The sequence below is a fragment of the Microbacterium sp. JZ31 genome (assembly GCF_016805985.1).
Classification (GTDB): Bacteria; Actinomycetota; Actinomycetes; order Actinomycetales; family Microbacteriaceae; genus Microbacterium.
Genome location: NZ_CP017661.1, coordinates 785,315 through 1,015,324, shown reverse-complemented (window position 1 = coordinate 1,015,324; position 230,010 = coordinate 785,315). Strand labels below are relative to the sequence as shown.

At 72.3% G+C, this 230,010-nt stretch carries 200 protein-coding genes and 3 pseudogenes (2 of these 203 only partly in view); 75 read left to right on the top strand and 128 right to left on the bottom strand.

The window, feature by feature from the left end:
* Positions 1-300: the final stretch of a RecQ family ATP-dependent DNA helicase gene (locus BJP60_RS04820; protein ID WP_203137916.1), read on the top strand. It extends 1,317 nt beyond the left edge of the window; only the last 300 of its 1,617 coding nucleotides appear in the window; its start codon lies off the left edge, out of view; it ends in the stop codon at positions 298-300.
* A gap of 79 nt (positions 301-379) precedes the next feature.
* Here BJP60_RS04820 and BJP60_RS04815 read toward each other — a convergent pair.
* Positions 380-2,172: pseudogene (locus tag BJP60_RS04815) on the bottom strand (ABC-F family ATP-binding cassette domain-containing protein).
* 193 nt (positions 2,173-2,365) lie between these two features.
* Here BJP60_RS04815 and BJP60_RS04810 point away from each other — a divergent pair.
* Positions 2,366-3,697 (top strand): HNH endonuclease signature motif containing protein, encoded by a 1,332-nt coding sequence (locus tag BJP60_RS04810; protein ID WP_203137914.1) that lies wholly within the window; start codon positions 2,366-2,368, stop codon positions 3,695-3,697.
* 41 nt (positions 3,698-3,738) lie between these two features.
* On the opposite strand, the gene BJP60_RS04805 is transcribed toward BJP60_RS04810, so the two are convergent.
* From BJP60_RS04805 to BJP60_RS04715, 19 genes are all read right to left on the bottom strand, one after another.
* Positions 3,739-4,533 carry a DNA/RNA non-specific endonuclease gene (locus tag BJP60_RS04805; RefSeq protein ID WP_203137912.1) on the bottom strand — a complete coding sequence of 265 codons (795 nt, stop codon included), beginning with the start codon at positions 4,531-4,533 and terminating at the stop codon, positions 3,739-3,741.
* Between the two features lie 81 nt (positions 4,534-4,614).
* A complete protein-coding gene (locus BJP60_RS04800) occupies positions 4,615-5,739 on the bottom strand; it encodes a substrate-binding domain-containing protein (RefSeq protein WP_203137911.1) in 1,125 nt (374 codons plus the stop codon).
* 41 nt (positions 5,740-5,780) lie between these two features.
* Complete coding sequence (gene mmsB / locus BJP60_RS04795) at positions 5,781-7,130, bottom strand: multiple monosaccharide ABC transporter permease (RefSeq protein WP_203137910.1); 1,350 nt, start codon at positions 7,128-7,130, stop codon at positions 5,781-5,783.
* Complete coding sequence (gene mmsA, locus BJP60_RS04790; protein ID WP_269467748.1) at positions 7,127-8,677, bottom strand: multiple monosaccharide ABC transporter ATP-binding protein; 1,551 nt, start codon at positions 8,675-8,677, stop codon at positions 7,127-7,129. Before mmsA ends, mmsB begins: the two co-directional genes overlap by 4 nt.
* Positions 8,678-8,811: 134 nt before the next feature.
* Positions 8,812-9,807, bottom strand: a complete 996-nt coding sequence (locus BJP60_RS04785) for a LacI family DNA-binding transcriptional regulator (RefSeq protein WP_203138964.1) — start codon at positions 9,805-9,807, stop codon at positions 8,812-8,814.
* Between the two features lie 197 nt (positions 9,808-10,004).
* Positions 10,005-10,994 carry a DUF2332 domain-containing protein gene (locus tag BJP60_RS04780; protein WP_203137909.1) on the bottom strand — a complete coding sequence of 330 codons (990 nt, stop codon included), beginning with the start codon at positions 10,992-10,994 and terminating at the stop codon, positions 10,005-10,007.
* Positions 10,994-11,929: an ABC transporter substrate-binding protein gene (locus BJP60_RS04775; protein WP_203137908.1), complete on the bottom strand. Its 936-nt coding sequence runs from the start codon at positions 11,927-11,929 to the stop codon at positions 10,994-10,996. The genes BJP60_RS04780 and BJP60_RS04775 overlap by 1 nt, the downstream gene beginning before the upstream one ends.
* Before the next feature lie 30 nt (positions 11,930-11,959).
* Complete coding sequence (locus tag BJP60_RS04770; RefSeq protein WP_203137907.1) at positions 11,960-12,676, bottom strand: ABC transporter permease; 717 nt, start codon at positions 12,674-12,676, stop codon at positions 11,960-11,962.
* Positions 12,673-13,329: an ABC transporter permease gene (locus BJP60_RS04765; protein WP_203137906.1), complete on the bottom strand. Its 657-nt coding sequence runs from the start codon at positions 13,327-13,329 to the stop codon at positions 12,673-12,675. Before BJP60_RS04765 ends, BJP60_RS04770 begins: the two co-directional genes overlap by 4 nt.
* Complete coding sequence (locus BJP60_RS04760) at positions 13,326-14,162, bottom strand: ABC transporter ATP-binding protein (protein ID WP_203137905.1); 837 nt, start codon at positions 14,160-14,162, stop codon at positions 13,326-13,328. Before BJP60_RS04760 ends, BJP60_RS04765 begins: the two co-directional genes overlap by 4 nt.
* Before the next feature lie 4 nt (positions 14,163-14,166).
* Positions 14,167-14,481, bottom strand: a complete 315-nt coding sequence (locus BJP60_RS04755; RefSeq protein ID WP_203137904.1) for a DUF427 domain-containing protein — start codon at positions 14,479-14,481, stop codon at positions 14,167-14,169.
* A 68-nt stretch (positions 14,482-14,549) separates the two neighbouring features.
* A complete protein-coding gene (locus tag BJP60_RS04750) occupies positions 14,550-15,482 on the bottom strand; it encodes a 4-(cytidine 5'-diphospho)-2-C-methyl-D-erythritol kinase (RefSeq protein ID WP_203137902.1) in 933 nt (310 codons plus the stop codon).
* 30 nt (positions 15,483-15,512) lie between these two features.
* Entirely contained in the window at positions 15,513-16,364 is an 852-nt protein-coding gene (rsmA, locus tag BJP60_RS04745; RefSeq protein WP_203137900.1) for a 16S rRNA (adenine(1518)-N(6)/adenine(1519)-N(6))-dimethyltransferase RsmA, read from the bottom strand.
* 30 nt (positions 16,365-16,394) lie between these two features.
* Entirely contained in the window at positions 16,395-17,282 is an 888-nt protein-coding gene (locus BJP60_RS04740) for a TatD family hydrolase (protein WP_203137899.1), read from the bottom strand.
* A gap of 1 nt (position 17,283) precedes the next feature.
* Positions 17,284-18,861 carry a methionine--tRNA ligase gene (gene metG / locus BJP60_RS04735; RefSeq protein WP_203137897.1) on the bottom strand — a complete coding sequence of 526 codons (1,578 nt, stop codon included), beginning with the start codon at positions 18,859-18,861 and terminating at the stop codon, positions 17,284-17,286.
* A gap of 30 nt (positions 18,862-18,891) precedes the next feature.
* A complete protein-coding gene (locus BJP60_RS04730) occupies positions 18,892-20,406 on the bottom strand; it encodes a gluconokinase (RefSeq protein WP_238439562.1) in 1,515 nt (504 codons plus the stop codon).
* A gap of 20 nt (positions 20,407-20,426) precedes the next feature.
* Complete coding sequence (locus tag BJP60_RS04725; protein ID WP_203138962.1) at positions 20,427-21,446, bottom strand: zinc-binding dehydrogenase; 1,020 nt, start codon at positions 21,444-21,446, stop codon at positions 20,427-20,429.
* Between the two features lie 43 nt (positions 21,447-21,489).
* Positions 21,490-22,263, bottom strand: coding sequence for an SDR family oxidoreductase (locus BJP60_RS04720; RefSeq protein ID WP_203137895.1), 774 nt, complete (start codon positions 22,261-22,263; stop codon positions 21,490-21,492).
* 10 nt (positions 22,264-22,273) lie between these two features.
* Positions 22,274-23,656, bottom strand: a complete 1,383-nt coding sequence (locus BJP60_RS04715) for a GntP family permease (protein WP_203137893.1) — start codon at positions 23,654-23,656, stop codon at positions 22,274-22,276.
* 115 nt (positions 23,657-23,771) lie between these two features.
* Between BJP60_RS04715 and BJP60_RS04710 the strand changes: the two genes are divergently transcribed.
* Entirely contained in the window at positions 23,772-24,491 is a 720-nt protein-coding gene (locus BJP60_RS04710) for a FadR/GntR family transcriptional regulator (RefSeq protein ID WP_203137892.1), read from the top strand.
* Positions 24,492-24,654: 163 nt separating this feature from the next.
* On the opposite strand, the gene rsmI is transcribed toward BJP60_RS04710, so the two are convergent.
* A complete protein-coding gene (gene rsmI, locus BJP60_RS04705) occupies positions 24,655-25,473 on the bottom strand; it encodes a 16S rRNA (cytidine(1402)-2'-O)-methyltransferase (RefSeq protein ID WP_203137891.1) in 819 nt (272 codons plus the stop codon).
* A gap of 247 nt (positions 25,474-25,720) precedes the next feature.
* On the opposite strand from rsmI, the gene BJP60_RS04700 reads away from it, so the two are divergent.
* On the top strand, positions 25,721-27,265 hold the full coding sequence (locus BJP60_RS04700; RefSeq protein ID WP_203137890.1) for an MFS transporter: 1,545 nt from the start codon (positions 25,721-25,723) through the stop codon (positions 27,263-27,265).
* A 59-nt stretch (positions 27,266-27,324) separates the two neighbouring features.
* Here BJP60_RS04700 and BJP60_RS04695 read toward each other — a convergent pair whose 3' ends face one another.
* Both BJP60_RS04695 and BJP60_RS04690 read right to left on the bottom strand, forming a co-directional pair.
* Positions 27,325-27,705, bottom strand: a complete 381-nt coding sequence (locus BJP60_RS04695) for a RidA family protein (RefSeq protein WP_203137889.1) — start codon at positions 27,703-27,705, stop codon at positions 27,325-27,327.
* The gene (locus BJP60_RS04690) at positions 27,705-27,908 is read right to left on the bottom strand and encodes a DUF3500 domain-containing protein (protein WP_203137888.1); all 204 of its coding nucleotides are present in this window, start codon (positions 27,906-27,908) and stop codon (positions 27,705-27,707) included. The genes BJP60_RS04695 and BJP60_RS04690 overlap by 1 nt, the downstream gene beginning before the upstream one ends.
* A gap of 37 nt (positions 27,909-27,945) precedes the next feature.
* Between BJP60_RS04690 and BJP60_RS04685 the strand changes: the two genes are divergently transcribed.
* Positions 27,946-29,475: a dolichyl-phosphate-mannose--protein mannosyltransferase gene (locus tag BJP60_RS04685; RefSeq protein WP_238439561.1), complete on the top strand. Its 1,530-nt coding sequence runs from the start codon at positions 27,946-27,948 to the stop codon at positions 29,473-29,475.
* 102 nt (positions 29,476-29,577) lie between these two features.
* Here the strand turns inward: BJP60_RS04685 and BJP60_RS04680 are convergent, their stop codons facing one another.
* Both BJP60_RS04680 and BJP60_RS04675 read right to left on the bottom strand, forming a co-directional pair.
* Entirely contained in the window at positions 29,578-30,414 is an 837-nt protein-coding gene (locus BJP60_RS04680; RefSeq protein WP_203137887.1) for an aldo/keto reductase, read from the bottom strand.
* Between the two features lie 64 nt (positions 30,415-30,478).
* On the bottom strand, positions 30,479-31,753 hold the full coding sequence (locus tag BJP60_RS04675) for a glycosyltransferase (protein WP_203137886.1): 1,275 nt from the start codon (positions 31,751-31,753) through the stop codon (positions 30,479-30,481).
* 152 nt (positions 31,754-31,905) lie between these two features.
* On the opposite strand from BJP60_RS04675, the gene hrpA reads away from it, so the two are divergent.
* Together hrpA and BJP60_RS04665 are read left to right on the top strand one after the other, a co-directional pair.
* On the top strand, positions 31,906-35,859 hold the full coding sequence (hrpA, locus tag BJP60_RS04670) for an ATP-dependent RNA helicase HrpA (protein WP_203137885.1): 3,954 nt from the start codon (positions 31,906-31,908) through the stop codon (positions 35,857-35,859).
* Positions 35,860-35,883: 24 nt separating this feature from the next.
* Complete coding sequence (locus tag BJP60_RS04665; protein ID WP_238439560.1) at positions 35,884-36,510, top strand: SRPBCC family protein; 627 nt, start codon at positions 35,884-35,886, stop codon at positions 36,508-36,510.
* Between the two features lie 74 nt (positions 36,511-36,584).
* Here the strand turns inward: BJP60_RS04665 and BJP60_RS04660 are convergent, their stop codons facing one another.
* The gene (locus BJP60_RS04660) at positions 36,585-37,910 is read right to left on the bottom strand and encodes an acetyl-CoA C-acetyltransferase (protein WP_203137884.1); all 1,326 of its coding nucleotides are present in this window, start codon (positions 37,908-37,910) and stop codon (positions 36,585-36,587) included.
* 176 nt (positions 37,911-38,086) lie between these two features.
* On the opposite strand from BJP60_RS04660, the gene BJP60_RS04655 reads away from it, so the two are divergent.
* The 14 genes from BJP60_RS04655 (at position 38,087) to BJP60_RS04590 (ending at position 52,229) form a co-directional block, all read left to right on the top strand.
* On the top strand, positions 38,087-40,297 hold the full coding sequence (locus tag BJP60_RS04655; protein WP_203137882.1) for an NADP-dependent isocitrate dehydrogenase: 2,211 nt from the start codon (positions 38,087-38,089) through the stop codon (positions 40,295-40,297).
* A 153-nt stretch (positions 40,298-40,450) separates the two neighbouring features.
* Complete coding sequence (locus BJP60_RS04650) at positions 40,451-41,488, top strand: iron-siderophore ABC transporter substrate-binding protein (protein WP_238439559.1); 1,038 nt, start codon at positions 40,451-40,453, stop codon at positions 41,486-41,488.
* Positions 41,485-42,537 (top strand): FecCD family ABC transporter permease, encoded by a 1,053-nt coding sequence (locus BJP60_RS04645; RefSeq protein WP_203137880.1) that lies wholly within the window; start codon positions 41,485-41,487, stop codon positions 42,535-42,537. The genes BJP60_RS04650 and BJP60_RS04645 overlap by 4 nt, the downstream gene beginning before the upstream one ends.
* Entirely contained in the window at positions 42,537-43,592 is a 1,056-nt protein-coding gene (locus tag BJP60_RS04640; protein WP_203137879.1) for a FecCD family ABC transporter permease, read from the top strand. The genes BJP60_RS04645 and BJP60_RS04640 overlap by 1 nt, the downstream gene beginning before the upstream one ends.
* Positions 43,589-44,419 carry an ABC transporter ATP-binding protein gene (locus BJP60_RS04635; RefSeq protein WP_442923400.1) on the top strand — a complete coding sequence of 277 codons (831 nt, stop codon included), beginning with the start codon at positions 43,589-43,591 and terminating at the stop codon, positions 44,417-44,419. Before BJP60_RS04640 ends, BJP60_RS04635 begins: the two co-directional genes overlap by 4 nt.
* A gap of 34 nt (positions 44,420-44,453) precedes the next feature.
* Positions 44,454-45,395, top strand: a complete 942-nt coding sequence (locus tag BJP60_RS04630; RefSeq protein ID WP_203137878.1) for a quinone oxidoreductase family protein — start codon at positions 44,454-44,456, stop codon at positions 45,393-45,395.
* A 309-nt stretch (positions 45,396-45,704) separates the two neighbouring features.
* On the top strand, positions 45,705-46,265 hold the full coding sequence (locus BJP60_RS04625) for a hypothetical protein (protein WP_203137877.1): 561 nt from the start codon (positions 45,705-45,707) through the stop codon (positions 46,263-46,265).
* Positions 46,266-46,316: 51 nt separating this feature from the next.
* The gene (locus BJP60_RS04620) at positions 46,317-47,936 is read left to right on the top strand and encodes an AAA family ATPase (protein ID WP_203137876.1); all 1,620 of its coding nucleotides are present in this window, start codon (positions 46,317-46,319) and stop codon (positions 47,934-47,936) included.
* Positions 47,937-47,949: 13 nt separating this feature from the next.
* Complete coding sequence (locus BJP60_RS04615) at positions 47,950-48,171, top strand: DUF2997 domain-containing protein (protein ID WP_203137875.1); 222 nt, start codon at positions 47,950-47,952, stop codon at positions 48,169-48,171.
* Positions 48,168-48,920: a 4Fe-4S single cluster domain-containing protein gene (locus tag BJP60_RS04610; protein WP_203137874.1), complete on the top strand. Its 753-nt coding sequence runs from the start codon at positions 48,168-48,170 to the stop codon at positions 48,918-48,920. The genes BJP60_RS04615 and BJP60_RS04610 overlap by 4 nt, the downstream gene beginning before the upstream one ends.
* Complete coding sequence (locus tag BJP60_RS04605) at positions 48,917-49,396, top strand: hypothetical protein (RefSeq protein WP_203137873.1); 480 nt, start codon at positions 48,917-48,919, stop codon at positions 49,394-49,396. Before BJP60_RS04610 ends, BJP60_RS04605 begins: the two co-directional genes overlap by 4 nt.
* Position 49,397: 1 nt before the next feature.
* On the top strand, positions 49,398-50,186 hold the full coding sequence (locus tag BJP60_RS04600; protein WP_203137872.1) for a helix-hairpin-helix domain-containing protein: 789 nt from the start codon (positions 49,398-49,400) through the stop codon (positions 50,184-50,186).
* Between the two features lie 46 nt (positions 50,187-50,232).
* Entirely contained in the window at positions 50,233-51,234 is a 1,002-nt protein-coding gene (locus BJP60_RS04595) for a Gfo/Idh/MocA family protein (protein ID WP_203137871.1), read from the top strand.
* Between the two features lie 38 nt (positions 51,235-51,272).
* Positions 51,273-52,229, top strand: a complete 957-nt coding sequence (locus tag BJP60_RS04590) for an NYN domain-containing protein (RefSeq protein ID WP_203137869.1) — start codon at positions 51,273-51,275, stop codon at positions 52,227-52,229.
* A gap of 54 nt (positions 52,230-52,283) precedes the next feature.
* Here the strand turns inward: BJP60_RS04590 and BJP60_RS04585 are convergent, their stop codons facing one another.
* The 7 genes from BJP60_RS04585 to BJP60_RS04555 all read right to left on the bottom strand — a co-directional run bounded on the left by BJP60_RS04585 (position 52,284) and on the right by BJP60_RS04555 (position 60,676).
* Positions 52,284-53,183 (bottom strand): hypothetical protein, encoded by a 900-nt coding sequence (locus tag BJP60_RS04585; protein ID WP_203137868.1) that lies wholly within the window; start codon positions 53,181-53,183, stop codon positions 52,284-52,286.
* An 85-nt stretch (positions 53,184-53,268) separates the two neighbouring features.
* Positions 53,269-54,681, bottom strand: a complete 1,413-nt coding sequence (locus BJP60_RS04580; RefSeq protein WP_203137866.1) for a rhamnulokinase — start codon at positions 54,679-54,681, stop codon at positions 53,269-53,271.
* Positions 54,678-56,714 (bottom strand): bifunctional aldolase/short-chain dehydrogenase, encoded by a 2,037-nt coding sequence (locus tag BJP60_RS04575; protein WP_203137865.1) that lies wholly within the window; start codon positions 56,712-56,714, stop codon positions 54,678-54,680. The genes BJP60_RS04580 and BJP60_RS04575 overlap by 4 nt, the downstream gene beginning before the upstream one ends.
* 24 nt (positions 56,715-56,738) lie before the next feature.
* Positions 56,739-58,049, bottom strand: coding sequence for an MFS transporter (locus BJP60_RS04570; RefSeq protein WP_203137864.1), 1,311 nt, complete (start codon positions 58,047-58,049; stop codon positions 56,739-56,741).
* A 1-nt stretch (position 58,050) separates the two neighbouring features.
* Entirely contained in the window at positions 58,051-59,208 is a 1,158-nt protein-coding gene (gene rhaI / locus BJP60_RS04565) for an L-rhamnose isomerase (protein ID WP_442923417.1), read from the bottom strand.
* A gap of 40 nt (positions 59,209-59,248) precedes the next feature.
* Positions 59,249-59,602, bottom strand: a complete 354-nt coding sequence (locus BJP60_RS04560) for an L-rhamnose mutarotase (protein WP_203137862.1) — start codon at positions 59,600-59,602, stop codon at positions 59,249-59,251.
* Between the two features lie 102 nt (positions 59,603-59,704).
* Positions 59,705-60,676, bottom strand: a complete 972-nt coding sequence (locus BJP60_RS04555; protein WP_203137861.1) for an acetylxylan esterase — start codon at positions 60,674-60,676, stop codon at positions 59,705-59,707.
* 115 nt (positions 60,677-60,791) lie between these two features.
* On the opposite strand from BJP60_RS04555, the gene BJP60_RS04550 reads away from it, so the two are divergent.
* Positions 60,792-61,793, top strand: coding sequence for a LacI family DNA-binding transcriptional regulator (locus BJP60_RS04550; RefSeq protein ID WP_203137860.1), 1,002 nt, complete (start codon positions 60,792-60,794; stop codon positions 61,791-61,793).
* A 20-nt stretch (positions 61,794-61,813) separates the two neighbouring features.
* On the opposite strand, the gene BJP60_RS04545 is transcribed toward BJP60_RS04550, so the two are convergent.
* The 7 genes from BJP60_RS04545 to BJP60_RS04515 all read right to left on the bottom strand — a co-directional run bounded on the left by BJP60_RS04545 (position 61,814) and on the right by BJP60_RS04515 (position 71,335).
* The gene (locus tag BJP60_RS04545) at positions 61,814-62,776 is read right to left on the bottom strand and encodes an aldo/keto reductase (RefSeq protein ID WP_203137859.1); all 963 of its coding nucleotides are present in this window, start codon (positions 62,774-62,776) and stop codon (positions 61,814-61,816) included.
* A 45-nt stretch (positions 62,777-62,821) separates the two neighbouring features.
* Entirely contained in the window at positions 62,822-63,979 is a 1,158-nt protein-coding gene (locus tag BJP60_RS04540) for an ROK family transcriptional regulator (RefSeq protein ID WP_203137858.1), read from the bottom strand.
* Positions 63,980-64,051: 72 nt separating this feature from the next.
* On the bottom strand, positions 64,052-65,593 hold the full coding sequence (locus BJP60_RS04535; RefSeq protein ID WP_203137857.1) for a glycoside hydrolase family 43 protein: 1,542 nt from the start codon (positions 65,591-65,593) through the stop codon (positions 64,052-64,054).
* Between the two features lie 13 nt (positions 65,594-65,606).
* On the bottom strand, positions 65,607-68,018 hold the full coding sequence (locus tag BJP60_RS04530) for a glycoside hydrolase family 3 N-terminal domain-containing protein (RefSeq protein ID WP_203137855.1): 2,412 nt from the start codon (positions 68,016-68,018) through the stop codon (positions 65,607-65,609).
* A 45-nt stretch (positions 68,019-68,063) separates the two neighbouring features.
* Positions 68,064-68,945, bottom strand: a complete 882-nt coding sequence (locus BJP60_RS04525) for a carbohydrate ABC transporter permease (RefSeq protein WP_442923399.1) — start codon at positions 68,943-68,945, stop codon at positions 68,064-68,066.
* Positions 68,942-69,934: a carbohydrate ABC transporter permease gene (locus BJP60_RS04520; protein WP_203137853.1), complete on the bottom strand. Its 993-nt coding sequence runs from the start codon at positions 69,932-69,934 to the stop codon at positions 68,942-68,944. Before BJP60_RS04520 ends, BJP60_RS04525 begins: the two co-directional genes overlap by 4 nt.
* Positions 69,935-70,021: 87 nt before the next feature.
* Positions 70,022-71,335 carry an extracellular solute-binding protein gene (locus BJP60_RS04515; protein ID WP_203137852.1) on the bottom strand — a complete coding sequence of 438 codons (1,314 nt, stop codon included), beginning with the start codon at positions 71,333-71,335 and terminating at the stop codon, positions 70,022-70,024.
* A gap of 221 nt (positions 71,336-71,556) precedes the next feature.
* Between BJP60_RS04515 and BJP60_RS04510 the strand changes: the two genes are divergently transcribed.
* The 3 genes from BJP60_RS04510 to BJP60_RS04500 are packed head-to-tail and all read left to right on the top strand — an operon-like array spanning position 71,557 to position 74,520.
* Positions 71,557-72,585 (top strand): LacI family DNA-binding transcriptional regulator, encoded by a 1,029-nt coding sequence (locus BJP60_RS04510; protein ID WP_238439558.1) that lies wholly within the window; start codon positions 71,557-71,559, stop codon positions 72,583-72,585.
* Positions 72,582-73,760 (top strand): endo-1,4-beta-xylanase, encoded by a 1,179-nt coding sequence (locus BJP60_RS04505; RefSeq protein ID WP_203137850.1) that lies wholly within the window; start codon positions 72,582-72,584, stop codon positions 73,758-73,760. The genes BJP60_RS04510 and BJP60_RS04505 overlap by 4 nt, the downstream gene beginning before the upstream one ends.
* A gap of 19 nt (positions 73,761-73,779) precedes the next feature.
* Positions 73,780-74,520: a sulfite exporter TauE/SafE family protein gene (locus tag BJP60_RS04500; protein ID WP_203137848.1), complete on the top strand. Its 741-nt coding sequence runs from the start codon at positions 73,780-73,782 to the stop codon at positions 74,518-74,520.
* Here BJP60_RS04500 and BJP60_RS04495 read toward each other — a convergent pair whose 3' ends face one another.
* Entirely contained in the window at positions 74,521-75,147 is a 627-nt protein-coding gene (locus tag BJP60_RS04495) for a polysaccharide deacetylase family protein (RefSeq protein WP_203137846.1), read from the bottom strand.
* 123 nt (positions 75,148-75,270) lie between these two features.
* Between BJP60_RS04495 and xylA the strand changes: the two genes are divergently transcribed.
* Together xylA and xylB are read left to right on the top strand one after the other, a co-directional pair.
* Complete coding sequence (xylA, locus tag BJP60_RS04490) at positions 75,271-76,464, top strand: xylose isomerase (protein WP_203137844.1); 1,194 nt, start codon at positions 75,271-75,273, stop codon at positions 76,462-76,464.
* Between the two features lies 1 nt (position 76,465).
* Complete coding sequence (gene xylB / locus BJP60_RS04485; protein ID WP_203137842.1) at positions 76,466-77,908, top strand: xylulokinase; 1,443 nt, start codon at positions 76,466-76,468, stop codon at positions 77,906-77,908.
* A gap of 144 nt (positions 77,909-78,052) precedes the next feature.
* Here xylB and BJP60_RS04480 read toward each other — a convergent pair whose 3' ends face one another.
* Positions 78,053-78,826, bottom strand: coding sequence for an LLM class flavin-dependent oxidoreductase (locus tag BJP60_RS04480; protein WP_203137841.1), 774 nt, complete (start codon positions 78,824-78,826; stop codon positions 78,053-78,055).
* A gap of 47 nt (positions 78,827-78,873) precedes the next feature.
* Here BJP60_RS04480 and BJP60_RS04475 point away from each other — a divergent pair, with 47 nt between their 5' ends.
* A complete protein-coding gene (locus BJP60_RS04475) occupies positions 78,874-79,908 on the top strand; it encodes a winged helix DNA-binding domain-containing protein (protein ID WP_203137840.1) in 1,035 nt (344 codons plus the stop codon).
* A gap of 27 nt (positions 79,909-79,935) precedes the next feature.
* On the opposite strand, the gene BJP60_RS04470 is transcribed toward BJP60_RS04475, so the two are convergent.
* Together BJP60_RS04470 and BJP60_RS04465 are read right to left on the bottom strand one after the other, a co-directional pair.
* The gene (locus BJP60_RS04470; RefSeq protein WP_203137839.1) at positions 79,936-80,346 is read right to left on the bottom strand and encodes a VOC family protein; all 411 of its coding nucleotides are present in this window, start codon (positions 80,344-80,346) and stop codon (positions 79,936-79,938) included.
* Between the two features lie 80 nt (positions 80,347-80,426).
* Positions 80,427-82,952: an ATP-dependent Clp protease ATP-binding subunit gene (locus BJP60_RS04465; RefSeq protein WP_203137838.1), complete on the bottom strand. Its 2,526-nt coding sequence runs from the start codon at positions 82,950-82,952 to the stop codon at positions 80,427-80,429.
* Between the two features lie 171 nt (positions 82,953-83,123).
* Here BJP60_RS04465 and BJP60_RS04460 point away from each other — a divergent pair, with 171 nt between their 5' ends.
* Positions 83,124-83,885, top strand: coding sequence for an EI24 domain-containing protein (locus BJP60_RS04460; protein WP_238439557.1), 762 nt, complete (start codon positions 83,124-83,126; stop codon positions 83,883-83,885).
* 1 nt (position 83,886) lies between these two features.
* Here the strand turns inward: BJP60_RS04460 and BJP60_RS04455 are convergent, their stop codons facing one another.
* The gene (locus BJP60_RS04455; RefSeq protein WP_203137837.1) at positions 83,887-84,291 is read right to left on the bottom strand and encodes a histidine kinase; all 405 of its coding nucleotides are present in this window, start codon (positions 84,289-84,291) and stop codon (positions 83,887-83,889) included.
* A 244-nt stretch (positions 84,292-84,535) separates the two neighbouring features.
* Here BJP60_RS04455 and BJP60_RS04450 point away from each other — a divergent pair, with 244 nt between their 5' ends.
* Positions 84,536-84,784: a WhiB family transcriptional regulator gene (locus BJP60_RS04450; RefSeq protein ID WP_029152980.1), complete on the top strand. Its 249-nt coding sequence runs from the start codon at positions 84,536-84,538 to the stop codon at positions 84,782-84,784.
* 92 nt (positions 84,785-84,876) lie between these two features.
* On the opposite strand, the gene BJP60_RS04445 is transcribed toward BJP60_RS04450, so the two are convergent.
* The 3 genes from BJP60_RS04445 to BJP60_RS04435 are packed head-to-tail and all read right to left on the bottom strand — an operon-like array spanning position 84,877 to position 88,442.
* Positions 84,877-86,382: a sensor histidine kinase gene (locus BJP60_RS04445; RefSeq protein ID WP_203137836.1), complete on the bottom strand. Its 1,506-nt coding sequence runs from the start codon at positions 86,380-86,382 to the stop codon at positions 84,877-84,879.
* 9 nt (positions 86,383-86,391) lie between these two features.
* A complete protein-coding gene (locus tag BJP60_RS04440) occupies positions 86,392-87,678 on the bottom strand; it encodes an AAA family ATPase (RefSeq protein ID WP_203137835.1) in 1,287 nt (428 codons plus the stop codon).
* A complete protein-coding gene (locus BJP60_RS04435; RefSeq protein WP_203137834.1) occupies positions 87,675-88,442 on the bottom strand; it encodes an SAF domain-containing protein in 768 nt (255 codons plus the stop codon). The genes BJP60_RS04440 and BJP60_RS04435 overlap by 4 nt, the downstream gene beginning before the upstream one ends.
* A gap of 98 nt (positions 88,443-88,540) precedes the next feature.
* Here BJP60_RS04435 and BJP60_RS04430 point away from each other — a divergent pair, with 98 nt between their 5' ends.
* Complete coding sequence (locus tag BJP60_RS04430; protein WP_203137832.1) at positions 88,541-88,801, top strand: helix-turn-helix domain-containing protein; 261 nt, start codon at positions 88,541-88,543, stop codon at positions 88,799-88,801.
* A gap of 19 nt (positions 88,802-88,820) precedes the next feature.
* Here the strand turns inward: BJP60_RS04430 and BJP60_RS04425 are convergent, their stop codons facing one another.
* Positions 88,821-89,444: a hypothetical protein gene (locus tag BJP60_RS04425; RefSeq protein ID WP_203137831.1), complete on the bottom strand. Its 624-nt coding sequence runs from the start codon at positions 89,442-89,444 to the stop codon at positions 88,821-88,823.
* A gap of 156 nt (positions 89,445-89,600) precedes the next feature.
* On the opposite strand from BJP60_RS04425, the gene BJP60_RS04420 reads away from it, so the two are divergent.
* Positions 89,601-90,053, top strand: coding sequence for an Rv3235 family protein (locus BJP60_RS04420; protein WP_238439556.1), 453 nt, complete (start codon positions 89,601-89,603; stop codon positions 90,051-90,053).
* 33 nt (positions 90,054-90,086) lie between these two features.
* Here the strand turns inward: BJP60_RS04420 and BJP60_RS04415 are convergent, their stop codons facing one another.
* Positions 90,087-91,349 carry a pyridoxal phosphate-dependent aminotransferase gene (locus BJP60_RS04415; protein ID WP_269467743.1) on the bottom strand — a complete coding sequence of 421 codons (1,263 nt, stop codon included), beginning with the start codon at positions 91,347-91,349 and terminating at the stop codon, positions 90,087-90,089.
* Between the two features lie 70 nt (positions 91,350-91,419).
* On the bottom strand, positions 91,420-94,236 hold the full coding sequence (gene secA / locus BJP60_RS04410) for a preprotein translocase subunit SecA (protein WP_203137830.1): 2,817 nt from the start codon (positions 94,234-94,236) through the stop codon (positions 91,420-91,422).
* Between the two features lie 280 nt (positions 94,237-94,516).
* On the opposite strand from secA, the gene BJP60_RS04405 reads away from it, so the two are divergent.
* The gene (locus tag BJP60_RS04405; protein WP_203137829.1) at positions 94,517-96,097 is read left to right on the top strand and encodes a stealth family protein; all 1,581 of its coding nucleotides are present in this window, start codon (positions 94,517-94,519) and stop codon (positions 96,095-96,097) included.
* A 6-nt stretch (positions 96,098-96,103) separates the two neighbouring features.
* Here BJP60_RS04405 and BJP60_RS04400 read toward each other — a convergent pair.
* Positions 96,104-97,041: pseudogene (locus BJP60_RS04400) on the bottom strand (phosphodiesterase).
* 190 nt (positions 97,042-97,231) lie between these two features.
* Here BJP60_RS04400 and BJP60_RS04395 point away from each other — a divergent pair.
* Positions 97,232-97,828 (top strand): PadR family transcriptional regulator, encoded by a 597-nt coding sequence (locus tag BJP60_RS04395; RefSeq protein WP_203137828.1) that lies wholly within the window; start codon positions 97,232-97,234, stop codon positions 97,826-97,828.
* 71 nt (positions 97,829-97,899) lie between these two features.
* Positions 97,900-99,243, top strand: a complete 1,344-nt coding sequence (locus BJP60_RS04390) for a hypothetical protein (protein WP_203137827.1) — start codon at positions 97,900-97,902, stop codon at positions 99,241-99,243.
* A gap of 78 nt (positions 99,244-99,321) precedes the next feature.
* On the opposite strand, the gene hpf is transcribed toward BJP60_RS04390, so the two are convergent.
* The 6 genes from hpf to BJP60_RS04360 all read right to left on the bottom strand — a co-directional run bounded on the left by hpf (position 99,322) and on the right by BJP60_RS04360 (position 106,143).
* Positions 99,322-99,987 carry a ribosome hibernation-promoting factor, HPF/YfiA family gene (hpf, locus tag BJP60_RS04385; RefSeq protein WP_203137826.1) on the bottom strand — a complete coding sequence of 222 codons (666 nt, stop codon included), beginning with the start codon at positions 99,985-99,987 and terminating at the stop codon, positions 99,322-99,324.
* A gap of 136 nt (positions 99,988-100,123) precedes the next feature.
* Positions 100,124-100,816, bottom strand: a complete 693-nt coding sequence (locus BJP60_RS04380) for a ComF family protein (protein WP_203137825.1) — start codon at positions 100,814-100,816, stop codon at positions 100,124-100,126.
* Positions 100,817-100,917: 101 nt separating this feature from the next.
* A complete protein-coding gene (locus BJP60_RS04375; RefSeq protein ID WP_203137823.1) occupies positions 100,918-102,642 on the bottom strand; it encodes an LpqB family beta-propeller domain-containing protein in 1,725 nt (574 codons plus the stop codon).
* Positions 102,639-104,396: an MtrAB system histidine kinase MtrB gene (gene mtrB, locus BJP60_RS04370; protein ID WP_203137822.1), complete on the bottom strand. Its 1,758-nt coding sequence runs from the start codon at positions 104,394-104,396 to the stop codon at positions 102,639-102,641. The genes BJP60_RS04375 and mtrB overlap by 4 nt, the downstream gene beginning before the upstream one ends.
* 2 nt (positions 104,397-104,398) lie before the next feature.
* The gene (gene mtrA, locus BJP60_RS04365; protein ID WP_203137821.1) at positions 104,399-105,094 is read right to left on the bottom strand and encodes an MtrAB system response regulator MtrA; all 696 of its coding nucleotides are present in this window, start codon (positions 105,092-105,094) and stop codon (positions 104,399-104,401) included.
* 554 nt (positions 105,095-105,648) lie between these two features.
* Positions 105,649-106,143 (bottom strand): hypothetical protein, encoded by a 495-nt coding sequence (locus tag BJP60_RS04360; RefSeq protein WP_238439555.1) that lies wholly within the window; start codon positions 106,141-106,143, stop codon positions 105,649-105,651.
* A 335-nt stretch (positions 106,144-106,478) separates the two neighbouring features.
* Here BJP60_RS04360 and BJP60_RS04355 point away from each other — a divergent pair, with 335 nt between their 5' ends.
* From BJP60_RS04355 to BJP60_RS04340, 4 genes are all read left to right on the top strand, one after another.
* On the top strand, positions 106,479-107,165 hold the full coding sequence (locus BJP60_RS04355) for a DUF4129 domain-containing protein (protein WP_203137819.1): 687 nt from the start codon (positions 106,479-106,481) through the stop codon (positions 107,163-107,165).
* Between the two features lie 67 nt (positions 107,166-107,232).
* The gene (locus tag BJP60_RS04350; protein WP_238439554.1) at positions 107,233-108,462 is read left to right on the top strand and encodes a DUF4350 domain-containing protein; all 1,230 of its coding nucleotides are present in this window, start codon (positions 107,233-107,235) and stop codon (positions 108,460-108,462) included.
* Positions 108,463-108,582: 120 nt separating this feature from the next.
* The gene (locus BJP60_RS04345) at positions 108,583-109,506 is read left to right on the top strand and encodes an AAA family ATPase (protein ID WP_238439627.1); all 924 of its coding nucleotides are present in this window, start codon (positions 108,583-108,585) and stop codon (positions 109,504-109,506) included.
* A gap of 12 nt (positions 109,507-109,518) precedes the next feature.
* Positions 109,519-110,865 carry a DUF58 domain-containing protein gene (locus tag BJP60_RS04340; protein WP_203137817.1) on the top strand — a complete coding sequence of 449 codons (1,347 nt, stop codon included), beginning with the start codon at positions 109,519-109,521 and terminating at the stop codon, positions 110,863-110,865.
* Positions 110,866-110,889: 24 nt separating this feature from the next.
* Here the strand turns inward: BJP60_RS04340 and BJP60_RS04335 are convergent, their stop codons facing one another.
* The gene (locus BJP60_RS04335; protein WP_203137816.1) at positions 110,890-111,504 is read right to left on the bottom strand and encodes a serine O-acetyltransferase; all 615 of its coding nucleotides are present in this window, start codon (positions 111,502-111,504) and stop codon (positions 110,890-110,892) included.
* 28 nt (positions 111,505-111,532) lie between these two features.
* On the bottom strand, positions 111,533-111,808 hold the full coding sequence (locus BJP60_RS04330) for an acyl carrier protein (protein ID WP_203137815.1): 276 nt from the start codon (positions 111,806-111,808) through the stop codon (positions 111,533-111,535).
* A 98-nt stretch (positions 111,809-111,906) separates the two neighbouring features.
* Between BJP60_RS04330 and BJP60_RS04325 the strand changes: the two genes are divergently transcribed.
* From BJP60_RS04325 to nadE, 3 genes are read left to right on the top strand one after another with little or no spacing between them, the layout of a single operon-like run.
* Entirely contained in the window at positions 111,907-112,143 is a 237-nt protein-coding gene (locus BJP60_RS04325; RefSeq protein ID WP_203137813.1) for a hypothetical protein, read from the top strand.
* A complete protein-coding gene (gene asnB / locus BJP60_RS04320) occupies positions 112,143-114,152 on the top strand; it encodes an asparagine synthase (glutamine-hydrolyzing) (RefSeq protein WP_203137812.1) in 2,010 nt (669 codons plus the stop codon). The genes BJP60_RS04325 and asnB overlap by 1 nt, the downstream gene beginning before the upstream one ends.
* Entirely contained in the window at positions 114,136-115,119 is a 984-nt protein-coding gene (gene nadE, locus BJP60_RS04315; protein ID WP_203137811.1) for an NAD(+) synthase, read from the top strand. Before asnB ends, nadE begins: the two co-directional genes overlap by 17 nt.
* Here the strand turns inward: nadE and BJP60_RS04310 are convergent.
* From BJP60_RS04310 to BJP60_RS04300, 3 genes are read right to left on the bottom strand one after another with little or no spacing between them, the layout of a single operon-like run.
* The gene (locus BJP60_RS04310) at positions 115,085-115,510 is read right to left on the bottom strand and encodes a holo-ACP synthase (protein WP_203137810.1); all 426 of its coding nucleotides are present in this window, start codon (positions 115,508-115,510) and stop codon (positions 115,085-115,087) included. The two genes, nadE and BJP60_RS04310, sit on opposite strands and share 35 nt — an antisense overlap.
* Positions 115,507-116,364: a hypothetical protein gene (locus tag BJP60_RS04305; RefSeq protein ID WP_203137809.1), complete on the bottom strand. Its 858-nt coding sequence runs from the start codon at positions 116,362-116,364 to the stop codon at positions 115,507-115,509. Before BJP60_RS04305 ends, BJP60_RS04310 begins: the two co-directional genes overlap by 4 nt.
* Before the next feature lie 3 nt (positions 116,365-116,367).
* Complete coding sequence (locus BJP60_RS04300) at positions 116,368-117,870, bottom strand: class I adenylate-forming enzyme family protein (protein WP_203137808.1); 1,503 nt, start codon at positions 117,868-117,870, stop codon at positions 116,368-116,370.
* Positions 117,871-118,064: 194 nt separating this feature from the next.
* Here BJP60_RS04300 and BJP60_RS04295 point away from each other — a divergent pair, with 194 nt between their 5' ends.
* Positions 118,065-118,853 carry an aquaporin gene (locus BJP60_RS04295; RefSeq protein WP_336244361.1) on the top strand — a complete coding sequence of 263 codons (789 nt, stop codon included), beginning with the start codon at positions 118,065-118,067 and terminating at the stop codon, positions 118,851-118,853.
* Between the two features lie 12 nt (positions 118,854-118,865).
* Here the strand turns inward: BJP60_RS04295 and BJP60_RS04290 are convergent, their stop codons facing one another.
* Positions 118,866-119,861 (bottom strand): stage II sporulation protein M, encoded by a 996-nt coding sequence (locus BJP60_RS04290; protein ID WP_203137807.1) that lies wholly within the window; start codon positions 119,859-119,861, stop codon positions 118,866-118,868.
* Positions 119,862-119,878: 17 nt separating this feature from the next.
* Between BJP60_RS04290 and BJP60_RS04285 the strand changes: the two genes are divergently transcribed.
* Complete coding sequence (locus BJP60_RS04285) at positions 119,879-120,751, top strand: RDD family protein (RefSeq protein ID WP_238439553.1); 873 nt, start codon at positions 119,879-119,881, stop codon at positions 120,749-120,751.
* A gap of 20 nt (positions 120,752-120,771) precedes the next feature.
* On the opposite strand, the gene BJP60_RS04280 is transcribed toward BJP60_RS04285, so the two are convergent.
* From BJP60_RS04280 to manA, 6 genes are all read right to left on the bottom strand, one after another.
* A complete protein-coding gene (locus BJP60_RS04280) occupies positions 120,772-120,981 on the bottom strand; it encodes a DUF3499 family protein (protein WP_203137806.1) in 210 nt (69 codons plus the stop codon).
* Between the two features lie 67 nt (positions 120,982-121,048).
* Entirely contained in the window at positions 121,049-121,489 is a 441-nt protein-coding gene (locus BJP60_RS04275) for a hypothetical protein (RefSeq protein WP_238439552.1), read from the bottom strand.
* 16 nt (positions 121,490-121,505) lie between these two features.
* The gene (locus BJP60_RS04270) at positions 121,506-122,912 is read right to left on the bottom strand and encodes a DUF5719 family protein (RefSeq protein WP_203137805.1); all 1,407 of its coding nucleotides are present in this window, start codon (positions 122,910-122,912) and stop codon (positions 121,506-121,508) included.
* Entirely contained in the window at positions 122,909-125,734 is a 2,826-nt protein-coding gene (locus tag BJP60_RS04265) for a glycosyltransferase family 2 protein (protein ID WP_203137803.1), read from the bottom strand. Before BJP60_RS04265 ends, BJP60_RS04270 begins: the two co-directional genes overlap by 4 nt.
* A 94-nt stretch (positions 125,735-125,828) precedes the next feature.
* The gene (locus tag BJP60_RS04260; RefSeq protein WP_203137801.1) at positions 125,829-126,152 is read right to left on the bottom strand and encodes a WhiB family transcriptional regulator; all 324 of its coding nucleotides are present in this window, start codon (positions 126,150-126,152) and stop codon (positions 125,829-125,831) included.
* Positions 126,153-126,322: 170 nt separating this feature from the next.
* Complete coding sequence (gene manA, locus BJP60_RS04255) at positions 126,323-127,510, bottom strand: mannose-6-phosphate isomerase, class I (RefSeq protein ID WP_203137799.1); 1,188 nt, start codon at positions 127,508-127,510, stop codon at positions 126,323-126,325.
* A gap of 44 nt (positions 127,511-127,554) precedes the next feature.
* Here manA and BJP60_RS04250 point away from each other — a divergent pair, with 44 nt between their 5' ends.
* The 6 genes from BJP60_RS04250 (at position 127,555) to BJP60_RS04225 (ending at position 136,115) form a co-directional block, all read left to right on the top strand.
* Positions 127,555-128,949, top strand: coding sequence for an O-antigen ligase family protein (locus BJP60_RS04250; RefSeq protein ID WP_203137797.1), 1,395 nt, complete (start codon positions 127,555-127,557; stop codon positions 128,947-128,949).
* Positions 128,946-130,286 carry an O-antigen ligase family protein gene (locus BJP60_RS04245; RefSeq protein WP_203137796.1) on the top strand — a complete coding sequence of 447 codons (1,341 nt, stop codon included), beginning with the start codon at positions 128,946-128,948 and terminating at the stop codon, positions 130,284-130,286. The genes BJP60_RS04250 and BJP60_RS04245 overlap by 4 nt, the downstream gene beginning before the upstream one ends.
* Positions 130,287-130,351: 65 nt before the next feature.
* Positions 130,352-132,286, top strand: a complete 1,935-nt coding sequence (locus BJP60_RS04240; protein WP_203137794.1) for a glycosyltransferase — start codon at positions 130,352-130,354, stop codon at positions 132,284-132,286.
* Positions 132,283-133,275 (top strand): glycosyltransferase family 2 protein, encoded by a 993-nt coding sequence (locus BJP60_RS04235; protein WP_238439551.1) that lies wholly within the window; start codon positions 132,283-132,285, stop codon positions 133,273-133,275. The genes BJP60_RS04240 and BJP60_RS04235 overlap by 4 nt, the downstream gene beginning before the upstream one ends.
* Before the next feature lie 13 nt (positions 133,276-133,288).
* On the top strand, positions 133,289-134,455 hold the full coding sequence (locus BJP60_RS04230; RefSeq protein ID WP_203137792.1) for an acyltransferase family protein: 1,167 nt from the start codon (positions 133,289-133,291) through the stop codon (positions 134,453-134,455).
* 112 nt (positions 134,456-134,567) lie between these two features.
* Positions 134,568-136,115 (top strand): NlpC/P60 family protein, encoded by a 1,548-nt coding sequence (locus BJP60_RS04225; protein ID WP_203137790.1) that lies wholly within the window; start codon positions 134,568-134,570, stop codon positions 136,113-136,115.
* Positions 136,116-136,178: 63 nt separating this feature from the next.
* Here the strand turns inward: BJP60_RS04225 and BJP60_RS04220 are convergent, their stop codons facing one another.
* Together BJP60_RS04220 and glf are read right to left on the bottom strand one after the other, a co-directional pair.
* Positions 136,179-137,345, bottom strand: a complete 1,167-nt coding sequence (locus BJP60_RS04220) for a polysaccharide pyruvyl transferase family protein (RefSeq protein WP_203137788.1) — start codon at positions 137,343-137,345, stop codon at positions 136,179-136,181.
* A gap of 155 nt (positions 137,346-137,500) precedes the next feature.
* Positions 137,501-138,640, bottom strand: a complete 1,140-nt coding sequence (gene glf, locus BJP60_RS04215) for a UDP-galactopyranose mutase (protein ID WP_203137786.1) — start codon at positions 138,638-138,640, stop codon at positions 137,501-137,503.
* A gap of 231 nt (positions 138,641-138,871) precedes the next feature.
* Here glf and BJP60_RS04210 point away from each other — a divergent pair, with 231 nt between their 5' ends.
* From BJP60_RS04210 to BJP60_RS04180, 7 genes are read left to right on the top strand one after another with little or no spacing between them, the layout of a single operon-like run.
* Positions 138,872-139,954 carry a glycosyltransferase family 2 protein gene (locus BJP60_RS04210; protein WP_203137785.1) on the top strand — a complete coding sequence of 361 codons (1,083 nt, stop codon included), beginning with the start codon at positions 138,872-138,874 and terminating at the stop codon, positions 139,952-139,954.
* Positions 139,951-141,057: a glycosyltransferase gene (locus BJP60_RS04205; RefSeq protein ID WP_203137783.1), complete on the top strand. Its 1,107-nt coding sequence runs from the start codon at positions 139,951-139,953 to the stop codon at positions 141,055-141,057. Before BJP60_RS04210 ends, BJP60_RS04205 begins: the two co-directional genes overlap by 4 nt.
* A complete protein-coding gene (locus tag BJP60_RS04200; RefSeq protein ID WP_203137781.1) occupies positions 141,054-141,998 on the top strand; it encodes a lysylphosphatidylglycerol synthase domain-containing protein in 945 nt (314 codons plus the stop codon). Before BJP60_RS04205 ends, BJP60_RS04200 begins: the two co-directional genes overlap by 4 nt.
* On the top strand, positions 141,995-142,507 hold the full coding sequence (locus BJP60_RS04195; protein WP_203137779.1) for a GtrA family protein: 513 nt from the start codon (positions 141,995-141,997) through the stop codon (positions 142,505-142,507). The genes BJP60_RS04200 and BJP60_RS04195 overlap by 4 nt, the downstream gene beginning before the upstream one ends.
* Positions 142,504-143,334, top strand: coding sequence for a glycosyltransferase family 2 protein (locus BJP60_RS04190; RefSeq protein ID WP_203137777.1), 831 nt, complete (start codon positions 142,504-142,506; stop codon positions 143,332-143,334). The genes BJP60_RS04195 and BJP60_RS04190 overlap by 4 nt, the downstream gene beginning before the upstream one ends.
* Positions 143,331-144,353 carry a glycosyltransferase gene (locus BJP60_RS04185; RefSeq protein ID WP_203137775.1) on the top strand — a complete coding sequence of 341 codons (1,023 nt, stop codon included), beginning with the start codon at positions 143,331-143,333 and terminating at the stop codon, positions 144,351-144,353. The genes BJP60_RS04190 and BJP60_RS04185 overlap by 4 nt, the downstream gene beginning before the upstream one ends.
* Positions 144,350-145,291 (top strand): NAD-dependent epimerase/dehydratase family protein, encoded by a 942-nt coding sequence (locus tag BJP60_RS04180; RefSeq protein ID WP_203137773.1) that lies wholly within the window; start codon positions 144,350-144,352, stop codon positions 145,289-145,291. The genes BJP60_RS04185 and BJP60_RS04180 overlap by 4 nt, the downstream gene beginning before the upstream one ends.
* On the opposite strand, the gene BJP60_RS04175 is transcribed toward BJP60_RS04180, so the two are convergent.
* Entirely contained in the window at positions 145,233-147,458 is a 2,226-nt protein-coding gene (locus tag BJP60_RS04175) for a hypothetical protein (RefSeq protein ID WP_203137771.1), read from the bottom strand. The two genes, BJP60_RS04180 and BJP60_RS04175, sit on opposite strands and share 59 nt — an antisense overlap.
* A 65-nt stretch (positions 147,459-147,523) precedes the next feature.
* On the opposite strand from BJP60_RS04175, the gene rfbA reads away from it, so the two are divergent.
* The 4 genes and pseudogenes from rfbA to BJP60_RS04155 all read left to right on the top strand — a co-directional run bounded on the left by rfbA (position 147,524) and on the right by BJP60_RS04155 (position 152,765).
* Positions 147,524-148,393 carry a glucose-1-phosphate thymidylyltransferase RfbA gene (gene rfbA, locus BJP60_RS04170; RefSeq protein WP_203137769.1) on the top strand — a complete coding sequence of 290 codons (870 nt, stop codon included), beginning with the start codon at positions 147,524-147,526 and terminating at the stop codon, positions 148,391-148,393.
* The gene (gene rfbB / locus BJP60_RS04165; RefSeq protein ID WP_203137767.1) at positions 148,393-149,391 is read left to right on the top strand and encodes a dTDP-glucose 4,6-dehydratase; all 999 of its coding nucleotides are present in this window, start codon (positions 148,393-148,395) and stop codon (positions 149,389-149,391) included. Before rfbA ends, rfbB begins: the two co-directional genes overlap by 1 nt.
* A gap of 50 nt (positions 149,392-149,441) precedes the next feature.
* Positions 149,442-150,805: pseudogene (locus BJP60_RS04160) on the top strand (sugar nucleotide-binding protein).
* Between the two features lie 61 nt (positions 150,806-150,866).
* Entirely contained in the window at positions 150,867-152,765 is a 1,899-nt protein-coding gene (locus tag BJP60_RS04155; protein ID WP_203137766.1) for a hypothetical protein, read from the top strand.
* Between the two features lie 174 nt (positions 152,766-152,939).
* Here the strand turns inward: BJP60_RS04155 and BJP60_RS04150 are convergent, their stop codons facing one another.
* The 27 genes from BJP60_RS04150 to BJP60_RS04025 all read right to left on the bottom strand — a co-directional run bounded on the left by BJP60_RS04150 (position 152,940) and on the right by BJP60_RS04025 (position 181,767).
* Positions 152,940-155,066, bottom strand: a complete 2,127-nt coding sequence (locus BJP60_RS04150; protein WP_203137765.1) for a cell wall-binding repeat-containing protein — start codon at positions 155,064-155,066, stop codon at positions 152,940-152,942.
* A 92-nt stretch (positions 155,067-155,158) separates the two neighbouring features.
* A complete protein-coding gene (locus tag BJP60_RS04145) occupies positions 155,159-156,451 on the bottom strand; it encodes a nucleotide sugar dehydrogenase (protein ID WP_203137763.1) in 1,293 nt (430 codons plus the stop codon).
* A 63-nt stretch (positions 156,452-156,514) separates the two neighbouring features.
* Complete coding sequence (locus tag BJP60_RS04140; RefSeq protein ID WP_203137761.1) at positions 156,515-158,029, bottom strand: cell wall-binding repeat-containing protein; 1,515 nt, start codon at positions 158,027-158,029, stop codon at positions 156,515-156,517.
* Between the two features lie 82 nt (positions 158,030-158,111).
* Positions 158,112-159,176 (bottom strand): non-hydrolyzing UDP-N-acetylglucosamine 2-epimerase, encoded by a 1,065-nt coding sequence (wecB, locus tag BJP60_RS04135; RefSeq protein WP_203137759.1) that lies wholly within the window; start codon positions 159,174-159,176, stop codon positions 158,112-158,114.
* A 21-nt stretch (positions 159,177-159,197) separates the two neighbouring features.
* On the bottom strand, positions 159,198-159,944 hold the full coding sequence (locus BJP60_RS04130) for a hypothetical protein (RefSeq protein ID WP_238439550.1): 747 nt from the start codon (positions 159,942-159,944) through the stop codon (positions 159,198-159,200).
* The gene (locus BJP60_RS15205) at positions 159,866-160,339 is read right to left on the bottom strand and encodes a hypothetical protein (protein ID WP_238439549.1); all 474 of its coding nucleotides are present in this window, start codon (positions 160,337-160,339) and stop codon (positions 159,866-159,868) included. Before BJP60_RS15205 ends, BJP60_RS04130 begins: the two co-directional genes overlap by 79 nt.
* Positions 160,336-161,475 carry a glycosyltransferase gene (locus tag BJP60_RS04125; protein ID WP_203137758.1) on the bottom strand — a complete coding sequence of 380 codons (1,140 nt, stop codon included), beginning with the start codon at positions 161,473-161,475 and terminating at the stop codon, positions 160,336-160,338. The genes BJP60_RS15205 and BJP60_RS04125 overlap by 4 nt, the downstream gene beginning before the upstream one ends.
* A gap of 11 nt (positions 161,476-161,486) precedes the next feature.
* Positions 161,487-162,800, bottom strand: coding sequence for a glycosyltransferase (locus BJP60_RS04120; RefSeq protein ID WP_203137757.1), 1,314 nt, complete (start codon positions 162,798-162,800; stop codon positions 161,487-161,489).
* Positions 162,797-163,216: a hypothetical protein gene (locus tag BJP60_RS04115; protein ID WP_203137756.1), complete on the bottom strand. Its 420-nt coding sequence runs from the start codon at positions 163,214-163,216 to the stop codon at positions 162,797-162,799. The genes BJP60_RS04120 and BJP60_RS04115 overlap by 4 nt, the downstream gene beginning before the upstream one ends.
* A 16-nt stretch (positions 163,217-163,232) precedes the next feature.
* A complete protein-coding gene (locus BJP60_RS04110) occupies positions 163,233-164,381 on the bottom strand; it encodes a glycosyltransferase (RefSeq protein ID WP_203137755.1) in 1,149 nt (382 codons plus the stop codon).
* Entirely contained in the window at positions 164,374-166,170 is a 1,797-nt protein-coding gene (locus tag BJP60_RS04105; protein WP_203137754.1) for an ABC transporter ATP-binding protein, read from the bottom strand. Before BJP60_RS04105 ends, BJP60_RS04110 begins: the two co-directional genes overlap by 8 nt.
* Positions 166,167-167,300, bottom strand: a complete 1,134-nt coding sequence (locus BJP60_RS04100) for a hypothetical protein (RefSeq protein ID WP_203137753.1) — start codon at positions 167,298-167,300, stop codon at positions 166,167-166,169. Before BJP60_RS04100 ends, BJP60_RS04105 begins: the two co-directional genes overlap by 4 nt.
* Positions 167,301-167,311: 11 nt before the next feature.
* A complete protein-coding gene (locus BJP60_RS04095) occupies positions 167,312-168,298 on the bottom strand; it encodes a Gfo/Idh/MocA family protein (protein WP_203137752.1) in 987 nt (328 codons plus the stop codon).
* The gene (locus tag BJP60_RS04090) at positions 168,298-169,395 is read right to left on the bottom strand and encodes a DegT/DnrJ/EryC1/StrS family aminotransferase (protein ID WP_203137750.1); all 1,098 of its coding nucleotides are present in this window, start codon (positions 169,393-169,395) and stop codon (positions 168,298-168,300) included. Before BJP60_RS04090 ends, BJP60_RS04095 begins: the two co-directional genes overlap by 1 nt.
* A complete protein-coding gene (locus tag BJP60_RS04085; RefSeq protein WP_238439548.1) occupies positions 169,392-169,994 on the bottom strand; it encodes an N-acetyltransferase in 603 nt (200 codons plus the stop codon). Before BJP60_RS04085 ends, BJP60_RS04090 begins: the two co-directional genes overlap by 4 nt.
* Positions 169,991-171,199: a glycosyltransferase family 4 protein gene (locus BJP60_RS04080; RefSeq protein WP_203137748.1), complete on the bottom strand. Its 1,209-nt coding sequence runs from the start codon at positions 171,197-171,199 to the stop codon at positions 169,991-169,993. The genes BJP60_RS04085 and BJP60_RS04080 overlap by 4 nt, the downstream gene beginning before the upstream one ends.
* A complete protein-coding gene (locus BJP60_RS04075) occupies positions 171,186-171,581 on the bottom strand; it encodes a DUF2304 domain-containing protein (protein ID WP_238439547.1) in 396 nt (131 codons plus the stop codon). Before BJP60_RS04075 ends, BJP60_RS04080 begins: the two co-directional genes overlap by 14 nt.
* Entirely contained in the window at positions 171,578-172,336 is a 759-nt protein-coding gene (locus BJP60_RS04070) for a glycosyltransferase family 2 protein (RefSeq protein WP_203137746.1), read from the bottom strand. Before BJP60_RS04070 ends, BJP60_RS04075 begins: the two co-directional genes overlap by 4 nt.
* A 56-nt stretch (positions 172,337-172,392) precedes the next feature.
* Entirely contained in the window at positions 172,393-174,300 is a 1,908-nt protein-coding gene (locus tag BJP60_RS04065) for a DUF6541 family protein (protein ID WP_203137744.1), read from the bottom strand.
* A 1-nt stretch (position 174,301) separates the two neighbouring features.
* Positions 174,302-175,045, bottom strand: a complete 744-nt coding sequence (locus tag BJP60_RS04060) for an ABC transporter ATP-binding protein (RefSeq protein WP_203137743.1) — start codon at positions 175,043-175,045, stop codon at positions 174,302-174,304.
* A 28-nt stretch (positions 175,046-175,073) separates the two neighbouring features.
* Complete coding sequence (locus tag BJP60_RS04055; protein ID WP_238439546.1) at positions 175,074-176,006, bottom strand: ABC transporter permease; 933 nt, start codon at positions 176,004-176,006, stop codon at positions 175,074-175,076.
* A gap of 45 nt (positions 176,007-176,051) precedes the next feature.
* Positions 176,052-177,149 carry a glycosyltransferase gene (locus BJP60_RS04050; protein WP_203137741.1) on the bottom strand — a complete coding sequence of 366 codons (1,098 nt, stop codon included), beginning with the start codon at positions 177,147-177,149 and terminating at the stop codon, positions 176,052-176,054.
* A 34-nt stretch (positions 177,150-177,183) separates the two neighbouring features.
* The gene (locus tag BJP60_RS04045) at positions 177,184-178,647 is read right to left on the bottom strand and encodes an LCP family protein (RefSeq protein WP_442923396.1); all 1,464 of its coding nucleotides are present in this window, start codon (positions 178,645-178,647) and stop codon (positions 177,184-177,186) included.
* A gap of 28 nt (positions 178,648-178,675) precedes the next feature.
* Positions 178,676-179,143 (bottom strand): 5-(carboxyamino)imidazole ribonucleotide mutase, encoded by a 468-nt coding sequence (gene purE, locus BJP60_RS04040; protein ID WP_203138929.1) that lies wholly within the window; start codon positions 179,141-179,143, stop codon positions 178,676-178,678.
* Positions 179,144-179,263: 120 nt separating this feature from the next.
* On the bottom strand, positions 179,264-180,382 hold the full coding sequence (locus tag BJP60_RS04035) for a 5-(carboxyamino)imidazole ribonucleotide synthase (RefSeq protein WP_203137739.1): 1,119 nt from the start codon (positions 180,380-180,382) through the stop codon (positions 179,264-179,266).
* A gap of 45 nt (positions 180,383-180,427) precedes the next feature.
* Positions 180,428-180,979 (bottom strand): PH domain-containing protein, encoded by a 552-nt coding sequence (locus BJP60_RS04030; protein WP_203137737.1) that lies wholly within the window; start codon positions 180,977-180,979, stop codon positions 180,428-180,430.
* A 47-nt stretch (positions 180,980-181,026) separates the two neighbouring features.
* Positions 181,027-181,767, bottom strand: a complete 741-nt coding sequence (locus tag BJP60_RS04025; RefSeq protein WP_203137736.1) for a biotin--[acetyl-CoA-carboxylase] ligase — start codon at positions 181,765-181,767, stop codon at positions 181,027-181,029.
* A 63-nt stretch (positions 181,768-181,830) separates the two neighbouring features.
* Here BJP60_RS04025 and BJP60_RS04020 point away from each other — a divergent pair, with 63 nt between their 5' ends.
* Both BJP60_RS04020 and BJP60_RS04015 read left to right on the top strand, forming a co-directional pair.
* Positions 181,831-183,516, top strand: a complete 1,686-nt coding sequence (locus tag BJP60_RS04020) for an acyl-CoA carboxylase subunit beta (RefSeq protein WP_442923395.1) — start codon at positions 181,831-181,833, stop codon at positions 183,514-183,516.
* Complete coding sequence (locus BJP60_RS04015) at positions 183,516-183,752, top strand: acyl-CoA carboxylase subunit epsilon (RefSeq protein WP_203137734.1); 237 nt, start codon at positions 183,516-183,518, stop codon at positions 183,750-183,752. Before BJP60_RS04020 ends, BJP60_RS04015 begins: the two co-directional genes overlap by 1 nt.
* 266 nt (positions 183,753-184,018) lie before the next feature.
* Here the strand turns inward: BJP60_RS04015 and BJP60_RS04010 are convergent, their stop codons facing one another.
* From BJP60_RS04010 to BJP60_RS03990, 5 genes are read right to left on the bottom strand one after another with little or no spacing between them, the layout of a single operon-like run.
* Complete coding sequence (locus tag BJP60_RS04010) at positions 184,019-185,068, bottom strand: hypothetical protein (RefSeq protein WP_203137733.1); 1,050 nt, start codon at positions 185,066-185,068, stop codon at positions 184,019-184,021.
* The gene (locus tag BJP60_RS04005) at positions 185,065-186,306 is read right to left on the bottom strand and encodes a sensor histidine kinase (RefSeq protein WP_238439545.1); all 1,242 of its coding nucleotides are present in this window, start codon (positions 186,304-186,306) and stop codon (positions 185,065-185,067) included. The genes BJP60_RS04010 and BJP60_RS04005 overlap by 4 nt, the downstream gene beginning before the upstream one ends.
* A gap of 5 nt (positions 186,307-186,311) precedes the next feature.
* Complete coding sequence (locus BJP60_RS04000) at positions 186,312-186,959, bottom strand: response regulator transcription factor (protein WP_203137732.1); 648 nt, start codon at positions 186,957-186,959, stop codon at positions 186,312-186,314.
* Entirely contained in the window at positions 186,956-187,645 is a 690-nt protein-coding gene (locus BJP60_RS03995; RefSeq protein WP_203137731.1) for a Pr6Pr family membrane protein, read from the bottom strand. The genes BJP60_RS04000 and BJP60_RS03995 overlap by 4 nt, the downstream gene beginning before the upstream one ends.
* A gap of 28 nt (positions 187,646-187,673) precedes the next feature.
* The gene (locus tag BJP60_RS03990) at positions 187,674-188,954 is read right to left on the bottom strand and encodes a class I SAM-dependent RNA methyltransferase (protein ID WP_203137730.1); all 1,281 of its coding nucleotides are present in this window, start codon (positions 188,952-188,954) and stop codon (positions 187,674-187,676) included.
* A gap of 49 nt (positions 188,955-189,003) precedes the next feature.
* Here BJP60_RS03990 and BJP60_RS03985 point away from each other — a divergent pair, with 49 nt between their 5' ends.
* Positions 189,004-189,657, top strand: coding sequence for a Maf family protein (locus BJP60_RS03985; RefSeq protein ID WP_203137729.1), 654 nt, complete (start codon positions 189,004-189,006; stop codon positions 189,655-189,657).
* A 78-nt stretch (positions 189,658-189,735) separates the two neighbouring features.
* A complete protein-coding gene (locus BJP60_RS03980; protein WP_203137728.1) occupies positions 189,736-191,502 on the top strand; it encodes an acetyl/propionyl/methylcrotonyl-CoA carboxylase subunit alpha in 1,767 nt (588 codons plus the stop codon).
* A 24-nt stretch (positions 191,503-191,526) separates the two neighbouring features.
* Here BJP60_RS03980 and BJP60_RS03975 read toward each other — a convergent pair whose 3' ends face one another.
* The 9 genes from BJP60_RS03975 to BJP60_RS03935 all read right to left on the bottom strand — a co-directional run bounded on the left by BJP60_RS03975 (position 191,527) and on the right by BJP60_RS03935 (position 202,841).
* Positions 191,527-192,738, bottom strand: a complete 1,212-nt coding sequence (locus BJP60_RS03975) for an acyl-CoA dehydrogenase family protein (RefSeq protein WP_203137727.1) — start codon at positions 192,736-192,738, stop codon at positions 191,527-191,529.
* A 14-nt stretch (positions 192,739-192,752) separates the two neighbouring features.
* Positions 192,753-193,592, bottom strand: a complete 840-nt coding sequence (locus BJP60_RS03970) for an HpcH/HpaI aldolase/citrate lyase family protein (RefSeq protein ID WP_203137726.1) — start codon at positions 193,590-193,592, stop codon at positions 192,753-192,755.
* Complete coding sequence (locus BJP60_RS03965) at positions 193,589-194,065, bottom strand: MaoC family dehydratase (protein WP_203137725.1); 477 nt, start codon at positions 194,063-194,065, stop codon at positions 193,589-193,591. Before BJP60_RS03965 ends, BJP60_RS03970 begins: the two co-directional genes overlap by 4 nt.
* Entirely contained in the window at positions 194,062-195,981 is a 1,920-nt protein-coding gene (locus BJP60_RS03960; RefSeq protein WP_203137724.1) for an ATP-binding protein, read from the bottom strand. The genes BJP60_RS03965 and BJP60_RS03960 overlap by 4 nt, the downstream gene beginning before the upstream one ends.
* Before the next feature lie 6 nt (positions 195,982-195,987).
* The gene (locus BJP60_RS03955) at positions 195,988-197,595 is read right to left on the bottom strand and encodes a carboxyl transferase domain-containing protein (protein WP_203137723.1); all 1,608 of its coding nucleotides are present in this window, start codon (positions 197,593-197,595) and stop codon (positions 195,988-195,990) included.
* Positions 197,596-197,629: 34 nt separating this feature from the next.
* Positions 197,630-198,976, bottom strand: coding sequence for a dihydrolipoamide acetyltransferase family protein (locus BJP60_RS03950; RefSeq protein WP_203137721.1), 1,347 nt, complete (start codon positions 198,974-198,976; stop codon positions 197,630-197,632).
* Positions 198,973-200,034, bottom strand: coding sequence for an alpha-ketoacid dehydrogenase subunit beta (locus BJP60_RS03945; protein WP_203137719.1), 1,062 nt, complete (start codon positions 200,032-200,034; stop codon positions 198,973-198,975). Before BJP60_RS03945 ends, BJP60_RS03950 begins: the two co-directional genes overlap by 4 nt.
* Complete coding sequence (locus BJP60_RS03940) at positions 200,031-201,149, bottom strand: thiamine pyrophosphate-dependent enzyme (protein WP_203137717.1); 1,119 nt, start codon at positions 201,147-201,149, stop codon at positions 200,031-200,033. Before BJP60_RS03940 ends, BJP60_RS03945 begins: the two co-directional genes overlap by 4 nt.
* A gap of 258 nt (positions 201,150-201,407) precedes the next feature.
* Positions 201,408-202,841: an NAD(P)H-quinone dehydrogenase gene (locus BJP60_RS03935; RefSeq protein WP_203137715.1), complete on the bottom strand. Its 1,434-nt coding sequence runs from the start codon at positions 202,839-202,841 to the stop codon at positions 201,408-201,410.
* A gap of 116 nt (positions 202,842-202,957) precedes the next feature.
* Here BJP60_RS03935 and BJP60_RS03930 point away from each other — a divergent pair, with 116 nt between their 5' ends.
* The 3 genes from BJP60_RS03930 (at position 202,958) to BJP60_RS03920 (ending at position 205,943) form a co-directional block, all read left to right on the top strand.
* Positions 202,958-203,782, top strand: a complete 825-nt coding sequence (locus BJP60_RS03930) for a purine-nucleoside phosphorylase (protein ID WP_203137713.1) — start codon at positions 202,958-202,960, stop codon at positions 203,780-203,782.
* Positions 203,782-205,455 carry a phospho-sugar mutase gene (locus tag BJP60_RS03925; RefSeq protein WP_203137712.1) on the top strand — a complete coding sequence of 558 codons (1,674 nt, stop codon included), beginning with the start codon at positions 203,782-203,784 and terminating at the stop codon, positions 205,453-205,455. The genes BJP60_RS03930 and BJP60_RS03925 overlap by 1 nt, the downstream gene beginning before the upstream one ends.
* Before the next feature lie 83 nt (positions 205,456-205,538).
* Complete coding sequence (locus tag BJP60_RS03920; protein WP_238439544.1) at positions 205,539-205,943, top strand: aldehyde dehydrogenase; 405 nt, start codon at positions 205,539-205,541, stop codon at positions 205,941-205,943.
* A 12-nt stretch (positions 205,944-205,955) separates the two neighbouring features.
* Here the strand turns inward: BJP60_RS03920 and BJP60_RS03915 are convergent, their stop codons facing one another.
* The gene (locus BJP60_RS03915; protein ID WP_203137710.1) at positions 205,956-206,204 is read right to left on the bottom strand and encodes a hypothetical protein; all 249 of its coding nucleotides are present in this window, start codon (positions 206,202-206,204) and stop codon (positions 205,956-205,958) included.
* Between the two features lie 132 nt (positions 206,205-206,336).
* On the opposite strand from BJP60_RS03915, the gene BJP60_RS03910 reads away from it, so the two are divergent.
* Complete coding sequence (locus tag BJP60_RS03910) at positions 206,337-206,597, top strand: HPr family phosphocarrier protein (RefSeq protein ID WP_203137708.1); 261 nt, start codon at positions 206,337-206,339, stop codon at positions 206,595-206,597.
* A 10-nt stretch (positions 206,598-206,607) separates the two neighbouring features.
* Here BJP60_RS03910 and BJP60_RS03905 read toward each other — a convergent pair whose 3' ends face one another.
* On the bottom strand, positions 206,608-208,542 hold the full coding sequence (locus BJP60_RS03905; RefSeq protein ID WP_203137706.1) for a BglG family transcription antiterminator: 1,935 nt from the start codon (positions 208,540-208,542) through the stop codon (positions 206,608-206,610).
* Positions 208,543-208,683: 141 nt separating this feature from the next.
* Here BJP60_RS03905 and BJP60_RS03900 point away from each other — a divergent pair, with 141 nt between their 5' ends.
* The 5 genes from BJP60_RS03900 to BJP60_RS03880 all read left to right on the top strand — a co-directional run bounded on the left by BJP60_RS03900 (position 208,684) and on the right by BJP60_RS03880 (position 214,301).
* Positions 208,684-209,019, top strand: a complete 336-nt coding sequence (locus tag BJP60_RS03900; protein ID WP_203137704.1) for a PTS sugar transporter subunit IIB — start codon at positions 208,684-208,686, stop codon at positions 209,017-209,019.
* A 15-nt stretch (positions 209,020-209,034) separates the two neighbouring features.
* Positions 209,035-209,304, top strand: coding sequence for an HPr family phosphocarrier protein (locus tag BJP60_RS03895; protein WP_203137702.1), 270 nt, complete (start codon positions 209,035-209,037; stop codon positions 209,302-209,304).
* Positions 209,305-209,372: 68 nt separating this feature from the next.
* Positions 209,373-210,983, top strand: coding sequence for a phosphoenolpyruvate--protein phosphotransferase (gene ptsP, locus BJP60_RS03890; protein WP_442923416.1), 1,611 nt, complete (start codon positions 209,373-209,375; stop codon positions 210,981-210,983).
* 55 nt (positions 210,984-211,038) lie between these two features.
* Positions 211,039-213,144 carry a PTS mannitol transporter subunit IICBA gene (locus BJP60_RS03885; protein WP_203137700.1) on the top strand — a complete coding sequence of 702 codons (2,106 nt, stop codon included), beginning with the start codon at positions 211,039-211,041 and terminating at the stop codon, positions 213,142-213,144.
* Positions 213,145-213,152: 8 nt separating this feature from the next.
* A complete protein-coding gene (locus BJP60_RS03880) occupies positions 213,153-214,301 on the top strand; it encodes a mannitol-1-phosphate 5-dehydrogenase (RefSeq protein WP_203137699.1) in 1,149 nt (382 codons plus the stop codon).
* 58 nt (positions 214,302-214,359) lie between these two features.
* Here BJP60_RS03880 and BJP60_RS03875 read toward each other — a convergent pair whose 3' ends face one another.
* The 12 genes from BJP60_RS03875 to BJP60_RS03820 all read right to left on the bottom strand — a co-directional run bounded on the left by BJP60_RS03875 (position 214,360) and on the right by BJP60_RS03820 (position 229,314).
* The gene (locus BJP60_RS03875; RefSeq protein WP_203137698.1) at positions 214,360-215,004 is read right to left on the bottom strand and encodes a TetR/AcrR family transcriptional regulator; all 645 of its coding nucleotides are present in this window, start codon (positions 215,002-215,004) and stop codon (positions 214,360-214,362) included.
* 35 nt (positions 215,005-215,039) lie between these two features.
* A complete protein-coding gene (locus BJP60_RS03870) occupies positions 215,040-216,323 on the bottom strand; it encodes an aspartate aminotransferase family protein (RefSeq protein ID WP_203137697.1) in 1,284 nt (427 codons plus the stop codon).
* Entirely contained in the window at positions 216,320-217,381 is a 1,062-nt protein-coding gene (locus BJP60_RS03865; protein WP_203137696.1) for a phosphotransferase enzyme family protein, read from the bottom strand. Before BJP60_RS03865 ends, BJP60_RS03870 begins: the two co-directional genes overlap by 4 nt.
* 86 nt (positions 217,382-217,467) lie before the next feature.
* On the bottom strand, positions 217,468-218,244 hold the full coding sequence (locus tag BJP60_RS03860; protein WP_203137695.1) for an SDR family NAD(P)-dependent oxidoreductase: 777 nt from the start codon (positions 218,242-218,244) through the stop codon (positions 217,468-217,470).
* A complete protein-coding gene (locus tag BJP60_RS03855; protein WP_203137693.1) occupies positions 218,241-219,707 on the bottom strand; it encodes an APC family permease in 1,467 nt (488 codons plus the stop codon). The genes BJP60_RS03860 and BJP60_RS03855 overlap by 4 nt, the downstream gene beginning before the upstream one ends.
* A gap of 83 nt (positions 219,708-219,790) precedes the next feature.
* Positions 219,791-220,816: an ABC transporter permease gene (locus BJP60_RS03850; protein WP_203137691.1), complete on the bottom strand. Its 1,026-nt coding sequence runs from the start codon at positions 220,814-220,816 to the stop codon at positions 219,791-219,793.
* A 16-nt stretch (positions 220,817-220,832) separates the two neighbouring features.
* Entirely contained in the window at positions 220,833-222,326 is a 1,494-nt protein-coding gene (locus BJP60_RS03845; RefSeq protein ID WP_203137689.1) for a sugar ABC transporter ATP-binding protein, read from the bottom strand.
* A gap of 1 nt (position 222,327) precedes the next feature.
* Positions 222,328-223,323: a sugar ABC transporter substrate-binding protein gene (locus BJP60_RS03840; protein ID WP_203137688.1), complete on the bottom strand. Its 996-nt coding sequence runs from the start codon at positions 223,321-223,323 to the stop codon at positions 222,328-222,330.
* Positions 223,324-223,430: 107 nt separating this feature from the next.
* A complete protein-coding gene (locus tag BJP60_RS03835; RefSeq protein ID WP_203137687.1) occupies positions 223,431-225,086 on the bottom strand; it encodes an amidohydrolase in 1,656 nt (551 codons plus the stop codon).
* 84 nt (positions 225,087-225,170) lie between these two features.
* Complete coding sequence (locus BJP60_RS03830; protein WP_203137686.1) at positions 225,171-225,596, bottom strand: hypothetical protein; 426 nt, start codon at positions 225,594-225,596, stop codon at positions 225,171-225,173.
* 82 nt (positions 225,597-225,678) lie between these two features.
* On the bottom strand, positions 225,679-227,673 hold the full coding sequence (locus BJP60_RS03825) for a primary-amine oxidase (RefSeq protein ID WP_203137685.1): 1,995 nt from the start codon (positions 227,671-227,673) through the stop codon (positions 225,679-225,681).
* 219 nt (positions 227,674-227,892) lie between these two features.
* A complete protein-coding gene (locus BJP60_RS03820; protein ID WP_203137684.1) occupies positions 227,893-229,314 on the bottom strand; it encodes an aldehyde dehydrogenase family protein in 1,422 nt (473 codons plus the stop codon).
* Between the two features lie 165 nt (positions 229,315-229,479).
* Between BJP60_RS03820 and BJP60_RS03815 the strand changes: the two genes are divergently transcribed.
* On the top strand, positions 229,480-230,010 hold the 5' portion of the coding sequence (locus BJP60_RS03815) for an IclR family transcriptional regulator (RefSeq protein ID WP_203137683.1). 207 nt of this gene lie beyond the right edge of the window; 531 of the gene's 738 nt are visible here — the first part of the coding sequence; it begins with the start codon at positions 229,480-229,482; its stop codon lies off the right edge, out of view.

The following is a 230,010-nucleotide window of genomic DNA, read 5'->3' as shown; positions in this document are numbered from 1 at the left end:
CGCTCCTACGCCGAGACACGACGGTGCCGCCGGCAGGTGCTTCTCGGCTACTTCGGCCAGCCGCTCGACGAGCCCTGCGGCAACTGCGACACCTGCGCGGCCGGATCCGCGTTCGAGGAGGCCGCGGCACCGGACCGCGGCTGGCAGGTCGACGAGCGCGTCGACCACGAGGAGTGGGGTCCCGGCACCGTGATGGAGGTCGAGGACGACCGCATGACCGTGTTCTTCGAGAGCGCGGGCTACAAGACGCTCGCCCTCAGAGTCGTCGAGGAGAACGAGGTGCTGCGGTCGGCGAGCTGACGGGCTCCGCTCCCGCGTCGCGCGTGGTCAGCCGATCCGGGTCAGCCGGTCTCGGGTCGGCTGGCTCAGCCGATCAGGCTCAGCCGATCTCCTCGGTGAGCTCGAACCACCGCTCCTCGGCCTCGCCGATCTCGGTCTCGAGCGCGGTGATCGCGGCCATCTCGCGGGAGAGGCCGGCGTAGTCCGACTGGTCGTGGTCGGCGAGGGCCGTGCGCGCGGCGTTCACCTGGTCGGTGAGCTTCGCGATCCGGCGCTCGAGCGCCGTGGCCTCCTTCTGCGCGGCCCGCAGCTCCGCGCCGCTCAGCCCGCTCGGGGCGGGAGCCGCCGTCGACGCCGCCTTCGCGGCGGGCGCGTTCTGCTCGAGCTGCCGCAGCTTCAGGTACTCGTCGACGCCGCCGGGCAGGTGGCGCAGGCGGTGGCCGAGGATCGCGTACTGCTGATCCGTGACGCGCTCGAGGAAGTACCGGTCGTGCGACACCACGATCAGCGTGCCGGGCCACGAGTCCAGCAGGTCCTCCATGGCCGCGAGCATGTCGGTGTCGAGGTCGTTCGTGGGCTCGTCCAGGATCAGCACGTTCGGCTGATCGAGCAGGATCAGCAGCAGCTGCAGGCGGCGCTTCTGACCGCCCGAGAGGTCCTTGACGGGCGTCGACAGCTGCGCGCTCGAGAACCCCATGCGCTCGAGCAGCTGGCCGGGGCTCAGCTCCGTCGCCTTGGATCCCGCCCCGAACGTGTACGTCGTGCGCAGACGGCCGATCACGACGCGTACCGGTTCGTCGAGGTGCTCATCGAGCTCGTCGAGGCGCTGCGTGAGCGTGGCGACCTTCACGGTCTTGCCGCGCTTGACGCGTCCGGAGGACGGGTCGACGCTCCCGGCCACGAGGCCCAGCAGGGTCGACTTGCCCGCGCCGTTCACGCCCAGGATGCCCGTGCGCTCCCCCGGCGCGAGGCGCCACTCGACGCGCTGCAGCACCTCCTTGTCGCCGTAGGAGACGGATACGTCGAGCAGATCCACGACGTCCTTGCCGAGCCGCGAGACCGCGAGCGACTGCAGCTCGGTCTTGTCGCGGATCTCCGGGACGTCCTCGATCAGCTGGTTGGCGGCGTCGATCCGGAACTTCGGCTTCGAGGTGCGCGCGGGGGCGCCGCGGCGCAGCCACGCGAGCTCCTTGCGGGCGAGGTTCTGACGGCGCTGCTCGATCGCCGCGGCCTGACGGTCGCGCTCCACGCGCTGCAGGATGTAGGCCGCGTAGCCGCCCTCGAAGGGCTCGACGATGCGGTCGTGCACCTCCCACGTGGCGGTGCAGACCTCGTCGAGGAACCAGCGGTCGTGCGTGACGGTCAGCAGCCCGCCGGCGTTCGCCGGCCAGCGCCGCTTGAGGTGGTCCGCGAGCCACGAGATCGCCTCGACGTCGAGGTGGTTGGTGGGCTCGTCGAGGGCGAGGACGTCCCAGTCCCCCGCGAGCAGGGCGGCGAGCGCGACGCGGCGCCGCTGCCCGCCCGAGAGCGTGCCCAGTCGGGCGTCCCACGGCAGGTCGCCGAGGAGCCCCGCGATCACGTCGCGCACCCTCGGGTCGCCCGCCCACTCGTGCTCGGGGTGTCGCCGACCACGGCCTGACCGATCGTCACGTCGTCGGGCAGGGTGTCGGCCTGGTCCAGCACGCCGATCCGCACGCCGCCCCGCACCGTGACGCGTCCGGCATCCGGCTCGCGTCGCCCGGCGAGCATCGCCAGCAGGCTCGACTTGCCGTCGCCGTTGCGTCCGACGATCCCGATCCGATCGCCCTCGTTCACGCCCAGCGAGACGGAGTCGAAGACGACCTTCGTCGGGTACTCGAGGTGCAGGGCCTCGGCCCCCAGAAGATGCGCCATATCCCCTCAAGGGTATGGGACCGCGGCTGGGCGACCGCCGGTGGGGGTGAGCGGTGACGATGGCCCCGTGCGACGAGCGGATCTCTCGTCCACAGGGCCCGCTTGGGATGTGCTCTCCACAAACGCTTTTCCATGCCATGATCTGCGGTTCTTCGCGCTCGAAATGTCGGTGGCCCCGAGGAGAATCACAGACATGACGACGCAGGGATTCTCTTCCGGATCGTGGGTTCCCACGACCGAGGAGCACTCGCGTGCGTCAGCGCTGGTGGAGGCGTACGCAGAGGTGCAGGGGCAGATGGCGCGCCTGCAGGCGGAGTCGGCGTTGATCCTCGCCGAGCTCGCGGGCATCGCGAAGGCTCAGTCCGCGCGAAGCGGATCGACCTCGGATCACAAGTTCGCCTTCCGGTCGATGGCGGCTGAGGTCGCGTCCGTCGTACGCGTGCCGGATGCGACGGTGCGAGTGCGGATGTGCGACGCCGTCACGCTCGTGTCCGAGTTCCCCGCCACGTTCGCTGCCCTCGGCGAGGGGCGCGTCAGCGACGCGCACGCCCGCGTGATCACGGCGGCGGGGGCCCGGCTCGACGAGGGCGCCCGGACCGAGTACGAGGGCATCGTCCTGGCACGGGCGGAGAACACGACCGCAGCCGCGCTGCGACCGATCGCGAAGGCCCTCGCCGAGAGGATCGACCCGCTCCCGCTGACCGCGCGGCACGAACGGGCGATGGACGCCCGCGGCGTGTGGCTGACACCCCTCGAGGACGGGATGGGAGAACTCCGCATCGTCGCCCCCGCGGTGCTCGTGTTCGGGGCGCACGATCGGCTCACGCAGATGGCTCGGGTCATCAAGCGCGCCGCGGACGGACAGGAGCGGACGATGGATCACATCCGTGCGGACGTCGCCACCGACCTGATCCTCACCGGCGCCCCCACTTCCGGGGACGGGCTGGATGCGATCCGCGCCGCCGTCCAGGTCTCGATCCCCGCCGACACGCTGCTCGGCCTCGGCGACGACTCCGCACTCCTCGCCGGATACGGCCCGATCGATCCCGACGCGGCTCGTCGTCTCGCCACGCGCGCACCCACGTGGGTCCGACTGTTCACCGACCCCGACACGGGCTGCCTTCGCACCGTGGACACCCACACCCCGACGGCGTCACAGCGCCGATTCCTGGTCGCGCGGGACGAGCACTGCCGGTTCCCCGGGTGCCGGCAACCGGCACGCCGGTCCGACCTCGATCACACCGTCGCGCACGCCGAACGCGGGCGGACCACGGTGACGAATCTCGCTCACCTGTGTGAGACCCACCACATGCTCAAACACCATTCGCCCTGGAGGATGCACCAGGGCGAGGACGGAGTCATCGAGTGGATCTCTCCCCTCGGCCGCACGTACACGCATGCCGCCACCCCCGTCGTTCGCTTTCAGGCACTCGCCCAGGTGATCGCGCCGGTGGTCGCGCTCGAGGACGTCATGCCCGCGGGCGCCGTGTTAGACCTGGTCGTCGCCGAACCCGCGCCGTTCTGAGCGGCGGCGATGCACGCGGACCTGCGGCGCCGGTGCGCCGTTCAGAGGCGGACGTCGTCCGCGGACATGAGGCGGCGCCACGGCTCCGCGCGCGCCGTGCGGGGAAGCACGTCGGCCTCGACGAGCTGCGCGAGGCCGAGACCCGTGAGCTCGGCGATCTCGGCGATCGGCACCTGGAACGTCCGGAACGGACCCAGGTCAGGCGCCTCCGCCATGGCCCCCTGCTCGATCTCGTCCACGTCGACGACGGGCGACTGGTCGAGCACGAACCCCGTCGCGCGCAACTGCTCGCCGCGCACCCAGGCGGCGATCTTGAAGAACCGCAGCGGCACCAGGATGCCCCGGTACGGCAGGTCCTCGGCGCCGAGCACCGGCGCGGTGAAGACCGAGACGCGCTGGTCGGTCGCCTCGGCGTAGGCGAGCACGTGGTCCTCGAGCCCCACCCACAGCTCCTCCGACTGGTTGAAGCCCGAGGCCTGCGGCGCCGCGTTCGTGTAGTGGAACGTGTCGCTGTTCGCTTTGCGGGCGTCCTCGCCCCACACGGGGTCGCGACGCCGCACGAGGTGACCGCGATCGAGGTCGTTGCGGGCGTAGACCTCCGGCCCTGCCTGCCATTCGGCGGGGATCCGGCCATCCAGGCGCCAGTCGTCGCCGCGCGGCACGTCGACGAGCGCGGCACCGTCGATGTTGACGGCCGTCAGCCGCGCGAGCCGGCGGTCCCGATCCAGCAGCACCGTGAAGTGCGTGTAGTCGAGGCGCTCGGCGGCGCGGGCCGCCTCCCCTTCGAGACCCGGCAGCGGCACGTCGACATGCAGGAAGTCCGGCGCATAACCCATGCCCTCGACCCTAGAAGCGACCCCGGACACGGGACGAGGGCCGCCGGGTGAACACCCGACGGCCCTCGCAGGAACTGCAGATCAGTAGGACTCGACGATCTCCAGGAGGCTCGGCACGTTGGCGTACGCCTCGGCCGCGTTCTCCTTGGTCACGATCACCGGGTCGAGCAGGTACGCCGGCACGACCTTGACGCCGTTGTCGTACTGCTCCTCATCGTTCACGTCGACCTGCTCGCCCGCCTGGAGCTGACCGATCATCTTGATCGTCTGCTCGACGAGGAGCGTGGTGTCCTTGTTGATCGTGGAGTACTGACGGTCCTCCATGATCCAGCGCACCGACTCGGCCTCCGAGTCCTGACCGGTCACGACCGGCTGCTTCTTGCCGGCCTGGTCGACCGACGTGAGGATCGCGCGCGCCAGCGTGTCGTTGGGCGACAGCACGCCGTCGAGCTCCTTGTCGCCGTAGGTCGACGTCAGGATGCCGTCCATGCGCTCCTGCGCGTTCTCGGCGAGCCAGCCCTGCGTGGCGGTCTGGCCGATCTCGGTCTGGCCCGAGCCGACGACCAGGGTGCCGTCGTCGATCTTCGGCTGCAGGATGCTCATCGCGCCGTCGAAGAACACGGCCGCGTTCGCGTCGTCCGGCGAGCCCGAGAAGAGCTCGATGTTGTACGGGGCGTCGTGGCCGGCGTTCGCCTCGAGACCGTCCAGCAGCGCCTGACCCTGCAGCTCGCCGACCTTGAAGTTGTCGAATGCGACGTAGTAGTCGACGGCCTCGGTGTTCTCGATCAGGCGGTCGTACGCGATCACGTACGCACCGGCGTCGCGGGCGGCCTCGACCTGCGTCGAGAGCTGCTTGCCGTCCTTCGCGCCGATGACGATGACCTTCGCGCCCGAGGTCACCATGGCCTGGATCTGGTTCTGCTGCTCGGCGACCGTGTTGCTGGCGGGCGCGTACTGCACGTCCGCCTGGAAGCCGGCGTCCTCGAGGCCCTGCGTGAACAGGTCGCCCGCGAGCACCCAGTTCTCGCTGGTCTTGTCGGGAAGCGCGATGCCGATGCGGGCGCCTTCCTCGAAGCCGGCGGGAGCCTCGGACTCACCCGGGGCAGCGCCGCCTCCGGTGTCGCCGCCGCGCTCCGAGGAGCAGCCGGCGAGACCGAGCGCCAGGACCGCGAAGGCCGCGGTGGCGGTGAGAGCGATCTTCTTCATGTGGTTGGTGTCACTTTCTGTGATCGGGACGAGAGCACGACTCACCTGCGAGCCGCGGTCTCTTTCTTTCCGGCCGCGTCCGCTGCGGCGGGAGTCGGGATGTCGCCGGAGAAGTCGGCGATGGCCTTGCGCCGGTTCATCAGGAACCCGATGACCGAGGGGCGGCCCTGCTGCTTGTTCCACACGTCGATGCCGACGGCGATCAGCAGCACGAGGCCCTTGATCATCGACACCTGCGAGGCGTCGACGCCGAGCAGCGACAGGCCGTTGTTGAGGAACGCCATCACGAGGCCACCGATGATCGAGCCGATCACGGTGCCGATGCCGCCCGAGACCGCCGCACCGCCGATGAACACCGAGGCGATCGCGTCGAGCTCCCAGCCGTTGCCGTCCTGCGGGCCCGAGGCCGTGGCGCGGGCGACGTAGATCATGCCCGCGATCGAGGCCAGCACCGACATGTTCAGCATCACGAAGAAGTCGACCCAGCGGTCCTTCACGCCCGACAGGCGCGCCGCCTGGCGGTTGCCGCCGACCGCGTAGATGTGGCGACCGAACACCGTGCTGTTCGTGAGGAACGAGTACATGATCACCAGGACGAGCAGGATGATGCCCGACACGGGGAAGCTGGTGCCCTCGCGACCGGTCGCGAACATCCATCCGGCCCACAGGATGACGGCGGACAGCAGCAGCATCTTCAGGATGCTGACCCACAGCGGCGCCTTGGCGGCGCCCATCTTGTTCTGGATGCGGCGCAGACGCAGCTCGTTGAAGACGATCCAGGCGACGCCGGCCAGGGCCAGCAGCATGGTCGGCACGTTGAACGGCAGCGGCACGGCGATCTCGGGCAGGTAGCCGGCGCCGATGTAGACGAACTCGCGCGGGACCGCGACGGTCTGGGAGTCGCCGATCCACTGGTTCGCGCCGCGGAAGAACAGCATGCCCGCCAGCGTCACGATGAACGCGGGTACCCCGACATACGCCACCCAGAAGCCCTGCCACGCTCCCACGAGCACGCCGACGCCGAGGCCCAGCAGGATCGCGAGCGGCCAGGGCAGGTTCCAGTCGGCCATCGACTTGGCGACGATGATGCCCGTGAAGGCCGCGACGGATCCGACCGACAGGTCGATGTGGCCCATGATGATGACCATCACCATGCCGATCGCCAGGATCAGGATGTACGAGTACTGGTTGACGACGTTGATCAGGTTGCCGCTCGAGAGCGTGAGCCCGGTGCCGCGGAAGATCAGCGTGAGCACCTGGAACAGCAGGATGATGACGATCAGCGCGCCGAGGATGCCGAACTGGCGCGTGACGGACTGTCCGCCGCCGAACATCGTGCGGATGTCGCTGAACCGGAAGCCCCGGTTCTCGGTCTCGGTGGTGCTACTCATGCGATCGCTTTCTGGCTCAGGGAGGTCATGCTGCGCATCAGCGCCTCGGGGGTCGCGTCTGCCGCGTCGAGGCAGTCGGTGATCCGCCCCTCGAACACGGTGTAGATCCGGTCGCTGATGCCGAGCAGCTCGGGCAGCTCGCTCGAGATCACGATCACGCCCTTCCCCGCCGCCGCGAGGTCGTTGATGATCTGGTAGATCTCGTACTTCGCGCCCACGTCGATGCCGCGCGTGGGCTCGTCGAGGATCAGCAGATCCGGGTCCGTGAACATCCACTTGGCGAGGACGACCTTCTGCTGGTTTCCGCCCGACAGGGTGGAGACGCCGACGTCGACGCTCGGCGTCTTGATCCGCAGGGCCTGGCGGTACTCCTCGGCGATGCGGTGCTCGAGGCGCTCGTCGACCACGCCGCGCTGGGCGATCTTCGACAGCTTCGCCGACACCGTCGAGCGCTTGATCGTGTCGAGCAGGTTGAGGCCCAGCACCTTGCGGTCCTCGCTCACGTAGGCGAGCCCGTGGCGGATCGCGCTGGAGACGTCGGTCAGCTCGATCTCCTGGCCGTCCTTGACGATCGTGCCCGACACGTACTCGCCGTACGAGCGGCCGAAGATGCTCATCGCGAGCTCGGTGCGGCCCGCGCCCATCAGGCCGGCGATGCCGACGACCTCGCCGCGGCGGACGTGCAGGCTGGAGCCCTTCACGACGAAGCGCTCCGAGACGGTGGGGTGACGCACGACCCAGTCGCGGACTTCGAAGAACACCTCGCCGGGGTGCGACTCGCGGTCGGGGTAGCGGCTCTCGAGCGAGCGGCCGACCATGCCGCGGATGATGCGGTCCTCGTTGATCTCGCCCTTCGTGATGTCGAGCGTCTCGACCTTGCGGCCGTCGCGGATGATCGTGATCTCGTCCGCGATCTGCTCGATCTCGTTGAGCTTGTGGCTGATGATGATCGACGCGATGCCGCGGCCCTTGAGGCCCAGGATCAGGTCGAGCAGGTGCTGGGAGTCGTCCTCGTTGAGGGCCGCGGTGGGCTCGTCGAGGATCAGCAGCTTGACGTCCTTGTTGAGCGCCTTGGCGATCTCGACCAGCTGCTGCTTGCCGACGCCGAGCGCCTTGATCTGCGTGTCGGGGTCCTCCTCGAGGCCCACGCGCGCGAGCAGCTCGACGGCCCGCATGCGCGCCTCGCGCCAGTCGATCGCGAGCCCCGCGCGCACCTCGTTGCCGAGGAAGATGTTCTCGGTGATGGACAGCTCGGGGATGAGCGCCAGCTCCTGGTGGATGATCACGATGCCCGCCGACTCGCTCGCGCGGATGTCGCGGAAGCGCATCTCCTCGCCGCGCAGCAGGATGTCGCCCGTGTACGACCCGTAGGGGTACACGCCCGAGAGCACCTTCATGAGCGTCGACTTGCCGGCGCCGTTCTCGCCGCAGATCGCGTGGATCTCGCCCGCCTGCACCGTGAGGCTCACGTGCGAGAGCGCCTTGACGCCCGGGAACTCCTTCGAGATGTCGCGCATCTCCAGGATGGGGGCGGACACCGCCGGCATGGCTGCCGTGTTGCTCACTTCGACCTCGCTGTCTGGATCACTCGGGTTACCTCATCCGTGAGGTTTGTGACCGTTCACATCGGAGTACATCGTGCATCTCTCCCGGCGACATGTCAAGCGGGGGCGGGCGGAGGTCAGCGGCGCCAGGGCGCCGCGCTCGATTCGCGCTTGAGCATGACCGGTTCGAGGAGGCCGAAGGCGGGGGTGTCCTCGCCGCGGATCTCGGCGAGCAGCAGCTCGACCGCGCGACGGCCGAGCTCGGGGAAGTCCTGGTGGACCGTGGTCAGCGGCGGCCACACGTGCGGCGCGACGGGGATGTCGTCGAAGCCGACGACGCTGACGTCGCGCGGCACCTCGAGCCCCGCGTCGCGGAAGCCGTGCATGAGGCCGATCGCCATCAGGTCGTTCGCCGCGAACACGGCCGTGAAGTCCCCGCGACGCGCGAGCTCCTGCCCCGCGAAGTGCCCGAAGTCCGCCGTCCAGTCACCGCGGATCGGAGCGATCGTCGGCAGATCCGCCTCCCGCAGCGCATCGAGGTAGCCGCGCATGCGCGACTCGGCCTCGATCCAGTCCTGCGGGCCCGCGAGATGGATGATGTCGCGATGGCCGAGCTCGATCAGGTGCGCAGTGGCGAGGCGCGCGCCCTCGACCTGATCGGCCGCGAGGGTCTCCCCCGTCGCGCCGGACGCCGTCTGCAGACTGACGAACGGCACGTCGATCGCCATGCCCCGCAGCACATGGAACACCCGGACCTGCGGCGCGAGCACCACGATGCCGGCGATCTGCTCGCGCACGAGCTGGCGCACGGCGGCGCCGATCGCCTCGGGCGTCGTGGCGGGGAGGTTAACGGTCGTGACGGCGTAGCCCTCGCCGCGGGCGGCCTCCTCGATCGTCGCGATGGACGACGCGGGACCGAACTCGCCGATCGTCGCCGACATGACGCCGATCACGTTCGATCGGCTCGTGACGAGCGCTCGCGCCGCGAGGTTGGGCCGATAATCGAGCACGGAGATCGCGTCGAGCACGCGCTGCTTCGTCTCGGGCCGGATGCTCGGGTGATCGTTCAGGACGCGCGACACGGTCTGGTGCGAGACGCCCGCCAGGCGCGCGACGTCGCGGATGCTCGGCATCCGCGTGCGCTCCGTCTGGTCCACGAATGCCCCCGCTCTTCTCCGGTCCCGCTCCAGCGTCGGCGCTGTCCCCCGAACCGCCGCGCACCTCCACGCGGCACCGGGATGTGCACGTTCACACCCGGTGGCTTCATTATGCAGGGATCGCCTCGCCCGCGCACACGGGTGACCCGCGCAGCGGCGATCGCGGGATCGGGTCAGCGCAGCCAGCGGAGGGCGGCGCCGTGCTGATCCGCTGACGCCACGGCGTCGCCGTCGATGCCCAGCACGAGGTGACCGGCGGGCGCGTCGGCGACCAGGCCGGGCACGACGCCCGAGGCCTCCATGCTGACCCAGTGACAGCGGCCCGCCGCGACGCGCTCGCGCATGGCGGCCTCGAAGGCCCGGCGATCCTCGGTGTCGAGGTACATGATCACGGCGCTGTGGTAGACGACGACGGCGGCGCCGTCGGCCTCGCCGTGGGCCCGGTCGATCAGCGCATCCAGATCGCGTCGCAGGTCACCGGTCACGATCGGAGGCGGCTCGCGACGGGCGAGCGCGACGCCCGCGCGCAGGCGCGCCAGGCGCTCGTGCTGCTCTGGCCACACGAGGGTCTCCAGCCAGCGCACCCGCTCGTCGTCGCGCACGTCGATCGGCGCGATGTCGAGACCTGTGCGCCATGCGACCGCGGGTCGCTCGGTGGGCAGCGGCGCGGAACCCGTCACGTCGCACTCGAGCTCGGGCTCATCCGGCCCTCCGATCGCGTGCTCCCCGCTGGGCGTGCGCCAGCGGTACGCCCAGAGGTCCGGCAGCAGGCACAGGCCCGCGGACGCACCGATCTCGATGAGCGCGAGCGGGCGCCCCTCGGCGGCGAGCGCGAGCGCCGGCAGCAGGGTGGCGAGTCGCCGGGCCTCGTTGGTCTGCGTGGCGTGGGTCAGGATCGTGTCGCGGATGGCCGCACCCTCGTCGCCGAGGACGGCGGCGCGGAAGCCCTCGTAGGGGCCGGGAGCGGGCACGCCGTGCGCCCGGGCGGCCGCGAACACGAGGTTCGGCTGCCGCTTGACCGGGGGCAGCTGCCCCAGCCAGGCGACCACCTCATCGTCCTCCGCGACCGCGCGCGCCCACTGGGCGAACGTGTCGGAGGCGCCGTCGGCGAAGCGCGCGAACTCGAGGTATCCCGCGCGCACCTCGCCGTACAGCTCGAGCATCAGCTGAGGCCGTTGGCCTCGAGCCACTCGGTCGCGACGTCCTCGGGCGAGCGCTGCTCGACCGTGTTCTGCACGTTGAGCCCCACCAGCCCCTCGGGCGTGAGCGCCGCGCTGACCGGGTTGATCACGTCGGCGATCTCCTCGGCGATGTCGCTCGATGCGATCGGGACGACGTTCGACGCGAGGATCAGGCCCTCCGGGTCCTCCAGCGGCACGAGGTTCTCGGTCTCGATGCGCGGGTCGGCCGTGAACACGTTCGCCACGTCGATCGTGCCGGCCAGCAGCTCCTCGACCGTGGTGTCGCCCGTGGCCGAGAACTCGAGGTCGACGCCGTAGAGCTCCTGCGCCCCGGTCGGGCCGTAAGGGCGCTCTTCGAGCTCGGGCGGGCCGCCGAGCGTGAGCGGGCCCTCGACGTCCGCGAGGTCGCCGATGGTGGTGAGCCCGTTCTGCTCGGCGAACTCCGCCGTGACCGTGTAGGAGTCCTGGTCGGTCGCGGTCGACTGGTCGAGCGCCGTGAGACCGTCGGGCAGCACCTCGGTGAGCGCCGCGTAGACGTCATCGGCCGTGCGCGCCTCGGTCTCGGCGTCGTAGAACTGCAGCAGGTTGCCCGTGTACTCGGGGAACAGGTCGACCTCGCCGCTCTCGAGCGACGGCAGGTACGCGTCGCGCTGGCCGATCGAGAACTGCCGCTCGACCTCGAAACCCGCCCCCTCGAGAGCCTGCGCATAGATCTCGGCGATGATCTCGTTGGAGGCGTACGCCTGCGATCCGACGACGATCGTCTCGGAGCCGCCTGTCGTCTCCTCGCCCGCCGGCTCGCTCGGCTCGGCGAGCGGGTCGCTCGACCCGCATCCCGCCAGCACGAGCGCCAGCCCCGCCGCACCCGCCAGGGTCGCGCCGCGCATCATCTTGGTCCAACCCGTCGTGGTGCTCATCACTGCGCCTTCCGTCGTCCTGGCGAGAGCCTACGCGGTGGCGGGGACATCGGGACGCGTCCGCTCCTGAAGCCGCGGACCTTCCCGCAGATACGGCGGCAGCGATGCCCGCTGCAGCAGCGCGAACACGCCGTCGAGCACGAGCGCCAGCGCGGCGACGACGAGCGCGCCGCCCAGCACCTGATCGAACCGGCGCAGCGCGATCCCCTGGATGATGTCGTATCCCAGCCCGCCGAGGTTCACGTAGGCGGCGAGCGTCACGGTCGCGACCACCTGCAGCACCCCCGAGCGCAGTCCCGCGACGAGCAGCGGCAGCCCGAGCGGCGCCTCGATGCGCCACAGGATCTGCCACTCCGTCATCCCCTGCGCGCGCCCCGCGTCGATCGTGCGCCGGTCGATCGCCTCCAGCCCCGCGTACGCGCCCGCCAGGATCGGCGGGATCGCGAGCAGGACGAACGCGATCATGGCCGCCTCCGGCTTGCGTGTCACGCCCATCAGCAGCACGAGCAGCAGGATCAGACCGAACGACGGGATCGCCCGCGCGGCACCCGAGATCGCCACGGCGACTTCGCGACCACGGCCGGTGTGGCCGATCGCCCAGCCGGCCGGGATCGCGATCACGGCCGCGATCGCGACGGCCGCGAACGTGTACCAGAGGTGGACGAGCACGGCCTCGGGCAGCGGATTGGAGCCCTCCAGCCGCTCGGGCGAGAACAGCCACGCGAAGGCCTCGAGCAGCAGGTTCATGCGCGGTCCGCCTTCGCCCCCGAGAAGCGCGCCCACGGCAGCAGCAGGCGCCCCGCCAGCACCAGCAGCAGATCCACGACGAGCGCGACGATCGCGACGGCCACCACGCCGGCGAAGATCTCCTCGACGATGCGCCGCTGGAAGCCGTTGGTGAACAGGTATCCGAGGTTCGTGACGCCGATCAGGATGCCGACCGTCGCGAGCGCGACCGTGCTCACGGCGGCGACGCGCAGGCCGGCGAGGATGACCGGGCCCGCGAGCGGCAACTCGACGCCCCAGAATCGCCGCCCGGCTCCGTAGCCCATCGCGACCGCGGCGCGGCGCACGTCGTCGTCGACCGAGTCGAAGCCGTCGGCGACCGAGCGCACGAGGATGGCCACGGCGTAGATCGTCAGCGCCAGCATGAGGTTCAGCTCGCTGAGCGCGCTGATGCCGAAGATGAGCGGCAGCAGCGGCAGCAGCGCGAGCGACGGCAGCGTGTACAGCAGCCCCGTGATGACGATCACCGGCCCCCGCACGGCGCGCCAGCGGTGCGCGACCCACCCGAGCGGCAGCGACAGCAGCAGGCCCCAGAGGATGGGCAGCAGGCTCTGCTGGAGGTGCTCGACCGTCAGCGACAGGATGAGGCCGACGTTGTCGGCGACCCAGCTCATCCGCTGTCCCCGGTGCGCAGCACCCCCTGCACGCGTCCGGATCCGTCGACCACGACCGTGCTGTCGCCGGAGGTGCGCAGCGTCAGCTCGCGCTTGCCGCCCGCGACCCCGACGAAGTCGGCCACGAAGTCGTCGGCGGGCGACGCGAGGATCTCGGCCGGCGTGCCGCGCTGCACGATCCGCCCTCCCGTCGCCAGGATCACCACCTCGTCGCCCAGCAGGAACGCCTCGTCGACGTCGTGCGTGACGAACAGGATCGTCTTGCCGAGCTCCTGCTGCAGGCGCAGCAGCTCGTGCTGCAGCTCGCGACGCACGATCGGGTCGACGGCGCCGAACGGCTCGTCCATCAGCAGGATGTTCGGATCCGCCGCGAGCGCCCTCGCCACGCCGACCCGCTGCTGCTGGCCGCCCGACAGCTGCGACGGGTACCGGTTCGCCAAACGCGCGTCGAGGCCGACCGTCTGCATGAGCTCTGCCGCGCGCTCGCGCGCCTTCGACCGCGCCACGCCGTTCAGCACGGGCACCGTGGCGATGTTGTCGATCACGCGCACGTGCGGCAGCAGCCCGGCCTGCTGCATCACGTAGCCGAGTCCGCGACGGAGGGCGACGGGATCCTTGTCCCGCACGTCCTCGTCGTCGATCAGGACGACGCCCGAGGTGGGATCCACCATGCGGTTCACCATGCGCAGCAGCGTCGTCTTGCCCGATCCGGAGGACCCGAGCAGCACGACCGACCGGTGCGACGGGACGGTCAGGCTGACGTCGTCGACCGCGACGGTCTCACCGCGTCCGTCCGCGTAGGTCTTGCGGACGGAGCGGAACTCGATGCCCACGCGGTCAGGCGACGACGCGGACGTCTTCGCCGAACGCCACGTAGCCCGAGAAGTCGGCCCCGACGCGGTCGATCGCGCTGTGAGGCGGGGTCGGGTAGCTCCAGGCCGCGTCGACCGCCTCGTCGTGCACGTCGCCCTGGCTGTGGCGCAGGGTCCAGTACTGGGCCTCGCCCTTCCAGTGGCACGTGTACGGGGTCGGACTGGCGTGGAACAGCGAGCGATCGAGCGTGTCCGGCGGGAAGTACCGGTTGCCCTCGATCATGACGATCCGGTCGTCCGGGGATTCGGCCACCACGTGGTCCCGCCAGAGTGCGCGCATGCTGCGAGCGTAGCCCCGTGCGGGGACATCGGGACAGGACGAGAGCGGATCGAGACCGAACCGGCGGCTCAGCCGACGATGCGCGCGCCGGGCACGGGACCGTGTGCGTGCAGCGCCGAATGCCCGTCGGACTCCAGCTCCGTGCGCAGCTCGAGCGCGTGCTCCGCCGACCGGCACAGGAACGCCAGCGTCGGTCCGGATCCGGACACGATGCCCGCCAGCGCCCCCGCCGCCTCGCCGTACTCGAGCACGGCGGCGAGATCGGGCCGCAGGCGCAGCGTGGCGACCTGCAGGTCGTTGCGCAGCGCGGATGCGAGCATCGCGGCGTCCCCCGCGCGGAGGGCGTGCAGCACCTCGGCGTCGACCGACGGGCGCTGCACCACCGGTCCGATGTCGACCCGGTGACGCTCGCGGTGCGCGTCGAGCTCGCCGTACACCTTGGGCGTCGACACGCCCTCGTCGCTCGTGACGAGCACCCAGTCGAACCGGCCGCGCGCGAGCGCGGGGTTCAGCAGATCGCCGCGTCCCGTGCCCACCGCCGTGCCGCCCTTGAGTGCGAACGGCACATCGGCGCCGAGCCGCGCCGCGAGGCGCTGCAGCTCGGGACCCGTCAGCCGCGTGTCCCACAGCGCGTCGCACGCGAGCAGCGCGGCGGCGGCGTCCGCCGATCCGCCTCCCATGCCGCCCGCGACCGGCACCTGCTTGTGCACGTCGAGGTGCACGCCGCCCTCGTACCCGGTCTCGTCCGCGAGCAGCATCGCCGCACGCAGCGCGAGATTGCGCTGATCGGTCGGCACGCCCTCGACGTCGACGGTGCCCGAGACGGAGAGCGTGAACTCGTCGGACTGCGTCGCCACGACGTCCTCGTACAGCGACACCGCCTGGAACGCCGTCGCGAGCTCGTGGTAGCCGTCGCTCTGCAACGCACCGACCTCGAGGTAGACGTTGATCTTGCCCGGGGCGCGCACGCGCACCGACGGGATCTCCTCGGCGAAGGTCATGCGCGCGCTCGCGGGGTCCGGGTCACGTCCTCAGGCTATCGGCCCGATCGCGCGCGCGATCCGGACGAAGTCGTCGATCGCGAGCTCCTCGCCGCGCGCGGTGGGGGCGACGCGCGCCCGCTCGAGCACCTCGCTCGCGCCCGCCGCCGTGCCGCCGAGCACGCCCGCGAGGGCCTGACGGAGCATCTTGCGACGCTGCTGGAACGCCGCATCGACGATCCGGAACGTCAGCATCCGCTCGTCCTCGGTGCCGCGCGGCTCGGGGTCGCGCGTGAAGGCGACGAGCACGCTGTCGACGTTCGGCACCGGCCAGAACACCTGCCGCGACACCGTCCCCGCGAGCCGCCAGGGTCCGTACCAGGCCGCCTTCGCGCTCGGCGCACCGTAGACCTTGCTGCCGGGCGGCGCCGCGAGGCGCTCCCCCACCTCGGCCTGCACCATCACGACGCCGCGCTCGAGTCGCGGGAACGTCTCCATGAAGTGCAGCAGCACCGGCACCGACACGTTGTACGGGAGATTCGCCACGAGCACGGTCGGGTCGCCGGGGAGCTCGGTCACGCGCAGCGCATCCGCGTCCACGACCGTGAGCGCCCCCTCGCGCACACCGTGCTGCGCCGCGGTCTCGGGGAGCCGCTCGGCGAGTCGGTGATCGATCTCCACCGCCGTCACGCTCGCGCCGGTCTCCAGGATCGCGAGCGTCAGCGACCCGAGACCCGGCCCCACCTCGACGACCCGGTCATCCTCGTGCACGCCCGCGACCTGCACGATCTTGCGGACCGTGTTGGCGTCGACGACGAAGTTCTGCCCCAGCTTCTTCGTGGGGGTGACGTCGAGCGACGCGGCGAGCGAGCGGATCTCGCTGGGCCCGAGCAGAGTGACCATTCGTCCATTCTCGCGGGTCGCCGGGCCGCGTCAGAACGCGCCGTAGACCTCGGTGGTGTTGGCGGCGATCCGTGCGCACAGCTCGTCGACGTCCATGCCGAGCTCGGCAGCCATGAACCGCACCGTGACGGGAACGAGGTATGGCGCGTTCGGGCGGCCGCGGTGCGGCACGGGGGTGAGGAACGGCGCGTCGGTCTCGACCAGGATGCGCTCGACCGGCGTCACGGCCAGCGCATCGCGCAGATTCTGCGCGTTCTTGAACGTGATGTTGCCCGCGAACGACAGGTGGTAGCCGTTGTCGGCGGCCTCGCGCGCCATGTCGGCGTCGCCCGAGAAGCAGTGGAACACGGTCCGCTCGGGCGCGCCCACGCGCGCGAGCGTGTCGAGCACGTCGCGATGCGCGTCGCGGTCGTGGATCTGCATCGCGATGCCGTGCTTCTTCGCGAGCGCGATGTGCGCCTCGAACGAGGTGTGCTGCGCGGGACGCCCCGCCTCGTCCGTGCGGAAGTAGTCGAGGCCCGTCTCGCCGATCGCCCGCACGCGCGGGCGGGCGGCGAGCTCGTCCATCACTGCGATGGCCTCGTCGAGCCGCCCGGCCCGCGCGTACGTGGGCGCGTCGTTCGGATGGATCGCCACGGCGGCGAGGACGCGCGGATGCGCCTCGGCCGCCTCGACGGCCCAGCGCGAGGACTCGATGTCGCCGGATGCCTGCACGACCCCCGCGATGCCCACGGCGAGCGCGCGCTCGAGGTGCGCGGCGAGGTCCAGCGGCTCGTCGCCGTCCGTGATCTCCAGGTGCGCGTGGTTGTCGTACACCGGCACCGCGAGAGGCTCTGGCGCGTCCGGGTAGCGGAGGTCCTTGCGGCCGTCCTTGACGCGCTCGCGGACGTAGGTCTCCGGGGTCTCCGGGGAGCTCACGTCAGTCGGCCTGCTCGATGCGCGGGAACAGCGGCGCAAGGGCCTGCGTCGCCGTGCCGGCGGGCAGGACGCCCCACGTGCCGACCTCGCGGATCGGCTGCTCGGCGAGCGTCCCGAGCGCCTGGTCGGCGCCGAGAGCCGCCCACAGCTTGGCGGTGGACTGGGGCATGATCGGCGACAGCAGCACAGCGAGCGCGCGCAGCCCCTCGGCGCACGTGTACAGCACGGTCGCCAGGCGCTCGCGCTGGGTCTCGTCCTTCGCCAGCGCCCACGGCTCGTTGTCCGTGATGTAGCCGTTCAGCTCGTCCACGATCGTCCAGACCGCACGGATCGCCTCGTCGATCCGGAACCGCTCGATCGCCTCGTCCGCGCGCGACGCGGCATCCTGCACGACCCTCTGGATCGCGAGATCGACGTCCGTGTAGGCGCCAGGCTCGGGCACCGCGCCGTCGAAGTAGCGCCCGATCATCGCGATCGTGCGCGAGGCGAGGTTGCCGAAGCCGTTCGCGAGCTCGGCCTGGTAGCGCGCGGACAGGTCCTCCCACGAGAACGAGCCGTCCTGGCCGAACGCGATCGCGGAGAGGAAGTAGAAGCGGAACGCGTCGCTGCCGAAGGTCTCCACGAGCGTCTCGGGCGCAATGCCCGTCGCCTTCGACTTCGACATCTTCTCGCCGCCCACGAGCAGCCAGCCGTGTGCGAAGACGCCCTTCGGGACATCCAGGCCGGCCGCCATCAGCATGGCCGGCCAGATCACGGCGTGGAAGCGCAGGATGTCCTTGCCCACGACGTGGTAGCCGGGCCAGCGGCGCGCGAAGTTCTCGTCGTCCGCGCCGTAGCCGATCGCGGTGGCGTAGTTCAGGAGCGCGTCGATCCACACGTACAGCACGTGCGAGCTGTCCCACGGGATCGGGATGCCCCAGTCGAACGCGGAGCGCGAGATCGACAGGTCCTTCAGGCCCTGCTGCACGAACGCGACGACCTCGTTGCGCGCCGACTCGGGCTGCACGAAGTCGGGCCGGTCGCGGTACAGCGCGAGCAGGCGGTCCTGGAACTCGCTGAGCTTGAAGAAGTAGTTCTTCTCGTGCAACAGCTCGAGCGGCTTGGAGTGGATCGCGCAGACCTTCAGCCCCTCGAACGGACCCGTGCCGTCGACGATCTCGCTCTCGGGCTTGAACTCCTCGCAGCCGACGCAGTACAGCGCCTCGTACTCTCCCGCGTACACGTAGCCGCGGTCGTAGATCGACTGCCAGAACTTCTGCGCGCGGGTCTCGTGGCGCTCCTGCGTCGTGCGGATGAAGTCGTCGTTCGCGACGTCCAGCGTCTTCAGCAGCGGGAACCACGCCTCGGTCACGAGCTTGTCGACCCACTCCTGCGGCGTGACGCCGTTCGCCGCCGCCGCGCGCATCATCTTCTGGCCGTGCTCGTCCGTGCCGGTGAGCATCCAGGTGTCATCCCCCGCCTGGCGGTGCCAGCGCGCGAGCGCATCCGCCGCCACCGTCGTGTAGCCGTGCCCGATGTGGGGCACGTCGGACGGGTAGTAGATCGGCGTGGTGATGTAGAACGAACGGCCGGAAGTCACCTGTCGATCCTATTCGCGGGTGACGCCCTGTTACGCCAGCGGCAGCGAGGGCGCGAGCTTCTGCAGGCGCGCGTTCGCGGAGAACAGGGCGTCGTACAGCTCGTCGAACAGCGGCCGCAGGGTCGCGTACACGGCGGCGTCGGCGGGGCGGTTGCGGATCACGCGGCTGACGGGGACCAGGTCGGCCGCCACGTCGATCGAGGCGATCAGCCCGAGGGCCTCCATGCCGAGCAGCGCGGCGCCGAATCCGGAGCCCTCCTGCTCCTCGAGCATGCCGACCGGCGACCCGAGCGCGTCGGCGAGCGTCTGCTGCCACAGCGGATGCTGCATCACACCGCCCGTCGCACGGATCTCGTCGATCTCGAGTCCCGCGGCGCGCATCGAGTGCAGCACGAGCGAGAGCTGCAGCGCGACGCCCTCGACCGCCGCGCGCACGAGGTGCTCGCGCCGGTGCGCGCGCGTCAGCCCCACGTAGGCGCCGCGCGCAACCGAGCTCCAGTGCGGCGCGCGCTCGCTCAGCAGATAGGGCAGCATCAGCAGGCCGCCCGATCCCGCGGGCACCGTCGCGGCCGCGTCGAGCAGCTCCTCGGTGGGGACCTCGCCGTCCGCGATCTCGGACCGCACCCAGTCGAGCACGATGCCGCCGTTGTTGACGGCGCCGCCGATGACCCAGCGATCCGCCGTCAGGGCGTAGCAGAACACGCCGCCGCGGGGGTCAACGGCCGGGCGGTCGACCGCAACGCGCAGTGCCCCGCTCGTCCCGATCGAGCACGCCGCGACACCCGGGCGCACCGCGCCGACACCGAGGTTCGCGAGCGGGCCGTCGCCCGCGCCCACGACGACGCGGGTCGCGGTGCGCAGGCCCGTCGCGGCGGCGGCCTCCTCCGTGAGCCCGTCGAGCACGGTGGTGGTGGGGACGAGGTCCGGCAGCTGCTCCTCGCGGATGCCCGCGAGGCCCAGCGCCTCCTGATCCCACGCGAGCGTGTGGATGTCCATCAGTCCGGACGCCGACGCGAGCGAGTGGTCGACCACGAGCGCGCCGCACATCCGCAGCAGCACCCAGTCCTTGATCCCGACCCAGAACGCCGCAGTCTGCCGGATCCGCGGCTCCTGCTCGCGGAACCACATCAGCTTCGTCAGTGGCGACATGGGGTGGATCGGCGTGCCCGTGCGGCGGTGCAGCGCGAGCCCGTTGGCCGAGGCGCGCAGCCGCTCGGACTGGGCCGAGGCGCGCGTGTCGGCCCACGTGATGACGGGTGTCAGCGGCTGCAGCTCGTCGTCGAGGGCGAGCAGGCTGTGCATCGCGGACGAGAACGACATCCCCGCGATGCGGTCGGGACCGAGCTCGGCGACGACGTCACGGACGCCCTCGTACACGGCGCCCAGGATCAGATCCGGATCCTGCACGGCGTGCCCCGGGTGCGGCTCCTCGAGCGGATAGCCGTGCGAGGCCGACGCCAGCTGACGTCCGTCGGGCGTGTACGCCACGACCTTCGTCGCCGTCGTGCCCATATCGACGCCGAGGACGATGTCCTGTGCAGCCACTTCGCGCGCCCCGCTTCCGCTCACGCCGCCGGCTCTGCCAGCGACACGACGACCTTGCTGGATCGGCGCGAGTCGCGCGCGATCCGGAAGGCGTCCTCCGCGTCGGCGACCTGCACGACGTCGGTGATCACCTGCTCGAGCTCCGGACGCTCCGCGAGGAGCGCGACGGCCTCGTCGATCTCATCGTGGAAGCGGAACGTGCCGAGCAGCGCCACCTCCTTCGAGATGAAGGGCGCGAGGTTCACGGGCCGCGGCTCGTCAGGCAGCATGCCCACCTGCACGACCGTGCCGCGACGGCGCACGGCCACTCCCGCCGCGCTGATCGCGACCGGCGCACCGGAGCACTCCAGCACGACGTCGAAGGCCTCGGCGGGAAGGTCCTGCTCCCCCACCCGGAACGTCTCGTCGGCGCCGAGAGCCGCCGCGCGCGCGAGCGGCTCCGCCAGCACGTCGCTCACCGCCACGGACTCCGCGCCGCGCGCGCGAGCCGCGGCGAACGCCAGCAGACCGATCGGCCCCGCGCCCGAGACGAGCACGCGCGCGCCGGCGAGGTCGCCCGCGCGGGTCGCGGCGTGCAGCGCCACCGCGAGCGGCTCGGCGAGCACGGCCCGGCGCACGGGCAGCGACTCGGGCAGCACGCGCACCATGTCGGCGCGCACGACGAGCAGCTCGGCCATGGCGCCCTGCGTGTGCGGCTGCGTCGACGCGCTGCCGAGGTACGACCCGCCGGGCCACAGGTGCGGATCCTGCTCCGCCCCGCGCACGGGCGAGCCGAAGCGCGCGGGGTGCACGGTCACGGGCGTGCCCGGCGCGAGCGCGCCCGACGGGTCGAGGTCGACGCGACCCGAGAGCTCGTGCCCGGGGACGAGCGGCTCGCGCACGACGTACTCGCCGTTCGCCCCCTCGAAGAAGTAGTGCAGGTCGGATCCGCAGATCCCGACGTAGTCGACGCGCAGGCGCACCTCCCCCTCGCCCGGCTCGGGCGCGGGCGCCTCGCCCACGGAGATCGCGTCCTTGCCCTCGATCCACACCGCTCGCATGCTCATCGCCTTCCGCTCACTCGTTCTCGTCCCAGGTCCCGGTTCAGACCACGGCGGTCATGCCGCCGTCGACGAAGATGTTCTGTCCCGACACGAAGCTCGAGGCATCCGAGGCGAGGAACAGCAGCGCCCCGCGCAGCTCGCTCACGTCGCCCCAGCGCCGCGCGGGCGTGCGGTTCACGAGCCACTCCGTGAACGCCTCGTCCTCCACCAGCGCGCGGTTCATCTCGGTCGTGAAGTACCCGGGCGAGATCGCGTTGACCTGGATGCCGTGGCGTGCCAGGTCGGCCGCCATCCCCTGCGTCAGCAGCGCGATGCCGCCCTTGCTCGCGCCATACGGCGCGATCGTCTGCCGCGCGAGGCGCGACTGCACCGATGCGATGTTCACGATCTTGCCCGAGCCGCGCTCGACCATCCCCGGCGTCACGAAGCGCGAGACATAGAACGCGCTCGACAGGTTCGCCGCGATCACGGCGTCCCAGTCCTCCACGCGGAACTCGGCGAACGGCGCGCGTCGCTGGATGCCCGCGTTGTTGACGAGGATGTCGGGCACGCCGTGCTCGGCGATGAGGCCGCCGATCCCCTCCTCGACCGCGGCGGCGTCCGCGACGTCGAACGCGACGGTCGCGGGGCGGCGGCCCGTGGCGGTCTCGAGCTCGTCCGCCGCGCCGGCGAGCGCCGCGCGGTCGCGGCCGTGCAGCACCACCCTGGCGCCCGCTTCCGCGAGCGCCAGGGCGAGCGTGCGGCCGAGGCCGCGCGACGAGCCGGTCACGAGGGCCAGTCGGCCCGAGATGTCGAACACGTCGTGGGTCGTCATATCCGTCCGATCAGAAGATGGCGTAGATCACCAGGACGATCGCGAAGCCGACGAGCGACTCGATCGCCTGCTGCACGGTCCAGGTCTTCAGCGTCGTCTTGACGTCCAGGTTCATCAGGCGTCCGACCAGCCAGAAGCCCGAGTCGTTCACGTGGCTGGCGAACACCGAACCGGCGGCGGCGGCAAGCGTCACGGCGGCCGTGTCGATCGGGCTGTAGCCCGCGGCGGTGACCGCCGGGGCGAGCAGACCCGCCGTCGTCACGAGCGCGACCGTGGCCGAGCCCTGGGCCACGCGCAGCGCGACCGCGATCAGATAGGCCGCGAAGATGAGCGGCAGGCCGAGGCCGTCCAGCGTCTCGGACAGGGCGTCGCCGATGCCGGACGCGCGCAGCACGCCGCCGAACATGCCGCCGGCACCCGTGATGAGGATGACCGAGGCCACGGAGCCGAGCGTGTTGTCCACGAGCTTCTCGAGCGCGGATCCGTTCTGGCCGCGGAACTTGCCGAGCACGAGCAGCGCGACGAGCGCCGTGATCAGGAGCGCGACGGGCGACGTGCCGATCAGCATGAGCGCCTGGACCCAGGTCTCGTCGCGGTCGACCGCGCCCACCGAGCCGAGCGCGTTCAGGCCCGTGTTCAGGAAGATCAGCACGAGCGGCAGCAGCAGGATCAGGATGACCGTGCTGGCCTTCGGGGGGTTCTGCGGCTGATCCTCGTCCGTCGCGCCGAACAGCGGCGGGACGATCATCGGGTAGCGCGAGTTGACGAACTTGCCCCACAGGTAACCCGACAGGTACCAGGCCGGGAAGGCGACGACGAGGCCGATGAGCATGACGATGCCGAGGTCGGCCCCGAACAGCTCCGTGGCGGAGACCGGACCGGGGTGCGGCGGCAGGAACACGTGCATAACCGAGAAGGCCGCGGCGCCCGTGATGCCGTAGAGCAGCAGGTTCTTGCCGCCGATGCGCCGCGCGACCGCGAAGATGATCGGCAGCATGACGACGAGTCCCGCGTCGAAGAAGATCGGGAAGCCGAGGATCAGCGACGTGAGGCCGAGCGCGAACGCGGCGCGCTTCTCGCCGAAGATCCGCACCATCCCGTCGGCGAGCACCTTCGCGCCACCGCTCGACTCGATGAGCCGGCCCAGGATGGCGCCGAGGCCGATCAGCAGGGCCACGTTGCCGACCGTCCCGCCGAAGTTCTGCACCAGCACCTCGTTGACCAGCACGTCCATCGGCAGGCCGGTCGCGATCGCCGTCAGAAGCGACACGATGATCAGCACGAGGAACGCGTGCAGCCGCAGCTTGATGACGAGGAACAGGATCAGCGCGACGGCCACGGCGGCGATCGCCAGCAGCGGTCCGGCGCCGAGCACCGGTGTCCAATCTTCCATGGGGGATTCTCCGTTGAAATCAGGGATCGCGCCGATCGCGATCCGAGGAAGGTGATTGAAAGGTACTACTTTTCCGATGGGTAAGGTAGCACCATTCGACGACGAAGGAGACGTGATGGGCGGCGGAACCCACCGCGACGTGCTGGGCGAGCTCGGGCGCCGCATCAGTGCGGGCAGCATCGCCCCCGGCACCGTGCTGACCCTCGCGGGCATCGAGCAGGAGCAGGGTGCCTCCCGCACCGTCGTGCGCGAGGCCGTGCGCGTGCTCGAGAGCATGGGCATGGTCGAGTCGCGCCGCCGCGTCGGGATCACCGTGCGCCCGCGCGAGCTCTGGGACGCGCTCGACCCGCAGCTGATCCAGTGGAACCTCGATGGGCCGTTCCGGCAGCAGCAGCTGGAGGCGCTCGCCGAGCTGCGCGTCGCGGCCGAGCCGATGGCCGCGCGCCTCGCGGCGCGGCGCGCGAGCCCCGCGCAGCGCGCCGAGCTGCGGCGCCTCGCCGACCGGCTCGTCGAGCTGGGCGGCCGCGGCCTCGGCGCGTCCGAGCCCTACCTGGAGGCGGATGTGGCGTTCCATGCGCTGCTGCTCGCCGCCTCGGGCAACCCGCTGCTCGCGGTGCTCGAGCGCCCCGTGCAGGCCGTGCTCGAGGGCCGGACCCGGCTCGGCCTCACGCCCGCGATCCCCGCCGAGGGCACGCTCGAGGAGCACATGCGCGTCGCGCTCGCGGTGGCGGGCGCCGACCAGGACGCCGCCGAGCGGCATTCCCGCGCGCACATGCGCACGGTGTGGGGCGAGGTCGCCGAGGAGGTGCGCGGCGCGGCCGCCGACCAGGCGTGATCCGCGCGGCGGCTCGGGCGACGCGCCGGAGCTGCGGCTCTCGCCAGCACTCCGGAGAACACCGGAATCGCGGATCGATGCGCGGCCTCGGCTCCGGGATCCGGGTGGAGTCCGGGCTCCGGGATCCGGACGAACCCTGGGATCCGGGATCCGGGCGAAGGCGTCAGCGCTTGGCGGCCAGCGCGGCCTGGTACAGGTCGCGTGAGGAGTGCCCCGTGTGGGCCGCGACCTCGGCGGCGGCGTCCTTGAGCCGCGTGCCGGAGGCGACGAGCTCCTGCACCTGGGACAGCGCGTCCTCGAGCGGCACCTCGCCCGCGACCGCGCCGGCCACGACGATCACGAGCTCGCCGCGCACACCGGCCTCGGCCCACGCTGTCAGCTCGGCGAGCGTGCCGCGCGCGACCTCCTCGTGCAGCTTCGTGAGCTCGCGGCACACCGCCGCCCGGCGATCCTGCCCGAAGGCCGCACCGAGGTCGGCGAGCGTCTGCGCCACGCGCGTGGGCGCCTCGAAGAACACCATCGTGCGGGGTTCGGAGGCCAGCGCAGTGAGCGCGCGGCGCCGCTCCCCGGGCTTGCGCGCGACGAAGCCCTCGAACGTGAAGCGGTCGGTCGGAAGGCCCGACACCGCGAGCGCGGTGAGCACGGCGCTCGGTCCCGGGACCGCGGTGACCGTCACGCCCGCGTCCGCCGCCGCGGACACCAGGCCGTAGCCCGGATCGCTCACGGTCGGCATGCCGGCGTCGGTCAGGACGACGAGGTCCTGCTCCCGCGCGAGCTCGACGAGCTCCGCCGCCTTCTGCCGCTCGTTGTGGTCGTGCATCGCGATCAGCCGGGGCCGGTTGGCGATGCCGAGCGCCGCGAACAGGCGCTGCGCCGTGCGGGTGTCCTCGGCCGCCACGACCGGCGCCTGCTCGAGCACCTCGATGAGCCGCCGGGATGCGTCGCCCAGATTGCCGATGGGCGTCGCCGCGAGGATGATCACCGGTTCAGCGTAGTCGCGGCGAGCCGGCCGGCATGGCCCCGGAACGAGGCGGACGGTCGCGGACCGATACACTGGATGGGCTGAATCAAGGGAGTCGGATGCCTGCGCGAGCACGGGCATCCACTCGTGTGAGGGCTTCGTCCCCGCCACCTCCCGTGTCCTTCGGTTCGCGTCCCGCACCTCTCGCCTGACGGCCCAGCGCTGTCGTGGTGCGGTTCTGCCCATCCGCTCCCCGAAGGAGACCCTCATGTCCAGCGCGCCCTCGATCCGACGTCGCACCCTGCGCGGTCACCCGATCGCCACCCTCATCTCCGTGAGCTTCGGCCTGTTCATGGTCGGCCTCGACGCGACCGTCGTCCACATCGCCAATCCGGCGATCGCCGCGGACCTCGGCACGTCGTTCGCCGAGCTGCAGTGGATCACGAACGCGTACCTGCTCGGCATCGCCGTGTTCCTGATCCTCGGCGGCCAGATCGGCGACCGCTTCGGCCGCCGCACCACCTACGCCGTCGGCGTGATCGCGTTCGCGCTGGCCTCCATCGCGATCGGCCTGGTCGGCTCGACGGCCGGCGTGATCGCGTTCCGCGCCGTCCAGGGCGTGAGCGCGGCGGTGCTCATGCCGCAGACGATCGCGCTGCTGCGCGCGACCTTCCCGCGGGAGAGGTTCGGCATGGCGGTCGGCATCTGGGGCGGCGTGTCGTCGCTCGCGATCGCCGCGGGCCCGATCGTCGGCGGCGCGCTCGTGCAGTCCGCCGGCTGGGAGTCGATCTTCTTCCTCAACGCCCCCATCGCCGCGATCGCCGTCGTGATGTCGGCACTCGTCCTGACGGAGTCGAAGGCCTCGAGCGCCGCCGGCCGGTTCGACATCCCGGGTGTCCTGCTCCTCGCCCTGGGCCTCGCGGCCGTGATCGTCGGCATCGTCCAGTCGGAGACGTGGGGCTGGGCCAGCGCGTTCACGATCGGCGCGCTCGTGCTCGGCATCGCCCTGCTGGGCCTGTTCGTCCTCGTGGAGGCGCGGACGAAGGATCCGCTGCTGCCGCTGTCGCTGTTCCGCGCGCCGGGGTTCGCCGTCGGCGGCGTCGCGATCGCGGTGAACTTCTTCGCCATGATGGGCGTGACGTTCTTCCTGACCCTCTTCCTCGTGAACGTCCGCGGCGCCGAGGGCCTGCTCGCCGGCGTCATGCTGCTGCCCATGTCGGCCGTGTCGATCGTGGCGTCCCCCGTCGGCGCCGTCCTCGTCAGCCGCATCGGCGCCCGTCGCACCATGGCGCTCGGGCTGGGCATGGTCGCCGTCGCGTTCGCGGCGCTCACCGCGATCACCGCGGAGTCGCCCTACGTCGGCATGGCGATCCCGTTCGTCGTCCTCTCGCTGGGCGTCGGCTTCACCATGACGGCCGGAGCCGAGGCGATCGTCGGCAGCGCTCCCGTGCACCTCGCCGGCGTGGCGGGCGGGTTCCAGAGCACGATGCTGCAGCTCGGAGGCGCTCTCGGCACGGCGGTGTTCGCCGCGATCGTGACCGCCGGATCGCGAGCGGGATCCGCGGAGCTGCCGCTCACGGACGGCGAGCGCGACGGGGTCTCGCAGGGCATCGTCCCCGCACACCTGTCGGCGACGGATGCCGCCACCGCGCTGAACGCGTTCCTCGGGGGCTTCCACGCGGCGCTGATCACGGCCGCGGTGCTCGCGGCGGTCGTCGCCGTGCTCGCGCTCGTCGCGCTGGGCAAGCGTCCGCGGCCCACGGCCGCGGAGGTCCGCGAGGAGACCGTGGAGGCCGGCGCCGGCCACGCGTGACCGCCTGCTGCGGACGCGCAGGCCGCGCGTCCGCAGCCACGCGGCCTGAGACCGATGCTCTAGTCGAGGACGGCGATCAGGTCCGCCTGCACGAGGAGACCGCCGTCCAGCTCCGCACGGACGACGTGCCGCGCGGGCCGGGAGGCGGCATCCGGGAACATCGCGAGCCACTCCCGGTTCAGCGCCTCCCGGTCGCGGAAGTCGACGAGGTAGACGGTCATCCGCATCACGTCCTCGACCGTGCCGCCGACCTCCGCCATGAGCGTGCGGACGTGCCGGAAGACGTTCACGACCTGCTCGTCGAGCGACGCGGGCAGCGTCCCGTCCGCGTCGCGCCCCGTGAAGGCGCCCGAGAACACGAACGGCCCCTTGCGGCTCGCGGCGGGGATGGGGTTGGCGTGGTGGAAGCCCGGGAGGTCGACCGATTCGCGACGCGCCATCATTCCTCCCGCTCGCGCCACTGCGCGAGATACGCCTTGCCGTAGTCGTTGCCGTTCGGCAGCCGCAGGGTCGTGTGCACATGGAATCGCGCCGGCAGCTTGTTCGCAAGCCACACGCCCGCGTGATTGTCGAGCTCGGTCACGATCACCGGCGAGGAGGTACGCCAGGCGACCCCCGCGCCGCTCGAGGACGTCCTCGGCATCCACTGATCGTCGCCACGCGCCCCCTAGGCTTTCCGGGTGAGGATCGCGCGGCTGACGGGGGCGGGCACGGCCGCGTGGCTCGTCCCGGTCGCGCTCACGGTGCTCGCGGGCCTGCTGCGGTTCGTCGGGCTGTGGCATCCGCACCAGCTGGTGTTCGACGAGACGTACTACGTCAAGGACGCGTGGACGCTGCTGCACCTCGGCTACGAGGGCACGTGGCCCGAGGACGCCAACGAGCCGTTCGTGGCGGGCGACACCGACGTGTACGGCACGGATCCCGCGTACGTCGTGCATCCGCCCCTCGGGAAGTGGCTGATCGCGATCGGCATGCTGCTGTTCGGAGCCGACAGCGGGTTCGGCTGGCGCTTCTCGGCCGCGCTGTTCGGCACGCTGCTCGTGCCGCTCGTCTACGCCATCGCGAGGAAGCTGTCCGGCTCGATCGCGGTGGGCGCGGTCGCGGGCGGCCTGCTCGCGATCGACGGGCTCGCGATCGCGCTCAGCCGCGTGAGCCTGCTGGACGGCTTCCTGACGTTCTTCGTCACGCTCGCTTTCTGGTTCCTGCTCAAGGATCGCGATCGCACGGGCCCGGCGATCCTGCGGGCGGGCGGCGAGGCGACGGGACCGGTGCTGTGGAGCCGTCCCTGGGTGATCGCGGCGGGAGCGTCGCTCGGCGCCGCGACCGCCGTGAAGTGGTCGGGGCTGTACGCGCTGGCGGGCGTGGGCGTGCTGCTGGTCGTGCTGGACGCGATCGCGCGCCGGCGCGCCGGCATCGCCGCGCCCTTCTCCGCGGCGATCCTGCGGCAGGCGCCGGTCGCGTTCCTGCAGCTCGTGCCGGTCGCGGCGCTCGTCTACCTCGTCTCGTGGACCGGATGGCTCGTGACGCCGGGCGGCTACGATCGCGCCTCCGACCCGAACCCGCTGATCGCGCTGTGGAACTACCACTCCTCCATGTACGGCTTCCACGTCGGTCTCACGAGCGCGCACCCCTACGCGAGCCCCGCATGGCAGTGGCCGCTGCTGCTGCGCCCCACCGCGATGTGGCTCGCGCGGCCCGACGCGGGCACCGAGTGGTGCGGCTGGAGCGACGACTGCATCGCCGTGATCGGCAGCCATCCGAACCCCGTCACGTGGTACGGCGCGTGGGCAGCCGTCATCCTGCTCGTCGTGCTGCTCGCCCGCGGCCGCGGCGGACCCCTGCGGCTGGGCTTCGCACTCACCCTGAGCGGACTCGTGATCACCTACGTGCCCTGGCTGCTGTATCCCACCCGTACGATCTTCCAGTTCTACACGGTCACGATGCTGCCGTTCCTGGTCATCGCCGTGGCGCTCGCGCTCGCGTGGCTGACGCGCCCTCGCGACCCGGTGATCCTGCCCGGCGCGACCCACGGTGAGATCCAGTACGCCGAGCGGTACGCCGCGACTCAGACGCGCGCGTGGCGCCTGTTCGCGACGGTGTTCCTGGCGGTCGCCGTGCTCGCGGGGATCTTCTTCCTGCCGCTGTCCACGGGCTTTCTCACCCCGTACGGGTTCTGGTGGATGCACATGTGGCTGCCCGGCTGGGTGTGACGCGCACCGCGCACGCACAGCGCACGGCGCATGACGAAGGCCGCACAGCGCACGGTGCATGACGAAGGCCCCGGATCGCTCCGGGGCCTTCGTCGTGGTGTCTCAGTTGAGCTCGGTGGGGTGCGCTCCCACACGGCCCGAGCCGTCGAGCGGGTCGAGCGCGTCGATCGCGGCGACCTCGGCGTCGGAGAGCTCGAAGTCGAACACGTCGAAGTTCTCGGCCATGCGCTCGGCGCGCACGGACTTCGGGAACACGATGAAGCCCTTCTCGAGGTGCCAGCGGATCACGACCTGCGCGGGCGTCTTGCCGTGCGCGGTCGCGGCGTCGGCCACGGCCTGCTCGCCGAACAGGTCGTACTTGCCCTGGCCGAGCGGGCCCCACGACTCGATGAACATGCCGTTGTCGGCCGCCCACTGCGTGATCTCGCGCTGCTGGTAGGCGGGGTGCAGCTCGATCTGGTCGACCGCGGGAACCACGCCGGTCTCGGCGACCAGGCGCTCGAGGTGCTCGACGAGGTGGTTCGAGACGCCGATGCTCTTGGCCTGGCCCGCGTCGCGGATCTCGATGAGCTTCTGCCACGCGTTGACGTAGTTGCCGTTCGCCGGCGCCGGCCAGTGGGTCAGGTACAGGTCGACGTAGTCCAGACCCAGCTTGTCGAGGCTCTCGGCGATCGCGGCCTTCGGCTCGTCGCCCGCCTGGCGGTCGTTCCAGAGCTTGGTCGTGATGAACAGCTCGTCGCGCGGGATGCCGCTCTTCGCGATCGCGGCGCCCACGCCCTCCTCGTTCTTGTAGATGGCGGCGGTGTCGATGTGGCGGTAGCCCGCCTCGAGCGCCTCGCTGACGGCCTTCTCGGCCTCGGCCGGCGGCACCAGGAAGACGCCGAAGCCGAGCTGCGGGATCTCGAAACCGGAATTGAGCGTGATGGAGGGTACGGTCATGCTCTCCACCCTATGAGCGGATCCGCCCGCCACGCTCGGGCTTGACGGATCCGTTCGTCGCGGGTCACGCGAAGACGCGGTCGATCGTCGACACGCGGGCGAACAGGCGGTCGAACACCGTCATGCGGTCGAACTGCAGCGCGTGCTCGCGTGCCCGCTCCTCCCACTCGGCGCGCTCGGCGCGGTCCATCGCGAGCGCGCGGTCGATGCTCGCGGCGATCTGGTCGGGCGCGTCGACGTCGATGATCAGCGCGGTGTCGCCGACGGCTTCCCCCACGCCGCCCGTGAGCGTCGTGATCGCCGGTCCCCCGCCCGACAGCGCCTTCTCGGCCAGCGCGATGCCGAACGTCTCGATGAACTCGGGCCGCGGCTTGGTCGGCAGCACATAGGCGGCCGCGCCCGCGAACAGGAAGGGCTTCTCGGCGTCGTCGACGTCGGTGAGGAACCGGATGCGCTCGGCCGCGGGCGAGGCGGCGGCGATCGCGCGCAGCTCCTGCTCCTCGGGGCCGCGGCCGGCGATGACGAGCTGCCGGTCCGCCGCCGCGCCGGACGCCGCGAAGCCCGCGATGAGGTCCTCGACGCCCTTCGCGCGCGCGAGACGCGACAGGTAGAACACGTACCCGTCGCGCTCGAGGCCGCGCGCCTGCAGGTGCCGGTCGATGTCGGCCGGGTCGAGGTCGAGGAACAGCGAGGCGTCGATCGCGGGATACGAGATCGCGATCCGCTCCTCGCAGCGCGCGGCGTAGCGCGTGCCGTGCGTCGCGTCGAGGAGCGCGGCCTCCTCGACGATCAGGTCCTTGGTGTACTGCGACACCGCCACGCACACGTCGCTCGCGAGGTACGACTCCAGCACATGGGCCGCGGCGCCGAAGCGTCCGTCCGTGACGCACTGACGCACGACGTTCGTCACGTCCGAGCCGACCGCCTCCGCGATCGTGACGACGTTGACGGGCAGGCCCGTCTTGCGGGCGACCTCGACCGCGTCGGTCACGGCCGTGGTGTGGGGGCTGAGGTAGAGCGACATCGCGACGGTCGGCACGCCGTCGGTGAACAGCTCGACGAGCCGCCCGACGAGCCCCTGGATGTAGCGCCCGTCGACGACCTTGTAGTCGCCCACCGGCTCGGGACGCTCCACCGTGATTCCCTCGCTGTACGGCAGCACCGTGTCGAGCGGCTTGAGCGGCAGGCCGGCGGCCTCGAGCCGTTCGATGGGCCATGTGACGATGCGCACCTCGTCGAAGCCGCGCTGCAGCGCGGCCTCCGCGAGATTCCGGGCTTCGCCGGAGTGACCGCAGATCACCGGATCTGCGCGGACGACGATGACGAGTCGGCGGGACATGACGGCTCCTGACGTTCGGGGTCGTGCGTCCTCGAGGGCGGGTCGCGCCGCGAGTTGCGGTGATGCTACGCGATGGATGTGTCGCGCAGACACGTCTCGCGGAAACTCGTCGTCGCCGAGGCGTTCGCCCCGGCGATCTAGACTGGAGGGCTATGCCCGCAGACCCGATCGCGTCCTGGCGCATCTCCTACCCGCCCGAGCTGCCGGTCAGCGGCGCGCGGGACGAGATCGCGCGCGCCATCCGGGATCACCAGGTCGTGATCGTGGCCGGAGCGACCGGATCGGGCAAGACGACGCAGCTTCCCAAGATCGCGCTCGAGCTCGGCCGGGAGCGCATCGCGCACACGCAGCCCCGCCGCCTCGCGGCGCGCACGATCGCGGAGCGCGTGGCGGAGGAGCTGCAGGTGCCGCTCGGCGGCGCGGTCGGCTACAAGGTGCGCTTCACCGACAAGGTCTCGGACGCGACGCGCATCGCGCTGATGACCGACGGCATCCTGCTCAACGAGATCCACCGGGATCGGAAGCTGTCGCGCTACGACACGATCATCGTCGACGAGGCGCACGAGCGGTCGCTCAACGTCGACTTCCTGCTGGGCTATCTGAAGCAGCTGCTCCCCCAGCGCCCCGACCTCAAGGTGATCATCACCTCCGCCACGATCGACCCGGAGTCGTTCGCGACGCACTTCGCGGACGCGGACGGTGCGCCGGCCCCGATCATCGAGGTCTCGGGTCGGACCTTCCCGGTCGAGATCCGGTACCGACCGCTGGTCGACACGACGAAGGCGGAATCGGATGCCTCGACCGCGGATGCCGCCGCGTCCGCCCCGGATCGCCTTCCTTCTGCGGAGGTCGCGTATGACGCGGAGGACGAGGTGTCCGCCATCGTCGCCGCGCTGCGCGAGCTCGACCGCGAGGCGCCCGGCGATGTCCTGGTGTTCCTGCCCGGCGAGGCCGAGATCCGCGATGCGGCGGATGCCGTGCGCGGCGCGTTCCGGGATCAGCGCGCGCCCACCGAGGTGCTGCCGCTGTACGGCCGCCTGAGCGCCGCCGAGCAGCACCGCGTGTTCGAGCGCTCGACCGTCGCGGGGCTGAGGCGCCGCGTGGTCCTGGCGACGAACGTCGCGGAGACGTCCCTCACCGTGCCGGGCATCAAGTACGTGATCGACACCGGCACGGCCCGCATCTCGCGCTACAGCAACCGCGCGAAGGTACAGCGGCTGCCGATCGAGGCGATCTCGCAGGCGTCGGCGCAGCAGCGTTCGGGCCGTGCCGGCCGCACCAGCGCGGGCATCGCGATCCGGCTCTACGGCGAGGACGACTTCGCACGCCGTCCCGAGTTCACCGAGCCGGAGATCCTGCGCACGTCGCTCGCGTCCGTCATCCTGCAGGCGCTTGCGCTCGACTTCGGCGACATCCAGCGCTTCCCGTTCCTGACGCCGCCCGACTCGCGCGGCGTCAAGGCCGCGACCGACCTGCTCGTCGAGCTCGGCGCGGTCGTGCTGAACCGCGACGGGGCGCCCCGGCTCACGCGGGTGGGACGCGACATCGCGCGCCTGCCGATCGACCCGCGCTTCGCCCGCATGCTCGTCGAGGCGCAGCGCACCGGCACGGTCGACGAGGTGCTCGCAATCGTGTCGGGGCTGTCGATCCAGGACGTCCGCGAGCGACCGGAGGAGCAGCGCGAGCAGGCCGATCAGGCGCACGCGCGCTTCGCGGATCCGACGAGCGACTTCCTGACGCTGCTGAACCTCTGGAACCACCTGCAGGAGCGGCAGCGCGAGCTGGGGTCGAGCGCGTTCCGCCGGCTGTGCCGCGCGGAGTTCCTCAACTACGTGCGCGTGCGGGAGTGGTTCGACGTGCACCGTCAGCTGCGCAGCCTCGCCGGTCAGCGGTCCCCGCGCGAGGAGGGGAAGCGCCCGCGCCGGGACGATCAGGCCGCGCCCGGTGCGGAGGGCGACGCCATCCACCGGGCGCTGCTGGCGGGCCTGCTGTCGCAGATCGGCGTCCTGGACGAGCGCGAGAAGGGCAAGGATCCGCGCCGCGGCGCCGAGTACCGCGGTGCGCGCGGCGTGAAGTTCTCGATCTTCCCCGGCTCGGTGATGCGCAAGCGCCGACCCAAGGCCGTCATGGCCGCCGAGCTCGTCGAGACGTCCCGGCTGTTCGCACGCACGGTGGCGCAGATCGATCCCGCGTGGGCCGAGGCGCTCGCGGGCGACCTCGCCAAGCGGCAGGTCTCCGAGCCGCACTGGTCGAAGGACGCGGGCGCGGCCGTGGCGTACGAGAAGGTCACGCTGTACGGCGTCGAGATCGTGCCGCGCCGCCGCATCCAGTTCGCCCGCGTGGACCGCGCCGCCGCGCGCGAGCTCTTCGTCCGGCACGCCCTGGTCGAGGGCGAGTGGGATCCGTCGCGACTGCCGCAGAACGTCACGGCGTTCCTGCGCCAGAACCACGAGCTGCGTCGCCGCCTCGAGAAGCTCGAGGAGCGCGAGCGGCGGCGCGACATCCTGGCCGGCGACGAGGCGGTCTTCGCCTTCTACGACGCGCGCATCCCCGCGGACGTGTTCGACGTCCGCTCGTTCGAGGCGTGGTGGCGCGAGGCCCTCGCGCGCACGCCCAAGCTGCTCACGATGCGCGAGGCCGATCTCATCGCGGGGCAGGCGACCGCGGACGCGCGCGACTTCCCGACGCGCTGGACGCAGGGCGACCAGACGCTGAACCTCGCATACCGGTTCGAGCCGGGCGCGCCGGACGACGGCGTGACCGTCGTGATCCCGCTCGCCCTGCTCGCGTCCGTCGAGCCGGCCGGGTTCGACTGGCAGGTGCCGGGCATGCGCTCGGAGCTCATCACGGCGCTGCTGCGCGCGCTGCCCAAGGCGATCCGGCGCCACGTGGTGCCCGCCGCCGACTGGGCCGAGAAGCTCGCGGCCGAGCTCGAGGGCGCCGGTCCCGAGGACCACGCCGGCCGACCGCCCCGGTCGCTGCGCGAGGCGCTCGCGACCCGCATCCAGCGCGTCGCGAACCAGCCCGTGACCGCGGCCGACTTCGAGCTCGAGCGCGTGCCGGGACACCTCACGATGTCGTTCCGCGCCGTGGACGAGCGCGGCCGCGCGCTCGGCGCGGATCGCGACCTGCGCGCCCTGCAGGACCGGCTCGCGGGGCGCGCCCGGCAGAGCGTGGCGCGCTCGCTCGACCGCGAGGCGCGCCGATCCGGTCCGGCGGAGGTCGCGGGAGCCGCGGCCCCGCGCCTGGAGCGGACGGGGCTGACCGACTGGGAGGTCGGCGACCTTCCCGAGGTGGTCGACACGAAGCTGGCGGGCGGCGTGGTGCGCGGCTATCCGGCGCTCGTCGACGAGGGGTCCTCGGTCGCGCTGCGCGTCGAGGCGACGCTCGAGAAGGCGGACGCCGAGACACGGCGCGGCGTGCGGCGGCTCCTGCTGCTGCAGGTGCCGTCGCCCGTGTCGTACGTGCAGGAGCATCTCACCGCGAACGAGAAGCTCGCGCTGGCGGCCTCCCCGTACGCATCGGCCAAGGCGCTCATCGAGGACTGCCGTGCGGCGGTCGCGGACGCCGTGCTCGACCGCGTGGGCGCCCTCCCCCGCACCCGCGCGGCCTTCGACGCGGTGAAGGCGGAGGTCATCCGCGTATCCGTCGACGACGTGTTCGCGTGCGTGTCGCTCGTGGCCCGCATCCTGACCGCCGCGCGCGAGGTCGAGCGCGGCCTCAAGAAGGCCAACTCCATGGCGCTGCTCGGCCCGCTCGGCGACATCCGCGCACAGCTCGCCGGCCTCATCCATCCGGGCTTCGTCTCGGCGACGGGCCTCGCGCGGCTGCAGCACCTGCCCCGCTACCTCGAGGGCGCGAGAGTCCGCCTCGAGGCGCTGCCGGACAACCCCGGCCGCGACCGCGCCTGGATGACCGAGCTCGAGCGGGCCACGACCGCATTCGCCGAGGCGGGCGGGACGATCCCCCCGCCGCGCGATGCGCCCGCGCACCTCGTGCGCGCCCGCTGGCTGCTCGAGGAGCTGCGCGTGGGCCTGTTCGCCCAGCGCCTGGGCACGGCCGAGCAGGTGTCGGTGCAGCGGCTGCAGAAAGCGCTGCGGCCGTAGGCGCAGGCATGCCAGGATCGACGCGTGCGTGCGTCGCGGCCCCTGTATGTCGAGATCGACATCGCCGCGCCCGTCGAGCGCGTGTGGCAGCTGACGCAGGATCCCGTGCTGCAGCCGCGCTGGGACGCGCGGTTCACGGCCATCGTGCCGACGCGGCTCCGTCCCGACGGCGCACAGGAGTTCCGGTACGAGCTCGCGCTCGGCGTGCACACGATCCGCGGCACGGGCGTCTCGCTCGGCGAGCGGCTGCGCGCCGACGGCCGGCGCACCTCGGCGCTCGTGTTCGACACGGAGGACCCGCTGTCGCCTCTCGGCCGCGGCCGCGGCTACTGGCGGTACGAGCCGATCGAGGGCGGAGTGCGCTTCTCAACCGGGTACGACTACGCGCCGGGGTGGGGACGGATCGGCCAGGTGCTGGATCCCCTCCTCACGCGTCGCCTCGTGTGGTGGCTCACGGCGTGGAGCTTCGACCGCCTGCGCATCTGGGCCGAGACGGGGGCGCCGCCCGTGCCGATCTGGCGCGCCTGGCTGAGCGGCGCGGGTGAGCGTCCCCGCGCAAGGCGCTGCCGCTCGGCGCCGCGGCAGGTCGCGACGTCTCACGCGCGCGACGTCATGGCGGACGCGCCCCAGACGCTCGGGCGGCTCGGATGACCACGGCGGTGTTCCGGCGCGCGCTCGGCGCCGAGGTCAAGCCGTATCGCGAGGAGCCGCGCGAGTGACGCCCGTCAGGCCGACTCGACGATCGCCGTCGCGGCGAGTCCGCCGGCGGCGCAGACCGAGATGAGCGCACGGGCCGTCCGCCCGGTCTCCGCGGCGCGGGCCGAGACGAGCTTGGCCGCCGTCGCCAGGATGCGGCCTCCCGTCGCGGCGAACGGGTGTCCCGCCGCGAGCGAGGAGCCGTTGACGTTGAGCCGGGCGCGGTCGACCGTGCCGAACGCGCCGTCCAGCCCGAGCTCGGTGCGGCAGTAGTCCTCGTCCTCCCAGGCCGCGAGGGTCGTCAGCACGGTCGCGGCGAAGGCCTCGTGGATCTCCACGAAGTCGAAGTCGTTGAGCGTGAGCCCGTTGCGCGCGAGCAGTCGCGGCACGGCGTGCGCTCCGCCCATCAGCAGGCCTTCGTGCCCGCCGACGAAGTCGACGGCGGCCGTCTCGGCGTCGACGAAGCGCGCCAGCACCGGCAGGCCGCGCGCCTGCGCCCACTCACGCGAGGCGAGCAGCACGGTCGAGGCGCCGTCCGTCAGGGGCGTCGAGTTGCCCGCCGTCATGGTCGGCGGGGTGTCGAGGCCCTTGCCGAACACGGGCGACAGCGCGGCGAGCTTCGCCATCGACGTGTCCGCGCGCAGGTTGTCGTCGCGGCCGAGACCGCGGAACGGCGTCACCAGGTCGTCGAAGAACCCGGCCTCCCAGGCCGCCGCCAGGCGCAGGTGGCTGTGCAGCGCGATCTCGTCCTGCGCCTCGCGCGTCACACCCCAGCGGGCGGTCGTGATGGCCTGGTGCTCGCCCATCGACAGGCCGGTGCGCGGCTCATCCGTCGACGGCGTGAGCGGCTTGAGGTGCGCGGGCCGCAGCTTCGCGAGCGCCTTGAGCCGGTCGGGCAGCGTCTTGGCGTGCGAGACCTGCAGCAGCACGCGACGCAGGCTCTCGCTCACGGCGATCGGGGCGTCCGAGATCGTGTCGGCGCCGCCCGCGACGCCCGAATCGACCTGGCCGAGGCGGATCTTGTTCGTCACCGCGATGGCCGCCTCGAGCCCCGTGGCGCACGCCTGCTGCAGGTCGTACGCGGGCGTCTGCGGAGACAGGGAGGTGCCTAGCACGCTCTCGCGGATGAGGTTGAAGTCGCGCGAGTGCTTCAGGACCGCCCCGCCCACCACCTCGCCGAGACGCTCGCCCTCGAGGCCGAATCGCGTGACGAGCCCCTCGAGCGCCGCGGTGAACATCTCCTGGTTCGAGGCGTCCGAGTACCTCTTCCCCGCCCGCGAGAACGGGATCCGGTTGCCGCCGACCACGTAGGCGTGGCGCGGTGCGGAGGCGGAGGTCTCGGCCGTTGAGCTCATTCCCCGATCGTCTCATGCGGTCCGCATCGAGGGGCGTGGGAGCGGGAGAGGCGCGGGTCCGCCGCCCCCGGACGGGAGGCGGATCACCGCTCCGGTATCTTGAAGTCGAGAGAATCGGCGCGCCGCTGCACCGCGGGAGCCGCCGATCGGCTGACGACCACAGGAGCTTCTTCCGCATGTCGAAGATCATCTACACGCACACCGACGAGGCGCCTCTGCTGGCGACGTACTCGTTCCTGCCGATCGTCGCGAGCTACGCGGCGAAGGCGGGCATCGAGCTCGAGACCCGCGACATCTCGCTCGCCGGCCGCATCCTCGCGCAGTTCCCCGAGCGCCTCACGGAAGAGCAGCGCATCGGCGACGCGCTCAGCGAACTCGGCGAGCTGGCGAACGACCCCTCGGCCAACATCATCAAGCTGCCGAACATCTCCGCGTCCGTCCCCCAGCTCGAGGCGGCGATCGCCGAGCTGCAGGCCCTCGGCTACGACGTGCCCGACTACCCGGGCAACCCCCAGACCGAGGAGGAGAAGGACTTCGCCGCCCGCTACGACAAGGTCAAGGGCTCGGCCGTGAACCCGGTCCTGCGCCAGGGCAACTCCGACCGCCGCGCTCCCGCCTCGGTCAAGGCCTATGCCAAGGCGCACCCGCACTCGATGGGCGCCTGGAGCGCGGACTCGAAGACCGCCGTCGCCACCATGGGCCGCGACGACTTCCGCTCGAACGAGAAGTCCGTGACCATTCCCGCCGACGACACGCTCCGGATCGAGCACGTCGGGCAGGACGGCGCCGTCACGGTGCTCAAGAGCGACCTGAAGGTGCTCGCGGGCGAGGTCGTCGACGCGACCTTCATGAGCGCGAAGGCGCTCGATGCGTTCCTGGCCGAGCAGGTCGCGCGCGCCAAGGCCGAGGGCGTGCTGTTCTCCGTGCACCTGAAGGCCACCATGATGAAGGTCAGCGACCCGATCCTGTTCGGTCACGTGGTCAAGACGTTCTTCAAGCCGGTGTTCGACGCGTACGGCGCCGACCTCGCGGCGGCCGGGCTGTCGGCCAACGACGGCCTCGGCGCGATCTACGCCGGCCTGGACGCGCTGCCGAACGGCGCCGAGATCAAGGCCGCGTTCGATGCCGCCCTGAACGACGGCCCCGCCCTGGCGATGGTCAACTCCGACAAGGGCATCACGAACCTGCACGTCCCGAGCGACGTCATCGTGGACGCGTCGATGCCGGCGATGATCCGGATCGGCGGCCACATGTGGGGTCCCGACGGCAAGGAGGCCGACACTCTCGCGGTCATCCCCGACTCGTCCTACGCCGGCATCTACCAGGCCGTGATCGACGACTGCAAGGCGAACGGCGCGCTCGATCCCGCGACCATGGGCACCGTGCCGAACGTCGGCCTGATGGCCCAGGCGGCCGAGGAGTACGGCTCGCACAACAAGACCTTCGAGATCGCCGCGCCCGGCGTCGTCCGGATCGTCGACTCGGCGGGTGAGTCGCTCACCGAGCACGAGGTGGAGGCCGGCGACGTCTGGCGCGCGTGCCAGACCAAGGACGCCGCGATCCGCGACTGGGTCAAGCTCGCCGTCACCCGCGCCCGCCTGTCCGGCACCCCCGCGGTGTTCTGGCTCGACGCGACGCGCGCGCACGACGCGAACCTGATCGCCAAGGTCGAGGAGTACCTGGGCGAGCACGACACCGACGGTCTCGAGCTGCACGTCATGGCACCCGCCGAGGCGACGCTGTTCTCGCTCGCGCGCATCCGCAAGGGCCTGGACACGATCTCCGTCACGGGCAACGTCCTGCGCGACTACAACACCGACCTGTTCCCGATCCTCGAGGTCGGCACGTCGGCGAAGATGCTCTCGATCGTCCCGCTCATGGCGGGCGGCGGCCTGTTCGAGACCGGCGCGGGCGGATCCGCCCCGAAGCACGTGCAGCAGCTCGTCTCCGAGGACTACCTGCGGTGGGACTCGCTCGGCGAGTTCTTCGCGCTCGCCGCCTCGTTCGAGCACCTCGCCCAGACGACCGACAACGCCAAGGCGCAGGTGCTCGCCGACACGCTCGACCGCGCCACCGGCACGTTCCTGAACGAGGACCGCTCTCCCGGCCGCAAGCTGGGCACGATCGACAACCGCGGCTCGCACTTCTACCTGGCGCTGTACTGGGCGCAGGAGCTCGCGCAGCAGACGGAGGATGCCGAACTCGCCGCCGCGTTCGCGCCGCTCGCCGAGAAGCTGCAGGCCTCGGAGAAGACGATCGTCGACGAGCTCGTCGCCGTGCAGGGCAAGCCCGCCGACATCGGCGGCTACTACCGTCCCGACGCCGAGAAGACCGCGGCCGTGATGCGTCCGTCCGCGACGTTCAACCAGGCGATCGACGCGCTGTAAGCAGTCCCGCATCGGCGGCCCCGTCTCCTTACGAGGAGGCGGGGCCGTCGTCATGTGTCACGTGGTTGGGACACCGGACCACACGGTGGTAACTTAGGTGAGCCTCACCTACCCCATCGGGGCCACCCCATCACAGCATCGAAGGGATCACCCTTGCGCATCGCACGCACCCTCGGCGCGACCGTCGTCGCCGCCGCCCTGACCGCCTCGCTGGCGGCCTGCTCGACCTCCTCGACCCCCGCCGGCGGCGAGAGCTCCGCGCCCGGGGGCGACGCGGGCGTGTTCCCCGTCGAGGTCGAGCACGCGCTCGGCACGACGACCATCGACGCCAAGCCGGAGCGCGTGGCCTCGATCGGCTGGGGCAACCAGGACGTGGCCCTCGCCCTCGGCGTCGCGCCGGTGGGCGCCGACGACCAGACCTGGTCGATGGACGGATCGGACGGCCTCGGCCTCTACGAGTGGACGACGGACGCGTACGCTGAGCTCGGCGCCGACGAGCCCGTGGTGTTCTCCACGACCGACGGCATCGACTTCGAGGCCATCGCGGACACCACGCCCGACCTCATCATCGCCGCGTACTCGGGCCCCACCGAGGAGGAGTACGCCACCCTCACCGAGATCGCCCCGACCGTCGCGTACCCCGGTGTCGCCTGGTACACGCCGTGGCGCGACAGCATCCTGCTCAACGCGAAGGCTCTCGGCCTCGCCGAGGAGGGGGAGGCCCTCGTCGCCGACCTGGAGCAGCAGATCGCGGACGCGACCGCCGACTCCGACTTCGCGGGCAAGAGCGCCGCGTTCCTCTACCTGAACCCCGCGGACCTGTCGACCACGTCGATCTACGCGACGGGCGACTCGCGCGCCGCGTTCCTCGCGGACCTCGGCTTCGACGTCCCGGCCGCCGCGAAGGAGGCCGACGAGGCCGGCACCTTCTACCTCGACATCTCGGCCGAGAACGTCGACAAGCTCGCCGACGTGGACGTCATCGTCTCGTACGGCGGCGAGGACCTGCTTCCGGCCCTGCAGGCCGACCCGCTGTGGAGCACGCTGCCCGCCGTCCAGAACGGCGCCGTGGTGGCCGTCGGCGCCGGCGACGACCTGAGCGGCGCCGTGTCGCCGACCGCTCTGTCCATCCCGTGGATGCTTGACACCTACGTCGGTCTCCTGGACGACGCAATCGCCCAGTCGGAGTGAGCGTTCTCTCTGATGCGCCGCGGCGCGCAGTCGGTCCCCGGCCGACTGCGCGCCGTCCGGCGTTCCTGCTCGGCGCGATCCTCGTGCTCGCGGCGTCCGTCGGGCTCTCCCTCGCACTCGGATCCCGCTCCGTCTCCCTCGCCGAGGTGGTCGACGGGCTGACGGCCTGGTTCGGCGGACGGACCTCCGAGGACATCGGCGCCATCGCGGTGCAGGAGCGCATCCCCCGCACGGTCCTCGCGCTCATGGCCGGCGCCGCGCTGGGCCTGTCCGGCGCGCTGATGCAGGCCGTCACGCGCAACCCGATCGCGGATCCGGGAATCCTCGGCGTCAACACGGGAGCCGCGCTCTTCGTGGTGTGCGGCATCGCCTTCCTCGGCATCACATCGGCCGTGCAGTTCCTGGTGCTCGCCCTGATCGGCGGCAGCCTCGTGGCGGTGTTCGTCTATGTGGTCGGCTCCGTCGGCCCGGGCGGCTCGACCCCGATCAAGCTCGCGCTGGCCGGCGCAGCGACCACGGCGGCACTGTCGTCGCTCGTGAGCGCGGTGCTGCTGCCGCGCATCGCGGCCATGGACGTCTTCCGGTTCTGGCAGGTCGGCGGCGTCGCCGGCGCCGACTGGGGCACGATGGCGATCATCGCGCCGCTGCTGCTCGTCGCCGCGGCCGCCGCCCTCCTGTGCGCCCCCATGCTCAATGCGCTCGCGCTCGGCGACGAGGTCGCCGTCGGGCTCGGCGTGAACGTCACGGTCGGTCGCCTCGTCGCCTCCGCGGCCGGCGTGATCCTGTGCGCGGCCGTCACGGCCATCGCCGGCCCCATCGCCTTCGTCGGGCTCATGGTGCCGCACGTCGCGCGCATGCTGTTCGGGCCGGACCAGCGCTGGCTGCTCCCCGTCTGCGCGCTCGGCGGCGCGGCCCTGCTCACCGTCTCCGACACGATCGGGCGCCTGATCGGCAGCCCCGGAGAAGTCGAGGCCGGGATCGTGACGGCCTTCGTCGGCGCCCCGATCCTCGTCATCATCGCCCGCCGCACGCGGATGAAGGCCCTCTGATGGCGCTCACGCTCGCTCCCGCCCCCGCCGATACGACGACGGCGATCCGGCACGGCCGTCAGCGCCGCACGCGCCGCCGAGCGCTGGGGATCGCCGGGCTCGCCGGGATCCTGATCGTCCTGATGGGCGCGATGGTCATGCTCGGCGACACGATCTACCCGGTCTCCGACGTGTTCGCCGTGATGCTCGGCGAGAAGGTCCCCGGCGCGTCGTTCACGGTCGGCTCGCTGCGCATTCCGCGCATGGTCACGGGCGTGCTCGCCGGAATCGCGTTCGGCGTCGCGGGCACGACCTTCCAGACCATGCTGCGCAACCCGCTCGCGAGCCCCGACGTGATCGGCATCACGTCCGGTGCGAGCGCCGCGGCGGTCGTCTGCCTCGCCGTGCTGCACTGGAGCACGACCGCGACGACGCTCATGGCCCTCGTCGTCGGCATCGCGACGGCGGCGCTGATCTACGTCGCCGCGCGCGGCGGGGAGTCCACGGGCGGCCGGCTTATCCTCATCGGCATCGGCATCGGCGCGATGCTCGATTCGGTGGTGTCGTTCGTCATCCAGCGGGCGGCCGACTGGGACGTCGCCGTCGCGATGAGATGGCTGACCGGCAGCCTCAACAGCGCGAAGTGGGACACCATGCCGCCGCTGGTGATCGCGACCGCGATCCTGCTGCCCCTGATCCTCGTGCTGTCGCGGGATCTGCGCGCGCTGGAACTCGGCGACTCGTCGGCGACCGCGCTGGGCGTCCGCGTCGACCGCGCGCGCGTGCTGCTGATCATCGCGGCCGTCGCGCTCGCGTGCTTCGCCACGGCGACCACCGGCCCGATCGCATTCGTCGCGTTCCTGGCCGGCCCGATCGCGTCCCGCCTCGTCGGACCGGGCACGTCGCTCACGATCCCCGCCGCGCTCACGGGTGCGGTGCTCGTGCTGGCCGCCGACCTGATCGGCCAGTTCGCGTTCGACACGACGTTCCCCGTCGGCGTGATCACGGGCGTGCTCGGCGCCCCCTACCTGCTCTACCTGCTCATCCGCACGAACCGCATCGGAGGTTCATCGTGACCACCCCCGTCCCGACCGCTCACGGGCTGCAGGCGACGGACCTCGTCGCCGGGTACGCCGCCGCGACCCCCATCGTGAAGGGCGTCGATCTCGCGGTGCCGAGCGGCCGGATCAGCGTCATCGTCGGCGCGAACGCGTGCGGCAAGTCGACCCTGCTCAAGACGCTCGCGCGGCTGATCGCCCCGCAGGCGGGCAGCGTCGTGCTCGACGGCCAGAGCATCGGGTCGATCCCCACCAAGCAGCTCGCCCGCACGCTCGGGCTCCTGCCGCAGTCGCCGATCGCGCCCGAGGGCATCGCGGTCGCCGACCTCGTGGGCCGGGGCCGTCACCCGCACCAGAAGCTGTTCCGGTCGTGGTCGGCGCAGGACGATGCCGCCGTGGCCGAGGCGCTCGAGCTCACGGGCGTCGCCGACCTCGCCGACCGCGCGGTCGACGAGCTCTCCGGCGGCCAGCGGCAGCGCGTGTGGATCGCGATGGCGCTCGCGCAGGAGACCGGCGTCCTGCTGCTGGACGAGCCGACGACGTTCCTCGACGTCGCGCACCAGATCGAGGTGCTCGACCTGCTCACCGACCTCAACCGGTCGAAGGGCACGACCATCGTGATGGTCCTGCACGACATGAACCTCGCGGCCCGCTACGCCGACCACATCTTCGCGATGCGCGGCGGCGAGCTCATCGCGAGCGGCGCACCGGCCGAGGTCATGACGAGCGAGCTCATCTCCGACGTGTTCGGCCTCGACGCCACGGTCATCCCCGACCCCGTGTCCGGCGCTCCCATGGTGCTGCCGCGCGGGCGCCACCACGTGCTCGCCCACCCCGTCGGCTGACCGCCGCGGAGCGCTCCCCCGCTAGCCTGACCCCATGGCGAAGGCGATCCAGTACACCGAGTTCGGCGGGCCCGAGGTCCTCACCCTCAACGAGATCCCGGATCCGGTTCCCGGCCCGGGCGAGGTCGCGATCCGGATCGAGGCGGCGGGCGTCAACCCGATCGACGCGAAGCTGCGGCAAGGGCTGCGCGCGTCCGATCCGCTCACCGCGCCGCGCGGCACGGGATCGGACGGCGCGGGTCATGTCACGGCGGTGGGCCCCGATGTGGAGGGCTTCCGCGTGGGCGATCCGGTGGTCTTCACGGGCAAGTTGGGCGCGTACGCTACCGACCTCGCGGTGCCCGCCGACAAGGTGTTCGCGCGGCCGGCGGGCGTGACCGCCGCGGTGGGCGCGGCCATCGGAGTGCCCGTCAGCACGGCCTATCAGGCGCTGCGCTCGCTCGGCGTCCGCGGCGACGACACCCTGCTGATCCACGGCGCCTCGGGAGCGGTCGGCCAGGCCGCGGTGCAGCTCGCGGTTCTCGCGGGCGCACGCGTGCTCGGCACCTCGAGCGACGCGCGCGCCGACCGGGTCGCCGACCTCGGCGGCGAGCCCCTCCGTTACGGCGAGGGGCTCGGCGACCGCGTGCGCGCCGCGGCACCCGAGGGCGTCACCGTGATCCTCGACTGCGCGGGCACCGACGAGGCGCTGGACACGTCGCTCGAGCTGCTCGCGGACCGCGACCGGATCGCCACGATCGTGCGCGGCGCGGACGCCGTGGGGCTCGGCATCCGGGGATTCTCGGGAGGGTCGCCGCACCCGCTCACCCCCACCCAGCTCGCGTGGCGGCACGAGGCCATCCCGGTCGTGCTCGCGCTGCTCGCGGCGGGGCGCTTCTCGGTCGAGCTCGGCGAGCGCTACCCGCTCGATCGGGCGGGCGACGCGCAGCGCGCGAACCGCGAGGGAGCGCCGGGCAAGCTGCTCATCGTGCCGTGAGGCATGGGTCCCGCTCCCCCGGGGCGTCGCGCCGCCGCGCCACTAGGATCGACGCGTGAGCAACGGGGGGATGGGGCTCGACGCCCCGGTCGTGCGGCGCATACGCGTGCTCACGGCGATCGCGGTGCTCGCCGGCGCGCTCGTGCTCACGGGCGTCGTGTGGGGCGCGCTGTACGACCTGCGCGTGGTCGACATCCGCCCGATCGCGGCGGAGCCCGACCCGGATGCCGACAGCCCGTGGGAGTTCGCGAACCCGCCGGAGCTCACGATCGCCGAGGACGGCACCCTCGCGGTCCCCGCGGGGGCGGAGTGCTCCACATCGCGAGGGACGCGGCGACGCCCGTGCTGCAGGTCACCCCGGCGGCGGACCCCGCCGACTGGATCGACATCTCGATCACGCCGGCGGGTGAGCACCCGCAGGACGAGTACTTCTACCCCGACGACGTCGGCTTCCTGGCGTCCGAGTCGGACGTCGCGATGCTGTTCCCCGGCGCGCGCGACCTGGAGGTGTGGTTCGAGTCCGACGCGCAGGAGACGCTGCGGATCTCGCCGGTCGAGGCGACGACGTTCACGTCGGCCGCGAGCGGCGAGGGCGACGCCGTGCTGCTCTACGAGGGCGAGCACATCAGTGCCCGCGCCGTGCATCGCGGCGACGGCGACTTCTACGTCGACACCTTCACGCCCACCGCCAGCGAGTCGCCGATCATCGACTTCGGCCGCATCGACCAGCGGTTCTCATGGGAGGAGGGCGGACCGCTCGTGATCCGGATCGAGTCGAGCGACGGCCCCTGGACCATCGAGATCGAGGGCGAGTCCGGCGCTCCCGTGGACGTCCCCTCCGCCGCGCAGACGACCGATCCGGCGGGCTGAGCACCGCGGCATCCGACCCACGAGACACGCCCCGATACGACGAGAGAGCACATGGACTTCGCGACGACGCTCGACCAGGCCTTCAAGGCCCGGCTGCCGCTGCTGTACCTCGAGACCAGCGAGGAGGTGCGCGCGGTGCAGGCGCTCACGCATGCGGCCGACCGGCAGCGCACGGCCCGGCCCGTGTGGACGTGGAGCTCGGCGACCGGCCTCGTGCACCCCGAGGACGGCGTCGTCGAGGGCACCACGAGTCCCGTCCGGGCGCTCGACCATGCCGCGCAGCAGGCGGACGCCGGCGTGTTCGTCTTCCACGATCTGCACCTGCACTTCGGCGGCGAGGGGCGCCCCGGCGATCCGGCGATCATCCGCAAGACGCGCGAGACGGCCGTCGACTTCCGGCACGGCGAGGCCGCGCGCATGCTGATCCTGACCTCGCCGGTGCGCGTCATCCCGCCCGAGCTCGACACGCTCACGACGCTCGTCGAGTTCCCGCTGCCGACGGCCGACGAGCTGCGCATGCTGCTCGACGACATGATCGACACGAACCGCAAGGTCAAGGTGGAGGCGACGGCGGACGAGCGCGAGCGGCTCGTCAACGCCGCGCTCGGCCTCACGATGCACGAGGCGGAGAACGCCTTCGCGCGCGCGATGGTCGACGACGGCCGGCTCACCTCGCTCGACGTCGAGGTCGTGCACGACGAGAAGCGCCAGGCGGTCAGCAAGTCGGGGCTGCTCGACTTCCTCGAGCCGGGCCTGGATCTCGACGACGTCGGCGGGCTCGGCAACCTCAAGCGCTGGCTATCGCGCCGGCAGGGCTCGTGGCTCACGAAGGCCCGCGAGTTCGGGCTCCCCTCGCCCAAGGGCGTGCTCATCACGGGCGTGCCGGGCTGCGGCAAGTCGCTCACGGCGAAGGCCACGGCGGCATCGTGGGGGCTGCCGCTGCTGCGGCTCGACGTCGGCCGGATCTTCTCGGGCCTCGTGGGCTCGAGCGAGCAGAATCTGCGCACGGCGATCGCCACCGCCGAGGCCGTCTCGCCCTGCATCCTGTGGGTCGACGAGATCGAGAAGGGCTTCTCGGGTGTGGCGGGCTCGACGGACTCCGGCACGTCCGCGCGCGTGTTCGGCTACTTCCTGACGTGGCTGCAGGAGAAGACGCGGCCCGTGTTCGTCGTGGCGACCGCGAACAACATCGACCAGCTGCCGCCGGAGTTCCTGCGCAAGGGCCGCTTCGACGAGATCTTCTTCGTCGACCTGCCGAGCCTCACCGAGCGCCGCGTGATCTGGCGCATCCAGCTGTCCTCGCGCGCGCGGTCGAGCAACGGCCTCGAGGCGATCGCGGCCGACGACGCCGCGATCGAGCGCCTCGCCGCCGCGAGCGAGAACTACTCGGGCGCCGAGATCGAGCAGGCGGTGGTCGCCGCCCTGTACGAGGCGTTCGCGGCCCAGCGGCGAGCGACGACCGAGGACCTCGTGCTGGCGATCGAGAACATGATCCCGCTGTCGGTGACGCAGTCCGAGGACGTGCAGGCGATCCGCGAGTGGGCCAGCGTCCGGGCGGTGCGGGCGACCGCCAGCGAGGACCTGTCGCGCGATGAGCAGGCGGACGAGCACGGCGCACCCGCCGCGGTGCCGATCGCGAGCGGCCGCGGCGGCCGGACGGTCGATTTCTGAGGGAGGGATCCGGATGACGCAGAAGCAGCTGATCGTCCGCGTGCGCGCGGACGGCACGATCGACGCCGAGACCGTCGGCATGTACGGCGCCGAGTGCCTCGACTACTTCGACGCGCTCGAGGACCTGCTCGGCGCGACCACGACCGGATCGGCCTATACGGCCGACTTCGACCGCGTGTCGGCCGAGGACGGAACCGGCGTCGCGCGCGGCGTCGGCGACGGGCAGGGCGCGTGAGGTCCGCTCCCGTGCTGCGCGCGGATCCGCCGGTGGCGCGTGACGGCGCCCGCCTGCGCTGGTCGAGGTTCGTGCCCGCGACCGACGCCGAGGGCCCCGGCCGCCGCGCGGCGCTGTGGCTGCAGGGCTGCGACGTCCGCTGCCCCGGCTGTTTCAACCCGCACCTGTGGGCGCACCGCGGCGCGCGGCTCGACGACGTCGCCGAGCTCGCGGCGTCCTTCGCCGCCGACGCCGTCTCGGCCGGCTCCGAGGGACTCACGCTGCTGGGCGGCGAGCCGTTCGACCAGGCGGCCGCGGCCGCGGTCGTCGCGGAGGCGTTCCGCGCGGCCGGCCTCACGGTGATGACCTTCACGGGATACACGCACGCGCAGCTGACCGGCTGGGCTCCCTCGCGAGAGGACGTCGCGCGCCTGCTCCGCGCCACCGATCTGCTCGCGGACGGCCCGTATCTGCGCGACCTGCCGGATCCGGACCGTCCGTGGATCGGGTCTCGGAACCAGGGCCTGCGGGCGCTCACGCCCGCCTACCGCGACGCGGTCGAGCGGATCGACCGCGGCGCGGGAGCCCGCGACAGGCTCGAGATCCGGATCGGCGCGGACGGCCGGATCGACGTCAACGGCTGGGCGGACGACGCGGCGCTGGAGGCGCTGCTCGACGACCTCGGCGTGCGCGCCGACGCGCCCGCCGTCGTGGCCGCCTCCGCATCCCCCGCGGCTCCGGCCGCCCGACGAACGGAGCTCATCCGGTGAGCGTCACGATCTCCCTGATCCCCCTCGCGCTCGCGGCCGCGGGCGTGTTCTCGGCCGCCGGTGCCGCCGCCGCGGGCGATGCCATCGAGGCGCGCGGCGGCGAGCGGGCGGTCGCGATGCGCACGCGTCTGAAGGATCGCGGACTGCTCGAGCAGGCCCTCTCCGACATCGGCGCGACCGACATCGCGGTCGGCGACGAGGTCGCTGCGGTCGTCGACGACATCCGGCTGGCGATGACGCAGGATGAGGACGGAATCTGGCAGGCGCACCTGACGGGCGATCTGCCGGACGCCGCGCTGACTGAGCGGGGCACGCGCCTGCTCGCCGAGCTCGACACGGCCTACGCCGCGCGCGTGCAGCAGGCGGTCGCGCAGCGCATCCGCGAGCGCGCGGGCGACGCGGGCTTCGAGCTCGCGTCCGAGCATCGCGAGGGCGACACCGTGACCATGACGCTGACCGTGAAGGACCGGATCTGACGTGACGACGCCGGCGACGCAGCAGCGAGCGGGATGGGTGTTCCTGCTCGTCGCGAGCCTGTGGCTCGTGCCCGTCTTCGGCGGGCCCGCCTGGTCCTGGCTCGGCTTCGGCGCCGCCGCACTGATGAGTGCGGCTCCGCGGCTGTGGTGGCCCGCCGTCGGCTACACGCTCGCCGGGTTCATCTCCGTCGTGATCGAGGACGAGTTCTCCGACGACGTCGGGCTCGCCCTGCGCACGCTCGCCTGGGCCGCGTGCGTCGTGCACGGGCTCGTGGTGTACCCGGGCGTGCTGCGCCGCATCGCGGCCGGCGGGCTCGGGGCGGGGGCCCTCGCGGCGGGCCGGGCATCGAGCGGCCGCGGCTCCCGTCCGACCGGGCGCCGGGGCCGCGGCGACCGCAACGCGCGGGCCACGTGGCACCGCGCCGAGCCGAGGCCGCCGGAGCGGGAGCGGCCGCGGCGCGAGCCGGTTCCCGAGGAGGCGCGGGGCCTCGCCGCCGAGGCGGTCTCGGCGCGCTCGTCGCTCGTCGCGGATGCGCCGGCCCCCGCGCGCCCGACGGTCGACGTGAACAAGGCGTCCCGGCGCGTGCTGACCCGCCTTCCCGGCATGGACCGCCGCTCGGCCGCGGCCGCGGTGGCGGAGCGCGAGCGCCGAGGCGGGTTCGCGTCGCTCGACGATTTCGCCCGCGCCGCGGGCCTGCAGCCGCACGAGGCCGTGCGGCTGCGCGCACACGCCTTCTGCTCGCCGAAGCCGCGCCCGAAGCGCACCTTCGCCCGGCGCGTGGATCTGTAGATCCCCCACCGGTCGGATGTCGCCGCGACGCCATAGGCTCGGATGCATGACTGGCCACTCGCCCTCGACACAGCTGCGCTGGGGAATCCTCGCCACGGGCGGCATCGCCCACGCCTTCGCGTCCGACCTGCGCACCGCCGGACTCGATCTCGTCGCGGTGGGGTCCCGCTCACAGGCGTCGGCCGACGCGTTCGCGGCGGAGTTCGACATCCCGCGCGCGCACGGCTCGTACGAGGAGCTCGCGGCCGACCCGGAGGTCGACATCGTCTACGTGTCGACGCCGCACCCCATGCACGCCGAGAACGCGCGCCTCGTGCTCGAGGCGGGCAAGCACGCGCTCGTCGAGAAGTCGTTCACGGTCAACCGCGCCGAGGCGGCCGGCCTGCGCGACCTCGCCGCGAGGAGGGGTCTTCTCGTCATGGAGGCGATGTGGACCCGGTACCTGCCCCACATGGTGCGCGTGCGCGAGATCGTGGAGGCGGGCACGCTGGGCGAGATCCGCACCGTGTTCGCCGACCACACGCAGCGGATCACGGACGACCCCTCGCACCGCCTGAACGCCCTCGCGCTGGGCGGCGGGGCGCTGCTCGACCTCGGGATCTACCCCATCTCGTTCGTGTGGGACGTGCTCGGCGAGCCGACGACGGTCAAGGCCGTCGCGCGCCTGGGCGACACCGGCGCGGACGCCGAGGTCGCGACCGTCATGACGCACGGCTCCGGCGCGTTGTCGACGACCGTGTCATCGTCGCGTGGCTCCGGCCCGAACAGCGCGCACGTCGTGGGCACCGAGGCGCGTATCGACATCGACCGCGTCTGGTACACCCCCACGGCGTTCACCGTGACGGCGCCGGACGGCTCGCTGATCGAGCGCTACGAGTCGCACGTCGAGGGCCGCGGCATGCAGTACCAGGCCCTCGCGGCCGAGCGCTTCGTGGCCGAGGGTCTGCTGCAGGGTGACGTGCTGCCGATCGACGAGTCCGTCGCGATCATGGGCACGCTCGACGAGATCCGCCGGCAGATCGGCGTGAGCTACCCCAGCGAGCGCTGATCCGCCCGGTCACCACGCCCCTCTTCAGGAACAGGACAATGGCCGAAACCCCCGACGCCCGCGTGGCGGTCTATCTCGACTTCGACAACATCGTCATGAGCTGGTACGACCGTGTGCACGGCCGCAACTCGTACAGCAAGGACCGGCAGAAGATCGCCGAGGATCCGACGGATCCGGATATCGCCGCGAAGCTCGCGCTCGCGACGATCGACGTGGGCGCGGTCATCGACTACGCGGCCTCGTTCGGCACGCTCGTGCTCACGCGCGCGTACGCCGACTGGTCGTCGCCGGTGAACGCGGTCTACCGCTCCCAGCTCGTGGGTCGCGCGGTCGACCTCGTGCAGCTGTTCCCCGCGGCCGCGTACGCCAAGAACGGTGCGGACATCCGGCTCGCGGTCGACGCGGTCGAGGACATGTTCCGCCTGCCCGACCTCACGCATGTCGTGATCGTGGCGGGCGACTCCGACTACGTGCCGCTCGCGCAGCGCTGCAAGCGCCTGGGCCGCTACGTGATCGGCGTGGGTGTCGCCGGGTCCACCGCCAAGTCGCTCGCCGCGGCGTGCGACGAGTTCGAGGCGTACGACACGCTGCCGGGCGTCACGGTGCCCAAGAAGCCCAAGTCATCGGGCAAGGCCGCCGATCCTGAGCCGGCCGAGCCCGCGGGCACGCAGCGCAGCCGACGCGCGTCGCGCGCGAAGCAGACGCCGCCGCCCGACGAGGACACGCTCGTCCCGTTCGACGAGATCCCGCCGGAGGACCTGCACGCCGCGGCCTCGCGGCTCCTGGAGCGCGCGCTGCGTCTGGGGCGCGACAAGGGCGACGACGCCGAGTGGCTGCACACCTCGGCGGTCAAGCAGCACATGCGCCGGATGGATCCCTCCTTCAGCGAGAAGACGCTGGGCTTCCGCTCGTTCACCGACTTCGTGAAGTCGCGCGAGCAGGTGGCCGAGGTGCAGGAGAGCGGGCACGAGCGCCTCGTGCGCCTGAAGGACTGACCGGTCCTCCACCGATCCCGCCGCGGCGGTTCTCGGCGACGGGACCGGCGACGGTCAGGCGGAGACGGGGGTCAGACCGGACGGCGTCTCGATCAGCAGTTCGAGATCGGCCGGTGCCGGCCATGCGGGCAGCTCGTGCACGCCGCGACCCGCCTCCATCCACGCCATCTGCTCGTCGTCCGTCCAGGCACGCCCCTCGCTCACCGACAGCGTCGACAGCCGCCCGCCCAGCACGGTCAGGTAGAGCTCGAACGTGCGGCCGTCCAACGCGGAGAAGCACCCGACGACGGGGAAGTTCGCGTCGCCGGGCACGGCCGCGGGCATCCCGTCGGGCACCTCGAAGCCGATCCCCGGCCAGAACCCTTCGGGCTCGGGCCCTTCGAACCCGACCGCCTCGGCCGCGGCCAGCTGCGCGCGCAGCTCCTGCGCGCCGAAGCCGTCGGTCGCGCCGAGCAGCAGCTCCACCAGCGCGCGCACATCGGCCGGCACGGGGATCGTCTCCGGCCGGTCGTCCGCCTCCTCCGCGAAGCCGTCGGCCTGCGCCGCGGGCGAGCGCAACCCGGCGAACCAGGTGCCGGCGGCGAGCACCGCGGATCCGAGCGCCATGGCGACCCGCGGGCGGGCGGCGCCGCGGCGGGCGATCGCGTCGTGGATGCGCGCGTCGAGGCCCTCCGTGACCTCGGACGCCGCCATCATCAGGCCTGCGGCGCCGACGCTGTAGCCGCCGCGCGCGGCCGGCGCGATCTCGTCCCGCGCGTCGGTGCGCATCGTCGCCCACGCCGTCCAGGCGCCGAGCACCGCCATGGCGCCGCGGTACAGCAGCCGCCCGCGCGGCGTCAGCGTGCGCGGGTCGATCAGCATGAGCAGGCCGTTCGCCGCCGTCCAGACCACGCCGTGCTCGATGCTGCGGGTGTCGTTGAGGCGGGCGAGCGAGGCGCGCAGGGAGACGGGCATGGGTCCACGCTATCCGCGCCCGCGGTCACCCCGCCTCAGCCCGGCCCGGCGGCGCGTGCGTCAGGCCGCGGCGGTCGCGCCCGCCTCACGCCCGCGGCGCGTAGCGGACGGGCGCGAAGGCATCCGCCACCGCCGCGCGCAGCGTCTCGAGGTCGCCCGACACGAGGCCGGCCGTGCGCGCCTGCACGAGCAGATTGCCGATCGCCGTCGCCTCGACGGGACCCGCCAGGACGGGCAGGCCCGCGCGGTCTGCGAGGCGCTGGCACAGTAGGGTGTTGAGCGCTCCCCCGCCGACGATGTGGATGGTCTCGACCGGCACGCCGGAGAGCTCGGACGCCCTCGTGACGGCCTCCGCGAACGCCAGTGCGAGGCTCTCCACGATCGATCGCGCGAACTCGGCGCGCGACGAGGGCACGGGCCGGCCGCGATCGCGCAGCCACGCGGCGATCCGAGCGGGCATGTCGCCCGGTGCCAGAAACACGGGATCGTTCGCGTCGAAGACGCCGACCGGGCCCGACACGTCAGCGGCCCGGGCCAGCAGCGCGGGCAGATCGATCTTCTCGCCCGCCTCGTCCTCCCACGCCCGCACGGTCTCGCTCAGCAGCCAGAGCCCCATGACGTTGTGCAGGAAGCGCACCCGTCCGTCGACGCCGCCCTCGTTCGTGAAGTTCGCCTCGCGTGCGGCATCGGTCAGCACGGGCTTCTCGGTCTCCACGCCGATGAGGCCCCACGTGCCGCACGAGATGTAGGCGGCGCGGTCGGCGCGCATGGGGACCGCGACGACGGCCGACGCCGTGTCGTGCGAGCCGACGGCGACCACCGGCGCCTGCCCCCCGAGCTCGGAGGACACGTGCGGCAGCAGCCCGCCGAGCGTGGCGCCGGGATCGACCAGGCTCGGCAGGATCGACGCGGGCACGCCGATCCGCTCGGCCAGCTCCCGGTCCCACTCGCGCGTCGTGACGTCGAGCAGGCCCGTCGTGGAGGCATTCGTGCGCTCCGCGACGCGCTCGCCCGTCAGCAGCCAGCCCACGAGATCCGGGATCAGCAGGATGCCGTCCGCAAGGCTCAGCGCCTCCCCCTCCGCGGCGAGCTGGTACAGCGTGTTGAACGGCAGGAACTGCAGGCCGTTGCGGCGGTACAGCTCCTCGAACGGCCAGGACGCGTGCACGGCCTCCACGCCTCCGGCCGTGCGCTCGTCGCGGTAGTGGAAGGGCACGCCGAGCATCCGCTCGCCGCGCAGCAGCGCGTAGTCGACGGCCCACGAGTCGACGCCGATCGACGACAGCCCTGGCGCCGCGCGGAACGCCGTGCGCAGCCCGTCGAGCGCGCCGCGGTAGAGCCCGAGCAGGTCCCAGTGCAGTCCGTCCGGTGTGCGCACCGGGGTGTTGGGGAAGCGCCCGACGGTCTCCATCGCGATCTCCCCGCCGTCGAAGCGGCCGAGGATGACCCGTCCGCTCGTGGCTCCGAGGTCGACCGCCGCGACGGATCCGGACGTCATCGCAGGAACGCCTGCGCGACGCCCGAGTCGACCGGGATGTGCAGCCCCGTCGTGCGGCTGAGCTCGGGGCCCGTGAGCACGAACACCGCGTCCGCGACGTTCTCGGGGACGACCTCGCGCTTGAGGATCGTGCGGTTGGCGTAGAACTGGCCGAGCTCCTCCTCCTTGACCCCGTAGGTCGCCGCGCGGTTGGCGCCCCAGCCCGAGGCGAAGATCCCGGATCCGCGCACCACGCCGTCGGGGTTGATGCCGTTCACGCGCACGCCGTGCTCGCCGAGCTCGACGGCCAGCAGCCGCACCTGGTGCGCCTGGTCGGCCTTCGTCGCCGAGTACGCGATGTTGTTGGGCCCCGCGAAGACGCTGTTCTTCGAGGAGATGTAGATGATGTCGCCACCCATCCCCTGCTCGATCAGCGGCGTCGCGGCGGCCTTCGACACGAGGAAGGATCCCTTTGCCATGACGTCGTGCTGCAGATCCCAGTCCTTCTCGGTGGTCTCCAGCAGCGGCTTCGACAGCGACAGGCCCGCGTTGTTCACGACGAGGTCGATGCCGCCGAAGGCGAGCAGCGTCTGGTCGATCGCGGCCTGCACGCCCGCCGCGTCCGCGACGTTCGCCGCGACGCCGATCGCGACGTCGGTCGAGCCGAGCTCCGCCGCGACGGCCTGCGCCTTCTCGAGATCGAGGTCGGCGACGACCACGCACGCGCCCTCCTTCGCCAGGCGGGTGGCGATCGCCTTGCCGATGCCCGACGCGGCGCCCGTGACGAAGGCGATGCGGCCCTGGTGCGTCTTGGGCTTGGGCATGCGCTGGAGCTTGGCCTCCTCGAGCGCCCAGTACTCGATCCGGAACTTCTCGGCGTCGGAGATCGGCGTGTAGGTCGACAGCGCCTCGGCGCCGCGCATCACGTTGATCGCGTTGACGTAGAACTCCCCCGCGACGCGGGCGGTCTGCTTGTTGGCGCCGTACGAGAACATGCCGACACCCGGCACCAGCACGATCAGCGGGTCGGCGCCGCGCATCGCGGGGCTGTCCGCGCTCGCGTGCGCCTCGTAGTACGCCGTGTAGTCGGCGCGATAGGCCGCGTGCAGCTCCTTCAGCCGGGCGATCTGCTCCTCGGCGGTCGCGGTCGCCGGCAGATCCAGGATCATCGGCTTGACCTTGGTGCGCAGGAAGTGATCCGGGCAGCTCGTGCCGAGAGCCGCGAGCTCCGGCGCGCGCTCCGAGGCCAGGAAGTCGAGCACGACGTCCGCGTCGGTGAAGTGGCCGACCATCGGCTTGTCGTGCGACGCGAGACCGCGGATCGTTGCGGCGAGCGCGGCCGCTCGCGCGCGGCGCTCGTCCTGCGGCAGCGCCTCGAAGCCCGCACGGACGCCGCCGAACGGGGCGGCCTTGCCGTGCTCGTCGATGTACGCCTGGGCGGTCTCGATGATCCAGAGCGAGTTGCGCTCGCTCTCCTCGCTCGTCTCCCCCCACGCCGTGATGCCGTGCCCGCCCAGGATCGTGCCGATCGCCTGCGGGTTGGCGGCCTTGATCTCGGCGATGTCGAGGCCGAGCTGGAAGCCCGGGCGCCGCCACGGCACCCACACGACCCTGTCGCCGAAGATCCGCTTCGTCAGCTCCTCGCCGTCCGCCGCGGTGGCGATCGCGATGCCGCTGTCGGGGTGCAGGTGGTCGACGTGGGCCGCGTCCACCAGGCCGTGCATGGCGGTGTCGATGGAGGGCGCGGCGCCGCCCTTGCCGTGCAGGCAGTAGTCGAACGCGGCGACCATCTCGTCCTCGCGCTCGACGCCCGGATACACGTTCACGAGCGCGCGCATCCGATCGAGACGCAGGGCGGCAAGGCCCGCCTCCGTCAGGGTGCCGAGGTCTCCGCCCGAGCCCTTCACCCACAGCAGCTCGATGGGCTCGCCCGTGACCGGGTCGGTCTCGGTGCCCTTGGCGGACGTGTTGCCGCCGGCGTAGTTCGTGTTCTTCGGGTCGGCGCCCAGGCGGTTGCTGCGCCCGAGGAGGGCCTCGACGGTGGGGTTGGTCATGATTCTCTCCTGGATCCGTGCAGGTCAGAGGTTCGCGGGAAGCTCGGTCTTGGGTGCGATGCGCTCGCCGTACCGCTCGCGCTCGATCTGCTCGAGCGTGAGGCCCTCGGTCTTCGGGGCCCAGATCGTGCCGACGACGAGCGCGGCGACGAGCAGACCCAGGATGATGAGGCCGAGGTTCGCCAGGCCGATCGAGCCCAGGAGCACGGGGAACACGAGGCTCAGCAGGCCGACCATGACGCGGGCGAGCATGAACAGCAGGCCCTGCGCGCTCGCGCGGTACCGGGTCGCGAACAGCTCGGCGGTCCACAGGCCGTAGAAGGCCTGCGCGCCGATGCCTGCCGAGACGCCCCACGCCACGGCGAAGAACACCAGCGACACCATGCCGGGGGGCGCGTAGATCAGCACGACCCACGCGACGATGCCGAGCAGGGCGCCGCCGAAGTAGAGCCGGCGGCGGCTCACGCGGTCGCCGTAGCGCATGAAGCCGAAGTAGGTCGCGAGCGCGGTGAGCGTCCACACCAGCACCTGCAGCAGGTTCTGCTGGGTGGCGTCATGCAGGCCGGCGGCCTCGTAGACCCGCGGCTGGAAGATGCCCGCCTGGCCGGCGACCGTGTTCCACAGGCCGTAGACGCCCAGCAGGAAGACCAGCGCGCTCCAGTTGCGCGGGTTGCGGAGCAGGTTGGTGATGCCCGAGAAGAAGGTCGCGCTCGTGCCGGCGGCGGTGGCGCTGTCGCGCTCCTGCTTCCAGCGGCGCGACTCGGGAAGGCCCCGGCGCACCCACCACGTGATCGCGGCGATCACGAACAGGTGCAGGAAGATCAGTCGCGAGCCGAGCAGCCCCAGGGGCCCCACCACGACGGCGAGCAGGAAGCCGACGGCCGGACCGATCGACCACGCCAGCTGCGCCGTGCCGACGTGCGCGGCGCGATGCTCGTCCGGCGCCTCCTCGGCGATGTAGGTCCAGGACGCGGGCACGCCCGCGCCGACCGCGATGCCCATCAGGATCACGCCCGCCAGCAGCATCGCGAGGCCGCTCGAGAACGTCACAAGCAGGGCGCCGATCATGAACACGATCAGGTCGTACGTGTAGATGAACTTGCGACCGAGGCGGTCGCACAGCGGGCCGCCGATCGCGGCGCCGATGGCCGCGCCGAACGCGTTCGCCGACAGCGCGGCGACGAGGCCGACGACGCCGTCGTCGAAGCCGAAGGCCTCCTGCCAGAGCGTGAGGCTCGTCGCGAGGGCGATGATCGCGCCCGCCTCGATGTAGTTCGACATGGCGACCGCGATGGTCGCCTTCCACGCCGTGAGCGTGCGCTTCTGCGTCGCCATCTCAGGCACCCCATCCCGCCTGCGTGCCGCCGACGCGCTCGGACTCGATGCGCTCCTGGTGGCCCGACTCGAGCTGCGCCTTCATCGGGTCCGCGGGCAGGCCGCGCCCCTCGCGCCACTCGGCGAGCGCGGCGCGCACGTCGGTGTAGAACGCGTCCATGAACACGGCGTTCGCCGCGAGGACGTCGCCCGCGACCTGCGCCTCGCGCAGCGCGTCGGCGTCGACGAGCAGCGCGCGCGCCGTCATCTCCTGCACGTTCAGCACCGAGCGGATCTGGCCCAGGATCTTGTTCTCGACGTTGTGGCACTGGTCGAGCATGAACGCCACGTCGGGGTTGCCCAGGCCGCCGCCGCGGACCACCTCGAACAGGATGCGGAAGAGCTGGAACGGGTCGGCCGCGCCCACGATCAGGTCGTCGTCCGCGTAGAAGCGGGAGTTGAAGTCGAACGAACCGAGCTTGCCGAGTCGCAGCAGCTGCATCACGATGAACTCGATGTTGGTGCCGGGCGCGTGGTGGCCCGTGTCGAGGCACACCATCGCCCGGTCGCCCAGCGCCGCGACCTGGGCGTAGGACGTGCCCCAGTCCGGAACGTCCGTGTGGTAGAACGCCGGCTCAAAGAACTTGTACTCGAGCACCAGGCGCTGCTCGCCCGACAGGCGCTCGTAGATCGTCGAGAGCGACTCGTGCAGGCGGTCCTGGCGGCCGCGCATGTCGGCCTGACCCGGGTAGTTGGACCCCTCGGCCAGCCAGATCTTGAGGTCGCGCGATCCGGTCGCGTCCATCACGTCGATGCACGCGAGGTGGTGGTCGATCGCCTTCCGGCGGATCGTCGCGTCCTCGTGCGTCAGCGCACCGAACTTGTAGTCGTCGTCCTGGAACGTGTTGGAGTTGATCGTGCCGAGCTTCACGCCGAGGTTCTCGGCGTGCGCGCGCAGGGCGCCGAAGTCGTCGACGAGGTCCCACGGGATGTGCAGCGCGACCGAGGGGGCGAGACCCGTCAGCTCGTTGACGCGCGCCGCGTCGGCGATCTTCTCGAACGGGTCGCGCGGCGTGCCCGGCGTGGTGAACACTTTGAAGCGGGTGCCCGAGTTGCCGAACGCCCACGAGGGAAGCTCGATCGCCTGGGTCTCGAGGGTGGACAGGATCTGCGGAGTCAGTTCGCGCACGGTGAGGCCTTTCTCACTCAGGGGTGGAGGGTCAGGATGCGCCGCGGGCCGCGGCGAGCTGCGTCTCGAGGTGGAACACCTCGGGGTGGTTCTGGGCGGCCTGATCGGGGCGGCCGTCGAGTCCGAGGAAGAAGGGCGCCATCGACGCCTCCCAGCGCGCGGCGACGTCGGACTGTGCGAGGTAGGCCTGCGCGGCGGCGTCGTCGTCCGTCTCGTACGTGCCGACGAGGAGGCCGCCGCCGAGGTGGAAGATCGAGTAGTTCCGACGTCCGGATGCCGCGATCTCGTCGAGCATCTCGGGCCAGACGGGGCTGTGGCGGGCCACGTACTCGTCCATCAGCTCGGGCTTGACGCGCAACGTGAAGCACACGCGCTGGCTCATCATCGAGTCGTCCTCCGTCGGGAATTGAATCGTTTCATCCTAAGCACGGATCCGCGCCGAGGGCAAGGAGGTCGGCCGATCGACCGACCTCCCCGCCACCGCGCCTCAGACGCGCCGCGCGACCCAGTCCAGCTGCGCGCGCCGCTGGAAGGCGCCGCCGCCCTCGTGATCGTTGAACGGGTACACCTCGATCTCGCGCTCCTCGGACGCCCAGCTGTTGTACGCCGCGAAGACGGTCGAGGGCGGGCAGATGACATCCATCAGCGCGACCGAGAACAGCGCCGGCACGGGGGCGCGCCGCGCGAAGGTCACGCCGTCGAAGTAGCTCAGCGTGCGGTACGTGCGCTCCTCGGCTCCGCGGTGGGTCGCGAGGTAGGTGCCGATCTCCCGGTACGGCATGGCGTCGGTGATCGTCGTCGCGCGCGGGAAATCGCACAGGAACGGCACGTCGGGAAGCGCGCCCGCGATGCCGATGCCGCTCGCGGCGGCGAGCGCGGTCGCGGCGATCGTGATGCCGCCGCCCTGGCTGCCGCCCGTGACGAACAGCGGAACGTCCGGCACGAGCTCCCGGGCGGTCTCGACCGCGCGCAGCGCGTCGGCGAACACGCGGCGATAGTAGTAGGTGGCGGGATCCTCGATGCCCTGCGTCATCTTGCCGGGCGACGCCGGCGCCGAGCCATGGGGATCCGGCGTCGCGCCGGGCCGCGAGTGGTGCCAGCCCTGGCCGCGCGTGTCGACGAACAGGTGCGCGTATCCCGCGAGCGGCCACGGCCCCACCTCGTGTGCGAGGCCCCGGCCGCCGCTGTAGCCGTTGAACTCCACCACCACGGCGCGCGGCGCGACACCCACGGGCACGTGCCACCAGGCGCGGATCGGATCTCCCGCGAAGCCCGAGAACGTCACGTCGCTCGTCTCGACGAGCGACAGACCCGAGTCGACCCGCTCGATCCGGGGTTGCTGCGCGGCGGCGCGTGTCTCGGCGAGCGTCGTCTCCCAGAACGCGTCGAAGTCCGCGGGCTCGGGGACGTCGCCGCGATACTCGCGCAGCGTCTCGAGGGGCAGGTCGAACAGGGCCATGGATCCGCTCCTTCTGCGGCTCCACTGCCGCGCACGTCACGAACCTAGCGCGGCATGAGTCGTTTCAGCCGCAACCGCCGCTAACGTCGGTGGGAACGACCGAGGGAGCGGACAAGTGGGCGTGAGCATCCGCGACGTGGCGGCGCGAGCGGGAGTCTCGGTGGGCACGGTGTCGAACGTGCTGAACCGTCCCGAATCGGTGCCCGATGCGACGCGCGACCGCGTGCGCGCCGCAATCGCCGAGCTCGGCTACGTGCGCAACGACGCGGCCCGCCAGCTGCGCGCCGGCCGCTCGACGACCGTCGGCCTCGTCGTGCTCGATGCCCGTAACCCGTTCTTCACCGACGTCGCGCGCGGCGCCGACGACGCGGCCGCGGAGCACGGGCTGTCCGTGCTGATCGGCAACAGCGACGAGCGACCGGAGCGGGAGCTGCGCCTCCTGGCGCACTTCGAGGAGCAGCGCGCGCACGGACTGCTTATCTCCCCCATCGGTGACGACGTCACCCGGCTGCGCGAGCTGCGCGAGCGCGGCATCCCCGTCGTGCTCGTCGACCGCGCGGTGCCCGGCAGCGGCTTCTCGTCCGTCGCCGTCGACGACATCCACGGCGGCGAGCTCGCCGCGCACCACCTGCTGGAGCAGGGGCGGCGGCGCATCGCGTACGTCGGCGGTCCGGCCGAGCTGCGTCAGGTCGCCGACCGCGCGGAGGGGGCGCGGCGCGCGGTCGCGCGCGTGGCGGGCGCCTCGCTCGAGGTGCTCCCGGTCGCGTCCCTGACCGTGGCGGACGGACGGGAGGCGGGCGGTCGCCTCGCCGCTCTGGCCGCCTCCGATCGCCCCGACGCGGTGTTCGCCGCGAACGATCTGATCGCCCTCGGCGTGCTGCAGGCGCTCGTCCAGGCCGGCGTCGCCGTCCCGGACGATGTGGCGCTGATCGGCTACGACGACATCGACTTCGCCGCGGCCGCGGCCGTGCCGCTGTCATCCATCCGGCAGCCGAGCCGCACGATGGGCGCCACCGCGCTGGCGCTCCTCGTGGACGAGGCGGCGGATCCGTCGCTCGCGTCGCGCGAGGTGGTCTTCGAGCCCGAGCTCGTCGTGCGCGCCTCGACCGCCGGCTGACCGCGCTGCGCTCCCCGCCCTCAGCGCCGGTCGAGCCAGAGGTGCTCGGGCGGCACGAGGGCGTCCAGCTCCGCGAAGAGCTCCGCGGGCAGGTCGGCCGTGGCCGCGGCGACGTTCGACGCCGCGTGCGCGGGCGAGGACATGCCGACGACCGTCGTCGCGAACCGCGGGTCGCGCGTCGAGAACCGCACCGCGGCGATGTCCAGCGTGGTGCCGTAGCGGCGGCACACTCCGCGCATCCGCTCGATCGCATCGAGCGTCTGCGGGGACGCCGGGCCGTAGCCGTACTTCCCCGGCACGCGCACGGGGTCGGTGAGCGCGCCGCCGCCCAGCACGGCGGCATTGATGAGCCCCGCGCCCTCGGCCTCGGCACGCGCGAGCAGCCCGCCCGCCGAGCGGTCGGCGAGCGTCCAGCGGTTGTGCACGAGCAGCAGCTCGAACACGCCGAGCTCCCAGTAGCGCGACGTCACCCTGGTGTCGCCGCCCGCGAGCCCGATGTGCCCGATCTCCCCGCGCTCACGCGCCGCAACGAGCTGCTCCACCGCACCGCCCGGCGCCGTCATCGCGTCGAAGTCGTGGAACTCCGGATCGTGCAGGTGGACGACGGGCAGGGGCGCGATGCCGAGCCGCTCGGACGACTCCGCGAGCGAGCGTCGCACGCGCTCCCCCGAGTAGTCGCCGGCGAGGGGGTCGACCTTCGTGATGATCAGCGTGTGCGGGGGCAGGGCGCCGTACGCCGCGAGAGCCCTGCCGATGCGTCGCTCGCTCTCGCCCGCGCTGTAGCCGTTCGAGGTGTCGATCGTGCGGATGCCGCCATCCAGGGCCGCTTCGACGGTCGCGACCGCCTCGTCCTCCGAGACGTCCTCGCCGAACAGCTGCGGCATGGAGCCGAGCGGGGCGCCGCCGAGCGTCAGCGGCGTGACGAGCAGCCCGGTCGCGCCGAGCGGGTTGAGCGGAAGCGGCGTGCGTGAGTCGGACGACATGTGCTCCACCCTCTCAGATCGCCGCGCGCGACGAACTCACGCACCTCACGCCAGCGGGTCGGCCAGCAGCGCCTCGAACGCCGCCTCGGCGGCGCCGATCAGGAGCCGGTCGGCGCCGAGTCCGGCGGCGCACACCTCGAGGCGCTCGGCGGGGGCCGCGAGCGCCTGCTCGCGCACCAGGGCGAGCAGCCCCTCCGGGTCGTGGTCGCGCAGGATCGCGAGGAAGCCGCCGAGCACGATGACCGACGGGTTGAGCGCGTTGACGGCGTTCGCGAGGGCGGCGGACAGGATCCGCCGCTGCCTGTCGACCTCGTCCGTGACGACGGGGTCCGTCGCGTCCGCGAGAGCGCGGGCGAGCGCGGCGTCGTCGGCGGCCGGCAGCCCGACCGCCTCGAGCAGGCGCCCGCGGTTGACCTCGTCCTCGAGCACGCCCTGCGTCGTGCGTCGGTCCGCCTCGAGCAGGATGCCCGGGCGGCTCTGGCCCCATTCGCCCGCGTACCCCTCCGCCCCGCCGATCGCCATGCCGTGCAGGATGAGCCCGCCTCCGATGCCCGACGCGCCGCCGTTGAGGTAGATGACGTCGGCGTGGTCGCGCGCCGCGCCGAACAGGCGCTCGGCTCGCGCGCCGAGCGACGCGTCGTTGCCGATCATGAAGTTCAGCCCGGTCGCTTCGCCGAGCCGCCCCGCGATGTCCTCCTCGCGCCAGCCCAGATGCGGCGCGAGGCGCACGAGCCCGTCCGACGCCCGCACGAGTCCCGGCACGGCCGCGCCGCCGCCCACGATGCGGCACCCGCGCAGCGCGCCCGATCGCCAGCCGTCCACGATGCGCGCGACAGCGGCGACGACATCCGCGACGCTCGTGCCGACGCTCTCCCGCGTCCGCGCGCGCACGTGGCCGCCGAGCGTCACGGCGCCGATCTCGAGCGCGTCGATCTCGGGGTTGATCGCGATCGCGACCACGTCCTCGCTGGGCGCGACGATCGGGGACGGCCGGCCCACGCGGCGCGTCGGATCCGGATCCCGCTCCTCGACGAGGCCCGCGCCGACGAGCGTCGCGACGAGGTCCGACACGGTCGAGCGGTTCAGCCCGGTCTCGCCGGTGATCACGGCGCGCGAGCGCGGACCGGCGTAGTGCACCAGCCGGAGGACCGCGCCGAGGTTGGTCCTGCGCACGCCCTCGACGCTCGTGGCCCGTTCGTGCATGTCAGTCCTCGGTCTTCCGGCTCGGCTCACCACGCTACCGATCCGGACGCGCTCTCCCCGGCAGGCGCGCTCTCAGGCGGGCGCGTAAGTGAAGGACTCGACGGCCGCACGGCCCATGGGCGCTGCGCCATGGCTGGTCGCGAACACCCCGAGCCACAGTCCGAGGAAGCCGCCCGTGGCGATCGACGACAGCTGCCGCGTGTCCACGACACCCAGCGTGGCGTCGTCGGCGAGCAGCGCGCACTCGTGGCCGCGCACACGCACGCCGAGCCGCGCGGCGGGACCGGTCACGGCTGCGCCGAGCACCCGCTCCTCCCCGCCCCGGCGGTGCGTCGCGACCACGGCGAACTCCTCGCCGCGTCGCGTCACGGTGACCGTGGCATGGTCGCCCTCCGACTGGCGGACGACGAACCCGGCGCTCTCGCCGTCCGCGAGTTCCGAGAGCGCGAGCTGCGCCGCCGCGTCGACGTCCGCGTGCTGCTGCCGCACACCGGCGAACGCGACCGTGCCGGCATCCGCCAGCGTCTCGGCGCGCACAGGCAGGACGAGGGCGTCGCCCTTCGCCTCGGTGACGTCGCCCGGCAGGGCGCGCAGGGACGTCCAGCGGGCATCGCGCGGCGCGACGACGCCCGCCGTCCGGTCATCCGGCTGCCAGCTTCCAGCCGGCGGCTCCTCGCTCGCCCACGGCACGTCGGCCTGCCGGGGCAGCAGCCCAGCGCCCGGCGCGAAGACCGGCCAGCCGTCCTCCCAGGTCACGGGGCAGAGGAACGTCTCGCGCCCCAGCGGATAGTGGTGGCCGTCCGCGGCGCGCATCGCGAGCATGACCGCCTGCCACGAGCCGTCCGGCGCCTGCACCAAATCGGCGTGGCCGGCCCCGATGACGCCCGCGCCCCGTCCCAGGTGGCGGTGCGTGAACACCGGGTTGGCGCGGTTCCCCTCGTACGGGCCCGTGACGGCGTCGGCCCGCGCGACGCTCACGGCGTGGTGGTACTCGGTGCCGCCCTCGGCCGCCAGCAGGTAGTACTGCGCTCCGATGCGATACAGGTGCGGGCCCTCGGCCCATACGGCACCGCGCACGGCGCCGTTCCAGACGATGTGCTCCGGCCCGATCAGGGCGCGCTCTGCGGGCGAGTACTCGCGCACCCAGACCTCCGTCTGGTGGAAGTGCTCGGGGTCCGGCGCCAGTCGCGTGCCGTGCAGCCAGACGCGGCCGTCGTCGTCGATCAGCAGCGACGGGTCGATGCCGTCGACGTCCAGCCACACCGGGTCGCTCCAGGGACCGGCCGGATCCGTCGCCGTGACGAGGAAGTTGCCTCCGCGGGTGTCGTCGTTCTGGTCGACGAGCGTGCAGACGACCCAGAACAGCCCGTCATGGTGCCGGATCGTCGGGGCGTAGAGCCCGCCCGACGAGGCGATGCCCGCGTAGTCCAGCATGTCCGCGCGATCCACGACGTGACCGATGGTCTCCCACCGCACGAGGTCGCGCGAGCGCATGACCGGCAGGCCGGGGAGGTACTCGAAGGTCGACGTGACCAGGTAGTACCAGTCCCCCGCCCGGCAGACGGACGGATCCGGGTGGCACCCGGGCAGGATCGGGTTCGCGACGGAGACCACGGGATCGCTGCCCTCAGTCGACGCGGACCGCGACGATGCGGGCATCGTCGGGCGTCACCGCGTGCACGTCGCCCGTGAGAACGAGCACCGCGCGGGGCGTCGCGTCGCCGGGGATCACACGCGTGCCGCGCGCCTTCTCGTTCGAGATGACGCCGCCCGTCGTCTCCTCGGGGCTCGCGGCCTTCGCGGACGCCTCGGCGTGCGAGCCCACCCACACCTCGACCTCGCCGGGCTCGACGATGCGGGTGAGGCTTCGGTCGGTGAACGACAGGCGCTGGGTCGGCACGTCGAACACGACGCGGCGCGACTGGCCGGGCTCCAGCGCCACGCGGGCGTAGCCCAGCAGCTGGGCGACCGGGCGCGTGACCGAGCCGACCACGTCCCGGGCGTACAGCTGCACGACGTCCGTCGCGGCCACGTCGCCCGTGTTCGTCACCGTCACGGCGGCCTCGAATCGGCCGTCCGTCGGCGCGGCGGCGGCGACCTCGAGGTCGGCGTACGCGAACGACGTGTAGGTCAGGCCGAAGCCGAAGGGGCGCAGCGGGGTCGAGTCGGTCGACGTCACGTCGGAAGGACCGCCGAGCACCGGGTGCAGATAGCTGTACGGCGACGAGCCCGACGAGCGCGGCAGGCTGATCGGCAGGCGGCCCGAGGGCGCGGTGCGGCCCGTGATCACGTTGGCGATCGCGGGACCGCCCTCCTCCCCAGGGAAGAACGCCTGCAGCACGGCTGCGGGACGCGGCTGGTCGCCGTCGAGCGCCCACGAGACCGCGTACGGCCGACCGGTGAGCAGCACGAGCACGACCGGGGTGCCGGTCGCGACCACCGCCTCGACCAGCTCGCGCTGCACGCCGGGCAGGTCGAGCGACTCGACGTCGTTGCCCTCGCCCACCGTGCCGCGGCCGAACAGGCCCGCCTGGTCTCCGACCACGACGACGGCGACGTCCGCCCCCTGCGCGGCCGACACGGCCTCCGCGAAGCCCGAACGGTCGTCCCCCTCCACCTCGGCGCCCGCGGCGAAGACGATCTCGGCCTCCGGCAGGGCGGCGGCGAGCGCCTCGCGCACGGTCGGGATCTCGAAGCCGATCTCGTGATCCGGGTGGTGGGCGAGCACGTGGTTCGCGAAGGAGTAGCAGCCCTGCAGCGCGGCGGCACGATCGGCGTTGGGGCCGATCACGGCCACGCGCCGCGCGTCCGCCGCGAGCGGCAGCGCGCCGTCGTTGGCCAGCAGCACGACCGACTCCTCGGCCAGGCGCAGCGCGACGGCGCGGTGACGGGCGCTGTCGAGATCGATCTCGGCGGGCGCCTCGTCCTCGAAGGCGCCGGGCTCGAGCAGACCGAGCTCCTCCTTCTGCGTGAGGGCGCGGATCACCGCGCGATCGAGGTAGACCTCGTCCAGCTGTCCCGAGCGCACGCGCTCCACGAGAGGTGCGAGGTAGGCGTCGCCCGAGGGCAGCTCGACGTCGATGCCCGCCGTGAGCGCCTGCTCGGCGGCCTCACCGCGGTCGGCGGCCACCGCGTGCATGACCTCGAGGAAGGCGATCGCGAAGTAGTCCGCGACCACGACGCCGTCGAAGCCGAGCTTCTCGCGCAGCAGCGTCGTCAGCAGGTCGGCGTTGGACGCCACGGGAACGCCGTCGATCTCGGCGTAGCTGTTCATGACGCTCTTCACGCCACCGTCGCGGATCGCCATCTCGAACGGCGGCAGGAACACGTCCGCGACCTCGCGGGGCCCCGCGTGAACCGGCGCGTGGTTGCGGCCTGCGCGCGAGTTCGAGTAGCCGAGGAAGTGCTTGAGCGTGGCGTGCACGCCGGTCGACTGCAGGCCCTGGACGTACGCCGTGCCGACCGTGCCGACGAGGTACGGATCCTCCCCGATGCACTCGTCGACCCGACCCCAACGGGGGTCGCGGATCACGTCGAGCACGGGCGCGAGGCCCTGGTGGATGCCGAGGTCGCGCATCGACTCGCCGATCAGCGCGCCCATCTCCGCCACGAGCTCCGGATCGAACGACGCGCCCCAGGCCAGCGGCGTGGGGAAGGTCGCCGCCTTCCAGGCCGCGAGGCCGGTCAGGCACTCCTCGTGCACGAGCGCGGGGATGCCGAGACGCGTCTCGCGCTTGAGACGGCGCTGCTCGTTCCACAGCCAGGCCGCGCGCTCCGCCGGCTCGACCGGGCGCGTGCCGTACACGCGGGTGTACTGGCCGAGGCCGTCCTTCGTGATGTCGGCGAGCGTGCGGCCGTCCTTCGCCGTGCCCATCTCGTCCGCCATCGGGGCGACGACCTCGCCGCCCTGGTCGAGCCAGTAGCCGACGATCTGCGCGGCCTTCTCCTCGAGCGTCATCTCGGCCAGCAGCGCGCGCACGCGCTCGGAGGCCTCGGGGAACGCGGGCGCGGCGCTGCGGACAGGGGTGTCAAGGGACATGGATGTCTCCAAAAGAAGGGGGTGGTGCGGACCGAGCGGTGCGGCTCAGCCCTTGACGGCGCCCGTGAGCCCGCCCACGATGCGGCGCTCGAAGAGGCTGAAGAAGATCAGTGCGGGCAGCATCGACAGCGACGTGTACGCCAGGATCATCGCCGCGTCGGACGCGTATTGCGACGTCGCCGCATTCTGCACGGCGAGGGGCAGCGTGTACTTGTCCGATCCGAGCAGGAACAGCGGCAGCAGGTACCCGTTCCACGAGCCGACGAACGCCAGGATGCCCGTGGTGACCACTCCGGGCAGACTGAGCGGCAGCACCATGCGGAAGAAGAACCCGAGGCGCCCCGTGCCGTCGATCGCCGCGGCCTCCTCGAGCTCCATCGGGATCGCCTTCAGGAAGGGCACGAGGATGATGATGGTCGTCGGCAGGGCGAAGGCGATCTGAGGCAGGATCAGACCGAGGTGGGTGTTCACCAGTCCGAGCGAGCGCACCATGATGTACAGCGGCGTGATCGCCACGGTGATGGGGAACATCAGGCCGGCCGCGAACAGCGAGTACATCTGGGCCTTGCCGGTGAAGTTGTAGCGCGCCATCACGTAGCTGGCCATCAGGCCGAGGGCGACCGTGCCGAGTGCCGTGCCGAGGCCGACGATGAGCGAGTTGATGAGCGCGGGCCAGAAGTTCGATCCGGTGAGGACGTTGATGTAGTTGTCCGGGTTCCACGGGTTGGGGAAACCCGCGGGGTCGGTCGTGAACTGCGCGTTGTCTCGGAAGCCGCCGATGATGACGTAGAGCACCGGCGTGATGCAGATCGTGACGAGGACGATCGCCGCGAGGTAGACGCCGGGGCTGCCCCACTTGACGTGCTCCTTGGGCTTGAGCGTGCGCTTGTTCACCGGGGTGATGGCGACGGAGGTATTCAGGCTCACTTCTCGTCCTTTCCGGGGCCGTCGGTCAGCGCGCCGGCGATGTCGCGACGCAGCACGAAGCGCTGATAGATGAGACCGACGGTGAGGGAGATGAGGAACAGAAGCACCGCCACGGCCGAGCCGAACCCGTACTCCCCCGAAAGGTGACCCTCGGTGTACATGTAGAACGCCATCGTGTGCACGCCCGCGCTCGGCGCGATGCGGCCCCAGACGATGAAAACGAGGTCGAACAGCTGCAGTGAGCCGATGATCGACAGGAAGGCCCAGATCCGGATGGTGGGTCCCAGCAGCGGAAGCGTGATGCTCCACTGCATCTTCCAGAAGCTCGCACCGTCGATAGCCGCCGCCTCGTAGAGCTCCTCCGGGATCGACTGCATGCCCGCGAGCATGAGGATCACCGCGAAGCCGATGTACTTCCAGGTGATGATGATCATCAGGGACCAGAAGGCGATGCTGGGGTCGGACAGCCAGGAGATGTCGAGCCCGAACAGCTGGTTGATGGCACCCGTGTCTTGCATGAGCATGCTCCACGCAAGACCCACCACGACCTCGCTGATCACGTAGGGGACGAAGATCATGATGCGGATGAAGGAGCGACCCTTGATCTTCTGATTCATGACCAGCGCGAACAGGATCGCGAGCGGGCCCTGCAGGAGGATCGAGGCGATGACGACGCCGAAGTTGTGGCCGACAGCGTCGCGGAACTCGGGGTCCTCGAGGATCCACAGGTAGTTCTGCAGCCCGTTCCATTCGAGCGCGCCCACACCGTCCCACTTGAAGAAGCTGTAGAAGGCGCCGAGGAAGACGGGGAAGATGACGAAGGCGACGAAGAGGAGGATCGCCGGTCCGGAGAGGAGAGCGATCTCACCCCTCTTGCGCCAGTCCGTGCGTCGGCGGCGCGCCGGCGGGCCCGACGCCTCGCCTCGCGCGACCGGGGCCGAGGTCGAGGCCGTCCTCCCCGCCGCGGGAGCGGTCTGAGTCGTGCTCATGTTCTGTGAAACCCGTCCTTGAGTCGTGGTTCGGGACGTCGTGTCCGGGTCGGCCCGCTCTCGCGGGCCGACCCGGAACACGAGTTGTCAGTCGCGCTCGGCGGCCTTGGCGACGTCGTCGATCACGGCCTGAGCGGAGCCGTCACCGGCGAACATCTTCACGACGCCGTCGTTGAGGGCGGTGCCGACGTTCTGACCGAGCAGCGTGTCGAGCCACATGGCCATGTACGGCGACTCCTGGTATGCCGCGAGGAAGGTGTTCTCGACCTCACCCTTCACGGCCTTCTGCGCCTCGGTGGAGGCCGGGACGGCGGAGTACGCCTTCGCGTACTTGTCCTGCCACTCGGGCGACGCGATGAAGTTCAGGAAGTCCTCGCAGGACGACGGCGAGTCGACCGAGCAGGAGAATCCGTCGACGCCGCCCATCATCGCGGCCGGGTCGCCCTCGCCGCCCTCCACGGCCGGGAAGGGGAACCAGCCCAGGTCGGGCAGCGGCTTCTTGTCCGGTGTCAGATCGGCGATCACGCCCACGTTCCAGCCGCCCATGACCTCCATGGCGGCCTTGTGGTTGGCGATGAGGCCGGCCGACGAGTTCGCGACGCTCTGCGCCGGCGTCGTCAGGAAGCCCTGGTTGAAGGGCTCGGTGCCGATGAACTCCTCGAGCTGCTCGGCGGCCTCCAGCCAGCACGGGTCGCTGAAGTCCTTGGTCGTGGCGATGTTGAGCAGCGTGTCCTCGCTGCAGGAGCGCAGGGCGAACCAGTAGTACCAGTGCGCGGCGGGCCATGCATCCTTCGCGCCCACGGCGATCGGGTCGATGCCGGCTTCCTTGAGCTTGTCGACGGCTTCGTTGAGCTCGTCGATCGTCGTGGGCGTCTCGGTGATGCCGGCCTGCTCGAACAGGTCCTTGCTGTAGAAGACACCGCCGGGAAGCACCGCGGTGGGGACTCCGTAGATCTTGCCCTCGACCGAGAACGCGGCGAACGGGGCGTCGCCGTAGTCGGCCTTGACGTCGTCGCTGACGAGGTCGGTGAGGTCCTTCACCATGCCCGCCTTCACCACGTCGGCCAGCTTGCCGCCGCCGCGCGCCATGAAGATGTCGGGCATCTCCTTCGACTGGACGGCGGTCTGCAGCTTGCCGTCCATCTGCTCGTTCTGGATGTCCTCGATCTTGAAGGTGACCTCGGGGTGCTCCTCCGTGTAGGCGGCGGTCGCCTCACGCCAGTAAGCCTGTCCCGGACCGGTGGTCGAGTTCTGCCAGATCGTCAGAACGCTGGGCTCGCCCTCGCCGCCGCCGTTGCTCTCGCCACCGGACGGGGCCGTGCTCGTGGTGCAGCCGGCCAAAGCCAGGGTGACGACTGCGGCCGCAGCCGCGCCGGCGGCCCATGCCTTGCGAACGCTCATGAGCGTTTCTCCTCTTCGTTGAGTAAGGGACGACCCGCCCGACGGTGTTGTCGGGTCCTCCAGGCGCGTCGGAGACCACGATGACATTTGTTTCCGGTTCCGTCAAACGTTATCGATAACGTTTTCGACGCGGTACGCTGACAGCACCCTGCGAGGAGGCCCGGCTCCGCTGCGCGACCGCCGCGAGCCCTCCCCGGGGTTCACGGCAAGGGGAGTAGACAGTGAGCGTGATCCTCGGAGAGCAGACGCCGTCTCGGCGCGTCACGATCAAGGACGTCGCGATCGCGGCCGGCGTCTCGGTCGCCACGGTCTCGAAGGTGGTCAACGGACGGGACGGGATCGCGGCCGCGACGAGCGCTCGCGTGCTGGGGATCGTCGACCAGCTCGGCTACGAGACCTCGCTGATCGCGTCGTCCATGCGCAAGCAGCGCACGCAGGTGATCGGCGTCCTCGTCGCGGAGTTCGAGCCGTTCGCGCTGCAGCTGCTCGAGGGCATCTCCTCGGCCCTGCAGGAGACGCCGTACGACATCCTCGCCTATGCCGGCAGCGTCTCACTCGGCGAGCACGCGGGCTGGGAGCGGCGCTCGCTCTCGAGGCTCGGCGGCACGCTCGTCGACGGCGCGATCATCGTGACCCCCACGGTCGCGATCGACGACGCCTCGGTGCCCGTCGTCGCGCTCGACCCGCACACGGGTCCGACGGGTCCCGCGGTCATCGACACCGACAACGTCGGCGGCGCGCGGACGGCCACCGAGCATCTCATCGCGCTCGGCCATCGGCGGATCGCACACCTGCGGGGCCGCACGGACCTCGTCTCCGCGCAGCAGCGCGAGGCCGGCTACCGCGACGCGCTCGCGGCGGCGGGCATCCCTGTCGACGAGGGCCTGATCCTGGACGGCGGGTACCGGGCCGCGATGGCGACCGCGGCCGCCGACGCGATGCTGAGCCGCGACGACCGCCCGACCGCGGTCTTCGCCGCCAACGACGTCACCGCCCTGGAGGTCGTCCGCGTCGCGACGGCGCGCGGGCTGCGCGTGCCCGACGACCTGTCCGTCGTCGGCTTCGACGACCTGCCCACCGCCGCGGCCGGCAGGCCGGGCCTCACGACCATCCGGCAGCCGCTCCTCGAGATGGGCGCCTCGGCCGTGCACCTGCTGCTGTCGATGCTGGGCGGCGGGCCCAGCGAGCACATCCGCATGCCCACCGAGCTCGTCGTGCGCGACTCGACGCGCGCGGCGGAGCGCTCGTGAACCCGCGCGTCGGATCCGTCGTCGTCGCGCTCACCGACGCCACGGGCGCGCCGCTCGCCCATCGGGACGTCGTCGTCGAGCAGGTGCGGCACGCGTTCGGCTTCGGCAACATCGGCTTCGAGCTCGTGCCCCACGCGAACGGCGAGGCCGACCTGACGGCGCTCGCGAACGACTGGCTCGCGCTGTTCGACACCGCAACGCTGCCCTTCTACTGGGGTCAGTTCGAGCCCGAGCGGGGTCACCCGCGCACCGCCCGTCTGCTCGCCGCCGCCCGCTGGTTCACCGAGCGCGGCGTGCGCGTGAAGGGCCACCCGCTCGTGTGGCACACGGTCAAGGCCACCTGGCTCGACGCACTGCCCTCGGACGAGGTGGAGCGCGTGGTGCGCGCGCGGATCGCCCGCGAGGCGACCGACTTCGCGGGCCTTGTCGACACGTGGGACGCCATCAACGAGGTGGCGATCATGCCGGACTTCGTCAACGAGCCGGACGGCGTGCCCAACGCCGTGTCCCGCCTCGCCCGCGAGCTCGGCCGTACGGGCATTGTGCGGCTCGCGTTCGACACCGCCCGGGCGGCGAACCCGGATGCGACGCTGCTGATCAACGACTTCGACCTGTCGGAGCGCTACGAGCGCGTGATCGCCGACGCGCTGGATGCCGGCGTCCGCATCGACGCGATCGGCCTCCAGACGCACATGCACCAGGGGTTCCGCGGCGAGGAGCAGCTCCTGGAGATCGCGGATCGCTTCGCGCGCTTCGGTCTGCCCCTGCACTTCACCGAGACGAGCCTCGTGTCGGGAGACCTGATGCCGCCCGAGATCGAGGATCTGAACGACTTCGTGGTCGACTCCTGGCCCTCGACGCCCGAGGGCGAGGAGCGGCAGGCCGACGAGATCGAGCGGCTCTATCGCACGCTGGCGGGGCATCCCGCGGTCGAGGCGATCACCTACTGGGGCATCACGGATGCCGGAGCATGGCTCGGAGCCCCGATCGGGCTGCTGCGTGCGGACGGGAGCCGGAAGCCCGCCTACGACCGCCTGCACGCGCTCATCCGCGGCGAGTGGTGGCTGGCGCCGAGCACGCTGCGCACCGACGCCGAGGGTCGCGTGCGCATCGAGGGATGGAAGGGCGACTACCGGGTCTCGGCGGGCGACGTCTCCCGCGATGTCACGATCTGACCCCCGATAGCCTGGGCGGATGCCCGAACTGTCCGCCTTGGCGTGGAGCGCGCTCGCGGTCGGCGCGGTCGCGGTCGGGGTGTCGAAGACCGCGCTGCCCGGAGTCAACACGCTCGCCATCGCGCTGTTCGCGGCGGTCCTTCCGGCACGGGCCTCGACGGGAGCGCTGCTCCTGCTGCTGATCGTGGGCGACGCGTTCGCGCTCTGGGTGCACCGCCGCCACGCCCGCCTGCGCGCCCTGCTGCCGCTCATCCCCGCCGTGCTGGCGGGCCTCGTCCTGGGGTCGGTGTTCCTCGCCTTCGCCTCGGACACGGGCACGCGCCGCGTGATCGGCGCGATCCTGCTGCTCGTGATCGGCGTGACGCTGTGGCGACGACGGCGAGCCGCGGCCGAGGAGGCGCAGACCGGCCGGATCGCAGCCGCCGCCTACGGCACGCTCGGCGGGTTCACCACGATGGTGGCGAACGCGGGCGGCCCGGTCATGACCATGTACTTCCTCGCGGCGAAGTTCCCCATGCGGGCGTTCCTGGGCACGACCGCGTGGTTCTTCGCGGGCATCAACCTCGCGAAGCTGCCGTTCTCGATCGGGCTCGGCATCATCGACGTCCCGACGGTCCTGATGGATCTGCTGCTCGTGCCGGGCGTCGTGGCCGGCGCCTTCATCGGGCGCGCGCTTCTGGACAGGATGGATCAGCGCACGTTCGAGCGCATCGTGATCGTGCTGACGATCGCCGGGGCGCTGTACCTGCTGCTCGGCTGATCAGCAGCCGACGGGAAGCGTGAAGCGCCATCCGGCGGCCAGGCGCTCGGCGAGGACGATCTCGACCGCCGCGACCGTGCCGCTCCGGTCGCCGCCGCCGTCGTGCGCGAGCACCAGCTCTCCGGGCCGCATCGCCTCGCGCAGGCGCGCCGTGAGGACCCCGACGTCCTGCGTCTCCCAGTCGCGGATCGTGTTGGTCACGGCGAGCGGGCGCATGCCCAGGTCCGCCCCCACCTCGGCGGTCACGCCCCAGCTGCCGTTCGGCGCGCGCCAGAACGGGACGGGCACGGGGCCGACGACCTCGCGGATGAGACGCAGGTTCTCCTGCAGATCGGCGCGCACGCGATCGGCCGCCCAGTCGCCCATGTCGGCGAAGGACGTCGAGTGATTGCACAGCACGTGCCCCTCGGCGACCGTGCGCCGCAGGAGGTCCGCGCCGCCCGGTCGCAGGATGCACTCCCCCACGACCGCGAACACCGCGCGGATTCCGTGCGCGCGCAGCAGATCGAGCAGCCGCGGGGTCGCGCGCGGGTCGGGGCCGTCGTCGAACGTGAGCGCCGCGACGAGCCCCGTGCCGTGCGCGCGGCGGACGTGCGCGGGCGCGGCGGGCGATGTGCTCGGGGACATGGCTCGACGTTAGCGGGACGCGGCCGCGCGGGTCGCTCGTGTCGCGTTGCGGGCCACGTCGACGGATGATATGTTCGCTACCGCAACAATTCACCGACGACGCTGAAAGCGGGTCTGCACACCATGTCGCTCACGCCCACCAAGGACGACAAGTTCTCCTTCGGCCTCTGGACCATCGGCTACACCGGCGCCGACCCGTTCGGCGGCCCGACCCGCCCCGCGCTCGACGTGGTGCACGCGGTCGAGAAGCTCGCCGAGCTCGGCGCCTACGGCCTGACGTTCCACGACGACGATCTGTTCGCCTTCGGCTCGACGGACGCCGAGCGCCAGACGCAGATCGACCGCCTGAAGCAGGCGCTGTCCGACACGGGGCTCGTCGTCCCGATGGCGACGACCAATCTCTTCAGCGCCCCGGTGTTCAAGGACGGCGGCCTGACGTCGAACGACCGCGACGTCCGTCGCTTCGCGCTGCGCAAGCTGCTGCGCAACCTCGACCTCGCCGCCGAACTCGGCGCGCAGACGTACGTCGCGTGGGGCGGCCGGGAGGGTGCCGAGTACGACTCGGCCAAGGACGTCCGCGTCGCGCTCGAGCGCTACAAGGAGGCCTTCAACTTCCTCGGTCAGTACGTCCTGGACAAGGGCTACGACATCCGCTTCGCGATCGAGCCGAAGCCCAACGAGCCCCGCGGCGACATCCTGCTGCCGACCGTCGGCCACGCGCTCGCGTTCATCAACGAGCTCGACCACCCCGAGCTCGTGGGCCTGAACCCGGAGGTCGGCCACGAGCAGATGGCGGGCCTGAACTTCCAGGCGGGCATCGCCCAGGCGCTGTGGCACGGCAAGCTCTACCACATCGACCTCAACGGCCAGCGCGGCATCAAGTACGACCAGGACCTCGTGTTCGGACACGGCGACCTGCACAACGCGTTCGCGCTCGTCGACCTGCTGGAGAACGGCGGCCCGAACGGCGGCCCCGCCTACGACGGCCCGCGTCACTTCGACTACAAGCCCTCGCGCACCGAGGACGAGACGGGCGTGTGGGAGTCGGCGCAGGCGAACATGCGCACGTACCTGCTGCTCAAGGAGCGGGCCCAGGCGTTCCGCGCCGACCCCGAGGTGCAGGAGGCGCTGAAGGCCGCCCGCGTCGACGAGCTCGCCGTGCCCACCCTGAACGAGGGCGAGACGGTCGCCGACCTCGTCGCCGACCGCTCGGCGTTCGAGGACTTCGACGCCGACGCCTACTTCGGCGGCAAGGGCTTCGGCTTCGTGCGCCTGCAGCAGCTCGCGACCGAGCACCTGCTCGGCGCGCGCGGCTGACATGTCGCAGGACTCGGTCACGGCCGAGCGCCGGCTGGTCGCGGGCGTCGACTCGTCGACGCAGAGCTGCAAGGTCGTCGTCCGCGACCTCGACTCGGGTGAGGTCGTCCGCGCCGGGCGGGCGACCCACCCGGAGGGCACCGAGGTCGATCCGGCCGCGTGGTGGGACGCGCTCCGCAGCGCCGTCGCCGAGGCCGGTGGTCTCGCGGACGTGGCGGCGATCTCCGTCGGCGGCCAGCAGCACGGCATGGTCGCGCTGGACGTCGACGGCCGCGTCATCCGCCCCGCCCTGCTGTGGAACGACACCCGTTCGGCGGGGGCCGCGGCCGACCTCACGGCCGAGGTCGGCGCCGAGGAGTTCGCGCGCCGCACGGGCGTCGTGCCCGTCGCGTCCTTCACCGCCACCAAGCTGCGCTGGCTCGCCGACGCCGAGCCCGCCAACGCCGCTCGCGTGGCGGCCGTGGCGCTGCCCCACGACTGGCTGACCTGGCGCCTGCGCGGCTACGGCCCCGCCGGGGCGTCGCCGCTCGGTCCGGTTCTCGACGAGCTCGTGACCGACCGCTCGGACGCCAGCGGCACGGCCTACTTCGACGCGGCGTCCGGCACCTATGACCGCGAGCTGCTCTCGCTCGCGCTCCGTCGCGACGCGAGCGAGATCGTCCTGCCTCGCGTGCTCGGCCCGTCCCAGTCCGTCACTGGCGGATCCGGATCGCTCGCGGACGGTCTCGTGATCGCGCCCGGCTGCGGCGACAACGCCGGGGCGGCGCTCGGTCTCGGCGCTGCGTCGGGTGACGTCGTGGTGTCGATCGGCACGTCCGGCACGGTGTTCGCCGTGACGGATGCGCCGGTGCACGATGCGAGCGGGGCCGTCGCGGGCTTCGCCGACGCGTCGGGCCTGTATCTGCCGCTCGTCGCCACACTCAACGCGGCGCGCGTGCTCGACCAGATCGCCCGCCTGCTCGGCGTCGACCACGGAGAGCTCGGTCGCCTCGCGCTCGCCGCCGAGCCCGGGGCGGCGGGCCTCGTGCTGCAGCCCTACTTCGAGGGCGAGCGCACGCCGAACCTGCCGGACGCGACCGCGACGCTGTTCGGCATGACGCTCGCCTCGACGACGCGCGAGAACCTCGCGCGCGCCGCGCTGGAGGGCATGCTCTCGGGCCTCGCCGACGGCCTCGACGCCGTGCGATCGCACGGCGTGACGGCGGAGCGGATCCTGCTGGTGGGCGGCGCGGCCCAGAACCCGGCGGTCGCCGCGATCGCCGCTCAGGTGTTCGACGCGCCGGTCGTGGTCCCGGTGCCCGGCGAGTACGTGGCGGCGGGCGCCGCGGTGCAGGCGGCCTGGGCCCTGACCGGCGAACGTCCGGACTGGCCCGTGTCGCTCTCGGCGGAGCCCGCCCCCGACACGCGCGCGGTGATCCGCGAGCAGTACGCGGCGCGCCGCTGATCCGCGGCGAGCGGGCCATACGAGAAGCCGTCCCGGGGGTCCGCTCCCCGGGGCGGCTTCGTCGCGCCACCCGGGGGCCGGCGCCCCGCCGGCGCCCGCGGGCGCGGGACCGATCGCGAGCCGGGGGTCCGCACAGCGGACGCGTCACCGGATCGCGGCGGTCACGTCCTCGACGAAGCGCGCGTAGTCGTCCGGACCGTCCGCGGGGGCGACCGCCCGCAGCACGACCTCGTCGACGGCGTCGAGGTACGCGGCGACGCGCTCGTGCGCCTCGCCGGGCCGGATGACGGTGTCGAGCGGCCCGAAGCCGAGCCGGGCGAAGTTCGCCGCATACGACGGGATCCGGCCGTAGCGTCCGGCTTCCTCCTCGAGCCGCGGCAGCGCCGCCGCGTCCGCCGCTGTGCGCACGTAAAGCGCGACGCGGCCTCGGGCGTCCGTCGCGTGGTGCTCCGCGGCCTGCGCCGACGCCGCGTCGGGCGTCAGCCAGTTCAGCACGACGCCGTCGGCGCGCTCGGCCGCGAGTCGGCGCATCTTCGGTCCCAGCGCCCCGAGCACGACGTCGGTCACTCCCCCCGCGCGCAGCCCGTCGATCGCGTCGCGCATCAGCCGGAGCACGCCGCCGCGCGCCGCTCCCGACCCCACGCCGAGCGTCAGCCGGTCCGCCGGCAGCGTGAGCCGCGCGAGGTCGTCCCGCAGCTCCGCGACGGGCCTGCGGTCGACGGGGATCACGCCGGTCGCGATCCGGATCGCCGAGGTGACCTCCGCCGCGGCGGCCACGACCTCGAGCGCGTTGTGCCCCGGCGTCTCGTTGACCCACAGGGCGCCGAGCCCCGCGGCCTCGATGAGCGGAGCGATGCGCCGAGCCGCGTCGGGCCCGGCGGACGCGGCGATGCCGACGGAGACGCGCTGCAGATCCATGCTCCGATCCTGTCACCCGTGTCGGCGGCCGGCGCTAGCGTGAGCTCGTGGAACTCACCGCGACCGAGGCCCGGCGGCTGCGCCACGCCGCCCAGCTGCTCGGCGGATCGGACCTCTCCCCCACCGAGGTCGTCACCCGGGCGGTCGCCCTGCAGGGGCAGGATCTGCCGGGCGTGCTGCGGGCGATCGCGATCCGCTCGCGCCCCGGCACGACGCTCGACGACGTGCGGGCGGCGTTCGACGCCGGCGAGCTCGTGCGCTCCTGGCCCATGCGCGGCACGCTGTTCGCCACGACGCCCGCGCATCTCGCGGCGATCCTGCACCACACGGGCGAGCGCACGCGACGCTCTACCGCGCGGCGGCGCGAGCAGCTCGAGCTCGGGGAGGCGGTGATCGGCCGGGCCCGCGGCGTCCTGCTCGACGCGCTGCAGGATCGTCCGCGCACGCGTGCCGAGGCGCTCGCGCTGTGGCAGGAGGCGGGCATCCCGACCGACGCGGGGCGCGGCTACCACCTGCTGTTCCACCTCTCGGTCGAGGGGCTGGTCCACTGGGGCCCGTTCGCCGGAACGGACCAGCAGCTCGTACCGACGGGTGAGACCGAGGCGGATCCGGACGACCTCGTCCGCGTGGTGCGCGGCTACATCCGGGCCCGCGGCCCGGTGACGGCGGACGACGCCGCGTGGTGGCTCAAGCTGCCGAAGACGCTCGTACGCCAGGTCGCCGCCCGGATCGAGGACCTGACGGTCGTGACCGTCGAAGGCGTCCCCGCCTGGGTGATCGGCGAGCCGGACGTCCCGCAGCCGTCGGGCGTCACGCTCGTGCCGGCGTTCGACGAGTGGATCCTCGGCTACGCCGACCGGTCGCTCGTCGCGACGCCCGAGATGCTCGCCGCGCAGGTGCCGGGCAACAACGGCGTCTTCCGCCCCGCGGTGCTCGTCGACGGCGTCGTGGTGGGCACGTGGCGCGTGCCGCCCCGCTCGGCGAAGGCGCCGCGCGCGCCGGAGGCCGAGCTCGTCGAGCGCACGAGCGCCGCCACCCGGAAGGCGATCGACCGGGCCCTCGCCGCCTGGCCGCATGCGTGAGCCGCGCGACCAGGGCGCACGCGTGGGTCACAGCACCGATTGGCCGATCGGGCCGGGGTTGCACGCGATCTCCCAGCGGTAGCCGTCCGGATCCGCGAAGTACCCCGAGTACCCGCCCCACTCGCGCCTGCGCGGCTCGGCGACGATCTCCGCACCCGCCGCGCGGGCCTCTGCCAGCACGGCGTCGACCGCTTCCTCGTCCGGCAGGTTGTGCGCGAGGGTGACGGGCGGCGTGCCGCCCGTCACGACGGGGCCGATCTCGTGCTCGGCGGCCATCCGGTCCCACAGCGACAGGATGAGCCGCTCCCCCATCCGCAGCATGAGCACCTCCCCGGCGACATGCATCTCGGGCTCCCAGCCGAGGCCGTCCGCGTAGAACCTCCGGCTGGCCTCGACGTCCGCCACCACGAGCGTGATGAAGCTGATCCGCTGTTCCATGACGGCATCGTGGCACGCCCGGCGGACACGGCGAAGCCCCGGGAGCCGACGGCTCCCGGGGCTTCGAGGTTTCGCGTCTGTCAGGCCGCGATCGCGAGCGATGCCGCCTCGACGATCAGCTGATCGTCGCGCGCGTCCACCCGCACGGACCCGCCGTCCGCGAGCGCTCCCGTCACGAACAGGTCGGCGATCCGGTCGTCGACCTCGCGCTGGATCAGCCGGCGCAGCGGGCGCGCGCCGTACTCGGGCTCGTAGCCGCGCTCGGCGAGCCAGTCGATCGCGGCGGGCGTGACGTCGAGGGCGACCTCCCGCGCGTCCAGCCGCGCGCGCGTCGCGCCCAGCATGAGCGAGACGATATCGTGCAGCTGCTCCTTCTCGAGCTTGCGGAACAGCACGATCTCGTCGATCCGGTTCAGGAACTCCGGCCGCATCGACTCGCGCAGCCGCCCCATCACCCGGGCGCGCAGGTCCTCGTCGTCGAACTCGCGGCCGCCCGACGTGAAGCCGATGGCGCCCGCACGCGAGGCGAGGAACTCCGATCCGAGGTTCGAGGTCATGACGATCACGGTGTTGCGGAAGTCCACCGTGCGGCCCTGGCCGTCGGTCAGGCGCCCGTCGTCGAGCACCTGCAGCAGCAGGTTGAACACGTCGGGGTGCGCCTTCTCGATCTCGTCGAACAGCACGATCGAGTACGGGTTGCGACGCACGCGCTCGGTGAGCTGGCCGGCCTCGTCGTAGCCGACGTATCCCGGAGGGGCGCCGACCAGACGAGCGACCGTGTGCCGCTCGCCGAACTCGCTCATGTCGAACCGGACGATCGCGCCCTCGTCGTCGAACAGGCTCGACGCGAGCGCCTTCGCCAGCTCGGTCTTCCCCACGCCGGTCGGGCCGAGGAACAGGAAGGATCCGACCGGGCGGCGGGCGTCGCCCATGCCCGTGCGACTGCGGCGCACGGCCTTGGCGACCGCCGTCACGGCGTCGTCCTGCCCGATCACGCGCCCGTGCAGCTCGTCCTCCAGCGTGGCCAGACGCTCGCGCTCGGACTCGGTCAGGCGCGCGACGGGGATGCCCGTGGCGCGGCTCACCACCGCCGCGATCTCGGGCTCGTCGACGACCGCGGACCCCGCGGATGCGGTGGCGGTCGCCTCCTCGATGCGGCGCTGGACGTCGGCGATCTCGTCGCGCAGGCGCGACGCCTCCTCGTAGCGCTCCGCCGCCACGGCCGAGTTCTTCTCGGACTCGAGCGTGCCGAGGCGCTCCATGAGCGCGCTCACGTCGGCCGGGGCGCCGAGACGCAGCCGCAGGCGGGCACCGGCCTGGTCGATCAGGTCGATCGCCTTGTCGGGAAGCACGCGCTCCGTCAGGTACCGGTCGCTCAGCTCCACCGCGGCGCGCAGCGCCTCGTCCGTGTAGGTCAGGCGGTGGTGCTCCTCGTACGCCGCGCGCAGACCGCGCAGGATCTCGATCGCGTCCGCCACGGAGGGCTCGCCCACCCGCACGGGCTGGAAGCGCCGCTCGAGCGCGGCGTCCTTCTCGATCGTGCGGTACTCCTTGAGCGTCGTCGCGCCGACGAGGTGCAGCTCACCACGCGCCAGGCGGGGCTTCAGGATGTTGCCCGCGTCCATGGCGCCCTCGCCGCCGCCGCCCGCACCGACCACCGTGTGGATCTCGTCGATGAACAGGATGACCTCGTCCTTGCGCTCCGCGACCTCTTCGACGGTCTTCGTCAGGCGCTCCTCGAAGTCGCCGCGGTAGCGCGTGCCGGCCAGCATGGCCGCGAGGTCGAGGGAGATCACGCTTTTGTCGCGCAGCTGCTCGGGCACGTCGCCCGCCACGATCGCGCGCGCCAGCCCCTCGACGACGGCGGTCTTGCCAACGCCGGCCTCGCCGACGAGCACGGGGTTGTTCTTCGTGCGGCGCGAGAGGATCTCGATCGTCTGCTCGATCTCCGACGCGCGCCCGATCACCGGGTCGAGCAGGCCGTCGCGGGCCCGCTGCGTGAGGTCGGTGCCGTAGGTCTCCAGCATGCCTCCGCCCTGCGGCGCCGCGGACGGCGCCTCGGCGCTCTCCGGGGCGACGGTCTCGCGGATGCCCTGCGTGAGCGCCTCCGCCGTGATGCCGGCGGTCGACAGGATCTGCCCCGCCGGGGTGTCCTGCGCCAGCACGAGCGCGAAGAAGACGTGCTCGGGGTCGATGTAGGTCGAGCCCGACGAGCGGGCGACCTGGAACGCATGGAACAGGGCGCGCTGGACCGCGGGGGTGATGACGGCCCCCTCGGCGTCGACGGCGGAGCCGGCCTGCGGCAGGCGCTGCTCGGCTGCGGCGGCGACGGCGGGGGCGTCCGCGCCGATGCGCGAGATGGCCGACGACACCGCGCGGTCCTCCGTGAGGACGTGCAGCACGTGCAGCGCGTCGAGCTCGTGCTGGCCCCGGCCGAGCGCGAAGCGGCCGGCGCGCTGCAGCAGGTCCTGCGTGCGCGCGCTGAGGTAGCGGCTCAGGTCGACCGAGCGCGCCGCGCGGGCACGCTCGCCCTGCAGGTAGCGGGCGAGGAACTCGTCGAACGCGCTCGCGCCGAAGAAGTCGCCAGTCGATGGGGTGTCGGGCATCCCGGATCTCCTCCCGAAATGGATTCGCAAAGTTGCGTGCCGTCGCATCAAGTTTGGAACTTGAGTCAGGCTCTGTCAACTTAAACGCGACCCGGCCGCGGGTATTCCCGACCGCCCGCATTCGGTTCACGCCGGCCGGGCGGGCCCGTCGCGTCCGCCTATCCTGGACGCGTGCGCGAGTTCGGGCGGGGTGTGCGGACGCTGATCGCCGGCTTCGGCTGGTGGCGGCATCATCCGGGCGTGATGGCGGCGGGCCTCATCCCCGCCGCGATCGTGGGACTCGTGCTGGCGGGCGCGCTCGTCGGGCTCGGTTTCGCCCTGCCGGGCCTGCTCGAGGTGATCACGCCGTTCGCCGACACGTGGGACCCGCCGTGGGCGGATCTCCTGCGATGGCTGCTGGCGATCGCCCTGATGGGCGGCGCGATCGTGCTGGCGATCACCACCTTCGCCGCGCTCACCCTCGTGGTGGGCGAGCCGTTCTACGACCGGATCTGGCGCTCGGTCGAGCGCGACCTGGGCGGCTCCGTGCCGGACGCCCCGTATGGGATCGGCAGCTCGATCGGCGATGCTCTCGGACTGTTCGGCAAGGGCCTGCTCTCGGCGCTCTGCGCGGGCCTCGTGGCGCTCGTGCCGGTCGTCGGCGGCGTCGCGGGCGCCGTCATCGGGGCGCTGCTGAACGGCCGCGTGATCGCGGACGAGCTCGCATCGCGGGGACTCACCGCGCGCGGGCTCGACGCGAGCCGCCGCGCCGCGCTCCTGAAGGGCAGCCGGACGCGCGTCCTCGGCTTCGGCGTCGCCGTGCACGTGTGCTTCCTCGTGCCGGGCGCCGCGATCGTCGTGATGCCGGCGGCCGTCGCGGGGGCCGCGATCCTCGGCCGGCACCTCGCGGGCGAGCCGACCGCCGTCCCGGCGGCGGCGCCGACCTCGCGCTGACTCAGTCCTCGCGCGCGACCCCGCCGCTCGCGGCATCCTGCGCGTGCGCCTCGCGCGCGGCCAGGAACAGCAGGACGAGTCCCGCCACCGCGGGCAGGCCGAGCGCGACGGCCACGCCGACATGGGGGAACTCCCCCGAGAGAGCGCCGACCGCGACGGCCACGATCAGCAGCTGCGTCACGACGCCGCCCGAGCGTCCCCACGACCGGCCCCGCCAGGTCGCGGCGGCGAACGCCGCGACGGCGACCGCCCCCAGCAGGGTCAGCACGATCAGCGCGATCGCGCTGACGGGATCCGTCGTGTCGGCACCGGCGAGAGCGACGACCTGCCAGGCCGCGAGCGCGAGGATCCCGACGGCCTCGAGCGCGAGCAGCACGGCGGCGATCCGGGCGATCCGGCGAGGCATCGCACTCTCCTCACGGGTTCGTGGGCGTACAGACGATTCGAAGGCGCGCGCGCAGATTGACCCTTGTGCTCGACACCCGGCTGTACCAAAATTGTTAACGGCATGTTTCCCACAACGTGGTGGGTCGTGGGCCCAGGCTCACGCCATGACCAGCGTATCCGACCCGAATGGATGCGCTTCCCACCCTCGAAAGCGAGCGTCCTCCGCTCGAATCGAACCCCACCACATTGCGAGGAGCATCAGCATGGATTGGCGCGACAAGGCGGCCTGCCTGACGGTCGACCCGGAACTCTTCTTCCCGGTCGGCAACACCGGCCCGGCAGTCGACCAGATCGAGAAGGCCAAGTCCGTGTGCGCACGGTGCACCGTCACCGAGGTCTGCCTGCAGTACGCCCTCGAGACCGGTCAGGACTCGGGCGTGTGGGGCGGCCTCAGCGAGGACGAGCGTCGCGCGCTCAAGCGCCGCGCCGCTCGCGCGCGCCGCGCCGGCTGACCCGCAGTCGCCGCGCACGGCACCACAGCCGCAACCGCATCACAGCAGACAAGAGGCGCCCTCCGCGGAGGGCGCCTCTTGTCATGTCCGGGCTATCGCTTGATCCACTTCAGCGGGATCTCGATCAGCACCTCGGTGCCGCTCTCGATCTGCCCGCCCGCGGGCGGCTCCTCGCCGCTCAGCGTGCGCCACTCGATCGAGCCGCTGAGCTCGCCCTGGATCAGCGTGCGCACGATCTGCGTGCCGAGTCCGCGCCCGACCGTACCCTCGGGCAGGCCGCTGCCGGAGTCGCGCACGCGCACGACGAGCTGCTCCTCGTCGCGCTCGGCGATGATCTCGACCTTGCCCTCCTGACCCTTCAGGCCGTGCTCGACGGCGTTGGTCACGAGCTCCGTGAGCGCGAGCGCGAGCGGCGTGGCGTACTCGCTCGGCAGCACGCCGAACTTCCCGATCGAGTGCGTGTGGGCGAGCGTGTTCGGCGCGGCCGCGACCTCGGCGACCAGCCGCAGCACGCGGTCGAACACCTGGTCGAAGTCGACGTTCTGCGACAGCCCCTCCGACAGCGTGTCGTGCACGACCGCGATCGCCGCGACGCGCTGCATCGCCTGCGTGAGCGACTCGCGCGCCTCCTCCGACTTGGTGCGACGGGCCTGGATGCGCAGCAGCGACGCGACGGTCTGCAGGTTGTTCTTGACGCGGTGATGGATCTCGCGGATCGTCGCGTCCTTTGTCAGCAGCTCCTGCTCCTGGTGGCGCAGCTCGGTGACGTCCCGGCACAGCACGATCGCACCCGTGCGGTTGCCGTGATCGCGCAGCGGGATCGCCCGCAGGGACACCGTGACGCCGCGCGCCTCGATGTCGGTGCGCCACGGAGCGCGGCCCGTCACGACGACCGGCAGCGACTCGTCGATGTCGCGCGAGGCGGGCAGGATCCGGCTCGTCACCTCGGCGAGCGCCTCGCCCTCGAGCTCGTCCGCGAAGCCGACGCGGTTGAACGCCGACAGCGCGTTGGGGCTCGCGAACGTGACGACGCCGTCGACGTCGAGGCGGATGAGGCCGTCGGCCGCGCGCGGCGCGCCCCGGCGCGGACCGGTCGGCGCCGACAGGTCGGGGAAGTCGCCCGTCGCGATCATCCGGAAGATGTCGTCGGCGCAGTCGTTGAACGTGATCTGCTGCCGCGACGGCGCGCGCACGTCGCCCAGGTTCGTGTGGCGGGTCAGGACGCCCATCACGGTCTGCTCGCCGTCCAGCTTCCGCACGATCGGCACGGCGCGCACGCGCGTGGGCGTCTCCTCGAACCACTCGGGGCTGGAGGAGTCGATGATGCCGGGCGACGTGAACGCCTCGCGCACCTGCGCCTGCCACTGCGGGCGGATCCGCTCCCCCACGATGTCGCGGTAGAACAGCGTGGCCGCGCCGCCCGGTCGCGTGTGCGCCACGGCGACGAAGGAGTCGTCGGATGCCGGCACCCACATCACGATGTCCGCGAACGACAGATCTGCGAGCAGCTGTCCGTCGCCGGCCAGGCGATGGAGCCACTCGACATCCGCCTCGCTCGCGATTCCCTGGGCGTAGACGAGGTCACTGAGGGTCGACACGCCTCCAGCTTATGTGTCGAGGATCGCCGCTCCCGGCTCGCCGTCCGCGTGGAACGTGCGGCGCCGCAGCCGCCCGGCCCCGGGAACCGCCGGGCGCAGTTCCCGGGCTTCCGAGCGGGGTCGCAGCTGGGCGGACAGGCGGCGCACGGCCTGGCTGAGCCCCGACCGCGGTGCGACCTCGCCGACGGGCCGCGCCGCGAGCAGGGCGGCGTCGGCGGCGCGGCGGTCGTCAGGCACGAACGAGACCTCCGTGATACCCGAGAAGCGCTCGAGCGCGCGACGCACCTGCCCGCGCGGATCGATGCCGAGCGGGCCCGAGCGCAGCCTGGTGACCACGACCCGCACGGGCGTCGCGCCCACGACGTGACGCAGCTCGGCATAGCCGCGCACGAGGCGGGAGAGCCCGACCGGGTCCGCCGCGCCGACGGCCACCACGTGGTCCGCGACGCTCAGCGCCGCGAGCGTCGCCGCGTTGCGGCGCGGTCCGTCGAGGTCGCTCACGATCTCCTCGTCCGCCTCCAGCGCGGAGGCGACGTCGACGATCACGACGTCCGCCCAGTCGCGGATCACCGCGAGCGCGGCCGCCACGCGCGGCCCGGACAGCTCCGGCCAGCGCGAGACGCGGTTGATGCCGGTGAGCACGTCCACGCGCCCATCCGGGTCGCCGAGCGGAACGCTCACGCGCAGCAGCTCGCCCGCGTCGAGCAGCCCGAACTCCGCCTGTCGGCACGCGGCCGCGAACCCCGGGCTCTCGTCATCCAGCCCCGCGGCGATCGCGAGCGACGGCGCGCGGCTGTCCGCGTCGACCAGCGCCACGTGCGAGCCGGCGCGCGCGTGCTCGACGGCGAGCTCGATCGCGAGGGTCGTGCGACCCGGCGCGCCTTCGGGGCCCCACACCACGACGATCCGGCCGCGCTCGCGCTCCTCGGCGGCGGCCTCGGCGATCCCGCCTCCCCGTGCCGCCGCGACGATCCGCCACCCCGGCGCGTCCGAGGGCAGCGGATCGGTCAGGCCGAAGCCGCGCGCGGCGCGCACGTCGGCCGCCCGGTCGGCGAGCACCACGATGCGCACGCCGTGCCGATCGCAGTGCGCGACGAGCGCCGCGCTCAGCGCTCCTCCGGCCGCGAGCACGAGCGCGTCCGCCTCCGCCAGGCGCGTCGCGAGGTCCGAGACGGGTTCGTCCGCCGCCGCGAGCTCGTCCGGCTCCGCGAGCGCGAGCACCGTGACGCCCTCGTCGCGCAGCTCCTCGGCGATCCGCTCGGCGTCGGAGCGCGGGGCGACGACGAGCGCGATCACCCTTCGTCCTCCTCGGCGGGAGCGTCCTCGGTCGGCGCGTCCTCGGCGGCTCCGGCGCCGCCGGCGGGAGCGTCCGTGGTCGTGGGCCCGGGGAGGGCCGTTCCTCCGCCGCCCGCCGTGGGCACGGCGGAGAGCACCGATCCCGCCGCGACGGCCGCGAGCACGTCGGCCACGCGGGCGCGATCGACCACGAGCTCGAGCGCCGCACCGCCCGACGCCATCACGCCGTCCTCCCGCGTGACGCGGGCCACCACGGCGTCGGCGACGAGGATGCGCGGGGCCTCGAAGGCGCCCGCCTCCTCCGCGGGCGGCGTCTCCCACAGTTCCACGAGCGCGCCGCGGTCCACGCCCGCCGGCACGTCGACGGAGCTGCGGACGACGACCGACGTGCGGTCGCTGCGTTCCGCCGACCCCGTGGCGCCCGTGGGCAGCAGCTCGCCCTGTCCGATGGTCCGCAGCGCGACGAGCCCCTCGCCGATCGCCTCGGGCGCGACGTAGGCATCCTGCGCCTGGCCGAGCGCGACCTCGACGACCGTCACATCGGCCGCCGTGATCGCCTGCCCGGGAACGAGCGTGCCCGACGCCGCGAGCACCGGCACCGTCTGCCGCGCCGCGCCGACGACGAACCACACGCCCGCGATGGAGGCGGTCACCAGGAGGAGGCCGATCACGAAGCGGGCGTCGGCCCACACCCGGCGCGTCGGACGCGGCGCCGGGGACGACACCCGGCCGGTGCCTGTCGGAGGGACGGTCATCGTGCTCATGCAGGCATCGTCGCAAATCCGCCGGGGCCCGACCGAGGTTCTCCACAGGCCCGGATGTCGTCCCGTCCACCCCGGGAGGCGGCGCCCATAATGGGGGCATGGTCGACGATCCCCCACGCCGTCACGTGCCACCCGCTCAGGTCGCCGAGCTGCTGGGCATCCGCGTGGAGGAGGTCATTCAGCTGGTGCAGGACGGGCGGCTGCGCGGCGCGCGCCTCGGCTCGCCCGCGCGCTGGCGCGTCGAGCACGACAGCGTCGCCGAGTACCTCGACGCCCAGGTCGAGGAGGCACGTCGCATGGCGCTGTGGCGGCAGTCGAACGCCGCGAGCTTCCCCGAGCTGTGGGGCAGGAGTCGCTGAGGCGACAGGCCCCCGGTTCTCACACGACGGGCACGCCGGCCGCCGCGTCGATCCGCACCCAGGCGATCGCGGCGAGCGGCAGCATGCGGTAGGAGCGCACCTCCGAGGCGCGTCGCGGCGCACCCGCATCGTGCAGCGCGAGGTCGAGGTGGTCCGCGCCGACGCGATCGACCGTGCCCGTCAGGATGCGTCCGGAGGGGCCGTCGCTCCCCGACGCCGTGCCGATCGCCACGCCCACGCGCCGGCGGGCGAGATCGCGCATCGCGAGCGCGAACGTGACGCGCTCGGCGAGCCGATCGCCGTGCTCGACCGGGCGCGCGCTGCTCAGCAGGTCGCCGTGAGCGGCCTGCACGGCGCGGAGCGCCGGGATCGGAGCAAGCAGCAGCCGGTGCCCGCCCGCGTGCTCCGCCGCCGCGATCCAGTCGGCGCCGACCGCGGAGATCCGCACCTCGACGCACAGCCCGTCCGCCAGTTCGATCGTGAGGGGCGCCTCGGCGTCGCGCGCCAGTCCGACGAGCCGCGCGCGCAGATCGACGCGCGCGAGCCGGAGCCGCTCGGCCTCCGATTCGAGGGCGGCTCGCTCGGCCTCCCATTCGGCGGCGAGCTGATCCTCCAGATCGTCGAAGAAGCGCTCCCATCGCACGGGCCGAGCGTAGGGCACGGCTCGGCGGCCCCGTGGCGGCTGTCCACAGATCCTGTGTCCTCCTGCGTCTCCACGGACATACGTGCCGACTCCGGACGCCGCGACGCGCGGTGCTGGACTGGCGACTCGTTCCGCACCGATCATCCGGGGGTCTCGATGTCCCAGCCGCTGTCGTCGCCGCGACCGTCCTCAGCCGCCGCGCACCCTCCGCTGCGCAAGCTCGCCGATGTCGAGGAGCACTTCGCGCGTCAGCACACCTCGAGCGAGCGGCTCCCGGAGCCCGAGCCGCTGCTGACGGCCCTGACCCGCGGCGTGCTGGAGGTGCTGGCGGGCGTGCGCGAGCCCGAGCAGCTGGCGCGCTGGCTCACGGACGAGCCGTATCGGTCGCTCGTGACGCGCGCCGGGTTGGCCGTGCGCGCGCGGAGTGCGCGCCGCCAGCCGGCCCTGCGCCCCGTGTACGCGATCCGGTCGATCCGGCACTCGTCTCCCGCGGACGGCGTCGTGGAGGGCGTGATCATCGTCGAGACGCCGCAGCGCACGCGCGCGGTCGCCATGCGTCTGGAGGGCATGGACAGCCGCTGGCGCGCGACGAGCCTGTCGATCCTGTGAGCCCGGATCCCTTCGCCGCCCGTGCCGTGACGGCTACTGCTTGTAGGAGCTCAGGAAGTTGCCGAGCCGCTCGACGGCCTCGGTCAGCACGCGCGCCTCGGGGAGCGTGACGATGCGCAGGTGGTCCGGCGTCGCCCAGTTGAACCCCGTGCCCTGCACGAGCAGGATGCGCTCGGCGACGAGCAAGTCGTAGACCAGCTTGGCGTCGTCGCGGATCTCGTGCACCTCGGGATCCAGGCGCGGGAACGCGTAGAGCGCGCCCTGCGGCTTGACGCACGAGACTCCCGGGATCTGCATCAGCTTCTCCCATGCCGCGTCGCGCTGCTCGTGCAGGCGGCCGGACGGCGCCACGAGCGCATCGATCGTCTGCACGCCGGTCAGCGCGGCGAGCACGGCATGCTGCGCGGGCACGTTCGGGCACAGGCGGGTGGACGCGAGCAGCGTGATGCCCTCGATGAAGCCCTTGGCGTGATCCTGCGGTCCCGTGATCACGAGCCAGCCCGAGCGGTATCCGGCGACGCGATACGTCTTGGACAGGCCGTTGAACGTCAGGCACAGCAGGTCGGGCGCGACCGATGCCATGGGGATGTGCTGGGCGCCGTCGAACAGGATGCGGTCGTAGATCTCGTCGCTCAGCACGAGCAGCGAGTGCTCGCGCGCGATGTCGGCGATCCCCTCCAGCGTCTCGCGGGAGTACACCGCGCCCGTGGGATTGTTCGGGTTGATGACGACGATCGCCTTCGTGCGGTCGGTGATCTTCGAGCGGATGTCCTCGAGGTCGGGCTGCCACTCGTTCTGCTCGTCGCACAGGTAGTGCACGGGCGTGCCGCCCGACAGGCTCGTCATGGCCGTCCAGAGCGGGTAGTCCGGGGCGGGGATGAGCACCTCGTCGCCCTGATCGAGCAGGGCCTGCATCGTCATCGTGATGAGCTCGGACACGCCGTTTCCGAGGTACACGTTCTCGGGGTCAACGAGCGGGAAGCCGGGCGTTTCCTCATAGCGGCTGACGATCGCGCGCCGCGCCGACAGGATGCCGCGGCTCTCGCTGTAGCCGTGCGCGGTGGGGACCGCCGCGATCATGTCGCGCACGATCTGGTACGGCGCCTCGAAGCCGAACACGGCGGGGTTGCCGGTGTTGAGTTTGAGCACCGTGTGCCCCGCGGCCTCGAGCCGGGCGGCCTCCTCCAGGGCGGCGCCCCGGATCTCGTAGAGGACGTTCTTCAGCTTCGAGGAGTGATCCAGCGTGCGCAGCCGGCGGCCGCCGGGCTGAGCGCTGATCGGGGCGGGGATGGTCATCGCCCCAGGATATGCCGAGGCCCACCGGTCCACGTTCGCACGCGTGGACCGGTGGGCCGGGGCGGAAGGGCTACCGCTTCTTGGCGGCGCGGCGCTGCTCGCGGTTCATCGGCGCGCCCTGCTGCGCGGCGGCATCCGCCGCCTGGCCGAAGGCGCTCGCGCCCGGACCGGTCTGCGGGGCGGTCGCCTGCGTCTGCCCGGCCGGCTGGGCCGTGCGGCGCACGCGGTCGGTCGCGGCCTTGTTGACCTGACCGCGGTCGTTGCGCACCTCGACCTCGCCCGCGTCGTTGGGCGCGGAGTACTCGAGCTGCTGATCGGCCGGCTGGTCGGACAGGCCCTTGGCCTCGACCTCGGCCTGCGCCTGCTCCCCCTCGCCCACGCGGCGCACCTGCACCTCGAGGTTGAACAGGTAGCCGACGGCCTCCTCCTTGATCTGCCCCATCATCGCCTGGAACATCGAGTAGCCCTCGCGCTGGTACTCGATCAGCGGATCGCGCTGCGCCATCGCGCGGAGGCCAATGCCGTCCTTGAGGTAGTCCATCTCGTACAGGTGGTCGCGCCAGCGGCGGTCGAGCACCTGCAGCACCACGCGGCGCTCGAGCTCGCGCATCGCGGCGGTGCCGAGCGTCTCCTCGCGCTTGTCGTACGCGATCTTCGCGTCGCTGAGCAGCTCGCGCTTGAGCCCCTCCGCCGTGATGCCGCCCTTGCGGCCGCCGGCCTCGGCGACGACCTCGTCGATCGTCACGCCCACGGGGTAGAGCGTCTTGAGCTCCGTCCACAGCGCGTCGAAGTCCCAGCTCTCGTTGTGGCCGCCCGCGGTGTGCTCGTCGACCACCGCCGTGATGGCGTCCTCGATGAAGTGCTGCACGCGATCCGCGATGTCGTCGCCCTGCAGGATGTGGCGGCGGTCGGAGTAGATCGCCTCGCGCTGACGGTTCAGGACGTCGTCGTACTTCAGGACGTTCTTGCGCGCCTCGGCGTTGCGCGACTCGATCGCGGCCTGCGCGTTCTTGATGAGGTTCGACACCAGACGCGACTCGATCGCGACGTCGTCGGGAAGATCGGTGCGCGCCAGCAGCGCGTCGGCGGCGCCCGACTGGAAGCGGCGCATCAGGTCGTCCTCGAGGGACAGGTAGAAGCGGCTCTCGCCGGGGTCGCCCTGGCGGCCGGCGCGACCGCGCAGCTGGTTGTCGATGCGGCGGGACTCGTGGCGCTCGGTGCCGAGCACGTAGAGACCGCCGACCTCGACGACCTTCGCGGCCTCCTCGGCCACCTCGCCGCGGACCCGCTCGAACACGACCGCCCACTCGGCGTCGTACTCCTCCGGATCCGTGCCGGCCGGGTCCATGCCCTTGGCCTTCATCTCCTGCACGGCGAGGAACTCGGCGTTGCCGCCGAGCATGATGTCGGTGCCTCGTCCGGCCATGTTGGTGGCGACCGTGACGGCGCCGAGGCGACCGGCGCGCGCGACGATCTCGGCCTCGCGCGCGTGGTTCTTGGCGTTCAGGACCTCGTGCCGGATGCCCTTCTTCGCGAGCAGGCGGGACAGGTACTCGCTCTTCTCGACGCTCACGGTGCCGACCAGCACGGGCTGGCCCTTCTCGTGACGCTCGGCGATGTCCTCGACGACCTGCGCGAACTTGCCCTTCTCGTTGCGGTAGACGAGGTCGCGCTGATCCGAGCGGATCATCGGCTTGTTGGTCGGGATCGGGATCACGCCGAGGGTGTAGGTCGACATGAACTCGCCGGCCTCGGTCTCGGCCGTGCCCGTCATGCCCGAGAGCTTGTCGTACAGGCGGAAGTAGTTCTGGAGCGTGACGGTCGCGAGCGTCTGGTTCTCGGCCTTGACCGGCACGCCCTCCTTCGCCTCGATCGCCTGATGGATGCCCTCGTTGTAGCGGCGGCCTACCAGGATGCGGCCGGTGTGCTCGTCGACGATCATGACCTCGTCGTTCATCACGACGTAGTCCGTGTCGCGCTTGAACAGCGCGAGCGCCTTGATCGAGTTGTTCAGGAAGGAGATCAGCGGGGTGTTCGCCGACTCGTACAGGTTGTCGATGCCGAGGTAGTCCTCGACCTTCTCGATGCCCGCCTCGAGCACGCCGACCGTGCGCTTCTTGATGTCGACCTCGAAGTCGACGCCCTCCTCGAGCGTGCGCGCGACCTTCGCGAACTCCGTGAACCAGCGGTTCGCCTCGCCCGACGAGGGGCCGGAGATGATCAGCGGGGTCCGGGCCTCGTCGATCAGGATCGAGTCGACCTCGTCGACGATCGCGAAGAAGTGACCGCGCTGGACGAGGTCCTCCTTGCGCCACGCCATGTTGTCGCGCAGGTAGTCGAAGCCGAACTCGTTGTTCGTGCCGTACGTGATGTCCGCGGCGTACTGCTCGCGACGCACGGCCGGGGTCTGGCCCGACACGATCACGCCGGTCGTCATGCCCAGCGCGCGGTACACGCGGCCCATCAGCTCGGCCTGGTACGACGCGAGGAAGTCGTTCACGGTGATGACGTGCACGCCCTTGCCCGCGATCGCGTTGAGGTAGGCGGGCAGGGTCGCGACGAGCGTCTTTCCCTCACCCGTCTTCATCTCGGCGATGTTGCCGAGGTGGAGCGCCGCGCCGCCCATGATCTGCACGTCGTACGGGCGCATGCCGAGCGTGCGCTTGGCCGCCTCGCGCACCGCGGCGAACGCCTCGGGCATCAGGTGGTCGAGCGACTCGCCGGCCTCGTACCGCGCGCGCAGCTCGGCGGTCTCGCCTCGCAGCTCCTCGTCGGTGAGCTGCGTGTAGTCCTCCTCGAGGGCGCCGACGGCGGCGACGACCTGCTGAAGGCGCCGGCGCACGCGTCCCTCACCGGCGCGGAGCAGCTTCTCGAAGGGATTGGCCACGTGATGTCTCCTCGTCCTCGGCCCTCGCCCGGGTCGAGCGGCGGCGCCGTGCTCCCGCCGCACGGCGACGGGCATACGGACCCATGTTATCCGTCCGTGACCTATGCCGCGGCTGGGTGGCTCGCCGTCCGAGGAACTATGATCTGTGAACCGGCTGCTCCGCGCCGGCAGCGCCGCATCGTCCTCGTTCCGGATCCGAGGCTGGACTCGACGTCCTCCGGATCCCTCCCTGCACCGGGAGGCGGCGGCGCGACGGACCTTCTCCTGACAGAGGTGATCGATGACGCTTGTGGACTCCACCCCGTGGCGACCCGACGAGACCGTCCCCGCCCGAGAGCGCTCGGCCGCCGAGGCGCGTGCGGGGCTGGCCGACGCCGTCCGGATCGCGGGCGGGCTCCCGCACCTCGTCGCCACCGCGACCCCCGCGCAGGCGGAGGCATCCGACCTGCTCGACCTGGCCGCGCTGCTCGAGGCCCGCGGGCTCGAGCCCTGGCTGCTGCGCCGGTCCAGCGGAAGACCCGCGCTGGCGCTTCCCGACGCCCAGCGCCCGGCGGCTCTCGCCGCGCTGGACGAGGCGGCGGAGGCCGCGCCCTGGGCGGCCGCGCGCCGCGAGGGCGGCACCGTGCGGCCGCTCGCCGCGGGCGCGGCGCGTGCCTTCGGCCGGGCGGACGTCGCCACCGTCTTCCGTCCTCGGATGGTGCCGTCCGGATCGCTGCGGTACGGCGCGGAGTATGGCGTGCGTCTGGAGTTCTGGCGGCGCGAGGGCGGCATGCTCCACGCCCCGCGCCCGAACGCCCTCACCCGCCGCTCGCTCGCGGTCGACGATCTCGCCCTCGCCATGGTCGAGCGTCACGGCCGCACCTGGCCGACCATCGAGGGCATGTGGACGCCGGGGGCCAACGAGTTCACGGAGCCGGTCGACATCGTCTTCTCCTGGGTCGACGGGTCCTCCAGCGATTTCCAGCGCGAGCGCGCCAAGCGCATGAACGCGTACGTCGTCGGCGACGGCGACGACCACGCGGCCCGCTATCGCCAGATCGACGAGCTGCGCTATGCGCTGCGCAGCGTGCACATGTTCGCACCGTGGGTCCGCACGATCTGGATCGCCACCGACAGCCCCGCGCCGTGGTGGCTGCGCGAGGATCCGCGCGTGCGGGTGGTCCGCAGCGAGGAGTTCTTCGCGGACACGTCCGTGCTCCCCACGCACAATTCGCACGCGGTCGAGGCGCAGCTGCACCGCATCCCCGGCCTCGCCGAGCACTTCCTGTACTCGAACGACGACATGTTCTTCGGGCGCCCGGTGCGCCCCGAGCTGTTCTTCACCGCGGCCGGCCTGACGCAGTTCGTCGAGTCGGACGTGCGGATCGGCGTCGGAGCGCCCGGGGAAACCCGCAGCGGCCACGACAACGCCGCGCGCGTGAACCGCGCGCTGCTGCAGGACCGGTTCGGGCGGGTCATCACGCGCGACCTCCAGCACTGCGCCACTCCTCACCGTCGCAGCGTCATGTCGGAGCTCGAGCGCGAGTTCCCCGAGGACTTCGCCCGCACGGCGGCGGCGCGCTTCCGCAGCGCGACGGATGTGTCGGTCACCAACTCGCTGTACCACTACTACGCGCTCATGACCGGGCGCGCGCTGCCCACGACGGCGCCGCGCACCGCGTACATCCAGACGACGCTGCAGTCCTCTCTGCACCGCATGGAGCGACTGCTCGCGCGACGAGACGCCGACATGTTCTGCCTGAACGACGGCAGCGTGCCCGAGCTGCCGGAGGACGTGCGCGAGCGCGCCGTCCGCGATCTGCTCGAGGCCTACTTCCCCGTGCCCGCGCCGTGGGAGCGGCTCTCCCCCGGCGAGGACTGAGCCGACTCAGCCGCGCGCCGGCACCGACGGCGAGGCGATCCGCTCCCACCGCGCCCTGGCGGTCGAATCCGGGATCACGACCCCGGCGTCGGCGAGCCGTCGCCGCGTCTCCTCGGCGGTCGTGATCTCGGCGGGAGCCGCATCCGCGAACGGCACGACCGAGTGCACGACCGTCTCGTCGTACACGTGCACGAGGTTGTACGACTGCCCGCCGTCCCGCGGGCGCATCCCACCGTCGCCCACCCCCAGATCCTGCGTGTAGCACGTCGCGGATGCGACCGAGACGGGGATGCCGGCGAACGTCGCCGAGGTCGAGAAGTGCACATGACCGGCCAGGATCGCGCGCACGTCGCTGCCGCGCAGGACCGCGGCGAGCCGGTGCTGCTCCCGCAGCTCGACGAGGGTCGCGAGGTCGAGCACGCACGGAACGGGCGGGTGGTGCATCGCGAGGATCGTGCCGTGCGGGGCCGGGATAGACAGCTCGAGCGTCAGCCAGTCGAGCTGGGCGTCGCTGATCTCCCCGTGATGCGCACCCGGCACCGACGTGTCGAGCACGATGACGCGCAGCCCGTCGACGTCGTACACGGCGTCGACGGGCGCATCGCCGGATCCGTCGAGCAGCTCGCGGCGGAACACGTCGCGGTCGTCGTGATTGCCCATCACCCAGATCACGCGGGCACCGAGGCGCTGCGCGGTGGGCTCGACCGCCGCACGCAGGCGCGCGTACGACTCCGCCTCCCCCAGGTCGGCGAGATCCCCCGTGAACACGAGCGCATCGGGGCGTCCCCCGATCGCTCGAGCTCGGCCATGATCCGCTCGACGTTCGCGGCCGCGTCGATCCCGAAGACCCCCGTCCCGGAGCGCAGGTGGGTGTCGCTGAGGTGGACGAGCATGTGACTCGGGCGAGCGTATTCGGCGATCCGGAACGCGTGCGGGTCGGACATGCGCGCGATGCTACCGACACGTTCCGTGATTCCGGTGACCACACGGTGACGAGCAGGCAAACCGCCGCCGACCGCCTTCCGATCCGTGCGACGTCGTCGCCGCGATGCCGGACGGCCGCCCGGCGGGAATATTTGCCTGGTATGCATTTTCCCGGTATGCATATCCTTTGAGCGAGCGGGAGGAGTCGGGATGTCGGTGCGTCAGAGCCTGCTCGCGATCCTCGACCAGGCGCCGTGCTACGGCTATCAGCTGCGCGCGGAGTTCGAGCGCCGCACGGGCGGCACGTGGGCCCTGAACGTCGGGCAGATCTACAACACGCTCGAGCGCCTCGAGCGCGACGGGCTCGTGACGCGCGTGGCGGCCGACGAGCAGGGCCACGTCTACTGGCAGATCGCCGACGCGGGCCGCGCGCAGGTGCGCGCGTGGCTGTCGACCGCCGTCGACCGCGGTCAGGCCGCGCGCGACGAGCTCGCCATGAAACTCGCGCTGGCCGCGACCCTTCCGGGCGTGGACGTCGCCGCCGTGATCCAGGCGCAGCGCAGCGCGACGCTCGCACGCCTGCAGGAGCTGCAGCGCACGAAGCAGGCGAATCCGGACCCGGACACGCCGGAGGCGATCGCGTCCTCGCTCGTCCTCGACTCGATGGTCTTCGCGGCCGAGGCCGAGGTGCGGTGGCTCGATCACAGCGAGCGGCGGCTGGCGGCGCATCCGGATCACGCGCTCGCACTGGATCTGTCGACCGAGCGCCCGCGGCGGGGCCGCCCCGCACGCGCCGCCGTCGCGTAGCGCCCGAACGAGCGTTCCGCCTGCGGCGAAGCACTCGGTCGCGCGTCGCCGTCGGACCATAGGATCGACGCATGGCCGGATTCTGGGGCAGGCGCAAGCGCGAGGAAGAGGCGGCGCGACAGGCGCAGGACGACGATCTCGCGCGGCGCGCCCGCGCGGCGCTGGTCGGCGCCGACGAGCGCATCCGCACGACGTCCGACGAGCTCGAGTTCGCGGTCGCCGAGCTCGGCGAGAACCCGACGAAGGCGCTGCGCGAGGGCCTGACGGCCGTGCGGACGCACCTGTCCGAGGCGTTCCACCTCCACCAGCTCAATCACGACGAGATCCCCGACACGGCGGAGGAGCTGCGCACGCGCAACGCGCGCATCATCCAGCTGTGCGAGTGGGCGGAGGATGTGCTCGACGAGCGGACGGAGGCGCTGCGCGACAAGGTCGCGCTCGTGCGCCAGGCGCCGCAGATCATCGAGGGGATCCGGGACGACGTCGAGCGGCTGCGCGCGCGCCTGCCGCTCACGCGCGAGACCGTCTCGCGGCTCGCCGGCCGCTACAGCGCCGCCGCGCTGCACCGCGTCTCGGCGAACCCGGACGAGGCCGAGCAGCTCCTGGAGTTCGCCCTGCACAGCGCCGACGTGTCGGTGCGGCGCCGCGAGGCGCGCCGCCCGGAGGAGGCGAACGTCGCGCTCGAGACCGCGACCGAGGCCGTGCGTCGCGCGGGCACCATCATCGACGGCGTCGAGGACTTCGAGATCGAGGCGCTGCGCGCGCAGTCGACGCTCGCCGACGTCATCGCCGACTCGCGGCAGGACATCGTCGCCGCCCGTCCGCTCACGCAGTCCGGCGCGCCGCACGCGGCCGAGGTGAGCGCCGCGGTGGCGGCACTCGAGGCCGCGCTCGCGGCGCTGCCCGGCCCCGGGACGCCGAGCGATCCGTTCGAGGACCTCGCGGCGCTGCGCGACGCGAACGCGGCACTCGACGCGGCGGTCGAGAAGGCCCGTCAGCGCGCCGCCCGTCCGCTGCCGTCGATCGACCAGGTCCACCACGCGGTCGACGCCGCCGACCATGCGATCGCGGTGGCGAACAGCGTGATCTCGGGACACCGCGGCTACATCGGCGCGGATGCGCGCACGCGGCTCGCGGAGGCGCAGCGCCTGCGCGCTGAGGTCGACCCGCTCGTCGTGCCCGAGGACTCCCGCGAGCAGGCGCTCTCCCTCGCCCGCCGGGTGCAGCAGCTCGCGAGCGAGGCGCTGCAGGCCGCGCAGCGCGACATCGACTCGGGACGCCCCGACGGCGACGACTGGGGCGGCGGCTGGGGCGGCGGACGCCGCGGCCGCGGCTACGGCGGGGGCGGCGACATCCTGGGCCCCGTCGTCGGCGGCCTGCTGCTCGGCGGGCTGATGGGCGACATCTTCGACTGAAGCCGGCACCGTGACGCGAAAGGGGACCCGGTCCGAGTCGGACCGGGTCCCCTTCGTTCCCCTCCTGGGCTCGGGTTCCTAGGAGGCGAGCTGCGTGGCCTCGGGCGGCGCGGTGGCGGTGAGCGAGATCACGCCGTAGTCCCAGCCGCGGCGTCGGTAGACGACGCTCGGATGGTCGGTGCGCGCGTCGATGAACAGGAAGAAGTCGTGCCCGACGAGCTCCATGCGGTCGACGGCCTCCTCGACCGTCATCCACTCGGGATCGAACGTCTTGGTGCGGATGACGACCGGGCTGTACTCCTCTTCCTCCTCGCCCTCCGCGACGACGGGGACCTCGCCCGTCGCGACCGCGCGCAGCACGTCCGCCGTGGCGGGCTCGACGTCGATGCCCTCGAGGGACCCGGAGCCCTTCTCGTAGTGCGCGCCGCGCGGATGCAGGCGGCCCGTGACGCGCTTGTCCTTCGCGCGCCGCAGCTGCTCGGCGAGCTTGTCGAGCGCGATGTCGAGCGCGGCGAACTTGTCCCCCGCGCACGCCTCCGCTCGCACCACGGGGCCCTTGCCGATCACCGTGAGCTCGACGACGTCGTCCTCCATGCGCCCGTTGCGATGGCTCTGATGCGTGACCTTGACCTCGAGTCGCAGTGCGCGCGGTGCGAGGCCCGCGATGCGGGCGCTCTTCTCCTCGACCACGGATCGGAAACGGTCGGTGATCCCCACGCCGACTCCAGAGATGTTCGTTTCCATCGTGCCTCCCGTTTCAAGTGAGACCTCTCGGTCCGCACAGTCTCCGGCACCTCGTCCGGATGAGCGGACCTCGGTCGTGTTCCCCCGGGCGAGCCCGGGCTGTGATGCCCTACCGTAGACCGACGCGCGACGCGTGTCACGCACTATCGGCCCATTCGTCGGATTCCGTCGACCCCGGTCTGCTCTGCCGCAGCGGCGTGTCCGCGATCACGGCCGCCGCCACGACGCGGGCTCCGGCCGACTCGAGCGCGCGGCGCGCCTCAGCGAGGGTGGCGCCCGTCGTGAGCACGTCGTCCACGAGCACGATGTCGAGCCCTTCCGCACCCGGGCGAGCGCGCATGCTGCCCGCGGCATTGCGCGCGCGCCCGGCTCGGCCGAGCGCGCGCTGGTCGGCGGTCAGGCGGCTGACGACGAGCAGCCGGGCGGGGCGGATGCCCGCGCGACGGGCGACGAGCTCCGGTACGCGATACCCGCGGCGGCGCATCGCGGCGCGGCTCGTGGGCACGGGGACGACGACGATCGGACGACGCGCGCCGGTCACCGCCGCGCGCAGCGCCTCGCGCAGCGCGGGCGCGAGCATCCGCGCCACGTCGGTGCGGCCGCGTTCCTTCAGCGCCCGCAGCGCGCGGGCCCCGGGCCCCTCGAACGCGAGGCCGCTCCAGACGGCGAGTCCCTGCGCATCACGACGCCGAGGCGCGGGGCGCAGGGCACGGCGGCACGGGGCGCACAGCGCGGTGCCGTGGAGCCCGCATCCCGCGCACGAGACGGGAAGCAGGAGGGCGACGGCCTCGGCGCACGCCTCGCGCGCCCTGTCGCGGATGTCGGCCATCCGCCCAGGATCCCGATCCCGGGCGGCGCCGGGTCCGCTCGTCCGCCGCCGCCCGGGAGACGCCCTCGAGATCCGCGCTGTGGACGAGGGCGCGCGCCGGTTCAGTCGGCGCCCTGCGGCGTCCCCATCTGCGTCGCGAGAACCGACACCTCGGCGCCGGTCTGCTGCCACGAGGAGCCGCGGCGCGTGTAGAGCAGCCCGTCGGCGCCGCGCAGGCGCACGGCGGAGTCGGCCGTGCCGTACTCGATCGTGGCGGTGTCGGTCGGCGCGATCGAGCGCTGCGACGGTCCCCCGACCTGCTGCTCGAACACGTACCAGGTGTCGTCCTGGCCCGCCACGATGCCGAGGCGCGTGTCCTCGATCCACGCGATGGACACCCCGGGCTGAGGGAGCACGGTCGTGCGCGTCGCCTCCCCGAGGCCCGTCGGCTTTCCGGTGCGGTCGCGCCGCACGCTCGCGACAACGACGACATGCTGCCCGCCGCTCGCGACCAGCGCCGCGACGCGCGTGCCGTCGCGCGACATCGCCATCTCGCGCACGCTCGTGGCCTCCCCCAGTCCGTCCGTGATCGCGATCGGCTCGAGATCGGGGTCCCATGCCCGGATCGCGGTCGGATCGTCCGACGGCACCGTCCAGACGTATCCGAACGGGTCGATCATGGGCGGGATCAGGTTCTCCCGCTCGGCGTCGACCTGATCGGGGCTCTCCGAAGTGACGCGGTAGACGATGCCCGTCGACTGGCGCACCGCCGCGGTCCGCTGATCGGGGGCGACCGTGATCGAGTCGATCGTGCCCGCCATGTCCTCGATCGCCTCGCTGAGCCCGTCGATCGGGGTGAGGTCGCCGCCGGAGAGGAAGCCGAACTCGCCCGAGCGGAGCACGAGCGGTCGCGAGTCGGGGCGGGTCTGCGCGGTACGCACCGGCTCCACGTCCACGACCGCATCCGGCTGCTCCGCGATCGTCAGGCGCACGTCCCGCACGTCGGCGTTCGCCAGGCTCTCCGTCAGCTGCGTCATCATGCGCCCGAGCGCGGTGGTGTCGGCGCCCGCCGCGACGGCGTTCAACCCGACGTGCGCGACGCCGTCGGTGTCGACCGGCACCGCATCCGGATCGAGTCTGATGTCCTGCCCGAACGCGCTCGCCACCGACCCCGACAGCCAGGCGCTGGGAGCGCCGTTCACGAGCTCGCGCACCACGTACGTCGCCGTGTTGCCGCTCGCGGGGAACCAGCGCACATCCGGCACGAGGTAGGTCCACGTGGGGTCGAAGTACTGCAGGGCGTGGTCGCTGTAGACGTCGGGGAACTGCTGCTGGTCGAGGATGATGCCCTCCGGCGCCTCCACGATGCGCCATTCGCCGTCGTCGCGCTGGGCGAGCCGGTAGCTCAGCTCGATCGGCCCCGCGGACGAGGTCGCGTACGAGCCGTGCTCGTCGACCGTCGCGGTGGGCGTGACGGTGAGGGTCACGCGCCCGGCCTCCTCGTCGACCTGCACCTCACGCGCGTCGGCGACGTCCACGATCACGCCGGCCTCGGGCCGCCACGAGCCGGCGAGCTCGCCCGCGAGGAACAGGCGGGCGGTCTCCCAGCCGTCGAGCGGCGAGATCGCCGCCTCGATGAAGCCGTTCACGATCTGCTCGGGGGTCGCGCCGCGCGTCGGCGCGATCGCGTAGAGCTGCACGGGCGCCTCGTCGGGCGCGGCCCCGGGCTCCAGGCCCGGGAACACCTCACCGGACGTCGGCAGCCCCGTGCAGCCGGCGAGGGCCAGGATGAGCGCGAGCAGCGCCGCGCCCACCCCGACGCGGCCGCGCGCGACCGGACGACTCATCGCACGTCCCCCTTCTCGGTCCGGCGCGGTGCGACGCCGTCGATGTCGCGCAGGTCGCGGACCTCCCCGATGTCGGTCAGGTGCTCGGTCTCCGCCACGTCGAAGGTCAGGATCGGCTGTGTGACACCGAACGCGGCGTGCAGCGTCTCGTCCGTCGGCTCGATCGGCACGGGCGAATCGAGTTCCACGGGCTGGTCGCCGTCGACCCGCTGGCGCGGCAGCGTCAGCACGAAGTTCGTGCCGCCGCCCAGCTGCGACCACACCGCGAGCGTGCCGCCGTGCAGCCGCGCGTCCCCCAGCGCAATGGACAGGCCGAGGCCCGTGCCGCCCAGCGTGCGCTTGCGCGACGGATCCGCCCTCCAGAACCTGTCGAACACCCGCTCCGCGTCCTCCGGCGACATGCCCATGCCGTAGTCGCGCACGCCCACCGCGACCGCCTGCGGGTTGCTGTCGACCGTGACGACGATCGGCCGGCCCTCGCCGTGCTCGATCGCGTTGCCGAGCAGGTTGCGCAGGATGCGCCGCACGCGGCGCGGATCCATGTCGACCGGAGAGTAGCCGCCGGGCGCCACGAGGCGCAGCTCGGTGCCGTGCTGCTCCGCCACCTGGCGCATCGATTCGAGCACGTCCTCCGCGATATGGGCGAGGCTCGTGGCCTCGAGCTCGAGCTGCACAGAGCCGGCGTCGTACCGGCTGATCTCGAGCAGGTCGGTGAGCAGTCCCTCGAACCGTGCCACCTGCGCGTGCAGCAGCTCGGCGGCGCGCGCCGTCGTGGCGTCGAAGTCCTCACGGCGGTCGTGGATGATGTCGGCCGCGAGCCGGATCGTGGTGAGCGGCGTGCGCAGCTCGTGCGACACGTCGGACACGAACCGCTGCTGCACGAGCGAGAGCTCGGCCAGCTCCTGGATCTGCGACTCGATGCTGTCGGCCATGGCGTTGAAGGACCGTCCCAGGATCGCGAGCTCGTCCTCGCCGTGCACGGGGATGCGCACCTTGAGGTCGCCGGCGGCGAGGCGCGCGCTGGTGGCCGAGGCCTCGATGATCGGAGTGGCGAGGGCGCGCAGCACGACCCACAGGATCGCCATGACGATGAGCACCATCGCCACGCCGGAGCCCCACAGCGTGCGCTGTACGAACAGCAGCGTCTCGGCCTCGTCCGCGAGGTCGTATGCGAGGTACACCTCGTACGCCCCCACGTTGGGCACGCGCAGCTGCTGGCCGACGATGATGCCGGGGATCTCGTCGCCGTCCGTGTCCGTCATCGCGATCGACTGCCACCACTGCGACGTCGCCTGCGTCTGGACGCGCTCGCGCAGGCCCGGCGAGACGGCCTCGGCCGCCAGACCGCCGAAGCCGAAGTCCGGCGGCGCCAGCGCCACGGGGGCGCGGTCGATGCGGAATGCCGCGATCTGGTCGGTCGCGGCGAAGCTGCGCATGTTCGTGGTGACCTGGCTCCACAGCACCTGCATCTGCGACCGGCTGCCGGCGACCTCGGAGGCGTCCAGGGTGCGCTGCGCCTCGCCGACTGCGCGCGACGCGTCGGACTGCACCTCGTCGACGCGCGAGCGGAACAGGTCGTTCTGGATCGCGAGCGCCATCCAGACGCACGCGACCGTGATGGTGACGGCGGTGAGCGCCGTGGTGATGAGGATCGTGCGGAACTGCAGCGAGCGGTTCCACAGCTGCACGACCGCGGCGGGCCATGTGCGCGGCGAGTGCCACACGAACAGCGTCGGCGCCCCTGCGGCGGGCATGACTAGGACGCGGCGGCGTCGGCGACGGCGCCGGCGCGGTAGCCGACGCCGCGCACCGTGGTGACGATCCGGGGGTTGTCCGGGTCGAGCTCGATCTTGGCGCGCAGACGCTGGACGTGCACGTTCACCAGGCGCGTGTCCGCCTTGTAGTGATAGCCCCAGACCTGCTCGAGCAGCTCCTCCCGAGAGAAGACCTGCTGCGGCTTGGACGCCAGCGCGACGAGCAGCTCGAACTCGAGCGGCGTCAGCGCGATCGGGCTCTGCCCGCGCCGCACCTCGTGGGCCGCGACGTCGACCGTGAGGTCGCCGATCCGCAGCACGTCGTTCGTCGCCTCGGGGGCCGGCCGCAGACGCGTGCGGATGCGCGCGACGAGCTCCTTGGGGTTGAACGGCTTGACGATGTAGTCGTCGGCGCCCGCCTCGAGCCCGCCCACGACGTCATTCGTGTCGGCGCGCGCGGTCAGCATGATGATCGGCACGCCCGACTCGGCCCGGATCTCCGTGCAGATCTCGATGCCGTCCTTGCCGGGGAGCATCAGATCCAGCAGCACCAGGTCGGGACGCTCGCGGCGCCACATGTCGACGGCGAGCTCGCCGTCGGCGCAGAACAGCGTGTCGAAGCCCTCCGTGCGCAGCACGATGCCGATCATCTCGGCGAGGGCGGTGTCATCGTCGACGACCAGGATGCGGGCGGTCATGGAGGGCGAAGATCCTTTGCTTCGAATCCGCGGAGGGAGGAAGATCCCGATCAGCCTAGTAGACGCCTCCCTGTCTGTAAGTTGGGACAGACACGCGCGAGCGGCTCTCGAGGGGGAACGATGACTCAGGCGACCACGTGGCGGCCCGCCCCGCGCGCGGGGCTCGTCCCGCTGTATCCGTTCGGATTCGGCACGGCGCTCGGCAAGGCGTTCGGCGCGCTGCGCGGCAACCCGAAGGTGCTGCTCGGCTTCGCCGTCGGCGTGCAGACCCTCGCATCGCTCGCGGCCGTGGCGATCCTCGGCCTCGTCGCCTGGCTCTCCTTCTCCCGTCTCGACACCGTCCCTCAGTTCACGGACGAGTTCGACGCGATCATGGCCGGCTCCACCGCGATCACGATCGTCGCCGGCATCGTCGTCTCCCTCGCGATCACGGCGCTCAGCGTGATCGTGCAGGGCGTGGTGGTCGCCGAGGTCTCGCGCGCCGTCGTCGGCGAGCGCGCGACTCTGCGCGAGCTGTGGTCGCTCGTCCGGCCCGTGTTCTGGCGTCTCGCCGGCTACTTCGCGCTGCAGCTGCTCGTGTGGCTCGTCGTGGCCGTCGTGGTCGCCGTGCCCTTCTTCGTCGCCGGGGCCACCGAGCAGTGGGGACTGCTCGCGATCGCGATCCCCGCCCTGATCCTGCTCTTCCCGCTGTGGGCGTGGCTCGGCACCAAGCTCTTCCTCGTCCCCGCGGCCATCGTGCTCGAGCAGACGGGTCCGTTCCGCGCGATCGCGCGCTCGTGGGTGCTGACGCGCGGTCGCTTCTGGCCGACGTTCGGGGTCATGATCCTCATCTCGGTGATCATGGGCGTCGCCTCGAGCATCGTGGGCACGCCGCTGCAGCTGGTCGCCGGCTTCCTGCCCGCCATCCTCGTGCCGTTCGGCGAGGGCGGCGATCCCGGCGCGGCGATCGGTCTCGTGGTGACCGTGGGGGTCCTGAGCGCGGCGCTGCAGCTGCTCGTGTCGGCGATCTCGACGATCGTCACGGGCACGGGCGGGGCGCTCATGTACATCGACGCCAGGATGCGCCGCGAGGCCCTGGACCTGCGGCTGCAGGCGTACGTCGAGCAGCGTGAGCTGGGCGCGGCGACGCTGCCCGACCCCTGGGCGTACGACCCGTCGTTCGCGGCATACGCATCGCAGCCGCGCTACGCCGGGGCGTACGCCGCACCCGCGCCGCAGCCGCCGTACGGGCAGCAGCCGTACCCCCCGCAGCAGCCGTATCCCCCTCAGCCGCCGTACGGGCAGCAGCCGTACCCCCGCAGCAGCAGCCGCCGTCCTCCACGCAGCCGCCGTACCCGCCGTACCCGCCGTACCCGCCGTACCCGCCGTACCCGCCGAGCGGATCGTGAGCGCGGGCCTGCTCGCGACGGCGCTCGTGCGCGCCGTCCTCCCCGCGGACGCACTGGATCCCGACCGCGACGAGGCGCGCGAGTGGGCCGAGCGCGAACTGTCCGATCCGGTGTACGACGAGGCGCAGCCGACGCCGCTCGACCGGCTCGCGCAGGCCATCGGCGATTTCATCGACGATCTGCTCAACCCGCGCGGCGACGTGGAGTGGAGCCCGGTGCTCGCGATCGCGGCGATCGTCATCGCCGTCGGCCTCGTGATCGCGGCCGTGCTGATCTGGGGGCGCCCGCGGCTGGCGCACCGCGCGGGCGAGCGGTCGGCGCTGCTGTTCGGCGACGCCGAGACCAGGTCCGCGGCGCAGCTGCGTCAGGCCGCCGCGGCGCATGCCGCGGCGGACGAGTGGGACGAGGCGATCGTCGTCCGCTTCCGCGCCCTCGCCCGGGGGCTCGAGGAGCGCGGCATCGTCGAGGCGCCGCCGGGCACGACGGCGCAGAGCCTCGCGCGCCGCGCGCAGCCTCCCTTCCCCGACCATGCCGCGGGACTGGACGCCGCCGCGCGCGCGTTCGACGACGTGCGCTACCTGCGCCGCCGCGGCACCGCGGAGCTGTACGACGTCGTCGCATCGCTCGACGACGAGCTCGTCCGCACCACTCCTCATCGCGCACCCGGGGCGGTGCTCGCATGAGGCGTCGACCGTGCGGCGCCGGACCGAGCGCGTCGCCCTCCGCGACCGCGCGGGACGGGGCCACGTCGTGACCGCTACCCGGACCGTCGACGCGCCGGTGTCCGGTCCCGCCGGGGGCCCGGCGGAGCGCGACGCCGATCCGTTCGGGCGCGACGAGAGCGAGCGCCGCGGCAGGCGGCGCAACGTGCTCGCATGGGTCGCGCTGGGAGCCGTCGTGCTGCTGCTCGGCGGCCTCCTGTCGCTGTTCGTCGCGCGCGACTGGACGCCCCGTCCCCCGCTGGACCCCGAGGGTCCGGGCGCGGACGGTGCGCGCGCGATCGTGCAGATCCTGCGCGAACAGGGTGTCGAGGTCGTCCCCACCATGCGGCGCGCCGACACGCTCGAGCGCCTCGACGCCTCCACGACGCTCGTGCTGACGGATCCGTGGACGCTGTCGGAGGAGACGATCCAGGACCTGGTGGCCGCCGCGGGGGACACGGTCGTGCTCGACGCCGACGGCGCCGTCGCCGACCTGCTGGTGCCCGGCGCGTCCTACGCGGGCTACGGCGACGAGCCGATCGCGCCCGCGTGCGCCCTTCCCGTCGCGGAGCGCGCGGGCGCCATCGCGCCGGGCCGAGCGCTGACCGCACCCGCGGGCGCGGAGGGCTGCTACCCGGTCGGCGAAGGCTTCGGGCTCGTGCGCGCGCCCGGCGGCGCCGGCCACGTGACCCTGATCGACGGCACCGTGCTGTTCACGAACGAGCATCTCGCACAGGAGGGGAACGCGGCGCTCGGACTCGGGCTGATCGGCACGCACGAGCGCGTCGTGTGGTACGTCCCGTCGTTCGAGGACGCGGAGGACGGCGGCGCCGCGCCGACCCTCGGCGACCTGACGCCGCCGTGGGTGACGCCCGCGATCGTGCTGCTGCTGCTCGCCGGTCTCGCCGCCGCGCTGTGGCGCGGGCGACGCTTCGGGCCGCTCGTCGCGGAGCGGCTGCCCGTGACCGTGCGCGGCAGCGAGACGCTCGAGGGCCGCGCGCGCCTCTACGCCCGCGCGGCGGAGCCCGCGCACGCGGCCGCGCTGCTGCGCGAGGGCGCGGCCGCCCGCATGGCCAGGCGCCTCGGCCTCCCCCCGAACGCCGCTCCCCTGGAGGTCGCGGACGCGGCCGCCGTGCGACTGGGCGCCCCCTCCGACGTGACGCGTGCGATCCTGACTCATGTCCCGACATCCGATGCCGACCTCGCCGCGCTCGGCCGGAGGCTGCGCGATCTCGAGGACGCCGTCGACGCCGCCCGCACCGACGGTCGCGCGGGCTGATCCCGTCCCCTTCGCCCACCGCTCCGAGAGGAACACCGCATGGAGAACCCCGCCGCCGTCGCCGCCCCCGTCTCCCCCGCTCCGGCGGGCGCGCCTGAGGCCGACGCCCTCCGCCACGCCATGCACCGCGTGCGGGTCGAGGTCGGCAAGGCCGTTGTCGGGCAGGACGGCGCGGTAAGCGGTCTGCTCATCGCCCTGCTCGCCCGCGGTCACGTGCTGCTCGAGGGTGTCCCCGGCGTCGCCAAGACGCTGCTCGTGCGCACGTTCAGCCGTGCGCTCGGGCTCGACACCAAGCGCATCCAGTTCACCCCCGACCTGATGCCGGGCGATGTCTCCGGATCGCTGATCTACGACGCGAAGGCGGGCGAGTTCGAGTTCCGCGAGGGCCCGGTGTTCACGAACATCGTGCTGGCCGACGAGATCAACCGCACGCCTCCCAAGACGCAGGCGGCGCTGCTCGAGGCGATGGAGGAGCGCCAGGTGTCGGCCGACGGCGTGACGCGACCGCTGCCGGACCCCTTCCTCGTGTGCGCGACGCAGAACCCCGTCGAGCACGAGGGCACCTACACGCTCCCCGAGGCGCAGCTCGACCGGTTCCTGCTGAAGCTGCTGATCGACGTGCCGCCGCGGGATGCCGAGGTCGCGGTCCTGCGCCGGCACGCCGACGGCTTCTCGCCCCGCGAGCTCGGCGGCGTCGCGCCCGTCGTGACTCCCGACGAGATCCGCGCGGCGCAGCAAGCGGCCGCCGCCGTGACCGTGACGGACGACGTGCTCGCCTACGTCGTCGACCTCGCGCGCGCAACGCGGCAGAGCCCGTCCGTGCAGCTGGGCGCGAGCCCGCGCGCCTCGACCGCGCTGCTCGCCGCCGCGAAGGCCTGGGCGTGGCTCGGCGGCTACCCCGCGATCACCCCAGACCACGTGCAGGCGATGCTGGTCCCGGTCTGGCGGCATCGCATCCGGCTGCGTCCCGACGCCGAGATCGAGGGCGTGTCCGTCGACGCCGTGCTGAACTCCGTCGTGCAGCAGACGCCCGTCCCGCTCTGAGCCGCCTCGCCCGTGTACGTCACCGCCCTCCTGCCCTGGATCGTCGCCGCCGGACTGGTCCCGCTCGTGCCGCTCGCCGCGATGGGCGTCGACCCGTGGCTCGTGCTGGCCGGGTGGATCGTGCTGTGCGGGGCGCTGGTCGCGGTCGACGTGCTCGCGGCGCCCGATCCGCGCGCGCTCGTGCTGCACCGGAGCTACCCGGGCCGAGCGGACGGCACCGGCCCCGCGCGCGTGCGGCTGGGCGAGCGCATCGACGTGCGGCTGCGGGTGGCGAACCACGGCACCCGGCGCATCCGGGCCACGGTGCGCGACGCGTGGCAGCCGACCGCGGGCGCCCCGGAGGGGCGGCTGCGCTTCGACGTGCCGCCGCACGAGTCGCGGTCGGCGGCGGTGCCGCTGCTGCCGCGGCGGCGCGGCGAGCTGCGCACCGAGTTCGCCGTCATCCGCTCGGCGGGTCCGCTCGGCCTCGCGGGGGTGCAGAGGCGGATGGAAGCGCCCGGCGCCATCCGCGTGCTGCCGCCCTTCCACTCCCGGCGGCACCTCGCCTCGCGCGTCGCCCGGCTGCGGGAGCTCGACGGCAACACGAGCGTGCAGGTGCGCGGCCAGGGCACCGAGTTCGACTCGCTGCGCGAGTACGTGCGCGGTGACGACGTGCGCTCGATCGACTGGCGGGCCACGGCACGCGCGGGCAGCACCATGCTGCGCACCTGGCGCCCCGAGCGGGATCGTCACGTCGTGATCCTGATCGACACGGGCCGCACGGCCGCCACGCGCGCGGGCGACGGCACCCGCCTCGAGGCGGCCTTCGAGGCGGCGCTGCTGCTGGCCGCGCTCGCGGTCCGCGCGGGCGACCACGTGCACCTCGTCGCGTTCGACCGGATCGTGCGGGCGCGCGTCACGGGCGTCGAGGGCGCGGCGCTGCTGCCCGCGCTCGTCGACGCGCTCGCGCCCGTCGAGGCGCAGCTGATCGACACGGACTGGGACGGCGCGTTCGCGCAGGCGCGCGCGCTCGCCGCGCACCCGTCGCTGTTCGTCGTGCTCACGGCGCAGGAGGCGCCGGAGGCCGCGCGCGGCTTCCTGGGGACGCTGCCGCAGACCGTCCGCGCGGGCACTGTCGTGCTCGTCGGCTCCGCGACGGATGCCGATCTCGAGCGCACGGCCCGCGGACACGGCGACGGCGACGGCTCCGTCGACGACCTGTACCGCGCGGCGGCCGCGGAGGCCGCACTGCGCTCGGCGGCGAGCGTCGCCCGGGCGATCACGCGCGCCGGCGCGGAGGCCCTCGCCGCCTCGCCCGACGATCTGCCGCCGCGCATCGCGGACCGCTACCTCGCGCTCAAGGCCGCCGGACGGCTCTGAGGCCCGGCGGCGACCGCGCCGGGATCAGCCGGCGCGTGTCAGGGGCGGATCGGCCGGGACGACGAAGTTGATCATGTTGCCGTTGTCGTAGTCGCGCGCGACGACGCGCCCCGGGTTGCCCGCCACGAGGGCGCCCGCCGGCACGTCTCGCGACAGCACGGTGCCCGCCGAGATGGTCGCGCGGTCGCCGATCGTGATGGCGCCCGTGATCGTGGCGCCGGGGCCGATCCACACGTCGTCGCCGATCGTCGGCATGCCCTGGTCGCCGCGCGCGACCCGCTGGCCGATCGTCACGTTCTGGTGCAGCACGCTGTTCGCGCCGATCCTGACCGGCCCGATGATGACGCCGTGGCCGTGGACGAGCAGCAGTCCCGGTCCGATGCGGGCGCCGTGGTTGATGTCGATGTGGTCGATCCGCATGAGCCACGTGTTCCAGACGCGGTGCAGCAGCACGCAGAGCGCGCCCGGCATGCGCCGGCGCTCGCGCAGGCGCTCCGCCCACTGCCCGAAGCGGTAGGCGGCGACGGCCGGCAGCTCGGGTCGCGTCAGCCACAGACCCGCGCGGGCGGATCTGCCGGGCCGTGCGCCGCCGAACATCACGGCGTAGGCCTTTGCCCTGTCGACGGCGAAGGCGCCCATGCTCACCGCCTCCCGCGGCCGCGGCGGATCACTCCGTCGCCTTGCGCTGCACGAATGCGACGAGCCGGTCGATGCCGTCGAGGTTCTCCGGCACGGTCTCCGAATCCTCGACCCGGATCCCGAACTCGCGCTCGACGAACTCGATCAGCTCGAGCACGCCGGTCGAGTCGATGACCTCGGTCTCCATGAGCGACTCGTCGCCGTCAGGCATCCGCCCCGCGTCGCCGAACAGCAGATCCTCGAGGATGAACTCCTCGAGCCGGCCGCGCACATCCGTCGCAGTCGGCCGCGTCTCCAGTCGCATCGGGACTCCTTTCGTTCGGCGGGTATCCAACGCCCCGCTTCGTTCTCTTTCCCCATGGCGCGGGCCTCCACGACGCGCGTCGCTCGGAAGGAGTACGGATGCCCGCGCGAAAGTACACGGCGGATGTCGCCCCGCTCGATCGGGAGGTCATCGTCCGCGAATGCGGCGCGGTGATCGCGCATGCGCGCGACGCCGACAGCGCGGCGATCGGCGTGGCGATCCATCTCGAGGACGCGCTCGGCATCGTGCTGCCGGAGCCCGCGATCCATCCGGCGCACCTCGGCACGACCGACCGGATCCGGCGCACGCTCGCCGCGCTCGAGGAGGATCGCTGATGTGCGGCATCTGCGGCGTGCACTCCCCGCGGACCCTGCCGGGCCTGGACCTCGTGCGCGACATGCTCGGGGCCCTGCGGCATCGAGGGCCGGACGGGGCGGGCATCTATCGCGACCGGCGGGTGGCGCTCGGGCACGTGCGGCTCGCGATCGTCGACGAGGCCGGCGGCGCGCAGCCGATGTCGAACGAGGACGACGCGGTCTGGGTCACGTTCAACGGCGAGATCTTCAACCATGTCGAGCTGAGGGCTCAGCTCGAGCACCGCGGGCACCGGTTCCGCAGCCGCTCCGACACCGAGGTGATCGTGCACGCGTGGGAGGAGTGGGGCCTCGGATGCTTCGCCCGCTTCAACGGCCAATGGGCGCTGGCCCTGTGGGATCGCCGCACCGACCGCCTCGTGCTCAGTCGCGACCGATTCGGCGTGCATCCCCTGTACTACACGCGCGCAGGCGGGCGTCTGCTGTTCGCATCCGAGATCAAGGCGCTGTTCGCCGATCCGGACGTGCCGCGCGCGTTCGATCCGATCGGGCTCGAGGAGACCCTGACGTTCTGGTCCCCCGTCGCACCGCGCACGGTGTTCCGCGGCGTGCGGGCGGTGCCGCCGGGCAGTGCGCTCGTGGTGGACGGAGACCACGAGGAGCTGCACGTGCACGCGCCGATCGAGTTCCCGGCGCGCGGCCGGGAGCCGCGACAGGACCTCTCGGCGAACGTGGAGGCCGTCAGGGAGGCGATCACGCGCGCGACGGTGCTGCGCTTCGAGCGCAGCGACGTGCCGGTGGGCGCCTATCTGTCGGGCGGCATCGACTCGGCCGTCACGACCGCCGTGATCGCGCAGCTGCCGGGCGTCCGGCTGCGCACCTTCTCGGTGCGCTTCGCCGAGGACGAGTACGACGAGGGCGGCTACCAGCGCCTGATGTCCGAGCGGCTGGGCACGCAGCACGACGACATCGTGGTGTCGTCTCGCGAGGTGGCGGACGTCCTGCCGGACGTCGTGCGGCACGCCGAGGCGCCGCTGCTGCGCACCGCGGCCGCGCCCATGTTCCTGCTCTCGCGTCTCGCGCGCGACGCGGGCTGCAAGGTGGTCGTCACGGGCGAGGGCTCCGACGAGCTGCTCGCGGGCTACGACCTGTTCCGCGAGGCACGGGTCCGCCGGTTCTGGGCGCGCGACGCCGACTCCCCCGCACGCGCTCGCGCGGTCGAGCTGCTGTACCCGTGGATGGCGCGATCGCCCTCGCTCGCACCGGCGTTCGGGCGGCGGTTCTTCGGGCGCGACCTGGACGACGACGATCCGGCGCTCTCGCATCGGCCGCGGTGGAGCTCCACCGCCGCGCTGCAGAGCATGCTCGACCCCGCCGTGCGCGCCGACGCCGCCGTGGACGCGGCCCTCGTCGCGAGGATGCCCCGCGGAAGCGCCGGGTGGGACCCGCTCTCGCGCGCCCAGTGGCTCGAGATCACGACGCTGCTGCCCGGCTACCTGCTGTCCTCCCAGGGGGACCGCATGCTGATGGCGCACGGCGTCGAGGGCCGCTTCCCGTTCCTGGACCCGGATGTCGCGCGGCTGGCCGCCGAGATCCCCGCGCGGCACAAGCTGCTGGGACTGGACGAGAAGCACCTGCTCAAGCGCGCCTTCGCCGACCTGATCCCCGAGCAGATCCTGCGCCGACCCAAGCAGCCCTACCGTGCGCCGGATGCGAGCGGATTCCTCGCGGGGCGCGGTCCGGACTGGATGGACGACGTCGTGTCGGGAAGCGCCGTGCGCGACGCGGGCGTCTTCCAGCCGACGGTCGTGGAGCGGCTGCTGGCGAAGTTCCGTCGCGACCCCGCCCGCGCGATCGGCAACACCGACAGCATGCGCCTGATGGCCGTGCTCACGACCCAGCTGCTGCATCGGCAGCTCATCGAGCGCCCGTGGCACGCCGCCCCGCCGGCGCACGGCATCACGACCCTCATCGACCACGCGCAATCCGACGACCACGCACAAGGAGAAGCACATGTCATTCGGACCTGACGACCTCGCGATCGACGCGGACGCGGAGGTCGAGCGCATCACGCGCACCATTCGCACCGCCCTGGCGACGTACCGGCGCAAGGGCGTCGTCGTCGCGGTGTCGGGCGGGATCGACTCGAGCGTGGTGGCGGCGCTGTGCGTCCGTGCGCTCGGGCGCGACCGGGTCTTCGCCCTCCACCTTCCCGAGCGCGAGTCGTCCGACGACACGCTCGGCTACAGCACGCTGCTCACGGACGCGCTCGGCGTGGACTCCGCGGTGGAGGACATCTCGCCCCTGCTCGAGGCCGCCGGCTGCTACCGCCGTCGCGACGACGCGATCAGGCTCGTGGTGCCCGGGTACGGTCAGGGCTACCGCTCGAAGATCGTGCTGCCGAGCGTCGTCGACTCGGACGAGTACCGGCTCTACTCGGTCGTCGTCGAGGCCCCGGACGGCACCCGCACCACCCACCGGCTGACGCAGGAGGCGTACCTCGGCATCGTCGCGGCGACGAACTTCAAGCAGCGCGCGCGCAAGATGCTCGAGTACTACCACGCCGATCGGCTGAACTACCTCACGACCGGGACGCCGAACCGCCTCGAGTACGACCAGGGCTTCTTCGTGAAGCTCGGCGACGGCGCCGCCGACATCAAGCCGATCGCGCACCTGTACAAGTCCCAGGTGTATGCGCTCGCCGAGCATCTGGGCGTCCCGAGCGAGATCCGTCAGCGTCCGTCCACGACGGACACCTACTCGATGCCGCAGTCGCAGGAGGAGTTCTACTTCTCACTCCCCTACGACCGCATGGACCTGTGCCTGTACGGGATGGACAACGACGTGCCGGCCGCGCAGATCGGCGAAGCCACGGGGCTCACGGCCGAGCAGGTCGAGCGCGTGTTCCGCGACATCCAGCAGAAGCGGCGCACGACGGCCTACCTGCACGAGCCTCCCGTGCTCACGGAGAGGGTGCCGGCGATCGACGCGCACTGACCCGCGCGACGATCGCGAAGGCGATCGCGACGTGGCCGCGCGAATGCGCGGCCACGCTCACATCCCCCGCACCGGCCCGCGCCGCCGCGGCCGCGACGGGGCCCGTGAGCGTGACGCGGCACACGCCGGAGGCGCCCTGCCGGATCTCGATCCACTGCCACGGCACGTGCCCGCTCCACTCCGGCAGGGCGAGCGCCTTCCACACCGCCTCCTTCGCGGCGAAGCATTCGGCGAGCGCGCGCACCGGCAGCCCGTCGCCCGGCCGAGCGGCCTCGCCGGACGGCCCGGGGTCTCCGAACCACCGGCGCGCCACGGCCTCGCCGCCGCGTTCCAGCAGCCGCCGGATGCGCCGCGCGTCTGCGACATCGACGCCGACGCCGTGGATGGTCATCGCACGTTGGCCGCGACGACCTCGATCAGCGCGCCCGCGGCGGCGCGCGCGCCGACGGCGTTGAGATGACCGTTGTCCGCCGCGTATGCCGCGTTCAGGACGTGGTACGTCTCGGCCTCGAGCGTGCGCGTCGTGGGGGCGCCGTCCACGGTCGTCTCGACGGCCGCGATGTCGAACAGGCGGCCCGTGTCGCCGTAGCGCTCGCGCACCAGCTCGTTGTACCGCGCCCGCACCGCGTTGTCGAGCGGGCCGGCGCGGTCGGGACGCCCCAGCAGCGCCTTGATGCTCGCGCGCAGGCCGCGGTCGGTCGTGAGCGGCACGGTCGTGTAGAGGAACGTGACGTCGGGGTGCGCGCGCTCCAGCTCGGCCATCGCCCGGGCGTACGCGTCGAACACGGCCTCCTCGTCCGACCCGGACGTGATGTCGTCGTAGCAGAACTTCAGCAGCGCGACGTCGACCGCGTCGCCCAGCGGCCCGCTCATCAGCGCACGGAAGTCGGCGATCTTGCCGAGCGGGTCGCCGTTCACGCCGACGTGCACGTGCGCGATGTGCGCGTCGCCCGCGAGCGGCTCGCGCGTCTCGACGATGGACGGCCCCGGGGCGCCGGCCGATGCGTAGACGTCCTTGACGCCGTCGAGGATGTTCGCGCCCACCGACTGATGGGCGAACAGGATCCGGGCACGGGAGGCCGCTTTCAGCTGGTCCTCCCCGGGCGTCGCCACCTCGGGCTCCGACATCGGCGGGATCCTTCCGTCCCAGGCGATCGCGAGGCCCGCGATCACCGCCAGCACGAGTGCGACGGCCGCGCCCGTGAGGAGTCGCGCGCGCCCTGCCGTCCTGGATGTCGCGCCCATGACTCACGACGCCTTCGCGCTCACGGCGACCTCGCCCAGACGCCGGCACAGGGCGCGCACCTCGCTCTTGACGACCTTGCCGTTCGCGTTGAGCGGCAGCGCGTCCACGAGATGCACGGCCTCCGGCACCATGTGCTTCGCCAGCCGGACACGGCAGTGGGCGATCACATCCCGCGCGGTCAGCTCCGACCCGGCGCGGGTGACCGCGAGGATCTCGATCCGCTCGCCCGCCAGCGGGCACGGCACACCGACGGCCGCCGCCGCGAGCAGGTCGGGCAGCTCCATCGCCACGGTCTCGACGTCCTGGCTCGCCACGCGATGCCCCCACGTCTTGATGAAGTCCTCGGCGCGGTCGACGACATAGATGAACCCGTCGTCGTCGACCGTCGCGAGGTCACCGGTGCGCAGCTCGCCGCCCGGCATCTTGCGCTCGGTCGCCTCCGGATCGTCCAGGTAGCCGGGTGAGATGCTGGCGCCGCGCGCGCGGATCTCGCCGATCTCCCCCGGGGCCACCTCGACGCCGTGCTCGTCCACGACGCGCAGGGCGACGCCCGGCACACCGCGGCCGATCGATCCGGGCCGCGCTCGCAGCTCGCCCGGCGGCAGGTAGGACAGGCGCGCGGTGGCCTCGGTCTGGCCGTACATGACGAACACGTCGGCCTGGAAGGGCGCCTCCAGCAGCTGCTCGAGCACGGGCGGTGAGACGCGTCCTCCCGCGAGCTGGAGCTGCCGCAGATGAGGCAGGCGCCGCTCGAGCATCGTGCTGCTGCGCGCGAGCATCTGCAGCACGCTGGGGACCGCGGCGAAGCCGGTGCAGCGCTCGCGCTCGAGGCGTTCGACGACCGTCTCCGGATAGGCGACGACCGTCTGGTTCACGAGCGACGCGCCCGCGCGCAGGTGCGTGTGCAGCAGCGACGCCCCGAATACGTACGTGAACGGCAGCACGACGAGCATCCGGTCGTCGTCGTGCAGGTGCAGATAGCCGAGGATCGATTCGGTGTTCGCCTGGATGTTCGCGTGCGTCAGCCGCACGGCGCGCGGGTGCCCCGTCGTGCCGGAGGTGAAGACGTAGGCCGCATCCTGATGCGGGTCCACCCGCGCCGGCGCGCGCTCGGCGTCACCGCGCTCGAGCGCCTCCTCGCCGATGATCGTGGCGGCGGACGGAAGCAGGGGCGCGAGCCGACGGGCGCTGCGCGCGTCGGCGAACACGACCCGCGCGCCGATCCAGCCGATGCGCGCGGCGGCTTCCGGAGGGGTCGTCGTGACCGGCACCGGCACGGCGACGTGCCCGGCGGCGAGCACCGCGAGATACGCGGCGACCCAGAACAGCCCGTTCGCGGCGACGATCGCCACGGGGGATCGGGGCGGGGCGTCGAGCTCCTCGAGCCGTCCCCGCAACGAGGCCGCCGCCGCACGCAGCTCGGCATAGCGGTGCTCGCCCCGGTCGTCCGTCAGGAAGGGCGCGTCCGGGTCGGCGCCGCCGACGAGGAATTCCGCCGTGTTCATCCTGTCCCCCGTGTCCCCGGACGGCGCACGCCGCCCTCTCGATCACGGAGGATGCGCACGGTCCCGTGATACGGGGGCGCCGCATGTGCGGCAAGGCGGCGTGCCCGCCTTGCCCGGCCCGGTCGCGTGCGGAAGGATGCGGACGGACCGTCCCGGTCCGCCGCCCACCCGTGCAGTCGACGAGAGGAACGCGCATGTCCGATCCGAACCCCGAGCGGCCCATCGAGCCCGCCGAGCTGGCGCACACGCCGCCCTCTGCGCCCGCCATGAGCGCGAGGCTCGTGGCGGAGACGTTCGGCACGCTGCTGCTGGTGTTCGGCGGCGTCGGCACGGCCGTGTTCGCCTCGAACCACTTCGCGGACACGCCCGCCGCCGTCTACACGGCCGTCGCCCTCGCGTTCGGTCTCGCGGTCGTCGCGGGCGCCTACGCGTTCGGCCCGATCTCGGGAGGGCACTTCAATCCCGCCGTCACGCTCGGGCTGGCGGCGGCCGGGCGCTTCCCGTGGCGCGACACCGGCGGCTACATCATCGCCCAGGTGATCGGCGGCGCGATCGCCACGACGCTGCTGGTGCTGATCGGCACGTTCGGCCCCGCGAACTGGATCGTCACGGCGCAGGACGGCGGGTTCGCGAGCAACGGCTGGGACAACCTCTCCCCCGCCGGCTTCGGCATGCCGGCCGCGATGATCGCGGAGGTCGTGCTCACGGGCCTGTTCCTGCTTGTCATCCTGGGCGTGACCCACCCGACGCGCGGCAACCCCTCACTCGCGGGTCTCGCGATCGGGCTCACACTCGCGCTCATCCACTTCATCAGCATCCCCGTGGACAACACGTCCGTGAACCCCGCGCGCTCGATCGCCTCGGCGATCTACGGCGGCGGCGAGGCGCTGCTGCAGCTGTGGGTGTTCATCCTGTTCCCGATCGCGGGCGCCATGCTCGCGGGCGTCGCGTACCGCTCGCTGCTGGACGTCACGCGCAGCTGAGCCGTCGCGCGGTCAGCCCGCGACGAGGGTGGGGGTGCCCGCCTCGTACTCGGTGAGATCGCCCGTCTCCCCCGCGCGCGCCGCACGGCGGCCGAGGAACAGCATCCAGAACAGCAGCACGCCGAGCGCGAGCGCCCCGATGCCGATCTTGAGCCACCACGGCCAGGGCTGGCCCGTCACGAACCCCTCCACCGCGCCCGCGAGCGCGAGCGCGAAGACCAGGCCGATCGCGACGGTCGCGAGAGCGCGTCCCTCCGCGGCGAGCGCGGCGGTGCGGGTGCGGGGGCCGGGCGCCACCCAGGCCCAGAAGGTGTGAAGTCCCGCGGCGCCCGCCACGAAGATGCACGTCATCTCCAGCAGACCGTGCGGCAGGATGTACAGGATCATCACGTCGAGCCGGTCGTACGCCGTCATGATCGCGGCCGCCGTGCCGAGCCCGACCGCGTTCTGGACGAGGACGTACAGCGGGAAGGCGCCCGTGACGCCGAACAGCACGGCCTGGGCGGCGATCCAGGCGTTGTTCGTCCACACCATGCCCGCGAACACCGCGGCGGGGTTCTCCGTGTAGTACTCGGTGAAGTCGTTCTCGGCGTACTGCTCGAGCTGCGCCTCGGAGCCGAGGGTCGCGACCAGCGCCGGATCCCCCGCGATCCAGGCGCCGGAGAGCCCGACCACCGCGATGAAGGCCAGTGCGATCGCGAGCGTCGTCCACCGCAGGCGGTACAGCGCGGCGGGCAGCTGGTGGAGGAAGAAGCGCGGCAGCTGCCGCAGCACGTTGTCGGAGGCGCCCGTGAGTGCGAGCCGCGCGCGCGACAGGATCGTGGACACGTGATCGCCCTGCGGGGTGCGCCCCGCCGACGTCTTGAGGTCGGCCAGATCCGCCGACGCCGCCTGGTAGCGCGCCACGAGCTCGTCGACCTCGGCACCCCTGAGCCGGCGGCGCTGGGACAGCTCGTCGAGGCGCGCCCACTCCTGCCGCCGGGCGGTCGTCAGAGCGTCGAGGTCCACAGTGATTTACTGTACGCATGTCCACTGGCGCCGGCTTCGGGATGACCTCCGCCGCGCCGAACGCCGGCGCAGCGGCACCGCGTCCTCCCGCACGGCACCGCGCGATCGTTCTCGAGCACGACGAGGTGCTCACGGGCGAGGCCGTCGCGCTCGACGTGCAGCCGATCGGGCTCATCCTCCGCGTCGCGGGCACCGCGATCGACGTGGTCGCGACGATCCTGGCGTACCTGGGGCTGATCCTCCTGATGAGCCAGCTGCTGGTCGCCGGCCTCCTGCCCGAGAACGTGATGCGGATCCTGTCGATCGTGCTGCTCGTCCTGCTGCTGATCGTGGTGCCGACGGCGATCGAGACCGCGACGCGCGGGCGGAGCCTCGGCAAGCTCGCGGTGGGCGGCCGGATCGTGCGCCTCGACGGCGGCGCGATCTCGTTCCGCCACGCGTTCATCCGGGCGGTCGTCGGCGTGCTGGAGATCTACATGACCCTCGGCGGCCTCGCCCTGCTCGTCGGCGTCTTCACGCCGCGATCGCAGCGCCTGGGCGATCTCGTCGCGGGCACGTACGCCGAGCGCACGCGCACCCCCGCGCTCGTCTCACGCGAGACGCCGCTGCCGCCCGGTCTCGAGACGTGGGCGTCGATCGCGGATGTCGCGCGCCTGCCCGACCGTCTCGCGCGGCGGGTCGCGCAGTTCGTGGCGGGGTCCGAGGCGATGCACCCCGCCGCGCGGCTGCGCGTGGCCGACGAGCTGGCGGCGGAGGTGCGGCCGCACGTGAACCCCGTGCCGCCCGTCGATCCCGAGACCCTGCTGCGCGCGGTCGTCGCCGTGCGACGCGGTCGCGAGCTGCATGCCCTCACCGCCCGCGCCGAGCGGGTGGCCCGCCTGTCGCGCTGACGCCCCGCGTCCCGTGCGGCTCAGGAGGCGCGCAGCGTCTCGTGCCGCACGACGGTCCAGCCCTGCGGCACCGACAGGCGATCCGTGTGGATGGCGCAGAGGTCGTGCGCGTGAGGGTCGTTGGCGGCGCCCAGCGGCCCGACGGCGGCCATCTGGTCGCGGTAGTCGTAGGTCAGGGTGGTCACGGCCTCGCGCGCGCAACCCACCTTCGAGCACACTCTCTCACGCATCCCGTTCACCCTATGTTCCCGGAACCGTGATGCCCGGCCGCCTCGCCGGGGCGATCCGGGATGCGCGTCAGAAGAACCGGAACCGGTCGGGGCCGAGATCCCACGGATCTCTGTCGAGGTAGTCGGCCGCGGCGCGGAACACCTCGCCCTCGATCATCATCCGGCGCTGCGTCTCGTCGACGCGGTGCAGGCGGCCCAGGCGCTCGATCGGGATCCGGTACAGCACGATGCGCCCGCGTTCGCGGTCGATGCTCCAGCGCGGGATGCCGTCCTCGTCGGTGTCGCGGGGCAGCCGGCCGATCTCGAAGCTCACGTCCCTCAGCTCGGGCCACGCGCCGCGCAGGTACTCGGCCGCACCGCCCACCGCGACGTCGAAGCGCTCGACGCGCGTGTCGATCGGCGGCAGCGGCGGCCGCACGACCGGGCTGCGGCCCACGCGCCCGTGCCTGCCGTGTCGCGCGGCACGCCCGCGCGGGGCGGGTCGTCGTGACCGTCCGAACAGCGCCATCTGTCCAGCCTACGGGTCAGGGGTAGACGACGACGGGCTGCGGGTGCGCCGCATCCGGCCACACCGCGATGGATGCCACCCCCGCGTCGCCGGCGAAGCCGATCGCGGCGTGCACCGATGCGCCGCGCGGGTCGATCGTGTAGAGCCGCTGGTCGTCGACCTCCACCACCGCGGTGGCGCCGGCGGGGACCGCGACCTCCTCCGGATCGTCCCCCTGCCCGGCGATCGAGACCGTGACGGCCTCGTCGGAGGGGTTGGCGATGCCGATCGTCGGGTCGGGACCACGCGGCACCGCGACGAGCGTGGACTCGCTGATCGCGGGCGCCGCGGTGTTCCAGGCGAAGTCCGCGTCCGCGCCGAAGCCCGTGGTCTGCCACACGGCCGCGACGACAGGCGCGTCGGAAGTCACCGTCACCGTGTACTCGCCGGACTCGAGGCTGCCGAGATCGACCTCGAGAGGCGCGCCGGCGGTCAGCTCGACGGGCTCGGGCTCGCGCGCGGTGGAGCCGTCCTGCGCCGTCACGGTGATCGTCCCGGCCGTGTCGCTCTCCGACAGCAGCCGCGCGATCGTGGCGGCTCCCTCGGTCTCCGCCGCCCCGCCGACGATCCGCACGCCCGGGATCACCTGCGTCGCCGCGGGGCGCACGGCGGACTGGCTGTCGATGCCGCCCGGATCGAGCGTGCGGATCAGGCTCGACTGCAGGCTCGCGCGCACGGGCGCACCGGTGGCGGTGATGCGCAGCACGGGACTCTGCTCGCCGCCCGCGAGTCCCGCGAGCGGGAGCGCGACCTGCGTGCGCGCGGGGACCGGCACCGCGGCGCCGCTCGGGGGCGTCACCGGACCCGCCACGCCGTAGACCGTGATCTGCACGGTCGCGTCGACGTCGCCCGGGTTGGCGACGAGCACGACGCCCGTGGTCCCCGTCTCGGTCTCTCCCCCCACGATCCACGACTCCATCTGCGGAGGCCGGCACGCGGAGGCCGTGAAGCCGGCGAGGTCGGAGTCGGACACGCTCGCGGACGACGCCGCAGCAGCCGAGACCGCTTCCCGGCCCTCCGGGCGCTGCACGTAGCGCGTGGTCGCCGCCTCGCCGGCGACGGTCGGCTGCGCGATCACGTCGGAGTCGGGTTCCTCGTCGCGGTCGTTGCCGACCGTGATCCGGCTCTCCGTGGCGACCGCGAGCGCTCCCGCGTCCTCCACCGCACGGCCGAGCGCGAGGACGGGGCCATCGCACGACAGCACGGTCTCGGCGGGCGCGGGCATCACCTCGACGGACGCCGGCGGCGTCGCGACGGCGGGCCACGGCAGAGCCGCCGCGGCCGTGACGGCCGCGATCGCTCCGATGCCCGTCACGGCGCCGAGGATCACGCGCCCGCCGAGCGTCCGCTGGGCACCGGTGAGCTTCAGGTCGCTGAGCTTCATGCGTCCGCCTCCTCGTAGCCGCGGCCGACCACGCGCGGCATGCGTCGCGCCTCGCGCCGCGACGCGAACGTCGGCACCGCGAGCAGCAGAGCCACGAGCAGCGCGACGCCCTGCGCCGACGCGACCCAGCGCGCCGTCGCCTGCGCGCGCTCGTCGAGCCCGGGCCGCGGCAGGGGATCCGCGTCGAGCCGCCACAGCACGCCCTTCGCGGTCTCGCCCACGCGCACGAAGCCCGCGCGCTGGTCGATCGCCGTGATGGCATCCAGCCGCCGCGTGCGGGCGGCATCCGACTCTCCCGGTCCGGACGCGCCGGCGGTCAGCAGCACGAAGCGCACGCCCGCCTCGCTCAGCCGGTCCTGAACCTCGCCCGCGCTCGCGCTGACGAGGTCACTGGCGATCTCGGCCAGCATCCGGTCGTCCTCGTCGATGCGCGGATCGGTCGACTGCAGCGTCGACTGCCCGCCGAGGGTCTCGCTCGCTCCCCACACCAACCTCGCCGCGACGCCTCCGTCGGGCTGCGCCGTCAGCACCAGCGTCCCCAGGTCGCGCTCGTCGGCCGCGCGGGCGGTGACGTATGCCGGCAGCGTGGACGCGGGCCCGTTCGTCAGCTGCGCCTCGTCACGGGCGAGCGCCGTGAGCGCCGGAACCGCGACCACCGCGATGCACGCCGCGGCGACAAGGCCCGCGAGCCCCGACCGGCCGCGCCGCCGGATGCCCGCGTCCAGCGTCACGGCCGCGGCCGCCACGGCGCCCAGCCACGCGAGGCTCAGAGCGCTGCCGGGCCACACCGGCACCGGGGTGGACTCCACCGCGGCGACCTGCACGCCCGCGGCGAGGTGGGCGGTCACGAGACCCACGACCGCGATCACGACGGCGCCGACGCCCGCCCGCCAGCGCGGCGTGAGCGGCGCGGCGAGGCCCAGGAGGGCGAGAGGCGCCAGCAGCAGCGGCACCCAGAAGGTCGCCGGATCCGCGACGCCGAACCACGTCAGCATTCCGCCCCAGCCCGCCGGATCCGCGGTCGGGAAGCCCATCGCGAGCAGCAGCGGCGACGCGGCCTCCTGCCCGGGCCAGGGGCGTCCAGGATCGGCGAGCAGCGCCCACGGCGTGCCGCGCGACAGCTGCGCCTGCACGACCGGCAGGAAGAACACGGCGCTCGGCACCACGAGCCACAGCACCCGCGTGAGCCCCCGGCGGAGGCGGAACGACACCGCGAGCAGCAGCACCAGCACCCACAGGACGGCGATCGCGGGGGCGAGCGACGGCGCGCACGCGAGCACGCCGATCAGCAGGATGGACGCCGCGCCCGACGCGCCCCACGAGCGGTGCGCGACCGCCGCGGTGAAGAACAGCCACGGCAGCAGCAGATGCAGCAGCACGGCGGCGGGACGGCCCTCCACCAGCGCGACGAGGAAGGGGGGCGCGAGCGCCCACACCACGGCGGCGCAGGCGCGCACCCCCGAGCGCTCGGACACACGGGTGGCGGCGAACCAGCCGCCGAGCACCGCGAGCGGCAGCGCGAGCAGCCACAGCATCACGAGCGCGAACGACGGCTGCGCGGGCCAGAGCGATCCGAGCACGGCGATCAGTCCCGCGAACGGATCGGCGGGGCCCACCATGTCGGCACCCGTGGCCCTCGTGCCGTACGACGCGTCCTGCCACAGCCCGGCGAGCGTGTCGCGCAGCGGCAGCAGCGCTCCTCCGCCCAGCACCGGCCACGCGAGCAGGGGCAGGAACGCCAGTACGGAGACCGCGAGCGCCGCGAGCACGGCCCACGCGCCGCCGCCGGAGAAGAACCGCAGCTCGCGGCGCACCACCGGCTCCCCGCCGTCGGGGTCCTGATGCTCGCGCAGCTGGGCGTTCGTCGCGCGCAGCGGCGCGATCTGCGCCCAGGAGCCCGTGCGGAAGGCGCGGATCTCGCCGCGCGACCGGGCGATCGCCCGGATGCGCGCCATCGCGGTCGCCGCGGCGGCCCACTCCGCCGGCACCTGTGCGGGCGCCTTCGCGACGAGATGGAGGAACGTGCGCCACAGCGCCAGCGGCAGCAGGGAGAGCCAGTGCAGCGGCACGGCCCAGGCGGGGGCGTAGGCGAGACGGCGGTGAAGCTGCGCGGTGCGCACGGCGAACGCGCGGGCCACGGGACCTTCGGGCACGCCCGCCATGCCGGCGACGGGCGCGTGCACCCGCGCGCCGGGGGCCAGCGCCACGCGTCGCCCGCCGAGCCGGGCGCGCACGCCCATGTCCAGGCCCTCGTCGGCGCCGGCGAGCGCGGGGTCGGGCAGCAGATGCGCGCGCGCGTCGCTGCGCAGCAGCACGCCCCGCACGTCGGTGCCCAGCACGTCGTCGTCGCCGTCGTGCTGCCCCTGGTCGAACTCGCCGCCCGCGAGCGCCACCGTGCGACCGAAGCGCGTCATGCTGACGCCGAGCGAGACGATCACGGAGGGATCGCGCGCGTCCACCAGCTTGGGGGCCGCGATCGCGACGGACGGCGCGCGCTCGAGCGCGGCGGACAGCGCCGCGAGCGTGCCGGGTTCCGGCTGGGTGTCGTGGGCGAGGAGCCAGATGGCGCGCCCCTCCGGAACGCGGGCCGCCGCGAGGCGCACGGCCGAGGCGAAGGAGGTGGCGGCGGGGGCCTCGATGGCGCCCTCCGCTCCGGAGGCGTCGATCTGGGCGCGCATGCGCTCGGCCGAGCCGCACACGACGACGGTCAGGGCGTCGATCGGGCGCTCCTGCGCGCGCAGGGCGGCGAGGGTGCGTTCGAGCTGGGCGGCGGCCTGAGGCGTGGCGCGCGCGACGAGGATGGCGTGGACGGCGGGGGGCATGTCGCGGCAAGCCTAGGTCGGCTGCAGCGAGGTTCCCGCCGCACGCGCCGGTAACGCGCAGACTGCGGGCGGGCGATCCGCGCTGGACCGACCTCTAGGAGGCCGCGCGCTTGAGCTTGCGGCGCTCGCGCTCGCTCAGACCGCCCCAGATGCCGAAGCGCTCGTCGTTCTGCAGCGCGTACTCGAGGCACTGGCTGCGCACGTCGCACGACGTGCAGATGCGCTTCGCGTCGCGGGTCGAGCCGCCCTTCTCGGGGAAGAACGCCTCAGGATCCGTCTGCGCGCAGAGCGCGTCGCTCTGCCAGGCGAGCGCGCTGTCCTCGTCAGGCTGCGGGGTCCGGACGCCCGGCACGCCGAGGTTGACCGGATCCACGAACCAGTTGTCCGGTACGCCGGAACGGTACTGCGATGCAGACATTTCGCTCTCCCACTCCTCCAGGCCCCCTCGGGCGGTGTGGAAGTAATTACACCCGTGTCATTCGCATTTATCAAGCCGCAGATCGTAAAGCCTCAACCGGGACATGAATCTTCATTGACGTGCTCCGGCGTGTCGCGCCCGGCGTGTCGCGATCCCGGCGGCTGCCGCCGTCAGGCGGCCCGCTCGCCCGTCGCCGCGGCTGCGGACGCCGAGCCCGGCTGGGCGATGAACGCCTCGCCGTCGCCCGAGATCCGGATCTCGGGCTCGTCCGGCGTCACGAACGCGGCTCGTCCCGGACGCAGCTCGAGCGACGAGTGCGCGCCCCCGACGGACACGGTTCCCTGGGTCGCGAGCACGATGAGCGGGCCGGAGGGTCGCAGCACCGCGTCGGAACCGCCCGTGACCCGCGCGCGCAGCAGCGAGAAGTCGGGCGCATCGGCGGGGAACCTCTCCACGCCGCGCGAGCCGTTGTCGGCCGCGACCGGCAGCACGACGGGGATCGGGCCGGGCGTGGGATCGAGGATCCGCAGCAGCTCGTCCACGTCGATCCGCTTCGGCGTGAGGCCGCCGCGCAGGACGTTGTCGCTGGCCGCCATGAGCTCGACGCCGAGCCCCGAGACGTACGCGTGCAGCATGCCCGCGCGCAGGAACACGCTCTCGCCCTTGCGCAGGACGACGTAGTTCATCAGGAGGGCCACGACCACGCCCGGGTCGTCCGGGTACCAGACGGCGATCCGGCGCGCATTGGCGAGCTCCGCCGCGAACTCGGTCGACTGCGCGTCGGCGAGCGCCGCGATGATCGCGCCCACGACCTCCCGCGCGTCGCCCGACAGGAGCCAGCCGATCGCCGAGGCGAGACCCCGCTCGTCCGTGAGGCGCGCGCGCAGCGGCTCGGCCGCGTCGCCGAAGGACGCGAGCATGCGGCGCGTGGCGTCGAGGTCACGCAGCCCGCACAGCGCCTCGAAGCGCTCGGACAGGGCGACGATCATCTCGGGCTTGTGGTTGTCGTCGGCGTAGTTGCGCTCCGCGCCGTCCGGGAGCGCTGCCTCGCGCGCGAACGCCTCCTCCGCCTGGGCCTTCGACGGATGCACCTGGATCGACAGCACGGTCGAGGCGGCGAGGATCTTCAGCAGGTACGGAAGCCGCCCCGCGACGCCGTGAGCCGCGCCCTCGTCCGCGATCCACCGGTCCAGCGTCAGCCCCGATCCGTCGGCGAGATCGGAAGGGTCCGACGGGTGGTCTCCGAACCACACCTCGGCCTCCGGGCCCTCGGCGGCTTCCCGCCCCTCGAGGGCGGCGATCATCGAGCGGGAGCCCCAGGCGTAGTCGCGCGGAACGTTGGTCAGCGGAAGAAGCACGACCCCAGGGTATTGCGCGCGGTCACTGTAGCCTGGGAGGCACGATGGCCCAGATCACGCGGTACACGGTTCAGAGCCCGCCGGAAGCCCCGGAGAGGGAGGCCACTGCGCACCAGTTCCTGAGGGCGTATGCCGCATTCGTCATGTTCTCGGGTCTCGCCCACACGGCGGTGTGGAACCTCCTCGGACAGGCCGGCGCCGCCGTCGTGCTCGCGGCGACGTCCGTGGCCACGATCGCCATCTGGGTGCCGCGTATCCGGCGCGACGGACTGCGGTGGCGCCGTCTGCCGTGGGCCGCCCTCGGCTACGTCGCCTGGGCCCTCGTCTCCGTGCTGTGGTCCAACTGGCCCGGCGCCACCCTCCTGACCTGGACGCTGCTCGCCGCCGGAACCCTCCAGGGCCTCTTCTTCGCGCACGTGCTGACGTGGCACGAGCTCCTGCGCGCGCTGGATGTCGCGCTGAAGTGGATCATGGGGCTGTCGATCGCGATCGAGCTGTGGGTGGCGCTGATCCGCCGCGAACCGCTGCTGCCGAACTTCGTCTCGCCCCCCGACGGCTTCGATCCGCACTGGTACTGGGTGCGCGGACACCTGTTCGACGCGCTCATCGGCGACCGCATCCAGGGCGTCGTGGGCAACTCGAACTACCTCGGGATCCTGTGCGTGCTCGCGTTCGCGGTGTTCGCGATCCGGCTCGCGACCCATCCGCCCTATGCCGCGATGCAGACGGTGTGGCTCGCCCTGACCGCCGTGCTGTTCGTCCGCTCGGGCTCGGCGACGGCGCTCGGCGCGTTCGCCGGAGCCTTCATGGTGCTGCTGGCCATCCTCGTCATGCGGCGAGCGCGCACGGCCGGGGAGCGCAGCCGCCGCTATCTGCTCTTCACCGCGATCGGCGCGATCGGCGCGGTGCTCGTGATCCAGCTCTGGGATCGCGTGCTCGGAATGCTGGGGCGCGACGACTCGCTGACCGGACGCGACGAGATCTGGACGACGGTCTGGGAGCGCGCCATCACGCACCCCGTGCACGGCAACGGCTTCTCGAGCCCCTGGGTGCCGTGGGATCCGGCCTTCGACGGCTGGATCGTCGATCACGGGCTGTCGGTGTTCCACGCCCACAACATGTGGCTGGACGTCTTCCTCCAGCTGGGTGCGATCGGCGTGATCCTGATGTTCGTCACGTACGCCGCCATGACGTGGCGCGCCTGGTTCTTCGCGGTCGACCGGCCCCGATGGGACCTCGACGCGAACCGCCCCTACTCCCCCGTCTCCGTGCTCGCGCCGCTGGTGGTCGCGATCCTGCTCGTGCAGGGCCTGACCGAGTCGGGGCCGATCATGCTGTGGGGCTGGACGTTCGCGGTGCTCTTCTCGTTCAAGATGAAGCTCGCCCCGTTCGTGGGCGTGGGCGCCGACGCAGCCCCGATGGGGAAGCCCGCGCAATGACGTCGGCCGGCGACGCGCCGCCGGGCTCGCTTCTCCGGCTGCTGCAATCCGCCGATTTCGCGCGCGCGTTCACGATCGCGGCGCTGGGCGCCGTGTTCGCCGCGCACCTGATCGGCCGCACGGCCGGCCCCGTCACGCTCGTGACGATCGTCGTCGCGCTGGACGTGGTGGGCATCGCCATCCTGATCGCCCGTCGCGACGAGCTGAGCCCCCTGCACTTCGCCCCCACGAGCCTGCTCGCCTTCCTCGTCTGGACGCTCGCGAGCGTGCTGTGGTCGTTCGACGAGGCCTCGACCATGCGCGGCTGGCTCGAGCTGCTGGGATGGGGGCTGCTCGCGCTCGTGATCGCGCATGTGCGCGACACCCTGCAGACCGTGCGGGCGCTGGGCGATGTCCTGCGCTGGATGCTCGGACTCTCGCTCGCCGTCGAGATCCTGTCGGGCATCCTGCTCGACATCCCGTTCCCCTTCCTCGGCGTCGCGGGCGACATCGCGCTGGGCGGCCCCGTGCAGGGCGTGTTCGGCACGCGCAACATGCTCGGGTTCGTCGCCGTCATCGCGCTCATCACGTTCGCGACCGAGTGGCTCACGCAGTCGATCTCCCTGCGGCTGTCGGTGTTCTCTCTGACCCTCGCGGGCCTGCTCGCCGTGCTGTCCGCGTCGCCCACCGTGCTGGTGCTCGCCGTCGCGGTGGGCGCGGCGGCGCTCGCGCTCGGGATCGTGCGCCGGGCGGCGCCCGAGCGCCGCCGCCGCACGCACATCGTGACCGCAACCGTCGTGACCGTGGTGCTGGCAACCTGCTACCTGCTGCGTCACCGGATCATCCGCATGCTCGATGCGGCCTCCGACTTCTCGACCCGGGCGGACCTCTGGAACGAGATCCTCGACTGGGTGCGCCCGCGCCCCGTGCAGGGGTGGGGCTGGCACGGGCCCTGGCTGCGCGGCCCCGAGGACCCGGACGGCGCGCCGTACCCGTTCAACGTCATCAACTTCTCGCTCGACGACAGCCACGCGTCAGCCCTCAACGCGTACTTCGACGTGCTGGTCCAGGTCGGCTGGGCGGGGCTGCTGCTGTTCGCCGTGATGTGCACGGTCGCGATGGTGCGCTCGTGGCTCGTGGCCGGCGCCCGCCGATCCGTCGTGTACGCGTGGACGCCGCTCATGCTGGTCGCACTGCTCGTCGACTCGATGTTCGAGAGCTTCACGCTGTCGGGGCTCGGCTGGATGATGCTCGTGGTGTGCGCCGTGCGCGCCGGGCAGTCCCGCTCGTGGCGTGAGCGCATCCGCGACGTCGCGGGCCAGGGCGGGTCCCAGGATCCGCTCGCGGGTGCACGGTAGGCTCGTCTGCGGTCCGCCGCCGCCCGCCCTGCGGCACTTCCGCTGAAACCGTTCGGAGCCCGCCCTTGGTTTACGTCCTCCAGAACGTGGTCTTCCCCCTCGACCGCGACCCCGACCTGCTGCCGCTGTACGCCGACCCCGACGCCTGGTCGGTCGTGCGGATCGAGGACGAGGCGACCCCTCTGCGCGTGTCCGACAACGCGCGCCTGAGCGATGTGCTCGGCCGCACCCGGGCCCGCGTCGTCGCGGGCAGCCGCGTCTCCTTCGGCGCGTACTTCAACGCCTTCCCCGCGGCCTACTGGCAGCACTGGACGCCGATCCGCGACGTCCGCCTCACGGTGCGCACGACGGGCGACGCGACGATCCTGCTGTTCCGCTCGAACGGCGCGGGCATCCGCCAGCGGCTCGACACGCGCGACGTGACGGGTTCGAGCGAGGCCACGTTCGACATCGCGCTGACGCAGTTCAGCGACGGCGGCTGGATCTGGTTCGACATCGCGACCGATGCGGAGGACGCGATCTTCGAGGGCGCCGAGTGGACCACCGAGCAGGACCCGGTGCGCACCGGCAAGGCCTCGCTCGGCATCACGACGTACAACAAGCCCGACTACTGCGTCGAGACGCTCCGCGCGCTGACCGAGAGTCCCGAGGTGCTCGAGCTCGTCGACCGCGTGTTCCTCGTGGACCAGGGCACCGACCGCGTCGACGCCCAGCCGGACTTCCCCGAGGTGTCCGAGGCGCTCGGCGAGCAGCTCGAGCTCATCACGCAGCCGAACCTCGGCGGTTCCGGCGGCTTCGCGCGCGCGATGTCCGAGACGCTCAAGCGCCCGAACAGCGACTTCGTGCAGCTGCTCGACGACGACGTGCGCATCGAGCCGGAGTCGCTGCGGCGCTCGATCGTCTTCGGTCGCTACACCACGAAGCCGACGCTCGTGGGCGGTCACATGTTCGACCTGCTCGACCGTCCCAAGCTGCACGCCTGGGCGGAGGTCGTCGACGAGCGCACGTTCATGTGGCGCAACCTCTTCACGGAGGACGGCCTCATGCCGCACGACTTCGGCGTGACGAACCTTCGGCAGACCAAGAAGCTGCACATGCGCATGGACGCCGACTACAACGGCTGGTGGATGTGCCTGATCCCGACGGCCGCGATCCGCAAGGTCGGCCTGGCGCTTCCCGCGTTCATCAAGTGGGACGACGCCGAGTTCTGCCTGCGCGCCGGGCGTTCGGGCTTCCCGACCGTGTCGATGCCCGGCGTGGCGCTGTGGCACGTGTCGTGGATCGGCAAGGACGACGCGATCGACTGGCAGGCCTATTTCCACGCGCGCAACCGCACGGTGGCGGCCCTGCTGCACTCCAAGAAGGCGCGCGGCGGCTCGTTCGTCTCCACCAGCGTCAAGACGGGCATCAAGCACCTGCTGATGATGCAGTACTACCCCGCGGAGCTGCGCCTGCGGGCGCTGCGCGACGTCCTCTCGGGCCCGCAGCACATGATCGAGAACATCTCGACGGCGATGCCGGACGCGCGCGCCGCGGCCAAGGACTTCCCCGAGACGGTCGTGCACAAGGAGACCGACCGCGTGCTGCGCTCGCGCAAGGGACGCCCGATCTACCGCCGCGTGCGACGCCTCACGATCGAGAAGGCGCCCACCGGCGTCAGCATGGTCGTGTTCACCGTCGTGCACGCCGTCGCGCACTGGTTCCACAAGCCGCAGGCGAAGAACATCCGGATGCCGGAGGTGGAGTTCGCCAAGGGCGATGCCAACTGGTGGCGCATCCCGTACTACGACAGCGCGCTCGTGTCGTCCGCCGACGGCGGCGGCAAGCAGATCTACACGCGCGATCGCGAGCGCTTCCGCTCGATGCTGCTCGAGACGCTGAGCCTGCACGCGCGACTGTGGTGGCACTGGCTGCCGCTCGCGCGCAAGTACCGTCGTCAGCTGAAGAACGTCACGTCGGTGCAGACCTGGGACGGCATCTTCGCCGGGGGCGAGAAGTGAGCGAGGCGCTCGCGCCCGCACCGGATGCGACGCTGCCGGCGTCGTTCGATCCGGCCTCCGCGACCATCGTGGTGGTCACGTACAACCGCTCGCACCTCCTGCGCGGCCTCCTCGAGTCGATCGGGCGGATGGATCCCCGGCCCGGCCACGTCGTCGTCGTCGACAACGCGTCGGCGGACGACACGACCGAGGTCGTGGAGTCGTTCCGCGGATCGATCGGCACCGAGATCGTCTACCGCCGCCTGGAGGAGAACACGGGCGGCTCTGGCGGATTCAGCGAGGGCATGCGCGTCGCGCACGACCTCGGGTCCACGTGGATCTGGCTCATGGACGACGACGTCGAGGTGCTCCCCGACGGCCTCGCCCGCATGGGGGTCTGGACGCCGCGCTTCCGCAGCATCCAGGGCCGCCGCTACGACTACGACGGCAGCGAGTTCTACTGGCAGTACCGCCTGTCGATCCCGCTCGGCATCCCGATCCCGTTCGCGCCGGCGGGCTTCGACGCCTCGGGCTTCCGCGAGATGAACTCGGGCTGCTTCGAGGGCATGTTCATCCATCGCGACGTGGTCTCGCAGATCGGCCTGCCCGATCCGCGCTTCTTCATCTACTGGGACGACTCCGTCTACGGCTGGCTCGCGTCGCGCGTGACGACCTCGGCGATCGTGAACGAGTTCGTGCTGCGCCGCACGCGCGAGATCAAGCAGTGGGACATGGGGGTGCGACACCTCAACGCGTCGAGCAACGCCTACCGCTACTACATCATGCGCAACCGGGGCATCATGAAGCACTACTTCCGGGCGCACGGCGCCTACCGTCCGGTGCGCTTCGCGCTCGGCACCGCGCTGACGTTCGCCAAGGAGCTCATCCGCCTGGTCTTCGTCGAGCGCACGGTGCGCGGCACCAGCCACCTCTTCCGCGGCACGCGGGACGGGCTCGCCATCGCCCGCGATCGCGCCTGGCGGCCCATGCCGCCGCTCGCGGGAAGCTGATCCGCGCGGCCGCATGACCTCCATCTCCCCCTCGGCGGAAGGCGCCCGTCCCGGCATCCCCACCCGTCTGCCGGCGCTGGACGGGCTGCGGGGCATCGCCGCGCTCGTGGTGATGATCCACCACAGCCTGCTGACCGTGCCGATGTTCGCCGCGGCGTACTACGACTCGACGTCCGAGGACACGTGGCGCATCGACAACCCGGCGCTGTGGTTCGCGCACACGCCGCTGCACGTGCTGTGGGACGGCAAGTTCGCCGTGATGATCTTCTTCATCCTGAGCGGTTTCGTGCTGACGCTGCCCGTGCTGCGCGCGACCTCGTTCCGCTGGGACGCGTATCTCCCGCAGCGGCTCGCGCGCCTTTACCTGCCGGTGTGGGGCGCGCTCCTGTTCGCCCTGGCCGTCATCTTCCTGACGCCGCGCGGGCGCAATCAGCAGACGGAGTGGCTCGTGCGCCGTGCCGATCCCGTCTCCTTCCAGGACCTGCTGCAGAGCCTCGCGCAGATCTCGGGCGGCAACGAGATCCTGAGCCCGCTGTGGACCATCCGCTGGGAGATCCTGTTCTCGCTGCTGCTCGGCGCCTTCGTCTGGATCGGCCTGCGCACCAACGGCAACGCCACCGTGATCGCGTGCCTCGTGCTGATCGCGGCGGGCTCGGCATGGCAGGCCGAGGCGCTGATGTACCTGCCGATGTTCCTGATCGGCGTCGTGCTCGCCGTGCACCGCGAGACGCTGCACCTGCGCCTGGGGCCGCTTCGCGGCTGGCTCTGGGGGCTCGGACTCGCGGCGGCCGTCCTGCTGGCGAGCGCGCCGTGGATGATGCCGCCCAGCGTCCCCGAGCGCGTGCACGACGGCGCGCTCGCCCTGCAGGTCGCGGGTGCGCTGATCGTCGTCGCCTTCTGCGCCTTCGGCCGGCCGAGGGCCCGCCTGCTGTGCTCGCGCCCGGCGCAGTGGCTCGGCACCATCTCGTTCAGCCTCTACCTCGTGCACGAGACGGTCGTGGTGCTCACGGCAGACCTCTTCGGGCCCGGCGAGTCGGCGCTCGTGCTGCCCGTCGCCGCTGTCGCCTCGCTCGGCGCCGCGCAGCTGTTCTTCGTGGGTGTCGAGCGGCCGAGTCACCTCCTGTCTCGACGCGTCTTCGCGTCGATCGCGGATGAACGGGATCAGCAGTCCTCTCGCTGAACGGCTCCCGATAGGGAAGGCTGTCCACGGGGGCATCCCTCTCCTGCTTCGCCACCGGCATCGCGGGATATCCGGGGAGAGACTGTGAGCACCACATCAAAGGGAGCGGGTCATGGCCACACGACGATCCAGGGTGACGGCGGCGCTGTCCGCGGCGGTCCTCATCGCGACGCTGACGGTGGTGGCGCAGAACCCTCCACCCGCCCACGCCCAGGGCGGTGAGGTCGGCGGGCACGGCACCACCTACTACCTGAACGACGCGTGGTCGGGCTCGGCGAACATCGTCGCGAAGTACGGCGTCTCGAGCGACCGGGCGTACGTCGGGGACTGGAACGGGGACGGCAAGGACACGCTGGCGGTGCGCCGGGGCAACAAGTACTACCTCACGAACACGGCGGGCTCCCCCGCCACGAAGACCTTCACGTTCGGTCTCGCCCGCGACACCGCCCTGGTCGGCGACTGGAACGGCGACGGCAAGGACACGCTCGCCGTGCGCCGCGGCAACCACTACTTCCTGAGCAACACGCTCGGCGGCCGGTCGACGCAGAACTTCCACTTCGGCCGCGCGGGCGACCAGGTGCTGGTCGGCGACTGGAACGGCGACGGCAAGGACACCCTCGCGGTCCGCCGCGGCAAGACGTTCTACCTCAGCGACAGGCTCACGGGCGGCAAGGCCAGCCGCGTCGTCGCCTACGGCCGGGCCGGGGACCGCGTGTACGTCGGCGACTGGAACGGCGACCGCAGCGACACGCCGGCCGTCCGACGCGGCAACGCCTACTACATCACGAACAGGTTCGCCCCCGGCCGGGCGGAGCGGGTGCTGTCGTACGGCCGCACGACCGACATGACGCTCGTGGGCGACTGGAACGGCGACCGGAAGGACACGCTCGGCGTCCGGCGCGGTGCGCCCATCTATCAGACGCCGGGGAACTACGCGAAGATCTCCTACACCGGCCAGCCGCCCGCGCGCGGTGCGGGATTCAACCTCACCTCGGGGCGCGAGGGCGCGAAGGTCAAGGTCATCGCCGACCGCTTCGGGCTCGCCCGCCCGACGCAGTGGGTCGACAGCACGATGATGTCGAAGGTCAAGCAGTGGCAGCGGGCTCACGGCATCCCGCAGACCGGCGTCGTCGGGAAGCGGACCTGGCTCGCGATGGGCTACAGCGAGAGCTCCTGGACAGGGCTCGACAACTACGTCTACCCCCTCAAGGCGCGTCCGAACATGACGCGCAAGCAGCTCATCAACGCGATGATCGCCACGGCGCGCTCGTACGAGGGCTCCCGCTACGTGTGGGGCGGCTCGAATCAGCCCGCCGTGGGGGCCGACTGCGTGGGCGTCGTGATGCAGGCCCTCCTGTCCGTCGGGATCAACGTCGAGCCGAGCAACACCGTCACGCACACGCTGGCCGGGAACACGACCCCGCGCGAGATCTACGCGAACCGCAAGTTCAAGCACGTGCCTTACAGCCAGCGCCTGCCGGGCGACCTCATCTTCCAGGCGCACGACCCGCGCGACCCCCGCTCGGTCCGCCACGTGCAGATGTACCTCGGCAACGGCATGGTCATGGAGTCGGTGCACGTCGGCGGGATCGTCCGCCGCGAGAACATCACCTACCCCGCGAGCAAGAACATGCCCACCGTGGTGCGTCCGCTTCCCTGACGACGCACCGGCACGACAGGGGCCCTGAGACGCGCGCGTCTCAGGGCCCTGCCGTCGCTCCGCCTAGCGAGGGTAGAGACGGTCGGCCTGCGCGCGCTTGCGGGCACCCAGCTGCTTGGCCTTGTCGGCGAAGGACGGATCGACCGTGGCGTCCCCGGCGCGCACCGCGTCTCCCGCGCGCACGAGGGTCCACCCGGTGCCGAGCTCCCGCAGCGTGCGGTGCCGGGTGTCGTAGTGACCGCCGCGCCCGGCCAGCACGAAGCCGGCGGCTCCGGCCGCGGCGGCGAGCAGGTGCGCGTGGAAGCGCGACGTGAGCCACTTCTGGCCCGCCCGTGCCGGCAGGCCGTCGACCCACATCTCGCCGAACGGGTAGAAGCGCGCCTCGGGCCGGGCCGCGTTGCGGAAGTGGGCGTCATCCGGCGGCACCGACTCCGCGAACCCCACGCTCGTCTCGGCGATCCCCGCGAGGAAGCCGTCGATCGTCGCGAGCACGGCCTCGTCCTCCCACTCGCGCAGATCGCCCTGCACGAGCACCATGCGGTCGGGAGTGGGACGGCGGTCGTACAGCGAGCGCTTGAGCGCGAGCGCGAGGAACGCGTCGTCGAGGCCGAGCTCCACGCCGAGCGCGTCGGCGGTCGACTCGTCGCGCGCCTCGACGGAGTCGAACGCCGCGAGCCGGTCCTTCGCCCAGCCCCGTAGCCGGTCCTCGAGCGGCATCGCGTCGAGACCGGTCGCATGCGCCGGGATGCCGAAGGCCTCCCGCGCCGCCGCGATCCCCGCGAGCAGGCCCAGGTGTTCCTGCGACGCACCGTTGACGTAGCCGCCGCCGATCAGATGCATCGACTCGACTCCGCGCAGCGCCTTCAGCCCCGCATCGAACCGGGGCGAGCCCAAATCCCGGACGATGCGCGTGATCCGCTCCTCGTCCGTGACCGGATCGTGCGTCTCGCTTCCCAGCGCGAGCTCCCACAGCGTGCTCGTGGTGCGCAGCCGCGGATGCGCACCGCCGAACAGGTGGGATGCCCGTCCCGGATGGGGGCAGTCGAGCCACACCGTGCGATCGGGGAACCGCTGGGCGAGGTACTCGATCCACGCGCGCGTGATCACCTCATCGCCGTAGTCGGGGTGTCCCGCGGTGGAGACGAGGTACAGCGGCTTCTGCAGCACGGGCTGCTCGCCGGTGGGAGGAGCCGCGGGCATCTTCACGCGCGGCGCACCGAACAGCTTCATGTCTCGGGTGGCTCCAGGGTGGGAGGCACGTGCCTTCGGGGGACGGATGCACGTCGGGACAGCGCGCATCCGGGCACGCTCACAGTGAATCTACAGGTAAGCGCGTCCCGATCGCACGGATTCCTTCTGAAGCCCCGGACGGAGCCGAAGCCTCCTCAGCTGGACAGCTGGTTGTTCCACATCGACAGCGCGGACCCGATCGCCATGTGCATGTCGAGGTACTGATAGGTACCCAGGCGGCCGCCGAAGAACACGTCCTTCTCGCCCTTCTGCAGGTCCCGGTAGGCGAGCAGACCCGCGCGGTCGTCGGTGGAGTTCACCGGGTAGTACGGCTCGTCGTCACGCGTCGCGAACCGCGAGAACTCCCGCATGATGACGGTCTTGTCCGTCGGGTAGACGTCCTTGCGCTCGGGGTGGAAGTGCTTGAACTCGTGGATGCGCGTGAAGGGCACATCCGCGTCCGGGTAGTTCATCACCGAGGTGCCCTGGAAATCGCCGACGTTCAGCACCTCCTCCTCGAAGTCCAGCGTGCGCCAGGCGAGCTCGCCCTCGGCGTAGTCGAAGTAGCGGTCCACCGGGCCGGTGTAGACGATCGGGACCTGACCGACGAGGGCCTTCTTGTTGAGCGGCTGCGACTCGTCGAAGAAGTCGACGTTCAGCTTGACGTCGATGTTCGGGTGGTCCGCCATGCGCTCGATCCAGGCCGTGTATCCGTCGGTGGGCAGGCCCTCCCACGTGTCGTTGAAGTAGCGGTTGTCGTAGTTGTAGCGCACGGGAAGACGGCTGATGATGTCGCCGGACAGCTTCTCGGGCGAGGTCTGCCACTGCTTCGCGGTGTAGTGCGCGAAGAACGCCTCGAACAGCGGGCGCCCGACCAGCGCGATGCCCTTCTCCTCGAAGTTGGCGGCCGTCTTGACGTCGAACTCCCCCGCCTGCTCCTTCACCAGCGCACGCGCCTCGTCCGGCGTGTAGGCCGCGTCGAAGAACTGGTTGATGGTGTGCAGGTTCACCGGCAGGGCGTAGACCTGCCCCCTGTGCGTGGAGTACACGCGGTGCACGTAGTTCGTGAACGTCGTGAAGCGGTTGACGTACTCCCACACGGTCGCGTTCGAGGTGTGGAACAGGTGGGCGCCGTAGCGGTGCACCTCGATGCCGGTCGTCGGCTCGTTCTCGCTGTACGCGTTGCCGCCGATGTGGTGACGGCGGTCGATGACCGTGACCTTGCGGCCGGCCTCAGCCGCGCGCTCTGCGATGGTGAGGCCGAAGAAGCCGGAGCCGACGACGAGCAGATCCATACGTGTATACGCCTTTACGTGGGGAACAGGTCAGCCGCGACCGCGGTCGGCGACGCCCCATCCTAACGGGGCGCACCTCCGGGCCCGCCGAGCGACGAGGCGCGGAGCCGTCGCGGACGCGTGCCTCGGCGCCCGCCCAGGGGGCGCTTGGTAGACTCGCACGCCGAGTCACGGCCCGCCGACCCCGCGCATGCAGCGCGCTCGCGTGACCTCGATTCCCCCAGGAGCAGCATGAAACTCGTCATCCAGATCCCCTGCCTGAATGAAGAGGCGACGCTGCCGCTCGTGCTCGAGACGATGCCGGCGCAGATCCCCGGCATCGACGAGATCGAGATCCTCGTGATCGACGACGGGTCCACCGACCGCACGATCGAGGTCGCCGAGTCCTACGGCGTGCGGCACTTCGTGCGCCACACGCGCAACATGGGTCTCGCGCGGTCGTTCCGCGACGGCGTGGAGTACGCGCTGGGCGTCCTCGGCGCCGACATCGTCGTGAACACCGACGGCGACAACCAGTACCCGCAGCAGATGATCGGCGAGCTCGTCCAGCCGCTCCTGCGCGGCGAGGCCGACATCGCGATCGGCGACCGCCAGACCGCCACGATCGCGCACTTCTCGCCCTTCAAGAAGGCGATGCAGCGCGTGGGCAGCGAGGTGGTCAACTTCGCGGCCGGCACCGAGCTGCCCGACGCGGCCAGCGGCTTCCGCGCCTACTCCCGCAAGGCGCTCATCCGGCTGAACATCGTGACGCAGTTCTCGTACTGCATGGAGACGATCATCCAGGCGGGGAACAAGCGCCTGAAGATCGCGAGCGTGCCGATCACGACGAACCCCAAGACGCGCGAGTCGCGGCTGTTCACGAACATCTTCCAGCACATGGCGAAGTCGGGTCAGGCGATCCTGCGCAGCTACATCATGTTCAAGCCGCACACGATCTTCACGACGCTCGGCGTCGTGCTGCTGATCGGCGGACTGATCCCGTTCGTGCGCTTCCTGATCCTGAACCTGATCGGCGCGGCGGGCGACCACATCCAGTCCCTCATCCTGGGTTCGTCGCTGCTCGTCGGCTCACTGCTGTCGTTCGCGCTGCTGATCATCTCCGACCTGCTGCGGACCAATCGGGTGCTGCTCGAGGACACGCTGCAGCGTCTGAAGGAGCTGCAGTACGGGGCCGACGCCCCGGCGGTGGCGCCCGCGGACAGGCCGCAGCCGCAGCCGCGGACAGCGATCGTGCCCGAGTCGGAGCTCCCGACGGCGCCCGACCCCGTCCAGCTGCACCCCGAGAACGCGGGATCGGCCCGGACGACGTCGTGATCGTCTCGTTCGGCACCTACGACGCCGTCAAGCATCCGCGCGTGGGCATCGTCATCGACGGGCTGCGCGAGCGCGGCGAGGACGTGCGCGAGCTCAATCATCCGCTGGGATTCAGCACCGCCGAGCGCGTGCGCATGCTGAAGCAGCCCTGGCGCCTGCCGGGTCTCGCCTGGCGCATGCTGATCTGCTGGATCGCGCTGCGTCGCGACGCGCGCGCCCTGCTGCGCTCGGGCGCCGTGCCGGAGGCCGTGCTGGTGGGCTACATGGGCCACTTCGACGTGCTGCTCGCGCGCCGGCTGTTCCGGCGATCGACGATCGTGCTCGACCACCTGATCTTCGCCGGGGACACCGCGCAGGATCGCGGTGCGCGGGGCCTGCGCGTGCGGCTGCTGCGCGGACTGGACAGCCGCGCGCTGAGCGCCGCCGACGTCGTGCTCGTCGACACGGTCGAGCACCTCGAGATGCTGCCGGATCGGGCCAAGGGCGTGCACGTGCCCGTCGGAGCCCGCGCGGAGTGGTTCGACGCGCGGCGCGCGGCCGCACCGGAGCAGGATGGCCCGGTCTCGCTGATCTTCTTCGGTCTGTTCACGCCGCTGCAGGGCGCGCCGACCATCGCGCGGGCCCTGCGCCGCGCGCACGAGGACGGTGCGTCGTTCCGCGCGACGATCGTCGGGACCGGTCAGGACTACGACGAGGCGCGCGCCTCGGCGGGCGACGTCCCCGGCATCACCTGGCTCGACTGGGTCGAGGCGCACGAGCTGCCCGCCCTGGTGGCGCGGCACGACGTGTGCATGGGCGTGTTCGGCACCTCCGAGAAGGCGCTGCGCGTGGTGCCCAACAAGGTCTACGAGGGAGCGGCGGCCGGCTGCGCCATCGTCACGGGCGACACCGCCCCGCAGCGCGCGGCGTTCGGCGACGCCGCGCTGTACGCGAAGCCGGGCGATGCCGACGCGCTGTCGCGCGTGATCGCGGAGCTCGCCGCCACGCCCGCGCGGGTCGCCGCGGCGCGCGCCGCCGCGGCGGAGGTCGCCGAGTCCTTCCGGGCCGGAGACGTCGTCGTCCCGCTCCTGGAGCGGCTGCGCGCGAGCGGCGTCCGGCGATGAAGCGCGTCCTGGCGATCCTGCGCTCCCCCGCCGTCAAGTGGGGGTTCCTCGCGCTCGCGCTCGGATTCGCGGCGTGGTTCGTCGCGAGCCGCTGGGACGAGATCCTGGCCGCGCTCGTGCGCCTGCCGATGTGGGCGCTGCTCGTGGCGCTCCTGGCGAGCATCGTGTACGTGGCGCTCACGCTCGAGTCGTGGCGCAGCATCCTGCGCGATCTCGGGCATCCGCTCGCTGTAGGTCCGGCCGTCGCCCTGTTCGGCGTGAGTCAGCTGGGCAAGTACATCCCGGGCGGCGTGTGGAACATCGCCGCCGCGGCCGATCTCGGCCGCGCGCACCGCATCCCCGCGCGGCACTCCGTGGCGGCCATGACCCTCGCGGTGCTCATCTCGCTCGTGTCGGGTGTCGGCATCGGCGCGCTCGGCTTCGCCATCGCGCCCACGCCCGCGCTCGCCGGCTGGGCGTGGCTGATGTGGGCCGGTGTGCCGCTGCTGGTGCTGCTGGCGCCGCCGATCATGAACCGGCTCATCGCCTTGGCGTGGCGCGTGCTGCGCCTCGAGCCCCTCGACACCGCGGGCGGCACGCTGTCGACGCGCGGTGTCGGCGTCGCGACCGCCTGGTCGGCGCTCGCATGGCTGGTGGCCGGCTGCTCGGTCGGCGTGCTCGCGATCGGCCTCGGCGCGCCGGCGACGTGGCACACGCTCGTCCAGTGCGTGGGCGGTTACGCGCTCGCCTGGGTGATCGGGTTCCTCTTCGTCGTCGCCCCCGCGGGCGCGGGCGTGCGCGAGGTCGTGCTCGCCGCGGCGCTGGCGGGCACGCTCCCGTCGGCCGAGATCGTGACGCTCGTGCTCCTGAGCCGCGTGCTGCTGACCGCGGTGGACCTCGGGTTCGCCGCCGTCGGCGGCGCCGAGACCCGCTTCGCGCGACGCCGGATGGAGGCCGCATGACCCCGGACGAGAGCCGTGCGGACGCGCAGCCGGAACTGCCGGGCGGCGCCGAGCAGGCGATCGGCGGCGGCACGGCGCCGGACGGCCCCCTGCTGCGCCTCATCAAGGACCGCCGCGTGGCGTTCCTCGTGGTCGGCGGCCTCAACACCGGCATCGGGTTCGTGTGGTTCATCCTGTTCTCGACCCTGTTCCGGGCCCTGTGGCACGGGGCCGGATGGACGATCTTCCTGACGATCACCGTCGCCCACGTCTTCAGCACCATCTCGGCCTTCGTGCTCTATCGCAAGCTGGTGTTCCGCGTCACAGGTCACCTCTGGCTCGACTTCTGGCGCTTCCAGCTCGTGTACCTCACCTCGTTCCTGCTGAACCAGCTCGTGGTGCCCCCGCTGACGCTGCTGCTCGGCCTGCATCCGGTCCTGGCGCAGCTCCTCTTCACGTTCGTGATCGCCGTGATCAGCTGGTTCGGCCACAGCCGCTTCTCGTTCCACCGCCGGAAGGAGGAGCGATGACGGATGTCCGCCTCAGCGTGGTCGTTCCCGCCTACAACAACGGCCGCACGCTGGCCGAGACGCTGCGCTCGATCCTGACGCAGGACGTTCCGGGCATGGAGGTGATCGTCGCCGACCATGCGTCCGCCGACGACACGCTCGCAGTCATGCGGACCTTCGCGGACGACCCGAGGGTCACGCTGCTGGAGACCGAGGCCGGCGGCGGCGCCGGCCGCAACTGGAACCGCGTGACGACGGCCGCGCGCGGCGAGCTCCTCAAGCTCGTGTGCGGGGACGATGTCCTCCGTCCCGGCGTGCTCGCGCGGCAGGCGGAAATCCTGCGGAGCACCGGCGCGGTCATGACCGCCTGCCGCCGCGACCTGATCGACATGTCGGGAGCCGTCCTGCTGCCCGCCTGGGGCCTGCGCGGCATCGATCGCCGGATGCCGGGCGCCCAGGCCGTACGCCGCGCGGTGCTCGCGGGCTCGAACCTGTTCGGCGAGCCCGCCTCCGTCATGATGCGGCGCGACGCGCTCGTGCGCACGGGCGGCTGGAACGACCGCTTCTCGTACTTCATCGACCAGGCCACCTACACGCGCGTGCTGTTCGAGGGCGACTTCGTGCCCGATCCGGAGGTCGGCGCGACGTTCCGGATGAGCGACGCGCAGTGGAGCGTCGCTCTCGCCTCGCGCCAGGCGGCCGAGGCGCGTGAGTACCACGCGTGGGTGCGCGAGACGCATCCCGAGACGCTCTCGGGGCTCGATCGCCGCATCGGCGACGTGCGGGCCGCGCTCATGGCTCGTGCCCGGCGCCTCTCGTATCGTGTGCTGAAGAGGAGGATGCGATGACCGACCTGTACGTGCACCGGATCAGCGTGGTGATCCCGGTCTACCAGGGCGAGCGCACCCTCGACGCGGTGATCGAAGAGCTGCGGCCGCTGACGCTCGGCTTCCGCACGCCGGGTGGCCGCGCGGGCCAGGTGGGCGAGGTCATCCTCGCGTACGACCGCGGCCCAGACCGCTCCGATGTCGTCATCCGCCGGCTCGCGGCGGCGAACGACTGGGTCGTGCCCGTCTGGCTGAGTCGCAACTACGGCCAGCACGCCGCGACACTCGCGGGCATGGCCAGCTCCGGTGGCGAGTGGATCATCACGATGGACGAGGACGGCCAGCACGACCCGGGAGACATCGGCTCGCTGCTCGACGCCGCGCTCGACGCCCAGGCCGATCTCGTCTACGCCGATCCCGTGAACCGCCCGCCGCACGGCGCCCTCCGCAACACGGCGTCGCGCACGTCCAAGCGCATCCTCGAGACGGTGTTCAGCGGCGGTCGCGCGACGGACTTCCACAGCTTCCGCCTCGTACTCGGCGAGATCGGGCGCAGCGTCGCCGCGTACGCCGGCACGGGCGTGTACCTCGACATCGCCCTCGGCTGGATCGCGTCCCGCACCGCCACGGCTCCCGTGACGCTGCGCACCGAGGGCGACCGCCGATCCGGCTACTCCTACCGCCGCCTGTTCGGCCACTTCTGGAGCATGGTGCTGACGTCCGGCACGCGCGGCCTGCGGCTCGTCACCGTGACCGGCACCATCGTGTTCGTGGCGGGCATCCTGTTCGCCCTTTACCTCTCGATCGCGCGCCTCGCGGGCGTCGTGAACGAGCCGGGATGGACGTCGCTCATGGTGGTGCTGCTTCTCGGCATCGGGGTCATCCTCGTCGCGCTCGGGATCATCGCCGAGTACCTGGGCATCGCCGTCAGCACGGCACTGGGCAAGCCGGCGTACCTCATCGTGCGCGACCCGGCGACGGGGCCGCTCGCACACGCCGACCGGGACCAGGTCGGGGGCGCGCCCGCACGGACGCCGTGACCGTCCGGCGCTGGATCATCGGCCGGGGGCTGCTCGGCCGGGCCGTCGCCCGCGCGCGTCCGGATGCGCCGTTCGGGGCCCATGTGCCCGACTGGAACGACGGCGACGGGGCGGTCGGCGCGCTGTCCGGCGCGCTCGAGCGGTTCATCGCGCAGACCGGTCCCGACGATCGCCTCGAGATCTCCTGGACAGCGGGACGGGCCGTGACCTCCACGCCCGTCGAGCGCGTGTTCGCCGAGGTGGACGTGTTCGAGCGCTTCGTCGCCGAGATCGGCGCGCTGCCCGCCGAGACCCGCGCCCGGCTGACCTTCGCCCTGGCGTCGTCGGTCGGCGGCGCCTGGGCCGCCTCCCCCGACGCGCCGTACACCGAGCGGACCCCCACGGCCCCGGCGTCCGCGTACGGCGAGGGCAAGCTCGCGATGGAGGCTGCCCTGGCGGGGGCGACCGCCGCGGGCGGATGGCGCTCGCTCGTCGCCCGCGTCACGAACCTGTACGGCCCGGGTCAGGACCTCGGCAAGGCGCAGGGACTCATCTCGATCCTGATCCGCGCGCACCTGACGGGCGCGCCCGCGTCGATCTACGTGCCGCTCGACACCCTGCGCGACTACGTGTACGAGGACGACGCGGCGCAGATCATCTCCGCCGCCACGCGCCGTGCGTCGCAGACGCCGGCGGGGACCACGACCCTGAAGATCGTCGGCAGCGGCCTGACCGTCTCGATCGGCGCACTGATCGGCGAGCTGCGCCGCCTGCACCGCCGGCGCGGGCTGATCGTGCTGGGCGGCGGCGACGCGCGCGGTCAGGCGCTCGACCTGCGCGTGCGCTCGCGCGTGTGGCCCGACCTGGACGGCCTCGCCCGCACGACCCTGCCCGAGGGCCTCAGCCGCGTGTACGCGTCGCAGCTGGCGTCGTCGGCCGTGCGGCACGCCGACGGCTGACGAGCCGCAGCAGGAGCCAGCCGGCCGCGACGAGGACGCCGAGAGAGGCCGCGGCGACGAGCAGCGGCATCCCCGGAGGCTGGAAGCGCACCGTCACGACGTCGCCCGGGGCCGCGCCCGACACCTCGACCGTGAGCAGCCAGTCGCGCACCGCGTCGCCCTTCACGGCGCCGCTGATCGCATAGCCCGGGTAGTCCAGCCGGCTCAGCACGACACGGCCGTCCGCGCCCGCCTCGTCCACGCGGAAGCTCACGGCGCCGTCCGACACCTCGATCTCGCTCAGCGCCGTGCCGTCCCCCGTCCAGACCACGCCTCCCGCGGCCGGCAGCGGCTCGTCGCGCTGGAACAGCCACGTGAACTCGCCCTCGCGCTCCAGGTGCCAGCCCGCCGGCGCCTGCGGCTGGTCGGGGAAGGTCGCCTTCATCGCGAGCACCGTGCTGATGCCCATCAGGTCGCTGAGCCGCTCGCCCGTCTCACGGTCGGTGCTCCACAGCGTGTCGAGCGCATCCGCGCACGTGTTGCCGCGCAGGTCCATGCACAGGTCCTGGACGAAGTCGTCGTAGGGCAGCACGGTGTAGAGGTTCGACACGTCGGTCTCGCTCAGATACCAGAGGTTGGCGACCAGGCGCTCGTCCCACGTCGCGGGGTCGCCCGCGCCGGCGTTGATGTTCCCCACCGCGATCGCGTCCCCGCGCGGCTCGCTCAGCACCTGCCGCATCGTGCTCACGTCGGGCACCGCGCTGCCAGGAAGCGGCGTGCGCGGCATCGCGACGATCTGGGCGGCCACGGTCGCCGCCGTCACCGCGACGGCGCCGGTCACCATCACGGCCGTGCGCACGGCCTCGCGCCACGGACGGCGCGCCACGAAGACGATCGCGGCGAGCAGGATCAGCTGCGCGACGGCCGTCGCGCCGACGCTGCGCCACTCCAGCGGCACGTTGCCGATGTTCAGGACGGCGAGCACGACGATGAGCGCGAACGTCCAGCGGATCCTGCTCTTCGGCAGCTCCCGCCAGCGGGTGCGCGTCGCCGCGACCGCGAACAGCACGAGCAGCGTGAGCGCGACGTACGGGATGAAGCGCAGCGGCCAGCGGATCGCGGCGATGTGGCTGGGGGCGAGGATCGCGATGAACGTCGCGGATCCGAGCACGAGCAGCGGGATGCAGCGGCGCAGCGCGGCGCGCGACAGCGGCAGCACGAGCAGGAAGTACGGCAGCAGCCACGCGATGTAGACGAGGGGGGCGTTCGTCGGCTCGCCGGTCCAGAGGGCGACGCCCTCCTCGAGCAGCCCGTCGGGAGCCTGGACCTCCTCGACCCACGTGCGAATCGTGGCCGGGAACGTCGGGGAGGCGGCGCCCGCCACGTCGGTGAGATCCGCGTTGAGGAAGAACCAGTTGCGCACGACGAAGTCGCCGCGCGGCGTGACCGAGGCGGTCAGGATGCCCGGCAGGTAGACGAGCACCGTCCAGGCGGCACCCCACGCGGATGCCAGCAGGCTGCGGACGATCCGGTCGCGGTCGCGCTGCCAGATCGCCCGCACGAGCGACTCGACGAGGATGGCGACCAGCGCGATCACGCCGAAGACGTACCCGAACGACACGAGCAGATAGCTCGCGATCAGGTACGGGATGGGCGAGCGCGACGCCTCGACCGCGCGACGCAGCGCCCACCACACCCAGGGCAGCAGGGCGGCGTTGAACAGGCCCGTGGACCACGACGCCGCGTCCATGTAGACCGTGAAGCCGCACAGCGGGACGAGCACCGCGGAGAGCGCGGCCCACGCCCGCGCGGCCGTGAACGACCGCGCGAGGACGTAGGTGCCGAGACTCAGCAGCACGAGGAAGAGGACCTTCACGATCGTCGCGAAGACGACCGGATCCTCGCTCGCCCGCGCGCCCAGCGCGATCAGCCACGTGAGCGGGCTGAACAGGCCCCACTGGCCCTCGGCCAGATAGTTGCCGGCCTGCCAGGCCGACGGCTCCAGGATGGGCAGGCGCCCCTGACGCAGCTGGTCGCCGAGCTGCCACCACTGCCCGAAGGAGCCGAGCTGGGTGTCGTCCGCGAAGTAGAAGCGAGGGTCGCCCGCCAGCCGCGCCAGCGCGAAGACCGTCGTCACGACCGCCGCCGCGACCGGCCAGAGCAAGCGGAGCAGCAGGCGTTGGTTCACGGACACCGATGCTAACAACGCCCTCGTTCAGCGGGCGGTAAAGCCGCTTGTGCCACGATGGTCGGGTGAAGGGCATCATCCTCGCCGGCGGTTCGGGCACGCGACTGCATCCGATCACGCTGGGCGTCTCGAAGCAGCTTGTGCCGGTGTACGACAAGCCGATGATCTACTACCCGCTGTCGACGCTGATGCTGGCGGGGATCCGCGACATCCTGGTGATCACGACGCCGCATGATGCGCCCGCGTTCGAGCGTCTGCTGGGTGACGGGTCGCAGTTCGGCGTGTCGATCACGTTCGCGCAGCAGCCCTCTCCGGACGGGCTGGCGCAGGCGTTCACGATCGGGGCGGACTTCATCGGCGACGACAGGGTCGCCCTGGTGCTGGGCGACAACCTGCTGTACGGCCCCGGGCTCGGCTCGCAGCTGAAGCGGTTCGCCGGGGTCGACGGCGGTGCGGTGTTCGCGTACTGGGTGGCCGAGCCGTCGGCGTACGGCGTGGTGGAGTTCGACGAGACGGGCAAGGCGGTGTCGCTGGCGGAGAAGCCTGCGCAGCCGAAGAGCAACTACGCCGTGCCGGGGCTGTACTTCTACGACAACGACGTGGTGGAGATCGCGCGGGGCCTGAAGCCGTCGCCGCGTGGGGAGTACGAGATCACGGATGTGAACGCGGCGTACCTGGAGCGCGGCAAGCTCAGCGTGGAGGTGCTGCCTCGGGGCACGGCGTGGCTGGACACGGGGACGTTCGACCAGATGACCGACGCCGCGGAGTATGTGCGCACGATGGAGCGGCGGACGGGGTTGCGGATCGGTGTGCCGGAGGAGGTCGCGTGGCGGTCGGGGTTCCTGTCGGATGAGGAGCTGCGCGAGCGGGCGCAGAAGCTGGTCAAGTCGGGGTACGGGTCGTACCTCCTGGAGATCCTGGAGCGTGGACGCTGATGGCTCGTCTTCTCGTCACCGGCGGTGCCGGTTTCATCGGCTCGAACTTCGTGCACCACGTCGTGGCGCACACCGACGACCAGGTCACGGTGCTGGACAAGCTCACCTACGCCGGCAACCGGGCGTCGCTGTCGGGTCTGCCCGAGGACCGGGTGACGTTCGTGCAGGGCGACATCGCCGATGCGGCGCTGGTGGACTCCCTGTTCCGCGACGTGGACGCGGTCGTGCACTTCGCGGCGGAGTCGCACAACGACAATTCCCTGAACGACCCGCGGCCGTTCCTGGACACCAACATCGTCGGCACGTACACGCTGCTGGAGGCGGCGCGGAAGCACGACGTGCGGTTCCATCACATCTCCACCGATGAGGTGTACGGCGATCTGGAGCTGGATGACCCGGCGCGGTTCACCGAGACCACCCCGTACAACCCGTCCTCGCCGTACTCGTCGACGAAGGCCGGCTCGGACCTGCTGGTGCGGGCGTGGGTGCGCTCGTTCGGGGTGCGCGCGACGATCAGCAACTGCTCCAACAACTACGGGCCGTACCAGCACGTGGAGAAGTTCATCCCGCGGCAGATCACCAACGTCCTGCGCGGCATCCGGCCCAAGCTGTACGGCACGGGTGAGAACGTGCGCGACTGGATCCACGCCGACGACCACTCCTCGGCGGTGCTGACCATCCTCGACAAGGGCAGCATCGGGCAGACGTACCTGATCGGCGCGGACGGCGAGCAGAACAACAAGGACGTCGTCGAGCTGATCCTGGAGCTGATGGGGCAGCCCCGCGACGCGTACGACCTCGTCACCGACCGCCCCGGCCACGACCTGCGCTACGCGATCGACTCCACCCGGCTGCGCACCGAGCTGGGCTGGCAGCCGCGGTATCAGGACTTCCGCTCCGGACTCGAGGCCACCGTCGCCTGGTACCGGGACAACGAGGCGTGGTGGGCGCCCGCGAAGGACGCCACCGAGGCGTTCTACGCATCGAAGGGACAGTAGTGACCGAGTTGGGCAAGCAGCTGTCCGCCACCGCGACCGCGATCGAGGGCATGCTGCTGTTCGATCTGCCCGTCCACGGCGACGCCCGCGGATGGTTCAAGGAGAACTGGCAGCGCCAGAAGATGACCTCCCACGGTCTTCCCGACTTCGGGCCCGTGCAGAACAACATCTCCTTCAACGCCGAACGCGGCGTCACCCGCGGCCTGCACGCCGAACCGTGGGACAAGTGGGTCTCCGTCGCGACCGGTCGCGTGTTCGGCGCCTGGGTGGACCTGCGGAAGGGCCCCGGCTTCGGCGCCGTGTTCACCGCGGAGCTGGACCCGTCCAAGGCGATCTTCGTCCCCCGCGGCGTCGCCAACGGGTTCCAGACCCTCGAAGACGCCACCGCGTACACCTACCTCGTCAACGACCACTGGTCGCCCGACGCGTCGTACTCGTTCCTGAACCTCGCCGACGAGACCGCCGCGATCGAATGGCCCATCCCCCTCGCCGACGCTGAGATCTCCGACAAGGACCGCACCCACCCGCGCCTGGCCGACGCCGCCCCCATCCCGCCGCGCAGGATCCTCATCCTCGGCGCCGGCGGGCAGCTGGGCCGCGCGCTGCGCGCCTTGTTCGGCGACGCCCCCCACATCGAATACGCCACCCGCGCCGACCTCGACCTCGCCTCCCCCGACCTTCCCGCCGCACGCCGCTGGCGCGACTACGGCACCATCATCAACGCCGCCGCCCACACCGCCGTCGACGCCGCCGAGACCCCCGAGGGCCGCACCGCCGCGTGGACCGCGAACGTCACCGGCGTCGCCGCGCTGGCCCGCATCGCCGCCGACAACGGCATCACCCTCGTCCACGTCTCCAGCGACTACGTCTTCGACGGCACCGCCGCGCGCCCCTACCGCGAGGACGACGCCGTCAGCCCCCTCGGCGTATACGGACAGACCAAGGCCGCCGGCGACGCCGTCGTCGCCGCGACACCGCGCCACTACATCGTCCGCACCTCCTGGGTCATCGGCGACGGCGGCAACTTCGTCGCCACCATGGCCTCCCTCGCCGCCCGGGGCATCGACCCCACCGTCGTCGACGACCAGACCGGCCGATTGACCTTCACCACCGACCTCGCCCGCGGCATCCGCCACCTTCTCGACACCCGAGCGCCCTACGGCCTCTACAACCTCACCGGCACCGGCGAACCCCGCACCTGGGCCCAGATCGCCGCCCGCGTCTACGAACTCACCGGACACGACCCCGCCCGCATCACCCCCGTCACCACCCAGCAGTACTACGCCGGCAGCGACCACCCCATCGCCCCCCGCCCCGCAACAGCGTCCTCGACCTCACCCGCATCACCGCCACCGGCTTCGCCCCCGCCGACCACGAACACAGCCTCGCCAACCACCTCGCGGCATCCGCCTGAGCCGCTCCCCTGCCCCGCGCAGGGAGCGCCTCACCCGACCCGACCTCCGAACGAAAGCTTCATGACCGCTTCCCGCATGTCCCGCGTCCGCTCGCTCCTGCGCCCCCGTCTCACGAGCGACGTGGCGGTCGAGGTGCCCACGGCCTGGCGGCGCGACCAGGAGGCGCGTCCGGCGTCCGGGTCGGGCGGTCGGGCGACGGTGTGGTGGGTCGCGGCCGGGATCTCCGTGCTGGTGTGCGCGTTCATCCATTGGCAGGTCGGTCGCAGCGCGACCGCGCCGCGCACGCCGTGGGACGAGAACCACCTGCTGCAGATGGGCCGCTTCCTGGCGGGCGACACGTCGATCCCGCCCCTGTCGGGCGCGGGCTACTATCCTGGCTGGTCGGTGCTGATCGCGCCCATCTGGTGGGTCACGGACGACGCCGCCACGGTGTACTGGGCGGCGCTCGTGCTCGGCAACGTGATCGCGGTCGCCACCATCTGGCCGCTCGCCCTCATCGCCCGCCGCCTGGGCGTGACCACGCCGCAGGCGATCACGCTCGCGGCCATCGTGATGTGCCTGCCTGGCCGCACCGTGAACGCGGACTACGTCCTGACCGAGAAGCCGCTGATGTTCTTCCTGGCGTGGACGGTCGTGGCGGCGTTCTGGCTCTGGCGCCGGCCCAGCGAGGTGCGGGCGCTGGTGTTCGCGGTCTCGGTGACCGTGACGTACTTCATGCACGCACGCGCGCTCACCGTCGTGCTCACCGCGGCCGTCTGGCTCGTGTGCCTGAGCCGCCGGCACATCCTCGCCGCCGTCGTCGGCCTGGTCACCGTGGCCCTGGGCGCCTTCGCGGTGCAGTCCTTCTCCGGCTGGCTGCACGCGCACGTCCTGCTCTCCGGGTTCGGCCAGAGCGAGAACCTCGCGCGCGCGCTCTCGCACGCCACGCCGGGCCTCGCCGCACGGATCCTGATCAATCAGGTGTGGGCTCAGATCGCCGGCACCGCGGGCCTGTTCGCGATCGGCCTCCTCGTCCTCGTCGTCTGGGTGATACGGGAGCTGCGATCCCGCGAGGTCGGGTTCGGCGGATTCCTGTTCGGCCTCACGCTGTCGACCATCGGCACGAGCGTGCTCGGCTGGTCGGGCGCCGACACGCTGCTGGCGACCGTCAACCCGCGCTTCGACGCGTGGGTCTACACGCGGTACATCGATCCCATCGCGACGCTGCTCGCCCTGGTGGTGCTGATCGCGATGGTGCGCGCGCTGCGCGCGAGCGTCATTGCGGCCGCGACCGCGCTGGCGGTCGTCCTGAGCCTGCTCGTGGTGTTCTGGATCGCCCCGACCGTGCCGCTGTGGGGCTCGCTGCACGGGCCGGCGAACGCGGCGGCGCTGCTGCCGTGGGACCAGTTCTTCCTGCAGCCGCCGTTCGAGGTGCCGCTCGTGCCGAGCTTCACCAACGAGGGCAGGTTCTGGGTGTACGCCTCGCTGTTCGCCGTGGTGTCGACCGCCGCGTGGATGCTCCTGCGGCGCATCCCCCTGGCGATGGCCGGCGCCGCGCTGCTGACCTTCGGGGTCATGAGCTGGCAGGCCAATCCGCAGCAGGAGCGCGACTACCCCAACGACATCGCCGCCGCCGTCGACGAGATCGAGCAGGTCGATCCCGCGGCGGTCGAGACCATCGACTTCGATCTCGACTGCGTGGGTCCCGCCCTCACGCACGCGCAGGCCATCAACTGGCTCCCCTACTGGCTGTCCCCGCACCAGGTCCAGCTGGTCGATCGCGATGCGGGCCAGTCGTTCACCTCCGACCTCGTGGTCTCGTGCGGCGACTGGCCGCTCGCGCAGGAGCTCGGAGCGCTCGCGTTCGGCGAGGGCGACGACTACACGTACCGGCTCTGGGTGCTTCCCGGGGAACTGCAGGACGAGCTGGACGAGCGGGGCATGCTGCGCACGTTCGAGCAGGTGAATCCCGCGTCGTAGCCCCGGTCGGCCAGTCCGCGCTCACTGCGGCCGCCGCCGGACACCGCGCCGACGCCGTCCACCTACGGCGCGTCGTCCTCGCCGGTAGGCATCCGCCTCACCGGGCGCATGCGGATGGGCTGGATGAGCAGCGCGCGGAGACGCTCGAGAGCCGACGAGGGCGAATCGCCTCGATCAGCAGACCGCGTGGTCCACGACGCCGCGACCGAGGACCTCCGGCCCGCCCAGCAGGGTCTGAGCCGTCGTCTTCCGCGCGCCGAGCAGGTTGTAGGTGGACGCGGGGAGGCAGTTCCGCTGCACGACGAGCAGGGGCCTGCCCTGCCGGCCCACGTACGCGGCTCCCGACAGCGCGTCGGCGAAGTCGGTGCCGACCGCCAGCATGGGCGCCTCTCCGTCCTGGAACACCGCGCGATTGACCTCGACCGAGGTCGCGTAGCGATCCGCTCCGGCCAGGCGCGTGACGCTCGCGGTCTTCGCCAGCTGCGCCTGGATCTGAGGCGACACGACGCCCGTGCCTCCGGCGATGCGGATCTGCTTCACCTTGAGGGCCTTGAGGTGCGACAGCGTCGCCGAGCCGACCGACGACTCCTTGCCGTTCACGAGCACCACCGGGGCGCGCAGCGCTCCCGCCGCCACGGCGGCGCTCAGCGCGTCCGGGAAGTCCCGGCCCGTGGCCACGTACGCGAGGGACGTGCCGCCGGGGAACGCCCGCTGATTGACGACCCGCGACGTCGCGTAGCGGTCCGCTCCCGCATCCCTGCGGATGTTCGGCTGGATCTTCGCCAGCTCCCTGTACACCGCGCTGGAGACCGCGCCGGTGCCGCCGACGACCACGATGCGCTTGGGCTTCAGTCGGCGCAGCTCGTCGCGCACCGACGCGGGCAGCGTCTTCGGCATCGTCAGCAGCAGCGGTCCGCCGAGCGTGGCGGCCGCCGGCGCGGCGCTCAGCGCGTCGGCGTAGTCGGCGCCGCTCGCCACATAGGCGACGGGGGCCCCGGCGGTGTAGCGGCTGCTCAGATCGGCCGACGTCGCATAGCGGTCGTCGCCGTAGACGCGGCTCGAGACCACGGAGCCGGTCGAGCCGAACCACGCCCGGAAGTAGTTGTAGAAGTTGCGGTTGCCGTACGAGGAGCACGAGTCACCCGTGCCGAATCCGGCGGCGATCGACGCGCGGTTGGGCTGGTACGGCGTGTAGTAGTACAGGTTCGCGGTCGCCTGGTTCTGCACGTAGACACCGGAGGATCCGCACGACTTGTTCGGGTGGTACAGGATCGAGCGCGTGCCGCCGGGTGCGTACCAGTTGAAGTACGAGCTCTTGCTGTAGATCTTCATCTGCCGCGCGGCGCCGTAGACCTGGTTGAAGAAGCCGTAATAGGTCTTGTCGCAGTCGGCCGTGTCAGGGCAGCCCATGCCCATCGCGATCGTGAAGCGCCAGTCGCTCGGCCACGTGTGCGTGACGAGACCCTGCTCCTTCTGCAGCATCACGAGCAGCACGCGCGGATTGATGCCGCAGGCCTGGGAGACCTTGTGGATGATGCGGGCGGCGCTCTCCCGGCTGCCGCCCGTGTACTGCGAGCAGTAGGCGTCGGCCTTGCGGGTGCGGGTCGTCTCGACGTACTCCTCGAGGCACGTGTAGCCCGCCTTGCAGGAGGCGACCTTGCCGTTGATGAACGACGCGATCTGCGCCGCCGTCATCGCGTTCCGGTTGGCGAACACTGCGTCGCTGATGATGTTGCCCGGGCGGAAGCCGACGACCGCGGCCGCGGGCACGATCGACGCCGCGGGTCGCGAGAGCTCGAATCGGGAGCCCGATGCGCCATCCGCCGCCCCCGAGCCGGCCGCCGATTCCGGGTACGGCGCGTTGCCGGGATCCGCCACATCGACCGTGACGTCGCCGCCCGCGTCCTTCTCCTCCAGCGGCGTGGTCGCCACGACCTCGGACAGGTCCGTCCGCTCGACCTCGGCCACCGGGGGCACCGTGTACGTCGTCTCCGGGCTGGGAACGTCGACCGCCTCGGCCACCTCGGTCGCCTCGGGCGCGGGAACGGGCGCGCTCGTCTCGGGAGCGGGTTCCGGCTCCGGGGCGGGAGCCGGAGCCGGCGGCTGCGCCGGCTCCTGCTCGCTCGGCGTCGCGACCGGTGCCGGGGTCGCCGTGGGGGTGACGGTGGTCGTCGGCTCGGGTGCCGGGGCGCTCTGCGCGGACGCGGCGGTCGCGGGCAGCAGCGCGACGACGACCGCGGCGGCGGTTCCGAGCACGCCGATCAGGCGTCCCGCGCGCGGGGCACGATGGCGAGCGGGCATGGTGGGACGGACCTCGGGGCGGCACGCATGCGACCAGTGTGACAGATGTGAAAGGAGTTCAGAACCGCGGGCTCCCACGCAGTGGCTGCGGCTCAGCCCATGCCGACGACGATGCGCGGCGTGCCGGACCAGGCGGCGGCGTCGGTCGCGTTGCGGCCGTCGACGAGCAGGCGCACGCCGGGCAGGTCCGCCGGTCCGAGCTCGCGGTAGTCGCCGTGGTCGGTCTGCAGGATCGCGAGATCCGCCTCGTCCCCCATCGCGTACGGCTCGAAGCCCAGGCGACCGAGCTCCTCGTCGGTGTAGAGCGGGTCGTGCACGCGCACCTCGGCGCCGCGCTGCTTCAGCGCGTCGACGGTCGCGAAGACGCCCGAGAAGGCGGTCTCCTTCACGCCTCCGCGGTATGCGGCGCCGAGCACGACCGCGCGCACGCCCTGGAGATCGCCGAGCAGTCCCTGCGCCTGCGCCACGAGACGCTCGGGCATGCTCGCGTTGAGCACGCGTGCCGTGCGCACGATGTCGGCATCCGGATCCGTCGACAGGTACAGACGCGGATACACCGGGATGCAGTGTCCGCCGACGGCGATGCCGGGGCGGTGGATGTGGCTGTACGGCTGCGAGTTGCAGGCCTCGATGACCTGGTAGACGTCGATGCCGTTGTTGGCCGCGAACAGCGCGAACTGGTTGGCGAGACCGATGTTCACGTCGCGGTACGTGGTCTCGGCGAGCTTCGCCATCTCGGCCGCCTCCGCGGATCCGAGATCCCACACGCCGTTCGGTCGCGGGAGGTCGGCGCGCTCGTCGAACTGCAGCACGGCCTCGTAGAACTCGCGCGCACGGCGTGCGCCCTCGTCCGACAGGCCGCCGATGAGCTTGGGGTACTTGCGCAGATCCTCGAACACGCGACCCGTGAGCACGCGCTCGGGCGAGAAGACGAGATGGAAGTCGACGCCCTCGGTGAGGCCCGAGCCGCGCTCGAGCATGGGCTTCCAGCGACCGCGGGTCGTGCCGACCGGCAGCGTCGTCTCGTAGGACACGAGCGTGCCCGCCGTCAGGTGCTCGGCAAGCGACGTGGTCGCGGCGTCCATCCACGCGAAGTCGGGCTCCCACGTCTCGTCGTTCACGAACAGCGGAACGACGAGCACGACGGCGTCCGCGCCGGGGATCGCGTCCGCGTAGTCCGTCGTCGCGCGCAGGCGCCCGGCGGGCACGAGCTCACCAAGCTTCTCCTGCAGGTGCGCCTCTCCCGGGAAGGGCTCCGTGCCCGCGTTGACGAGCTCGACGGTCTTCGGATTCACGTCGACGCCGATCACCTCGTGACCTGCGTCGGCGAACTGGACGGCGAGAGGAAGCCCGATCTTTCCAAGGGCCACGACGGCGATGCGCATGGGTTCCATCCTAGGCGGGGCACGATGTGCGGCCGCCGCGGGGGGCGCTCCTCTCGGTCCGGATCAGGCGAGGCCGCGATACTCGACGTGGATGTGATCGCACGTGTCGGGGAACTGCACCCACCCGGACGGCATCTTGATCGGGTCCGCCGTGCGGCAGTTGCTCTGCCCCAGCCCGGCCGGCGTCGGCAGCGCCGTGAGGAGCGCGGCGATGAGCGCGCGTTCCTGCGACGTGCGTCCGTTCACCGTGACGCCGTTCACCGCGCGGATATCGATCGCGTGGCCCCCGCCGCGCTGGTAGTGGTAGCTGTTCTCCCCGATGCCGGAGGTCGTGTCGCCGACGCAGTAGCGGTTGAGCGACCAGAGCGTCAGCCGGAACCCGCGGTCCACGACGACCATCCTGAGCGCCTCGAGGATCGCGGGGTCGATCTTGCACTCGCGCTCGACGCCGGCGATCACGTGCGTGCGTATCGTGCCGCTCGCGTAGCCGCGGAGCTGCTGGTAGGCCTCCCCCGTCGCGGCGACCCGCCCCGTGTCGAGAATCGTCTTGGCGGTCCTCTGCTGGGCGGCGGTCACCGAGGACACGGGCTGCGAGCCGCCCACCCGGCAGGCCGTGCCGTCGCGCACGCCGTCGCCGAGCACGGCGGCGCCGCCGAAGAGCCAGCGATGCGAGGGCTTCCACCTCTGCACCAGATCGAGCGCCGATGTCGGCAGACACGCGCGCGGCGTCACGAGCAGCGGCGCACCGCGGAGCCCGGAGTACGCGGCTCCCGCCAGCGCGTCCGCGAAGTCGGTGCCGACCGCGAAGCTCACCTCGCTCGCCGTCGGAAAGGCGTGCTTCCCGATCGCGACGGAGGTCTGGTATCGATCCTGACCCGCGAGTCGCACGACGGGGGCGACCGAGCCCAGCTGGGTGGCGATGCGCGCGGAGACCGCGCCCGTGCCGCCCGCCACGCGGATCTGCTTCGAGCGGAGTGCGGAGACGAGGGACCGCGTCGCCGCGTCCACGGAGGTTCCGGCGCCGTCGACGAGAACGACCGCGCCCCCCAGGCTGCCTGCCGCGGCGGACGCGCTGAGCGCGTCGGGGAACTCCCTGCCGGTCGCGACATACGTCACGGCCGCGCCCTTCGGGAACGCGCGCTGGTTGATGATGCGCGAGGTCGCGTAGCGGTCCGCGCCCGCGTCGCGCCGGATGTTGGGCTGGATCGCCGCGAGCTGGTTGTAGACCGACGCCGAGACGGCGCCCGTTCCGCCGACCACGACGATCTTGCGCGGCTTCAGGCGGCGCAGCTCTGCGGCCACGACCGCCGGCAGCGACGTCGGGCGCGTGAGCAGCAGCGGGCCTCCCTGCGCCGCGGCCGCGGGTGCCGCGCTCAGCGCATCCGCGAACGAGTCGCCTGCCGCCACGTAGGCGACGGCGGCGCCCGGTCCGTAGTTCCAGGAGATCCTCGCCGCGGTGGCGTAGCGATCGGTCCCGGCGAGTCGCGTGGCGTCCCCGGGCAGCGCCGCGTGAGCCGGTGACCCGACGCCGAGGACGGCAAGGGTCACGATGCCGATCACGGCGACGATCCGCTTCACAGGGGCAACAGCTTTCACAGGGGCAACATACAACGGCGCGGGTACGCGTTTCCGCGGGTGTCCCAGCCGCCGGTCCTCCGGCTCACGCGCGACCGAGCAGCTCGGTGATGACGCGCTCGGCGGCGCGACCGTCCCCGTAGGGGGCGGCGTCGGTGTCGGCGGGGCGCGGACGGGTCACGCCGGCGGCGATCTCCTCGGCGGTGTTGGCGAGGACGTTCCAGCCGAGCTCGATCGTCTCGACCCACTCGGTCTCGGTCCGCACGGTCGTGCACGGGACGCGCAGCAGGAAGGCCTCCTTCTGGAGCCCGCCCGAGTCGGTCACGACCCCGGCGCTGTCGAGCACCGCGGCGAGGAGGTCGGCGTACGCCAGGGGCGGATGCACGCGCAGGGTTCCCTGCGCGAGGTCGATGCCGTGCGCTGCCGCCTTGGCGACCACACGCGGGTGTGCGAGCAGGACGACCGGCTTGTCCAGGGAGGACAGCGCGCGGACGATCTCGGCGAGGCGCCCGGGATCATCCGTGCTCTCCGCCCGGTGGATCGTCGACACGTAGAACGAGCCGGGCTCCAGGCCGAGCTCCCGCGCGAGCTTCGAGGGGCCGTCGGGCAGGGCGTCGCGCTGCTCGAAGAGCACATCGGTCATGACGTCGCCGACGAGCACCGTCCGCTCGGCGAGTCCCTCGTTCGCGAGGTGGTCGACGGCGACCTGCGTCGGGGCGAGGAGGACGTCGGCCGCGTGGTCGGTCATCACGCGGTTGTGCTCCTCGGGCATCCGTCGGTTGAAGCTGCGCAGCCCGGCCTCGAGGTGCGCGACGGGGATGTGCATCTTCACGGCGCTGAGCGCCGCGGCGACCGTCGAGTTCGTGTCGCCGTAGACGAGCACCCAGTCGGGGCGGTGCTCGTCGAACACCGCGTCGAGCGCGGACAGCATCGCTCCGGTCTGCACGCCGTGCGAGCCGCTGCCGACCCCCAGATGCACATCGGGGGCACCGATGCCGAGCTCCTCGAAGAAGACGTCCGACAGCATCGGATCGTAGTGCTGGCCCGTGTGGACGATCACGTGCTCCACGCCCGCGGCGAGCGCCGCCTTGTGGATCGGGGCGAGCTTGACGAACTGCGGGCGGGCGCCGACGACGCTGACGATCTTCACGGGAGTCGAGTCTAGGCGGCCTCACGCACCGAGCAGTCTGGCGGCGATCCCGCGCGCCACGTCGGCGTCGCGTTCGAAGCTGAGCGCACGGGCGGCGCGGTCGGCGTTCGCCTTCCAGCGCGCGATGTCCGGACCGTCGAGCGACTCGAGCGTGCGCACGCACGAGTCGACGGAGTAGTCCCCGGAGACGACGCCCAGGTCGTGCTCGCGCACGAGATTCGCCATCTCGAGCGTGGGTCCGATCGCGACCGCGAGGCGCGCCTGCACGAAATCGAACAACTTGTTCGGCAGGGCGAGACGGGCGTTCGTGTGCACGGGCGGCATCCAGTAGACGCCGACGTCATAGGCGTTCAGCGTGCGAGGCAGCGCGGCGGGTGTCACAGCATCGTGGAAGCGGATGCGGGCGTCATCCGCGGCGCGCTCGCGCAATGCGGTGAGGTAGCGGTCGCTCGGCGACGCCGTGACGAGGTACAGGTCCAGCGAGAAGCGCCGATCGAGCCGCTTGAACGCGTCGATCATCCCCTCGATGTTGCGCCCGGGGACCGCGCCCCCGCTGTGGACGAGACGGATCCGGTCGCCGTCGATCGGCGAAGGCGCGAGGTCGACGTAGGGCGGCGCGTTGCGCATGACCTCGGCCTCGACGCCGAAGTCGCGCCGGTAGAGCTTGGCGATCTCGCCGCCGACCGTCGTCACGGCCGCCGCGCGCGGCAGGTACTCGCGGCACAGGTGAACCATGAGCGGCGCGACGAGCACCTTCCAGGCGAGCACGTGCGTGCGCTCCTCGGGGCCCACTCGTGCATGTCGGCCCAGACGGGGGCGCCGTCCGCGACCTCGAACGCCAGCGCCAGGATGCGGGCCTCGTTCGCGACGACGAGGTCGAAGCGCTCCCCCGACAGCTGCGCGCGCGCATACGCGGTACCGGGGGCGGCGAACTCGGCCGCGCCGTGCAGCCGCAGACCGAGCTTCAGCACGCCGAGCGGCGTCTGCGGCAGCGACGGCCTGTCGTCCGGCACCCGGATGTGACGCAGGACGCCGGGAGGCGCCTCGCCGTAGCCGACGGTCGTCACGTCGCCGAACTCCGCCAGCACGCTCAGCTGACGCAGGACCCGCGCATCGCGGTGGATCGGCGACAGCGAGATGCAGAGGATCCGCGGGCGGCTCATCCGATCACCTCCTGGTAGTGCTCGAGCAGCTGCTCGGCGCTGCGAGCGAGGCTGCGGTGCTCGACGACGAAGCGGCGGGCGCGCTCCCCCATGGCCCGCCGTTCGGCGGAGGACAGGCCCAGGATGCCGCGGATAGCGTCGGCAAGGGCGTCGACGTCGCGCTCGCGCACGAGCAGGCCGGTGTCGCCGTCGCGGAGCATCTCACCCGCCCCGCCCGAGTCGTACACGACCACGGGCACGCCCATCGCCTGGGCCTCCAAGGTCACCAGACCGGCCGCCTCCCGCCATCGCCCTGCGGCCTGGGTGGGCAGGACGAACAGATCGGCGGCGGCCAGCTCGCGCTTGACGCCTTCGCGGTCGATCTGCCCGGTCATCCGGATCCGGGGATCGGATGCGGCCTCGCGCACCTGGTCGCGAAGCGCGCCGTCGCCCACCACGACGAGCTCGTGCGGCGTGCTCGCGTTCGCGGCGGCCGATGCGGCCAGCAGATCGGGGATGCCCTTCGCCCTGCTGAGGCCGCCGACGAACACCACGCGCAGCGGGCGCTCTCGCTCGGGCTTCTCGACCGGCTGATAGAGGTCCGTGTCGACGCCCTGGTAGTGGACGACCACCTTCGCCGCGTCCGCGCCGCCCGCGACAGCCTGCCCGGCCAGGTACTCGCTCACGGCCAGGATGCGGGCCGCGTCGCGATACGCGGACCGCACCGTGCGCTGATGCCACGCGAGCGTGGGCTTGCCGAAGACGTTGCGCTCGGACAGCGGGGTGAGCGGAACGTACACGTCTGCGCCGTGCAGCGTGAGCAGCAAGGGGACCTTCCGATCCCGAGCGGCCAGGCGTGCGGCGCCGGACCAGTTGGCGAAGTGCTGATGCACCACGTCCGGTTCGAACCGGCGGATGTCGCGCCGCATCCGCCCGGCCACGAGCGGCACGAGCCGCTCGCGCCTCGACCAGGTCAGCGACGGCATCCGCGCATGGATCGCGGCTCCCGCGTCGTGGATCCGGATGCGCTCCGCGATCGCGGCGTCGTCGATCCGCGCCGCCATCGTGAAGACCTCGGCCCGGAGCCTGTCGCCGAGCTGCAGCGCGTGCTGCACCGCGAAGTACGTGGGCGGGATGCTGAGGGTACCCTTCGTCACCGCGACGCGCATCACGGGGCCTCCACGTGGGCCCGCAGTGCCGCGATGCGCGGAGCGAGCTGCGCGCGACGCTCGAACCGCGCCGCCCAGTGCTGCGCCGCCGCACGCCCGTCCGGCGTCTGGGACGAGGCCATCCGGGCCACGGCCGCGAACGCATCGGCGAGCGCGTCCGTCTCGAGCCCGCGAGCGGGCACCCAGGCCGCGGAACCGGCCAGGACGTCGCTCGCGGCGTTGCCCGGGTCGTGCGCCGACATCACGGGGATGCCCGTCGCGAGGTACTCGAAGATCTTGCCGCTCGTCACGTACTCCCCGGTGCCGAGGATCAGCACGAGCGCGTCGAATCCCGCATACACCTCGCCGATGGTGGCCTTGGGCACCGCTCCCGCGAACTCGATGCCGTCCTCGGGGACGACGGATTCGAGAGCCAGGGCGGCGCGGCTCCTGTCGGAGAAGTGGCCCAGGTAGCCGTGGATGACGAGACGGTCCTCCGACCGGACGGCGCCGCGCCGGCGGGCCTGGCGCCAGCCCGCGATCGTCTCCGCAAGGGGCACCTGGTCCGTGAGCGTGCCGACGTAGCCGAAGCGGAGCCCCTCTCCGCGCGCCGGGCGCACCGGCACCCGCAGCGGCGCGTCGTACTCGTCGTATCCGTTCGCGACGACGTGCATCTTCGCCGCCGACTCCGGGAACCGGCGCTCATGCCAGGCCCGGATCGGCTCGTTCACGAACCACACCTCGTGCGCGCCGTCGATCATCCGCCGCTCGACGCGGCCCGCGCGCGAGCGATCCGCGTGGATCTCTCGTCCGCTGAAGACGTCGAGCGCCCACGCGTCCCGGTAGTCCATGACGTACGGCACGGCGTGCCTGGTCGCCAGGTGCGGACCAACGACGAAGTCGACGTGCGGGTTGGCGGTGCCGATCACCAGATCGACGGGCTTGGCGGCGTGCACACGGTCGGCGGCGGCCTCCAAGGCGGGGCGCCAGCGCCCGTACGCGGGCTCGGGGAAGCGGCGGATGTCGCGGACGCGGTCGAGGACCGTCCACAGTTCGGGCTGCCGGGCGCGGAAGCGCGACCAGTCCGCCAGATCGGAGACGCGCTGCGGCGCGTCGAACGGCACGCGCTCGACTACGACGCGCGGATCGATCCGGGCCTCCAGCCCCACGTCTGCGCCGATGCCGGTGACGAACGTGTCGCGCGGCACCGTGAGGACCGTGACCTCCCACCCGGCCTCGACGAACGCGTTCACGGTCGCCAGGGCCCGGTACACGCCGCCGGCCCGGCTCGGCGGGAAACCGAATGCGACGTAGAGCAGATGCGGCCCGGTCACGCGTTCACCCTCTCGGCCGCGGCGGCGATCCCGTTGACGGCGCCGCGCACGCCCCGGGAACGGTCATTCAGCATCCGCCACGCGGCGTACACCGCATCCCGCTCCCCCGCGACGACGAGGTCGGCGCCGTGGACGGCCGCCTCCACCTCGGCATGGCGCGAGGCCGCGCGCCAGAAGAGCGCGCCCGTGTCGGCGGGGGTGAGACGCACCAGCGTGCGTCCGAGGGGACCTCTGCCCAGCGCCGCATGGAGCCGCCAGACCCGCTTCGACGGTCTCGGCAGCTGGACCGCGGTGAGCCCGGCGGTGGGCGCGCCCGCCCAGCACACGAGCCGCAGCCGTCGTGCATCCCCGAGTCCGGCGACGGTCGCCTCGTCGGTCACGCCTCTCGGCGCCAGCAGGACGACGCGTCCCGTCATGATCGTGCTCCGCAGGTCATGCCGCACCGCATCGGTCGTCGATCGCCGTGATCGCGCGGAGCCAGACGGCGTCATCCGTCGCGGCGGCATGGGCCTTCGCTCCCGCCGCGGCCGCCTGCTTGAAGCGGTCGATCCGCTCCTTCGTGAGCGCGTCGACGGTCCTGGCGATCGCCTGGGCGCTGAAGTCCTCGGTGCTCACGCCGTAGCCCACCGACTCCACGAGCTGCACCATCTCCTGCGACGGCCCGACGACCGCGCCGATGCGCGCCTGCAGGTAGTCGAAGATCTTGTTGGGCAGCGCCATGCGATGGTTGAAGTTCGTGGGCGGGAGGACGTGGATGCCCATGTCGTAGGTGCGCAGCCGCTGGATCAGCTCGGCATACGGAAGCGGCTCGTGCAGCGTCGCCCGACCTCCCGACGCGTCCGCGAGCGCCTGCAGCTCCGCCACGTACTTCGGATCGCTCTTGACGAGATACAGGTCGATCGTGGCGCCGTTCTCCGCCGCCAGCACGCCCTCGACCATGGTGTGGATCCCTCGCGCGCGCATCGCGCCACCGGAGTGCACGATCCGGGGCGGCCAGTGGGTCTCCCCGGGCTCGCCCTCGACGTAGGGGGCGGCGTTGCGCACGACGTCGGGGCGGAAGCCGAACTCGCGCTCGTACTCGGCGGCGATCCCCGGTCCGACGGTGGTCCACGAATCCGCCTTCGTGACGTACGTGCGGATCATCCACTCCATCCAGGGCTTGGCGCGCAGCTTCCAGTAGCCCTCGTGCTCGCGCACCCGGGAGTGGTACTCGTGCAGGTCGGCGTGCACGCCGCACCGCGGCTTCATCTTGAGCGCCACCGGCACCGCGATCGCCTCGTTCGCGAGGATGATGTCGGGGCGGATCCCCTTGAGACGTCGCAGTGCGCCGCGCACGCCGACGTTGCGCCACAGCTCGAGGCGGTACTGGCGCAGCGCCAGGACGCGACCGTCCCACTTGTTGGCGTTCTCCTCCGCCGGCAGCTCGATGTGCCGCACCACGCCCTCGGGCGTCGGCCCGTGGCCGCACGTGATGACGTCATAGCGGTCCTTGAACACCGCGATCTGCCGGCGGACGCGCGGGTCCGTCGCGATCTTCGAGTACGACAGGATCAGCAGTGTCTTCCTCGAGCCGTCAGCCATCGTCGTCCTTTCTGGCGAGGCCGGCGAGCGCCGCCTGATGTGCGAAGTCCTCGTCCGTCGCGACGAGCTGCTCGAATGTGCCGAGCGACACGATCCGGCCGTCGCGCATGTGCGCGATCTGGTCGAACCCCTGGATCGTGGAGAGGCGATGGGCGACGGCGATGACCGTGACCTCGCCGTGCAGCTCACGAATGGCGGAGGTCACGGCCGCCTCCGTGCGCACATCCAGCGCGCTCGTCGCCTCGTCGAGCACGAGCACGAGGGGATCGGTGTAGAGGGCCCGGGCGATGCCCAGACGCTGGCGCTGCCCGCCGGACAGGCTCGCACCGCCGTCCGCGATGTCCGAGTGGATGCCGCCCGACCGCTGCTCGATCACGTCCCACAGCTGCGCGCGACGCGCCGCGCGCTCGACGCGCTCGGGGTCGAAGCTGTCGTCCCAGACGAGGGCGATGTTCTGGGCGATCGTGCCCGCGAAGAGCGAGACCTCCTGCGGCACGTAGCCGACGCGGCTGCGCCAGTCCGCGAGCACCTCCTCGAGCGGTTCGCCGTCGAGCGTGATCCGTCCGCTCGTCGGGGACAGCAGCCCCAGGAGCAGGTCGATGAGCGTCGACTTCCCGGCGCCGGATCGTCCCGCGATCCCGAGGGTCTCCCCCATGCGCACCGTCAACGTGACATCGCGCACGGCCGGCTCCTGCGCATCCGGGAACGTGAAGCCGACGTCCGAGAGCGTGAGCTCGCGGGGGGCGGCGGGGAGCGGCCGGTCACCGAGGTGCTCCTGCGCGGCGCGGTACTCCTCGGACTTCTCGATGTCCGTGATCATCAGATCCACGAGGGGTCCGGTCGAGACCGTGCGGGTGATCACCGACTGGAAACCGGTGAGCGCCGGCACGAGGCGGAAGCCCGCGATGCCGAAGAGCGCGACCGCGGCGACCATCGCGTCGACGCCGCCGCCGGCGAGGTACGCGGCGCCCCCCGTGAGCAGGAAGCCGCCGATGACCGCGGAGTCGAACACGAAGCGCGGCACCCCGGCCAGGAAGTTCGAGTTCGCGCGGGCGCGGGCGAGCAGCGTCCGCTGCTTCCTCACCACCGCCTCCGACTCGTCCACCTTGTCGCGGAGCGTGATCTCCTTGAGCGCGCCGACCATGCCGCCGACGAGTCGTGCGACGCGGATCTGCGAGTCGCGCGCGACGCGTGCCGCCTGGCGGGTCTTGCCGCCCAGCACGAAGTACTGCAGCGCGGCGATGCCGCCGAGATAGACCAGCGCGACGACCGCGGTCACGGGCTGGGCCACGAAGATCACGATCACGACGCCGAGCGACGTCATGAGCATCCCCGGCACCGTGGTCACCGGCAGGAGGAAGCCCGACACGACCTGACCGACGCCGTTGGCGAGCTGCACGACCTCCGCATTGCTGCGCGCGAGCCGGTCCGTCCACGGCGCGCGCAGGTAGGCCGCCAGGAGCGTCGCCCCGACCTCGACCTCGAGCGACGCGAACCGTCGCGTCGCCACCCACGTCAGCCACAGATTGGCCGCCGACTTCAGGATCACGACCGCCGACAGGACGAGGATCATCCAGATGAGGGCGTCCGCGGGGATCGCGCCGATGAGCGGCAGGGTCATCGACCCGCCGGACACGGCGGAGGCGAGCACCACGGCCAGCAGCATGAGCGCGACGACGTCGACGATCGACAGCACCGCCGACACGAGCGAGTACCCGACGAGGAAGCGACGGGCCTCGTGCGGCAGGAAGGGCCACAGCCGGCGGAGCAGGACGACGATCTGGGTCATGCGATCGCCGCCCGATCCGCGCCGAGGAAGGCGCTCAGCGTCCGTGCGGCGTATCCGCCGTCGTGCAGGCGGGCGACGAACTCGGGGCCGCGCGCCGCGAGCGCGCGATACCTGTCGCGGTCCGCGAGGATCGTGCGGATGACGTCGCCGATGTCGCCGACCCGCGCCTCGACGACGGGGAGGTCCATGCCCGCCGCCGCCCGGACGACCTCCCGGTGCCTCTCCGACACATGGGCGAGCACGAGCCGACCGCTCGCCATGGCCTCACAGCCCGCGACACCGTAGCCCCCCATCACGAAGTGATCGAGCACGATGTCCGCGTCCCCGTACAGTCGCGGCATCTGCTCGGCAGGCACGCCGGTGACCTCGCGGTACGCGATGAGGCCTTCGGAGTCGAGCGCGCGCAGGGCCGGCCCGATCGCCTCCGAGCCCTTCAGACCGCGTCTGCTCGGCGCGTGCACGACGAGGGGACGCTCGCGCTCGAGCGGCGGGCGCGTCGCGACGCGACGCCACGGCTCCGGGTCGACGACGACCGGCAGCCACGTCGCTTCGGGAAGGAAGTCGAGCAGGTCGGGCGTCGAGACGAAGACGGGGCCCCCGCTCATGCTCACGAGCTCGTGGTTCTCCGCGGTGCGCCGCTGGAGCTTCTCGGTCTCGGGATACCAGCCGTCGGTGAACGGCGAGTCCGGCTCGAGCTGTGCGTGCCGGTCCGGTGTGCGGATGTCGGAACCGTGGAACAGCATCCCGACCTCGATCCCCGCGCGGCGGAGCCCGGCGATCTGCTCGGCCGCGTCCCCGCGCCAGACGCCTCTTCCCGACTCGAGCAGCACGTGCGTGAACCGCGACTCGACGTCGCGCCGCTGCCGCCGACGCCAGACGTAGTTCCGCGAGTAGTCGAGCGCGGCGACCCGGCCGTCCGCGGGGAAGCGGAAGCGGTCGCCGGGAGCCTGGATCGCGAAGGCGTACGCCTTCACGCCCGCGAGCCGCTCCGCCGCACGGGCCCAGCGGAACCCCTGACCTGCCGAGTTCGCCGGACCGATGATGAGCCGCACGCGCGAGCCGGCGACGGACGGTCGCGGGATCCGCGAGGTCCGCCATCGCCAGCGGACGCCGCCGGCGAGCGCCGCCACCGGGTTCACCATCAGAGCGCGACCGACGCGCCCGAGCCGGCCGACTCCAGCGCCCCTTCGACGACGGCGAGCGTCGCGAGGCCCTGCTCCATGGTGACGACGTCGCTGGGCAGGCCCCGCACCGCGTCCCGGAAGGCCTCGTGCTCGACGCGCAGCGGCTCGCGCTTCGCGAACGCGTAGCGCGTCACATCGCCCTCCGAGACGCCGCGGAACGAGGACACGGACTCCCACTCGAGCGGGATCGTGCCGTTCGCGTAGAACGTGAGGTCGCCCGTCGAGGTGTCCGCGACGAAGGCGCCCTTCTCGCCCGTGACGACCGTCACGCGCTCCTTCATCGGGCTCAGCCAGTTGACGAGGTGGTTGACGATCACTCCCGACTGCAGGCGCCCCGTGATCGCGATCATGTCCTCGTGCGCCCGGCCGCTCTTGAACGTCGTCTGCGCGAACACGTGCGCGTACGCGCTCTGCGCGACCCACGCCGTCAGGTCGACGTCGTGCGACGCGAGGTCCTTCGCGACGCCCACGTCCGCGATCCGGGCGGGGAACGTGCCCTGACGGCGCGTCGCGATCTGGAAGACCGCGCCGAGGTCGCCCGCCTCCAGACGGCGGCGCATCTCCTGCAGGGCGGGGTTGAAGCGCTCGATGTGCCCGACCGCGCCGACGAGACCCGCCTGCGCGAACGCGTCGGTCATCCGGCGCCCCGCCTCGAGCGAGTGCGCGATGGGCTTCTCGACGAGCGTGTGCACGCCCGCCGCGGCGAGCTTGAGCGCGGCGTCCTCGTGGAACTGCGTCGGCACCGCGACGACGGCGATGTCGATGCCCTCGCCGATCAGCGCATCGATGTCGGGCAGGATCCGGAGGTCTCCGGCGACGCCGTGCGGGTCTCCCCCGGGGTCGGCGATCGCGACGAGCTCCACGCCGTCGACCTCGCGCAGCACGCGCGCATGGTGGCGCCCCATCATGCCGACGCCGAGCAGGCCCGCCCGCAGTGCGGACATCAGGCGCCCGCCCCGGCGACGGCGTTCACCGCTGTCGCGATGCGATCGAGGTCGTCCTGCGTGAGCGAGGGGTGCACGGGCAGCGAGACGACCTCGCGCGCGGCGCGCTCGGTCTCGGGCAGATCGAGACCCGGCGCGTACGACGCCAGCGACGGCAGACGGTGGTTCGGGATCGGGTAGTACACGCCGGAGCCGACGTTGTGCTCCTCCTTCAGGGCGCGCACGAAGCCGTCGCGGTCCTCCGGGACGCGGATCGTGTACTGGTGGTACACGTGCGCGGCGCCCTCGGCGACGGGCGGGATCACGACGTCTCGCAGGTTGGCGTCGAGGAACGCGGCGTTGCGGCGGCGCTGGGCGGTCCAGCCGTCGACCTTCGTGAGCTGGACGCGTCCGATCGCGGCGTGGAGGTCGGTCATGCGCGCGTTGAAGCCCACGATCTCGTTCTCGTACTGCCGCTCCATGCCCTGGTTGCGGAGCAGACGCACGCGACGCGCGAGCGCGTCGTCGGCCGTCGAGACCATGCCGCCCTCGCCGCTCGTCATGTTCTTGGTCGGATACAGGCTGAACATGGCCCAGTCGCCGAACGTGCCGACCGGCTCGCCGTCGAGCGACGCGCCGTGCGCCTGCGCGGCGTCCTCGTACAGCGCGACGCCGCGGCGCGCGGCGATCTCGCCGAGCTCTCGCATGCGTGCCGGGTGACCGTACAGGTGCACGGGCAGCATGCCCTTCGTGCGCTCGGTCACGGCCGCGTCGACCGCGGCCGGATCGAGCGTGAACGTCTCGGGCTCGATGTCGACGAACACCGGGGTGGCGCCCGTCAGGGCCACCGAGTTCCCCGTCGCGGCGAACGTGAACGACGGCACGATCACCTCGTCTCCGGCTCCCACTCCCGCGGCGAGCAGCCCCAGGTGCAGTCCCGAGGTGCCGGAGTTGACCGCCACGACGGGTCGTCCCGCGACGAAGTGCGCGGAGAACTCGCTCTCGAAGGCCACCACCTCCGGGCCCTGCGCGACCATGCCGCTGCGCAGCACGCGATCGACCGCCTCGCGCTCCTCGTCGCCGATGATCGGCTTCGCGGGGGGAATGAATTCGCTCATTTCGTCACCTCTCGCAGTTCGCCGTCCGACTCGACGAACGTGTCTCCTGTCTCGGGGCACCGCCAGCGGTCGCCCTCGGGCACCAGCCGCACACCCGCGCGCCCGACCCAGCCGATCCGCCTGGCCGGCACGCCCGCCACCAGCGCGAACGCGGGCACGTCCTTGACCACGACGGCTCCGGCCGCCACGGTGGCCCACTCCCCGATCGTCACGGGTGCCACGCACGTCGCGCGAGCGCCGATGGCCGCGCCGCGGCCGATCGTCACGCCGACCGGCTCCCAGTCGTGCGCCGACTTCAGCGTGCCGTCCGGGTTCACGGCGCGCGGATACGTGTCGTTGGTCAGGACGACCGCCGGTCCGATGAACACGCCTTCGCCCAGGCGCGCGGGCTCGTACACCAGCGCGTAGTTCTGCACCTTGCAGTTGTCGCCCATCTGCACACCGGTGCCGATGTAGGCGCCGCGCCCGATCACGCAGTTCTCGCCGAGCACCGCCTGCTCGCGCACCTGCGCGAGATGCCAGATGGAGCTTCCCGCACCGATCCGGGCATCGCCGTCGACATCCGCCGACTCGGCGATGCGCACGTCCGTCCGACTCACGTTGCGTTCCTCTCGTGTCGATCGGCGATCGCGCCGAGCACGGCGTCCGCGGCGCGCTGCCCGGCGGCCGCCAGCGATACATTCTCTCGTGCCCACGCTGAGCGTCCGGTACGGTGCGCCTCCGTCGCGCCCGAGCGGTGCTGGGCGATCAGGCGCTCCATGGCCGCCGCGACCTGATCCTCCTCGAACCCGACGCCCTCGCCGAGCCCGGCCGTGGTGACGAGGTCGCGCCCGGTGGGCGCCCCCGCGAACAGCACGGGCGTGCCGCAGGCCGCGGCAGCATACGTCTTGGTGGGCCGGGCGAAGTCGTATCCGACCCCGGGGGCGATGCTGACCATGGCGGCGAGCGCGCCGCGGATCCAGCGCGCCGAATCGGATGGCGGCACCACTCCGCCGAAGTGCACCCGTCCCGGCACGGCGCGCTCGGCGAGCGCCCGCAGATCGCTCTGCAGCGCCCCCTGCCCGAAGAACCGCAGGTCCACGTCGGGGTGACGGTCGGCGATCCGGGCGAACGCTCGCACGAACACATCCGGTCGCTGCCACTCCGACATCGTGCCCGTGTAGACGAAGTACGGCCGACCGGGGCTGTGCGGCTCGACGTCGGGCGAGAAGACCGTGGTGTCGATGCCGTTGCCGATCGTCGCGATGCGATCCCGCTCAGCGCCGAGCACGACGAGTCGCTCCGTCACCTCGGGAGACACCGACAGCACGACCGCGGAGGCCCGCAGCGCGGCCCGCTCCATGACCCGCATCAGGCCCGCCACGACCCGCGGCGCGCCCATCGAGACCACCCCGTCGGTCCAGACGTCCGCGGCGTAGTAGGCGAGGGGGCGTCGACGCAGGCGCGCGACGACGGCCGCGACCAGCCCCGTGGTGGGCGGCGCCTCCGCGACGATCACGTCGGCGCGCGCGCCGATCAGCCGCAGGGCCAGCGGCGCGTCGAAGCTCAGGTACTGGATGTAGCCCCGCACGTTGCCGCCCGCGTCGCGCAGCACGGGCCAGCGCCGGATCCGCACGCCGGGCAGCCGCACGGTGCGTCCCCGGAGCGCGCGCGGCGGGCGCGTGGTCACGACGTCGACCTCCGCGCCCCGCGCCACGAGGCCCTCCGCCAGCGCACCCAGACGGAACGACCCCGCGCTCACCTCGGGAACGAACAGGCGGGTGGCCAGCAGGACCCGGGACCGGCGAGGATCATCTGCCGTCATGCTGCTCCCGCGGCTGGTGATCGGCGGAGGACTGCTTTTCGAGCTCGGACAGGCGCAGGTCCTGCGCCGCGACATGCTCGGCGAGCGTGCGGATGCGGTCCTCGGCGCGGGTCAGCTCGGCCGAGTGCTGCAGGCTCAGCAGCACGAGCAGCGCGATCGCGACGAAGAACACCAGGTTGGTGGGCACCTCGACGCCGAGGAGGTCGGCCGCCCAGACGAGCAACTGCGGCACGATCGCGATCACGAGCGCCAGCACGCCCGCGACGATCCACCACACGGCGTGACGCTCGCGCAGCGTGCCTCGCCGCAGCAGGATGAAGATCACCACGAGCACCGCGACCGCCGCGAGGATGCCGAACACATAGGTGGTGGAGCTGATCACGCGACACCCGCCTTCGCCATCGCCCTCGCCGGGCGCGGATCGGCTCCGACGCGCGGCTTGGTCAGCGCGATGCACAGCGCGAGGCACGCCCGCATGAGGTGCGCCGTCGCCCGCACGGTGCTCTGGGACGGCGTGCCGCCCTGACGCTCCCGCATCGCGACCGGCCGCTGACGCACGACGAGCCCCGCGCGCGCCGCCAGCACGAGCGCCTCGATCGTGTCGCCGAGGTACTCGGCGGGGTACGTGCGCGCGAACAGGCGCACCGCGCGGGGACCCGCCGCCTTGAAGCCGCTCGTGGTGTCCGTCAGGCGCGTGCGCGCGACGCGGCTGAGCGTGCGCGCCAGGATCCACATGGCGACGCGGCGCGGCCAGCTCACGCCCACGCCCTCCGTGCCGGCGAAGCGCGCGCCGATCACGATGTCGGCCTCGTCGAGCCCCGCGATGAGCGCGGGGATGTCCTCCGCGGGGTGCTGCCCGTCGCCGTCGACCTGCACGACGACGTCGTACCCCTGCTCACTCGCCCAGCGATACCCGGCGCGCATCACGCCGCCGACCCCGAGGTTGACCGGCAGGCGCATCACGCGGGCGCCGGCCGCGGCCGCGACGGCCGCCGTGTCGTCCGCCGACGCGTCGTCGACGACGAGGCAGTCGGCATCCGGCACGGACGCGTGGACGGCCCTGATCACGTCCCCGACCGCGGCGGATTCGTTGTACGCCGGCACCACGATCAGCGTTCTCGCCACGGGTGGTGCCATGCCGCCCATCCTAGTCGCCGGGGTCGGCGCGCCCCTGAGCGCGGCCTCCTCGCCGCTCAGTCGCACGCGGTGATGCGCCACAGCGCCACGTCGCCGTCTCCCGCCACGAGCTCGAAGCCCTCGCGGCCCTCGAATCCCGTGAAGCCCGGCAGCACCCACCGCCCCGGCTCGGAGAAGCCCGGGCCGAAATCGAGCACGTAGTCCGCACCGACCTCGTCGACGATCTCGCACACCGCGGGGTCCGCGGCCGCCTCCGGCAGCCGCCGACCCAGCACGTCCAGGAAGCTGCGCGGCGGGCGCCACGAGCGCGGCTGCACGTCCAGGCCGGTCAGGGCGAAGCCGAAGCCCATGCCCGTGCCGGGGTTGCCGATGATCGTCGCGTCCTCCGCCACGAGGTCGGGCAGCGTCTCGAGCAGCGCGCGCTCGTCGTCCTCGAGATAGTCCGCCTCCGCCTCGCGGTACGGATGCGGCCGCTCCCCGCCCACGTCGAACACGACGTCGCGGAACACCGTCGGGGTGAGCACGACCGTCAGGACGACGACCACCACGGCCGCCGTGGCGGCGATCGGAGCGAGCAGCCGCTCGCGCAGACGCCGCCCCAGGACGAGCCGCACGAGCGCTTCCAGGCCGACGGCCGCCAGCGGCGCGGACGCCAGGGTCGTGAGGGCGGCGATGCGGTAGGGGTCCTCGTACCAGGCGCCGACGAGCGTGTTGCGCACCACGTCGAGGGAGATCGCCGCGACCGTGACGTACAGGGCCGCGAGCACGGCCCACAGTGCGGCCAGCCACCGCAGCGGGGCGCGCAGGAGCGCGGCCACCACTCCCACCGCGACGAGCACCGCGAGCGCGATGCGCGGCGGGGCTCCGAGGTGCGCGAGCGAAAGCACGTGCCACGCGGCATCCCGGATCCCCGTGAACTCCCGCCAGTGCCCGTCGCTGGGGATGGCGCCGACCACCAGCCACAGCCCGGCGACCGCGACGCCGCCGACCGCGAGCAGCAGGATGCCGCGGACCCGCGCCTTCGTCTGCGCCGTCCGCCACGCCGTAAGGCCGCGCCCGGCCCACACGAGCCACGCGCAGAGCGCGAGGGGCAGGATCGTCGCGGGCTGCGCGAGGGCGACGCCCGCGGCGGCGAGACACGCCAGTCCGACGGCGCGGACCGCTCCGGCGACGCCCGCGGTCCCGGATCCGACGCTCACGGCGGCCGCGATCGCCGCGGGAAGCAGCGCGATCGAGAGGTGGTTGGGGTACAGCACGCCCCACTGGAGCATGAGCAGCGGGAAGGTCGCGAACGCCGCCGACATCGCGCCGGCGAGTCCCGCGGTCAGGCGCGATCGGGTGGTGACGAGCATGAGCCAGGCCACGCCCGTCGGCCACGCCAGTGCCGACAGCGCGATCACCACGGCGTTCACCGCGACGGGCAGGTCGACGCCCAGCTGCACGACGAGCGAGACCGCGGCGTGCCATGCAGCCGGGTAGAAGCCGCGCGAGCCCTGCACCGCGTTGATGAGCAGCGACGACGCGTCGCCCGTGTCGACCGCCCAGCGCACGGCGTTGAGATGGAAGATCGCGTCGTTCGTCTGCGAGATCGCATCGGGGGCGCCGATGTAGGCCGTGAGGGTCGCCACGGTCGCGACGGCGGCGACGCCCAGACCCAGCAGCAGGACCCATCGGGGCCCGTCCGCCTCCGTGCGCAGCGCGCCGAGACGGAGCGCCCGCCGCAGAGCCCACAGCGCGAGGGCGAGCAGCGCGACGCCGGCCGCCGCGGTGAGCGGGGTCCACGGCACGCCCACGAGGCCCGCTGCGATCGCGAGCAGTCCCGCGGCGCCGAAGGTCAGGGCGGGGGCCGCCGCGACCAGCGCGAATCCGCGCAGTGCGAGCGCCGCCCCCAGGGCCAGCCCGGGAGCGTAGATCACGAGCACCCCGGCGGCGAGGGCGGGCGCCGCTGCCCACCAGTCGCTCACGTCACCCCTCGTTCATGGCGGCGATCGCGTCATCCACGCCGCCGTCGTACACGAGCTCGCCCTTGCGGATCACGACCGCCCGGTTGCACAGCTCGCGCACCATGTCCATGTCGTGGCTCACGATCACGAGGGTCTTGCCCGCGGCGATCAGCTCCTCGAACTTCGCGCGGCACTTCTCGCGGAACGGCGCGTCGCCGACCGACAGGATCTCGTCGACGAGCAGCACGTCGACGTCGACATGGATCGCCACGGAGAACGCCAGGCGCATGAACATGCCGGACGAGTAGTGCTTGACCTCCTGGTCGATGAACTCGCCGATCTCGGCGAACGCGACGATCTCGTCGTAGCGCGCCTCGATCTCCTTCTGCTGCATGCCGAGGATCGCGGCGTTCAGGAACACGTTCTCGCGTCCGGACAGCTCGGGGTGGAAGCCCGCGCCGACCTCGATCAGACCGGCGACGCGGCCGCGCGTGAGCACCTCGCCGCCGTCGGGCTTCATGACCCCGGACAGCAGCTTGAGCAGCGTCGACTTGCCGGAGCCGTTGTACCCGAGGATCGCGATCGAGTCGCCCTCGTTCACGACGAGGTCGAGGCCGTTCAGGGCATGGAACTCGCTCGACAGCTTGCGTCCGCGCAGCGCGCTCACGACGGTGTCCTTGAGCGAGTGGGCGTGGTTGAGCAGGAACGTCTTGCGCACGCCGTCGACGATGACGCTCGGAGTGTGGATGGGGGTTGTCGCTCTCATGATGCGGCGCCCAGCTGATCCCGAGGGATCAGAGGTCCTGGGCGAACCTCCCCTCGAGACGGCGGAACACGAACTGGCCGATCAGGATGGTCGCCAGCGAGATCAGGAAGGCCCACAGCGTGAGCCAGCCCAGGTCGGGGATCAGCTCGATCGGCCGCTCCGTCGCCTGCGACGCCTCGATAGCGACCCGGGTGACGGGCTCCCAGAACGCCGTGTGGAACAGCTCGACGGCCACCGTGATCGGGTTGAGCAGGTACAGCTGCGTGAGCCACGCGGGGAACGCGTCGCGCACCATGGTCCAGAAGTACAGGACGGGCGACGCCCACGTCACGAGCATCAGCAGCAGCTCGACGATCGGCTCCGCGTCGCGGTAGCGCACGTTCACGGCGCCGAAGAACAGGCCCGCGCCGAAGGCGACCATCGCCAGGATCACCACGCCGGCGAGGAACGCGAGCACGCTCCACACCGTGATGTGCACGATCCAGCCCATGAACAGGCACACGATCAGCAGCAGGCCCACCTGCGGCAGGAAGTGCACGAAGGCGACCACCACGGCGGACACCGAGAACAGCTGCCGCGGCAGGTACACCTTGCGGACCAGCGGCGCGTTGCCCACGATCGACCGCGTGGCGTTGCCGAACGCCTCGTTGAAGAAGTTGATGCCGATGATGCCGCTGAACAGGTACACGGGATAGTTCGGCACGGTCTCGCCGAGCCGCATGAACACGCCCATGATGAGCCAGAACACGAGGAACTGCACGGCGGGGCGCACGTACGACCATGTCCAGCCGAGCACCGAGTTGCGGTAGCGCGTCGTGACGCCCGTGCGCACGAGCAGCTTCAGCAGGTAGCGCCAGCGGATGACATCCAGCAGACCGCGGCTCGTGCCCGGCGTCTCGAACTCGGATCGCGGCACGTTCGCGAACAGATCTCGCGCGGACAGCTCGGGTTCAGTGGGCACGAGAGTTCATCCTAGGACAGCGGTCCGGGCCGGTTCCTGAAGGGGTCACAGGTCCGCGTGCACCTGCCACACGCGCTCCGCGGCGCCCGCCCACGAGAACGCGCGGGAGCGGTCCCTGCCGAGCACGCGCATCCGTCCGGCGTCCCCGGTGAGCGAGCGGTCGCTGAGGGCGTCGACGACCGCGTCCTCGAGTCCGGCCTCGGGCACGACGATGCCGCCGTCCAGCACGACCTCGCGGTGCACATCCGAATCGATCGCGACGACGGGCGTGCCGAGCGCCATCGCGTCCAGCACCCGCCACGGCCACGCGCCCCGCGTCGACGGCGCGATCAGAGCTGCGGCCGCCTCGATCGTCGCCGCGCGATCGCCGCGGTCGAGGCCGGAGCGGACGTGCACACGGTGCGCCGCGAGCCCCGACGCCTCGGCCAGCGCGGACACGCCCGCCTCCTCGCCCTCGGGCACGTCGACCACCACGACGTCGAACGCGGAGGGCGCCGCGGCACGGAACCCCGCCGCGAGGCCGTCGGATGCGCCGATTCCGCCCGCGAGCACGAGGTAGGCGGGCGGCAGACCGAGGTCGCGGCGGCGTGCGGCAGCATCCGTCGGCGCCGCGAAGCCGTCCGGCTGCGCGCCCGCGATCACGCGGACCCGCTCCCCCAGGCGCGCGTGCGTCTCGAGCCGCTCCGCCATCGCGTGCGTCGGCACGATCAGGGCATCGGCGTATCGCACGGCTCGGCGCAGCATCGCGCGCTCCCACATGACGCTCGCGCGCGGCAGCTCCTCCGGCGCCTCCCAGGCGCGCAGGTCCCACAGCGTCACGACCGTCTGGTCGTGATCGTGCACGCGGTCATGCCGCACGAGCGGCGCCATCAGGGTCGGCGAGTGGATCATCCCCCCGCCGACGCCCGTCACGACGCCGAGCTGCCAGGCCGCCGCGGTCTCGCGGCGTGCCAGGGGCAGGCGGCGCCCCTCCGCCACGCCGTCGATCGACGGCAGCTCGCCCGACGGCGCGATCGCCTCGACCTCGCACCCGGCGGGCGCGGTCTCCGCGAGCGCCGCCGCGAGCGACCGCGACGCCGTCTCGAGGTCGGAGCGGGTGGGAGCGACCAGCTGATCCAGCACCACGCGGAGTCTGACCGTCATGCTCGAAGCGTAGCCAGCCAGCCTCCGAGGAGTCTCACTGCGTGGGCTCGGGCGTGGGGGTCGGGGGGTGCAGGGTGTCGGCGATCAGCTGACGGATGGCGGGGAAGTCCGGCGCCTCCGGATCGACGAGCGGCGGGATCAGCTCGACGGTCCCGACCGGCTGCTCCTTCGCCTTGAGCCCCAGCTCGACGAAGTAGGACAGCATCGACTGCGGCAGGTCGGTCTCGACGATCGCGGTGCCGGCCTCGGCCACATCCTGGAAGCGCGTGAGGACGGTGGTCGGCGTGAACTGCGCGAGGATCGCCTGCTGCAGCTGACGCTGGCGCTGCATGCGGTCCCAGTCGCTCGTCGTGTAGCGCGAGCGGGCGTACCACTGCGCGGTGTCGCCGTCCATGCGCTGCACGCCGGGCTCGATCCAGCCGATCGCCCACTCCTCGGCGGGCTGTCCCTCGTACGCGGGCCCGCCGCCCTTCGGCAGGCGCTCGGCGACCTCGATCTCGACCCCTCCCAGCGCGTCGATCAGCGCCGCGAAGCCGTGCATGTCGATGAAGACGTAGTACGGGATCTCGATGCCGAGGATGCCCTCAGCCGCGTCCTTCGTCGCCTCGACGCCGGGAGTGGATCCGCGCCCCGCTGCGTCGGGGTAGAGCGCCTCGCCGTCGCGGCACAGCTCGACCTCGGTGCGCAGCTGGTTGATGCCGGAGCTCCAGCCGCACTCGGGGTCGGCGACGCCCTCGTGGCCGTTCGGGTAGAGGTCCTGCATGGGGCCGGGGCTGAACGGGAAGTGCGGCATGTCGCGCGGGATGCCGGTGATCGTCGTGGCCCCGGTGTCGGCGTTGATCGACACGACAGAGATGCTGTCGTAGCGCATGGAGTCGCGTCCCTCGCCGCTGTCGGCGCCGAGCAGCAGGATGTTGTAGTACCCGTCGCTCGGCGGCACGGAGGGGCCGCTCTCACCGAAGATCGACCCGAGCGCGTCGCGCGCGGTGCCGACGGAGCTCGCACCGTACGCCGCGGTGCCGCCCGAGACGACCATGAGCACGATCGCGAGCGCCGCGATGCCGATGCGCGCGCCGCCGCGCGTCCGCACGAGCCGCACCAGACGCATCGTGTCGATGCCGAGGATGATCCACAGGATGCCGTAGCCCGCGATCGCGACCTGCGCCACCGTCAGCAGGATCGGCCCGAACACCGGCGCGAACAGGATGGACGTCACGCCGGGGCGCCAGAGCACGAGACCCAGCACCAGCAGGATCGCGACGACCCACGCCGTGAGGGTCGCGCCGAGGCCGAACCGGCCGAGCCGGCGGCTGCCCGCGAGCACCTGCGCGGATCCCGGGATGAGCCACCCCAGCATCACCAGCCACCAGCCGCGCCGCGTCATGACGTCCGGCGTGCCGTCCGGGTAGCGCAGGGGGCGCTGCTCGATCAGCGCCCGCCCGTTCGGCGACCGCGTGCCGCGGGCGGCCGCGTACGGCCCCGCGCCGACTGCGGTCACAGATCACCCCTGCTGCCGGCCGCCGCGCTCACAGCGAATCCTTCAGACGGGTGTTCTTCTCCTCGACCTGGCGCTCGAGGTCGCGCGCGTAGTCCTCGACGCGGTCGGCGATGCCGGGGTCGCCGGCGCCCAGGATGCGCGCCGCGAGCAGCCCGGCGTTGCGGGCGCCGTTGATCGACACGGTCGCGACGGGGATGCCCGCGGGCATCTGCACGATGGACAGCAGCGAGTCGAGGCCGTCCAGCGTCGCGAGCTGCACCGGGACGCCGATCACCGGAAGCGCCGTCATGGAGGCGAGCATGCCCGGCAGGTGGGCGGCGCCGCCCGCGCCGGCGATGATGGCGCGCAGTCCGCGCCCGCGGGCCTCCCGGGCGTAGCGCATCAGCTTGTCGGGGGTGCGGTGGGCCGAGACCACCTCGACCTCGTGGGGGATCCCGAACTCGGTGAGCGCGCTCGAGGCGTCGGCCATCACGCGCCAGTCGGAGTCGGATCCCATGACCACGCCGATCAGGGGGGTGTCGGAGGAGTGCAGCACGCGTTACAGGCTAGGCGGGGAGCCTGGAGTTTCCCGCATGCGACCCGGACCGGCACCGAAAAGTCGCGGTGCCGGCGACCCTCAGGAGAAGTACTCCGCCGCCGCGCGGGCCTCGTACACGACGTCCTCGAGGTCGTCCCCGACCACGTTCACGTGACCGACCTTGCGGCCCGGCCGAGGGTCCTTGCCGTACGTGTGGATCTTGGCCGTGGCGTGGTCGGTCATCGCCGTCGCGAAGCGGTCGGTCAGCCCGCCGTCCGCGGGGCCGCCCAGGATGTTGACCATCACGGCCCAGTCGGCGAGCGGATCCGTCGCCCCGAGCGGCAGGTCGAGCACGGCGCGCAGGTGCTGCTCGAACTGGCTCGTGACCGCACCGTCCTGCGTCCAGTGCCCGCTGTTGTGCGGGCGCATGGCGAGCTCGTTCACGAGGATGCGCTCGCCCTCCGTCTCGAACAGCTCGACGGCGAGCATGCCCGTCACGCCGAGCCCCTCGGCGATCGTGACGCCCAGTCGGGCGGCCACCTCGAGCAGCTTCTCGCTCGCCCGAGGTGCGGGCGCGATCACCTCGGCGCACACGCCGTCGCGCTGCACGGTCTCGACGACGGGGTACGCGACGACCTCGCCTCCGGCGCGACGGGCCACCTGCTGCGCGAGCTCGCGCGTGAAGGGCACGAGCTCCTCGACGAGCAGCGGGCCGTCCCACGACGCGAACCAGTCGAATGCGTCGCTCGCGTCCGACACGACGCGCACGCCCTTGCCGTCGTATCCGCCGCGCGGGGTCTTCACGACCGCGCGGCCGCCGTGGTCGCCCAGGAACGCGCGCAGCTCGTCCTCGTCGGCGACCGCCGCCCAGTCGGGCTGCGGCGCGCCGAGCTCGGCGAGGCGGCGGCGCATCTCGAGCTTATCCTGCGCGAACCGGAGCGCGTCCGGGCCGGGGTGGACGGGCACCCCCGCCTCGACAAGGGCGCGCAGCACGGGCTGCGGCACGTGCTCGTGGTCGAACGTGATGACGTCGACGTCGCGTGCGAACGCCAGCACCGTGTCGACATCCTTGTAGTCGCCGACCGCCGTCGCCGCGAGCGAGGCCGCCATGCCCTCGCCCTCGGCCAGCACCCGCAGCTCGACTCCGAGTTCGACCGCCGGGGCGATCATCATCCGGGCCAGCTGCCCACCACCGACAACGCCCACGCGCATGCTCATGAGTGCGATTCTCTCAGAGCGGGAGACGTGGCCTCGCGAGAGGAGCTATTCGATGCGCTCCTGCGGCAGGCTCCCCTGCATGTCGCGGTGGGCCAGGATCTGGTTCAGCTCGACCTGGTCGGCGAGGACCTCGCCCACCAGCACCGCGTTCGGCACGTCCTCGAGCACGAGCTGCCCCTCGACGCCGTCGGACAGCGTCAGGGTCCCGGTGCCGCGCATCCGCTGCAGGACGCCGCGACGCGTGGCGACGGTGTACCCCCGCGTGTGCGAGAGCTCGGCGCGGGAGCGCGACAGCAGTCCGCGCCGGCTGATCACCCGACGTGTCGTGATCGTGTAGCTGTGCGACAGCCACGCGAGCACAGGCAGCACGACGCCCAGCAGCACGAGAGCCGCGGCGGCGGCGAGAAGCATCCAGTCCTGGAACGGCGCCGGGAGGTTGCCGAGGAAGAAGCCCACGCACCCCGCGACAGCGATCAGCAGCAGCGCCGACCAGACGAGGCGACCGCCGTGCGGCCGCAGCGACGCGATCATGAGCTCGGGCGCGCGCGTGCCCGGCGGCGGCGTCGCGAGACGCGCGGCGGGGGTCGGCTGGCTCATGCGTCCATTGTGCCCACGGCCCCGGACATGCCGGCGCGGGCGCGCCGTCAGCGCACGTGCACCACGTCGCCTGCGGAGACCGCCGTGCCCGCGACGACCAGGCGCCCCTCCGCGTCGATGTCGCCCGCCACGCCGCGCAGCGCCGAGCCGTCCGGCAGCGACACCGTGACCTCGCGGCCGATCGTGAGGCACAGCGCCCGCACGACGTCGCGCACCGCGTCCGCGTCGGCCACGAGCGCCGTCAGCAGCCGGTCGAGCTCCGCGAGGTAGTCCGCCACGAGCGCGTCCTCATCGCACGTGGCGCCCAGCGCCGAGAACGACGTCGCGGTGGGCACCGGCAGGTCCTCCGCACGCATGGCGGTGTTGATGCCGGAGCCGATCACGACCGCGGCGAGGTCCGCCGTGCCCTCCGCGAGGATGCCGCAGATCTTCCGCCCGTCGACGAGCACGTCGTTCGGCCACTTCAGGCCGGTGTCGTGCCCCGGCAGCTGCGCGCGCACGGCGGCGGCCATCGCGGCGCCCGCGGCGAGCGGGATCCACCCGCGCGCCGCGAGCGGCACATCCGGCACGCGCACGAGCACCGACACGGCGAGCGCGGCGCCCGCCGGCGCCTGCCACACCCTGTCGAGGCGCCCGCGGCCCGCCCGCTGGTCGCGGGTCAGCAGGACGGCGAGGTGCGGCAGGGCAGGATCCGCCTGCGCCGCGGCCACCAGATCCGCATTCGTCGACCCTGTCGCATCGACGTGCCGCCACTGCCCCGCGACAGCGCGGGCCCGCTCGAACTCCATCCCCGAAGCCTATGGCGGGGCGCGGGAACGACCTCGCCGCGCCCCGCACGATCGCAGGGCCGCATGGCGACACGCGACACAGGATCGGCGTGGTCGTTGTGTCCGGACGCCAAGTCGCACGGGAAGGCCGTGGATAGGGTGGAACGCGTGACCGAACCGACTGCGCCCGCCGAGAACATCTCGACCACCGCCGGCAGGATCGCCGACCTCCGCCAGCGCTACACCGAGGCCGTCGTCGACGCCGAGGACCGCGCGCGCGAGAAGCAGCACGCCAAGGGCAAGCTCACGGCGCGCGAGCGCATCGAGCTGCTCGTCGATCCCGGCAGCTTCGTCGAGTTCGACGAGTACGTGCGCCACCGCACCACGGCCTTCGGCATGGACCGCTCGCGCCCCTACGGCGATTCCGTCGTGACGGGCGTGGGCACGATCCACGGCCGCACGGTGGCGGTCTACGCGCAGGACTTCACGACGTTCGGCGGATCGCTCGGCGAGGTCGCGGGCGAGAAGATCGTCAAGATCATGGAGTTCGCCCTGCGCGGCGGCATGCCGATCATCGGCATCCTCGACTCGGGTGGGGCGCGCATCCAGGAGGGCGTCATCGCGCTCGGCAAGTACGGCGAGATCTTCCGCCTGAACACCGCGGCTTCGGGCGTCATCCCGCAGATCTCGATCGTCATGGGCCCCGCGGCCGGCGGCGCGGTGTACTCCCCCGCACTCACCGACTTCGTGATCATGGTCGACAAGACGAGCCAGATGTTCGTGACCGGTCCCGACGTCATCAAGACCGTCACGGGCGAGGACGTCGGCATGGAGGAGCTCGGCGGCGCGCTCACCCACAACACGCGCTCGGGCGTCGCGCACTACCTCGCGCAGGACGAGGACGACGCGCTCGACTACGCCCGGACGCTTTTCGGCTACCTTCCCGACAACAACATGGCCGAGCTGCCGGTCTACGAGACCGAGTTCGAGTGGCAGACGACGGATCCGGACCGCGCGCTCGACACGATCGTGCCGGACTCACCGAATCAGCCGTACGACATCCACGAGGTCATCGCGCACCTCGTCGACCGTGGCGACTTCCTCGAGGTGCAGCCGCTGTTCGCCCCGAACATCGTGATCGGCTTCGGCCGCGTCGAGGGGCGCACGGTCGGCGTGATCGCGAACCAGCCGTCGCAGATGGCCGGCACGCTGAACATCGAGGCGGGCGAGAAGGCGGCGCGCTTCATGCGCTTCTGCGACGCGTTCTCGGTGCCGATCGTGACGCTCGTCGACGTGCCGGGCTACCTGCCCGGCACCGACCAGGAGTGGACGGGCGTCATCCGCCGCGGCGCCAAGCTGCTGTACGCCTACGCGGAGGCCACCGTACCGCTCGTCACCGTGATCCTGCGCAAGGCCTACGGCGGCGCGTACATCGTGATGGGCTCGAAGCAGCTCGGCGCCGACATCAACCTCGCGTGGCCGACGGCCGAGATCGCGGTCATGGGCGGTCAGGGCGCCGTGAACATCCTCTACCGCGGCGAGCTCAAGCGCGCGGAGGAGGCCGGCGAGGACGTCGCGGCCGTGCGGACCCGCCTCGCCAACGAGTACACGTACAACGTCGCGTCGCCGTTCCTGGCGGCGGAGCGCGGTGAGCTCGACGGCATCATCGAGCCCTCCGCCACACGCGTCGCGGTTGCGAAGGCGCTGCGCGCGCTGCGCGGCAAGCGCGCGGAGCTGCCGCCCAAGAAGCACGGGAACATCCCGCTCTGATGACGTCCAGGGATGCCAACGGCGCCGAGGCGGGTCCGCCGCGCGTCGAGATCGTGCGCGGGACCGCGACCGAGGAGGAGCTCGCCGCTCTTCTCGCGGTCGTCGGCGAGGAGTACACTCGCGAGACGGAGGAGGCCGTCGCCGACGAGAGCCGGCCTTCGGCATGGCAGCTCACGCAGCGCCCCCTGCGTCGCCCGCTCCGGCGGGACGTCCCCTGGGGGAGATTCGCCGGCTGACCGGCTCGGAACACGCCTCTTGACCGGGCCGGGAAAATGTCCCCCAAAGTACCTACAGACTATGCACTTGCGTCTGTTCGATACTGGGTGTGGAAACGCTTGAGCGTTGGCCGACCATCCGTCCCAGGGTAGACGGATGAGTTCTCGGCCCATAGCGGACGGTTTTCGGGTAACCGTTCCGCGACCCGGTGGGGGTGGCATCGCCACCCCCACCCTTCTTTTTGTCCGGAGGCGCCGCCGGCGGCACCGACCGACGGCTCCGGTGTCTACGAAGCGGCGGTCGGACGCGGCACCTCGCGCCAGAGCTGCAGGTCGTCCTCCTCCGTGAGGCCCTCGCCTCCGGGCGAGCGTCCGACGATCGTGATCGCGACGTCGGGATCCGGTGCCGCGCGGATGATGATGCGCGCCGCGTCGGTCTGGCGGAGCGTATCGGCGAGTTCGTGCCGCACGCTGTCGAGGTGCTCGGGCGGGAGGTCGTCCAGGCCGCCCTCGTCGAACACGGTCACGGTCGCCCCGCGCAGCCGCGCGGCGGCGATCGCCTCGCGCACGTCGTCGTCCAGGAGGAGCGCCCCGCGCAGCTCGTCGCGCAGCCGGCCCTCTGCCAAACGCGCGGTCGTGCGCTCCTCGTCCGTGAGCTCGCCGTCGGCCGCGATCACGCGGGACAGGATCGGACCCGCCACGGCGAGCGCGTACTGCACCCGGCGGCGACGCTCGAGCCGCCGCACCGCCTGGGTCGCCTGCCACGCGGACGTCGCCTGCTGCAGGGCCGCGAGACGCGCCGTGTCGCGGTAGGCGCGATCCGTGAAGATCATGAGCAGCTGCGCGATCGCGACCCACACGGCCGACCCCACGAGGCCGAGCCCGAGCGCCGGCCCCAGTCCGATGGTGAGGGAGGACTCGACGGCCAGGACGCCGATGCCGATCCACGCGTGGACGGGCCGGTGCCGCGCGCACACGATCGTCAGCACCGCGCCGACCGCGCCGAGATACCAGGTCGCATGCGAGGCGGTGCGCTCGCCGGGCGGGGTGTAGGCCGAGACGAGCAGCGGGATGAGCGCGGTGCCGGCGAGCACCGCGAACGCCGCCCACTGCGGCAGGACGGTGCCCGCGCGTTCGCGAGGCGGACCCGACCCGTCACCCGGCTCCCGCGCCTGCTCCACATAGAGCGCGATGAGCGTGAGCACGAGGTACAGCGACACCGCGACGATCGCGAGGGGCAGATGCGCCACGCCCTCAGGACGCACGAGGCCGCGCACCGCGAAGTACGCGGTGAACGCGAGCGCGATCGTGTCGAAGACGCGACGGACGCTTCTCATGCCTGCTTCTTCCCCGTCCAGGTCAGCGCCACCGTCGTCCCCCGCGCACCGGACTCGATCGTGGCGTCGCCGCCCACGGCCGCCATCCGGGCGAAGATCGACGCCCGGATGCCGAGGCGGTCGGCCGGGATGGAAGCCACGTCGACGCCGGGTCCGGAGTCGGACACCTCCACGCGCACGCCCTCGCCGGCACGGGAGACCGCCACCTGCAGTCCCGCCCCGTCCGCGTGCTGCACCGCGTTCGCGACCGCCTGGGTCGCGGCGAGGACGATCGCGCGCGCGACGCGGCCGGGGACCGCGGGGCGTCCGTCGTCCACGTCCTTCCGCGTGACCTGGAGCGAGACGCCGAGCTCCTCCGCCGAGCGCTCGATCGCGGCCGCGATGCACGCGCGGGCGACGGGCTCGTCACTGCCCTCCGGATCATCCGATTCCGCGTTGGCGAGGCGGGTGAGCGCCTCGCGCGCCATCGAGACCGCGAGCTGCCGCTCGCGCGGGGTGCGTGCGCGCTCTGCGGCGATCAGCGCCGCGAGCACGCTGTCGTGCATGAGCGCGGCGACCGCCACGCGCTCCTGCTCCCCCGCGTCCGCGGATGCGGCGCGCGCGTACGACAGCACGGCCTGCTGCCGGGCCGCGTCCACGCCGCCGGCGAGGCTGCGGAGCACCCACGCCACGGTCACGAACACGAGCCCCTGGATCAGGGCGATGGACACGTCGTAGCCGATGCCCACCCAGTACTCCGGGGCGAATCCGCCGCGCACGAGGCGCACGCCGGCGTAGATGACCGACATCGCGATCGCCCACACGTACTGCCAGCGGAGCGGAAACGCGACCATCGCGCCGACCGTCGCCAGGTTGACGAGGTAGAACGTCCACGGCTGCCCGTGGGGGTCGGGCTGCGTGCCGGCGGTGACGAGCGGCCAGAGCACGAGCGCGATCGGGTACAGGATCGCGAACACGGCCGAGCCGATCCGCGCGCCGCGGCCGATGATGCACAGCAGGGTCATCACGGCGAGGCTCAGGAAGACGGCGCCGTGCAGCACGGCGTGCGGCAGTCCGATGCCGTACAGGTCCCAGGAGGTCACGAAGCCCTGCCCGCCGATCGCGACGCACCCGACCGCCACGACGATCTGGATGATGCGCTCCATGCGGCTGGAGGTGTAGCGACCCGCGGTCTCGACCGTGCGCCCCGCAGGGGGAAGCGTGCCCCAGGCGGCATCGATGACGCTCTGGGTCGCCACGGGGATCAGTCCTCCGCGGAGGAGTCGACGATGCCGTCCTCCATGGCGCGACGCAGCAGGTCCACCTTGGTGGGCGCGGGGCGGCCGACCTCGATGTACTTCATGCGCACCCGCGTGATGTTCTCCTTGGCGGTCGAGTACGCGACGCCCAGGCGGTCGGCGACGATCTTGAGCGGAAGCCCGGCGGCGTAGAGGCGCAGCACCTCGCGCTCGCGCGCCGACAGCTGCGCGTCGGCGAACGCGCGGTCGCCCTCGACGGCGCTCGCCCACTCGACGTTGTTGAGCGGCTCGCCGCGCGCCGCGGTGCGCACCGCGCCCAGCACGTCGTCGAGCGGCGACGCCTTGCTGACCACGCCGACCGCGCCCGCGGCGAGCGCCTCGCGGACCGCGGCGGGCCGATCCGCGACCGAATGGATGATGACGGCCGACGCATCCGCCAGGCTCACGACGTTCTCGGTGACGGTCGTGCCGTCGCCGAGCGTGAGGTCGAGCAGCACGACGTCGGCGGGCGGCGCCCCCGTGCCGGTGCGCCATGCCCGGTACTCGGCGACGCTCGCGCCCGCGAAGACCACCTCCTCGCCGTCGCGCTCGAGTGCGGCGACGAGCCCGAGACGCACGGACTCGTGGTCGTCGATGAGGGCCACGCGGGTCATGGGGAGAGCCTATCGGCGACGGGAAGCGCGGCCCGCGCGGCCGGCACCGTGACGCCGGCGAGTCGCGCCATCGCGCGGTCCCAGCCGATGACCACGGCGCCGATCGCCGCGACCGCGACGATCATCGGCAGCAGCGACACGAGCACCCCGAACCAGTCGTCACCGCGCGGCTGCATGAAGGGGTACGGGATGCGGTTCGCCACGCTGGGGAAGGCGATGGCCCGCACGATCGTGAGCAGGCCGTAGGCGAGCGGGAAGACGGGCCACCAGACGAGGTCGCGCCAGGTGGTGCGTCCGCGCGGACCGAACGCGAGCCAGTCGATCAGCATGCCGACGGGCATCACGTAGTGCGCGATCAGGAGCGCGATTCCGCTGAGCGCCTGCGCGGGATCCGGGTCGAAGACCCTGTCGAACGGGTTCGCCCAGTTCTCGAGCATGACGTGGGCGATCACGCAGATGAAGAGCATCCACGTCACGATCGCGCCGCGCAGCCGGGGCGCGGGAAGGTCGGGGGAACGGCGCACCCACATCGTCCACATGCCGACCACGAGGTAGCCGAGCAGGATCGCGTTGGTGATCGTCGTGAGGTACGACACGGAGTGCGATCCGACCATGAACCCGTACACGGAGCACAGGATCAGCAGGCCGCGGAACCAGAACTGAGGGGCCGCCAGGAGTCGTCTCACGGAGCGATGATAGTGGCGGTTCTCGCACTCAGCGGGTCAGGACGGCGACCGCTTCCACGTGATGGGAGTGGGGGAACAGATCGTATGCCTGAATACCGCTCAGCTCGTAGCCGGCGGCGCGGAAATACCCCACGTCGCGCGCGAGCGCCACCGGGTCGCACGCCACGTACGCGACCCGCGAGGACCCGAGATCCGCGATGGCCTCGACCACCTCGCGGCCGGCGCCCGAGCGGGGCGGATCGAGCAGCGTCACGCCACGCGTCAGCATCTCGCGGTCGAACAGGCTCGCCTGGCTGGAGACCCGGGACAGGAAGCGATCGACGCGGGCGGTGACGGCCTCCGCGCCGAACTCCTCCAGGTTGCGCTCGGCATGCGCGGTCGCGCGGGGCTCCGACTCGACGGTCGTGAGGCGCGCATGACCGGCGAGGTCGCCGAGCGCGGCCGCGAACAGGCCCACGCCGCCGTACAGGTCCAGGTGCCAGGCGTCGCTCGACAGCTCTCCCAGGGCGTCGCGCACGGCCCGGTCGAGGGTCGCCGCGGCGGCGCGGTGCACCTGCCAGAAGCCGCCCGCGTCGACCTGGAACTCGCGGTCGCCGACGCGCTCGATCACGGTCTCGGGCTCGGCGCGCTCGGGCTTGGGCGCGAAGCGGCGGCGACGGTCGCCCGTGCGGGCGGGGCGGCGGATCGAGCGCACGCGTCCGTCGGCGGGCTGGACGAGGTCGATCCGCCCCTCGGGCGCGCTGCGCAGCGCGAGCGCGACCTCCTCGATCTCGGGCGTCGCGAGCGGATGCGCCTCGACGGGGATGACCGTGTGGCTGCGCGCGGCGAACGGGCCGATGCGTCCGTCGCCGTCCACGTGCAGGCTCACGCGCGTGCGGTAGTGCGAGCCGTCCTCCGCGTCGCGGACGACGGGATGGTCGGCGCCCAGCACGTCCTCCGGACCGCGCACCGCGACGTCGATGGACGTGCCGGCGAACTTGTCGAAGGCCTCGCGCAGCACCTGCGCCTTGAGCGCCCGCTGCCGCGTCAGCGTGATGTGCCCGAAGTCCGCGCCCCCCGGCCGCGCCTCGGGGGCGACCGAGATGTCGGCCTGTGCCCACACGTGCGCCCGGCGGTCCGGCGACGCGTCGAGCACCTCGAGCGCCTCCGCGCGCGCGAACGACTTCTTCACGTCCGTGATCCGGGCGCGGATGCGCTCCCCGGGCAGGGCGTCGGGCACGAAGACCACGAGACCCTCCTGACGCGCGACGAACACGCCGCCGTGCGCCACGCCGGTCACGTCGAGGTCGACCACATCACCGCTCTGCATCCCGCCATCCTCTCAAAGGCGCCTGACCGGACGCCGTACCGTTGTCCCCATGCCGCAGGTCTGCCTCGCCTCCACCTCCCCCGCCCGCCTCATGCTGCTGCGCCAGGCCGGGATCGAACCGGTCACCCTCGCCCCCGCCGTGGACGAGGAGGCCGTGATCGCCGAGACCGAGGCCCGCGAGGGGCGCATCCTCCCGCCCGCCGAGCACGTCCTGCTGCTCGCCCGGCGGAAGGCGGCGGATGTCGCGGCGCGCGTGCGCGCGGAGCACGTGGGCTTCGAGGGGATCGTGATCGGCGGCGACTCAATGTTCGCGCTGGACGGCACGGTCTACGGCAAGCCCTACACCGCCGAGGCCGCGACGGAGCGCTGGCACGGCATGCGGGGACGGACCGGCGTGCTGCACTCGGGGCACAGCGTGTTCCGCGTGCGGGCGGACGGCGACCCGGTCGAGGCGCACGCGGTCGCCGAGGCGGCCGTGACGTTCGCCGCGGATGTCGCCGACGACGAGATCGCGGCCTACGTCGCGACCGGCGAGCCGCTGCACGTCGCGGGCGCCTTCACGGTCGACAGCCTCGGCGGCGCGTTCATCGAGCGCGTCGAGGGCGACCCGTCCACCGTGGTGGGCATGTCGCTGTCCACCGTGCGCCGGCTCGTGCGCGAGCTCGGCGTCTCCTGGCCTGCGCTGTGGAACCGGCAGTCGTAGACCAACCGACACGTTCGGCGGGTTTTCTTGTCGGACGGGCTCAAAGACCCACGGGCGCCCGTCGGTAGGCTCGAATCCATGCCTGCCATCGCCAAGGTGCTCATCGCGAACCGCGGCGAGATCGCCGTACGCATCGTCCGCGCGGCGCGCGACTCCGGGATCTCGTCCGTCGCCGTCTACGCCGACCCCGACCGTGACGCGTTGCACGCACGCCTCGCCGACGAGGCCTACGCGCTCGACGGCGCGACGAGCGCCGACACGTACCTGCAGATCGACAAGATCCTCTCCGTCGCGCGCCGCTCGGGTGCCGACGCCGTGCACCCCGGCTACGGCTTCCTCGCCGAGAACGCCGACTTCGCGCGTGCGGTCATCGGGGCGGGCCTGACCTGGATCGGCCCGTCCCCCGAGGCGATCGAGGCGCTCGGCGACAAGGTCACCGCGCGTCACGTCGCCGAGAAGGTGGGCGCTCCCCTGGCCCCCGGCACGCCGGGCCCCGTCGACACGGCCGACGAGGTCGTCGCGTTCGCGCGCGAGGTCGGCCTGCCGATCGCCATCAAGGCGGCATACGGCGGCGGCGGACGCGGCCTGAAGGTCGCGCGCACGCTCGAGGAGGTCCCCGAGCAGTTCGAGTCGGCCACGCGCGAGGCCATCGCGGCGTTCGGCCGCGGCGAGTGCTTCGTCGAGAAGTACCTCGACAAGCCGCGCCACGTCGAGACGCAGTGCCTCGCGGACGCCGAGGGCAACGTCGTCGTGATCTCGACCCGCGACTGCTCGCTGCAGCGCCGCCACCAGAAGCTCGTGGAGGAGGCGCCCGCGCCGTTCCTGACCGACGAGCAGAACGCGACGCTGTACGAGGCGTCGAAGGCCATCCTGCGCGAGGTCGGCTACACCGGCGCCGGCACGTGCGAGTTCCTGATCGGCGCGGACGGCACCATCTCCTTCCTCGAGGTGAACACCCGCCTGCAGGTCGAGCACCCCGTGTCCGAGGAGGTCACGGGCATCGACCTCGTGCGCGAGCAGTTCCGCATCGCGGCGGGCGGCACGCTCGACTACGACGACCCCGCCCCCGTCGGCCACTCGATCGAGTTCCGGATCAACGGCGAGGACCCCGGTCGCGGCTTCCTGCCGCAGCCCGGTCCCATTCACGTCTTCAAGACGTTCGGCGGCCCGGGCATCCGGCTGGACTCGGGCGTGACCGCGGGCGACGTCGTGGGCGGCGCGTTCGACTCGCTGCTGGCGAAGATCATCGTCACCGGCCGCGACCGCGCCGAGGCGCTCGAGCGCTCGCGCCGCGCGCTCGACGAGTTCGAGGTCGCGGGTCTGCCGACCGTCCTGCCGTTCCACCGCAAGGTCGTGCGCGACCCCGCCTTCACGGCCGAGGACGGCACGTTCGGCGTCTACACGCGCTGGATCGAGACCGAGTTCGTCAACGACATCCCGGCGTGGGACGGCGAGCTCGAGGCGCCGCGGGCGGCCGAGAGCCGTCATACGGTGGTCGTCGAGGTGGCGGGCAAGCGCCTCGAGGTGTCGCTGCCCGACCGGATCGCGCAGGCGCCCGGCACCGCCGGTCGCCCCGCGATCGTGCCGCCGTCGCGCCGCAGCCACTCGACCGCCGTGTCGAGCGGCGCGTCCGGCGACGCCGTGAAGTCCCCCATGCAGGCGACCGTCGTGAAGGTCGCCGTCGAGGAGGGCCAGACGGTCGTCAAGGGCGACCTCGTGGTCGTGCTCGAGGCGATGAAGATGGAGCAGCCGCTGCAGGCGCACAAGGACGGCGTGGTCGCCCGGATCGACGCCACCCCCGGCACCACGGTGCCGGCCGGCCACCAGCTCCTGCAGATCGCGTAGACCTGCAGGAGCGGCGGCCGGGGCTCAGGAGAACGCGTTCGCGAAGCCGAGGCTGCGGGCGATGATGCCGAGCTGGACCTCCGTCGATCCCTCGCCGATCGTGAGGATGCGCGCGTCGCGGTAGTGCCGCGCGACGGGGTTCTCATTCATGAAGCCCCAGCCCCCGCAGATCTGCGTCGCGTCGGCCGCGTTGGCCATCGCGGCCTCCGATCCGATCAGCTTGGCGAGCGACGCCTCGGTTGTGAAGGGCAGGCGGGCGTCGATGCGCCGCGCGGCGTCGTGCATCACGGCGCGCGCGGCGGCGACGCGGGCCTGCATGCGCGCGATCGTGAACGAGATGTGCTGGTTCTCGCCGATCGGCTTGCCGAACACCACGCGCTTCCTGGCGTGCAGCACGGCCTGCTCGAGGCACCCCTGTGCGGCGCCGACGCACAGGGCGGCGAACGCCACGCGCCCCTCGTCGAGGATCGACAGGAAGTTGGCGAAGCCGCGCCCGCGCTCGCCGAGCAGGTTCTCCTCGGGCACCCGGACGCCGTCGAACACCAGCGGATGCGTGTCGGACGTGTGCCATCCGACCTTGTCGTAGGACGGAAGCGCCGTGAAGCCGGGCGTCGGCACCGGGACGATGATCGAGGAGAGCTCGGGCCGGCGGGAGCCGTCCGCGCCCTGCCGCTGCCCGGTCACGGCCGTCACCGTCACCACGCTCGTGATGGGGGTGCCGGAGTTGGTGATGTACTGCTTGGTCCCGTCGATCGTCCACCAGCCGTCCTGCAGCGTCGCCGTGGTCTTCGTCGCGCCGGCGTCCGACCCCGCCTCCGCCTCCGTGAGGCCGAACGCGGCGAGGTTCTCACCGCGGGCAAGGGGCGGCAGATAGTCGCGACGCTGCTGCTCCGTGCCGAAGCGGTAGATCGGCATCGCGCCGAGCCCCAGTCCCGCCTCGAGCGTGACGGCGATGGACTGGTCCACGCGTGCGAGCTGCTCGACCGCGATGCAGAGGTGCAGGTAGGTCTTCCCCTGTCCCTCGTACTGCTCCGGAAGCGGCAGTCCGAACAGCCCCATCCGGCCCATCTCGTGGATGATCTCGAGGGGCAGGCGTCGCTCGGTGTCGTACTGATAGGCGGCCGGTGCCACGACGTCGTCCGCGAACTCGCGCACGCGGTGCGCGAGGTCCTGCAGCTCGGGCTCGAGCATCTCGGTGCCGGGGACGGGCGTGCGGGTGGGCGTGATGATCGACATCGTCGTCTTTCCTTTCACGGTGCGGGGCTCGTGGCTCCGCTGCGGTCGCGCGCGAGGATGCCGCGCGCGTGTCGGAGGACCGGCTCGTCGACCATGCGGCCGTCGAAACGGAAGACGCCGCGGCCCTCGGCCGCGGCGAGGCGGGCCGCGTCCAGGACATCGCGCGCCCACGCGAGCTCGTCGCCGGATGGCGCGAACGCGTCGCGGATGGGGGCGACGTGCGAGGGATGGATGGCGGCCTTCGCCGCGAAGCCGCTCGCCGCGGCGTCCTCCGCCTCGGCGCGACAGCCCTCGAGGTCGGGGATGTCGAGGTGCACGGCGTCGATGGCCGACTTCCCGGCCGCCGCCGCGGCGAGCAGCACGGTCGAGCGGGCGTGCAGCGCGACGGCACGGTAGCCTCCCGTCGCGTCCCGGCTGGACGTCCCGCCGAGGGAGGCGACGAGGTCCTCGGCTCCCCACATCAGGGCGACGACGCGCGGATGGGCGGAGATGGCCGCGGCGTTCACGACGCCCCGCGCCGTCTCGCACAGCGCCACGACGTCGAGGTCGCCCATCGCGTCGAGCTCGGCGGCGTCCTCGGTCTTCGCGAGCATGACCGCGCGGTAGGGCGAGCGCCGAACGGCCGCGAGGTCGTCGGCGAGCAGGCCGGAGCGCGCGTCGTTCACACGCACGACGGTGCGGTCCGGGTCGAGACGTGCCTCGGCGACCGCCTCGCGCGCCGCCTGCTTACCCTCCGGCGCGACGGCGTCCTCGAGGTCGAGGATCACGGCGTCGGCGCGCTCGGCCGCCTTGGCGAATCGGTCGGGCCGGTCGCCCGGACAGAACAGGATGGCCGGTCCCATGCCGAACGTCATGCCGGCCTCCCCTGCATGAGCACGGCGCGGACGGCGCGCGCGACCACGACGTCGTCCTGGTTCCGGCCGATGTGCTCGAGCGTCACGACCCCCTGCCCCGGCCGCGAGCGGGAGGCGCGCGTGTCGACGACCCGCGACTCGCCGTACAGCGTGTCGCCGTGTCGCATCGGCGCGGGGAACTCGACGAGCGAGAAGCCGAGGTTGGCGACGATCGTGCCGTTCGTGAGCTGCCCCGTGGACATGCCCACGATGGTGGCGAGCGTGAGCATCGAGTTCACCAGGCGCTCGCCGAACTCGGTCTGGGCCGCCCAGTGCGCATCGAGGTGCAGCGCCTGCGAGTTCATCGTCATGGTGGTGAACAGCACGTCGTCGGCCTCGGTGATCGTTCGCCCCGGCCGGTGCTCGTAGACGACCCCGGGCTCGAACTCGTCGAACCACAGCCCGCGCTGCCGGATGCGCCGCTCCTCGCTCATGCGTTTCCCCCCCTGGCCGCCACCGTGGCGAGCTCCTGCCCGCGCGCGACGCCCTCGCCCACCGCGACCGCGATGCGCACGAGGCCCGCGGCGGGCGCCCGCAGCACGTGCTCCATCTTCATCGCCTCGACGCTCACGACCGCCGCCCCCTCCTCGATCTCCGAACCGTCGGACGCGTGCACCGCCACGACCGTTCCGGGCATGGGCGACACGAGCCCCGGCGCCGTCCGCCGCCGCTCCCGGCGCGCCGATGCGGGGCCCGCGATGCGGTGATCTCCGTCCCGCCCGAGCACCCACAGGGCACCGCCGTCCGGCTCGGCGAGCACCTCGACCCCCGCGACGTCGGAGAGGCGGACGTGCCGCACCTCGCCGCCGCGTTCGACGGTCGCGGTGCGACCGTCCGCGTCGAGGCGGACGGTCGCGACGACGTCCGCATCCGGATCCGCGTAGCGCAGGACGGCGCCCCGCGCGCCGGACAGGCGCCATCCGTCGGGGCGCCAGGCTCCCGTGACGGCGGGCACGTCGCGCAGCGCACAGGCGGTGAAGGCCGCGTCGGGCGTGGGAGCCGCCGCGAGCGCCGGTGCCTCGCGGTCGACGAGACCGGTGTCGAGGGAGCCGTCCACGACGCCGGGCACGAACAGGAGGCGGCGCAGGAACCCGACGTTCGTCACGACGCCGGGCAGGTGCGTGTCGGCGAGCGCGCACCGCAGCGCCGTCACGGCCGCGTCGCGCGTGGGGGCGTGCGCGATCACCTTCGCCAGCATGGGGTCGTAGTGGGAGGTGACGACCGTGCCGGCCTCGACGCCCGCGTCGACCCGCACATCGCGCGGCCACCGCACGGCGATCAGGCGCCCTCCCGTCGGCAGGAAGCCCGCTGCCGGGTCCTCCGCGTAGATCCGCGCCTCGATCGCATGGCCGTCGAGCCGGACGTCGTCCTGCGCGAACGCGAGCGGCTCACCCGCCGCGACGCGCAGCTGCTGCTCGACGAGGTCGATCCCCGTGACGAGCTCCGTCACCGGGTGCTCGACCTGCAGGCGCGTGTTCATCTCCATGAAGAACGGCTCGTCCGGGCGCGAGCCCGACACGATGAACTCCACGGTGCCGGCTCCCGTGTAGCCGACGGCGCGCGCCGTCTCGCACGCCGCCTCGCCGATCGCCGCGCGCTGCGCGGGCGTCAGGAGGGGGCTCGGCGCCTCCTCGATCACCTTCTGATGCCGCCGCTGCAGCGAGCACTCGCGCTCGCCGAGATGGACGACCCGGCCGTGCGCGTCCGCGAGCACCTGCACCTCGATGTGCCGGGGTTCCGCGACGAACCGCTCGACGAACAGCGTGTCGTCCCCGAACGCCGCGGCGGCCTCGCGTCGCGCCTGCGCGAGCGCGTCCGCCAGCCCCTCGGGACGGTCGACGCGGTGCATGCCCTTGCCGCCGCCGCCCGCGGACGGCTTGATCAGCACGGGATAGCCGACATCCGCCGCGCCCGCGATGAGCGCGGCGTCGTCGAGCCCGGCGCGGGCGATGCCCGGCACGGTCGCGACGCCGCGTGCCTCCACCGCCGCCCGCGCGCGGATCTTGTCGCCCATGGTCTCGATCGCCGAGGCCGGCGGTCCGATGAAGACCAGTCCCGCGCCGGCGCATGCGCGGGCGAAGGCGGCGTTCTCGGAGAGGAATCCGTAACCAGGATGGACCGCCTCCGCGCCCACGGCGAGCGCCGCCGCGATCACGGCCCCGCCGTCGAGGTACGAGCGGCGCGCGTCGGCCGGACCGATGCGGACGGCCGTTGTGGCGGCGCGGACATGCGGCGCGTCGGCGTCGGCGTCGGAGAAGACCGCGACGGACGCGATCCCCATCCGCTCGAGCGTGCGGATGATGCGGAGCGCGATCTCCCCGCGATTCGCGATCAGAACCCTGTCGAACATCGCCCCTCACATCCGGAACACGCCGTAGCGGATGTCCGGCAGCGGTGCCTGACCGGCGACGTCGAGCGCCAGTCCCAGCACGCGGCGGGTGTCCGCGGGGTCGATGACGCCGTCGTCCCACAGACGCGCGGTCGAGTAGTAGGGCGATCCCTGCCGCTCGTACCGGTCGCGGATCGGCGCCTCGAACGCGGCCTGCTCGTCCTGTGCCCACTGCCGGCCTTCGGCCTCGATCTGCTCGCGCTTGACGGTCGCCAGGACGCTTGCGGCCTGCGGGCCCCCCATCACGGACACGCGCGCGTTCGGCCACAGCCAGAGGAAGCGCGGATCGTACGCGCGTCCGCACATCGAGTACGTGCCGGCCCCGAACGAGCCGCCCACGACGACCGTGAGCTTCGGCACCCGCGCGCAGGACACCGCCGTCACCATCTTCGCGCCGTGCTTCGCGATGCCGCCGCGCTCGTACTCGGCGCCCACCATGAAGCCCGTGATGTTCTGCAGGAACACGAGCGGCACCCCGCGCTGGTCGCACAGCTCGATGAAGTGCGCGCCCTTCTGCGCGCTCTCCGAGAACAGCACGCCGTTGTTGGCGACGATGCCGACCGGATGCCCGTGGATGCGCGCGAAGCCCGTCACGAGCGTCGTGCCGAATCCCGCCTTGAACTCGTGGAAGGCGCTGCCGTCGACCAGGCGGGCGATGATCTCGCGCACGTCGTACGGCGTCTGCAGATCGGCCGGGACGACCGCGCCGAGGGTCGCGGGGTCGACGAGCGGCTCCTGCGTCGGCGCGACCTCCCACGGGGGCGCGGGGCTGGGCGGCAGCGTCGCGACGATGTCGCGCACGATGCCGAGCGCGTGCTCGTCCGAGCCGGCGAGGTGGTCTGCGACTCCCGACACCGTCGTGTGCAGCTCGCCGCCGCCGAGATCCTCCGCCGTGACGACCTCCCCCGTGGCGGCCTTCACGAGCGGCGGGCCGCCCAGGAAGATCGTCCCCTGCTCGGCCACGATCACGGTCTCGTCGCTCATGGCGGGCACGTACGCGCCGCCGGCGGTCGATGATCCCATCACGCAAGCGATCTGCGGGATGCCCTCGGCGCTCATCGTCGCCTGGTTGTAGAAGATGCGGCCGAAGTGCTCGCGATCGGGGAACACCTCGTCCTGCAGCGGCAGGAAGGCGCCTCCGGAGTCGACGAGGCTGATGCACGGCAGCCGGTTCTCGCGCGCGACCTGCTGCGCGCGCAGGTGCTTCTTGACCGTCAGCGGGTAGTACGTCCCGCCCTTGACGGTCGCGTCGTTCGCGATCACCATGCAGCGGCGGCCCTCGACGAGCCCGATGCCCGTGATGATGCCGGCCGCGGGCGCCTCGTCGTCGTACATGCCGTTCCCGGCGAGCGGCGACAGCTCGAGGAACGGGCTGCCGGGATCGAGGAGCCGATCGACGCGCTCACGCGGCAGCAGCTTGCCGCGGGCGGTGTGCCGTTCCCTCGCGCGCGGCGGCCCGCCGAGGGCCGTTGCCTGCAGCCGGTCGCGCAGCTCGCCGACGAGCGCCGCCATCGCCTCGGCCCGAGCCGTCCCCTCCGCGCTCCCCGCATCGACCGCCGTCGTCAGCCGCTCCATCGCCGCCCTCTCGTCGCCATCCGCGCCGTCCCCGTCAGCCGCGCGCGAGCGCCAGGCCGGGCCGCTCGAGCACGCGGCCGATGTCACGCACGAAGGCGCTCGCCTCGCGGCCGTCGATCACGCGGTGGTCGAAGGACACCGTGATCGTCATGACGTCGCGCAGCGCGACGGCTCCCTCGTGCTCCCACGGCAGGCGCCGCACGGCTCCCAGGGCGACGATCGCGGATTGGCCCGGCGTGAGGAGCGGGATGCCGCCGTCCACGCCGAACACGCCGACGTTCGAGATCGTCAGCGTCGAGGAGGTGAGCGCCGCGACGCCGATCGATCCGTCCCGCGCCTCCGCCGCCCGCGCCGCGATCGCCCCGGCGAGCTGGGTCGCATCCAGCCGATCGGCGTCGTCGACGCTCGCCACGACCAGTCCGCGCTCGGTCGCGACCGCGATGCCGAGGTTGATCCGGTCGTGGAACTCGATCTCCTCCGCATCGGCGTGGAACGTCGCGTTGACGCCCGGCGTGCGCGCCGCGGCGAGGATCACGGCGCGGCTCGCGAGGGACAGCAGCGTGGGAGACGGGGATCCCTCCGCCGCGAGGTCGCGCGCAAGGCGCAGGGTCTCGGTCACGTCCACCTGGAGGAAGCACGCGGCGTGCGGCACCGCGAGGGCCGCGGTCATCGCCTTCGCCGTCTGCCTGCGCAGGCCGCTCACGCGCTCGCGGTGCGACGAGCGCGCGGACGGCGCCGCGACGGCCCTGTCGAGGTCCGCGCGGGTGACGACGCCGCCCTCCCCCGTCGGCACGACGGCGGCGAGGTCGATGCCGCGCTCCTTGGCGAGCCGCCGCACGGGCGGGAACGCGCGGGCGGGCTGCCGCTGCTCGCGCACGAACGGCGTCTGCGCGAACGTCCGCGCCGCGCGCTTCGGCTTGCGGCCTCCCGCGACCTTGACCGAGCCCACGAGCACGGCCACGCTCTCCTCGGCGGGCTCCTCCTCCGCGGGCTCCTCCTCGGTCCTGTCCACCGCGTCGGACTCGTCCGGCTCGAGGCCCGGTCCGCCCGGCGGCGCGGACGGTGGGGGTTCCTCGGGTGCGGACGGCTCCTCCCCCGACGCCGGGGCGACGGGCTCGGGCTCTGCGGGCGCATCCGACTCGCCCTCGACGTCGTACTCCACGAGCGGGGCGCCGACCTCGAGCGTCTCGCCCTCCGACGCGTGCAGGCGGCGGACGACGCCCGCGTACGGGCTCGGCAGGTCGACGACGGCCTTGGCAGTCTCGACCTCGGCGATCACCTGGTTGAGCGCGACCGCGTCGCCCTCGGCGACCTTCCAGCTCACGATCTCGCTCTCCGTGAGCCCCTCGCCCAGATCCGGCAGGCGGAAGACGACGCTCATCGCGCGCTCCCCTCGAGCACGGCGGGCCGCGCGTCGCGCGCCCGCTCGCTCGGCTCGTGGCGCAGCAGCGTGCGCGACGAGCGGCGCCCCAGCGTGCGGTCGACGGCGTCGAGGATCCGGTCCAGCCCTGGCAGGTAGTGCGACTCGAGCGCGGACGGCGGATAGGGCGTGTCGTAGCCCGTGACGCGCTCGGGCGCCGCCTCGAGCGACGCGAACGCGCGCTCGACGACGCTCGTGATCAGCTCGCTCGACACCGACGCCTCGCCGGGCGCCTCGTGCGCCACGACGAGCCGGCCCGTGCGCTCGACGCTCGCGACGACAGCGTCGAGGTCGAGCGGCGAGATCGAGCGCAGGTCGATCACCTCGATCTCGATCCCGTCGTCCACGGCGGCCGCCGCCGCCTCGAGGGCCGTCTGGACGACGGATCCGTAGGCGGCGAGCGTGACGTCGCGACCCCGCGTCAGGACCTGCGCCGACTCGATGTCGCGGACGATGGCGACGTCCACGTCGCCCTTGGTCCAGTACCGCGCCTTGGGCTCCAGGAACACGACGGGGTCGTCGCTCGCGATCGCCGCGCGCAGCGTCGAGTAGGCCTCCTGCGGGCTGGACGCCGTCACGACGCGCAGCCCCGGGGTGTGCGCGAAGTACGCCTCGGGCGACTCGCCGTGGTGCTCGACCGAGCCGATGCCGCCGCCGTACGGCAGCCGGATGGTCAGGGGCATGCGCACGCGTCCGTGCGTGCGGTAGTGGAGGCGCGCGACCTGCGCGACGATCTGATCCACCGCGGGGAACACGAAGCCGTCGAACTGGATCTCGACGACGGGACACGCGCCGCGGTACGCCATGCCGACGGCCGTGCCGACGATCGCCGACTCCGCGAGCGGCGAGTCGATCACGCGGTCCGCCCCGAACCGGGCCTGCAGGCCGTCGGTCACCCGGAACACGCCGCCGAGCCTGCCGATGTCCTCGCCCATGAGGACGACGGCCGGGTCGGCGTCCATCGCATCGCTCAGGGCGCGCCCGATCGCGCGCCCGAGCGTGAGGGTCTCGGCGCTCATCGCAGGCCCTCCACGCTGCGCACGAAGGCGAGGTGCTCGGCCCGCTGGCGCTCGAGGCGGCGCGTGGGAGCGACGTAGACGTCGTCGAACATGGTCTCGGTATCCGGCGCGGTCGTGTGCGCCGCCCCCGCGCGCACCTGCGCGGCGATCGCGTCGCACCGGATCCTCGCCTCCTCGCGGATGCGCGCGATGGGAGCGCCGATCCGCTCGAGGTGGCGCTCGAGGCGCTCGATCGGATCCTTCGCGGCCCACGCCGCGACCTCCGCCTCGTCGCGGTAGCGACCAGGGTCGTCCGTCGTGGTGTGCGGGCCCATCCGATAGGTGACGGCCTCCACGAAGGTGGCCCCGCCGCCCGCGCGCGCCCGCTCGGCCGCGATGCGCACGGCCGCGAGCACCGCCAGCACGTCGTTGCCGTCGACGCGCAGCGCGGGGATGCCGAACCCGGTCGCGCGCAGCGCGAGCGCTGTCTCCGACTGCACGCGCACGGGCTCCGAGATCGCGTACTGGTTGTTCTGGCAGAAGAACACGACGGGCGCCTGGAACGAGCTCGCGAAGACCATCGCCTCGCTCACGTCGCCCTCGCTCGTCGCGCCGTCGCCGAAGAAGGCAAGCGCGATGTCGTCGCCCCCGTCGCGCCGCGCCGCCATGGCGTAGCCCGTCGCGTGCAGCGTCTGCGCGCCGATGATGATCTGCGTCGTCGCGAGGCGGTGCGCGAACGGGTCCCACCCCGACAGTGCCATGCCCTTCCAGACGGAGAGCACCTCGGCGGGGTCCGCGCCCCGCAGCAGGGCGAGCGGGTGCTCGCGGTACGTGGGGAACAGGAAGTCGTCGTCGCGCACGCCGCGGAGCGCTCCGATCTGGGCGGCCTCCTGCCCGCGCAGGGGCGGCCACAGCGCGAGCTCGCCCTGACGCGCGAGCGCGAACGACTCCTCGTCCACGCGGCGCAGGACCGACATGTCGACGTAGAGGTCGGTGAGGGCCGACTCGTCGACGTCCGCGAGGCTGTCGTCGAGGACGGGGCTCGGGTGACGTGAACCCTCGGGATCGAGCACGCCGAGCGGGGCGTCGAGTCCCTCGATCAGCTCGCTCCGGGGTGCGGGGATGGCGATCGACATTCGCGGAACCTCCTTGTTCGCGCAGCGCTTCGTGAGCGCTCAGTGCCGTCCTGGTCCGGACACGGCACACGCTACGCCCGGCCATCAGAGCGAGCAATGGCAACGCGCAGCACGGTGCAGATTGCTCAGCCGAGCGGCGCGCCCCGCCCCGAGAGCGGCCGGAATGCGAAGAAGCCGCGGGATGACCGAGCATCCCGCGGCTTCTTCCGCGGCCTCCGCGGCGAGCGCGGACCGTGCCGCGGTCTCGCCCGATCGGAGTCAGGACTGCACGTGGTGCATGGCGCGTGCGGCGTCCGTGATGGATCCGGACAGCGAGGGGTAGGCCGCGAACGCGCGCGCGAGCTGGTCGACGGTCAGCCGGCGCTCGACCGCGAGCGAGAGGGGGAAGATCAGCTCCGACGCCTTGGGCGCCACGATCACGCCGCCGATCACGGTGCCGGAGCCCGTGCGGGCGAACAGCTTCACGAAGCCGTCCTTGACGCCCATCATCTTGGCGCGGGCGTTCGAGGCGAGAGGCAGCGTGTGCACCTCGCCGTCGACGACGCGCTCGTCGATCTGCTTCTCGGTCCAGCCGACCGTGGCGATCTCGGGGTTGGTGAAGATGTTGGACGCGATCTTGCGCTCCTCGAGCGGGATCGCGGTGTCGCCCATCGCATGGAACACGGCCGTGCGTCCCTGCATCGAGGCAACCGACGCGAGCGGCAGCAGCGTCGTGCAGTCGCCTGCCGCGTAGATGTTCGGCACGGACGTGCGGCTGACCTTGTTGACCCGGATGTGACCGGAGTCGGTCATCTGCACGCCCGCCTCCTCGAGGCCGATCCCGGCGGTGTTCGGGATGGCGCCGACCGCCATCAGGCAGTGCGAGCCCTCGACCGTGCGCCCGTCGGAGAGGGTCACGACGACGCCGTCGCCCGTGTTCTCGACCTTGTCGGCGCGCGCCTTCGCCAGCAGCTTCATGCCGCCGCGCTTGAACACCTTCTCCAGCACCTTCGCGGCGTCGGCGTCCTCGCCGGGGAGCACCTGCTCCCGGCTCGAGACCAGCGTGACCTCGGCGCCCAGGTTCATGTACGCCGAGGCGAACTCGGCGCCCGTCACGCCCGAGCCGACGACGATCAGGTGCTCGGGCACCGCGCTGAGGTTGTAGAGCTGCTTCCAGGTCAGGATGCGGTCGCCGTCGGGGCGCGCGGCGGGGAGCTCACGCGGCGTCGCGCCGGTCGAGATCACGATCGTGTCCGCCTCGATGCGGTCGAAGTCGGTGCCGTCCGGCCCGGTGGACACGACGATCGCGTCCTCGCCCTCCAGGCGGCCGTGGCCCGCGATGATCCGCACGCCCGCCTCCAGCAGGGACGAGCGCATGTCCTCGGACTGCTGCCCCGCGAGCGCGAGCAGGCGCTTGTTGATCGCCAGCAGGTTGATCGCGATCTCCGGCTTGAGCGGCTTGCCGCCGTCGCCCTTCGCGTAGAACTGCACGCCGAGGTCGCCGGCCTCGGCCACCGAGAGTGCGGCGTCGGCCGTGGCGATGAGGGTCTTCGAGGGCACCACGTCGGTGATCACGGCCGAGCCGCCGATCCCGACGCGCTCGATGACGGTGACGTCCGCCCCGAGCTGGGCGCCCGCGAGCGCCGCCTCGTATCCGCCCGGGCCACCACCGAGGATCGCGATCCGCTGCCTGCGTTCGAAGTCGAAGACCATGCGTCCATTCTCGCCCACCGCGACACCCGCCCCGGAACCCCCTTGCGCCGGCCGGGCGACGTCCCGCACGACCCCTCTCGGCCGACGCGCGGACGGGCGCTGACTATCGTGGTCCCATGACCGACGCTCATCCGCTCGACGCCCCCGCCGATCCGTTCCGGGTCGCGCAGACCGCCGCCGCCGACATCGCGCGCCTGACGGGCGTCGACCGCCACGACATCGCCGTGACCCTCGGGAGCGGCTGGGGTAAGGCCGCCGAGCTGATCGGCGAGACGGTGGCGGAGATCCCCGCGACTGAGGTGACCGGATTCTCCAAGCCCGCGCTCGCGGGCCACGTCGGCACCATCCGTTCGCTGCGCACCGCCGGCGGCAGGGCGGTCCTCGTGATCGGCGCCCGCACCCACTACTACGAGGGCCACGGCGTCCGCCGCGTCGTGCACAGCGTGCGCACCGCGGCGGCGACCGGCGCGAAGACCATGGTGCTCACGAACGGCGCCGGCGGCATCAAGGAGCAGTGGCAGGCGGGTCAGCCCGTGCTGATCAGCGACCACCTCAACCTGACCGCGGACTCGCCGCTCGAGGGCGCCACGTTCATCGACCTCACCGACCTGTACTCCCGCCGCCTGCGCGACATCGCACGCGAGGTGGATCCGACGCTCGACGAGGGCGTGTACTGCCAGTTCCGCGGCCCCCACTACGAGACGCCCGCCGAGGTGCAGATGGCCAAGGCCATGGGCGGCCACATCGTCGGCATGTCCACCGCGCTCGAGGGCATCGCGGCGCGCGAGGCGGGCATGGAGGTGCTCGGCTTCTCGCTCATCACGAACCTCGCCGCGGGCATCTCCCCCGACCCGCTCAGTCATGAGGAGGTCATCGACGCGGGCCGGCAGGCGGAGCCGGTGATCTCGGCCCTGCTCGCGAAGGTGATCGAGCGGCTGTGATGGACACCGCCATCCTGGATCAGGCGCGCACCTGGCTCGCGCAGGACCCCGACGACGAGACGCGCGAGGAGCTCGCGGCGCTGATCGAGCGCGCCGACTCCGGCGACGAGGACGCGATCGACGACCTCTTCGACCGCTTCGACGGCCGGCTGCAGTTCGGCACCGCGGGTCTGCGCGGCGAGCTCGGCGCCGGCAGCAACCGCATGAACCGCGTGCTCGTGGCGCAGGCCGCGGCGGGCTTCGCGGCGTTCCTGCGTGCGCGCGACCCCGAGGGCACGCCCACGGTCGTCGTCGGCTACGACGGCCGCCGCAACTCCGACGTGTTCGCGCGCGACTCCGCGGAGCTGTTCGCGGGAGCAGGGCTCCGCGCGATCCTGCTCCCCCGGCGCCTGCCGACGCCCGTGCTGGCGTTCGCCGTGCGACACCTCGGCGCCGATGCCGGCGTCATGGTCACCGCGAGTCACAACCCGCCGAACGACAACGGCTACAAGGTCTACCTCGGCGGCCGGGACGCGGGCTCCCAGATCGTGGCGCCGTCCGACGGCGAGATCGCGGCGTCCATCCGCCGGATCGCGGACGAGCGCTCCGTGCTCGACCTGCCACGCTCGATCGAGTACGAGATCGCCGACGAGGCGGTCGTCGAGGCGTACGTGACGGCGACCGCCGCCGTCGCGCCCGCGCCCGAGGGCGCCGCGGGCACGCGCTGGGTCTACACCGCGATGCACGGCGTCGGGTGGGAGACCTTCGCGCGCGTGCTGGACGCCGCCGGCTACCCCGCGCCCACCGTGGTGCCCGAGCAGATCGATCCGGACGGCCGCTTCCCGACCGTGTCGTTCCCGAACCCGGAGGAGCCGGGCGCGATGGACCTCGCCTTCGCGACGGCGCGCGCGTCGGACGCCGAGTTCGTGATCGCGCAGGACCCGGATGCCGACCGCCTCGCGGTCGCCATCCCGCTGCGCGGCGAGGGCGGCGAGGGCGGCTGGCGTCGCCTGACCGGCAATGAGGTCGGGCTGCTGCTCGGCCTCCGCGCCGCGCGGGCGGCGGCCGGCATGCCGGGCGCCTCGCTCGCGTGCTCGCTCGTGTCGTCGCCGGGCCTCGGCGCGATCGCGCGGAAGCACGACCTCGACTTCCACGAGACCCTCACGGGCTTCAAGTGGATCTCGCGCGCGCCGGGCATGGTGTTCGGATTCGAGGAGGCGCTCGGCTACCTCGTCAATCCGGAGACCGTGCGCGACAAGGACGGCATCTCGGCGTCGATCGCGTTCCTCGCGCTCGCCACCGAGGCGCGCGGCCGCGGCCTGACGATCGCCGACCTGCTCGACGAGCTCACGGCCGAGATCGGCTTCTACGCGAGCGGCCAGGTGTCGGTGCGCGTCGAGGACGTCTCCACGATCGCGACCATGATGGCCGCGCTGCGCGCGGATCCGCCCTCCTCGTTCGGCGACACCGCCGTCGCGCTGGCCGACGACCTCTTGCAGGACCCGGCCGGTCTGGGCGGCGACGTCCTGCGCTACCGGCTCGAGGACGGATCCCGCATCATCTTCCGCCCGAGCGGCACCGAGCCGAAGCTCAAGGTCTACCTCGACGTGCGCGGCGAGTCCAGGGAGGACTCCGCGGCGCGCCTCGTGGCGCTCGAGCAGGCCGTGCGGGAACGGCTGGATCGCCTGTCCTGAACCCCCTTGGGCGCCGCCCGGCTGCGACGTAACATGCGAGCAGACGGGCGGCGCCGCCGTCCCCCGACGAGAGGACGACGCACATGGGAATGATGATGGACATGATGGAGTCCATGCCGAGCACGCAGGCGACGGGCATGGACATGGCGATAATGCAGGAGTGCATCGAGGCGTGCTCGGCGGTCGAGATGACGGCCACGATGTGCGCCGACGCCGACGCGGGCGAGAACATGGCGAAGTGCGCCGCAATGTGCGCCAACATGGCGGACGTGGCGCACGCCACCATGCGGATGATGATGCGCCCGATGGGCTACGACATGGGCGTCATGCGGGCCATGATGACGGCGTGCATGACCATGGGCGAGGCCTGTGCGGCGGAGTGTCGCATGCACGCCGAGATGGCCGAGCACTGCCGCATCTGCGCCATGGCGTGCGAGGCGATGGTCGAGACCTGCCGCAAGACGATGGACGCGATGCAGATGGCCTGACGGCCGGAGGGATCAGCGGCGGCGGGCGCGGATCAGCTCGCCGCCGACCGACAGCACCTCCGCGACGGGATGGAACGCCACCGGCTCGCCCGCGGACACGCGCGCCCGCACGTCGATTGCGAGCGCGTCGCCCGCGAGCGTGGACAGCACGACGCCCGATGCGTCCGTGCACATGACGAGAGCATCGATCCACGCGCTCGGCCACGCCGAGACCACCGCGCGCTGCACCGGCAGCACATCCTGGGTCGTGTTCTCGCTCATGCCTCCACGGTAGGAACCGCCGCCCGCCCTGTCACACGCGCCCGTCACACGCCGCAACACGGGGCGGGGAGACGCGGCGCAGGCGGGGTCGCGGATCAGCGCCGGTTCGACGCCGCCCGGTACGGTGTGGGGATGGCGCTGCGGAGGGTCGTGATCACCGCGGCCGCGGGGCTGCACGCCAGGCCCGCGGCCGAGCTGGCGCGCCTCGCGCGGACGCGCGAGAGCGGAATCCGGATCCGCACGGCGAGCGCCACGGTCGACGCCGGCAGCGTGCTGGCCGTGATGGACCTGGCGCTGACGCGCGGCCAGGAGGTCGTGCTCGAGGCCGAGGGGCCGGGGGCGGACGCCGCGCTCGACATCGCCGAGTCGCTGCTCGCCCCGCGCGGGCTCTGACGCCCCGGCGTCAGCCGTCGATCACGGCGGCGAGCTCGTCCAGGAACGACGACAGGTCGACGCCGCGCCGGACGAGCCGCTGCGCGCTGTCGGGCTCGCCGAACACCTCGACCAGCTGCTCGAACACGGTCTGGAACGCGGCGCGGTCGTTCTCGCTGAACGCCACGAGCGCCACGACGTGCACGCGCCTGTCGCCCCATCGCACGGGCTGGTCGCTGATGCCGATCGCGATCGCCGTGCGGGTGGCGGTCATCCGCAGCGCGTGCGGCACCGCGAGCGTCTCGGTGAACGCCGTCGACGACAGCCGCTCGCGCTCGATCGTGCTGGCGACGTACTCCTCGTCGATCACGCCCTGGGTCACGAGCAGCGCGCCGAGGTCGCGGATGATCCCCTCCTCGCCGCGTGAGGCGTCCATCCCCCGCAGGAACGCGCCGGGCGAGAAGTAGCGGGCGAGCTCGGCGCGGAGGCGACCGAGCCGGCGGGAACGGCGCACGCGGCTCGCCGCGGCCGCGACCCGCTCGACGTCGGCGTCGGTCAGGAACGGCTGGATGCGCACGATCCGGTCGGGCGACGTGCCGGCGGACAGGACGGGCGGCTCGATCGTGGTCAGCACGAGGTCGGAGTCGATCGCGGTCCAGTCCGGGTCCACGCGCGTCTCGACCCCGATGACCTCGATCGAGCGGCCGAGCGACCGGTCCACGCTCGAGCGCAGCAGCTCGTGCAGCTCGTAGTAGCCGGGGCACACGATCGTCGCGGTCAGCATCGTCTCCGCGCGGCGGCTGCGCTCGAGACGCCCGCCGACGTGCATCGCGATGTAGGCGATCTCGTCGTCGTGGATGGGGACGCCGAGCGTCACGGCGAGCTCGCTCGCGATCGACACCGCGACGTCGAAGATCATCGGATACGCCGACTTCAGCGTGCGGGTGAGCGGGTTCCGCGACCACGCCTGCTCGCGCGCCCTGTGCACGAGATTCTGCACGTGGAGCGACAGGCGCTCGACGAAGTCGTCGTGCGCGATGTCGACGAGGTACGACGCCGCCGCCCGCTCGACCGCCGTGCGCACCGCCGCGGCGATCTGCGGATCCACCCGTGCGGCGGGCTCCTCGCGCGAGCCGGGCACGACGACGCGCGTGAGCACGAGCGCCGCCAGGTGCAGGCGATCGCCCTGACCGAGCTCCACGCCGAAGTGCCGGCTCGTCAGCTCCCCCACGACCTCGGCGAACCGCGCCCGCACCGGCTCGGGCTCGCCGTGCACGGCCTCCAGAGCGCGCCCCTGCGCGACCCGGTCGGCCGCGATCGCGACGTGGAGCGCGACGTCGGCCGCGGCGAACTCGTTGACGAAGTAGCCGAGCTCGCCGAGCCGCGCGACGAGGTCGCTCTTGAACGCGCCGAGCGCCTCGGACGGGATCGCCATCGCGTCGGCCGCGCGGCGCAGCGCCGCGAGATCGAACGCACCCTCCTCCATCTCGTCGTGCGCCAGGCGGCTCACGAATCGGCGCTGCGCGAGCTCCGATCCCTCGAGCCGGATGCGGGATCCCGCGCGCTCGAGAGCGAGGTCGGATCCGCCGAGCAGGGCTCGCACCCGCCCGAGATCGGCCTCGAGCGTCGCGGAGCTGACGTGCATGCGGTCGGCGGTGTCGTACACATCGATGCCGTCGGGCTGATCCAGCAGCGCGCGCACGAGCGCGTGCAGCCGCTCGCGCGGCGTGCCCGGATCCGCCTCGGCCCCGGCACGCAGCACGGCGGGAGCCGCCGACGTGGCGCGATACCCGGCGGGGCCCGACTCGATCGCCTCCGTGCCCGGCACGCGTGCGTTGGCGGCGGTGACGTAGGTCCGGACGCTGCGCGGGGTGACGCCCAGCTGATCCGCGAGGGTCGCGGCGGTCACCCACTCGCCGCGGCGGATCAGGATGCCGAGCACCCTGTCCTGCCGACGCCGCGTCATGCTCGCCAGTCAATCACGCGGCACCTGGGGCCACGGTCGAAACTTTCCGCCCGGGCGGAAACAACCCTCGTTGCGGCGCTCTCAGCGGCCGGTCAGGATCGACCAGAAGGACTTTGCGAAGAAGAAGAGGCTGTGCGGTCGATGAGGATCCTCGTGGTGTGCGGTGCGGGCGCGTCCAGCACGTTCGTCGCCCTGCGCCTCCGTCGCGCGGCCGCCCTGGCCGGGATGCCGCTCAGCGCCTCCGCCGGTTCCGCGTCCTCGCTCGCCGATGACCTGCGCTCGACCGACGTCGTCCTGGTCGGCCCGCATCTCGAGCGCTCGCTCGACGAGATCCACCGCCTCGCCGCACCGCGGGGCGTGCGCGTCGTGCTGCTTCCCGACGACATCTTCGCCGACAGCGACGGCAGCCGCGCCCTGGCGCTCGTGACCGCCGCCGCCCCCTCCGCAACGGGATCCGCGACCGCGGAGACCGCCTGACGAAAGGACACCACAATGGCCACTCGCAACGTTCAGATCGGCTCGTCGCACGGGCTTCACGCGCGCCCCGCGAAGCTGTTCGCGCAGGCGGCGAAGGACGCGGGAGTGCCCGTCACGATCGCGAAGGGCGACGGCAAGCCGGTCAACGCCGCGAGCATCCTCGGCGTGATCGCGCTCGGCGTCGAGCAGGGCGACACGGTCACCCTGACGGCGGAGGGCGAAGGCGGCGAGGGAGTGCTCGACACGCTCGAGCAGCTGCTGACCACCGACCACGACGCCGAGTGAGCCCCATGAGCGACACGATCACGGGCGTCGGCATCGGGCTGGGCGTCGCCCAGGGCCAGGTCGCCCGCATGGCGGAGCGCGCCCCTGCGCCGCGGGACGAGGCGAGCGCCCGCCCCGCGGACGAGGAGGCCGCGCGCGTGCGCGAGGCCGTCGCCGCGGTCTCGGCCGAGCTCAACCGACGGGCGGAGGCCGCGGGCGGAGCCGCGCGCGACGTGCTCGAGGCGCAGGCGATGATGGCTGAGGACCCGACGCTCGAGGAGGCCGTGCAGACGCGGCTCGACGCCGGCAAGACGGCCGAGTGGGCCGTGCACGACGCGTTCGCGGAGTTCCGCGCGACGCTTGAGGCCGTCGGCGGCTACCTCGGCGAGCGCGCCGCCGACCTCGACGACGTCGCCGCGCGCGTGATCGCGCACCTGCGCGGCGAGCCCGCGCCGGGCGTGCCGACCCCCGGCCACCCGTTCGTGCTCGTCGCCCCGGACCTCGCACCCGCCGACACGGCCCTGCTCGACCTCGATCCCGCCTCGCCCAACCGCGTGCTCGCGCTCGTCACGACCGACGGCGGGCCGACCTCGCACACGGCGATCCTCGCGCGCGAGAAGGGCATCGTCGCGGTCGTCGGCGCGTCGGCCGCCGCGCGCCTCGCCGACGGCGACACCGTGATCGTGGACGCCGCGGCCGGATCCGTGATCGCGGACCCGTCGGACGAGCAGCTCTCCGACGCGCAGCGCCGGGCGGATGAGCGCGGCGCGGCGGAGGCCGCTCCCGTGACGCCGGGTGCGATGGCGGACGGCACGGCCGTGCCGCTGCTGGCGAACCTCGGCTCGCCCGCGGGCGCCGCCGAGGCGCTCGAGCTCGGCGCGGAGGGCGTGGGCCTGTTCCGCACGGAGTTCCTGTTCCTGAGCTCCAAGGAGGCGCCCACCGTCGAGGCGCAGCAGGCCGAGTACACGAAGCTCCTGACCGCGTTCGCCGGCAAGAAGGTCGTCGTGCGCGTGCTCGACGCCGGCGCCGACAAGCCGCTGCCGTTCCTGAACGACGCGCCCGAGGACAACCCGGCCCTGGGCCTGCGTGGCCTGCGCGCGCTGCGCGCGAGCGAGCAGATTCTGCGCGACCAGCTGACGGCCCTCGCCCGTGCCGACGCCGAGACGGACGCCGACCTGTGGGTCATGGCCCCGATGATCGCGACCGTGGAGGAGACGCGGTACTTCACGTCGCTCGCGCGCGAACTGGGCCTGAAGACCGCGGGCGTCATGGTCGAGGTTCCCGCCAGCGCGCTGCTCGCGGACCGCGTGCTCGCGCACGCCGACTTCGCCTCGATCGGCACGAACGACCTCACGCAGTACACGATGGCGGCGGATCGCCTCCTGGGCACGGTCGCGACCCTGCAGGACCCGTGGCACCCGGCGGTGCTGCAGCTCATCTCGCACGTCGGCGAGGCGGGCCGGGCGCACGGCAAGCCGGTCGGCATCTGCGGCGAGGCCGCCGCCGACCCGCTGCTCGCCGTCGTGCTCGTGGGTCTCGGCGCCACCACGCTGTCGATGGCGCCCGCGGCGCTGGCCGACGTGCGGTACGCGCTCGGCCGCTTCACGCTCGACGACGCCCGCCGCATCGCGCAGGCCGCCCTCGACGCGGAGGATGCGGCCGGCGCCCGCGCGGCCGCCCGGGACGCCGCCGGATCCTGACGTCTCCTCCACCCGCAACTCCTACCCGAATCACACAGCAGAAAGACGAGTCATCATGACGGACACCCAAGTCGCGGCGAAGTCGCCCGGCGGTTTCCGAGTGGGCGTGCAGAAGGTCGGCACGTTCCTCTCGGGCATGATCATGCCCAACATCCCTGCTCTCATCGCGTGGGGGATCTTCACGGCGTTCTTCATCGCCGCCGGCTGGACGCCCAACCCGGCGCTCGAGTCGATCGTCGGCCCGATGATCCACTACCTCCTCCCGATCCTGATCGCGTACCAGGGCGGCCGGATGGTCTACGAGACGCGAGGCGCCGTCGTCGGCGCGGTCGCCACGTTCGGTGCCATCGCGGGCTCCGACTGGCTGATCACTCAGCGGAACCTCGAGCTCGTCGCCGCCGGCGAGGAGCCCATCAACACGATCCACATGTTCATCGGCGCGATGATCATGGGCCCGCTCGCGGCGTGGGTCATGAAGAAGCTCGACCGCCTGTGGGAGGGCAAGATCAGGGCGGGCTTCGAGATGCTCGTCAACATGTTCTCGGCCGGCATCTTCGGCTTCATCGCCGCCGTGTTCGCGTTCTACGTGCTGGCGCCGATCGTGAACTGGATCATGGACGTCCTCGGCGGAGCGGTCGGCTGGCTCGTCGACAACGGCCTGCTGCCGCTCACGAGCATCCTGATCGAGCCCGCGAAGGTCTTCTTCCTGAACAACGCCATCAACCACGGCGTGCTCACCCCGCTCGGCACCGCGGAGTCGGCCGAGACGGGCAAGTCGATCCTGTTCCTGCTCGAGGCGAACCCCGGCCCGGGCCTCGGCGTCCTGCTGGCCTTCACGTTCTTCGGTGTCGGCGCGGCGCGCGCGTCGGCTCCCGGCGCGGCCATCATCCAGTTCTTCGGCGGCATCCACGAGGTGTACTTCCCGTACGTGCTGATGAAGCCCGCTCTGCTGCTCGCCGTGATCGCGGGCGGCGCGACGGGCGTCGGCACGAACGCGATCTTCCAGACCGGGCTCGTCGCCCCGGCGGCGCCGGGTTCGATCATCGCCGTGCTCGCCCAGACGGCGCGCGACAGCTACGTCGGCGTGATCCTGTCGGTCGTCCTCTCGGCACTCGTGACGTTCCTCGTCGCGGCAGTGATCCTGCGCGCAAGCCGCAAGCGCGACCTCGCGGCCGAGGCCGCGGGCGCGGACGGCTTCTCCGCCGCCGTGGCGCAGACGCAGGCGAACAAGGGCAAGTCCTCCGCGGCCCTGAGCGGGCTCGCGGGCGCCACGGCCGCCACGGGCGTCGCGACCCTCGCTCCCACCCAGGCGATCGAGCGCGTGGTGTTCGCGTGCGACGCCGGCATGGGCTCCTCCGCCATGGGTGCGAGCGTGCTGCGCAACAAGTTCAAGGCCGCCGGGATCACGGACGTGAACGTGACCAACAAGGCGATCGCGTCGCTCGACGGCAACGCCGACCTGGTCATCACGCAGGCGCAGCTGACCGACCGCGCACGCCAGCGCGAGCAGTCGGCCGTGCACGTCTCGGTGGACAACTTCATGAACTCGCCGAAGTACGACGAGGTCGTCCAGCTCGTGCTGCAGCAGCGCGCGGCGGACAGCGTCGACGTGGCGCCGCAGGATGTGCCCACCGCGCCTGATGGCATGGCGGGCACCGGGGCTCCCGCGACGCGCGCCGAGGCGCGCGCCACGGCTGCCGCGGCCGCGTCCGGCGCGGCAGGCGACGACGCGGTGCTCACGCAGGGCAGCGTGCGGATCCACGCCGGATCCGTCTCGCGCGACGAGGCGATCCGCGAGGCCGCCGACATGCTCGAGGCCGCCGGCGCCGTCACGGGCCGGTACTACGACGCCATGCTCGAGCGCGAGCAGACCGTCTCGACGTTCATGGGCAACGAGCTGGCGATCCCGCACGGCACCAACGCCGCCAAGGACGCGGTGCTCGACTCGGCGCTCACGGTCGTCCGGTACGACGGCGGCGTCGACTGGGACGGCGAGCAGGTGAGCTTCGTCGTCGGCATCGCCGGCAAGGGCGACGAGCACCTCGGTCTGCTGCAGAACGTCGCGCTCCTGTTCTCGGACGAGGAGCAGGTCGAGCAGCTCAAGCGGGCCCAGACGCCCGAGGACCTGTACGCACTGCTCAAGACGATGAACGAGGGCTGATCCGGATCATGAAGAAGGCACTCCACTTCGGTGCGGGGAACATCGGGCGCGGCTTCGTGGGGCTCCTGCTCCACGAGGGCGGGTACGAGGTGGTGTTCTCGGACGTCGCGACGGCGCTGGTCGATGCGATCAACGCCGCGGACGAGTACACCGTGCACGAGGTCGGAGAGGGGGGCCGCGACAAGGTCGTGACGAGATTCCGCGCGATCGACAGCGCGGCCGACCCGGAGGCCGTGGCGGCGGAGGTGGCGACGGCGGACGTCGTCACCACCGCCGTCGGGCCGACCGTGCTGCGCTTCATCGCGCCGCACATCGTCGCCGGACTCGCGCTGCGCGATCCGGATGCCGCTCCCCTGCAGGTCATGGCGTGCGAGAACGCGATCGGCGCGACCGACACCCTGCGGGATCACATGCAGGAGTCGGCGGGCGAGAGCTGGGACGCGCTCGCCGGCCGCGCGGTGTTCGCCAACACGGCGGTGGACCGGATCGTGCCGGGCCAGCCCGAGGGGCACGGGATCGACGTGACGGTCGAGCCGTTCTTCGAGTGGGCGATCGAGAAGCACCCGTTCGGCGCCAACCCGCCGGAGATCCCGGGCGCGCACTTCGTGGACGACCTCGCCCCGTACATCGAGCGCAAGCTCTTCACGGTCAACACCGGGCACGCGACGGCCGCCTATCTCGGCGCCCGCGCGGGCCTCGAGAAGATCTCGGATGCGCTGGCGGACGAGTCGGTGGCCGCGGGCGTGGCGGCCGCGCTCGAGGAGACGTCCGCCCTCCTGGCGGCCAAGCACGGATTCGACCCGGAGGATCTCGCGCAGTATCGCGCGACGATCCTCGGCCGCTTCCGCAACCCCGCGCTTCCCGACACGGTGTGGCGCGTGGGGCGGCAGCCGCTGCGCAAGCTGTCGCGCCACGAGCGATTCGTCGGGCCGGCCGCGGAGGCGGCCGAGCGCGACCTGAAGGTGGACGGTCTGCTGCACGCCGTGAGCGCGCTGCTCGCGTTCGACGACCCGGAGGACGACCAGTCGGTCGACCTGCAGCGCCTGCTGCGCGAGCTCGATGCGCAGGCTTTCACGTCGCAGGTGACGGGCCTCGAGCCCGAGCACCCCCTGTTCCCCCGGATCGCGGAGGTCGTGGAGCGGGCTCAGGTGATCTGAGGACTCCCGCGGGCGGCTGAAGGCCGCGTCGCCGGCGCATCCGAAAGAGCGGCGGCTGTCACCCGGTGACGGCCGCCGCCCTTTCGTCGAATCGACCGCGCTCCGCGCCCGCGGGCGTCAGCCACGGGCCGAGCAGCGTCTGGATCACGCCCCACTGACGCGCCGGCTCGGAGATACGCGTGCGCAGGACATGCTCCACCTGATAGCCCGTCACCAGCGCGAGCAACGCGTCCGTGAGGCCCTGCACGGGCGTCTCGGCGATCAGCTCGCCGTCCTCGACCGCCTGCTCGAGCGCACGAGAGTAGGTGAGATGCCAGTGGTCCTCCACGCTCGACTGGATCTGCGCGAAGTCCTTGTGAAACGGCACGCGTCCCCAGAAGCTGACCACGACGTGCGCCTCATCGCTCGTCAGACGGTCCAGCGGATGCGTCTGCTCGACCAGCGCGCACAGCGCGTCCATCCCGCGCCGAGATTTCGTCTGCGCCTGCATGCGGGCGTCCGTGCGCTCGTACATCAATTGGAAGGCCCGCAGCAGCACCTCATCGAAGCCCTTGAAGTAGTGCCACAGCGCGCCGGCGGCCACGCCGAGCTCGCTGGCGAGCCGACGGGTCGTGACCGCCTCGAAGCCCTCAGCCGCCGCGAGCTTGACATACGTCTCGACGATCTCCAGGCGGCGTGCGTCGCGGTCGACGATCTTCGGCATGCATTCGATTCTGCCGGACGTGGACCGGGCCGGGCTCAGCTGCCGAACCGCACCGCGATGCTCTCCTCGATCGTCGCGAGCAGCCGTTCCGCGTGCGCACGCTCGAGTGCGAGCGGCGGTCGGATCTTGAAGACGGAGTCGTGGCGACCGATTCGGCTGAGCAGGACGCCGCGCTCACGCATGTCCTCGACGAGGTCCTTCGTCGTTGCCGGGTCGGGCGTCGAGCGTGCCGCGTCCGCGAAGATCTCGAAGCCGAAGAACAGGCCGGCGCCGCGCACCGGCCCCAGAGCCTCGTACGACGCCGTGATCGCCTCGAGGCGCTCGCGGATGAACGCGCCGTTCTCGGCCGCGCGCTCACGCAGCCCTTCGTCATGGATCACGTCGAGGACGGCCTCGGCGGCGGCGGCGGAGACGGGGTTGCCCGCGAACGTGTTGAAGAACATATTGTGTGAGCCGAACTCCTCCAGCAGCGCCTGCGTGGTCACCACACCCGCGACGGGGTGGCCGTTGCCCATCGACTTGCCCATCGTGACGAAATCCGGGGTGAAGCCCCACTGCTGATAGCCCCACCAGTACGTGCCGATGCGTCCGAACCCGGGCTGCACCTCGTCGGCGATCACCAGGCCGCCCGCGCGCCGCACCCTCTCGGCCGCCAGGCGCACGAAGTCCCGCGGCGGACGCACCACGCCCTCGGTCGTGAAGAGCGTGTCGATCAGCAGTACCGCGACGCCGAACCCCGCTTCGTCCAGCGAGGCGATCGCGGCGTCAAGCTCGGCGAGCGCGGATCGCAGCAGGGTCTGCTCGTCGGGCGCGTCCGTGGCGTCCAGGTCCGGGATGCGGATGGCCCGCGCATGCGGCGCGAGCGCCTCCGCGGCGTCCAGCCCGGTCGTGACCTCCGCCAGCGTGATGGTGTTGCCGTGGTAGCTGAAGTCGCTCACGATCACGCCCCGGTGCCCCGTGTGCTGGCGCGCGATGCGGATCGCGAGCTCGTTCGCCTCGGATCCGCTGTTGGTGAGGAAGAGACGATCCAGTCCCGGGTCGAACAGCGCCAGCAGCTTCTCGGCGTAGCGCACCACGCGCTCGTTCAGGTAGCGGGTGTGGATGTTGAGCGTCGCCATCTGCTCGGCCACGGCCGCGACCACGCGCGGGTGGCTGTGCCCCACGTGGGGCACGTTGTTGTAGGCGTCGAGGTAGCGGCGGCCCTGCGCGTCGGTCAGCCACACGCCCTCGCCGCGCACCATCTCCAGCGGCGCGCGGTAGAACAGCGGCGAGTGCGGGCCCAGCGTGGCGTGGCGTCGTGCCAGCAGGTCGTTCGTCATGAGGCGTCCTCTCGGGAGTGTGTCGTGTGCCAGGGCAGGGGCTCGCCCGCCACGTAGGCGGCGCACAGGTGGCGCGCCCAGGGCGCCACCCGGTCGGCGATCCACTGGGCGGCGTCGTCGCCGGCCCGGTCGGCCGCCCAGCCGAGGTAGCTCGACCCCCGGGCGATCACCAGCGCGTCGAGGGCGGCCAGCTCGGGCCCCAGGGGGCGCACCGCGGTGTATCCGTCCAGCAGCGCCACGCGCAGGTCGGCCACGTCGTCGAGCCGCGATGCCCACCACAGGATCGTGGCGAGGTCGAACAGGTAGTAGCCCTCCCCGAAGTCGTCGAAGTCGATCGCGACGTGGGCTCCGTCGGCGCGGCGCAGCACGTTCTCGGGTGTCAGGTCGGCGTGGATGACGCCGAAGCTGCGCGCGCTGCGCGGCACCCGGAGGATGTCACGGTGCGCGCGCGCCCGGGCGCGCGCGAACAGCTCGCGCTCCTCCGGGCCGAGCGTTGTCAGCGCCTCCGCGACGCCCCAGCGCGGCGCCTCGCCCGCCAGCCCCTCGGCGTCCCACGCGGCGCGGCGGAACCACGTGGGCGTGCCCATCCGCTCCGCTGCGTCGTGCAGCCGGGCGGCGAGGTCTCCGAGCACGCCGAACAGCTCGGCGCTGGGGCGCGTGCGGCCCTCGAACCAGTCGACCACGTCGCCCGCCTGCTCGGCGTCGAGCCACTCTTGCACGGACACGCGGCGCGTGTGGCCGCCGTGCTCCACCACCGCGTACGGCTCCCCCGCGCTCGTGCTGCGTACGCGGGGCACGGGCACCCCGTGCGCCGACAGCAGAGCGATCCAGCGCAGTTCGCTCGCGATCTCGGCGTCGTCGCGGTAGCCCGAGCGGTGCACGCGCAGCGCGACCTCCTCGTCGCCGTCCGTGACGCGATACGTGTGGTTCTCGCGGTGCTTGACGAACTCGATGCGCGCGTCGGGCCCGAGCCCGAAGCGCGGCAGCGCCGCGCGCGCGAGCGCCTCGGCGGCGTCCAGGGTGAAGGGCGGCGCGGTGGCCGCGGGGTGCATGGTCATGCTCCTGCTCTCTGCTCCGTGCGGGTGTGCGGGATCCGGCGCGCGGCGGTCCGCCGTCGCGCGATCCGCGGGAAGGGGCCGGCGCGTCATCCGTAGGCCAGGGTCGGCACGTCGACGATCGTGCTGCCGCCGTCGGCGACGATCGTGGCGCCGTGCACGTAGGCCGACGCGGGCCCGAGCAGGAAGCCGATGGTCGCGGCGATCTCCTCGGGCAGCGCGGCCCGACCGAGCGGGACGTCGCGAGTGACCAGCGCGTACGCGCTCTCGACGTCCTGCGCATCGCCGCGCTCGACAAGCACCGACATCTCCGCGTCGGACATCGGCGTGCGCACCCATCCCGGGCACAGCGCGTTGATGCGCACGCCCCGCCGGCCGTAGTCGCGGGCGACCGAGCGGACGAGCCCCAGCAGCGCGTGCTTGCCCACCGTGTAGCCCGCCGTCTCGGGACCGGCGGCAAGGCCCGCGATAGACGAGACCACCACGATCGAGCCCTGCGCGCGCTCGAGCTCGCCGAGCGCCGCGCGGATCGCGACGAACGCGGTCGTGAGATTGGCCTCCAGGCTGGCGCGCCACTCGTCGTCCGTCGTGTCGCCCACCGTGGAGTAGCCGTGCCCTCCCGCGTTGGCCACCAGGCCCGCCACGCCGCCGAAGCGCTCGGCCGTCGCGGCGACCACACGCGCCATGTCGGCGCCGTCGGCGGCGTCGGCCGTCATCGCGTGGACCCGCTCGTGCGTGGCCGCGACGGCCTGCAGCGGCTCGGGGCGACGACCGACGATCACGACGTCGCCCCCCGCGTCCGCCAGCAGCCGCGCGGTGGCCGCGCCGATGCCGGTGCCGCCGCCCGTGATGATGTGCGCCGTCATCGCAGCGGCGTCTCGACGGCGACCTCGAGGCCGACCTTGTCGAGGTCCTGGTCGAGCGCCTGCCACACGCGCGGCGCGCGAGAGCGCGTCACGACCGCGATCACCAGGCCCGCGACCGCCGCGAGCGGCAGCAGCCACGGCAGCGCGCCGATCAGGGGATCCTCCGAGCCCGCCATCATCCCGAAGTTGGCGAAGGCGAGCGCGGTGACGACCCAGAGCCCGATCGCGCCGATGCCCGGCAGCACGAACGTGGTCATCCAGCGCGGGTCGCGCTGGCGGCGGAAGTGCACGATGACCGCGACGACGGCGATCGCCTGCATCACGATGATGCCGAGCGTGCCGAGCCCTGTGAACGCGGGCACGAGCGTCAGGATCGGATCGGCCCCGGCGACCGCGAACAGCATCGCGACCACGACCGAGAACGCGAACTGCGCGGTCGAGGCCACGACCGGCGACCCGGTCTTCTCGCGGGTCTGCGAGAGCCGCGCGGGGAACACGCCCACGCGCCCCATCGCGTACAGGTACCGCGTCGCGGAGTTGTGCAGGGCCAGCAGGGCCGCGAACAGGCTGACGATCAGCAGCACCTGCATGACGGCGGTCAGCACGGGTCCGAGATACGTGTCGGACAGCACGAACACCAGGTCGCCGCCGGCGAGGTGATCCAGCGCAACGCCCTGCGCGTCGGCCACGCCCATGGCCGACACGAACGCCCACGTGGTCACGACCGCGAGCACGCCGATCACGAGGATCGCGGCGTAGGTGGCGCGCGGGATCGTGCGCTTGGGGTCGCGCGCCTCCTCGCCGAACAGGCCGGTCGCCTCGAAGCCCAGGAACGCCGTGCCGGCGAACAGCAGCCCGAGGCCCATGGTCGGGCCGGCCCAGGCCGACGGCGCCCACGCATCGAGCGCGAAGCCGGTCTGCGCCAGGATCGCCACGTCGAGCGCGATGAGGATCAGCACCTCGACGACGAGCGCGACGCCGAGGATCTTGGCGGAGAAGTCGATGCCGCTGCGCGTGAAGATCCAGGCCAGGACGACCCAGCCCAGCGACCACGCCCACCAGGGCGTGGACACGCCCGTGAAGCTCTCGAAGACCACGGCGCTGAAGAACCCGGAGGTTCCCACCGCGCCCGCGACGAAGCAGTTGTAGCCGACGACCGCGATCATGGCCGCCACGAGACCGGCTGTGCGACCGAGCCCCTTGACCACGAAGGCGTAGAACCCGCCCGCGTTGGTGAGCTGCTTGGCCATCTGTGCGTAGCCGACCGAGAACAGCAGCAGGATCACGGTCATGACGGCGAACATGGCGGGCGTGCCGCCGCCCGAGCCGAGCGCGATCGCCAGGCTGGCGATCACGATCATGCCCGTGAGCGGCGCCACGGCCGCGAGCACGAGGAAGACGATGCTGGCGACGCCCAGGTTGCCCTTGAGCGCTGTCGACGTCGTGTCGGGAGAGGTGGACATGGGGGAACTCCTTCGTTCGGGTGAGCGAATGCTCGGGGGGACGGTCCGCCCGCGCAGCGGTGCGAGCCGTGCGGGGCGCCCGGTCAGCGGGTGGCGGCGGCCTCCGCCTCCACCGCGGCCTGCCGGGCGATGCGCTGGGCGTCGCGCGCGACCAGGCGGCCGCGCAGGATCTGCGTGCCCACGCTGATCGCGATCGCGAGGATCAGGGCCACGCCGCTCGCGACGCTCTGCCAGAAGGTCGGCACGCCCAGGAGCGTGAGGCCGTTCGTGAGCATGCCCATGAACAGCACCCCGACCAGCACGCCGCCCATGTTGCCCGCGCCGCCCGTGAGCGCGACGCCGCCGAGCAGGACCGCGGTCAGCACCGCCAGCTCGAAGCCCGAGCCCAGCTGACCGGCGGGCGCGCTGTTGAGGCGCGCCGCCGTGATGGCGCCCGCCAGCCCGGCGGCCGATCCCGAGACGAGGTAGAGCACGAACGGGATGCGGCGGATCGCGACGCCCGACAGGTAGGCCGCCTCGCGGTTCACGCCGATCGCGTACACGTGGCGTCCCGCGGGCGTCAGCGTGAGGAACGCGCCGGCCGCCAGCAGCAGCACGGCCGCGATGATCGCCGGGACCGGGATGCCCGCGACCGCGCCGATCCCGAGCGCCGTGAACCCCGCGTCGAAGCCCGAGACCGGCAGGGGCGCGAGCAGCTGCGCCACGCCGCGCGCGGCCGTGAGCATGCCGAGCGTCGTGATGAAGGACGACAGCCCGACCACCGTCACGAGCACGGCATTGACGAGGCCGACGACCGCGCCGGCGAGCACCGCCAGCACGATCGCGAGGACGGGCGAGCCGGTGGCGCGAAGCGTGATGCCGGCGGTCACGCCGCCGAGCGCGAGGGTCGAGCCGACCGAGAGGTCCATGTAGCCGGCGATCACGAGCATCGCGACCGGTACGGCCGCGATGGCGATCACCGAGACGTCGAGGAAGACGCCGCGCAGGTTCGCGGGGTTCAGCTGCGCGCCGGTGACCACCTGCACGGCCACGACCATCAGCACGAGCAGCACGACCAGGGGATTGTTGATCACGCCGTGGGTCAGGCGCGAGGCGAAGGATCGGTTCATGAGCGTTCCAGACGTGTCAGGCGAGCGCGGGCTCGTGATGGATGAGGGCGAGCAGGGACTCCTCGTCCGCGCCGTCCAGGGAGACGGCGTCGACGACGGCCCCGTCGCGCATGACGACGCAGCGGTGCGCGAGGGCGAGGACCTCCTCGGGCTCGTTCGTGGCGTAGACGATCGCGACGCGGCGCTCTGCGGCGAGGGTGCGGATGGTCTCGTAGATCTCGGCGCGGGCGCCGACGTCGACGCCCTGGGTGGGGTCGTCCAGCAGCAGCACCCGGACGCTCGAGGCGGCGTTCACCCACCGCCCGATCAGGATCTTCTGCTGGTTGCCGCCCGAGAAGCGCGTGGCGGCCAGGTCCGGCAGGGCGGGGCGGACCGACATGGCGTCGAACGCCCGCGCCACCAGGCCGCGTTCCGCGGCGAAGTCGCGCCCGCCGAACCGGCCGAGCGCGCCCATCGCCCGCGTGACGATGTTCTCCGACGCGGACAGCGTGCCGAACAGCCCCTGCTTGGCGCGATCCGCCGGCACCAGCGCGACGCCCGCGCGCAGCGCGTCGTCCGGGGTGCGCAGTCGCACGGCGCGTCCGTCGACGCGCACGTCGCCGCGCCACGGTCGACGGCCGAACAGGGTCTCCATGAGGCGCGTCCGCCCGGAGCCGATCAGCCCGTACAGGCACACGATCTCGCCCGGCTGCACGTCGAGGTCGACGGGCGCGATCCCCTCGGTCTCGAAGCCGCGCAGGCGCAGGGCCGGCTCGCCCGCATCGGGGGCGGGCGGGGTCACGCGGGCGTCGTGCGCTCCGCCCGACACCGCGGCGACGATGTCGGACTTGCTCACGCCCGCCATGTCCGCCGACCACACCACACGGCCGTTGCGCAGCACGGTGGCGCGGTCCGCCAGGCGCACCACCTCGTTGAGCAGGTGCGTCACGTACAGGATCGCGATGCCCTCGCGCTTGAGCTGCAGCACGAGCGCGCCCAGGCGCTCGGACTCGACCGGCGACAGCGCGGCGCTCGGCTCGTCGAGGATCAGCAGCCGCGCGCGCCGCTGCAGCGCCTTGGCGATCTCGACCTGCTGGCGCTGCCCCATCGAGAGCTCCCCCACGACGGCGTCGGGGCTGATGTCGGCACCGATGCGCGCGAGCGCCTCGGCCGTCTGGCGCTTCTGCTCGCCGCGCCGCACCAGCACGCCGCCCGCCGTGCGCTCCTGCCCCAGGAACAGGTTCTCGGCGACCGTGAGCGAGTCGATCAGGCTGAGGTGCTGGTAGATCACGGCGACGCCGGCCGCGATCGACGCGCGCGGGTCCAGGGCGGTGTGCCGCTCCCCGTCGATGTCGATGACCCCCTGGGTGGGCGCCGTGCGCCCACCCAGGCAGCCGATCACCGTCGACTTGCCGGCGCCGTTGTGGCCCAGCAGCGCGTGCACCTCTCCCGAGCGGATCTCGAGATCCACGCCGTCCAGCGCGAGGGTCGCGCCGTACCGCTTCGTCAGCCCGGTGATCGTGACGGTCATCTCAGCCGCCGAACGACGCGATGTAGTCGTCGAGGTCGGCGCTGTCCGGGGTCACCATGTACACCGGCACGTCGAAGCGCTCGTCGCTCTCGCCCTCGCCGAGCGCGAGCGGCACGTCGATCACGGCGTGCGCGATCTCGAGCGAGTCGATCGTGACGACGGCGCGCACGAACGATCCCTTCTTCATCTCCTGGAACAGCGTCAGGTTCCCGTCGAGGCCGCCGAGGTAGGTGCCGGCGTCGTCCGCCGCGCGCCCCGAACCCGCGAGCGCCTGGTACGCGCCCGCCGCGGCGTCGCCGACCGCGGCCACCACGATGCTGACGTCCGGGTGCTGGGCGAGCACCGCGCTCGTGACCGACAGCCCCTCGTCGGGGGTCACGGCCTGCTGCTGGATGATCTCGAGATCGGGCGCGGTCTCGGCGAGCGCGTCCAGCAGTCCCTTCGTGCGCTCCTGGCCGAGCTGGATGGTCTCGTCGACGAGCACCAGGGCGGTGCCCTTGCCGCCGAGCTCGTCCTGGGCCCACTGTCCGGCGTGCTCGCCCAGCATGCGGCCGGACTTCTCGAAGCTGAACTGCAGCGACGTCGTCTGGTTCTCGAGGTCGCCGCCGTACGTGATCCAGTGCTTGCCCGCGTCCAGGTACTGCGAGGCCACGGACTCCACGCTCGCGTTGTCCATGGGGAACGACACCACGGCGTCGACGTCCGACCCGAGGTGGGTCGTGAGCTGGCTGACCTGCGTGGACAGGTCCATGTTGTCGTTGGTCAGGACGAGCTCGACGCCCTTCTCCTCGGCGTACGCGGTCGCGGCCTCGGTGAGCGCGGCGTACACGGGGAGTGCGGTGAAGGGGTAGTCGAACAGGATCTTGTCGACGGCCCCGGCGGAGGGCTGCGAGGCGTCGGCGGGCGCTGACTCGGGTTCGACCGAGCAGCCGCTCAGTGCGCCGGCGGTGATCGCGACGCCGGCGGCGACCGCGAGCAGGCGGTGGGTGTGCTTCATGGTGGATCTTCCTTCTCGGGTGACTGCGGTGGGGACTGCAGGAGGAGCCGCGGGGGTGAGCCCGCGAGGGGACGCGTGGGTGGGGGCACGCGGGGTCGGGCGCGGGGTCAGCTGCGCTCGAACACGAGCTCGCCCTCGAACCAGGTCTGCCGGGCGACGATGTCCTTGAGCTCGACCGGATCGACGGCCAGCGGATCCGCGCTCAGGAGCACGAAGTCTGCCGACAGGCCCGGCGCGATGCGGCCGGCGACGTCGGCGAGGTTCATGGCGCGAGCGGACGACGACGTGTACGCGGCCAGCGCCTCGCGCACGGTGATGGCCTGCTCGGGCCACTGGCGCCCGGCGAACCGGCCGGTGGGGTCCTCGCGCGTGACCAGGCCGAAGATCGCGTGCCAGGGGTTGGGCGATTCCGCGACCGGCCAGTCGGACCCGCCCACGACCGTCGCGCCGCTGTCCAGCAGCGCCCGATTGGGGTGCAGCCGGTCGCCGAACGGCTCGGGCAGCACGGAGCGCAGCGAGTCCACGATCACGCCGGGCACCCACAGCATGGGCGAGATCTCGGCGACGACGCCGAGCTGGGCGAATCGCGGGACGTCGTCCGGGTGGATGTACTGACCGTGTGCGATGTGCACGATCAGGCCCAGCCCGTCCCGCCGAACGCGCTCGACCGCGTCGAGGACCATGCGGACGGACGCGTCGCCCGTGCAGTGGATCTTGACGCCGAGTCCCAGCTCGTCCGCGTGCCGCAGCCACTCCTCGACCTCTTCGATCGGCATGGTCGTGGCGCCGCGGTGGTCGTGGCCGTGGGCGTCGGAGGGGAGGTAGGGCTCGAGGAACGCGCCCGTGTGGGTGGGCGGGACGCCGTCCAGAAAGATCTTCGTGAAGTCGGGACGGTGGTGAGCGGTGCGGTGCGCCTCGCCGCGCTCCATGAGCGGGCGCCCGATGAACCGGTTGCCGAAGATGTTGTCGTTGATCAGCAGGGACGACACCGCCCAAGCCTTGAGGCGCCCCTCCGCGTCGAGCATCTCGAACGCCTCCAGCAGCTCGCGGGTCGCCGCCGCGTCCTGGAACGCGGTGATCCCCAGCTCGTGCATCATCTCGATGCCGCGCTCCGAGCAGCGCGCGAGGCGCGCGATGTCCGGCTCGCCCTCGGCCGCCGCACGCGCCTGGTCCGCGAGCGCGCCGGCCGACTCGAACAGCAGCCCCGTGGCCCGGCCGCTCGCGTCGCGCACGATCTTGCCGCCGGCCGGGTCCGGCAGCGCGTCGTCGATGCCCGCCGCGGCGAGCGCGAGCGAGTTGGCCCACTTGTTGTGGTGGGAGTCGTCCGTCAGCAGCACGGGATTGCGGGGCGAGGCGGCGTCCAGGCGGCCGAGCGGATCGGCCGTGCTCAGCTCGGGCACGAGCGTCGAGCCCCAGATCCCGCCCAGCACCCACTCCCCGGGCGCCAGCTCGTGCTCGCGGATCCACGCGGCGACCGCGTCGCAGATCTCGTCGACCGTGGCCGTGGGGGCGAAGCTGAGCCGGTACAGGTCCTCCTCGCCGGCCATCGAGTGGTGGTTGTGCGCATCCATCAGGCCCGGCACGACGCATGCCCCGGCGGCATCCACCATGCGGGTGCCGACCCCCGCGAGCGCCGTGATCTGCGCGGAGTCGCCGACGGCGGCGATGCGCCCGCGCGTGACGGCGAAGGCGGTCGCGGCGGGAAGCGCGTCGTCCATGGTGTGGACGACCGCGTTGTGGACGATCAGGTCCGGCTCGGTCATGCTGTCTCTCCTTCGTCGGTGATCCGACTGTATTGAGCATGCGCTCAAAGATGGTTTCGATGATGTTGCGACCGCGTGACGTTCTCAGCCGACGCCGGACGCCGGGAGCGTCATGACGGCGAGCATGACCGCCATGGCGCCGATCTCGACGCGCATGGCGGGCGTCGCGTGGGCGCCGCGGCGCGCGAGCGCCAGGCTCCACACGCCGTAGGCGGCGACCGATGCCACGACGAGCGCCTCGGCCGGCACGCCGTGCGCGTGCGCCGCCGCGCCCGAAGACGCGGGGTGCGCCAGGATCGCGGCCGCCATCAGGACCGCGCCGATCGACCGGTGCGCGGAGGCGCGCCGCTCCCGTTCGCGGCGCCGGTCCCCCGCCGAGGCGGCGAGCGCCGCCACGATGAGCACGGCGGCCAGCGCCCACCCCGGCACCCCGAGCGGCAGCGCGTGGACGACCATGGTCGCGGCCATGATTACCGCGAGGACGCGCGCGCGGCGGCGCGTGGTGGCCACGCAGCAGCTTCCCGCCGCGAGGAGGCCGCTTCCCGCGGCCGCGAGCTCGAACACCGTCGTCCGTCTCCCGTTTCGTCCCGGCTCAGTGGCCGCAGCGGCAGTCGCCGCCGCATCCGCCGCCGCCGGCCTGACCGTGGGGAGTGGGAGCCACGTCCGGCGACGGTGCGGCAGGCGCCGCGCAGTGCGTGCTGAGGTTCGGCACGTCCAGCGTGGGGTTGCGGTCGAAGAACCCGTGAGGCAGCAGCCGGAAGCCCGCATAGTCGACCGGCATGATCGGCCAGTCCTCGGTGCGGGGGAAGTGCGTCAGCCCGAACGTGTGCCACAGCACGATGTCCTCGCCGTCGATCGGCCGGTCCGCCGCGATGTAGGCCGGCAGACCCGCGCCTCCCGGGTTCTGGTTCGTGCTGCGGCCGGCGGGCCACAGCTCGTCCCGCTCGTACTGCGTGACCCACAGGTGGTGGGCCGCGAACTCCGCGCGCGGTCGCACGAAGGCGTCCTCGTCGACCAGGAGGGTGGGCTTGCCCTCTGGCACCAGGATGTAGGACGTGGGCGCGCCGAGCCGGTTGGCCTTCTCGGTGCTCGAGATGCGCCACACCCGGTCCACCTCACCCTTGGCATCGCGCACGCCCTCGCGCTCCGTGCGCAGGCGCGTGTGGGTGCGCGTGAAGGCGTTGCCCCACGGGTTGCGCTCGTCCTTCGGGACCCGCGCCACGTCCACCTCGTCGACGGCGTTCGCCAGGCCGTCCACCGTCATGTCGAGGCGGGCCGAGAACAGGTGCTGGTGGATCGGCGCGCCCAGGCCGGGAGCGACCTCGGTCGCGTACTCGTACTCGCCGCCCGGGTGGGCGTTGGTGAAGACGATGCCCGTGGCCTTGGCCTCCAGCTCGATCTTGCCGTCCAGGTACAGGTACCAGTAGAAGCCGTAGTCGTAGTTGCCGACCGTCACGAAGAACGACACGACCAGGCGCCGCTGGCGGCGCACCTCGCTCGTGCCCGCGAAGAAGTCGGTGTGCTTCCAGAGGATGCCGTAGTCCTCCTCGTGGATGCAGATGGCGTTCTTGAGCGTGGTCGGGCGGCCGAGATCGTCCGCCACGACGGCGTCGACGTACGTGATCTCGCCGAGGCAGTCGCAGCCGAGCTCGAGGGAGTTCGCCAGGCGCCCGAACTGGTACTCGGACACGTCGTAGTAGTTCTGCCACGCGTTGGTCGGGCTGGTGTCGCCGTAGTTGACGACCATCTCGGCGATCGAGCCGCGGTACATCACGGGCCGCTCGACGCCGTTGTCCCGGAACGAGAGCTGGTGCAGCGTCAGTCCCTCGCGCCCGTTGAACCCGACCCGCACGCTCCAGTTCTCCCAGCGCAGGACGCCGTCCTCGAGCGTGAAGCTGACGCCCTCGGGCTGCGTGATCGAGATCGGCTTGAGGGACGTGCGCTCGGGTCCTCGCACGGCCGGGTCCCGGTAGTCGCCGGACTCCTGCGGCACGAAAGCGGCGTCCGTCTCGATCAGGCGCACCACCCGCCGGTTCTTGAGGTCGACATGCGCCACGAGGCCGCCGATGGGATGCGCCCAGCACGAGTCCTGCGGGTGCTCCTGGAGGAAGGACAGCACGCGGATCATGCGCACGCCGACCTCGTCGTCGTAGCCGAAGACGCCGGCCGAAAGCGGGCACGAGACGACCTTGGACAGGTCCGTGATGCCGCGGGCCGCGAGGGCGGCGACGTAGGCGGCGTCGGCCTTGACGATCTCATCCGCGGCGGCGAAGTCCTCATCCAGCACCGGGCCGAACCCGTCTACGGCGGGATCCAGCGTGCGGCGCCACGTGATCGCCCGCGCATCGAGATCCACGACGAGGTCCGTGACGGTGTCGGCGGCGAGATCCGTCAGCAGCACCCCGACCTCGCGCGGCAGCGCGGCGCCCGGCCGCCAGGCCAGCACGTCCGCCTTGGCCGGCTCGCGCAGCGCGATGTACGAGAAGCGCGTCGCGGCGGTCACGAGACCCTCGGCGTCGAGGATCTCGCGCAGGCGGTCGATCTCCTCGGTCGAGAGGGGGGCGAGGGGGTGCCGGGCGTCGGTCATGGCGGTCTCCTGTGCCGGGGGCGGCGGGACGGTGGGGCGGCGGGACGGTGGTGCCGCAGGGGCGCTGGGGCGGGCTTGCGGCGAGGTGATTATTGAGCGATTGCTCGATATTAGGCACGCACGTGTTTCGCGCGGGTGACGCGCACGTCACGATGTGAATCCGGTGCGCGGGGACCGCCGCGGCGGTCGCGGGGCGAGGCGACCCCGCGACCGCGCGGGTCAGCCGGCGATGACGCGCGGCTCGGCGACGGCCTTGAGGCCCTCCACGCTGAACTCCAGGCCGTAGCCCGAGCCCTTGACGCCGCCGAAGGGCACCTTGGGGTGGATGGTGCCGTGCGAGTTGATCCACACGGTGCCGGCGCGCATGCGCGCCGCGACCGCCCGAGCGGCCTCGCGGTCGCTCGACCAGACCGAGCCGCCCAGGCCCGCCTCCAGACGGTTGGCGCTCGCGATCGCGTCCTCGACGTCCGAGTACCGGATGATCGGCAGCGCGGGGCCGAACTGCTCCTCGTCGACCAGCGGGTCGCCGTCCTCGGCATCCGCCACGAGCGTGGTCTGGAAGAAGGTGGGGCCCAGGTCGGCGGCGGGCTCGCCGCCGACCACGATCCGGCGGCCGCGCTGCTTTGCGTCCTCGACGAGCCGGCGCACGATGTCGAACTGCTTGGCGTTCTGCAGCGGACCGAGGACGTTGCCGCCCTCGATGCCGTTGCCCATCGGCATCTGCGACGCCACCGCGGCCAGCGCGTCGACCACCTCGTCATAGATGGAGTCGTGCACATACAGACGCTTGAGCGCAGCGCACGTCTGCCCCGTGTTGATGAAGGCGCCCCAGAACAGCCCCTCCGCGATCGCCGCGGGGTCGGCGTCCGGCAGCACGATGCCCGCGTCGTTGCCGCCGAGCTCGAGCGTCAGCCGGGCGAGGTTCGCGCCGGACGCCTCGACGATCTTGCGGCCCGTCGCGGTCGACCCGGTGAACATGACCTTGTCGATGTCGGGGTGCGACGCCAGGCGTGCGCCCACCTCGCGGTCGCCCGACACGACGGGGATGAGCACGTCGGCGGGGAGGACGTCGTTGATGACCTGCACGAGCGCCAGCACGCTCAGCGGCGTGTACTCGCTGGGCTTGACCACGACCGTGTTCCCCATCCGGAGCGACGGCGCGATCTGCCAGATCGCGATCATGAGCGGCCAGTTCCACGGGCCGATCGCCGCCACCACGCCGAGCGCGCGGTAGGTGATCTCGGCGATGTCGTCGTCGCCGTCCCGGATGACCTGCGTGCCCAGCTGCGCGGTGGCGGTCTCGCGCAGCCACATGGTGCACGCGCCCAGCTCGAAGCGGGCGTTGGGGCCGTCCAGCGGCTTGCCCTGCTCGCGGGAGAGCAGGTGGGCGAGCTCCTCGGCGTGCGCGTCGATGGCATCGGCGGCGCGAAGCAGGAGCGCGCTGCGGGCCTCGTCCCCGAGACCCTCCCACGCGGGCTGCGCGGCCTTGGCCCGAGCGACGGCGGAGTCCACGTCGGCGACGGAGTGCTCGGGCGACCACCCGATCGTCTCGCCGGTCGCGGCGTCGGGGATCGCGCGCCCGATCTCGGGCGCGGCCTGCACGCGGTCCAGCAGGGTGACGGCGACGGCGTTGTCGGTCATCGGAGAGCTCCTTCACTCATCGATCTCGCCGGATCGCCCGGGTCGGCGGCGGCTGTCCGAAACCATATCTGATCGCGCGCTCAAAATAAAGCATCGAATTTCGGGTTCGATTATCGAACGCGGGGCCGCCTAGGATCGAGGGACACCGACGATCGGAGGGCCGCAGTGACGCCCGACTCCCCCGCCCCGGCGCAGGCCGCGCCCGCGCAGGCCGGTTCTCAGACGCTCAGCCGCGGGATCCGCCTGCTCGAGATCCTCGCGGCGGCGGACAGCGCGATGTCGATCGACGAGCTGGCGGCGGCGCTCGGCGTGCACCGCTCGGTCGCCTACCGGCTGCTGCGCACGCTCGAGGAGCACGGCCTGGTGACGCGCGCGGCCGGGGGCCTCGTGTCGCTCGGCGCGGGACTCGCGGCGCTGGCCTCGAGCGTGTCTCGCGACCTGCAGTCCGCCGCCTCGCCCGAGCTCGCCGAGGCCGCCGACGAGCTCGGCATGACCTGCCTGCTCGTCATGCTCGAGTCCGGCGAGGGCATCACGGTGGTCAGCACCCGCCCGCGTCGTGCGGTCGCGGTCTCGTACAACCCCGGCCACCGCCACCCGATCACGCGCGGTGGGCCGGGGAAGGCGATGCTCATGGAGCTTCCGGATCCCGCGTGGCCTGAGGACGCCTCCCCCGCACTGCGGGCGGAGATCGAGCAG

Excerpts from the sequence above, each read along its gene's own strand:
- BJP60_RS04615 (WP_203137875.1), top strand. The coding sequence starts at position 47,950 with ATGACGCAGAAGCAGCTGATCGTCCGCGTGCGCGCGGACGGCACGATC.
- asnB (WP_203137812.1), top strand. The coding sequence starts at position 112,143 with ATGTGCGGCATCTGCGGCGTGCACTCCCCGCGGACCCTGCCGGGCCTG.
- BJP60_RS03880 (WP_203137699.1), top strand. The coding sequence starts at position 213,153 with ATGAAGAAGGCACTCCACTTCGGTGCGGGGAACATCGGGCGCGGCTTC.
- BJP60_RS03970 (WP_203137726.1), bottom strand. The coding sequence starts at position 193,592 with ATGACGTTCGGCATGGGACCGGCCATCCTGTTCTGTCCGGGCGACCGG.
- BJP60_RS04285 (WP_238439553.1), top strand. The coding sequence starts at position 119,879 with ATGTCCACTGGCGCCGGCTTCGGGATGACCTCCGCCGCGCCGAACGCC.
- BJP60_RS04185 (WP_203137775.1), top strand. The coding sequence starts at position 143,331 with ATGACCGACCTGTACGTGCACCGGATCAGCGTGGTGATCCCGGTCTAC.
- BJP60_RS03955 (WP_203137723.1), bottom strand. The coding sequence starts at position 197,595 with ATGGAGCGGCTGACGACGGCGGTCGATGCGGGGAGCGCGGAGGGGACG.
- BJP60_RS03905 (WP_203137706.1), bottom strand. The coding sequence starts at position 208,542 with ATGACGCGGCGTCGGCAGGACAGGGTGCTCGGCATCCTGATCCGCCGC.
- BJP60_RS03990 (WP_203137730.1), bottom strand. The coding sequence starts at position 188,954 with ATGCAGAGCGGTGATGTGGTCGACCTCGACGTGACCGGCGTGGCGCAC.
- BJP60_RS04000 (WP_203137732.1), bottom strand. The coding sequence starts at position 186,959 with ATGACCCGCGTGGCCCTCATCGACGACCACGAGTCCGTGCGTCTCGGG.
- BJP60_RS03985 (WP_203137729.1), top strand. The coding sequence starts at position 189,004 with ATGCCGCAGGTCTGCCTCGCCTCCACCTCCCCCGCCCGCCTCATGCTG.
- BJP60_RS03855 (WP_203137693.1), bottom strand. The coding sequence starts at position 219,707 with ATGTCCACCTCTCCCGACACGACGTCGACAGCGCTCAAGGGCAACCTG.
- BJP60_RS04680 (WP_203137887.1), bottom strand. The coding sequence starts at position 30,414 with ATGACCGTACCCTCCATCACGCTCAATTCCGGTTTCGAGATCCCGCAG.
- BJP60_RS04575 (WP_203137865.1), bottom strand. The coding sequence starts at position 56,714 with ATGACCAACCCCACCGTCGAGGCCCTCCTCGGGCGCAGCAACCGCCTG.
- BJP60_RS04655 (WP_203137882.1), top strand. The coding sequence starts at position 38,087 with ATGTCGAAGATCATCTACACGCACACCGACGAGGCGCCTCTGCTGGCG.
- nadE (WP_203137811.1), top strand. The coding sequence starts at position 114,136 with ATGTCATTCGGACCTGACGACCTCGCGATCGACGCGGACGCGGAGGTC.
- BJP60_RS04200 (WP_203137781.1), top strand. The coding sequence starts at position 141,054 with ATGAAGCGCGTCCTGGCGATCCTGCGCTCCCCCGCCGTCAAGTGGGGG.
- mtrB (WP_203137822.1), bottom strand. The coding sequence starts at position 104,396 with ATGCCCGCCGCAGGGGCGCCGACGCTGTTCGTGTGGCACTCGCCGCGC.
- xylA (WP_203137844.1), top strand. The coding sequence starts at position 75,271 with ATGTCGCTCACGCCCACCAAGGACGACAAGTTCTCCTTCGGCCTCTGG.
- BJP60_RS04585 (WP_203137868.1), bottom strand. The coding sequence starts at position 53,183 with ATGCCCGTCTCCCTGCGCGCCTCGCTCGCCCGCCTCAACGACACCCGC.
- BJP60_RS04415 (WP_269467743.1), bottom strand. The coding sequence starts at position 91,349 with ATGACCATCCCCGCCCCGATCAGCGCTCAGCCCGGCGGCCGCCGGCTG.
- BJP60_RS04540 (WP_203137858.1), bottom strand. The coding sequence starts at position 63,979 with ATGCACGAACGGGCCACGAGCGTCGAGGGCGTGCGCAGGACCAACCTC.
- mmsB (WP_203137910.1), bottom strand. The coding sequence starts at position 7,130 with ATGAGTAGCACCACCGAGACCGAGAACCGGGGCTTCCGGTTCAGCGAC.
- BJP60_RS04545 (WP_203137859.1), bottom strand. The coding sequence starts at position 62,776 with ATGTCGTCCGACTCACGCACGCCGCTTCCGCTCAACCCGCTCGGCGCG.
- BJP60_RS03950 (WP_203137721.1), bottom strand. The coding sequence starts at position 198,976 with ATGAGCGTCGTCTTCCGCCTGCCGGATCTGGGCGAGGGGCTCACGGAG.
- BJP60_RS04020 (WP_442923395.1), top strand. The coding sequence starts at position 181,831 with ATGGCGACACGCGACACAGGATCGGCGTGGTCGTTGTGTCCGGACGCC.
- BJP60_RS04580 (WP_203137866.1), bottom strand. The coding sequence starts at position 54,681 with ATGACGTCCGGATCCGTCGCGGCGGTCGACCTCGGAGCCACGAGCGGA.
- BJP60_RS04630 (WP_203137878.1), top strand. The coding sequence starts at position 44,454 with ATGGCGAAGGCGATCCAGTACACCGAGTTCGGCGGGCCCGAGGTCCTC.
- BJP60_RS03870 (WP_203137697.1), bottom strand. The coding sequence starts at position 216,323 with ATGACGAACGACCTGCTGGCACGACGCCACGCCACGCTGGGCCCGCAC.
- BJP60_RS04060 (WP_203137743.1), bottom strand. The coding sequence starts at position 175,045 with ATGAGAGCGACAACCCCCATCCACACTCCGAGCGTCATCGTCGACGGC.
- BJP60_RS04145 (WP_203137763.1), bottom strand. The coding sequence starts at position 156,451 with ATGCGCATCGCCGTCGTGGCCCTTGGAAAGATCGGGCTTCCTCTCGCC.
- BJP60_RS04530 (WP_203137855.1), bottom strand. The coding sequence starts at position 68,018 with ATGTCCCTTGACACCCCTGTCCGCAGCGCCGCGCCCGCGTTCCCCGAG.
- BJP60_RS04390 (WP_203137827.1), top strand. The coding sequence starts at position 97,900 with ATGGCCGGATTCTGGGGCAGGCGCAAGCGCGAGGAAGAGGCGGCGCGA.
- BJP60_RS04715 (WP_203137893.1), bottom strand. The coding sequence starts at position 23,656 with ATGGAAGATTGGACACCGGTGCTCGGCGCCGGACCGCTGCTGGCGATC.
- BJP60_RS04725 (WP_203138962.1), bottom strand. The coding sequence starts at position 21,446 with ATGCGAGCGGTGTGGATCGAGGGCAAGGACGCGATCTCCGTGGGCGAG.
- BJP60_RS04590 (WP_203137869.1), top strand. The coding sequence starts at position 51,273 with ATGGCCGAAACCCCCGACGCCCGCGTGGCGGTCTATCTCGACTTCGAC.
- BJP60_RS04090 (WP_203137750.1), bottom strand. The coding sequence starts at position 169,395 with ATGAGCGAATTCATTCCCCCCGCGAAGCCGATCATCGGCGACGAGGAG.
- BJP60_RS04470 (WP_203137839.1), bottom strand. The coding sequence starts at position 80,346 with ATGGAACAGCGGATCAGCTTCATCACGCTCGTGGTGGCGGACGTCGAG.
- mmsA (WP_269467748.1), bottom strand. The coding sequence starts at position 8,677 with ATGCCGGCGGTGTCCGCCCCCATCCTGGAGATGCGCGACATCTCGAAG.
- BJP60_RS03975 (WP_203137727.1), bottom strand. The coding sequence starts at position 192,738 with ATGTCGATCATCACGCCCACCCGCACGCCCGTCCCCGGCACCGAGATG.
- BJP60_RS04360 (WP_238439555.1), bottom strand. The coding sequence starts at position 106,143 with ATGTACATGAGCGCCCCGCCCGTGCCCGTGACGATCGTCGAGATCGCC.
- BJP60_RS04275 (WP_238439552.1), bottom strand. The coding sequence starts at position 121,489 with ATGGCGCTGTTCGGACGGTCACGACGACCCGCCCCGCGCGGGCGTGCC.
- BJP60_RS04220 (WP_203137788.1), bottom strand. The coding sequence starts at position 137,345 with ATGAAGCTGTTCGGTGCGCCGCGCGTGAAGATGCCCGCGGCTCCTCCC.
- BJP60_RS04095 (WP_203137752.1), bottom strand. The coding sequence starts at position 168,298 with ATGTCCGCACTGCGGGCGGGCCTGCTCGGCGTCGGCATGATGGGGCGC.
- BJP60_RS03820 (WP_203137684.1), bottom strand. The coding sequence starts at position 229,314 with ATGACCGACAACGCCGTCGCCGTCACCCTGCTGGACCGCGTGCAGGCC.
- BJP60_RS04710 (WP_203137892.1), top strand. The coding sequence starts at position 23,772 with ATGGGCGGCGGAACCCACCGCGACGTGCTGGGCGAGCTCGGGCGCCGC.
- BJP60_RS04250 (WP_203137797.1), top strand. The coding sequence starts at position 127,555 with ATGGCCCAGATCACGCGGTACACGGTTCAGAGCCCGCCGGAAGCCCCG.
- BJP60_RS03910 (WP_203137708.1), top strand. The coding sequence starts at position 206,337 with ATGGCGCTGCGGAGGGTCGTGATCACCGCGGCCGCGGGGCTGCACGCC.
- ptsP (WP_442923416.1), top strand. The coding sequence starts at position 209,373 with ATGGCGGAGCGCGCCCCTGCGCCGCGGGACGAGGCGAGCGCCCGCCCC.
- hpf (WP_203137826.1), bottom strand. The coding sequence starts at position 99,987 with ATGGAAACGAACATCTCTGGAGTCGGCGTGGGGATCACCGACCGTTTC.
- BJP60_RS04560 (WP_203137862.1), bottom strand. The coding sequence starts at position 59,602 with ATGATGAGCCAGCGCGTGTGCTTCACGTTGCGCGTCAAGCCCGAGCTG.
- rsmA (WP_203137900.1), bottom strand. The coding sequence starts at position 16,364 with ATGGTCACTCTGCTCGGGCCCAGCGAGATCCGCTCGCTCGCCGCGTCG.
- BJP60_RS04310 (WP_203137810.1), bottom strand. The coding sequence starts at position 115,510 with ATGACCATCCACGGCGTCGGCGTCGATGTCGCAGACGCGCGGCGCATC.
- BJP60_RS04300 (WP_203137808.1), bottom strand. The coding sequence starts at position 117,870 with ATGAACACGGCGGAATTCCTCGTCGGCGGCGCCGACCCGGACGCGCCC.
- BJP60_RS03895 (WP_203137702.1), top strand. The coding sequence starts at position 209,035 with ATGGCCACTCGCAACGTTCAGATCGGCTCGTCGCACGGGCTTCACGCG.
- BJP60_RS04480 (WP_203137841.1), bottom strand. The coding sequence starts at position 78,826 with ATGGATCTGCAGCGCGTCTCCGTCGGCATCGCCGCGTCCGCCGGGCCC.
- BJP60_RS04405 (WP_203137829.1), top strand. The coding sequence starts at position 94,517 with ATGACGCTTGTGGACTCCACCCCGTGGCGACCCGACGAGACCGTCCCC.
- BJP60_RS04810 (WP_203137914.1), top strand. The coding sequence starts at position 2,366 with ATGACGACGCAGGGATTCTCTTCCGGATCGTGGGTTCCCACGACCGAG.
- BJP60_RS04295 (WP_336244361.1), top strand. The coding sequence starts at position 118,065 with ATGTCCGATCCGAACCCCGAGCGGCCCATCGAGCCCGCCGAGCTGGCG.
- BJP60_RS04260 (WP_203137801.1), bottom strand. The coding sequence starts at position 126,152 with ATGTCTGCATCGCAGTACCGTTCCGGCGTACCGGACAACTGGTTCGTG.
- BJP60_RS03835 (WP_203137687.1), bottom strand. The coding sequence starts at position 225,086 with ATGACCGAGCCGGACCTGATCGTCCACAACGCGGTCGTCCACACCATG.
- BJP60_RS04375 (WP_203137823.1), bottom strand. The coding sequence starts at position 102,642 with ATGAGTCGTCCGGTCGCGCGCGGCCGCGTCGGGGTGGGCGCGGCGCTG.
- BJP60_RS04305 (WP_203137809.1), bottom strand. The coding sequence starts at position 116,364 with ATGGGCGCGACATCCAGGACGGCAGGGCGCGCGCGACTCCTCACGGGC.
- BJP60_RS04195 (WP_203137779.1), top strand. The coding sequence starts at position 141,995 with ATGACCCCGGACGAGAGCCGTGCGGACGCGCAGCCGGAACTGCCGGGC.
- BJP60_RS03845 (WP_203137689.1), bottom strand. The coding sequence starts at position 222,326 with ATGACCGTCACGATCACCGGGCTGACGAAGCGGTACGGCGCGACCCTC.
- BJP60_RS04435 (WP_203137834.1), bottom strand. The coding sequence starts at position 88,442 with ATGAGCACGATGACCGTCCCTCCGACAGGCACCGGCCGGGTGTCGTCC.
- BJP60_RS04620 (WP_203137876.1), top strand. The coding sequence starts at position 46,317 with ATGGACTTCGCGACGACGCTCGACCAGGCCTTCAAGGCCCGGCTGCCG.
- BJP60_RS03915 (WP_203137710.1), bottom strand. The coding sequence starts at position 206,204 with ATGAGCGAGAACACGACCCAGGATGTGCTGCCGGTGCAGCGCGCGGTG.
- BJP60_RS04015 (WP_203137734.1), top strand. The coding sequence starts at position 183,516 with ATGACGTCCAGGGATGCCAACGGCGCCGAGGCGGGTCCGCCGCGCGTC.
- BJP60_RS04225 (WP_203137790.1), top strand. The coding sequence starts at position 134,568 with ATGGCCACACGACGATCCAGGGTGACGGCGGCGCTGTCCGCGGCGGTC.
- BJP60_RS04335 (WP_203137816.1), bottom strand. The coding sequence starts at position 111,504 with ATGGGCGCCTTCGCCGTCGACAGGGCAAAGGCCTACGCCGTGATGTTC.
- BJP60_RS03825 (WP_203137685.1), bottom strand. The coding sequence starts at position 227,673 with ATGACCGACGCCCGGCACCCCCTCGCCCCCCTCTCGACCGAGGAGATC.
- BJP60_RS03940 (WP_203137717.1), bottom strand. The coding sequence starts at position 201,149 with ATGTCGATCGCCATCCCCGCACCCCGGAGCGAGCTGATCGAGGGACTC.
- BJP60_RS04500 (WP_203137848.1), top strand. The coding sequence starts at position 73,780 with ATGCCCGAACTGTCCGCCTTGGCGTGGAGCGCGCTCGCGGTCGGCGCG.
- BJP60_RS04030 (WP_203137737.1), bottom strand. The coding sequence starts at position 180,979 with ATGAGCCAGCCGACCCCCGCCGCGCGTCTCGCGACGCCGCCGCCGGGC.
- BJP60_RS04785 (WP_203138964.1), bottom strand. The coding sequence starts at position 9,807 with ATGCCGAGCATCCGCGACGTCGCGCGCCTGGCGGGCGTCTCGCACCAG.
- hrpA (WP_203137885.1), top strand. The coding sequence starts at position 31,906 with ATGCCCGCAGACCCGATCGCGTCCTGGCGCATCTCCTACCCGCCCGAG.
- mtrA (WP_203137821.1), bottom strand. The coding sequence starts at position 105,094 with ATGACCGCCCGCATCCTGGTCGTCGACGATGACACCGCCCTCGCCGAG.
- BJP60_RS03860 (WP_203137695.1), bottom strand. The coding sequence starts at position 218,244 with ATGACGGCGCACATCATCACGGGCGGCGGCACCGGCATCGGCGCGGCC.
- BJP60_RS04780 (WP_203137909.1), bottom strand. The coding sequence starts at position 10,994 with ATGCTCGAGCTGTACGGCGAGGTGCGCGCGGGATACCTCGAGTTCGCG.
- BJP60_RS04110 (WP_203137755.1), bottom strand. The coding sequence starts at position 164,381 with ATGGCTGACGGCTCGAGGAAGACACTGCTGATCCTGTCGTACTCGAAG.
- BJP60_RS04675 (WP_203137886.1), bottom strand. The coding sequence starts at position 31,753 with ATGTCCCGCCGACTCGTCATCGTCGTCCGCGCAGATCCGGTGATCTGC.
- BJP60_RS04325 (WP_203137813.1), top strand. The coding sequence starts at position 111,907 with ATGCCCGCGCGAAAGTACACGGCGGATGTCGCCCCGCTCGATCGGGAG.
- BJP60_RS04380 (WP_203137825.1), bottom strand. The coding sequence starts at position 100,816 with ATGGCCGACATCCGCGACAGGGCGCGCGAGGCGTGCGCCGAGGCCGTC.
- BJP60_RS04245 (WP_203137796.1), top strand. The coding sequence starts at position 128,946 with ATGACGTCGGCCGGCGACGCGCCGCCGGGCTCGCTTCTCCGGCTGCTG.
- BJP60_RS04270 (WP_203137805.1), bottom strand. The coding sequence starts at position 122,912 with ATGAAGCTCAGCGACCTGAAGCTCACCGGTGCCCAGCGGACGCTCGGC.
- BJP60_RS04080 (WP_203137748.1), bottom strand. The coding sequence starts at position 171,199 with ATGACGGCAGATGATCCTCGCCGGTCCCGGGTCCTGCTGGCCACCCGC.
- BJP60_RS04555 (WP_203137861.1), bottom strand. The coding sequence starts at position 60,676 with ATGGCCCTGTTCGACCTGCCCCTCGAGACGCTGCGCGAGTATCGCGGC.
- BJP60_RS04105 (WP_203137754.1), bottom strand. The coding sequence starts at position 166,170 with ATGACCCAGATCGTCGTCCTGCTCCGCCGGCTGTGGCCCTTCCTGCCG.
- BJP60_RS03920 (WP_238439544.1), top strand. The coding sequence starts at position 205,539 with ATGGGAATGATGATGGACATGATGGAGTCCATGCCGAGCACGCAGGCG.
- BJP60_RS04450 (WP_029152980.1), top strand. The coding sequence starts at position 84,536 with ATGGATTGGCGCGACAAGGCGGCCTGCCTGACGGTCGACCCGGAACTC.
- BJP60_RS15205 (WP_238439549.1), bottom strand. The coding sequence starts at position 160,339 with ATGAGCCGCCCGCGGATCCTCTGCATCTCGCTGTCGCCGATCCACCGC.
- BJP60_RS04230 (WP_203137792.1), top strand. The coding sequence starts at position 133,289 with ATGACCTCCATCTCCCCCTCGGCGGAAGGCGCCCGTCCCGGCATCCCC.
- BJP60_RS04515 (WP_203137852.1), bottom strand. The coding sequence starts at position 71,335 with ATGAGCGTTCGCAAGGCATGGGCCGCCGGCGCGGCTGCGGCCGCAGTC.
- BJP60_RS04520 (WP_203137853.1), bottom strand. The coding sequence starts at position 69,934 with ATGAGCACGACTCAGACCGCTCCCGCGGCGGGGAGGACGGCCTCGACC.
- BJP60_RS03945 (WP_203137719.1), bottom strand. The coding sequence starts at position 200,034 with ATGAGCGCCGAGACCCTCACGCTCGGGCGCGCGATCGGGCGCGCCCTG.
- BJP60_RS03875 (WP_203137698.1), bottom strand. The coding sequence starts at position 215,004 with ATGCCGAAGATCGTCGACCGCGACGCACGCCGCCTGGAGATCGTCGAG.
- BJP60_RS04345 (WP_238439627.1), top strand. The coding sequence starts at position 108,583 with ATGCACCGCGTGCGGGTCGAGGTCGGCAAGGCCGTTGTCGGGCAGGAC.
- BJP60_RS04035 (WP_203137739.1), bottom strand. The coding sequence starts at position 180,382 with ATGAGCATGCGCGTGGGCGTTGTCGGTGGTGGGCAGCTGGCCCGGATG.
- glf (WP_203137786.1), bottom strand. The coding sequence starts at position 138,640 with ATGGATCTGCTCGTCGTCGGCTCCGGCTTCTTCGGCCTCACCATCGCA.
- BJP60_RS04420 (WP_238439556.1), top strand. The coding sequence starts at position 89,601 with ATGTCCCAGCCGCTGTCGTCGCCGCGACCGTCCTCAGCCGCCGCGCAC.
- BJP60_RS03865 (WP_203137696.1), bottom strand. The coding sequence starts at position 217,381 with ATGACCATGCACCCCGCGGCCACCGCGCCGCCCTTCACCCTGGACGCC.
- BJP60_RS04640 (WP_203137879.1), top strand. The coding sequence starts at position 42,537 with ATGGCGCTCACGCTCGCTCCCGCCCCCGCCGATACGACGACGGCGATC.
- BJP60_RS03885 (WP_203137700.1), top strand. The coding sequence starts at position 211,039 with ATGACGGACACCCAAGTCGCGGCGAAGTCGCCCGGCGGTTTCCGAGTG.
- rfbB (WP_203137767.1), top strand. The coding sequence starts at position 148,393 with ATGGCTCGTCTTCTCGTCACCGGCGGTGCCGGTTTCATCGGCTCGAAC.
- BJP60_RS04210 (WP_203137785.1), top strand. The coding sequence starts at position 138,872 with ATGAAACTCGTCATCCAGATCCCCTGCCTGAATGAAGAGGCGACGCTG.
- BJP60_RS04750 (WP_203137902.1), bottom strand. The coding sequence starts at position 15,482 with ATGACCTTCGCCGAGGAGATCCCGTCGGTGCGCGTGCGCGCCCCGGGC.
- BJP60_RS04155 (WP_203137766.1), top strand. The coding sequence starts at position 150,867 with ATGACCGCTTCCCGCATGTCCCGCGTCCGCTCGCTCCTGCGCCCCCGT.
- BJP60_RS04025 (WP_203137736.1), bottom strand. The coding sequence starts at position 181,767 with ATGGAGTTCGAGCGGGCCCGCGCTGTCGCGGGGCAGTGGCGGCACGTC.
- BJP60_RS04265 (WP_203137803.1), bottom strand. The coding sequence starts at position 125,734 with ATGCCCCCCGCCGTCCACGCCATCCTCGTCGCGCGCGCCACGCCTCAG.
- BJP60_RS04660 (WP_203137884.1), bottom strand. The coding sequence starts at position 37,910 with ATGAGCTCAACGGCCGAGACCTCCGCCTCCGCACCGCGCCACGCCTAC.
- BJP60_RS04805 (WP_203137912.1), bottom strand. The coding sequence starts at position 4,533 with ATGGGTTATGCGCCGGACTTCCTGCATGTCGACGTGCCGCTGCCGGGT.
- BJP60_RS04280 (WP_203137806.1), bottom strand. The coding sequence starts at position 120,981 with ATGCGTGAGAGAGTGTGCTCGAAGGTGGGTTGCGCGCGCGAGGCCGTG.
- purE (WP_203138929.1), bottom strand. The coding sequence starts at position 179,143 with ATGGGATCCGACTCCGACTGGCGCGTGATGGCCGACGCCTCGAGCGCG.
- BJP60_RS04700 (WP_203137890.1), top strand. The coding sequence starts at position 25,721 with ATGTCCAGCGCGCCCTCGATCCGACGTCGCACCCTGCGCGGTCACCCG.
- BJP60_RS04775 (WP_203137908.1), bottom strand. The coding sequence starts at position 11,929 with ATGAGCACCACGACGGGTTGGACCAAGATGATGCGCGGCGCGACCCTG.
- BJP60_RS03935 (WP_203137715.1), bottom strand. The coding sequence starts at position 202,841 with ATGGTCTTCGACTTCGAACGCAGGCAGCGGATCGCGATCCTCGGTGGT.
- BJP60_RS04330 (WP_203137815.1), bottom strand. The coding sequence starts at position 111,808 with ATGCGACTGGAGACGCGGCCGACTGCGACGGATGTGCGCGGCCGGCTC.
- BJP60_RS04720 (WP_203137895.1), bottom strand. The coding sequence starts at position 22,263 with ATGACGACCCACGACGTGTTCGACATCTCGGGCCGACTGGCCCTCGTG.
- BJP60_RS04570 (WP_203137864.1), bottom strand. The coding sequence starts at position 58,049 with ATGGCGACGCAGAAGCGCACGCTCACGGCGTGGAAGGCGACCATCGCG.
- BJP60_RS04755 (WP_203137904.1), bottom strand. The coding sequence starts at position 14,481 with ATGCGCGCACTCTGGCGGGACCACGTGGTGGCCGAATCCCCGGACGAC.
- BJP60_RS04395 (WP_203137828.1), top strand. The coding sequence starts at position 97,232 with ATGTCGGTGCGTCAGAGCCTGCTCGCGATCCTCGACCAGGCGCCGTGC.
- BJP60_RS04595 (WP_203137871.1), top strand. The coding sequence starts at position 50,233 with ATGACTGGCCACTCGCCCTCGACACAGCTGCGCTGGGGAATCCTCGCC.
- BJP60_RS04150 (WP_203137765.1), bottom strand. The coding sequence starts at position 155,066 with ATGCCCGCTCGCCATCGTGCCCCGCGCGCGGGACGCCTGATCGGCGTG.
- BJP60_RS03980 (WP_203137728.1), top strand. The coding sequence starts at position 189,736 with ATGCCTGCCATCGCCAAGGTGCTCATCGCGAACCGCGGCGAGATCGCC.
- BJP60_RS04770 (WP_203137907.1), bottom strand. The coding sequence starts at position 12,676 with ATGAACCTGCTGCTCGAGGCCTTCGCGTGGCTGTTCTCGCCCGAGCGG.
- BJP60_RS04690 (WP_203137888.1), bottom strand. The coding sequence starts at position 27,908 with ATGCCGAGGACGTCCTCGAGCGGCGCGGGGGTCGCCTGGCGTACCTCC.
- BJP60_RS04800 (WP_203137911.1), bottom strand. The coding sequence starts at position 5,739 with ATGAAGAAGATCGCTCTCACCGCCACCGCGGCCTTCGCGGTCCTGGCG.
- BJP60_RS04050 (WP_203137741.1), bottom strand. The coding sequence starts at position 177,149 with ATGACGGTCAGACTCCGCGTGGTGCTGGATCAGCTGGTCGCTCCCACC.
- BJP60_RS04115 (WP_203137756.1), bottom strand. The coding sequence starts at position 163,216 with ATGACGGGACGCGTCGTCCTGCTGGCGCCGAGAGGCGTGACCGACGAG.
- BJP60_RS04495 (WP_203137846.1), bottom strand. The coding sequence starts at position 75,147 with ATGTCCCCGAGCACATCGCCCGCCGCGCCCGCGCACGTCCGCCGCGCG.
- BJP60_RS03965 (WP_203137725.1), bottom strand. The coding sequence starts at position 194,065 with ATGAGCGAGGAGCGGCGCATCCGGCAGCGCGGGCTGTGGTTCGACGAG.
- BJP60_RS03850 (WP_203137691.1), bottom strand. The coding sequence starts at position 220,816 with ATGAACCGATCCTTCGCCTCGCGCCTGACCCACGGCGTGATCAACAAT.
- BJP60_RS04010 (WP_203137733.1), bottom strand. The coding sequence starts at position 185,068 with ATGAGAAGCGTCCGTCGCGTCTTCGACACGATCGCGCTCGCGTTCACC.
- BJP60_RS03840 (WP_203137688.1), bottom strand. The coding sequence starts at position 223,323 with ATGAAGCACACCCACCGCCTGCTCGCGGTCGCCGCCGGCGTCGCGATC.
- BJP60_RS04190 (WP_203137777.1), top strand. The coding sequence starts at position 142,504 with ATGACGGATGTCCGCCTCAGCGTGGTCGTTCCCGCCTACAACAACGGC.
- BJP60_RS03925 (WP_203137712.1), top strand. The coding sequence starts at position 203,782 with ATGGACACCGCCATCCTGGATCAGGCGCGCACCTGGCTCGCGCAGGAC.
- BJP60_RS03930 (WP_203137713.1), top strand. The coding sequence starts at position 202,958 with ATGACCGACGCTCATCCGCTCGACGCCCCCGCCGATCCGTTCCGGGTC.
- BJP60_RS03960 (WP_203137724.1), bottom strand. The coding sequence starts at position 195,981 with ATGTTCGACAGGGTTCTGATCGCGAATCGCGGGGAGATCGCGCTCCGC.
- BJP60_RS04465 (WP_203137838.1), bottom strand. The coding sequence starts at position 82,952 with ATGCCCGACACCCCATCGACTGGCGACTTCTTCGGCGCGAGCGCGTTC.
- xylB (WP_203137842.1), top strand. The coding sequence starts at position 76,466 with ATGTCGCAGGACTCGGTCACGGCCGAGCGCCGGCTGGTCGCGGGCGTC.
- BJP60_RS04695 (WP_203137889.1), bottom strand. The coding sequence starts at position 27,705 with ATGGCGCGTCGCGAATCGGTCGACCTCCCGGGCTTCCACCACGCCAAC.
- BJP60_RS04765 (WP_203137906.1), bottom strand. The coding sequence starts at position 13,329 with ATGAGCTGGGTCGCCGACAACGTCGGCCTCATCCTGTCGCTGACGGTC.
- BJP60_RS03900 (WP_203137704.1), top strand. The coding sequence starts at position 208,684 with ATGAGGATCCTCGTGGTGTGCGGTGCGGGCGCGTCCAGCACGTTCGTC.
- BJP60_RS04430 (WP_203137832.1), top strand. The coding sequence starts at position 88,541 with ATGGTCGACGATCCCCCACGCCGTCACGTGCCACCCGCTCAGGTCGCC.
- BJP60_RS04455 (WP_203137837.1), bottom strand. The coding sequence starts at position 84,291 with ATGCCTCGCCGGATCGCCCGGATCGCCGCCGTGCTGCTCGCGCTCGAG.
- BJP60_RS04070 (WP_203137746.1), bottom strand. The coding sequence starts at position 172,336 with ATGGCACCACCCGTGGCGAGAACGCTGATCGTGGTGCCGGCGTACAAC.